We start from the raw sequence: 230686 nt of genomic DNA on the forward strand, positions 1-230686 counted from the left end.
GCGCATCCGTGCCTGGAGGACATGCTCTCCCGGGTAGAATGGCGGTGTCACCCGCCGCGCACCGCGACCCGTAGGACTCACTGATGACCGCCTTGGTATTCGGGCTCTTCGCCCTGATCCTCACCGGGCCGGTCGCCGAATGGTTGTCCCGGGCCCGCTGGACACTGCGCGCACCTCGAGCTGCGATGACCCTCTGGCAGGCGGTCGCACTGGCCGCCGTGCTCTCGGCCTTCAGCTGTGGACTCGCCATCGCCTCGAATCTCCTGGTCGTCGGACCCGACGGTCGACCGACGACGAACCCGCTCGACGAGATCGACTCGCTCGGCATCACCCTGTGGCTCGTCTACGTCGGGGTCTTCGTGCTCACCCTCGTCATCGGTGCACGCCTGATGTACACCGTCGTCCGGGTGGGCGTACGCACCCGGGCGCGGCGCTCGGCACACCGCCAACTGATCGATCTGCTCGACTGCGTCGACCGCAGCCGCTGTGATCGGCAACTGCTGGCCCGCGACGTCCGCATGCTCGAGGTCGAGCAACCCATCGCCTACTGCCTGCCCGGCCTGCGACAGCGCGTCGTGCTGAGCGAGGGCGTCATCGCGCGCCTGAACCCCGACGAGCTCGAGGCCGTGATCACCCACGAGCGCGCGCACCTGCGTGCCCGCCACGACCTCATCCTCGAGGCGTTCATCGCCGTCCACGCCGCGTTCCCGCGCTTCATCCGCAGCAAGTCCGCTCTCGGTGCCGTCCAACTCCTGGTCGAGGTCCTCGCCGACGACCACGCCGTGCGTGCCACCGGACCCACGCCGCTCGGTCGGGCCCTGGTGGCGTGCGCCGATTCGGTCGCACCGCGCGGGGCGCTCGCCGTCGGCGGCCCCACCACCCTGACCCGCGTGAGACGCCTCACCCACGACGAGCCCGCACGCGCAGCCGCCCTGGCCGCCTATGTGTGCGCGGTCGGCATCCTGGTGCTGCCGACTCTCGCGGTGGCCTTCCCCTGGCTCACCGAGCTGAGTCGACTGCTCACGGCCTGACCCTCGCGGAGCATCTCCTCGGCGCGACGGAATAGGCTGGGTCACATGACACAGAGCACATCGGCTGACACCTCCTCGGGCACTGCACGCGCACAGATCGGTGTCACCGGTCTGGCCGTCATGGGCTCCAACATCGCCCGCAACTTCGCCCGTCACGGGCACACGGTCGCGCTGCACAACCGGAGCATCGCCAAGACCGACGCCCTCATCGACAAGCACGGCTCGGAGGGCGACTTCGTCCGCACCGAGACCATCGAGGAGTTCATCGCCGCGCTGGAGAAGCCGCGCCGTGTGCTCATCATGGTCAAGGCCGGCGACGCCACCGACGCGGTGATCGGTGAGCTCGCCGACGCCATGGAGGAGGGCGACGTCATCATCGACGGCGGCAACTCCCTCTACACCGACACCATCCGTCGCGAGAAGGAGATGAGCGACCGCGGTCTGAACTTCGTCGGCGCGGGCATCTCCGGTGGCGAGGTCGGCGCGCTCGAGGGCCCGTCGATCATGCCCGGCGGCCCGAAGGAGGCCTACGACTCGCTCGGTCCGCTGCTCGAGTCGATCTCGGCACACGTCGACGGCACCCCGTGCTGTACCCACATCGGCCCCGACGGTTCGGGTCACTTCGTGAAGATGGTGCACAACGGCATCGAGTACGCCGACATGCAGCTGATCGGCGAGGCCTACGACCTGCTCCGCAAGGCCCTCGACCTCCCGGTCGACAAGATCGCCGACGTCTTCCGCGAGTGGAACTCCAGCGACCTCGAGAGCTACCTCATCGAGATCACCGCCGAGGTCCTGTCGCAGACCGACGCCGACACCGGCAAGCCGCTCGTCGACGTCATCGTCGACGCCGCCGGCCAGAAGGGCACCGGACGCTGGACGGTGAAGTCCGCGCTCGACCTCGGCGTGCCGACCACCGGCATCGGCGAGGCCGTGTTCTCCCGCGCCCTGTCGAGCGCACTCGACCAGCGCAAGGCCGCCAACGGACTGGAGTCGGGGACGCTCGGCGAGACGCCGACCGACACCGATCAGTTCATCGACGACATCCGCTCGGCGCTGTACGCGTCGAAGGTGGTCGCCTACGCGCAAGGCTTCGACCAGATCGCCGCGGGCAGCAAGGAATACGACTGGGACCTGCACCCGGGCGCGATGGCCACCATCTGGCGCGGCGGCTGCATCATCCGCGCGCAGTTCCTCAACCGCATCGTCGAGGCATACGACGAGAACGCCGATCTGCCGAGCCTGCTGTTGGCGCCGTACTTCCGCGACGCGGTCGAGAAGGCCGTCGACAGCTGGCGCCGCGTGGTCGTCACCGCCACCCAGATGGGTATCCCGGTGCCGGCCTTCGCATCATCGCTGTCGTACTACGACGCCCTGCGCGCCGACCGCCTGCCCGCCGCACTCACCCAGGGCCTGCGCGACTACTTCGGCGCGCACACCTACCAGCGCATCGACAAGGAGGGCACGTTCCACACCCTGTGGAGCGAGGGCCGGACCGAGGTCGAGGCCTGAGCCCTTGAGGTTTCTCGACGGACAGACCCCGACCACCGACCTCACCTACGACGACGTCTTCGTCGTGCCCGGGCGCAGCGATGTCGCCTCGCGCTTCGACGTGGATCTGACCAGCCGCGACGGCACCGGCACGACGATCCCCATCGTCGTGGCGAACATGACCGCGGTCGCCGGCAAGCGCATGGCCGAGACGGTCGCCCGCCGCGGCGGGGTCGTGGTGCTCCCCCAGGATCTACCCGCCGAGGCCGCGGCCGAGTCCATCGCGGCGGTGAAGAGTCGCCACCTCGTCGCCGACACCCCGGTGACCCTCGGTCCCGAGGACTCGGTGTCGGACGCGATGGCGTTGCTGCCGAAGCGGTCGCACGGCGCGGTGGTCGTGCTCGACGCGAACCGTCGGCCGCTCGGCATCGTCACCGAATCCGCGTGCGCCGGTGTCGATCGTTTCGCGCGTCTGAGGGAGGTGCTCGACACGACGGTGGTGTCGATGCCGGTCGACTCCGATCCGCGTGCGGTGTTCGACGCACTCACCGACCATCATCTCGGTGTCGCGATCCTCACCGGGACCGATGGTGAACTCATGGGGGTCCTGACCCGCACCGGCGCGCTGCGCACCGGCATCTACCAGCCCAACACCGACGCGCAGGGGCGTCTTCGGGTGGCCGCCGCGGTCGGGATCAACGGCGACGTGGTGGGCAAGGCGACGGCGCTCGTCGCCGCCGGCGCCGATGTCCTCGTCGTCGACACCGCGCACGGTCACCAGGAGAAGATGATCGCCGCGGTCCGGGCCATCTCCGAGGCCGCGCTCGGTGTCCCGTTGGCCGCGGGAAACGTGGTGTCGGGGCAGGGCACCACCGATCTGCTCGACGCGGGGGCCTCGATCGTGAAGGTCGGCGTCGGGCCCGGCGCCATGTGCACCACCCGCATGATGACCGGCGTCGGACGACCCCAGTTCTCGGCCGTCGCCGAATGCGCCGCGGTGGCGCGCGCCCGCGGTGCGCACGTGTGGGCCGACGGCGGCGTCCGACACCCGCGTGACGTCGCGCTCGCGATCGCCGCAGGTGCCTCGAACGTGATGATCGGTTCGTGGTTCGCCGGCACCTTCGAATCCCCGGGCGATCTGCAGCACGATCCCTCCGGTCGCCCTTACAAGGAGAGCTTCGGCATGGCGTCCAAACGTGCGGTCGCCGCACGCACCGCCACCGACAGCGCCTTCGATCGGGCACGCAAGGGTTTGTTCGAGGAGGGCATCTCGAGTTCACGGATCCTGGTCGATCCGCAACGACCCGGCGTGGAGGACCTCATCGACCACATCTGTTCCGGCGTGCGGAGCACCGCCACCTATGTGGGTGCGCGGACACTCGACGAACTGCACGAGAAGGTGGTGCTCGGCGTGCAGTCGGCGGCAGGCTTCGCCGAGGGGCGGCCGCTCCCGAGCGGATGGTGAGCCCCCGCTCGTCTGACCTGTGAGCGCGGTCACCCGATACGATGAACGACAGACATCGCATCGAACTGCGCCCGGTCGACCTCACCCCGCGGCGCTCATGGAGGACAACTGCTCGTGCAGGCACTGATCCTCGTCGGGAGCCTCCTCGGTTTCATCGCCCTCACCCTGGGCACCGCTCTGTTCGTGGCGGCCGAGTTCTCCCTGACCGCCCTCGAGCGCTCGGCGGTCGAATCGGACCTGCGGCGTCGTGACGACCGTCGCGCGCGGCAGGTCGCCCGCGCCCACCGCACGCTGTCGTTCCAGCTCTCCGGCGCCCAGCTGGGGATCACCATCACGACCCTGGTGACCGGCTACATCGCCGAACCTGTTCTCGCGCAGCTGTTCTCACCAGCACTCGACGCGGTCGGGGCGTCGGACGAGGTGAGTTCCATCGTCTCCATCGTCCTCGCCCTGGTCATCGCGACGTCGCTGTCGATGATCCTCGGCGAGCTGATCCCGAAGAACTACGCCATCGCGCGACCGCTGCCCACCGCCCGGGGCACCGCGGGCCCGATGACCGCGTTCTCGACGGCGTTCAAATGGGCCATCAACGGACTCAACGGCAGCGCGAACATGCTCGTGCGCCGGCTGGGCATCGAGCCCGCCGAGGAACTGCGCTCGGCGCGGTCGCCGCAGGAACTCGGGTCGCTGGTCCGCAACTCGGCCCGTGAGGGCGCGCTCGACAAGGGCACCGCGCTGCTGGTCAGCCGGTCGTTGCAGTTCGGCGAGCGCACCGCGGAGGAACTGATGACCCCTCGGGTCACCGTCGACGCGCTCGATCAGGACGCCAACGTGCGCGACCTCATCGTCGCCGCGTCGGAGACGGGCTTCTCCCGGTTCCCGATCGTGGTCGAGGGCGATCTCGACAACATCCGCGGCTTCGTCCACATCAAGCAGGCGTTCACGGTGCCGCTCGCCGAGCGCGAGTCCACCACCCTCGGGGTGTTGGCGCGCGCGGTGCCGGTGGTGCCCGCCAGCCTCGACGGCGACGCTCTCATGGGGCGCATCCGCGCCGACGGGATGCAGGTCGCCATCGTCGTCGACGAGTACGGGGGCACCGCGGGGATCGTGACGACCGAGGACCTCATCGAGGAGATCGTCGGCGACGTCACCGACGAGCACGACGACGAGCAGGCCGACGTCGCCCCGGACGGCACCGGTTACACCTGCGCCGGGCTGCTGCGCATCGACGAGCTCGCCGAGGCGACCGGCTACCGCGCCCCCGAGGGCGACTACGACACCCTGGGCGGTCTGGTCATGCAGACCCTGGGCCGTCTCGCGACCGAGGGCGACGAGGTCGACCTGCCCGAGCGTGACGGAGCCGACGACGAGGACTCCGGCGGGGACCCGATGCCGGTCGCCCCGCGGTGGCGCGCCCGTGTCGTCCGCATGGACGGTCGACGCATCGACGTCGTGTCGCTGACCCCGATCCCCGAGTCCGGGGGGGCGCCGTCGTGAACGACATCCTCGGTGTGCTGTTCGCCGTCGCACTGCTGGCGGGCAACGCGTTCTTCGTCGGCGCCGAGTTCTCGCTGATCTCCGCCCGCCGCGACCGGCTCGAGGCGCTGGCCGATCAGGGCAAGCGTCGCGCGACGACGGTGATCCGGGCGGGCCAGGAGCTGTCGCTCATGCTCGCCGGCGCACAGCTCGGCATCACGATCTGCTCGATCCTGCTCGGCCGCGTCGGTGAACCCGCCGTCGCGCATCTCATCGAGAAACCGATGGACCTCGCCGGTGTCCCCGACGCCTTCCTGCACCCGATCGGGTTCACCATCGCCCTGATCCTCGTGGTGATCCTCCACATCCTGCTCGGTGAGATGGTGCCCAAGAACATCGCGCTGGCCGGGCCGGAACGCTCGGCGATGTTGCTGGTGCCCGCCCACCTCGCCTTCATCCGCGTCGCCCACCCGCTGATCGCCTTCTACAACCTCGCGGCGAACCTGTCGCTGCGGGCGATGCGGGTGGAGCCGAAGGACGAACTCGACGCGACGGTCTCGGCCGGCGAGCTCGCCGAGATGATCGGCGAGTCCCGCGAGGAGGGGCTCATCGACGCCGAGGAGCACGACCGACTGACCCGCGCCCTGCGCACGACCGGTCGAACGGTGTCGGAGGTGGCGATCGGACTCGACGAACTCCGCAGCGTCCAGGTGACCGTCGAACCGGGCACCGGACGGTCCGGACCCACCCTCGGATCGATCGAGAAGGCGGTGTCCGACACCGGGTTCTCCCGGTTCCCGGTTCGCGGTGTCGACGGCGTCTACACCGGCTATCTGCACCTCAAGGACGTTCTCGACGAGATCCTCGACGATCAGGTGGGCCAGGACTCGGTGATCGGTGTCGACAAGATCCGACCGCTGCCGGTGATCTCCGGCGACACCTCGCTCGACGAGGCCACCGCCCACCTGCGCCGCACCAGCGCCCATCTCGGCGCGGTCGTCGACGGCAACGGCCGCACCATCGGGGTCGTCGCGCTCGAAGATCTGGTGGAGGAGTTCGTCGGCACCGTGCGCGACGAGACCCACCGGGTGTGAGCGTGTCCATCACCACCACCGGCCGGGTGCTCGCGCCGGATGAGTGGCCGCAGCGCGCATCGACGCATCGCGACCGCGTCGACACACTGCTGGCGGCACACCCGCAGCAGACGGCGTCGGGTGAGGCACACCCGGTGTGGCAGTTCCTGTTCCGCTACTACAGCCACAAGCCGGCACAGCTGCGTCGGTGGCACCCCGGTTTCGGCGTGGCGCTCGGCGGCGAACCACCGCATCGGCAGTTCCCGCACTACGCGGTCACCGATGACGGGCACCTGACGGTCGATCCCGACCACCTCGCCGACCGGCTCACCACCGTCGCGTTCGTGCACCGCCTCCTGTCGGCGACCGAGTCCCGCGCGCCGCGTCTGAACTGCTTCGGCCTGCACGAGTGGGCGATGGTCTACCGCGCCCCGGACACGCGGAGGCACCCCGCGCCGCTGCGCCTGTCCGAGACCGACACCGACGCCGTCGTGGAGGCGGCGGATCTGCGTTGCACCCATTTCGACGCGTTCCGCTTCTTCACCGACGACGCGACCGGGCGCAACGTCGAGCCGCTGTCGCGGTCGACCCAGGTTGACCGGGAGCAACCCGGATGCGTGCACGCGGGGATGGATCTCTACAAGTGGGCGCACAAGCTGGTGCCCCTCATCGACTCCGAGACCGTCGTCGACGCCCTCGAACTCGCCTTCGACCTCCGGGAGCTCGACATGCGCGCGAGCCCCTACGACCTTGCCGGGCTCGGCTTCGCGCCGATCGAGATCGAATCGGCCCGTGGTCGCGCCGAATACGTTCGGCTGCAGGCGGCGTCGTCCCGGCGGGCGGCGGTGCTGCGTCGCCGTCTCATCGATCGTTGCGCGGCCCTGATCAGCGCAACCTGAGCGACGACGCCCGCTTACCGCCGAGTAACCTGAACGCCGAACACACGTCCACACCAGGAGAAGCGAGGCAGTCATGACCGAGCGGGTCACAGTCGGAGAAGGCGGGAACAGCGTGCAGGTCGCGTCCGTTCTGCACGACTTCATCACCTCCGAGGCCCTGCCCGGCACCGGTGTGGACACCGACGCGTTCTGGAACGGTGTCGCAGAGATCATCACCGACCTCGCGCCCCGCAACCGCGAGCTGCTCGGCGTCCGCGATGAGCTGCAGCAGCAGATCGACGCATGGCACCGCGACAACACCTTCGAGGCCGGCGCCTACAAGGCGTTCCTGCGCGACATCGGCTACCTCGTCGAGGTGCCCGCGGACTTCCAGATCACCACCGCCGGCGTCGACACCGAGATCACCAGCACCGCCGGCCCGCAGCTCGTCGTCCCGGTCCTCAACGCCCGCTTCGCGCTCAACGCCTCCAACGCGCGCTGGGGTTCGCTTTACGACGCGCTCTACGGCACCGACGCGATCCCCGAGACCGACGGCGCCGAGAAGGGCAGCTCGTACAACAAGGTCCGTGGCGACAAGGTCATCGCCTACGCCAAGAACGTCCTCGACGGCGCGGTCGCGCTCGAGGGCGGTTCGTGGGCGTCGGTGACCGGCCTGGCCGTCGACGGCACCGTCCTCACGGTCACCCTCGAGGACGGCTCCACCACTGCGCTCGCCGATCCGGCCGCGTTCGTCGGGTTCACCGGCGAGGCCTCGGCCCCGACCGGTGTCCTGCTGCGCCACAACGGACTGCACCTCGAGGTGCAGATCGACGCCGACTCCCCCATCGGCTCCACCGACCCCGCGGGCATCAAGGATGTCCTCGTCGAGTCGGCGATCACCACGATCATGGACTTCGAGGACTCCGTCGCCGCGGTCGACGCCGACGACAAGGTGCTCGGATACCGGAACTGGTTGGGACTCAACAAGGGTGATCTGGCCGAGGAGGTCAGCAAGGGCGGCAAGACCTTCACACGTGTGCTCAACCCCGACCGCGTCTACACCGCGCCCGGTGGCGGTGAGCTCACCCTGCCGGGTCGGTCGCTGCTGTTCGTCCGCAACGTCGGTCACCTCATGACCAACGACGCGGTCGTCACTGCCGACGGCGCCGAGGCGCCCGAGGGCATCCTCGACGCGATCTTCACCTCGCTCATCGGCGTCCACGGCATGAGCGCCGACGGCCTGCAGAACTCGCGCACCGGTTCGATCTACATCGTCAAGCCGAAGATGCACGGTCCCGACGAGGTCGCCTTCACCGTCGAGCTGTTCGGTCGTGTCGAGAAGCTGCTCGGGCTGCCCGAGAACACCCTCAAGGTCGGCATCATGGACGAGGAACGCCGTACCACGGTCAACCTCAAGGCCTGTATCGCCGCGGCATCCGAGCGGGTCGTCTTCATCAACACCGGCTTCCTCGACCGCACCGGCGACGAGATCCACACCTCGATGGAGGCCGGCGCCGTCGTCCGCAAGGCCGAGATGAAGTCGCAGACGTGGATCAAGGCGTACGAGGACTTCAACGTCGACACCGGCCTGCACGCGGGTCTGCAGCACCACGCACAGATCGGCAAGGGCATGTGGGCGATGCCCGATCTGATGGCCGACATGCTCGAGCAGAAGATCGGTCATCCGAAGGCCGGCGCCAACACCGCGTGGGTGCCCTCGCCGACGGCTGCGACGCTGCACGCGCTGCACTACCACCAGGTCGACGTGTTCGAGCGTCAGGACGAGATCGCCAAGCGCGACCCGGCCTCGGTCGACGACATCCTGACCATCCCGCTCGCCCCGAACACCGACTGGAGCGACGAGGAGAAGCAGCAGGAGCTCGACAACAACTGCCAGTCGATCCTCGGGTACGTGGTCCGGTGGATCGATGCGGGCGTCGGTTGCTCGAAGGTCCCCGACATCCACGACGTCGCGCTCATGGAGGACCGCGCGACGCTGCGGATCTCCAGCCAGCTCCTCGCGAACTGGCTGCGCCACGGCATCGTCTCCGAGGCCGACGTCGTCGCCTCGCTGGAGCGGATGGCGCCGGTCGTCGACCGACAGAACGAGGGCGACGCGACCTACCGGCCGTTGGCCCCCGACTTCGACTCCAACATCGCCTTCCAGGCGGCGAAGGAGCTGATCCTGTCCGGGACCACACAGCCCAGCGGTTACACCGAGCCGATCCTGCATCGCCGTCGCCGGGAGTACAAGGCCGCGCAGGGCTGATCGGCGAGGCTATCCTCGTCGCCTATGGGTCAGCACCGCACCGACGAGACGCGCCGCCGCGGCATCAGCCGGGGGTTGTCGCTGACGATCCTCGCGGTGATCGTGGTGGTGGCGCTCGTCGTGGGCTGGAACCTGCTGGGCACCAGCCTGTCCGACGACGGTGACGCTGCCGCGCGTACCTGCGTGGAGGGCGAGCAGACGGTCACCGTTCTCGCCGACGCCGACATCGCCACACCGCTGGCCACGATCGCGCAGGCCTACTCGGCAACGCGGCCGGTGGTGCGCGATGCGTGCGTGACGGTGACGGTGCGACCGTCGGACCCGAAGACCACGCTCGAGGGACTGACCGGTACCTGGGACACCGCATCGATGGGCGCCTACCCCGCGGCGTGGGTGCCGGCGTCGTCGGTGTGGAGTGCACAGCTGCTGGCTGCCCGTTCAGCGATCGTCGACGGCGACCCGGAGTCGTTGGTGTCGTCGCCTGTGGTGCTGGCGGTGGCACCGGAGTTCGCGCGGGCCGCGGCGGGGCGGGTGTCGTGGATCGAACTGCCCACGCTGCAGCGCAACGACAACAGCCTCGCCGAGTTCGGGTTGCGGGGCTGGGGCTCGTTGCAGATGGCCCGCGCGTCGGGCCCGGGCAGCGACGCGACCGTGCTCGCATCGCAGGCCGTGGCGACCGAGGTGGGCCGGGCGACGGCGAACGGCCTCACCGTGGCCGATGCGCAGTCGCGGCAGGTGACCTCGACACTGCTCGATCTGCGCCGACGCTCCCCCGTCGCGACCGACGGCAGCGCGGAGCGGACCTTGACGACGATCGCGGGCAACGGTGACCCGGCGGGGGCGGCCGTCCACGCCGTCCCGATCACCGAACAGGCCCTCTACGCCGCCACCAAGGACACCGCACAACCATCGGTGGTCGAGCTACGGCCCCAGGGCACGACACCGACAGCCGATCACCCGGTCGTCGACCTGACCGGCCCGCAGGTGAGCGCCACGCAGGCCGAGGCCGTCGCTGCGTTCTTCCGGTTCGCGCGGACACCGGACCAGTTGCGGACCATCACCACGCTCGGATTTCGGGGCGGCGCATCGCTTCCCACCCGGACCGCGGCGGTGTCGTTCGACGTCACCGCGACCCCGATGCCGGCGCCCGAACCGGCCGCCGGCGCCGCGATCGCGCAACTCGTGCTCGGCGGGTAGCCGACCTCGACTCGGGTCGGGTCGGCTGACCCGCTCAGGCCTCGACGGGCTCGCTGAAGGCCTCGATGGGCGGGCAGCTGCACACCAGGTTGCGGTCGCCGTAGACGCCGTCGATCCGACGCACCGAGGGCCACACCTTGTCGCGTGCACCGGCGCTGGGTCGTCCGTTCGGGAACGCGGCCTCTTCGCGGGTGTACGGGTGATCCCACTGCGCCACCAGACACTCGGAGGTGTGCGGTGCGCCCCGCAGCGGGTTGTCGTCGACGGCCCAGGTGCCGTCCCCGACCTTGTCGATCTCGGCCTTGATGGCGACCATCGCGTCGATGAAGGCGTCGATCTCGTCGAGGTTCTCGCTCTCGGTGGGCTCGACCATCAGGGTTCCCGACACCGGGAAGCTCATCGTCGGCGCGTGGAAACCGTAGTCGGCGAGTCGTTTCGCGACATCGTCGACGGTGACGCCGGTCGCCTTGGTGATCGGGCGGAGATCGAGGATGCACTCGTGCGCGACGGTGCCGTTCGCCCCGGTGTAGAGCACCGGGTAGTGGTCGGCCAGTCGCTTGGCGATGTAGTTGGCCGACGCGATGGCGGTGAGCGTGGCGCGTCGCAGCCCCTCGGCCCCCATCATCAGGATGTAGGCGTAGGTGATCGGCAGGATCGACGCCGAGCCGTACGGTGCGCCCGAGATGGTGATGTCGCCGGGCAGGTCGTCGTCGAGCGGGTGTCCGGGCAGGAACTCCGCGAGGTGCTCGCGGACGCCGATCGGTCCGACACCGGGTCCGCCGCCGCCGTGCGGGATGCAGAACGTCTTGTGCAGGTTCAGGTGACTGACGTCGCCGCCGAACCGGCCCGGTCGGGCGACACCGACGAGAGCGTTGAGGTTCGCGCCGTCGACGTAGACCTGACCGCCGGCGTCGTGGACGGCCGAGCAGATCTCGCGGACCTCGTGCTCGAAGACTCCGTGGGTCGAGGGGTAGGTGATCATGATCGCGGCCAGCGTCTCGGCGTGGGTCGCGATCTTCTCCTTGAGGTCGGCGGTGTCGACGTCACCGTTCGCACGGCACGCGACGACCACGACGCGCATGCCCGCCATCACCGCCGAGGCGGCGTTGGTGCCGTGCGCGCTCGACGGGATGAGGCAGATGTCGCGGGTCTCGTCGCCGCGGCTGAGGTGGTACTTGCGGATCGCGAGCAGACCCGCGTACTCACCCTGCGAACCGGCGTTGGGCTGCAGGCTGATCCGGTCGTATCCGGTGATGTCCGACAGCCATTTCTCGAGGCGGGTGATCATGGTCCGCATGCCGGCGACGTCGGCCTTCGGGGCGAACGGGTGCAGGCCGGCGATCTCGGGCCAGGTGATCGGCTCCATCTCCGCGGCCGCGTTGAGCTTCATCGTGCACGAGCCGAGCGGGATCATGCTGCGGTCGAGGGCGATGTCCTTGTCGGACAGTCGCCGCAGGTAGCGCAGCATGGCCGTCTCGGTGTGGTACCGGCTGAACGCGGGGTGTGTCAGGAACTCCGAGGTACGCGCGGGGCTGATCGGCGCCGGAGCCGACGCGTCGGCGAGGTCGACCCCGAAGGCGGCGGCGACCGCGGCGACGTGCTCGGCGGTGGTCGTCTCGTCGCAGGCGACGCCGACGTGGTCGGCGTCGACGAGACGCAGGTTGATGTTCGCGTCGTTCTTGGCGGCCGCCACGACGTCGGCGGCACGGCCGGGCACCGACACCAACAGGGTGTCGAAGTAGGTGTCGGTCACGACGTCGACGCCACCGGCGGTCAACGCGTTCGCGATCGACGTCGCGCGGGCGTGCACGCGCTGGGCGATGCCGGTGAGTCCCTTCGGGCCGTGGTAGCTCGCGTACATGGCGGCGAGGACGGCGAGCAGGACCTGGGCGGTGCAGATGTTGCTGGTCGCCTTGTCGCGGCGGATGTGCTGCTCACGGGTCTGCAGCGACAGCCGGTAGGCGAGGTTGCCGTCGGCGTCCTTCGACACCCCGACCAGACGGCCGGGCAGCTGGCGGGCGTGGGCGGTGTGCACCGACAGGTACCCGGCGTGGGGTCCACCGAAGCCCATCGGCACGCCGAAGCGCTGTGTGGTGCCGAAGCAGGCGTCGGCACCCTGGTCGCCGGGCGCGGTGATGAGGGTCAGGGCCAACAGATCGGCACCGACGGCGACCAGCGCGCCGCGCTCGTGGGCGGCGGCGATGATGGGGGCGGCGTCGATGACCGCGCCCGAGGCGGCGGGCACCTGCAGGAGCACGCCGAAGAACTCGCCGTCGGGCAGGCCAGCGGTGAGATCGGCGCGGACCACCTCGATGCCGAGCGGCTCGGCGCGGGTGGCGATCACCGCGGCGGTCTGCGGGAACACGTCGGTGTCGACGAGGAAGCGCGGCGACTTGCTCTTGTTCGCGCGGCGCAGCAGCGTCATGGCCTCGGCGGCGGCGGTCGACTCGTCGAGCATCGACGCGTTCGCGACGTCCATGCCGGTCAGGTCGGACACCATCGTCTGGAAGTTGAGGAGGGCCTCGAGTCGGCCCTGGCTGATCTCGGGCTGGTACGGGGTGTAGGCGGTGTACCAGGCGGGGTTCTCGATGATGGAGCGCCGCAGCACCGCCGGGGTGTGGGTGCCGTAGTAGCCCAGGCCGATCATCGAGGTGGCGACGGTGTTCTGCGAGGCCAGTTCGGCCAGCTCGGCGAGGGCCTCGACCTCGGTGGCGGCCGGCGGCAGCGTCTGCAGACCGTTGGCGTCGGCCGGGTCGGCGATCGAGGCGGGCACCACCCGATCGGCGAGGTCGTCGAGAGAAGAGATCTCCAGCACCGACAGGATCCGGGCGAGGTCGTCGGAATCGGGTCCGACATGGCGGTCTGCGAAGACATCGGAGAACAGCTCGGTCACGGGAGAACCTTTGCGCCGAGTCCGGCGGCACGCCGGACTGAGGTGGGTCCTCCCCCTCTGTCCTGCCGTCACCGACGCGATGCGTCGGCTCGGGCGCCTGAGAGATTCAGCCGCTCGGAGCGGCCTTTCACCGTGGGCGGGTGACTCGGTCACCACTTTCCAGAGACGCCGGCGTACGACACGGTCCTGGGGCCTGAGAGATTGGCGGAGAGGTGTTGCTCCTTCGGCGGCCGAGACCCTCGCGGGTCACGACGCTCTCCCGTGTCGCGGCGACGTAGGAAGAGTCTAGCCGGTGCGGCGCGCGCGGGTCTTACGGCGAGCCGCGAGCTCGTCCTCGGGGGCGGTCTCGGCGATCGCACCGTCGGCGCGCTCGCCCGGGAAATCGGCGATGGTGCCCGACAGCTCGCGCATCGCGCCCGCGACGGCGATGCCGAACACACCCTGACCGCCCTGCAGCAGGTCGACGACCTCTTCGGCCGAGGTGCACTCGTACACGGTGGTGCCGTCGGAGAACAGGGTGATGCGGGCGAGGTCCTCGACACCGCGTTTGCGCAGGTGATCGACGGCGACGCGGATGTTCTGCAGCGAGATCCCGGTGTCGAGGAGTCGCTTCACGATCTTCAGGACCAGGATGTCCTTGAAGGAGTACAGCCGCTGGCTGCCACTGCCCGCAGCTCCGCGGATCGACGGCACGACCAGCGAGGTGCGTGCCCAGTAGTCGAGCTGGCGGTAGGTGATGCCGGCGATCTGGCAGGCGCTCGGCACGCGGTAGCCGACGAGTTCGTCGGGCACGGTGTCGTTCGGGAACAGTCCCGGCGCGATGTCGTCGAGTGTGCCCTGTCGGGCCTGCTGGACCGAGGCCACCGGCCCGGTGTCGGTCACGTCCGCGGCGGTGTCCGCGTCATCGCGGGTGGTCGGCTCGTCGCCCACTGAGTTCTCCTCGAATGCTCGGGGGAGTCCCCGGCAACCCGAGGAATGATGGTGCGAACACCATCGATGTCACTCAGATTACGCCGTCTACCCGACCCTGGGTGCCGTCCCGCTCGTCGCGGGCGTCGTGGTGAACGGTAGGTGCGCCGACAGCGTGTTTCAACGCGACTCGCGGGCGGCTCAACCTCAACGTCAGCTTGAGGGTCAACTGTGATCCGGCAGAGGCCCAACCGTGACCTCGAACACCGCCAAGATCAGGCTCCGCCTGTCACACAGATCAGGCGCCGCCTGTCACACAGATCAGGCGCCGCCTGAGGCCTTGAAGTCGTCCGGCGAGATGGTGTCGAGGAATTCCTTGAACTTCTCGACCTCGTCCTCTTTCACCTCGTCGCCGTCGGCGGACTCCTCGTCGGGGATCAACAGTCCTGCCTCGGCGAGCACCCCCTCGTCGGCGATGATCGGGACCTCGGCGCGCATGGCGACCGCGACCGAGTCCGACGGCCGGGCCGACACCCGAAGATCGCCGGTGAAGACCAGCTCGGCGTAGAAGGTGCCCTCCTGCATGTCCACGATCCGGACCTCGACGAGTTCCTGCCCGAACGCCGCGACCAGGTTGACGATCAGGTCATGGGTGAGCGGACGCGGGGGCTCGACACCCTTCTGCTTGAGGGCGATCGACGCCGCCTCGCTCTGTCCGATCCAGATCGGGAGGTAGCGCTCGCCGTCGACCTCGCGCAGCAGCAGCACGGGTTGTCCCTGGGGCGGCTCCACCCGGATCCCCACCACCTGCATCTGACCCATGCGATTCTCCCAACGGCATCGAATGTCGCCTGACATCGCATTCGACGCTACACCTCACCGGCGTCGACGCGCCCACCTTGCGCAGGCCGGGACGGTGACAATGCTCGTGCGCGCGTGCGCAGTTCGAGGGTGGCCGCCCCCCGACCGCGGTTCAGTCCAGCGCGTCGCGGACGGCCGCCTTCACCAACTGGGTGTGCAGGGTGACCGAGAGGGCGGCGACCTCGCGGATCAGTTCCTCGGCGCGGTCACGTGCACCGGCGCCCTTGCCCTTGGCGATCGGGTTGGCGATCTGGGCCACCAGACCGGCCTCACGGTCGGCCGAGACCTTGAACGCCCGCAGGTGTCGGGCCTCGAGACCGTAGTCGGCGAGCGCCGAGGCGGCCTCGACGAGGCGCACGGCGTCCTCGTCGAAGAAGCCGCCGGCGCCGGGTGTCAGCAGACCGCTGCGTTGGAGTTCGGCGACGAACGCGGTGTCGGCGCCGGTGCGTTCGAGCAGGGTCTCACGGGAGATGCGACCGCCGGAGCGTTCGAAATCGACCGCGGGGGCCACCCACGACCGGGCCGAGGAGAGCAACCGCGGGGTGCCCGGGTCGATCCGCTCGCCACGATCGATCGCCTCGAGCTGTTCCTTGATGACCTTCAGCGGCAGGTAACGGTCACGCTGGGCGGTGAGGACGAAACGCAGCCGCTCGCAGTCGCCGGTGCTGAAGCGTCGGTATCCCGACGGCGAGCGCTGCGGGGTGATCAGACCCTCGGACTCGAGGAACCGGATCTTGGAGATGGTGACGTCCGGGAAGTCGCCACGCAGCTGATCGAGCACCGAACCGATGGACATGGAGCCCTCGGCCGGTGATCGATCTGCTGAGTTCTTCGGTCCCGGGCCCGGACCCGTGGACGGCGAGGTCACGCGTTACCCGTTGGCCGGGGACCCGTCGGCGTGCGGGCCGCTGAGGAAGACGAGTCGGAACTTGCCGATCTGCACCTCGTCCCCGTTGGCCAGCACCGCGGAGTCCACCGGCTCGCGGTTGACGTAGGTGCCGTTGAGGCTGCCGACGTCGACCACCTGGAACTCGTTGTCGCCCAAGCGGAATTCGGCGTGACGGCGGCTGACCGTCACGTCGTCGAGGAAGATGTCGCTGTCGGGATGGCGTCCGGCCGACGTGGTGGTCTGGTCGAGCAGGAATCGCGACCCGGCGTTGGGGCCGCGCTTGACGACCAGCAGCGCGGTGCCGGCCGACAGCCGCTCGACCGCGGTCTCGGCGGACTCGGTGGTGGACCCGCTGTTGGCGTCGAGTTCCTTGATGAAATCGGCGCGGAAGACCGACGTCGTCTCGACGGGGGCGTCGAGGTCCTTCTCGTTGTCGCTCACCACTTCTCCTTAAGCTCTTCTGGTGTCCGGACCCGGTGGGGTCCGGACAACGCTGTTGTCACGCCGGATGAGGCCCGCCCGTCGGATCGATCCTAACCGCACCGGGGTGCCTCGGATCGACACCGGCGACGATGCGCCGAGGTCAGTCCTCGATGGCTGTGCGGTACCCGTCGGCGTCGAGCAGATCCTCGAGGATCACGCTCAGATCGGTGTCCTCGGCGACCGCGATCTCGACGAGCCAGCCCGCGCCGTACGGGTCGGAGTTGACCAGTTCGGGGGTGGCGTCGAGGTCGTCGTTGACCGCGGCGATCGTGCCCGCGAGCGGGCCGTAGATGTCGGACACGCTCTTGGTCGACTCGACCTCGGCGAACGACTCACCCGAGTCGACGGCATCGTCGACGGCGGGGAGCTGCACGAAGACGACATCGCCGAGCTGGTCCTGGGCGTAGGCGGTGATGCCCACACGCACGACGCCGGGACGGACCTGCTCGATCCACTCGTGTTCCACGGTGTAGCGCAGGTTTTCGGGAACCTCTGTCTCACTCACGCGGAGAACCTTAGCGTGGATCGCGGTCGGTCATCCGCCCACCCGTGGCATCGGACTCCCCACCCGTGGCATTTGTCTGAGCACGAGCACGGTTTGCCACCAGTACTGCACGAACGACCACAGGTACATACCGATCCCCCACACCAGGAACGCCCAGCCGATGGGGTGCATGATGTCGCCGAACAGTCCGTCGAGCTGTCCGCCGAGCACGAACGGGAAGCCGTACATCAGGGAGAACGTCGCTGCCTTGCCGACGTAGGTGACCGGCAGGGCGGTCATCCCGCGGCTGCGCAGCAACGGGACGCTGGCCAGCAACAACAGGTCGCGGGCCAGCAGGATCGCGATCATCCACCACGGCACGATGTCGCGGATGCCCAGGCCGATGGGGATCACGATCATGTACAGCCGGTCGGCGGCCGGATCGAGCAGTGCGCCCAGCCGCGACGACTGGTTGAGCAGGCGCGCGAGTTTGCCGTCGGCCCAGTCGGAGAACCCCGAGACCAGCAGGACGACGAAGGCCCATCCGTCGGCCTCGACGAACAACAGCAACCACACGAACACCGGCACCAACAGCAGGCGCAGGAAGCTCAGCAGGTTGGGGACGGTGAGGACGCGGTCCGACGGGGCGTCGGTGGTGGCGGGAGGCCCGTCGGGATCCATGCGCTCAGACTGTCACAGAGACAGCGGCGACACCGGTCACCGGAAGATGCCGATGATGCCCTGCAGCGTCTTCGCCCCGCCGCCCGCGAACGGGTTGTCGTGGACCATGTAGGTCCACGTCGTGGTCGACCGACGGAGATCGGCGGCGTCGAGATCGACACCGTCGGCGGTGATCGTCGCCTCCCGGAACGTGGTGCGTGACTTCTCGACCGCCTCACCGGGGAGTCGCGAGAACTCGTCGAGGATCAACTTGTGGAACTCGTCGAGCGGGCTCTCCCGTCCGATCGAGCGCAGATGAATGCTGGCGCGGACGTCGGCGACGAACGCGAGGTGATCGGCCCACGCGCGGTCGAGGTGGAACAGGGCGATCTCCCGTGCCGCCTGCACCAGGACATCGTGCGGCACCGGCTCGGTCCGCACGGCGACCGTTCCCGTTGCCTTCTCCCCCGCCTCGTCGTCGGCCGGGTCCTCGGCGTCGTCCGATGCGGCGCCGTGGCGCCCGGTGCTCCCCGAGGCGGCCGAGCCGGTCAGCTCCGCGACGCGATCGGGCTCGGACTCGGTGAACTCGTCGAGGGCCACCTCGGTCGTCAGCAGTTCCATACGCCGTTTGACGACGATGTCGCGCTGCTGGTTGACCAGCTTGTTGTAGCGCCAGGTGTTGGCGTGCAGTTCGAGCATGATGCCCTCGGCGACGCGCTGGGCCTGCTCGATGAGCTCGATCCCCTTCTCCCCCATCGAGCCGTCCTCTTCCTCGGACTCGGGGTCGCGCTTGAACGAGAGGTTCTTGGTGACCACCGGGTCCTGCAGGCTGGAGAAGAACACCGACCGTCCGGGGTCGCCCTGACGGCCCGCGCGACCGCGCAGCTGGTTGTCGAGGCGTTCGGTGTCGTGCCGACCGGTGCCGATGACGCACAGGCCGCCGAGCTCGACGATCTGGTCACGGGCGCCGGTCGATCGTCCGTCCTTCTCGCCGCGGGATCCGCCGAGCTTGATGTCGGTGCCGCGACCGGCCATCTGCGTCGAGACGGTGACCGCGTTGAGGGCGCCGGCCTCGGCGATGATCGCCGCCTCCTGCGCGTCGTTCTTGGCGTTGAGCACGACACTGGTCACGCCCGCCCGCTCCAGCAGGTAGACCAGCTCCTCGGACTCGGCGACGTCGTGGGTGCCGATGAGGACGGGCTGGCCGGTCTCGTGGATCTCCTTGACGAAGGCGACGACGGCCTCGGACTTGTTGTGCTTGCTGTCGAAGACACGGTCGGGCTCGTCGACACGGATGTTGTCGGCGTTCGGTGGGATCTGGGAGACGGCGAGGTCGTAGAACTGGCGGAACTGCTCGCCCGCCGCGAGTGCGGTGCCGGTCATGCCGCACACCGTGGGGTAGCGACCGATGAGGGCCTGCACGGTCATCGTGTCGATGACCTCACCCGAATCTGTCTGCGCCAGGCCCTCTTTCATCTCCACCGCGGCCTGAAGGCCGTCGGGCCACCGCTGCAGCTGTGCCACGCGGCCCCGCGAGGCATTGATCAGGTGGACCTCGCCGTTGCGCACGATGTAGTGGACGTCGCGCTCGACGAGGATGTGCGCGTGCATCGCGATGTTGACGTGCACCAGCGTGGTGCCGACGTGTTCCTCGTCGTAGAGGTTGATGTCGCCGAGCTCGGCCTCGACGAACTGTGCGCCCTCGTCGGTGAGGAACACGTTGCGTCCCTCGGTGTCGATCTCGTAGTGGTTCTTCTTCAGCTTGCCGACGACGTCGTGGATGACACGGTCGGGGACCTCACCGGTGGTCGCGCCGGCGAGGATCAGCGGGACGAGCGCCTCGTCGACGAGCACCGAGTCGGCCTCGTCGATGATCGCGACGTCGGGTCGCGGCGAGACGAGCTCGTCGGCGTGGGTGACGAGCTGATCGCGCAGCACGTCGAAGCCGACCTCGTTCACCGAGCCGTAGGTGATGTCGGCGTCGTAGGCGGTGGTGCGCTCGGCGCGGGTGGAGGACTCCGACACGGCACCGGAGGTGATGTCGAAGAGGGTGAACAGCGGCTTCATCCACTCCGCATCGCGGGTGGCCAGGTAGTCGTTGACCGAGATGACGTGCACGCGCCGACCCTGGAGGACATAGCCGACCGCGGCGATCGCGCCGGCGAGGGTCTTGCCCTCACCGGTGGCCATCTCGACGACGTCGCCCTCGAGCAGGCGCAGGGCCCCCTGCAGCTGGACGTCGAAGGGACGCAGATCGAGGGCCCGGTCGCCGGCCTCACGGGCCAGGGCGAGGAACTTCGCGCGATCGGTGCCCGCGGGGTCGGTGATGTCGAGCTTCTCGGCGGCGGCGGCGAACTCGGCGTCGTCGAGACCGGCCGCCCACGAATCGTGCTCGGTCGACCGCTTGATCAGCGCGACCGACTTCGACTGGTTCCGCGACGACTGCGCGCCCAGTGCCCGCCACATCCTGTTCGAGAGCTTTCCCACCGCGTCGAACTCCTACCTGTGTGTCGACACCGCGTGGTGCCGAGTGCTACCGGGCCGAGTCGGCGTGACGCCCCTCGGCGCGGTCCACGGTACGCGGGCCACCGCCTCAGACGGGGAGGGCCTCGCGCAGGAACTGCACGTAGTCGGCGACGGCGATCTCGAAGGGTTCGCCGACGTAGATGTCGAAATGGCCGACGGGATACCGCTTGATCACGCCCTTGGGGGCCTTGGCGGCGAACCGCAGGGTCGGTCCCATCGGTGCGACGGTGTCGGACTCGCAGACCCCGAACAGCACCGGGACCTCGATGTCGGCGGCGTACTTCCCGGGCCGTTGCATGGGGATCTGCAACCCGATGGTCGCGGCGACGGCGTTGGCGAAGTCGTCGTCGCCGTCGGGGACGATGCCGAGGTAGCCGCCGAGCGCGTCGGGGGCGTTCATCAGTGCGGCCTCACCGGGGCGCCCGGCCAGGGGCACCATCACCCGCGACCGGCGCGTGAGGTGGGCGACGGCGTCACGCAACCCCAGGGCGGTCACGCGGATCGACGGCCCGACCCCGAGTGTGAGGGCCGAGGCGAGACCGGAGGTGAAGGGGCACTGGGAGATCACCGCGGCCACGCGCGGGTCCTGCGCGGCGACGGCCAGCACGTGCCCGCCGCCGAACGACGTGCCGAACAGGGCGACGCGATCGGGGTCGATGCCGTCGAGCCCGCGGGCGTAGGCGATCGCGGCGTGCCAGTCGGCGCGCTGTCTGCCGATGTCCAGTAGTTGGCGCGGGGTGCCCTCGCTCCCACCGAAGTGGCGGTAGTCGAAGACCAGCGCGGCATATCCCGCGGCGACGAAGCGTTCGGCGAAGGCGTCGAGGCGCATCTCCTTCACCGCGCCCAGCCCGTGCCCGAGCACGACGATCGGTACGGGCCCCGACGCGTTGTCGTCGACCTCGGGCCGGTAGAGCCAGCCCGCGCATCGCTCGCCCGCGGAGCTGAAGCCGACATCGGTTCGCGTGAAGGTCATGCGCAGACCCTATGCAGTGGTACGGCCGCGGCGCGAGGATGCCTGTCGATCAGTCGGGCAGACCGGCGACGGCGCGCAGGTAACGCCCGGCGACGAGGTGTTGGGCGACGGGGCCCAGCGGACCGGCCGCACGGGTGAGGAGACTTCCCGGCCGCGAGAAGGCGCGGACCACGAAGACGACGGAGTCGTCGGGGCGGTGCTCGACCACGAACGACTCCTCTCCGGATTCCGGGTGTCCGGCGAGCGTGCCGTAGGCGAAACCGGTCCGGCGGTCCTCATCGACGACGTAGACCACCCGTGTGGGTGCGTGCAGTCGCAGTGGACCCACGCCGATCGCGATCCGCGCGATCGCACCGTCGACGATCGGGTCGTCGGAGGTGGCCACCGCGATCCCCGACCGCAGCTGGACCTGCCACCCCATGACCGCCTGCGCGCACCGGGCGAACCGTTGCGCCCCGCGGCCCACGACGACCTCTCGTCGTTGATGTGCGTACCCCGAGGGCAGTGGATCGTCGGCGGTGGCGCCCACCTCGGCGTAGGTGAAGGGGGCATGGCGCAACGCCTCGATCGTCGCGTCGGGTAGCCGGGTGGTCGATCGACTCATCGTCGACGAACCTTCTTGATCGGTGGTCGGGGTGGCGGCACCGCGGCGGCGACGGTGGCGCCCACGGTGAGACCCGCCGCGGTGGCGGCCTCACGGTAGGCGACGGCGAGGGAGTCGACGGTGTCGTGGGCGTTGAGACCACTCGGGTTGGGCATCACCCACACCGGGCAGCCGGCGATGTCGTCGGGCTGACGACCGGTGGTCGCCTTCGGACGCTGAAATGCCGTGCGATAGGCGGTGATCCCGGCGAACGCGACCAGGGCCGGCTGCACGCGTTCGATGGTCTCGATGAGCACGAGAGCGCCGGCCCTCAGTTCCGCGGTGGTCAGATCGTCGGCGCGGGCGGTCGCCCGGGGCACCAGATTCGTGATGCCGATCCCGGCGTCGAGGAGGGTCGCGCGGTCGGCGTCGGTGAATCCGTCGGCGGCGTCGATGATGCGCGGGACGATGCCCGCACAGTGCAACGCCGGGTAGAAACGGTTGCCCGGACGGGCGAAATGGGCTCCGGTCGCCGCGGTCCACAGCCCTGGGTTGATGCCCACGATGAGCAGTCGACAGTCGGGTCCGATCAGGTCGTCGATGACGTCGTCGCGATATGACTCGAGCTGTTCCCGCGTGAATCCCATACCTGACTTGTACACCCTGGTGGGCGGCCGTCGGCGGCCGCGTGCGCCGAGGTCGACGATCGTCCTACCGTGGACCGATGCGAATGCAGACGCACTTCATCACCGTCGCGACGCACGATCTCGACGCCGCACGCGAGTTCTACTGCGCGCGTCTGGGGTGGGATGCCCTCATGGACGTCCCGGGCGAGATCCTCTTCTTCCAGGTCGCTCCCGGTCTGCTGCTCGGTCTCTTCGACGCGGAGAAGTACGACGCCGACCTCGGCGGCACGACCTCGACCACCGGGATCAGCGGCGTCACCCTCGCCTCCAACGTCGACGACCGCGAGGAGGTCATCTCGGTCGTCGACGAGATGGTCGCGGCCGGGGCCACGGTCCTCGTCCCACCCTCCGACGGTGCGTTCGGCGGCATCTTCCACGCCCATGTGCGAGACCCGAACGGGCTGGTCTGGGAGATCGCACACAACCCCGGATGGCGGGTCGGCGACGACGGGACCGTGGCCTTCGACTAGGTGGTCGTCGCTACAGGTGGGCGACCGTGACCGCGGCGTAGTAGACGTCGGCGGTGGCGACGCACGTCTGGTACGACGCGCCGCTGCCGCCGTATGCGTACGCGCAGTTGGTGATCAGGTCGGTCCGCAGCGCCGAGTTGCAGGCCGAGTAGTTGGTGCCCGCGCGGTCGGCCGCGTCGTAGCAGAGGTCGTGACGGGCGCAGGGTCCGCGGAAGTCGGCGCTGAAGTAGCTGTCCGGTGACGACGTGCAGTAGTCGTGACGCGCGACCGGCGCGAGGTTCACGTTGTAGACGTAGTTGCTGGGCACGCTCACGAAAGCGGCGCGCTGCGCCGAGCGGGCCTGGGCGCTCAACGGCGGACCCGGGTAGACCTGCGACGCGGCCTGCGCGGCCGGGTCCACGGGGTACTGCTCGGTCGGAGTGGCATTTGCGACGGCGCCGTCGCCGATGATCGCAAAGAACATCAGGAGGGCGGCGATGACCGCGGCACGAGTTTTGTTCATTGCCTGAACTAAGCAGATCGGTGTGTCGGGCGGTGGTCGATCACGCAAACCATCGGCGACGGGAATGGTGCGCAGGAGTAACGACGTTGCCACGAGAGACCGCGGTCGGCATCGGCCGATCGTGCGGTCCGTACGCACACAGCGAGAGAGGCGGCAGTCATGAGCGGCAAGGTTTGGTTCATCACCGGCACATCACGAGGCTTCGGACGCGAGTGGGCGATCGCGGCTCTCGATCGGGGCGACAAGGTCGCCGCCACCGCGCGCGACACCTCGTCGCTCGACGATCTGGTCGACAAGTACGGGGACGCGATCCTGCCCATCGCGCTCGACGTCACCGACCGTGACGCCGATTTCGCCGCGGTCGCGAAGGCGCACGACACCTTCGGGCGTCTCGACATCGTCATCAACAACGCCGGCTACGGCCTCTTCGGGTTCGTCGAGGAGGTCAGTGAGGCGGAGGCGCGCGCGCAGCTCGAGACGAACGTCTTCGGCGCACTGTGGATCACGCAGGCCGCGCTCCCCTACATGCGCGAGCAGCGCAGCGGCCACATCCTGCAGGTCTCGTCGATCGGCGGCATCAGCGCGTTCCCGCTGGTCGGCCTCTACCACGCGTCGAAGTGGGCGCTGGAGGGCTTCTCGCAGTCGCTGGCCCAGGAGGTCGCCGATTTCGGGATCCATGTCACGCTCATCGAGCCCGGCGGCTTCTCCACCGACTGGAGCGGTCCGTCGGCCAAGCACGCGACCGAACTCGACGCCTACGCCGACGCCCACGAGAAGGCCCAGCAGGCGCGCGCGAAGCGCAGCGGCACCCCGGGCGACCCGGCGGCATCGGCGCGTGCGCTGCTCAAGGTGATCGACGCCGAGACCCCGCCGCTGCGGGTGTTCTTCGGCGAGGCACCGCTGGGTATCGCGAAGGCCGACTACGAGAGCCGGATCGCGAACTGGGAGCAGTGGCAGGACGTCGCACTGGAAGCGCAAGGCTGATTCAGCGCTGGAAGCGCGGGGCTTATTCAGCGCTTCCAGCGCAGGGCTGACCTGCTCTAGCCGAATCCGACGACGGGTCTCGGCCGGTAGGGCGCTTCGAGGGCCGCGATCTCGTCGTCGTCGAGACGCAGTGTGGTGGCGGCGACGGCGTCGTCGAGGTGGGAGATGGTGCGCGCACCGATGATCGGTGCGGTGACCGCCGCCTGGTGCAGGACCCACGCAAGCGCGACCTGCGCGCGCGGGATCCCACGGCGGTCGGCGATCGCGGCGACGGCGTCGACGATGGTGCGGTCGTCGTCGGTGTACAGCGTCGAGCCGAAGGCGTCGGTGGAGCTGCGTTCGGTGGTGCTGTCCCAGTCGCGCGTGAGTCGACCGCGGGCGAGCGGGCTCCACGGGATCACCCCGACGCCCTCGTCGAGGCACAGCGGGTGCATCTCCCGCTCCTCCTCGCGGTGGAGCAGGTTGTAGTGGTCCTGCATCGAGATGAAGCGCGTCCATCCGTTGCGCTCGGAGACGTGCAGCGCTTTGGCGAACTGCCACGCGTACATCGACGACGCCCCGATGTAGCGGGCCTTGCCGGCCTTCACCACGTCGTGGAGCGCCTCGAGGGTCTCCTCGATCGGGGTGAGCGGATCCCACCGATGGATCTGATAGAGGTCGACGTGGTCGGTGCCGAGTCGTCGGAGGCTGCCGTCGATCTCGGTCATGATCGCCTTGCGGGAGAGCCCACGTTCGTACGGCGCCTTCCGACCGTTGTGGAACACCTTGGTCGCGATCACGACGTCGTCGCGGTCGGCGACGTCACGCAGCGCACGTCCCACGATCTCCTCACTCGACCCGGCCGAGTACGAGTTGGCGGTGTCGAAGAAGTTGATGCCCGTCTCCAGGGCGTGGGCGATGATGGGGCGCGACTGCTCCTCGGGCAGGGTCCACTCGTGCGTTCCCCGACCGGGTTCGCCGAACGTCATGCAGCCCAAACTGATCCGCGACACACGCAGTCCGCTGGTCCCCAGGTTGACGTAGTCCATCGGATCTCCTTCTAGCGCAGGTGCAGGTCGACGGTGACCGGCGAGTGGTCGCTCGCCGGTGACTCCCCGGGCGGGGTGTCGTGTTTGCGGGCGTCGGTCGCGGCGAAATGCGCCGACGCGTAGATGCGGTCGCTGTTGGCGGGTGCGCCGGCTGTGGCCTCGGTCAGCCCGGCGGCGGCAAAGCGTTCGTGTTCGGCGGCGAACTCAGGTGAGCCGTCGCGGACGTTGAAATCGGCACCGATGATGGTGGGGCCCTGCCACCGGCCGAGGATCTCCGCGACGGGTGCGACCTGTCGGGCGGGTTCGTCGACGCCGTCGTGGGGGGAACTGAAATGTCCCGACACGAGGCGGATCTCGTTGCCGGCCGCGGTGCGGATCATGGCATCGCACGCCCCGCGCGGCTGGTACTCGGTGATCGCCCCGAACGGTCGCGGCCGACGGCCGATCCATCCGCCGATCACCCCGATCCACATGTCGGCCGCCGATCGCAGGCGCCGGCCGGTGCCGTCGCCGAACGGGTCGGAGATCCTGAGTCCGCGGGCGTCGCCGACGGTGATCCCACCGAAGGTGATGATCCCCGTTCCTTCGCGGCGGCCGTAGATCTTCTCCGCGGCGGGCGCCATCACCGCACCCGTGGGCGTCAGTCGACGGGCCAGTCGGGCGAGGGTGTCGGTCCCGTTCGACCGCGCGGCGAAGTCGTCGAGTTCCTGCAGGAGGACGATGTCGGGACGGTGCGCGGCGATCGTCGCCGCGAGGTGGTCGAGTGTGGTCCGGGTCGCGAAGAACTTCCCGGGCCCACCCATCCCGCCGTGGACGTTGAACTCCATCACCCGCAGCGTCTCGGGGACCACGTCGACGATCGGGGTGTCGGTGCGATGCGGGCCGAGGCGCAGTCCGAGGAACTGCGAGACCGCGAACGCCAGCGCGAATCCGCCGACGGCACCCGCGATCGCCGCGGACACCACACCCCCGGAGGCGAGGACCGCGATCACGATCCCCACGGCGACGCCGACGATCACCCACCAACCGCGGTCACGGATGCTGGTGCCGACGACGTCGATGAGCCCCGGACGGTGGTCGTCGACGTCGATGCGCGGGAGTCTCGGGTCCGGCGATCTCGGGACACGCCGGATCGTGTGGACGGCGACGTCGGCGGTGAGCGTCACAGGCCGGGGGCGATCTCGAACTGCACGCGGGCGACCTGGTCGCACACCTCGACGATCTGCGCACGGAACACGTTGTGCACAGGGTCGGTGTCGTACGCCTCGTAGGCGGCGGCGTCGATCCAGTCGTTGGTGATGGCGAAATCCCAACCACCGGCGCGTAGTTCGGCGTCGAGGCCACAGTGGTTGGCCAACACGCCCGGCAGACGCAACGCGGCGATGCCGTCGAGGCCCGCCCTGAGCTGCCGTCGGTCGGCCCGCGCCTGCCCGTCGTCGTCGGTCACCCGGAGTCGGCCCACCACCACGTTGCGGATCATGACCCGATTATGGCGGCCACACGCACCACGGTCACGCCACCGACACCCGCCGACGGCTCCCCGAGCGCCATGAGGCGGGCCGGTGCCTCATCGAGGCCGATCGTCTCGCGCACCAGATCCTGCGGTCGCAGGGTGCCGTCGGCGATCTCGGCGAGCATCGCGGGGTAGGTGTGGGCGGCCATACCGTGGCTGCCGAGGATCTGCAGTTCTCGCGCGATCACCGCGCCCATCGGCACCGGCGGGGTGTCGTCCGCACCGAGCAGACCGACCTGCACGTGGCGGCCACGCGGTCGGAGGCACCCGAGCGAGGCGCGCATGGTCGTCGGCGCGCCGAACGCATCGATCGAGACGTCCATCTCGGTCACACCGTCCGCGTCCGAACAGGTCTGCGCCGCACCGAGTTCGACCGCCCGCGCACGACTGCGTTCCGACGGGTCGACGGCGACCACGTGGGCACCGCGGGCGGCGGCGATCATCACCGCCGACAGGCCCACTCCCCCGCATCCGTGGACCGCGACCCGTTGTCCGGCACGGACGTCGGCCACCTGGACCACGGCGCGGTAGGCCGTCGCGAAGCGGCATCCGAGCGACGCCGCGGTGTCGAGATCGACGGCGTCGGGAACGGCGACGAGGTTGACGTCGGCGTGGTCGAGGGCGACGCGTTCGGCGAACGATCCGTGGTGGGTGAATCCCGGTTGCGTCTGTCGCTCACACACCTGCTGGTCGCCGCGGGCACAGGCGGCACATTCGCCGCACGCGCACACGAACGGAACGGTCACGCGCGCGCCGACGGCCCAGTTCCGCACGTCGGGGCCGACCTCGACGACGGTCCCCGCGAGTTCGTGGCCGGGGACGTTCGGCAGGGGGATGTCGGGATCGTGGCCCTGCCAGCCGTGCCAGTCGCTGCGGCACAGGCCGGTCGAGCCGACCGCGACGATCACCCCGTGGGGCGGACAGGGCGGGTCGTCGATCTCCTCGATCGAGACCGGTCCCCCGAAACTGCGGTAGATCGCTGCGCGCACCACCCCAGTGTGCCGGTCAGGTGAAGCTCAGCACCTCGTCGCCCCAGGCCGAGCGGATCGCCCGGTCGAGGTCGACGACCACGTCGTCGGTGCTGTCGATGACCAGGGTGGCGCGGTCGTCGCCGTAGGACGGCCACGCCGGGTCGCCGTCGAGACCGTCGGGCGTGCCGGAGACGGCGAAGCCGATCCATCGGCGTTGCATCCGCCGCGACACCGCCTCCCCGGTCGCGCGCCCCCCGAGCTTGAAGGTGATGTCCTTCCAGCCGCTGGTGAGGGTGCCGAAGACGTAGGGCAGTTCGGTGGCGTGGGTGGCGCCGATGCGGAACAACCGGAGGATGGTGGTCGCCCAGTCGAACCGGTAGAGGAACACCGGCGCGATCTGACTGTGGCCGTCGGCGAGCCACACCGTCGGCATCCGGAACCCGATGTCTCGGGCCACGGCCTCGCCGCGCCCCTTCGCACGCACGTCGGCGTAGGCCTCGAGCACGACCTCCTCGGTGGGGAGCGGCAGATCGGGTCGCTCCCGCGCGATCTGGGCGAACATCGAGCGGATGGAGTCGCGGGTGATCGGGATGAGCGGCGAGCGCATCAACCGGAACAGTGCGGCCTCGTCCTTGTTGGTGCCGATCATCAGGGGCACCGGATGGGCACGGTGATCCCGGAACGCCGTCACCGGATAGTCGGGGACGAGATCGCGGTCGACGACGGGAGCGAAGGCGAGGGTGCCCGGCGAACTCTTCGGTGTGGCGTCGAACAGGGCGTTGCCCACCTGCGCGATCCGGTCGGCGGGGATCGACAACAGGTCCGTGAGGGCGTCGGGTGACACCTCGATGTTCTCGAGGAACTTCTCGGCGATGCCGCGGGCGCGGGTGCTGTCGTAGACCGAGGTGGCCGGTGAGCTCTGGGCGATGGCGCGGTGGAAGAGACCCTCGGCGGCGGGGACGGTCATCAGGGTGGTGACCATCCCACCGCCCGCGGACTCTCCGAAGAGGGTGACCTGGTCCGGGTCGCCACCGAAGGCGGCGATGTTCTCGCGCACCCAGCGCAGCGCGGCGATCACGTCCCGGAGCGCCAGGTTCGACTCGAACCGGTGGTCGGCGGCATCGAAGGACGTCAGATCCAGGAACCCCAACGCTCCCAACCGATAGTTCACGGTCACGACGATGACCTCGCCGCTTGCGGCGAGCGAGGTGCCGTCGTACATCGGCTGGCTCGCGGCACCGAGGACATAGGCACCGCCGTGCACCCACACCATCACCGGCCGCGGCGTATCGGTGTCGGTGTCGGCGGCCCAGATGTTGAGGAACAAGCAGTCCTCGTCGAGGGTGACGCCGTCGCCGAGATCGAAGAACGGCAGCGTCGGCTGGGGCGCCGCCGCACCGAACCGCGTCGCGTCGGCGGGTTCGGTCCACGGGGTCGGCGGTTGCGGGGCTCGCCATCGCAGGTCGCCGACGGGCGGCGCGGCGTAGCGCACGCCCTTCCACGACCGGATGGTCGCCGTCGGCTCGGTGTCGGTGGGTTCGGTGTGGGTGACCGACCCGCGGACGGGTCCGCTGTCGGTCATCACCACGGTGTCGTCGCTCATCGGTCCAGTGTGCCGAACGCCGATGTCACCGAGCACTCAGCCGGCGAGGTGCCCCCAGCGCGTCTCGAGTTCCCGCCACGCGCCGGTGGCGACGGCCGTGCCGTCGACGAGCACGACAACGCGGTCGGCCTGCGCCAATGCCGCCCGCTTCGAGCTCGCCCCGAGGATCGTCATGCCGCGTTCTCGTAAGCCCGCCCACAGCTCCACCTCGGTTGTGGCATCGAGCGCACTCGACACGTCATCGGCGAGAAGCAGTTCCGGACGTACGGCGAGCGCACGCGCCAACGCCAGTCGTTGGACCTGCCCGCCCGACAGCCGCACGCCCCGATGCCCGATCACGGCGTCGATCCCGCCGGCCGCGGTGACGTCGGGTTCGAGTCGGGCTGCGGCCACGGCGTCGGCGAGGGGACGGTCGTGGTCGAGGGCAATGTTGTCGGCGAAGGTGCCTGACAACACGCGCGGCACCTGGGCGATGTGGGCGACCCGACCCGGCCGCAGGAACGTCTCGACGTCGTCCACCTCGGTGCCGTTCCAGCGGATCGACCCGGTGTGCGCGACGAGTCCGCACAGGCTCGACAGCAGGCTCGACTTGCCCGACCCGACCTGACCGACGAGCAGGACCAACTCCCCCGCCGTCAACGTCAGGTCGACCCCGATCACGCCCCGGGTGCCGTCGTCGTGGACCGCGGTGAGGCCCCGCAGTTCGAGGCTCCGCAGCGGATCCCGGGGCTCGGCCGGCGCCGCGGGTGCGGTCCCGGCGATGAGGTCGACGCCGCCGGGGATGTCCATCAGATCGGCGCCGCCGGCGAATCCGGCGGTGGCGCGTTGCCACGCTCGGGTGCCCGGCGCCTCGGTGATGACCGCACCGGCCACGCGACCGAAGTAGTCGAAACCCGCGACCGCGCCGGAGACGAGAAGTGCTGTCGCCAGACCCCATCCGCCGAGGAGGTAGATCGTCCAGGCGGCCACCACCCCGACCTGCACCATCACGACCGGGACCCCGATGAGCACCGACTGGACGCGGTGTTCGCGCACCGCGGCGTCGACGCGACCGTCGTCGACGCGGGTCAGGTGGGCGTGCACGTCCTCGGTGGCCGCAGCCAGTTTGACCGTGCGCACGCCTTCGAGCGACGAGACGAGGGCGCGGCCGAACCCCGCCCGCGTCGCCGAGGCGGCGGCGGCCGACCGCCCCGCGATGGGCCGTCCGACCACCGACGCCGCGGCGGCGGCGAGCATGACCGCGAGCAGGATCCCGCCGGCGAGCACGCTTCCACCGAGGACCGCGGTCACGACGACCACGAACAGGCCGTTGATGACATCGATCCACCGGTCGCCGTAGCGCAGGAAGCGGTCGGAGTCGAGGACACGCGACATCACCTCGCCGGGCGGAGTACGGGGCAGGCGGTGCGACCGCGTCTGCGCCTCGAGCACCGTCATGCGGATCCGCAGCGACACGGCGGTCCACCACGGGAGGAATCCGCGCAGCGCGGCGGCGAGCACGAACGGAGCGCTCAGCAGCACACCGAGCATCGCGACGGTGAGACCGATCGGGGTATGACCGCGTTGGAGGTCCGCGACGAGATGGCCCCACACGAAGCCGGTGAGCGCGCCGCCGGCGCCGACGATCGCGGCGAAGGCGAACAGCGCGGTCCCGACCACGCCCCACCGGGGGTGGGTCACCAGCATCCGTCGGATGCCGCGCGTGAGGCTCGATCCTCCTGCGGTCGGACGGGGTGTCGGGGGTGTGCCGGTGCGGCGCACCCCGCCGACACCGGGCGAACCCTGGTCCGCAGTGCCGTCAGCGGCGCGCGGATCGAGATCGGCGGCATCGAGGAGCCGTCGGAACGGGCCGCTCCCCGACTGCAGGGCCACGCGTGACCCGTACTCGATGACCCGCCCGCCGTCGAGGACGGCGACGGTGTCCGCGCGGGCCACGGTGGTGAGTCGGTGCGCGATGAGGATGCCGGTCCGCTCGGCGAGCAGTCGGTCGGCGGCGTGCACGACTCGCGCCTCGGTGACGGGATCCATCCGGGCGGTGGCCTCGTCGAGCACCACCACGCGTACGTCACGGACCAGTAGCCGCGCGAAGGCGACGAGCTGTTCCTCACCCGCGGACAGCCGGGTCCCGCCGGGCCCGAGCACGGTGTCGATCCCGGCGGGCAATCCGGCCACCCAGTCGTCGAGTTCGAGGTCGGCCAGGGCGTCGCGCACGCGATCGCGTGAGGTGTCGGCGAACAGGGCGATGTTCTCGGCCAGCGTGCCGGCGATGATCTCGGTGCGCTGGGTGACGACACCGACCGACGACCGCAGGTCGTGGAGGTCGAGGTCGCAGACGTCGACGCCGCCGACGAACAGTGTTCCCCGCGGCGGGTCGACCGCTCGGGAGACCAGCGAGGCCAGTGTCGACTTGCCCGATCCCGTGCGACCCACCAGCGCGCAGGTCTGTCCCGCGTCCACCACGAGATCGACATCCGACAGCACGGTCGGTCCGTCGGAGTAGGCGAACGACAGTCCGCGCACGGCGATGTCGACCGGACCGTCGGGCAGCGTCGCGCCACCGGTCGGCTCCGGGGTCGCGTCGAGGACCTGGCGCAGACGCACCACCGCGCCCATCCCGGCCTGGAGTTCGGGCAGATGCCGGGCGAGCTGGTTGATCTGGCCGATGAGTCCGGAGCTGACGAGGTACAGCGTGATGAGGCGGGCGACGTCGAGATCGCCGTCGGCGACGAGCGCGACCCCGGCGACCACCACGCCGCCGAGCAGTACGTACAGCAGCCCGCCGGCACGCATGGTGATGCGCGTCTCGGCGACGATGACGCGCCGGAACCTGCGGCTGATCTCGGCGGAGAGTTCGGCACAGCGCCGGACGAGGTAGGCCTGCCCGCCGCTGGTGCGGAGGTCGTCGGCGGCGGCGAGACCCTCCTCCATGGCCGCGGCGTGATCGGTCCAGGCGATCTCCTCGGACACCTTCCGTGCGCGCAGCTCGGTCAGCAACGGTCGGATAGAGAACAGGATGAGTGGACCCATCACCGGGAAGATGATGAACGCCGGCCACCAGGTGAGCCCGGCGACGATCAGCATCGGAACCGTCCCGACCACGGTGCGCAGGGCGTCCCACACCTGCAGGCGCACCAGCGTGCCCACCTCGTGGGTGTCGTCGTCGACGCGGTCGAGCACCTCGCCCACCGCCTGCTCGGAGAGCCGGTCGAGTGGTTGGCGCAGCGCCGCGCTCAGGAGGTCGCCGCGCAGCTCACCCTCGGCCCGATCGGCGCACCCGGCCCACACGGTGCGGCCGGCGGTGTCGAGAAGGGCGTATCCGAGGAGACATCCGGCCAGGGCCATGACGAGCGTCCACCCGGGATCGGCGGCAACGCGTCCGATCACGACGGTGCCCGATGCCTGCAGGATCGCGGCGACGGTCAGCGCGACGAGCGCCGCCCCGGTCGCGGGACGCGCCAACCGACGCCACGAGACCGGGCGCGCCGCGGCCACGACAGAACCCACCCGCGCCGGCGCGGCGCGGGTGGGCTGGGGAGTCGTGGTGGCGGTCATCGTTAGAAACGCTACGCACCGCCACCGACAGTCGGCACCTCATTTTCGGCGCCGGAGAGCCGTCAGCTCAGATCTGCACGCGTCCACTGGTTGTCGAACTCGAGCCCGCTGCGCACGAAGAGCTGGGTGACGGGGCAACGACGTTCGATCTCGGAGACGAAGGTCGAGAACTGCTCGTCGGTGGCGTCGGTCTCGACGGTGGCGCGCACCGACACCTTGTCGAAGTTGGCGTTGCCCTCCTCGCCCTTGACGAGCACGAGGGTGTCGAGGTCTCCCTGCACCGTGAAGGAGAACGTGCCCAGCGTGATGCCGAGGTCCTTGGCGACGAGAGCGGCGGTCACCTGGTTGCACGAGGTGAGCGAGCCGAGGGCGTAGAACAGCGGGCTGGGCGCTTCGTCCTTGCCGCCGAACGCGGGGTACGCGTCGGTCTCGAAGACGTGCTTGTTGTCGCCCTGGGAGGTGAGCGTCTGCGCGACGCCGGTCCCCTCGGCCTCGATCACGAACGGCACAACACTGGCGCGGATGGTGGAAGTCATGGTTGCCACCGTCGTCGCGGGCCGCTGACCTGTCCAGATTTGCGATCCTCAGGATCGAAATAAGGATGTACGGGAATCGTGTCGTCCCACGGCTGCGCGGTCGCCATGTCGGCCACGCGGACGAACCCGCGCTCGAACTCGCCCACCGCCGGATCCACCAGCCGGTACTCCTGCCGCTGACGATGGATGGGCTGGGCGTCGAGCAGGACGATGCGTACCTCTCCCGGCTCGAACGCACAGCGGGCCTGCAGTGCGGCGATCAGCTGCTCGCTGTGCATGTGGCCGTCTCCGAAGTTCCACCCGATGGCGGTGCTGCAGATGCGCTCACCGTCGGTGAGCACGTAGTCACTCTCGTCGAAACCCGCCATGGCGCGATGGGCGAGGGTGAACAGGGCACGGCCGTGGGTGTTGAAGGCGCGGAACGCATATCCCATGTACAGCGGGATCTGCATGGCGTCGCCGGCGCCGTAGACCCGCTCGAGTTGGGAGGCGGGCATCGCCGCGATGGCGACCAGGTTGGCCTCCATCTTCGCCGCCGCCGACGGCGTCATGCACCACATCCCGGTGTCCCAGTTCCCGGCGTAGTACCGCATCCCCGGCAGGAACGACACCTTGCGCGGGAACAGGTTGCCGATCACCACGGTGCCCGCCGAGACGACCGCGAGAGCGATCACCGACCACGGGGACCCGAGGTCGCCGAGCCCGACGTCGGAGTGGCCGACGAACAGAGCGAGGACGCCGAACATCATGAAGACGTTCCACTCCAGGGGAACCCCCATCGGGATCGCCGAGAGGATCCCGAAGTGGAACACGAGCATCACCACCGCGGCCACCGCTGTCGGCCAACCGCCGCCGGAGAAGAACAGCACCAGAGGGACCGCCATCTCGATCACCGTGCTCAGGTGCGCGATCGCGCGTGCCGGCCGACCCGGGCGCAGATCGTCGGGGAAGTGCTCGAAGAACGCTCGCTTGATGAACCGGGGCCGCAGGATCGGGTTGTTCGACATCATCGTCGACACCACGAACGGGAAGTGGCGGTTGAGTTTCGAGGTCGCCGCCCCGACCCAGATGATGAGGAACACGATCTTCGCCGCGACGATGGCGTCGACCGTCGCGAACAGCAACGTGACCGTCAGCGCGGCGTAGACCTCTCCGCGCGCGGCGAGAAAGATCGTCTTGTCGCGCAGCGCGGCAGCTCCCAGCACCACCAGGGTCACCGCGATCAGCCAGCGCGGCGGCTCGGTCACGATCAACGCCGCCACCAACGACACCAGCAGCGCCGCGTAGAGCGCGACGTCGACGGGGCGGCGCTCGTCGCCCCGGGTGAGCGGGATCCGGCGCGGCCAGGGAGGCAGCCGGATGGTGCCCGGACGCAGCCAGTAGAGGATCGACCCGATCGGTGGGTAGAAGCGATTGTTCAGCGGTCCGAAACCACACCCGAGACCGACGACCTCGAACAGCATCGTGAACAACACGACCTTGGCGAACACGACCGGCTCGTCGTACCACCCGCGGACGTCGGCCAGCCCTCCCACGTCGGAGGTGCCGACCGACAGCAGCCACGCGGCGACCACGTAGGCGAGCACCTTGATCACGTAGAACAGGTGCAGTGCCACCGGCGTGCCGAACCCCACCTCGGCCCAGTGCCGCGCCATCGGCACGATCTTCTCCGCGCGGCTGCCCGTCTTCCAGGTGGCCAGGTCGACGTCGGGGGTGGTCTGCGTCAGGAATCCCACCCGGCGACGCTAACAAACCAAGCGCTCGCTTGGTTCACTATCGGCCGGTCAGGCCCCGACGTACGCGGCGAGATGCTCGCCGGTGAGCGTCGACCGGTCGGCGACGAGATCGGCCGGAGTCCCCTCGAACACGATGCGACCACCGTCGTGGCCGGCCCCCGGCCCGAGGTCGATGATCCAGTCGGCGTGCGCCATCACCGCCTGATGGTGTTCGATCACGATCACCGACTTCCCCGACTCGACCAGCCGGTCGAGCAGGCCGAGCAACTGTTCGACGTCGGCGAGATGCAGCCCCGTGGTCGGCTCGTCGAGGACGTAGATCCCGCCCTTGCCCGCCATGTTGGTGGCGAGCTTCAGTCGCTGCCGCTCCCCGCCGGACAAGGTGGTCAGTGGTTGACCGAGCTTGATGTAGCCCAACCCGACGTCGGAGAGGCGTTCGAGGATCTTGTGCGCCGCCGGTGTCGCGGCCGGCCCGGACCCGAAGAACTCGGTCGCCTCGGCCACCGACATCGCGAGCACCTCGCTGATGTCGCGGTCACCGAGGTGGTACTCGAGCACCTCGGCCATGAACCGGCGGCCCTCGCACAGTTCGCAGGTGGTGGCGACGCCCGCCATCATGGCGAGGTCGCTGTAGATCACCCCGTTGCCGTTGCACGTCGGGCAGGCACCCTCGGAATTCGCGCTGAACAGCGCGGGTTTCACGCCGTTGGCCTTCGCGAAGGCCTTGCGGATGGGGTCGAGCAGACCGGTGTACGTGGCGGGATTGGACCGTCGCGAACCGCGGATGGGGCTCTGGTCGACAGACACCACGTCGTCGAGTCCCGACAGCGAACCGTGGATCAGCGAACTCTTGCCCGAACCGGCGACACCGGTCACCACCACCAGCACCCCCAGCGGAACGTCCACGTCGACCGACTGCAGGTTGTGGGAATCGGCGCCCCGGATCTCGATCACCTCGGTGTGCTCGCGCACGGCGTCCTTCAGCGACGCACGGTCGTCGAAATGCCGTCCCGTGACGGTGTCGCTCGAGCGCAACCCGTCGACGGTGCCCTCGAAACACACCGTCCCGCCGCCCGATCCGGCACCGGGACCGAGGTCGACGATGTGATCGGCGATGGCGATGGTCTCGGGTTTGTGCTCCACCACCAACACGGTGTTGCCCTTGTCCCGCAGGCGGATCAGGAGGTCGTTCATGTTGGCGATGTCGTGTGGGTGCAGACCGGTGGTCGGCTCGTCGAACACGTAGGTCACGTCGGTCAACGACGACCCGAGGTGCCGGATCATCTTGGTGCGCTGCGCTTCACCGCCGGACAGCGTTCCCGCCGGGCGGTCGAGGCTGAGGTAGCCGAGTCCGATCTCGACGAACGAGTCGAGGGTCTCCCCCAGTGACTCGATCAGCGGCGCGACGGCGGCGTCGCTGATCCCGCGGACCCAGACCGCGAGGTCGCTGATCTGCATGGTGCACGCGTCGGCGATGGACTTCCCCGCGATCGTCGACGAACGCGCGCCCTCGTTGAGGCGGGTGCCGTCGCAGTCGGGGCAGGTGGCGAAGGTGACGGCACGTTCGACGAAGGCGCGGATGTGCGGCTGCATGGCGTCGACGTCCTTGGAGAGCATCGACTTCTGGATCTTGGGGATGATCCCTTCGTAGGTGAGGTTGATGCCCTCGACCTTGATCTTCGTCGGCTCCTTGTAGAGCAGGTCGTCGAGTTGTCGCTTCGTGAAGGTCGCGATCGGCTTGTCGAAGGGAAAGAAGCCACAGCCGGCGAAGATCCGTCCGTACCACCCGTCCATCGTGTAGCCGGGGATGGTCAGCGCTCCGTCCTGCAACGACTTCGCGTCGTCGTAGAGGGCGGTGAGGTCGATGTCGTTGACCGAGCCGCGCCCTTCGCAGCGGGGACACATGCCGCCGGTGATGGTGAAGCTGGCACGCTTCTTCACCTCACGCCCGCCGCGGGTGACGTTCACGGCCCCGGCGCCGCTCACCGACGCGACGTTGAACGAGAACGCCTGCGAGGAACCGATATACGGTTTCCCGAGTCGGCTGAACAGGATCCGCAGCATGGCGTTGGCGTCGGTTGCGGTACCGACCGTCGACCGCGGGTCGGCGCCCATCCGCTGTTGGTCGACGATGATCGCGGTGGTCAGCCCGTCGAGGAGATCCACATCGGGGCGCGCCAGGGTCGGCATGAACCCCTGCAGGAACGCGCTGTAGGTCTCGTTGATCATGCGCTGCGATTCCGCGGCGATGGTCGCGAACACCAGCGAACTCTTGCCCGAGCCGGACACGCCGGTGAACACGGTGAGGCGGCGCTTGGGGATCACGACATCGACGTCGCGCAGGTTGTTCTCCCGCGCCCCCTGCACCCGGATCAGGTCGTGGCTGTCGGCGACGTGCGCGGTGGACGCGGGGGCCATGGTGCTCCTACCTCGAGAATGCTTGGGGGACGGACCGGGTCAGGACGACTGCTGGATGCGGATGAGGTTGCCGAACGGGTCCCGCACCGCGCAGTCGCGCACACCATAGGGCTGATCGGCCGGTTCCTGCACGATCTCGCCGCCGGCCGCGACGATCGAGTCGAAGGTGGCCGCGAGGTCGGTCGCCGCGAGCAGCAGCCGCGCGAACGTGCCCTTCGCCATCATCTCGGCGATCATCGCCTGCTCGGTCTCGGTGACCCCCGGGTCGGCGGTGGGCGGGTACAGCACGATCGAGGTGTCGGGCTGGTCGGGCGGACCGACGGTGAGCCAGTGCAGGCCGTTGTAGCCCACGTCGTTGCGGATCTCGAAGCCGAGGATGTCGCGGTAGAAGCCGATCGCGGCCTCGTGATCGGTGTGCGGGAGGAAGCTCGAATGGATGCTGGTCGTCATGGCGCTCAGGCTAAGACGGTGCCGGCCGCCCGCGCTTCTCGATTCCTGACCGGTCTGGTCACCTGTTTGGCGACGCACGCCGGCATTCCCGCGACGGACTGACCGTGGTCGCGTCGGTACGCGCTCGGCGACACCCCGACCAACTCGCGGAAACGGGTGCTGAAACTCCCGAGCGAGGAACACCCGACCGCGAAACACACCTCGGTCACGCTCATCTCGTCGCGGCGCAACAACGCCATCGCCCGCTCGACGCGCCGGGTCATCAGATAGCTGTAGGGCGATTCGCCGTACGCGGCGCGGAACTGTCGGCTGAGGTGTCCCGCCGACATGTGTTCGCCGCGCGCGAGTTCCTCCACATCGAGCGGCGCGGCGAACTCGCGGTCGATGCGATCCCTGATGCGGCGGAGACGGACGAGGTCGGCTGTCCGCGACGGCGGGAGTGGGTCGCTCATGCCGGTGTCCACCCCAGCGCCGGGCCGAGACGCGTCGCCATGTCGGTGATGATCTGGACGTAGTCGTCCGGCTCGAACGAGAACGGGAGAGCGAAGGCGACCTCGGTGGCGCGCTGGAATCCCGCGTGCTCGTAGAGGCGGGCGGCGAGGTCGTCGGACGGTCCGACGAGATCGGGCGCGAACACCATCCCCCGGGGTCCCTGCGGTTCGAGCGTTCGCGCGAATCGACTCTCCGCGTAGGCCTCGTAGCGGCGGATCTGATCGGGGGTCGCGGTGTCGGTGGGGATCACCACGAGCCCCTGCGACACCCGCGCACGCGACGGATCGGGATGCGCGGCGCGGTAGGCGTCGATGTGCTCGGCCTGAATGGTCGCGAAATCCCGCGCCGGACCGCCCTCGGTGAACACCACCGACGAGGTCAGGTAGTTCAGTTGCTGCTCTCCGGCCCAGGTGGCCGAACCCAGTCCGCCGCCGTACCAGACGCGGTCGGCGAGGCCGGGCGAGTGCGGTTGCACGCGTCGGGAGAACGACTCGATGCCCACGGTGCCCTCGAAGTCGCTCACCGGATCGCCGCGGAGGCAACGCAGCAGGCGCAGCACGCGCTCCTTCGAGAAGTCCTCGACGTCGTGTGTGTCGGGATAGAGCACGTGCCGGTAGTCGTCGTAGCGCATCGGGGTGCCCACCGACACACCGGGATTGATGCGTCCGTTCGACAGCACGTCGACCGTGGCGAGGTCTTCGGCCAGGCGGAACGGGTTCTCGAGTCCGAGCGGGATGACCGCGGTGCCGAGTTCGATCTGTGAGGTGACCATCGCCGCGGCGGCCATCACCGCGACAGGCGAGGAGATGCCGTACTGCAGGTGCCGGTCGCGCAGCCACACCGAGTCGAAGCCCAGGTCCTCGGCACGTCGGATCGTGTCGATCGTCTCCATGTGCCCGTCGCGCGGCGACGACTCCGCGAACCGCCCGATCGTCAGGAATCCGAGCTTGCTCAGCGGTGTGCCCTCGCGTGGCATGTCGGTTCTCCTGTCCGCACACTCGATCGTGTCGAGAACAGTGTGCCCCGGCTAGCTCCCGAACGGCACGGCGGACGAGCGCACCGGGTACGCCGCGACGTTCATCACGACCGAGCCCGCGCACGGTCCGTCGGCGATGTCGGTGCGCCACACGCCGGTGAACGTGCCATCGGGTTGCGGTGCGTAGTAGGCCACCGAGTGCGCCTTGTTGTAGGGCTTGGGCACCCCGGGACCCTGGTAGCAATCCCACATCCAGTCGTAGGTGTGAACCCACTTCTGGCCGTCCCAGGTGTAGCGCGCGGGCTGCGGGAGGGTCGGGTTGGCCGGCGCGGGTCCGGCCACCACGGCCGCGGTGCACACTCCCCCGATGCACCCCGACGAGAACGTGTAGGTGTCGGCGAAGTCGGGCTCGCGCTGGGTGGCCGCGAGGCTCGTGCCGGTCTTGGTCGCCGCGAACCGCTTCAGGGAGTACTGGCCCGTCCACGTGGGTTCGGCGGCGTGCGCGGGACCGAAACCGGCGATCAGTCCGACGACGAGCATCCCGACGAGCGTTGTCGAGACGCGGACGATCGACGGTGTGCGCATCGGCTCAGTGAACCAGATCACCCGTTGCGCGATCAGGCTTTGACTGCGTGCAGCGTGTTCGGCAGCATCGTTCGGGGCGCATCGACGCCTGCGTGAACTGTCCACCGACCCCGACCTGACCGATTCCATGACCTCATCACTGCATACTGCGAAGACCATGACTCGTGAACCCGGTACCGAGCTGGCCCCCGTGGCCGCCGGCTCAGCGCACGTACACGTCCACCTCCCGCATGTGTCGCCGATCGCCGAGGCGCGCCGTGTCGGCATCACCGCCTTCCAACTGGCGCGCGGCGTCGGCGAGGTGGCCGTCGGTTTCCGGTCCCGCAAGCCCCTGCCCGAGCGCGCGGCCCGAGAGGTCCGCGACGTCTTCGAGCGACTGGGACCCACGTATGTGAAGCTCGGGCAGCTCATCGCCTCGAGCCCGGGTGTGTTCACCCCGGCGTTGTCGCGGGAGTTCGAGACCCTGCTCGACAGGGTGGCCCCCGCACCGATCGCCGTGATCGAGAAGGTGCTCACCGATGCGTTCGGCGCCCCGCCGTCGCAGGTGTTCGCACAGTTCGACGCCGTGCCGATCGCGTCGGCGTCGATCGCGCAGGTGCACACCGCGACGCTGCACAGCGGCGAACGGGTCGTGGTGAAGGTGCAGCGGCCCGGCATCGCCACCCGACTCGCCGCCGACGTCGCGATCCTGGAAAGGCTCGCCGATCTGCTCGAACTGTCGCCGTACGGCCGGATGCTCAGCGCGCGCAACGTGGTCGACGACTTCGCAACCGGCCTCGACGCCGAACTCGACTTCCGCAACGAGGCGCAGGCGATGGACGAGTTCGTCGCAGGTCTCGCCGACACACCGTTCGCCGATCGCGTGCGGGTACCGACCGTGCACCACGAGTTCACCACCGGCGAGGTGCTCACGATGGAGTACGTCGATGCCATCCGCATCGACGACGCGCGCGCCGTGCGCGCCGCGGGACACGACGGCACCGCGCTGGTGCGCAATCTGCTGCTGGTCTTCCTCGAGTCGGCCTTCCACGGCGGTCTCTTCCACGGCGACCTGCACGCCGGCAACGTCCTCGTCGACTCCGACGGCCGCCTGGTCCTGCTCGACTTCGGCATCGTCGGACGCTTCACCCCCCGCACCCGTCGCATCATGCGGCGCCTGGTCGGTGACCTGATGGTGCGCAACGACTACGAGGCCGCCGGCCGGGCCCTGTTCACCCTGGGCGCTGTCCGCAACCCGGGCAGCACCCGTGAGGGCGCGAAGGACATGCGACGGTTCACCGCACCCATCGCGGGCAAAGACCTCGCGGGGATGTCGTACACGGCGCTGGGCACCCAGCTCGCCACGCTGGCCAAGGCCTACGACCTGCGGCTGCCGCGTGAGCTGGTGCTGGTCGGCAAGCAGCTCCTCTACGTCGAGAAGTACATGAAGCTGCTGGCCCCGCAGTGGCGGGCGCTCACCGACAAGGAGCTCTTCACCTACATGAAGGCCCTGCTCACCGAGGACGAGCCGAGGCGCTGACCCGGGGCGGCCACGGGCTCGGGTAAGTTCTGCCCCGACGTCGGTGTGCTCCCGGTCGTCTGGTTTCTCCGGGAGCACCGCAAGAGGGAATCCGGTGCGAGTCCGGAACTGCCCCGCAGCGGTGATCGGGAACGACGCGACAGCAATGCACTGGCCCCGGCCGGGAAGCAGTCGCCGGTAGGTGGCATCGAGACAGATGCCGTGCCCGAGAGTCCGAAGACCTGCCGCCGTTGGTCGCGTCGGACGATGCGACCGCTCATCGGCCTCGTGGGATATGGCCGGTGCGGCGCCTCGTGAACCTGTCGTGGTTGTCTGCACCCCTTTTCCGCACAGACGGAAAGGGATCGAATGCAGGTTCGCGGCCGCCCCGGTGTCGGCACGGCGGTCGCGCTGTCCCTGCTCGTGCTGGTCGCCGTCTCCGCGGTCGGGATGATCGTCGGCAGCGTGCACATCCCCGCGTCCGACGCGGTGCGCTATCTGTGGGCCGATGTCGTCGGCGGCACCATCGCCCCGCAGGACGTCCCGGGCTACCGGATCGTGACCGATTCCCGACTCCCCCGGGTCCTCACGTCGATATTCGTCGGCGCCGGGCTCAGTGTCGTCGGTGTCGTGGTGCAGGCGCTGGTCCGTAACGCCCTGGCCGATCCGTACATCCTCGGCATCTCCTCGGGCGCGTCGGTGGGCGCCACCGCCGTGGTGTTGTTCGGCGCCCTCGGCGGCCTCGGGCTCTATGCGCTGCCCTCGGCGGCGTTTCTCGGCGCGTTGGGCGCCACGGTCATCGTGCTCGTGCTGGCCCGCAGCGCGGGCGGTCTCGAACCGACCCGACTGGTACTCATGGGAACCGCACTGGGCTACGGGTTCTCGGCCATCACGACGGTTCTCGTCTTCCTCGCGCCCGCCGGCGACGCCGCGCGCAGCGTGATGTTCTGGCTGTTGGGCAGTCTCGCCGCGGCGACATGGCACTCGGTGTGGTTGGTCGGCACGGTGTCGGTGGTCGGCGTGGTGCTCGCGAGCGCGTGCGCACGTCACCTCAACGCCCTGTCGATGGGCGATGATGTCGCGGCCAGCGTCGGCGTCCATCCCGGCCGATTCCGTCTGGCACTGTTCGTGGTGTCGGCCGTCATCGTCGGTGTGATCGTGTCCGTCTGCGGCGCCATCGGGTTCGTCGGCCTGATCATGCCGCACGTGACACGGTTGCTCGTCGGCGCCGACCACCGCCGCGTGCTCCTGCTCAGCCCGGTGCTCGGTGCGGTGTTCGTGGTGGTCGCCGACATCGTCTCCCGCACCCTGGTGCCGCCGTACGAGTTGCCGATCGGCGCCATCACCGCCGCGGTCGGGGTACCGGTGTTCGTGGCACTCATGCGCCGCCGCGAACGAGTGACCACATGACCCCCGACCCGGACGCCACCACGGCGACGCCGGCGGTCGACTACCGCGACGTGTGGATCCGCCTGGGCGACACCGAGATCGTCCACGACCTGTCGCTGTCGGTGCCCGACGGTGGGTTCCTCGGCGTCGTCGGACCCAACGGCAGCGGGAAATCGACGATACTGCGCTGCCTGTTCCGAGCCCTGTCCCCGTCGGGTGGCCAGGTCACCGTGCACGGCACCGACATCGTCGCCACCTCGCTGCGCGACAACGCACGTCAGGTCGCCGCACTCACCCAGTCCTCGGCGCTCACCCTCGATTTCACGGTCGCCGAGGTGGTCGCCACCGGTCGACTACCCCACATCCGCCTTCTCCGGTCGGCCACCGCCGCCGATCGCGAGATCTGCGAACGCGCCATGATCGATGCCGGTATAGGCGGTTTCGGGCACCGACGGTTCGCCGAGCTCTCCGGCGGCGAGTCGCAGCGGGTCCTCATCGCGCGCGCCTTCGCCCAGCAGACCCGCGTGTTGGTCCTCGACGAACCCACCAACCACCTCGACGTGCGTCACCAGTTCGCGGTGCTCGAGGCGGCCCGTGCGCGGGGCATCACCGTGATCGCCGCACTGCACGACCTGAACATCGCCGCCCAGTTCTGCACCGAACTCGTCGTCGTGTCCGACGGGCGCATCGTGCGGCGCGGGACGCCGGCCGACGTCCTCACCGCCGACACCATCACCCGCTTCTTCGGTATCGGATGCCACATCGTCACCCATCCACGCCTGCGCGTTCCACAGATCATCTTCGACGAAGGGACCACCCGATGACACGACGCTTCCTGGCTCGCGCCGCACTGGCGCTCAGCGCGACACTCGCGGTCGGCGGGTGTGGCGCCACGGTGTCCGACCACGCCGCGCCGACGTCGTCCGGCGCGGCGGTCACGGTCACCAATTGCGGTGCACCGCTCACGGTTCCGTCGCGCCCGAACAAGGTGCTCACCAACGACACCGGCATCACCGAGATGATGTTCGCGTTGGGTCTGCAGGACCGGATGGTCGGCTACACCACCTACGAGGGCAAGGAGCGTGACATCGCATCCTCGCCGTGGCGATCGGAGTTCGCATCGACGCCCTCGCTCGGCACGGCCTTCACGCGCGAGGTGATCCAGAAGGCGGCGCCCGACTTCGTGTTCGCCGGATGGAACTACGGCTTCAAGGAGTCGACCGGCGTGACGCCGGCATGGATCTCGACGATCGGTGCGACGCCGTATCAGTTGACCGAGGCGTGCCGACAGCCCGGATCGACCCGACGCGGGATCACCCGTCCGCTCGACGCGCTCTACGACGACCTCACCAACCTCGGCCGGATCTTCGGCGTCGAAGATCGCGCCTCGGCCCTCATCGCCGGGTACATGCGAGAGGTTGCCCAGGCGGCCGCCGCGGCACCGCAGTCCGACCGCCGGGCCCGAGTGCTGCTGTTCGACAGCGCCGATCCCGCCCCGTTCACCTCCGGCCGCAACGCGGCCCCCGATCAGATCATCGCCGAGGCGGGTGGCACGAACGTCTTCTCCGGGCTCGACGACTCGTGGACGTCGGTGTCGTGGGAGGCCGCCGCACAGGACGATCCGCAGGTGATCGTCATCGTCGATTACGGCGCGGGGCAGGCGAACACGGTCGCGGCCAAGACCGCCCAGCTGCGCGCCCAACCCCTCATGGCCGGGACCACAGCGGTCCGCGAGAACAACATCGTGTCGTTCCCCTACGCCGCTCTGGTCGAGAGTCCGCGCAATCCGGCGACCATTTCCGCCCTGGCCTCCTATCTGCGGAGTCGGGGACGTTGATTCGACGGCCGCGCCGTGAGGACCGCGCGCGTGGTGTGATCCATGTCGACCGGGAGGCGAGATGGACGACACCGTGATCGTGCACATCGACCGCGCGTCGGTCGCGATGGGCGACGACGTCAGCACCCATGAGGAGGTCTGGACGTACCGCTCGTCGGCGACGCTCGACGACCTGCTCGTGGACATCGCGACGTCGTATGTACCGCCCATCGGCGGTGATGCGGGCTGGACCGTCCACGCGAACGCCCATGACGACGCGCGACGACGCCATCTCGGGATGATCTACCGACCCGTCGACGACGCCGACGTCGCGTGCCGCGTGCGCGGTTCCGACACCCTCCTCAGCGCGATCGCCGCCACGACGGGGCTCGACATCTACGTCGGATATCTGACGTGGGACCTGGCGCGTCCGGCGAGCATCGATGCGATGCGTGCCGCGCGTTCACGGCATTCGACGCCGCTGCACAGGACGCGCCTGGCCGACGCGGACGCCGAACACCGCCGGTGGCAGACGGTGCGGTCACTCCGCCAGCTCGACGCCGACCTCATACCCTGGCGGCGAGCATGGATACGCGACGCGGTCCTCGACACCCCACGACTACCCGGTGTCGATGAGTTCGTCGCCGCGCATCTCGACCTGCTGTACGACCGACTGAGCCCCGCCAGTGTCGCCCTCGCCGTGGACCTGTTCGACGCGCCGACGACGGAGTCGAAGTACCAGGCCCACGGCACCGATCTGATTGCCGCACTGGGTGATCCGCGTGCAGCCACACTGGCCATGGTCCTCACCGCATTCGAATGGACCATGACCCAGAAATCGTGGGAGGACACGGCCGACCCGGGGGTCGTCGCCTATCTGGGCCAACTCGAACGGTGGGGCTACCACCTGTCGCCGGTGGAGCAGGCCTACGCGGGTCGCCGCTCGGCCGACGACGTCATCGATGAGGCCCGGCGACATCGCGACGATCGTTGATGCCGCACGCCCACGACGATCATTCGGCGATCGCAGTGGCCTCGACCTCCACGAGCACCTCTGGCTCGAACAGCATCGCGACGCCGATCAGGGACGACGGCGGCATCGGCTGCGGCAGCGCGATCTCGGCCGCAACCCCTTCCACGCCGGCCATGAACTCGTCCATCATCGACGGGTCCCACCCGACGACGTAGAACGTGAGGCGGAGTACGTCGCGGAACGAGGCGTCGGCCGCAGCCAGTCCGATCGCAGTGTTGCGGAGCGCTTGCGCCACCTGCCCTGCCAGGTCGCCGGGCGCCACCGGGATCCCGTCGGCCGTGCGTGCGATCTGACCCGCGACATGGATGTGGCGACTGCCGGTACCGCTCGCAACGTGGTGATACGGCACCGGCGTCATCAGACCGGTGGGACTCGAAAGGCGAACGCTCATGGTGCTTCTCCTGATGTCAACGTACTAGGTATGTTCTTGATACCTAGTACAGCCAGGACACTTCAACGAGACCAGGTTTCATGACCGATACCTCCGCCCGCCACCACAGCGATGATCTGACCATCTCGTCACCCCACCGAGAACTGCTCGATCACGTCCTCGACAAGTGGTCATTGCACGTGCTGAACGAACTCTGCGAACGACCCTGCCGGTTCAACGAGTTGCGACGCGCCATACCCACGGTGACGCAGAAGAGTCTCACCGCCACGCTTCGCCGGCTGGAGAGAAGCGGCATCGTCGAGCGGGTGGTGGTCAGCTCCCGACCTGTCGCCGTCGAGTACCGCATCACCCCGCTCGGCAAGACCTTGCGTGAGCCCGTCGACGTTCTGCTTGCCTGGGCCGCGCAGCACTTCGACCAGATCGAGCGTGCGCGATCGGATTTCGACGCACAGATCTGACTCGCGCAGGCCCCGACGGCTGCCACCGACCGACATCGTCCGTTCTGAGCACCGGTTCCGGCACCATGCCGGAGGCAGAGCTCCAGACGGACGATCTCAGCGACCGAAGCCGGCGTTGCGCAACGCGTCGGCCATCGAACCGGTCGGTGCGGGCGCGGCACGTCGGTCGCCACCGCGACCGCCCTTGTCGGAGCGGGCCTGCCCCTTCTGCGGACTCTTGTTCGATCCCCGGTCGCGCTGGGGTCGCTGCGTCGACTGCTTCGGGGCACCGACCTCGTCGTCGAGTCGCAGGGTGAGGCCGATGCGCTGGCGGTCGGTGTCGACCTCGAGGACCTTCACCTTCACCACCTGACCGGATTTCACCACCTCGTGCGGATCCGAGACGAATGTCTTCGACATCGCCGACACGTGCACCAGCCCGTCCTGGTGGACACCCACGTCGACGAAGGCACCGAATGCGGCGACGTTGGTGACCACCCCCTCGAGCACCATGCCCGGCTTCAGGTCGGCGACCTTCTCGACCCCGGCGGCGAAAGTGGCGGTCGCGAACGCCGGTCGCGGATCCCGACCGGGTTTCTCGAGCTCGGCGATGATGTCGGTGACCGTCGGGACACCGAAGCGGTCGTCGGCGAACTCCGAGGGGCGCAGTGCGCGCAGTGTTCTCGTGTCACCGATGAGTTCGGCCAACTGCACGCCCGAGCGGTCGAGGATGCTGCGTACCACCGGATACGACTCGGGGTGCACGCCCGACGCGTCGAGCGGGTCGTCACCGTCGCTGATGCGCAGGAATCCCGCGCACTGCTCGAAGGCCTTGGGTCCCAGGCGCGGCACGTCGAGCAACGCCGTGCGGGTGGGGAACGGCCCCGTCGCATCGCGGTGCGCCACGATCGACTCGGCGAGCGTGGTCGAGACACCGGAGACGCGCGACAGCAACGGCACCGACGCGGTGTTGAGGTCGACCCCGACGGCGTTCACGGCGTCCTCCACCACGGCGTCGAGGCTGCGAGCGAGGGTGGCCGGGTTCACGTCGTGTTGGTACTGGCCGACACCGATCGACTTCGGGTCGATCTTCACCAGTTCGGCCAACGGGTCCTGCAGGCGTCGCGCGATGGACACCGCTCCGCGCAGCGTCACATCGAGCTGCGGGAGTTCACGACTCGCGTACTCCGATGCCGAGTAGACCGACGCGCCCGCCTCACTGACGATCGCCTTGGCGGGTGCTGGGCCGCCGGCCTTGCCGATCTCGGCGATGAGTTCGGTTGCCAGTGCGTCGGTCTCCCGGGAGGCCGTGCCGTTGCCGATGGCGATCAGGTCCACGCCGTGGCGCGTCACGAGCGCGGCGAGCGTCGCCTTGGCGGTGTCCCACTGCTTGTGCGGTTGATGCGGGAAGATCGCACAGGTGTCGACCACCTTGCCGGTGCCGTCGACGACGGCGACCTTCACGCCGGTGCGGAATCCCGGATCCAGACCGAGAGTGGTGCGCGCGCCGGCCGGCGCCGCCAACAGCAGGTCGTTGAGGTTGCGGGCGAACACCGCGACGGCGTCGTCCTCGGCCTTCTTGCGCAGCCGCATGCGGGCATCGCTCTCGGCGGTCAGCATCAACTTGACGCGCCAGGCCCACCGCACCGTGGTCGCGAGCCACGTGGTCGCCGGTCCTGGGTGCGACAGGTCGACGCCGAGGGACCGGGCCACCATCGCCTGGTAGGCGTCATCGTCGCCGCCGTCGAAGGTGAGCGAGAGAACCTCTTCCTTGTCGCCGCGCAGAGCGGCGAGAACGCGGTGCGACGGCATTTTCTCGAGCGGCTCGGAGTAGTCGAAGTAGTCACGGAACTTCTGTCCGGCAGGGGTTTTCGCCGCCTCCTCGGTGCGCGGAGCGGTACGTAGGACCCCGTCGGTCCAGAACTTCTCGCGGGTGGCGCCCACGAGGTCGGCGTCCTCGGCGGCACGTTCGATGAGGATGAACCGCGCGCCGTCGAGAGCGGCGGCGCTGTCGGCGACGTCGTCGCCGAGGTACTCGGCCGCGACGACCTCGGGGTTCAGTGACGGGTCGGCGAGGAGTCGATCGGCGAGGGGTTCGAGACCGGCCTCGCGTGCTATCTGCGCCTTGGTGCGGCGCTTGGTCTTGTACGGCAGGTAGATGTCCTCCACCCGCGACTTGGTGTCGGCGGCATTCAGCGCGGCGCGCAGGTCGTCGGTGAGCTTGCCCTGCTCGTCGATGGCCGCGAGCACCGCGGCGCGGCGCTCGTCGAGTTCACGCAGGTATCGCAGGCGCTCCTCGAGGAGTCGAAGCTGTGCGTCGTCGAGGCTGCCGGTCACCTCCTTGCGGTATCGGGCGATGAACGGCACCGTCGACCCCTCGTCGAGCAACCCCACCGCGGCGGCGACCTGGTGCTCGGCCACCGCCAGTTCGGCGGCGAGGCGGGCGTTCACGGACAGCACAGCGGGGGTCGAATTCACCCGCCGGACACTACCTGTCGGGAGAACTCCGATGCCCGAGCCACCTGATCGGGTGTCACCGCGACGCCGGTGTACCGCTCGAACTGCCGCGCGGCCTGCAGGGCGATGACCTCGGCGCCGGTGACCACGGGGACGTCGGCGTGTCGCGCGGCGCGGATGAACGGCGTCTCGGCGGGGAACGCCACCACGTCGAACGCGGTCCGCGCGGCAGCGATCTGCGCGGTGTCGAACGCGAGGGTGTCGGCGTCGGCGCCGTCCATGCCCAGCGGGGTCACGTTGACGAGGATCGGCCCGTCGAGATCGGGCGTCTCGGTGGACCAGCGGTAGCCGTACTTGTCGGCCAGAGCCGTCCCGGCGGCCTCGTTGCGTGCGACGACCGTCAGATCGTCGAAGCCCGCCGACCGGAACGCGGCCACGACTGCCTTCGCCATGCCACCCGAGCCGCGGACGACCACCGGCGCGGCGGCGTCGAGGCCGTGGCTGTCGATGAGTGCGGCGACCGCTTCCATGTCGGTGTTCGACGCGGTCAGTGTGCCGTGGTCGTTGACGATGGTGTTGACCGACTCGATCGATGCGGCCGAGGTCTCCATCACGTCGACGAGCGGGATGACGGCTTCCTTGAATGGCATCGACACCGAGCAGCCACGGATACCGAGCGCGCGCACCCCGGCGATCGCACCCTCGATGTCATCGGTCGAGAACGCCTTGTAGAGGAAATCCAGATCGAGCTCCCGGTACAGGAAGTTGTGGAACCGGGTCCCGATGTTCGACGGCCGTCCCGACAACGAGATGCAGACGGTCGTGTCCTTGTTCAGCGAGGTCATGCCCGCGATTGTGCTCCGGGCACATCGACGGTTCGCCCTCGGCGCCAGAACGCGTAGGTCGCGGCGAGTTCGAGCGGGCCCCAGAACACGATCGGGAGGTAGCAAGCGACCATCACGGCCAGCGGCACGCCGTGGACATGACCGGCGTCGGGGCGATGACCGGTCAGCACCTGGGTCACCATCGAGATGGTGAACAGCCAGGTCACCGCAAGGCCGCCGAGGATGCCCGCCGCGACGACCGGCACTCGAGGCACCCGCCGCCCCAGGAACACCTCACCCCAGGGCTGGACGAGACCGACGGTCAGGAACGCGGCACCGAGCTGCACGATGCTGAGTCCGAACACGTAGACGTAGCCGACCACCGCATCGTCGGCGAGCTCGAACTCCCGCAGCCCGGCCGTACCGGGCATCAGTCCGACGATCATCAACACCCGCCACACCGCCGAGGGCACCGTGACCCAGAACGCGGCCCACGACAGTCGCCTCGCCCACAGGGGGACCCGGCTGCGCTCAATTAGAATTGTCGTTCTAGTATTCATGTTCTGAATGTAAGGCAGGTGAACGATCGTGGCAAGAAGCCAGAAGTATGACGTGGAGGCGATCCTCGACGCGGCCGCCGAGGCATGCCGTGAACACTGGCGCGACACCACGATCACCCACGTCGCCCAGGCCGCAGGCGCCCCGACCGGGTCGATCTATCACCGCTTCGCCTCGCGCGACGCGTTGTTGGGCGCGCTGTGGGTGCGGTCGATCCGGCGATTCCACGACGGCCTGCTCGTGGCGTCGAAGATCGACGATCCGCGCGAGTCGTTGGCGGCGCTCGCGCGTCACGTACCCCGCTTCTGTCGCGACAACCCGGCCGACGCGAAGGCGATGTCGCTGTATCGGCGGACCGATCTCATCGAGCTCGTACCCGGGTCGATGCGAGACGATGTCGCCACGGTCAACGACGCCATCGACGTAGCGCTTCGCGACGTGGTGCGCCGCCGGTACGGGCGGCTCACCGATCGCCGCGTCCGGTTGGCTCTGCTCGCGACCCGCCAGGGACCGTACGGACTCATCCGCCCTCTGGTCGGCGACGCCATACCCGCCGACTACGACGCCATCTGCGTCGCCTCGGCCGAGGGCATCCTGGCGCTCGGCGACTGACCGGCGCGCTCAGCGCCGAGCGGAACCCGGGTCGATGGCGAAGCGCGTCAGCTCGCTCGAGACGATCTCGGGCCGTCCGTTGTTTTGTGTCTGCGCGGCGGTGAGCACGTCGAGATGGTTGTATCCGGGCGCGACAACGAATCGACCCGCGCCACGTTGACCCGAGAGTGCCACTCCCCCACTCGCCTTGATGGTGAGTGCCGGATTCGCGCCGATACCGTTGCGGTACAGCAGATGCCGCGCGATGCTCGGCGCCGTCGACTGGGCGAGATCCAGCGCGATGCGTGACGGGAAGTACGCCTCGGTGAAGTCGAGGGGCGGTTCGACGAAGCTGCGTGCCAGTTCTCGGATGGACGTGACCTCGCCGGCGCGCGTCGTGAACTGCGACTCGTTCGGCAGCGATCGTGTGCCGCCCACCTCGTCGTAGTCGAGCCAGCGGTACAGATGCGCGGCGTCGTAGAACGTCGGAGCGGCCTTGCGCGCGTCGCCGAACTGACCATCGACCAGGGGTAACCGGCGCAGGGTGTCCGGGACGGGGAACGATTTCGGGCCGACCGGTGATCCCGTCGGGAACCCCACACTCGCCTGCAGGAACCCCAGGGGCTGCGAGTTGTCGTCGAGCAACGATCCGAGAACCGCGGTGTTGGTGGCGCGCAGCGCACGGATGTCCGGACTCCCGGTGGCCGCCATGGCCGCGTCCTTCGACAGCAGGGCCCGCAGGGTCAGCGTGATGTTGGTGTTCACCGGCAGGCTGTCGACCACGGAGTTGACGCCGTCGGGATCGACCTCGGCAGCGGTGGCGGCCAGCGACAACAGGTTCACGGTCTCGGGATTGATGACCGCGGGCAGGCGGAGCACAGGCAAGGCTGTGTCGACGGCGGAGAAGATCGGTTCACCCAGCGCGGCGAGAGGCGGCGGGACGTCGGGCAGTTGCACGCTCGTCGGATTCGGCGCGCCGGCCTTGATGGCGGTGTCGAGCGCGAACCACCCGCCGCACTGTCGGTAGCCGGCGTCGTCGGTCGTGCGTCGATTGCCGTCGAAGTCCCACTCGGCGAAGTAGCCGGTGAGGAATCCGCCGAGCGAATGACCACCGCAGAGGACTTTCGCGCGGCGTTGTCGCGGGTCGGGGAACGCCTCACGCAGAACCGTGTACTGATCCCGCAGGGTCTGTTCGATTCCGACGTTCTTCAGCCACGCGGTGTCGGCTCCGTCGGCGTACCCGGCGAAGCGACGACCATCCACTTCGCGACCGCGAAGGTAATAGTCCGACGCGACGCGGTAGTCGCGGGCACTGATGGCGGCGGTGATGCCGGTGTGGTCGTCGAGGCAGTTCGACCGACGGTCGAGAGCCCAGAACTCGATGGACGACCCTTGCGCGGCGGCCGCGGCGACAGTGTTGCGCGCGACGCTGTCGAAGGCCCCCGCCCCCTCGAAGACACCCGGCTGGGCGACGAGGATCCGATCCGCCTCGCGGTGGTCGGACGGCCCGGTCGCCGAACGCCAGCGCAGATACGAGAGGGTGTCGCATTTCGCGGGATGCGGGCCCGCCGACGGCGGCAACGGCGCCGCGATCCGGACGACTGAGCTGATCACCCCGGCAACCGGCGATGTCGATGACCATGTGGTCTCACTGCGCGATGCCGGTGCCCCCGCAGCCCGGCCCGCGCTCGGCGCCACCGCCACGATCGCCACGACGGCGACCACGGCCGCACGCACCCGACCAGACGACGACACCCCCGGAAGTTTCATGGCAAAACCATATTCGTGGGCGAGGGCCCCGTCCCAGGTCATTGAAGTTTTTCGGCAGTGATCACAGTTCAGGCGCTACGCGCCTGTCCTGTGCTCTAGGCCACGGACGTGGTCCGTATCGTCCGATTTCTGGATCATGGTGGGCAAGCGTGGCAACCGAGCCACTGAATCGAGGAGGTTGGGCCGAGTGAGCACCCTGGCGGCAGCGGCAGCCGATCAGCACGGATTCACCGGGCTCACAGGACTCGCGGCCGATGTGCTCGAGCGTGTGGGCGACATCGGCATCGGACTGTTGATCTTCGTCGAGACCATCTTCCCGCCCATCCCCAGTGAGGTGGTGCTGCCGTTCGCGGGGTATCTCAGCCGCAGCGGCGACCTGTCCTTCGTAGGGCTGTTGCTGTGGAGCACCATCGGCGCCTGGCTCGGAGCCCTGGTGCTCTACGGGCTCGGCCGATGGGTCGGCCTCGACCGCACCGTCGACTTCGCGGTGTGGACCCGCATCGTGAGCCGGCGTGACGCCGAACGCGGCGCGCACTGGTTCCAGCGATTCGGTACCTGGTCGGTGTTCCTGGGTCGGATGATCCCCGGCGTGCGATCGATCATCTCGCTGCCCGCCGGTGCCGGTGCGATGAACCTCGCGGTGTTCAGCGCACTGACCATCGCCGGCTCAGCGCTGTGGAACGGCCTGCTGCTCGGAGTGGGTGTCGCGCTGGGCACCCAGAACGACCGCTTCCAGGATTACCTCGGGTACTTCGACTACGTCGTCTACTCGGTTCTCGCGGTCGCGATCGTGGTGTTGATCGTCCGCCGCCGCCGCCATGTGCGAGAGGACAGCGCGGAACAGCGCGAGCCTGTAAACCGGTAGGGTGCCTGAACTCCCCGAAGTCGAGAACGCCCGGCAGGTCGTCGAGAAGGCGTTGCATCGCACCATCACCGAGATCGACGACCACGACCAGTACGAGTGCCGACCGCACAAACCCGGGGAGATCGCCGACGCTCTCGTCGGCGGGCGTCTCACCAAGGCGCTGCGCCGCGGCAAGGCGATGTGGTGTGAGACCGAGACCGCCGACGGCGACGAGGGACCCACGCTCGGAATCCATCTCGGGATGGGTGGCCGGGTCATCGTCACCGCACCGGAGGGTGAGGAGTCGTCGAACTACGGCGGCGGCAACGCGAAGGTCGGCGTGCGGAAGTCCGACAAGCCGGAATGGACGCGGTTCTCGATGTCGTTCGACGACGGTGGCCAGATGCGGCTGTTCGACAAGCGGCGCCTCGGGCGGGTGCGGCTCGAACCCGACATCGACGCCCTCGGCCCCGACGCCGCCGAGATCACCCGCGACGAATTCCGGGACATGATCTCGCGCAGCGCCGCCCCGCTCAAGGCGCGCCTGCTGGATCAGCACGCCATCGCCGGCATCGGCAACCTGCTCGCCGACGAGGTGCTGTGGCAGTCATCGGTCTCGCCGTCGAGGCGCGCGAAGACCCTGTCGACCGAGGAGGTCGATGAGCTGCGCCGTGTCTTGCGCCGCTGCACACGGGCGGCCATCCGCAAGGGCGGCGTCCACACCGGCGAGATCATCCCCTACCGCAACGCCGACTCGTCGTGTCCCCGCTGCGGTGCACCGATGAAACGCGGCACCGTCGGCGGCCGCACCACCTGGTGGTGCTCGAAAGAGCAGGCCTGACTCAGCTCTCGATGCGCCCCGCCGCGGTCCGCGAAACGCGGTCGTCACCGCGCGATGCGCTCATGTCGTCTGAAAGTTAGCTGCGCGCAGGATAATCCGTTCCGTCGCGTTGCGCGGAACGCGCCCGCGACCGGCGTCTTCGGTGAACACTGTCGGAGACCAGCCGCGTCGGGGCGAAGGGCACACGATGACCGCACCAGATCTGCCGTCGGCCGCTGTCGACGATCCCTCCGCCTACGGCTACCGCCCGGAGCTGAAGCGCACGCTCAGCTCGTTCCAGGTGTTCGCGGTGTCGTTCGCGTTCATCTCGGTGGCGGTGGGCATCTTCGCCACCTACGACGATCTGCTGGCCAACGGTGGGCCGGTGGGCATCTGGACGTGGCCGGTCGCGATGGCGGGCCAGCTGCTGGTGGCGCTGGTGATCGCGCAGTTCGCCGCGCGCATACCGCTGAGCGGGTCGTCGTATCAGTGGGCGTCGCGACTGGCGAACCCCCGCATCGGCTGGATCTTCGGGTGGCTCACGTTCTGCTATCTCATCACCGGACTCACCGCGATCGACAACGCGATGGCCAGCCAATGCCTCATGCCGCTGTTCGGCATGGCACCCGACGAGACCACCGCGCGGGTGATCACCGTCGTGATCCTGCTGGTGCAGGCCGTGCTCGCCATTGCATCGACGCGCCTGGTGGGCCTGATCAACTCGCTGGCGGTGGGTGTCGAGGTGGCGATCGTCATCGTGCTGGTCGTCGGGTTGCTGATCGCCGTCGCGCTGACCGGCGACGGGTCGGTGGACAACCTCACCTCGCGCGGCGTGACGGCAGGATCCGGTGACTACTGGGCATTCGGCGGTGGCCTGATGGCCACCATGATCGTGGGGCTGGCCACCCTCGTCGGCTTCGACTCGGCGGCGAACATGGCCGAGGAGGCGAAAGATCCGCACCGCACCGTGCCGAGGGCGATCGTGGGATCGGTTGTCGCGGCCGGTGTCCTGGGCATGCTGTTCCTCATCGCCCTGACCGTCGCCATCGGCGACGTCGACACGGTCAGCAAATCGGACTCCCCCGTCGCCGACATCCTCCGCGCCCAGCTCGGTGCACCGATGGAGCGGATTCTCCTCGTGTGCGTCGGTATCGCCTTCTTCGGCGGCGGGATGGTCACCATGACCTCCTGCGCCCGAACGGTGTTCGCGATGTCGCGCGACGCCCGCTTCCCCGGCCACCGCGTGCTCGGGAAGGTGAACCCGCAGACGCAGACACCCATCGGCGCCACCGTCCTGCCGCTGGTGATCGGCATCGTCACGATGGTCGTGATCCCCGGCGACGCCCTCCTCGAACTGATCACGGCGGGAACGCTGTTCCCCGCCATCACCTACGGATTGATCGTGGTCCTCTACCTCGCCGTACGTCGGCGGCTGAGCCACACCGAGGGCGCGTTCAGCCTCGGCTGGTTCGACGTCCCCGTCGCCGTCGCCGCACTGGCATGGACGATCTTCGCCGTGGTGGTCCTGGTGTCGCCGATGTCGACCGCGACCCCGATCGTCATCGTGGTCGGCCTCATCGCCATCGGCGCCGCGTATCTCGTGTCCATGCTCGCGTTTCGTCGGTCGGTGTTGACGCATGAACCCTCGGCCACCGCACCCTAGGTCGACTCGACCATCGACCGGTAGGACTGTTCCCGTTCCGTGAACTCGGGGTCGGAGATGGCGCCGAAGGCTGCGGCGTCTCGCGTGAACCGTTGTGCGGCATCCGGTGACGCGTCATGTCCCTCGAGCCGGAAACAACTGGGCGCGAGTGGGCCGAACAGCAGGGCCCGCCGGAGTTCCGGCCACTTGTCGATGGACGGTTCCACACCGGCGGCCCGCGCGAACATGATCGCCGCCAGATTCATCCGCGTCTTCTGCGACTGTCCGCGTCGGGAGCGATAGGCGGCCACAGCGTCCCGCTGCTCGGCGTCGGAGGGCATCGGGATGGCACCGCCCCACGCGTAGGCGATCCACCGGGCCTGCAGCTCCAGCGGAACGAAATAGCCACCGGATTGATCCCACATCCCCACCAGGGCCAGCCCGGGCAGGTCGGGATGGAAGGTGTACCGGTCGGCGTCGATGTGCGCGTCGTCGAGGTCGAGAACCGCTCGTACCTCGTCGCTCAGACACGGGATGTCGACCCCGAAACCGGTGCCGAACAGGATTGTGTCGAACTCGTCGTGGGTTCCGTCGGCGAACGTCACCTCGCTCCCGTCGACCGACTCGATCCAGGGGCGCACCCCGATCCGCCCTTCGGCGACCAGGGGCAGGTACGTCTGGTTCAGGGTGACACCCGCAGCGAACAATGACGGGTCCGCGGGAGGAGCACCATATTGCTCGGGGCTCCCACCCGCCTCGACGACGATCTCGCGCAGCTGCCGATCGATCTCGACAGGCGGCAGTGCGGCGGCGGCGAGGGCTCCGAACCGGGTGAAGATCCGGTGATCCGACGGGACCCCGGCGGCGAACTTCGGGAGCACATAGCGCTGGCGACGTTGGGTCACGACCACCCTCGCAGCACCGGAATGGGCGAGTTCGGCGGCGATCTCCAGCGCGCTGACGGCACATCCGGCCACCAATACGCGCTTGCCGCGATGGTCGTCGGCACCGCGGTAGTGGAAGGTCGACGACACCCCACCCGATCCGGTGAACGCATCCAGGCCTCGGACCGGCGGTATGGCGGGCGCTCGGAACCGCCCGGTGGCGATGACCACCCGGTCGAAGATCTCCACCGTGCCTGCGTGCTCGACCCGCCAGGAGTCTCCCTCGCGATCCACGAGGTCGACGCGGGTGTGCAGTCGTATACGGGGTGTGATGTCGAAGGTGTCGGCGAACCGGCGCAAGTAGTCGAGGACGTCCTGATTCGACGGGAAGACGACGTCGCTGTCCGGGTCGAGGTCGCTGAACGCGGTGAGGACGCGGCTGGTGTTGGTGTGCATGGCCGGCCACACACCACTGAATCCCGGTCGCCCGGACCACTGTCCACCCAGCGTCGGCCCCGCCTCGAAAACCGTGACGTCGAATCCCTGCGCGAGCAGCCAACGGGCGACGATCACCCCGCCGGGTCCCGCCCCGATGACGGCGACGCTCTCACTCATCGACGTACTGTCCCACGCCGCATCGCGCCGTGGGCCCGATCTCACCGTCCGGGCGTGAGCCGATACACCAGGCCGGCTGTGTCGTCGGTGACGTACAGCGATCCGTCCGGACCGGGTATCGCGTCGACGCTTCTCCCCCAGCGCTTCCCGGCCGAGTTCTGGAAGCCGGTGGCCACCAGTCGCGCAGGACCGAGAGATCTCGTAGCGCTGTCCCACGGCGTATAGGCGACGTACGGCTCGCGCGGCGGCTGGCGGTTCCACGAGCCGTGCGCGGTGACGATCGCACCATCGGCCAGCGAGGCGGGAAGTCGCGACCCCCGCGTGAACACGAACCCGACAGGGGCACTGTGCGCGGGCAACCCGAGCATCGTCGTGCCGATTCGCGAGCAATCCAGGACACGTCCGTCGGAATTGAACTGCGGGTCGTTCACGTATCCCAGGTCGCGCAGGTCGGCCTTGCCGCGGGAGTCCGGCACGCACAGTGGCCATCCCATGTCTGTGCCCGGGGTGATGCGGGAGATCTGATCGTTCGGATGGTCATTGATGTACGAGCGCACCGCCGTGCCGAATCGGTCGCCGTCGCGAAACGGGTAGGGCTGGTTGTCGTCTTCGTTGACGGCGGTGAACACCGTTCCGTCGGGCGCCACGGACAGTCCCTCACCGTTGCGCACCCCGACGGCGAGTGTGGTGTTCCCGGTTCCGTCGAACCCGATCTGCGCGATGGTCGCGCGCACCGGGGTGGCGGTGCGGTCGGCCACGCTGCGGTTCGCCGTCGATCCCACGTTGTAGACGATGCGGTCGCCGTCGACGGCAACCATCTTGCTGTCGTGGCCGCCCGTGGGCAGATTGTCGATGACCACTCGACGGTCGGAGATGGCGCCGTTCGCGTACGTCCACGTCGTGATCCGCGAGTCCTCGCCCACGACGAGGATGTCGCGCCCGCCCTGGCGGGTCATGGCCACGCCCTGCGGATCGCTGAGACCACTCGCCAACTGCGCGACGCGTGGCCCCCGGTCGCCGCTGCCCGGCGTGACGATCGACAGCGACCCACCCTTGCCGGTGGACACGATGAGCCGACCGTCAGGCGTCCACACCGCCATCCGGGCGTCGGGCACATCAGCCCACACCTGCGCGGTCCACCCCTTCGGGACGTTGAGCGACTTTCCCGACGCGGCCCCGGCGTCGACACCGTTCACAGCGGTCAAACGGGTGGAGACGAGCTGGTCGGCGCCGAGTCCGGCAGGCAGCGTGGAGGTCGACGAGGTGCCCGACGGACCGTCACCGGAGGAGCAGGCGACGAGTCCGGCGCACAGCACCGCGACCACGGGTACCAGTCCGGGACGCATCCACCGCAGGGAGGGAGTCATTGCATCCACGGTAGGTCGGGTGTCCGGTGCCGACCACGTAGGTGAGCCACCCCTTCCCCGACGAACAGGTCAACACTTTCGTGCGTGACGACGGCAATGCGATCATCGCGGCCTCGGCGCGCGTTGGAATGGTGAACCGACACGAGGAGATCGCCATGACCAGGACAATCACGACTGACGGCGGCACTGCCGCGGTGGACAGCTTCGTCGCCGATTGGGAGCAGTAACACCACGCTCGCGAACAGGCCCTCGGAGCGCCCGGCGGATGGTTGTCGATCAATCGTCTGGAGTGGCTCGACACCGAGCCCGGCCGATTGGACGGTCTCCCCGGGTCATGGTGGTACGAGGGGCCGGTTGCGCACCTAGAACCCGGCGACGACGAAACGTTCTCACCGCGCACGTTCGACCTGCACCCCACGGGTCCGGGTGAGGTCGTCGACGTCGACGGTCACCACATCGAGGTCGCCCGCCGCGCCGATGGGTACCTGATCCGGGTCCACGACGACTCCGCCCCGACGATTCGTGACTTCCGCGATATCCCTGCCTATCCCGCCGACCCGGCGTGGGCGATCGACGCCCGCTTCGAGACCCACCCCGAGCCCGTCACCGTCGGGGCGGTCGCCGAGGGACTCGCGCACGTGTACTTCTCACCGGGAGTGCTGGTCATCGAACACGACGGCGCCGACACCGCCTGGTCGCGTTCAACGGCAAGGAACGCGGCCTGAGCGTGCTGTTCACCAACGAGACGTCGGGAGTGACCACCTATGCAGCCAACCGCAGTCTCGCTGTCGACGCGTCAGACGAGACCGTTCGCAATGGAGGTGTAGTGGTTGTCGACTTTGACCGGGCGGTCAATCTGCCCTGCGCCTTCATAGATTTCGCGACCTGCCCGCTTCCCCGGCCGGCAACATCTGCCCTTCACCGCAGCAGCGGGCGAAGTCGTGCCTTACGAGCGCTAGTGAAAAACCAAGCAGGGCGACCGCTTCGGCGGACTTCTCCTAGCTTGCGGTTGAGCCCAGCCCCTGCGGGTCTGGCTGGATATCCCTGGGCGCAGGTCTGAAGATCGTCTACAGGCCGTGGAAAGCGGGCCGATGCTCGTCTACACCCCGGCTCTTGACACCCGAACAACTCCGGACACATCACACAGCAGCTAGGTTAGACGGGGGCGACCCACGCGACTCAATTGTTTGTAGCGAATAACAATCAAGCGTTCGAACGTATGAAGATAGCCAGAACGAGCACCGTACAGCATGCGCATCAGGTATCCTACTTGCGTGGATGAGCGTTGACCGGTTCCGACACAGAACTGCCAAATTTGCGGAGTCACGACATGGGGTTCGATGAGCGCAGGTGACCTGGTGAATGTAACACCAGTAAGGCGAGTAGTACGCAAGAACACAGATGACGACCCGGTTTTCTTGTTCGATTGTTTAGCGATTGACAATTCTGCAGCAAATTACCGAGTCGCATCGCCATCGCTCCGCGCACCGCTACATTTGGACCTGACTCAACTTACGTACATCTCACATGATTGTCTTCTCTATTTAGCAGCGCTCATGCGGTGGCGGACACTGAGGGACCAGGTTACCTATCTGTCGCTGCCTACATCCGACAAATGTGTCGACTATCTGCGTTCCTGGAAGTTTCCAGATCTCATCGCGAACATTTCCGGACGCGACTTTGAGGCCTGCCTGAGCCAGGCTAGCCTTAGTTTATATAGAACGCAAAGACGCGATCTTCCCGCAAGGGTAGAAGTGATTCGAACCCCAAGTGGCGGATTAGAGGAACTTCTACCCAAAAGTCATTTTGCAGCAACTCCGATAACACTGCGCGGAAGCCCTTTTCAGTCCGCTTCGATCGAGATGAACAGGTGGCTTGAAGACCACGTGGCCGCCGTCCTAGATCAATACTTAGACAATCAGGGCAGGCGGATCGCGACACACGTAGTACTCGAAGCAGTGCTGAATGCAGCTTCGCACCCCAAGGCAAGTATGGCATACACGTCCTCCCAATTTATTCGGGAAGACTACGTGCTGGATGCGCTTCAGCGTGGACCATACCTTGAAGTTGCTATCTGGGATGACGGCGACCCCATCGCATATACGCTGCAGCAGGCTATTCACGATGGACGTGAGGTAAAGTCGGCTGCGTACGGTTTCGTGGAAGAAGAGTTCACTGTCAAGCTTGTGCGGACGGCAACGGGGCAGCCGGAGATACGAATCTTAAGCACGAAAAACCCTGGAATTGACTATAATTTTCCTTGGCTTACCGTATCCGCTTTCCTGGCCGGAATAACATCCAGGCCTCGGGCACAAGGCGCCAACAGCAAATCTACACCAGGTATTAGAGGTAGCGAAGAAGAGCTCCCAGCCGAATTGTGGGACCGTGGAGGTATCGGACTTTATCTCATCAGAAAAAATGTCATTGACCTTTTCAAAGGACGCATTCGATACATGTGTCAGAACTATCGCATGAGTATGAGCAGCGGCGGCGATAGAGGCGTGTATGACGTCCTCATCCAGCATCGCCCAGACAACTCGTGGCCGCTTCGAGGAAATCTTATGATTCTCGAAATTCCCCTCGGGTAGTCGCCTAATGGAGACTACGATCTTACGACTACGTCCTAGTGCGGTCCTTGCAGATGGCTACAAAGAGGAACGATTACACGCTTTGGCCTCTTCTATGTCCGGCGACGATATCGCTGCGATCACTATTCCGATCAGCATCGCAACGGGAGTTGACGACGCCGAGCAAGCTAGTTATATAACTAGCCTGATTGCCGCGGCCACAGATGAACCTGCCCTCTTGATAATCGATTTAGCCTTTACTGATGCTACGGTCAGGGGAATTTCCCTCTGCGACGTACTGCTCTCCAAAGCGCTACTGGAAGCGTCTCCAAAGGTTCATGGCGACAGTAAGATCTTGGTTCTACTCAAAGATCTACCAACCGAAGCCGAAGACCTTTTGACGCTCATCGACGACCCAATACTGGGACCCAAACTTGTGTTTGCAGATGCGGATTTTCGTACATGCGGCAACACAGAACTCATTGATATCCCTCTAGTCGAAAACACACTTCGATTGCAGTTTGAAGATCACCTGGAGGACCTCAGACGTTCTACGCTACGGCGGCGCGGGGTATTTGAGTATCGCTCGTCCACAGATTACGTGTCGCATTACTCTTTTCATTATGACCCTCTTCACCAGGTGCGGCCGGTGCTAATCGAGATGCTTCGAAAGCATTTCTTGATTACTGATTGCCAAATTGTGCTCTTCGAGTCAACGTTTTCGGGAGACTGGTTTAGTTCGTGCGTACAGTCCGCTTGTCTAGGTCAAACTGCCAGCATAGATTCTGCCGACTTGGCCTTAGGATCAGGCCGGCCAACGTCTAACGCGGAGGACCAACGCCGATCGGTGGCAATCGAAATCCTCCAAGACGAGTCCAAAAGACTGTGCTGCTTAGTACCAGCATTCCGGACGGGCGGATCGCTACTCAATTTGTTCGAACAGACGGGCCGACAAAAACTATCAAACGTAAATTTCATGACTGTCTTCGTCGATGATTCCAAGACCCAGGGCAAGATTGATGACGGGCCAATCGAGCTTTCATGGGGCCAACAAACGTATGAGCTCGAGTACCTGCTTCCTGTTCCCATGCGCCATCTAGCCGCTGAAGCATGGGAAGTGACGGTGGCAAGAGCGCTTAATGAAGTCGAACGACCAGGTGGCGAGCCCTTTGCGCCCGGCGATGATATCAACCCCACAAGAACCGCGATGCTGACTCTCTTTGACGACTATGGCGCAGAAATCGAATCTCCTGTTCCGTCCGGTCGGCCGCCTATCACCAACTTTCCCCAGCTTCAACGCCTTGACAGCTGGGATGCATTTTGGCTCGCCGAGGCAGCGGTGAGGAGGGCGGTCACCCTCCGAAAGTGTGCCCGAGAGGGTCTACTTGTCGTAATTCCTGATGAGGCCAATGGCTCGTCACCGATTGCCGACGCATTAGCTACACACTGCGTCACATCAGTTCTGCGTCTGCCCCGCGGCGTCATCGATGGCGATCTGGACCTATCCGAAAAATCGCGCGCGTTGCTTGTGAGCAACAGCGCAAGCACTGTGCTTCTTCTCGACGAATCGTCAGTGACTCGTGGCACCCTATCGAGAATGCAGGGAATCGTCGAGGCAACCGTCGGACGACGACCTCGCACGATGGCCGCAATTATCGATCTCGGCAAAACGGACGCCGCCACTGTGGAAGGCGATTTCTTCTCGTTTGCCTCATGGCAGCCGCTACTTGTCGGGGAATAGCACATGAATTCTTTCGACGATCAGCACAGTCATATCCGTGCGCTTCTGCACGCGCTAGATGGCATGGCGGCGGGCCCGGCTAGGACGATGGTCCTGGAACAGTTCTTGCACGAAATTTGTGTGAGTAATCCATTTGCGTCCACACTCATTGCGTCCGTGCTAAAAGCCATTTACCCTAATGACGTAACTTTGATAGCCGAAGCGCTAGCAACCCGAGTACCGCAACAAGGGAGCCACGCAACCATAATGACTGAAAAACAAGTCGACGTAGACATATTGCTTTTAACAGTCAAGGAGAACGAATTCTTAGCATGCCTGAGCGCTTTTGGAGTCGCAGTTGGCGTACCGTCTGTGACGCTAGCGCATGATTGCGAAGTATGGCGGGCTGAGCATAGTGGCGTGTCTTACGCGATTGCAATTATCGGTGATGATGGAAATGTGGAGTCAGCAATTGCAATGGGGAAACTATGGTCCTTTGTGCAGTTCAAGGCTGCCATCATGGTGGGAATGGCCGCTGGCGTTCGCGGAAAGACCAAACTTGGGGATGTAGTTTTCGGAAGCACAATATTAGCGTATGAGTTCCAACGAATGACGGAGACCGGGCCGAAGTATCAGCCGAAAGTATATAGTCCCGCTGGCCGATTATTACAGCGCCTACCGACACTGACACAGGTATCACCGGATTGGAGCAAGAATACCACCTACGACCTATTGGAGGCGGTTGGTTTTGAAGGGATCGCAGATTCCGAAGAAGAGCAACTTGATCCGGAATGGCGGACAAAAATCCATACAGGTGCGATTCTAGCAGGCGGAAAGTTGATTGAGGACGGTTCACTTCCGCAGATGCGCGATGATTTACATGCGCGAGTTCTTGCTGCTGAGATGGAAGGTGCGGGCTTTGCTGCGGTATGCGATAACGAAAGGGTTCCCTGGGTGGTCGTTCGTGGAGTTGCCGATTATGGCGAGCCCCAGCGTCGCAAGTCCTGGCAGTTTCCCGCCACTTTTATTGCCTGTCGTTTGGTACGAGATGCTATTCCCTTGGGGCGCCTGCCCGTGATTGACACAAGCCATTTGTAGAATACATTAAGCTGCCGGTTGGGCGAAGTCTACAAAGACGCATTTTTTTAGCTTTCTATCTTTTAGTTTTTTTTACGAAAAATGCGCGAGTCGGCGTACACGTGCACGGATTTTCGGATACGGCATCGGAGTCTCTGCTGGTCATCGAACGCAACCTTCGAAGAAGAAACTATAACCAGGCCCAAGGTCAGCGCGAAGGGCCCGGTAAAGTGGCTGGAGGTTGATGCCAAACCGCTGCGCTTGCAACTGCGCATGAACACCTGGACACGGGTGCGTTCACTGCAGCGCAGGTGAAGAAGCACGCGACGCACTATCGCGCGTGGGCGTCGCAATCGCGCTGAGGCTCGTGCAGCTGCAGCGCAGGCAGCCGCCGCGAAGATCGATCCCAAGCAGGACGCACGCGATGCGCTCGCCGAGACGCACGACCCTTACGGACATCACCGACGAGATCGTCGAGGAGATGCAGCGCCTGCAGGCGTCCCAACCACACAGCCCCGAACGAGGCCCTCAGCGATCAGCTCGAAGCCTGTTCATTGGCCCGCGCCCTCCCGATCGTGTAGACAATGAACCAGCATCAGTGACGTTGAGAGGAAGCAGTAGTCGGTGCCCCCTGATTGGTTTGAAGCCGTCACTACTTACTCAGCCATGCCTATTGCGCTCGCAGGGTTTTACTACACGATCCGGCAGCTCTATAAAACCAAGGCCTCAGCAGTCGCCGCGAAAGAAGCCGCCGACGAGGCCAATGATCGTTCCCGGGCGCTGCTGACAGCTTCAATGATTCCGCATCTAGTAACCATCGAACAGGCACTCGAGGTCGCTATTGATGAACAGTCTCGGCCGCTCTTACGCCACCTGATCAATACCTGGACGTGGCATGCAGGCGCGTGTAGAGAACTGCTTGTGGGGGACTCAGACGAAATCATCAGTACCCAGAAGGCAGTTCAAACATCGATATCGGCTGCACGAATTTTGAAAACAAAGCTTGTAACGTTCGATAGCACAACCGATTGGCATAAAGAAACCAGTCGGCTGCGAGGATCGATAGGCGTGATCACTGGATATTTGGGATCTCTCTCCGTCCAACAATCTACACCTCAGGAGCCTGCTGCATGACTAACGATGACTACGAAAGTCGTATTTTCACATTAGTGTCGAGCTTGATCGAAAAGACTAACCAGCGGACTATCTCCTGGGCGCTTGTTGACGATGATACTTTTGAATATGCGTTCACGCGCAGCGCAGTTCAAGTCAAGTCGGAGGACCGCGATGGACGATGGCCGTTCTACTTTACTATTCTGGACGAGCAAGCCCGGCCGATCGAGCAGGTTTACGAGTCTGCCAATTCGACTTACTTCCAGCTCGACAAACTTTATCAATGCGCGTCGCGCAGCCACCGCGGCTTGGACGAAAAAATCGCTGAGATGTTGGAAGAGCTACAGAAGACCGACGATCCGTGGGCGTCGAAGCGTAAAACGTTCAAGGACGACGAGCCCCCGTTCTGATCAGTTGACTAGTCCATGCTCACGCTCGTGCCACAGTCTGGTGAACACCTCGCGCATCGCAGGATCGGCCAGTGCCTCGATCGGCAGCCTCGGTGCGTCTACAAGTTCGTCAATAGTGCGCATGCTGTCTCGCTGCCGCGGATCGCGTTAGTGAGGCGTTGTGCGTCAACCTCAGACAGCCTCACGTACCCGTTCCTGTCCTGATAAGTCAGTCCCAGTCGCATGGCGTGTCTGCGTAATGACTTGAGGGGCTTACCCGCGGCTTTCATGATGTCGCGCGGCGTCATCAGTACCACGGCCCATGTTCGGTGTCTGTGTAGAACGGGGGCACCGTTGGTGTCGGTCCTAGGTACACAGTTGGCAGGGAGGTAAACGCCGTGGCTCGTCGAGGCAGAGCACCGCAAATCTTCCGCAAGTCATGAATCTCGATGGGGCAATTTGGCGCCGCCGGCCAACGACGCCAACCCGCTCGCTATAGTCGAGCGCCGCGCGGTAGAGCACTGCACCTGACCCGGCCACGAACCACCGCAGCACCACACCACGCATGATCGACTTCGCATTGACGACGAGATAATCTAGAAACGCTCTCTTCAAACGTGGGTTCATTCAGACACGGCGATACGAAAACGGCTCGTGCCCCTACCAACGAGGGGTCAATCACAAAGCGCCCCACCGAGACCTACCAGGGGCAGATGCGCTACGTCGATCCCCACACCGGGGCGAACAGGCGCGCGTCCGTGTAAAGCAAGACTGCAGCCGGGTGTCGCGCGAAACTCAAGGCGATCCTCGAGCGACTGGACAATAGTGCGCCTGCGGGAGACGCCAAGGACACGGTCGGTGTGTGAATGCACCGCTGGCGCACAACGTATCTGGCCGCGTCCGACCGCAAGCCCACCACGAATTACATGTACGACAGCCTGTCTCGTACCCACATCGAATCAGGTGTCACTGCCGACGTCTCGACTGGATCGCGTGCGACCTACCCACGTCGAGGCGCTGGTGAGCGAACTGCGCGCGAAGGGCCCGGCCGACTCATCGGTGCGAACGGTCTACACCGTGCTGCGCGCAGGCCTCGATGGAGCGGTGCGTGATGGTCTGCTGTCGACAAACCCAGCGACCAAGGTTCCGCGCCATCGCGTCGATCACGACGAAGCGCGTTCGCTGACCGTCAAGGAGGTGTGAGCTCCTCGCTAAGGCCCGTTTGTCGCGCTACTACGTCGCGCTGGCGCTGATCATAGCGTCTTGTTGCCTACGAAGCGGTGAGACAGCCACCCTGCGCTGGTCCGACATCACCTACGAAGCCGGGTATCCAAGTGTCGCCCACACCCCTCGCGCGCATCGACGGCAAACTGGTCCTGAGCAAGCCCAGACGAAGCGCTTACGTCGTCGCGTACCGATGTCAGCTGCAGTCGTCACGGAGCTACGTGCCGCCCGTAAGCGACAGGCCGAGGATCGTCTGCACGCCAGATCGATGTGGGCAGGACACGACGACATGGTGCTGACGACCAAGAGATGGGCAAGATGGTCGCCCCTCGCAACCTCCTGCCGCGTGGTCGAGGTCGCCGCGAAAGCTGCCAGGTTCGAGGGTGTAGGCGCACACACGCTGCGTCATTCGGCAGTGACCGCGTGCCTCGAAGCAGGGTTTTAAATCAAAGCTGTCGCAAACCTTTTGGGGCATGGTCGATCAGCATCACTGCTGATCTGTACGGCCACACCACCCCTGAGCAGGCAAACACCGCCGTGGCGGCACTCGCAGCACTACTCGCGCAGTGAAGGGCGTATTCAAAGGGCGCACGAACGGAACAGACGCACCTCCTGCGTGAACAGAAAAGGCCTCTGACCTGCTGTCGGGCTGACAGGATTTGAACCTGCGACCACTTGACCCCCAGTCAAGTGCGCTACCAAGCTGCGCCACAGCCCGTGGCTGCCCCGTGAGGGGCATCGCCGCCCTGTGAGGAGCAGCGTTGTACAGATTAGCCGACCGGGCCACGCGGGGGCCAATCGCCTCAGCCGTCTACTTGCGTCGCTCGCGCTTCTCTCGCACGCGCACGTTGATCCGCACGGGCGAACCGTCGAAGCCGAACTGCTCACGCAACTTGCGCTCGAGGAAGCGGCGGTAACCGGCCTCGAGAAAACCGGTCGTGAACAGCACGAACGTCGGCGGACGGGTCGCCGCCTGGGTCGCGAACATGACCTTGGGCTGGCGACCGCCTCGAACGGGAGGCGGGGTGCCCGCGATGATGTCCTTGAGCCAACCGTTGAGCTGACCGGTGGAGATGCGCTTGTCCCACGAGTCCAGCGCGGTGTCGAGCTGCGGTACGAGCTTCTGCACCGAACGTCCCGTCGAGGCAGAGATGTTGACCCGACGCGCCCAGGGCACCCGGGCCAGGTCGCGGTCGATCTCCTTGTCGAGCTGCAGGCGCCGGTCCTCGTCGACGAGGTCCCACTTGTTGAACGCGATCACCAGCGACCGGCCAGCCTCCACGATCATCGTCAGCACCCGCTGGTCCTGCTCGGTGATGGGCTCCGATGCGTCGATCAGCAGCACCGCCACCTCGGCGGCGTCGATGGCCGCGCGCGTACGCAGCGAGGCGTAGTACTCATGGCCGCTGGCGGTGTTCACGCGCTTGCGCAAGCCGGCGGTGTCGACGAAGTTCCACAGTCGCCCACCGAGTTCCACCAGCTCGTCGACGGGGTCGACGGTGGTGCCGGCAACGTTGTCGACCACGGCCCGATCGGAGTCGGTCAACTTGTTCAGCAGCGAGCTCTTGCCCACGTTCGGCTTGCCGACCAACGCGACGCGGCGCGGACCGGCGGGCTGACCGAAGTCGCGCGGAGTCTCGGGCAGCACCTCGAGGATGGCGTCGAGCAGGTCGCCCGCTCCCCGACCGTGTGCCGCCGAGACCGACCGCGGCTCACCGAGGCCCAGCGACCACAGTGCGGCGGCCTCGGATTCGACACGCTCGTCGTCGACCTTGTTCGCCGCCAACAGCACCGGCGTCTTCGAGCGGCGCAGCACGCGTGCGACGGCCTCGTCGGTCGCGGTGGCGCCGACGGTCGCGTCGACCACCAGCACCACGGCGTCGGCGGTGTTCATGGCGAACTCGGCCTGACGGGCGATCGCCTGACCCATGCCCTTCGCGTCGGGCTCCCAGCCACCGGTGTCCTGCACCAGGAACCGTCGACCCGACCACACCGCGGCGTACGACACCCGGTCGCGCGTCACGCCGGGGATGTCCTCCACCACGGCCTCACGGCGACCGAGGATGCGGTTGACGAGCGTCGACTTGCCCACGTTCGGGCGTCCGACGATCGCGACGGTCGGCATGGCGACCGCGTCGCCACCCTCACCGTCATCGCCGAAGTCACCGATCTGCCAATCGGCTTCGTCCGACCACACACCGTCGACACCGCCGAGATCGAAATCCTGCTGGTCGGTCATGCGCGTGCTCCGATACGGTCGGTCGCCAACTCGACGAGGTGATCGATCACCTGCTCGATGGTCATGTCGCTGGTGTCGACGGTGATCGCGTCGTCGGCGGGACGCAGCGGCGACAGCGCGCGCGTCGAATCGAGGTGGTCGCGACGTTCCACCGCGGCCAGCACCTCGTCGAAGTCGCTGGGGCGTCCCTGCGAGAGGTTCTGGTCGTGACGTCGCTGTGCGCGGGCGGCCGCGCTCGCGGTGAGATAGATCTTCAGCTCGGCGTCGGGGAACACGACGGTGCCGATGTCGCGTCCCTCGACGACGGCGAACTCGCCGGCGACGATCTGGCGTTGCAGCGCAACCATCTTCTCGCGGACGGCACCGACCGCCGACACCGCCGAGACCGCGGACGTCACCGCGTCGGTGCGGATCTCGCCCGAGACGTCCTCACCGGCGAGGGTGACCGCATGCGAGTCGGGGTCGTTCGACAGCGTCATCTCGACGTCGGCGACGGAATCGGCGATGGCGTCGGGGTTCTCGAGATCGGCGTCGGCACGCAGGGCGGCCAGGGTCGCCACGCGGTACATGGCGCCGGTATCGAGGTACCGGGCGCCGAGTCGGTCGGCGACACGACGCGACACACTCGATTTGCCGGTGCCGGCGGGGCCGTCGATCGTGATGATCGCAGGTGTCGCGGTCACATTCCCACCGCCTTGTAGAGTGCGCCGACCTCGTCGCGTCCGAGCACCCGCAGGCTGCCCGGACGCTGGTTGCCGAGGTGCACGGCACCGATCTCGGTGCGCACGAGGTTGAGCACGGGGAACCCGACGTGGTCGAGCATGCGTCGCACGATCCGCTTACGTCCCTCGTGCAGAACGAGTTTCACGAGGGCCTGACCCTCGAGGATCTCCAGCACGGCGAAGCCGTCGACCGACACCGGGCCGTCGTCGAGTTCGACACCGGCCTTCAGGGTGCGTCCGAGGCCGCGGGGCGGGATGCCCTTGACCGTCGCGAGGTAGGTCTTGGGGACCTCGAAGGATGGGTGCATGAGTCGATGCGCGAGCTCGCCGTCGTTGGTGAGCAGCAGGAGCCCCTCGGTGTCGGCGTCGAGGCGACCGACGTGGAACAGACGCTGTCCGGCCATCACGCGTTCGGCGACAACGTCGCCGACGCACGGTCGGTTCTGGTCGTCAGACATCGTCGACTGCCAACCCTTCGGCTTGTTCAGCGCGAGGTACTGCAGGGTCTCGTCCATCACCACGCGGGCGCCGTCGACACGGACCACCGCGGTGGTCGGGTCGATCCGCATGCCCTGCTCGGTGACGATCTCGCCGTCGACGTCCACGCGACCGGCGGCGATCAGCTCCTCGGCGCCGCGACGCGAAGCGACACCGGCCTGTGCGAGCACCTTCTGCAGCCGCACGCCGTCGGCGACGTAATTGGCGCCGTCGCCCTCGGGCGTGACGTTCTGGATCTTGGCGGGCTTTGCGTTGTTGATGCGCTCCTGGCCGCGGCGCACGCTGGGCGCGGCGCCCTTCGCGACATGGGCCGTTCCCTTGCGGTGCGGCTTCTTCGGCCGGCCCGGGGAGTTACCGGTACGCGCGGGGTTCGAGGTGGTCTTGCTTCGGTCCGGTCTGCCGTCTCGGCTAGCGGGTGTCATGTCTAATCCAGTTCTGAGGTGGTGAGGTCAATCCTCGAGTCTGCCTGCCGGGAGTCCATCTTGGCGAATCGGGGATCGTTGATGATCTCGTCGTCGATGTCATCGATGATGTCGACATCGGGCAGCAGCGGAGCCAGATCGGGCAGCTCCGCGAGGGACGCGAGACCGAGTCGTTCGAGGAACAACTCGGTGGTGGCGTACATGGTTCCACTGGTCTCAGGGTCACTGCCTGCCTCGCGGATCAACCCGCGGGCGAGCAGCGTGCGCATCACGCCGTCCACGTTCACGCCACGTACCGCGCTCACCCGGGTGCGGGTGACCGGTTGGCGGTAGGCGATGACCGCGAGGGTCTCGAGCGCCGCGCGTGTCAGCTTCGACCGGACCCCGTCGAGGAGGAGTTTCTCCACGTAGGGGGCGTAATCGGTGCGCGTGTAGAACCGCCAACCGTCGCCGGCGTACCGCAGGTCGATCCCGCTGGACCGCTCGGTGAGCTCGGCCTCGTAGGCCCGCAACGCCTCGGCCACGCGCTCCTCGGGTTCACCGACGGCGTTGGCCAGCGACTCGGTGGTCACCGGCGAGTCGACGACCAGCAGCATCGCCTCCAGCGCCGACCGCAGTTCGTCGTCGGCGAGGGCGTCGTGGTCGTCGAACAGCATGTCCTCGGTCATCGTCCGTCTCTCATCCGTAGTCGTCCGCGCTCGTCACGGTGATCTCCTCGGTGTCGCGTTCACCGGTCCACGACACGTGCAGTGTGCCCAACGCCTCACTCTGTTCGAACTCGATGGCCCGTTGGCGGAACAGTTCCAGCAGCGCGAGGAACCGGGCGACCACCTCGAGACCGTTCGCGCACTCGGAGACCAGCGTCGAAAAGTTCACCCACTGCTTGGCGCCGGCGACCCGCAGGATCTCGGTCACCCGCACCACCTGCTCGGGCACCGACACCGCGTCCACGTCGTGCAGGTGCGACAGCCCGACACGAGGCACCGGCTTGGGCGCCATCGCCGTCGCCGCGACCTCGGCGAACTGACGTGCGTCGACACCGAGGGTCACCTCCGGCAGCAGCTTCTCGTACCGCGCCTCCAACGACACCGCGCGCGGATAACGCTGCAGCGCGGCCGCTTCCAGCTCGGCGAACAGGGCGGCGACCTGCTTGTAGGCGCGGTACTGCAGCAACCGGGCGAACAGGAGGTCGCGGGCCTCGAGCAACGCGAGGTCGTCGGGATCCTCCACCTCACCCCGTGGGAGGAGTCGCGCGGCCTTCAGATCGAGCAGTGTCGCCGCGACCACCAGGAACTGCGTGGTCTGATCGAGGTCGACGATCGACCCGATCTTCTTGGTGTAGGCGATGAAATCGTCGGTCACCGCGTGCAGCGCGACCTCGGTCACGTCGAGTCGGCGCTGGCTGATCAGGTCGAGCAACAGATCGAACGGCCCGGAGAAATTGGTCAGCGACACGTTGAACACCGACGGATCGGGCTCGGTCACCGCGTCTGTCGTGTCGACGGTGCCCGCAGCGTTCGCCGGGTCGTCGGCCATCACGATCGGCCGGTGCGGTGCAGCACCTCTCGTGCGAGCGCCCGGTACGCCTTCGCTCCCCCGGACTTCGGTGCCCACGACGTGATCGGCTCACCGGCGACACTGGTCTCGGGGAACCGCACGGTACGGCTGATGACGGTGTCGTACACGCGCTCGCCGAACACCTCGACCACGCGCGCCATCACCTCCCGCGAGTGCAGGGTGCGTGCGTCGAACATGGTCATGAGGATGCCGCCGAGGCTCAGCCGTGGGTTCAGCCGGTCGCGCACCTTGTCGATGGTGTCGGTGAGCAGCGCGAGCCCGCGGAGGCTGAAGTACTCGCACTCCATCGGGATCAGCACGGTGTCGGCGCAGGCCAGCGCGTTCACGGTCAGCAGGCCGAGCGACGGCTGGCAGTCGATGAGCACGTAGTCGTAGCGGTCGAGGATCGGGTGCAGCGCCCGACCCAACGTGTGTTCGCGGCCCACCTCGTTGACGAGCTGGATCTCCGCAGCCGAGAGGTCGATGTTGCTGGGCAGCAGGTCGAGTCCGTCGACACGGGTCCGCATCAGCACGTCGTCGACCGACACCTGCGGCGGTACCAGCAGGTTGTGCACGGTGAGGTCGAGATCGTGGTGCGGGACACCGAGCCCCGCCGACAGGGCGCCCTGCGGGTCGAGATCCACGAGCAGCACGCGGCGACCGTATTCGGCGAGCGCGGCACCGAGGTTGATCGTCGACGTGGTCTTGCCGACGCCGCCCTTCTGGTTGCACACCGCGATGACGATCGCCGGGCCATGTCGGTCCAGGGGCTGGGGTTCGGGGACCTCGCGGGTGGCCCGACCGGTGGGGCCGACGCCCTCGGGTTCGGCCGAGACGTCGGCCTGCGCCGGTCCGCGCGACGGGGTGTCGATGGTGAAGCTGTACTGCTCGAGCGGAGCATCGCGCGACGGGGCACCCTGGGCCGGTGGCTGGGGCGTGGTCACGTTGTCGATGCTCCTGTCACGAAAGTGGGTCGTCGATCGCAGATCAGCCTAGTGCGTCACGCCGTCGAGGCGGCGACGCATCGCCGTCACCGTGCCCGCGGGTGTGCGGTGGCGTAGACCTCACGCATCGCCGACACGGTGACCAGCGTGTACACCTGCGTGGTCGTCACCGAGGCGTGTCCCAGCAGTTCCTGCACCACACGGACATCGGCGCCGCCGTCGAGCAGATGGGTGGCGAAGCTGTGGCGCAGCGTGTGCGGCGACACCGCCTTGTCGAGACCGGCGCGCTGCGCGGAGTCGGCGAGCACCTGCCACGCGCTCTGCCGCGAGAGCCGACCGCCGCGGGAGTTGAGGAACAGTGCCGGATTGAACTTCGAGACGAGCGCCGGCCGACCCCGCACCAGGTAGGCGTCGAGGGCCTCGAGCGCCGGTCCGCCCACGGGGACGAGGCGTTCCTTACCGCCCTTGCCGCGCAGCAACACCGCACCGGTCTCGGAGGTGACGTCCTCGATGTCGAGCGACACCGCCTCGGAGATGCGGGCACCGCAGCTGTAGAGCAGTTCCATCAGCGCCCGATCCCGCAGCGTGCGCGGTGTCTCCGAGGGGCCCGAGCCGCCTGCGGCCTCGAGGATGGCGATCACCTCGTCGACCGGTAGCGATTTCGGCAGCCGTCGGGCCGCTTTCGGGGGACGCACGGCGTGCGCGACGTCGGTGGCCGCCATCGATTCGGCGACGGCGAACTTGTGCAGACCTCGTGTGGCCACGAGGGTGCGTGCGACCGAACTGTCGGCGAGTGGCTTCTCGTCGCGGTCGGGGTCGCCGCGGCGCAGCGCCACGAGGAATTCGCGCACGTCCTCCTCGGCGACGTCGCCGAGGTCGCCGATCTGTCGTGACACGAGGTACCGCTGATACCGCAGGAGGTCGCGGCCGTAGGAACTCAGCGTGTTCGGCGCGGCACCGCGTTCGACGGCGAGGTGATCGAGGTACCGCCGGATCTGGTCGCCCAGCGTCGTGTCGTCGAGTTCCATTGGCCCACGGTCATTTCCGCGCGGCGTGGCGACGATCGAGTGCCGTGGGTTGATCGACCCACGGCGAGTCGGGGTCGCGGAGGTCGGCGCCGGTGGCGCGGACGTGGGCCAGTGCGAGGATGCCGCACACGCTGGTGACGTTGACGATCTCACCGGCGAACACCATGGCCACGGCGTCGTCGAGCGGGATCCAGTCGATGTCCATGTCGGCTTCTTCGTCGTGGGCGTCGGGGCGGTCGACGGTGCGCAGTCCCTCCGCCACGAACACCCGCAGCGCCTCGTCGGTGAAACCCGGTGAGGAGGCGACGTCGACGAGTGTGTGCCAGCGGTCGGCCTCGACGCCCACCTCTTCCATCAGTTCACGCCGTGCGGCCTCGACCGGTGATTCGCCGCCGCCGGAGTCCATCAACCCGGCGGGAAGCTCGCGGAGTCGGCGCTGCACCGGGTGCCGATATTGGGTGACCGTGGCGATGGCGCCGTCGTCGTTGCACGCGACGATGGCGACCGCGCCGTGGTGTTCGACGACCTCGCGTCGGGCGGTCCGATCGCCCGGCATCGTGAGTTCGTCGACCCGTAGCGCGAGGATCGCGCCGTCGTAGACGGTCTCCGAACCGATGACGGTGAAGTCGAACGGCTCGCCGCCCGGAGACGACGCAGGGGTCACGCGCTCACCTCGGCGGCACCGGACTCGGGTTCGGGATCGCGTGCGGTCTCCTCGTCCTCGCCGTGCACGTTCACCGGGAGCCGTTCGGCGGCCTTGTATTTCAGCGCCGCCACGACGAACGCCGCGAACAGCGGGTGCGGACGCGTCGGTCGGCTCTTGAGCTCCGGGTGCGCCTGGGTGGCGACGAGGAAGGGGTGGATCTCCCGCGGGTACTCGACGAATTCGACGAGGTGACCGTCGGGTGAGGTGCCCGAGAACCGGAGGCCGGTGGTGGCGATCTGGTCGCGGTAGGTGTTGTTCACCTCGTAGCGGTGGCGATGCCGTTCGGACACCTCGGTGGTGCCGTAGGCGTTCGCGACGACCGAACCGCGTTCGAGCACAGCCGGATACGCACCGAGACGCATGGTGCCGCCGAGATCAGCCTCACCCGCGACGGCCTGTTCCTGGTCGGCCATCGTCGAGATCACCGGGTGGGTGGTGTCGGGGTCGAACTCCGCGGAACTCGCGTCGGTGAGGCCGGCCTCGCGGGCGGCCTCGATCACGATGCACTGCAGGCCCAGGCACAATCCGAGCAGCGGGATGCCGCGACGGCGGGCGAAGCGAACCGCGCCGACCTTGCCCTCGATGCCGCGGATGCCGAAGCCGCCGGGGATGAGGATCGCGTCGACATCACCGAGATGTTGCTGCGCACCGGCGTCGGTGGCGCACTCGTCGGACTGCACCCAGCGGATCTCGACCTTGGCCCGCGCGGCGAACCCGCCGGCGCGGATGGCCTCGGTGACCGAGAGGTACGCGTCGGGCAGGTCGACGTACTTGCCGACGAGCGCGACGGTGACCGACTCCCGCGGTTCGTGCACCCGTTTGAGCAGTTCGCCCCAGATGGTCCAGTCGACGTCGCGGAACGGCAGCCCCAGCTTGCGCACCACGTAGGCGTCGAGCTGTTCGCGGTGCAGCACCTTGGGGATGTCGTAGATCGACGGCGCGTCGGGGGTGGAGATGACGCCTTCGATGTCGACGTCGCACATCAGCGCGATCTTGTTCTTGAGCGGCTCGGGGACCTCGCGGTCGCAGCGCAGGATCAGCGCGTCGGGCTGGATACCGATGTTGCGCAGCGCGGCCACCGAGTGCTGCGTCGGCTTGGTCTTCAACTCCCCCGACGGCGCGAGGTACGGCACCAGCGACACGTGCAGGAAGAAGACGTTGTCGCGCCCGACGTCGTGGCGGATCTGCCGCGCCGCCTCGATGAAGGGCTGCGATTCGATGTCGCCGACGGTGCCGCCGATCTCGGTGATCACCAGGTCGGGCTCGTTGCCGTCGGCGTCGGGAAGGCGCATCGCGAGGATGCGGTTCTTGATCTCGTCGGTGATGTGCGGGATCACCTGCACGGTGTCGCCGAGGTACTCGCCGCGGCGTTCCTTGGCGATGACGGTCGAATACACCTGTCCGGTGGTCACATTCGCGCTCTGCGACAGGTTCCGGTCGAGGAAGCGTTCGTAGTGGCCGACGTCGAGGTCGGTCTCGGCGCCGTCCTCGGTGACGAAGACCTCACCGTGCTGGAACGGGTTCATCGTCCCGGGGTCGACATTGAGGTACGGATCGAGCTTCTGCATGGTCACGCGGAGCCCGCGTGAGGTGAGAAGTTGTCCGAGGCTGGAGGCGGTCAGACCTTTGCCCAGCGAGGATGCGACACCTCCGGTGACGAAGATGTGCTTGGTGCCTGATGGTGCATGACGCAGTGGTCGCAACGCTTCTCCCGATTGGCCGGAGCAGGTCGGAAAACCTGCTCGCCTACGGGGCTTTACCGTAACACCTCCGGCGCCGGACGTACCGCCGGCGAGACCCCGGGGGTGTCATGACACCCGGGATCGGCCTCAGGTGGCCGGGGCGATCGCCGACGCGCCGGGACCCGAGCCGTACGCGCCCGGACGTCCACGCTGGGCATCGGCGAGTGCGAGAGCGGTCACGATGCGCCCGGTGGACTGGTCGACGTTGTCGACCGAGGCGACCACCCGGGACAGTGACGCGTCGGCGCGCAGCACCCCGATCGGCGACGATCCGTCGGCCGATCCGCTGCGTCCGGCCATCACGGTCCCGGATCCGCGTGCTCCGAACGAGGCCGCGAAACGGGCGATGAGCTGACCTCGTGCACCGGCGTTGTCGCCGAGCGATCCACCGGTGACGACCACCGCGAGCTGCGCCGGGGTGACGGCGTTGTCGACGTAGGTGATGAACCCGCCCTGGCGCAGCGCCTGCAGTCCGGCGGAGATGTCGGTGTCCGACGGGCCACCGGAGGCGTCGACCTTGCGCTGCAGCAGCAGACCCAGCAGGTCCCCGACCCGCCCGCCGGAATCGGTGAGCTCGGTGCGCAACGACGCGCCCGACGGGATGGCCTGATCGATGATGCTGGTCAACTTCTGCGCCGAGGCGTCACCCACCAGTTCGTCGGTGAGCCCGATCTGGCCGGCGAACGTCGCCCCGGACTGATTGAGGGAGGTCTTCACCGCCGCGATGTCGGCCTCGGCCGCACCGGGTGCGGTTACCACGAGCACCGACCGGTTCGTGAGGAGACCGCGCAGCAGTCGCGGCGAGATCGCGTCATTGAACGAGTCGGCCGCGTTGACCTGAGCACTCAGGGTGTCGTTGTCGGATCGGAGGGAGGACGACGAATCGTTCCCGGAGTCGATGCGATCGGCGACGAAGCCCGATCCGAGCACCACGCCGACGGCGAGCGCGAGGAAGACGGCGACGAGCGAGATCGCATGCTGGCGCAGCGAGATCACGAGCTATCGGTTCCAGGCGTCCCTGGCCCAGGCGTAGCCACGGTCCCATTCGGCCACGATCCAGTCGGCGATCTCGCCGCCGGTGTTGCTCATGACGAGTGCGACGATGATCGCGGCCAGCGCGGCGAGGACGAGCAGTGCGATCGCGGCACCGGAGACACGGCTGCGGTACAGCGTCGCAACGGCTTTCGCATCGACCAGCTTCGGTCCGACCTTGAGGCGGGTGAGGAACGTCGACGGGTTCGACTCACGACGGCTCCGGTCGAAGAAGTCGTCGAGCGACGCCGACGTGCCGACGGTGACGATGAGCGCCGCGCCGTGGAAGTCGGCGAGCAGCAGCGCGAGGTCGGCTGCCGAACCCGCAGCCGGGAACGTCATCGCCCCGACACCGAGATCCTGGATCCGCTCGAGGCCGACGGCGTGGCCGTCGGGGTCGGCCGGGAGAACCACCTGCGCACCGCATTTGAGCGTCGCAGCCCGCATGGCCTCGGGGTCACCGACGATGAGGTCGGGTCGGTACCCGGCACGCATCAGCGTGTCGGCGCCACCGTCGACGCCGATGAGGACCGGCGCGTACTCCTTGATGAAGGGCTTGAGCTTCTTGAGGTCGAGCTCGTGCTCGGCACCGTCGGCGACCACCACGACGTGTCGGTTCTTGAGGTCGACCTCGACGTCGGGCACACCGACACCGTCGATGAGCAGCGGCGACTCGCTGCGGATGAACTCGATCGTGTTGCCGGAGAACGCCTCCAGGTGGTCGACGAGGCCCGACTTGGCCTCGATCATCAGCTTGGCGACCGCGCGCTCGTCGAGTTCGGTGCCGCGCGCCAGGCGGTTGCCGCCGACGTAGACGTTGCCCTCGTCGATGCGGATCTTGGATCCGTCCTTGATGCGGCGGAACACCTCCGGGCCCACGTCGTCGATGAGCGTGATCCCCGATGCCACGAGCACCTCGGGGCCGAGGTTGGGGTAGCGACCCGAGATCGACGGGGAGGCGTTGACGACGGCGGTCACGTCGGCCTCGACGAGACGGTCGGCGATCACGCGGTCGAGGTCGAGTTCGTCGAGGACGACGATGTCGCCGTGTCCGACGCGCTCGAGCAGGCGCGAGGTGTTCTTGTCGACCCTGGCGATCCCGCTGAATCCGGGCAGGGTGTCATCGGTGCGGGAGAGCAGGGCTGGCATCTTCATGACGCCCATGATCGGCCCGAGGGTGAACACGGGCACGGAGGCGCGCCGTAACATTCGCCACTTTTGTCACATCAGTAACAGGCGCCGGTGGGGTCACCGCCCATGGATCAGGCGAGCGCCTTCTCCCGGTCGGCGGTGGCGAGCAGCTCCTCGGCATGCGCGCGGCCGGTGTGCGAATCGCCCAGACCGGCGAGCATGCGCGCCAGTTCCGCGACACGACCCGAATGATCGAGGGTCTCGACCGAGCTGGTCACCGCACTCTTGCCCGTCGTCTTGCCGATGAGCAGGTGGTTGTCGGCGAACGCCGCCACCTGCGGCAGGTGGGTGACGACGATGACCTGGTGGCTGCGCGCCAGGGCGGCCAGTCGTTTGCCGATCTCCACCGCGGCGCGGCCGCCGACACCGGCGTCGACCTCGTCGAACACCATTGTCGACCCACCGTCGGGCCCCGCGAGCACCACCTCGAGGGCGAGCATGACGCGTGAGAGCTCGCCACCCGATGCCGATTTCGCGATGGCGAGCGGCACCGCACCGGAGTGCGCGGCGAGGGTGAACTCGACGCGGTCGACTCCCCCGGACCCGGCGTGCAGTCGCGTCCCGTCGACAACGAGGCTGCGCGGGTCGCTCTCCCCCGACTCGTCGGGGGACACAGTGACCTCGAGCGTCGCGTCCTTCATGGCCAACCCGCCGAGTTCGCGGCTCACCTTCGTCCCCAGCGAGCCCGCCGCCTTGGTCCGTGCGGCGGTCAACGTCGCCGCGACACCGACCAACGCGGTCGTCGCCTCCTGCGCCGCGGTCTCCAACGCCTCGATCGACACCGACGAGTCGTCGATCTCGGCGAGCCGGCTGCGCGCCGAGTCGCGCCACGCCAGGACGCCGTCGATGTCGGGCGCGTACTTGCGGATCAGGTTCTTCAGTTCGGACTGCCGGACGAGCACCTTCTCCAGTTCCGAGGCGTCGGCGGGGAGCCCGTGGAGGAATCCGGCGAGTTCCTCGCCGATGTCGCCGACCACCGACAACGCCTCCTCCACCCGCGGGAGCAGATCGCGCAGGGTGGGTTCGGACGTGGATCCCAGCAGAGTGCGGACCTGACCGAGCAAGTCGATCGCGGCGGCCGCGTCGGCGTCGACGGCATCGCCGGCGAGATCGGCCTGACCGGCGATCGCGGCGTGTGCACCGGCGGCGACCGAGCGGACCTCCTCGAGATCACCGAGCCGGGTCACCAGTGCGGCCAGCTCGAGGTCTTCACCGGGTGTCGGCTCGACGGCGTCGATCTCGTCGAGCGCGTACCGCAACCGGTCGGCCTCCTGGGCCAGCTCGCGGGAGTTACGCCGACGCATCTCGAGCTGATCGACGGCGTCGATCCATGTCTGCCGCGTCGCGCGATACGCGGTCAGCGCCTTCGCGACCGGCTTGCCGCCGAAGCGGTCGAGGGCGTCGCGCTGGTGGTCGGGTTTGAGCAGCCGCAGCTGGTCGTTCTGGCCGTGGATGGTCAGCAGGCTGGTGGTGAACGCACCGAGGGTCCCGACGGGGACCGACCGTCCGCCCAGATGCGCCCGCGAGCGACCGTCGGCGCTCACCGACCGCGCTGCGATCACGGTGTCGTCCTCGTCGCGTTCGGCACCGGCCGACTCGAGGATCTCGTCGACCCCGGTGAGCGACGGATCGACGCGGAACCGGCCCTCCACCGTGGCCCGGTCGGTGCCGGTGCGCACCCGGTCGCCGTCGCCGCGCACACCGGACAGCAGGTGCAGGCTGGTGACGACCATCGTCTTGCCCGCGCCGGTCTCGCCGGTGAGGACGGTGAAGCCGTCGTGGAATTCCGCTGCGGCGTCGGCGATGACACCGAGTCCGCTGATCGCTAGTTCTTCGAGCACGTCACACCTGCCTGCCCCGCCAGCCGGTGACGGGAAGATCGAATTTGGTGACCAGTCGGTCGGCGAACGGATCGGAGTCGATCCGCACCCACTGCAACGGCCGCGCACCGCGCACCACCTCGATGCGCGCACCCGGGGGGACGTCGATGGTGCGTCGGCCGTCGCACGACACGATGGCATGCTGCCGTGACCGTTCCACCTCGATGGCGATCACCGAGTTCGGGCTGGTGACCAGAGGACGTGTGAACAGTGCGTGGGCATTGCTGGGGACCACGAGGATGGCCTCGAGATCAGGCCACATGACCGGCCCGCCCGCGGAGAACGCGTACGCGGTGGAGCCGGTGGGCGTGGAGACGAGGATCCCGTCGGCGCCATAGGAGGCGACGGGGCGACCGTCGACCTCGGTGACCACCTCGAGGACACCCTGGTTGCCGGGGTTCTGGATGCTGGCCTCGTTGAGCGCCCATGTGCGGGCGATGACGTCGTCGCCGTCGACGATGACCGACACGTCGAGCGTCATCCGCTGCTCGACCCGGTAGTCACCGCGGATGAGCTGATCCATCACGGCGTCGACGCGATTGGCCTCGGCCTCGGCGAGGAAGCCGATGCGGCCCAGGTTGATCCCCAGCACCGGAACCGACGACGGATAGGCCAGTTCGGCGGCGCGCAGGAAGGTTCCGTCACCGCCGAGGACGATGACGATCTCGCAGCCCGCCGCCGATTCCTCGTCGCCGCGGGTCACCTCGACATCGGCGCCGAAGCTCCGCAGCTCGGCCGGATCGACCGGGTGCACCGCGCGCGGATCGGATGCCTTGCCGCGGAACGAGCCCGCGATGTCATGCTCGACGACGCGCATCCCGACACCGGCGTCGGCGCAGTGTCGGGCGATCGCCGCCATCGTCTCGGTGACGATCGCGCGGCCCGTGTGCGCGACGACGAGGAACTCGCGATCGGTCCCCACGCTTCGCGCCCCCACCTGTGTCACCGGGGTCCTTCCTCGATCGCCGTCGTGATGGCGGCAAATGTGTCGTCGTCGATCTCACCGTGCGCTGAATCGACGTCTTCCCTATCGACGTCGGGGACCGGGTCGATGGTTCCATCCCGCCGCAACCACAAGAAGTATTCAACATTTCCCGACGGTCCCGGCAGCGGGCTGGCCACCGCGCCCACCGTACGCAGGCCCAGCGCGAGCGCGCGGGCCGCGACCCCACACACCGCGTCGCGGCGCAGGCCCGGATCCCGCACCACACCACCGGATCCCACCCGCTCGCGACCCACCTCGAACTGCGGCTTCACCATCGGCACCACATCGCCGCCCGGTGCGACGCACGCCGCGAACGCCGGTAACACCAGGCGCAGCGAGATGAACGACAGATCGGCGACCACGAGGTCGACCGGTCCCCCGATCGCCTCGGCGTCGAGATGACGGACGTTGACCCGGTCCCGGACATCGACCCGGTCGTCGGTCTGCAGGCGCCACACGAGCTGGCCGTACCCGACGTCGGCGGCGACCACCTCCCGCGCACCCCGGCGCAACAGGACGTCGGTGAACCCGCCGGTCGACGCGCCGGCGTCGAGGGCACGACGACCCTCGACGGACAGACCGTCGGGCGCGAACGCGTCGAGCGCACCGATCAACTTGTGTGCCCCGCGCGACGCCCACTTCTCGGTGTCGTTCTCCGACACCACGATCGGCGTGTCACGGCCGACGTTCGTGGCCGGTTTACCCGCCGCGACACCGTTGACCGCGACGTGGCCCGCGACGATCAGGTCACGCGCCTCCTCGCGCGAACGGGCCAGTCCCCGCCGCACCAGTTCGGCGTCGAGGCGTGCCCGCGGCGCCATCAGCGGTCACACACGGTCGAGCTGCTCGAGGGCCGTGGTGAGCACGTCATGGGCCTGTTCGAGGAGTTCGGCCTGAGCGGACAGAGGTGTCAGATCGACCGGACCGTCGTGCGCATCGTGGTCGGCCGCCGCGCGACGGACCTCGTCGACACGGTCGAGGAGGTCGGCGACCCCGCGCACGACGGCGTCGGGGTCGACCCGAGACGTCTCGGCGGACGCCGCGGTGGCGCCGAAGCGGCCGGGCATCTGTGCGGGCGACGGATGGCTCATCGCTTCGAGACGCTATCGGAGTCGACGCCGTATCGCTTCAGGGCAGCGGCCGTGGTGTCGTCGTCGACGACGAACGTCACCTCGCGTGCCGACTCCGGGAGCCGAGGTGACGCATACGCCGCGTGCAGCACCGCGGCCGGCAGGGCGTCGGGGTCGCCGTCGGTACCGGCGATGCGGATGACCGTGTCGTCGACCGAGACCGTCCATCCGTCGACGGGGCCGACGGCGCTCGACCCGGCCGGACGCGTCAACGCCCGCAGGTCGGCACCGATGTGGGTGGGACGCTGGTCGGGGGCGGCGCACACGGCGTCGGCGAGGGACGCGACACCGGTCAGGACGAGGAGGCTGTCGGCACCGACGGCTACCGCACCGGCGATGTCGGTGTCGAGACGGTCACCGACGACCAGCGGGTGCTGCGACCCGCTGCGGGCGATGGCGTCGCGCATCAACGGCTCGGCCGGTTTACCGGCGACGAGCGGGGTCGCGCCGGTCGCGTGGGCGACCGCGGCCACCATCGAGCCGTTGCCGATCATGAAGCCCCGCTCCGACGGCAGGGTCGGGTCGATGTTGCAGGCGATCCACAGGGCGCCGTCGGCGATGGCGAGCACGGCCTCCGACAGCTGCGCCCAGCCGGTGTCGGGCGAGTGTCCCTGGACCACGGCCTGCGGCCGGTCGGCGGCGCTGCGCGTCACGCCGATGCCCACCTCCCGGATCTCCTGGGCGAGGCCGTCGGTGCCGACGACCAGGGCCCGCGATCCGGGCTCGAGGTGTTCGGCCAGAAGTGCCGCGGCGCTCTGCGCGCTGGTGACGACCTGATCGGCCTGTGCGGTGAAGCCCAACGACGTCAGGTGGTCGGCGACCTCGGGGGCACGTCGACTGGCGTTGTTGGTCACGAAGTACGCGGGCGCGGTCACCTGCGCCAATGCCTCCTGCGCACCGTCGATCGCCTCGCCCCCGGCGAAGAGCGTCCCGTCGAGATCGCAGAGGATCGCGTCGTACCCGCCGGCCAGGGTGTCGCCTGCGGATTCGCCGGTCACGTCGGTCTCCTCGTTCGGTGTCGGCGTGGCCGCCGCGGTGGGTTCGGGCTCGGTGATCACGGGTTCGGTGACCACGAGTTCTGCGACAACGGGCTCGGGCGCGGGGGCGACAGGCTCGGAGTCGACGGGCGCGGGGGCCACAGGCTCGGGGGCAACGGGCTCGGGAGCAACGGGCTGGGGGATCTCGGCGGGCTGCGTCTGGAGGCGTTCCCCCTCGTCGTCGTCCTCATCGCCGAAGTGCTCGGCGAACCCCTCGGGGTCGGTGAGCTCCATGAGGCGCAGCTCGGCGTCGGTGACGTCGTCGACGTCGGCGGCCGCCGCGTTCATGAACCAGGTGACGGCGTCATCGGTGCGTCCCGCGGCGTGCAGCGCGGTGGCGTAGGCGTAGAACAGTCGCGCCGGTCCGGTGCCGGTCTGCGACGGGTCGAGGCCCGCGGCCTGCAGGGTCACCACGGCCTTGTCGAAGTCGCCGAGGTCGATTCGCGCGCCGGACTCGACGATCTTCATCTCGGTCGCCTCGTCCCCGGTCAACGCACGGCCCTCGTCGCTACGGGCGATGTCGATGGCGCGGTCGGGACGACCCAGTCCCCGTTCACAATCGGCCATCAGCGGCAGCAGCGTGGTCCCGCCGGACATACGCCGCGCGGCGCGGAGCTCCGAGAGCGCCTCGGTCCACTCGTTGGCGTTGTAGGCCGCGATGCCGGCGGTCTCACGGACCACCGCGATGCGACCCGCTCGCCGCCGGGCGGCACGCGCGTGCTCGAGAGCCAGGGCCGGATCCTCGTCCAGCAGGCGTGAGGTCATCACCAGGTGGCGCGCGACGGCGTCGGCGTTGGTGCGATCGAGGGTCAGGAGGTCACGACGGACCTCTCCGTCGAGGTCCTGCGGCACCACGTCGTCCGGGATCGACGGCTCGGGTGGCCGGTTCGCGGATCCGGTGCCACGGCGTGGGCCGTCGTCGCGGCGACGATGGTCGGTGGCTCGAGAGCCCCGCTGTTCACGATCGGTCATTGTTGTCCTTCGGATCCACGCTGTGAAGTTTGTGGCGTAAGCATATCGTCTCCTTGTATGCATCCCATTCGGCACAGGGAACCCTCCGCCGCGTACCCCGCACCGTGAAGTTCCCGACGCCGACGTTCCGAGGTCGCCCCCTCGACGACCACATCGACGATGCCCTCGCCGCGGTGGGACTCGACGACCGGACCGACAAGCCCGTCCGCGGGAGCGGGCTGACCGCCCGCGTGGGCCTCCTGCTCGGGATCGCGTTCACGGTCTGCTTTGTCACCGGTCTGATCAGCCATTGGATCCAGCACCCGCCGGGCTGGTTCTACTGGCCGGCGAACCCGCCGTGGCTCTACCGCGTCACGCAGGGACTGCACGTGATCAGCGGTGTCGTGGCGATACCGCTGCTGCTGGTGAAGCTCGGTGTGGTGTACCCGAAGCTGTTCGCGCGGCCACGCATCGGCTCGCCGGTGCGCTTGCTCGAACGGTTGTCGATCGCCGTGCTGGTGGCGGCGGGCATCTTCCAGTTGTTCACCGGGCTGATGAACACCGCGCAGTGGTATCCGTGGAAGTTCTTCTTCACCACCACCCACTACGCGATGGCGTGGGTCGCCATCGGCGCGCTGGCCGTCCACATCGCGGTGAAGCTGCCGATCATCCGGAGCGCCCTCGGCGAACCCCTCGACGCCGACACCTCGACCGACGAGGCAGCCGAGGCCGCTCCCTCCCACCGCGGTGTCCTCACCCGCCGCACCGTCCTGCGCGGTACCTGGGCGATCGCCGGTCTGACGGCCTTGGCCTACGCCGGACAGTCCGTGCCGTTCCTGCGCTGGGCCGCCTTCCTCGCGCCACGATCGGGTGAGGGTCCGCAGGGCGTGCCGATCAATCGCACCGCGCAGGCCGCGGGGATCACCGACCGCGTCCGCGGTGCCGACTATCGCCTCGTCCTCACCGTCGACGGCCGCGAGACCTCCATGTCGCTCGAGGCGCTGCGGTCGTTGCCGCAGACGACGCGCGATCTCCCGATCGCGTGCGTGGAGGGGTGGAGCGCGTCGGGCACGTGGCGCGGTGTGCGCCTGCGGGATCTGCTCACGACGGTCGACGACCGACGGGGACGTGACGCCCGCGTCGTGTCGTTCGACCGCGGCCTCTACGGGGTCACCATGCTGCCCGCGAACTTCGTCGACGACGACGACACCCTCATCGCCCTCGAACTCAACGGCGAGGTCCTCAGTCTCGACCACGGGTATCCGTGCCGACTCATCGCACCGAACCGGCCCGGCGTGTTGCAGACGAAGTGGCTGTCGCGGATCGAGGTCCTGTGACCACCGCGATCCGGCTGGTACTCGCCGTCGCCGGCCTCGGGATGGCCGCGTACGGGGTGTCGCTGCTGTGGGACGTACAGACTGCCGACCAGATCTCGCTGCTCATCTGGCTCGCTGCGGGCCTCATCGCGCACGACGCGATCCTCGCGCCGATCTACACGATGTTCAGCCACGCCGGTCGGCGCCTGCTGCCCTCGACGGTGTGGGCGCCGGTGCTGGTCGCCGGCGCGGCCACGCTGATCCTGGTGTTGCTGTCGCTGCCGGTTCTCGCCCCGCGCCCGGCCGACAAGACACCTGACAACGCGACCATCCTCGATCGCCCCTACGGCCTGGGCCTGGGGATCGTCGTCGCAGTCATCTGGGTGCTGGCGGCGGCGGTCGCGGTCCGCAACCACCGCTCACTGCGCAGCCATCCGGCGTCAGGCGACCCGGGCCCGACAGACCGCGGGCGCGACCGAGTGCGGTAGCAACCGCGCGGTGTCGAGCGGGAGCATCAACCGCACGTCGGCGTCGTCGAGGAAGCGATACGGGTTGCCGACGACGACGCCGGCCAGTTGTCTACGCAGGCGCGACATCTCGGCGCGGACGGTGATCACGCGTGACTCGTCACCGAACAGGTCATGTGCCATCTGTGCCGCGGTGCGGCCGGCCCGGTGTCGTGCGAGGAGATACAGGATCTCGGCGTGACGTGGAGTGGGGGCGTTCGTCCACCCGCCGAGCGCGGTGTCGACGCGCACCGACGGTGCGCTGCCGTCGCGCAGATCGACCACCACCGTCGTCGGGACGTCGGAGGCGGCGCCGGCGTCTGCTCCCACGCGGACGAGCCATCCGCCGGGAAGGGGCTCCATGTCACACGACCCCAGCGACGGGAGCCACACACGTCCCGGTCGCAGGTCGTCGGGCAGCAGGATCCGGTTCCGGTCGGCCACCGATTCCACGGCGGCCACCCATCCGTGGGCGTCGACCGCCAGAGCCCGACCGGCGAGACGCGCCAGCATCGGGGCCGCGACCGATCGCAGCCGATCGAGGGTGCGGCGGTGCAGTTCCCGCAGATGCGACTCCGCCAGACGGGCGACCGCGTCGACCAGCGCGACGGTGGTCGGGTGGATCGTCGCCGCGGGCCCGCTCACGTCGACGACCCCGATGACCTCGTTCGTGCGGGCGTCGCGGATCGGTGCACCGGCGCACGTCCACGTGTGGTGACTGCGGACGAAGTGCTCGGCGGAGAACACCTGCAGCGCTCGCCCCGACGCCAGGGCGGTCCCGATGGCATTCGTCCCGACCGCGTCCTCGGCCCAGTCGGCGCCCTCGACGAAACCGAGCCGATCGGCGTTGGTGAGAACGCGGTTCGAGCCGCTCCGCCACAGGACCCGGCCGCCGCGATCGGCGATGACGAGGATGTTGTCGCCGTCGGTGATCACCGATTCGAGGCCCCGGGCGAGATCGTCGACCACGTCGGCCAGGCCCGACTCCTGTCGACGGAGTTCGAGGTCACCCACCGTCACAGACGGGCTCGTCCGGTTCATCCGATCGGGATCGGCGCCCTGCGCCAGGAGTCGATTCCACGAGTCGTCGATGACCTCACGGGGCCGGGCCGGTGCCTTGTCCCCCGACATCGTCGCGTCGTAGACCTCGGTGAGGAGTTCTGCGTAGCGGCGTGGGTCGTCGCCCGCGTAGAGCGCGGGCTCGGGGGTCTCGGAGCGGGTCATGATGGCACCAGTGTGCCCCCCGTCACACCGGCGGGCAACGACACGCTCACCGCGTCGGGTCGACGAGGACCTTCATCTTGGTCCCCGAGTGCAACGCCTCGAAGCCCTGATCGACGACGTCCTCGATGGAGATGGAACTGACCCACCCGGTGGTGTCGTAGCCACCCGACGCCATCAGGGCGATCACGGCCTCGAAGTCGGCGCCGGTGTAGCAGAGGGATCCTTGGATGCGCGCCTCCTTCATCACGAGATCGATCAACGGTGTCGTCAGTGGTTTCTCGTAGATCGCGACGCTGACCATGGGCTTGCGGGCGCCGACGCACGCCAGTGCCGATTCGATCGCGGGTGCGACCCCGGCCGCGTCGTAGACGGCGTCGACACCGCGGCCATCGGTGGCGTCGGCGACGAGGGCGGGGACGTCGACCGCGGTGGGGTCGAGCGTTGTCGCCCCGAGCGCCTCGATGGCGGCGCGTCGTGTCGCCGATGGCTCGACCACGCGGATGTCCTCGAGGCCTTTGCCACGCAGTGCGAACCACAACCCGATGCCGATGGGGCCGGCGCCGTAGATCATCGCCGTGTCCCCGTCGCCCACGTCGCCGAGTGTCGCGGCGTGGTGGGCCACGGCCATCGGTTCGACGAGTGCTCCGAGTTCGAACGAGACCGAGTCCGGCAGTCGGTGCAGCATGTCGGTCGGGACCACGGTGTACTCGGCCATGCCGCCGTCGGACATCAGCCCGTGGAAGCCGATCTGTGCGCAGACGTTGTAGGTGCCGGCCGAACACGGTCCGCAGTGGCCGCATCGGTACAGCGGTTCGATCGCGACACGGTCGCCCTCGGCGTACCCGGTGACGCCCTTGCCGACCGCGGAGATCGTGCCCGCGAACTCGTGGCCGAGGATCAGGGGCAGCTCGGCGCCGGTCAGGGGATGCGGTGATGTCGGGATGAAGATCGGGCCGGCGTAGTACTCGTGCAGGTCGGTGCCGCAGATGCCGTTGTACGCGACGGCGATGCTGACCTGCCCCGGTCCGGGATCGGGTACCGGTACGTCGTCGATCGCGACCTTGTTCGGTCCGTGGTAGATGGCTGCTCGCATGTCTGGCTGCTTTCGTCCCGGCGCGGCATCGTCGCCCACCGATGCAGACCTGTCTATGTGACGGGCCACGTCGGCCGCCAGGGTTGCAACGCGCTGCAACCCTGGCGCCGGGACACCCACTGCGTGTGTTGTGGATCACAGCGCGGAGTCTTCGACGGAGAAGGCCCGGCGATCGACGACAGGGAGTCACATGACGCAGACCATCGAACCCACAGACCTCGCGGAGCCGGCCGCGGACGGCACCGCGGCACCCGGGATCGACGATGCCCAACAGCGAATGGATCGCTGGCTGGCCGAGTTCGAGGCCGCGCTCGCGGTACGCGACATCGATCGCGTCGTCTCGGGATTCGTGACCGACTGCTTCTGGCGGGACCTGGTCGCGATGACCTGGAACCTCACGACGATGGAGGGCCACGAACAGCTGGCCGACATGCTCGAGGCCCGGCTACCGGAGGCCGACCCGAGCGGGTTCGTCACCGCGGAGCCCGCCACCGCCGACGGCGATGTCGTGTCGGCGTTCATCGAGTTCGAGACGGCCACCGGTCGCGGGAAGGGGCACCTTCGCCTACGACGCGAGGAGGACGGCGTCGACCGCGGCTGGACGTTGCTCACCACGTTGCGCGAGCTGAAGGGCTTCGAGGAACCCCAGGGCGATCGACGCGTCAAGGGCGCCGTGCACGGCCAGTCCGAGGACACACGTTCGTGGGCGGAGCGGCGTGCCGACGAAGAGCGCGAGCTCGGATACACGGTGGAGCCGTACACGCTGATCATCGGCGGTGGCCAGGGCGGCATCGCGCTCGGCGCCCGTATGCGGCAGATGGGTGTGCCGTCGATCGTGGTGGACAAGCACGAGCGCCCCGGTGATCAGTGGCGCAACCGCTACAAGTCGCTCTGCCTGCACGATCCGGTCTGGTACGACCATCTCCCCTACCTGCCGTTCCCCGAGAACTGGCCGGTGTTCGCGCCCAAGGACAAGATCGGCGAGTGGCTCGAGTTCTACACACGCGTGATGGAGGTGCCGTACTGGAACTCGACCACCTGTCTCTCGGCGCAGTTCGACGAGAAGGACGGCCGCTGGACCGTCGAACTCGACCGCGACGGCGAGAAGGTGACGGTGCACCCCACCCACCTTGTGCTCGCCACCGGCATGTCGGGAAAGCCCAACGTCCCCGACTTCCCGGGCCAGGACGTGTTCGCCGGCGATCAGCATCACTCGAGCGCCCATCCCGGGCCCGACGCCTATGTCGGCAAGAAGGCCGTGGTCATCGGATCGAACAACTCCGCGCACGACATCTGCAAGGCACTCGTCGAGAACGGCGTCGACGTGACGATGGTGCAGCGCTCGTCGACACACATCGTCAAGTCGGAGTCGCTGATGGATCTCGGTCTCGGTGATCTGTACTCCGAGAGGGCGCTGGCTGCCGGCATGACCACGGAGAAGGCGGACCTGACGTTCGCGTCGCTGCCGTACCGGATCATGCACGAGTTCCAGATCCCCGTGTACGACGCGATCCGGGAGCGTGACAAGGACTTCTATGACCGTCTCGAAGCGGCGGGCTTCGATCACGACTGGGGTGACGACGGTTCCGGCCTGTTCATGAAGTACCTGCGACGGGGATCGGGCTACTACATCGACGTCGGTGCCGCGGAGCTCGTCGCCGACGGCACCATCAAGCTGGCCCACGGCAATGTCGACCACCTCGCCGAGAACACTGTGGTGCTGTCAGACGGGACGGAGTTGCCGGCCGACGTCGTCGTCTATGCGACCGGCTACGGATCGATGAACGGTTGGGCCGCGGACCTCATCGGCCAGGATGTCGCCGACAAGGTCGGAAAGGTGTGGGGTCTGGGCTCGGACACCACCAAGGATCCGGGACCGTGGGAGGGCGAACAGCGCAACATGTGGAAGCCCACCCAGCAGCAGAACCTGTGGTTCCACGGTGGCAATCTGCATCAGTCCCGGCACTACTCCCTATACCTGGCGTTGCAGTTGAAAGCGCGCTACGAGGGCATCCCGACGCCGGTCTACAAGCTGCAGGACGTGCACCATCTGAGTTGAGGTCCAGACAGCACAAAACCCCTGTGACCAGTGGTCACAGGGGTTTTGTGAAGTTGTGTTCGGCGGTGTCCTACTCTCCCACACTGATTAGGGTGCAGTACCATTGGCGCTGGAGGGCTTAGCTTCCGGGTTCGGAATGGGGCCGGGCGTTTCCCCTCCGCTATAGCCGCCGTAACAATGTGAAACCGTCACACCCCACGTGGTGGGGTGGTCACGATCCTTTATCAGGGTCGTGTGTTGTTTCAGATATTGCACAGTGGATGCGAAACACGCTTGTATCAGTTGAAAACTGTTTGCGGGTTTTATGTGTTGTAAGTCCTCGGCCGATTAGTACCAGTCACCTACACCCATTACTGGGCTTCCAGTTCTGGCCTATCAACCCCATGGTCTGTGGGGGGCCTTAACCACGCAATGGTGGTGAGAAACCTCATCTTGGAACAGGCTTCCCGCTTAGATGCTTTCAGCGGTTATCCCTTCCGAACGTAGCTAACCAGCCGTGCTCCTGGTGGAACAACTGGCACACCAGAGGTTCGTCCGTCCCGGTCCTCTCGTACTAGGGACAGGTTTCCTCAAGTTTCTTACGCGCGCGGCGGATAGAGACCGAACTGTCTCACGACGTTCTAAACCCAGCTCGCGTGCCGCTTTAATGGGCGAACAGCCCAACCCTTGGGACCTACTCCAGCCCCAGGATGCGACGAGCCGACATCGAGGTGCCAAACCATCCCGTCGATATGGACTCTTGGGGAAGATCAGCCTGTTATCCCCGGGGTACCTTTTATCCGTTGAGCGACACCGCTTCCACTTGCCGGTGCCGGATCACTAGTCCCGACTTTCGTCCCTGCTCGACATGTCCGTCTCACAGTCAAGCTCCCTTGTGCACTTACACTCAACACCTGATTGCCAACCAGGCTGAGGGAACCTTTGGGCGCCTCCGTTACATTTTGGGAGGCAACCGCCCCAGTTAAACTACCCATCAGGCACTGTCCCTGAACCAGATCATGGTCCGAGGTTGAGGTATCCAATACGATCAGAGTGGTATTTCAACAACGACTCCACCCACACTGGCGTGCGGGTTTCACAGTCTCCCACCTATCCTACACAAACCGAACCGAACACCAATACCAAACTATAGTGAAGGTCCCGGGGTCTTTTCGTCCTGCCGCGCGTAACGAGCATCTTTACTCGTACTGCAATTTCGCCGAGTCTGTGGTTGAGACAGCAGAGAAGTCGTTACGCCATTCGTGCAGGTCGGAACTTACCCGACAAGGAATTTCGCTACCTTAGGATGGTTATAGTTACCACCGCCGTTTACTGGGGCTTAAATTCTCAGCTTCACCCCGAAGGATTAACCGGTCCTCTTAACCTTCCAGCACCGGGCAGGCGTCAGTCCGTATACATCGTCTTACGACTTCGCACGGACCTGTGTTTTTAGTAAACAGTCGCTTCTCTCTGGTCTCTGCGACCACCACCAGCTCAGACCGCAAAAGTCGTCACCAGCAATGGCCCCCCTTCTCCCGAAGTTACGGGGGTATTTTGCCGAGTTCCTTAACCACAGTTCTCTCGATCGCCTTAGTATTCTCTACCTGATCACCTGTGTTGGTTTGGGGTACGGGCCGTGTCACCACTCGCTAGAGGCTTTTCTCGGCAGCATAGGATCATGGAATTCGCCTCAATCGGCTACGCATCACCTCTCAGGCTATGTGAACGGCGGATTTGCCTACCGTTCGCCCTACAGGCTTACACCAGTACAACCACTGACTGGCCCCACTACCTTCCTGCGTCACCCCATCGCTTGACTACTACCACACAAGGTCCCATGCAGCCCCACACTCGAGACCCGAAGGTCTTCTCGGCGGTTTTGGATGGTTAGTACATGTGATTCATCACGGGCGCGGAAACACGGGTACGGGAATATCAACCCGTTGTCCATCGACTACGCCTGTCGGCCTCGCCTTAGGTCCCGACTCACCCTGGGCGGATTAGCCTGGCCCAGGAACCCTTGATCATTCGGCGGCGAAGTTTCTCACTTCGCTTTCGCTACTCATGCCTGCATTCTCACTCCCACACCCTCCACCACTGGATCACTCCGTGGCTTCCCTGGGTGCAGGACGCTCCCCTACCCACCCACACCACCACCAACAGACCCGTAGATCCGCTGGAGTGTCTTGTGTGAGTGCCGCGGCTTCGGCGGTGTACTTGAGCCCCGCTACATTGTCGGCGCAGGATCACTTGACCAGTGAGCTATTACGCACTCTTTCAAGGGTGGCTGCTTCTAAGCCAACCTCCTGGTTGTCTTCGCGACCCCACATCCTTTTCCACTTAGTACACGCTTAGGGGCCTTAGCCGGCGATCTGGGCTGTTTCCCTCTCGACTACGAACCTTATCGCCCGCAGTCTCACTGCCGCACTCTCACTCACTGGCATTCGGAGTTTGGCTGACATCAGTAACCTTGTAGGGCCCATCCGCCATCCAGTAGCTCTACCTCCAGTGAGAAACATGCGACGCTGCACCTAAATGCATTTCGGGGAGAACCAGCTATCACGGAGTTTGATTGGCCTTTCACCCCTACCCACAACTCATCCCCTCCATTTTCAACTGAAGTGGGTTCGGGCCTCCACGTCGTCTTACCGACGCTTCACCCTGGCCATGGGTAGATCACTCCGCTTCGGGTCTAGAACACGCCACTGAAGGTCGCCCTATTCAGACTCGCTTTCGCTACGGCTACCCCACAACGGGTTAACCTCGCGACGTGCCACTAACTCGCAGGCTCATTCTTCAAAAGGCACGCCATCACCACCGGCCCACCAAAGGACCCAACGGCTCTGACGGATTGTAGGCGCACGGTTTCAGGTACTATTTCACTCCCCTCCCGGGGTACTTTTCACCTTTCCCTCACGGTACTAGTCCGCTATCGGTCACCAGGGAGTATTCAGGCTTACCGGGTGGTCCCGGCAGATTCACAGCAGATTTCACGGGCCCGCTGCTACTTGGGAACCCATCAAGTGAGACCACACACTTTCAGCTACCGGACTCTCACCGTCTACGGCAGACCATTCCAGGCCACTTCACCTAGCATGTGATTTTTTTACTCACCCCCAGCACGGCAGCACTGAGAAGATGAACCCCACGACCCCACACAGACAACCCCTGCCGGGTATCACATCTGCATGGTTTAGCCTCTTCCGCTTTCGCTCGCCACTACTCACGGAATCACTGTTGTTTTCTCTTCCTGTGGGTACTGAGATGTTTCACTTCCCCACGTTCCCTCCACACCGCCTATACATTCAGCAGTGGGTAACACCCCATCACGGGTGCTGGGTTTCCCCATTCGGACACCCTCGGATCACAGCTCGTTTGACAGCTCCCCGAGGCCTATCGCGGCCTACCACGTCCTTCATCGGCTCCTGGTACCAAGGCATCCACCGTACGCCCTTACACACTTACAACAACCTACAAAACATTCAAAAAATAAAGATGCTCGCATCCACTGTGCAATTCTCAAACAACACACACCCACCACCCACACACCCCACCGACCCACGGCCGGCTGCTTCCAAGGCAGCGCAATGATGAGCATCAGAAAGAACGTGTGTTCTCTCAGGACCCAATAGTGTGTTGACCCCGCACCCAGTCACCCAGGCACGACACCCCCACCACCACAACATGATGTTGTAGCAGCAGAAGCTTGTTTATGTTTCACCCAATGAACAAACACCCACCGTGACACAAACGGCCACGAAACAGGCATGTTGTTTGCTCCTTAGAAAGGAGGTGATCCAGCCGCACCTTCCGGTACGGCTACCTTGTTACGACTTCGTCCCAATCGCCGATCCCACCTTCGACAGCTCCCTCCACAAGGGTTAGGCCACCGGCTTCGGGTGTTACCGACTTTCATGACGTGACGGGCGGTGTGTACAAGGCCCGGGAACGTATTCACCGCAGCGTTGCTGATCTGCGATTACTAGCGACTCCGACTTCACGGGGTCGAGTTGCAGACCCCGATCCGAACTGAGACCGGCTTTAAGGGATTCGCTCCACCTCACGGTATCGCAGCCCTCTGTACCGGCCATTGTAGCATGTGTGAAGCCCTGGACATAAGGGGCATGATGACTTGACGTCATCCCCACCTTCCTCCGAGTTGACCCCGGCAGTCTCCTGCAAGTCCCCGGCATAACCCGCTGGCAATACAGGACAAGGGTTGCGCTCGTTGCGGGACTTAACCCAACATCTCACGACACGAGCTGACGACAGCCATGCACCACCTGTACACCAACCACAAGGGGGGCTGTATCTCTACAGCTTTCTGGTGTATGTCAAACCCAGGTAAGGTTCTTCGCGTTGCATCGAATTAATCCACATGCTCCGCCGCTTGTGCGGGCCCCCGTCAATTCCTTTGAGTTTTAGCCTTGCGGCCGTACTCCCCAGGCGGGGTACTTAATGCGTTAGCTACGGCACGGATCCCGTGAAAAGGAACCCACACCTAGTACCCACCGTTTACGGCGTGGACTACCAGGGTATCTAATCCTGTTCGCTACCCACGCTTTCGCTCCTCAGCGTCAGTTACTACCCAGAGACCCGCCTTCGCCACCGGTGTTCCTCCTGATATCTGCGCATTTCACCGCTACACCAGGAATTCCAGTCTCCCCTGTAGTACTCAAGTCTGCCCGTATCGCCCGCACGCTTGATGTTAAGCATCAAGATTTCACGAACGACGCGACAAACCGCCTACGAGCTCTTTACGCCCAGTAATTCCGGACAACGCTCGCACCCTACGTATTACCGCGGCTGCTGGCACGTAGTTGGCCGGTGCTTCTTCTCCAGGTACCGTCAATCACTCTTCGTCCCTGGTGAAAGAGGTTTACAACCCGAAGGCCGTCATCCCTCACGCGGCGTCGCTGCATCAGGCTTGCGCCCATTGTGCAATATTCCCCACTGCTGCCTCCCGTAGGAGTCTGGGCCGTGTCTCAGTCCCAGTGTGGCCGGTCGCCCTCTCAGGCCGGCTACCCGTCGTCGCCTTGGTAGGCCATTACCCCACCAACAAGCTGATAGGCCGCGGGCCCATCTCGTACCGAAAAACTTTCCACCACCAGACATGCATCCAGAGGTCATATTCGGTATTAGACCCAGTTTCCCAGGCTTATCCCAAAGTACGAGGCAGATCACCCACGTGTTACTCACCCGTTCGCCACTCGAGTACCCCGAAGGGCCTTTCCGTTCGACTTGCATGTGTTAAGCACGCCGCCAGCGTTCGTCCTGAGCCAGGATCAAACTCTCCATGAAAAACCAGAGAAAAACACGCACCCCCCCAAAAAGAGAAGGCAACGCGGATTTCAACACAATCTTCCCAGCAGAGAAAAAATCCCAACCAAAAAAACAACTGACAACCACCCCAAAAAGGGCGGCATCAACAAAAAACAGTGCCGGACTCAAAGCCGACACCACAAAAAATGGCATAAACAATCCATCAACACACTATCGAGTTCTCAAAGAACACACACCCATGGACTGATCCTGTGACGAACCAGGCTCCGTGAGCCCCGTCAGAGCGCGTTGTTTCCCAACGATCTCTGACATGGGATTTGCACCCCAAGCGCGGAAGTTCCTCCAGAAACTTTCTCCGGTTTGTTTCCCCCGCTCTGCGGTGCGATATGAAAGTTACACAGGCGCGAACGCAGCGTCAAATCGCCTGGTCAGAGGCTCGCAAACGTTAACGGAAGCGCGCACCAGCGACGTTTCGCTTGCCGCGGCGCACCACGAGCCATCCACCGGCCAGCAGATCCGCTGATGTCGCCACCCAGTCCGGGTCGACGACCTTCGCGTTGTTCACGTAGGCCCCACCCTCGGCGATCGTGCGACGAGCTGCCTTGTTGCCGTCACTGAGACCGGTCGCGACCAGCAGCTCGACGATCGTGGGTTCGTCGGCGGACGCGTAGTCGGCGACCACGGTCTCCGAGAGTGCTGCGCCGAGCGTCGCCCCGTCGAGGTCGTCGAGTTCGGCACGACCGAAGAGGGCCTGGCTCGCGGTCTGCACCGCACGGGTGGCCTCGTCGCCGTGGACCAGCGTCGTCATCTCGGCGGCCAGTGTCTTCTGCGCCGAGCGCAGGTGCGGCGTCTCGGTGGTGGCGGCCTCGAGGGCGTCGATCTCGTCCCTGCTCAGGAAGGTGAACCACCGCAGGTACCGGATGACGTCGGCGTCGGCGGTGTTCACGAAGTACTGGTACCAGGCGTAGGGACTGGTCATCTCCGGGTCGAGCCACAGGCTCCCTCCCCCGGTGGACTTACCGAACTTCGTGCCGTCGGCCGCCGTGACCAGCGGGACCGTGATCGCGTGGAGGGCTGCCCCGTCGACGCGGCGCCCGAGGTCCACTCCACCGACGATGTTGCCCCACTGGTCGGAGCCGCCGATCTGCAACGAGCAGCCGTACCGACGGTGCAGTTGGACGAAGTCGTTGGCCTGCAGCAGCAGGTAGCTGAACTCGGTGTAGCTGATCCCGTCGCCGTCGAGGCGCCGCTTGATGGTGTCGCGCGCCAACATGACGTTCACCGAGAAGTGCTTACCGATGTCACGCAGGAAGTCGACGGCCGACAGCTCACCGGTCCAGTCCAGGTTGTTGGCGACGATCGCGCCGGTCTCGGTGTCGTCGATCGTGACGAACCTCTGCAGCTGTGCGTCGATGCGCTGGGCCCAGTCACGCACTGTGTCGGTGGTCTGCATCGTCCGCTCGCCGACATCTCGCGGGTCGCCGATCATGCCGGTCGCTCCCCCGGCCATCACGATGGGCCGGTGGCCGGCGAGTTGGAAACGACGCAGCGTCAGCAGCGGCACGAGGTGCCCGGCGTGCAGGCTCGGCCCGGTCGGGTCGAACCCCGCGTACAGGGTCAGCACCCCGGCCGACACCGCCTCGCGCAGCTGGTCGATGTCGGTGGACTGCGCGATCAGGCCGCGCCACTGCAGCTCGTCGATGATGTCGGTGCTCACCAGTCCGATCCTTCCGCATCGATCGAGCCCGCGGCCAACCGACGTCGCCGGACCGCCGCGGATCCCGACCGGAAGGCCGAGACCGCCGGTGACCCGGCGATCCAGAACCGCCACGGTCGGCCGGTCGCGATGGTGATCCCCACCCTCGGCCCGCACATGACCGCGTCGTCGGCGAGAGGGGCGCCGCGGTGCAGACGTAGCGGGCTCGTCGGGGAACACAGATCGAGACCGTTGTCGGCGAGGTCGGCTGCGACAGCCGCGCCCAGATTCCCCGGCCCCATGGCGAGGCGATGCGCCGCAATCCCCGACGAGCGTGTCCGTGACCTGCGACGTACGACCGAGTCCTCTCCCTCGAGCACCTCGGCGGCACGGAGAAGCACTGCGGCACCCTCGCCGTCTGCCTCGGCCGAGACGTTGAGGCAGAGATGGATGCCGTAGGAGCGGTAGACGTAGAGCCGTCCGGCCCGGCCGAACATCACACGGTTGCGTGGCGTCGGTCCACCGAAGCCGTGTGCCGCCGGATCGGGGTGACGTCCCGTCTCCGGACCGCCATAGGCCTCCACCTCGACGATCCGGAGTCGCACCGGACCTGTGCCGGGTTCGCCGGGCGCGACGAGGTCACATCCGAGGATCCGGCGGGCGACGGTGACCGGGTCGACGGACAGTTCGTCGACGGTCAACAGCGCATCGGACACCGCGGGTGATCAGCCGCCGGATCGGGCGATCAGTGCGTCGTGCTCGGCGTCGTCGACCGACCGGGCCTCGGGGATGAGCAACACGGGGATGCCGTCGTCGATGCGGTAGACCTGCCGCAGGCGAGGGTTGTAGAGCACCTCGTCGGAGCCGCCGTTCCCCTCGATGTAGAGCAGTTCACCGTGGTCCTGCGGGCAGACCAGTCTCTCGCGCAGGAAGGCATCGAGCGGCATGTCTGCTCCTCGGATCGGTGTCGGCACCTCGGCGCCGACGGATCCCACCAGTCTACGAACGCGGTCGTGTTCGCGGTGCGACCGGCTCGCGTCGGGATCGGCTCAGGACGTACGGGCCGCGTTCGGTGCAGCGGCGTCGGCCGACGACATCTCCCATTCCTTCTCGGCGAGAACCGTGCGGGTGAGGCGGCGATAGCGGCCGGTGTCGTCGCGGTACCAGACCCGCGCACTCGGTTTCGGCAGCCCCTGGGCGCGGAACGACCCCGGCAGCGGCCGGTAGGAGTGGCTCACCGGGATGTCGTCGACCGCCCAGACGATGTGCGGACGCTCGGCGGCGGACAGGCCGGCCAGTGCCACACGCAGCGACGACACCGTCAGCGCGTGGGTCGTGCGGCGGGGTGAGACCACCGCCACCGCCAGCTGCGACCCCGGGGTGCCCACCGGGTACACGACGACCTGGTCGACATCGGGGTGGCGGGACAGCGCGGAGATGATCGGTTGCGGGTACACCGGTCCCTCCGAGGACTTGATCACGCTGTGGACGCCGGCCACCAACCAGTGGTCGCCGTCGACGTCGCGGCGGACGAGCTGACCGGAGGTCTCCCACCGATCGTGACGACCGAAGACGTCGCGCAGCACCGTGGCCCCGGTCTCGTTGCGCTGCCGCGTCTGCGCCAACAACAGACCGACCTCGTCGACGTGGGCCTCGCGCACGAAACCGCGCGGGTCGAGGAGGAACCGTTCCTCCACCACGTCCCAGGCCGCGACGCGAACCCGATTGGTCTCCGGCAGGGGCCGCCCGACCGATCCGACCTTGCCGCCGGAGATGTTGGCGAGGATCGCCGCACCGTCGGCGGTCGCATAGAACTCGATGACACCGGCGTCGGGGAATCGTTCGACGACGTCGTCCCACAACCCCGCGGGCATGCCCGAACCGATGAACAACCGGATGGGGTTGTGGTCGGTGATCGCCAGGTCGGTGTCACGGACGATGTCGCGCATCATCGTCCAGGTGTACGAGACGACGGTGATGCCGTACCGGTAGACCTCGCGCGCGAAACTCTCCGGTCCGATCCCCGACGACAGCGCGATGCGTGAACCGCCGACGACGGTCGCGCCGAGGGTGGTCAGCAGTCCCGATGCGTGATGCAGCGGGGTGAGGCAGTAGACGGTGTCGTTGTCGGTGAGCGAGGCCGCCGACGCAGCGCCGAACGCCGACATCGCCCAGCGGTGGTTGCTGATCGGCCACTTCTGCAGCGCTCCGTCGGCCCCGGTGAACAGGATGAACGCGAGGTCGCTCGCGAGTCCGGGGTCGCTGCGGTACCACGAGGGCACCTCGACCCGGTCGGGGTCGATCTGCTCCATGTCGATGACCTTGTCGCCGTCGGCCTGCGGGATGGAGCGGGCGTCGCCACCACCGAGGACGAGGACGCGTTCGGCGTGCGGCACGCACTCGTCGAGGCTCACCGGGTCGGCGACGACCACGAGCACGTCGGCGAGACGCAGCATCGTCGCCAGATCCGACGACGGGGGCAACGGGACGACCACGGCACCGAGTCGCGACAGTGCGGCGATCGCCACCAGCGCACTGGGACGGGTCTCCATCATGACGCCGACGTGCTCGCCGGGCCGCACCCCGCACTGGATCAGTCCGCGGACGACGTTGTCGATGCGGGTGTTGACCTCGGTGTGGCTCAGGACGCGGTCCTCGAAGAGGAACAGCTCGCGCCGTCCGGCGCGTTCGGCGTTCTCACTCATCAACTTGCCCAACGAGATCCGCGTACCGGGTTGGATCTGGCCGAGTCGCATGAGGCGGGGCAGGGTGCGGACGGACTCGCGCAGGACCGCCTGGGAGGTACGACGGAACGATCCCGCCGCCGCCACCATCTCGCGGCTCACGCCGGCGCCCGCGTCGGCGACGGCGCCGATGCCGTGGGTGACGCGCGAGGCGAGGCTGACCCCCGAACCGGAGCTCTGCTGCGGGGTCACCGCCATCGGCGCGATGGCCTCGGGCTTGTCGCCGTTGCCCTCGTGCCACTGGATCCACCGGGCGGTCGTGGGCCAGCTCTGCGCTCCCGACACCGATCCCACGACGAGCCCGAAGTGTCCGACGGGCAGCATCGTCTCGTAGACATCGGCGCGCGGCGCGGCGCGGCGGATGCCCCGGACGGCGGCGGGTTGTCCGATGTCGTCGGCGCCGCCGACGAAAGCCAGTACGGGGCAGGTGATCTCGGCCAGGGTGACGAGGTGGTCGCGGATCACGAACCCGCCCGACACCATCCGGTTGTGCACCACGAACTGGCGCAGCAGTTCGGCGATCGCCGGACCCGACCAGGCGACCCACCCGTCGGCCTCGAGGAAGCGGCGCTGGTCCTCACGCGGCAACAATGCGTCGCGGTCGTGGAGCTGGCGGAGGAAGTCGATACGGCTGCGCGCGGCCTTGACCGGATCGAGCAGCTGGAAGCCGGTGCGCGCCAACCACCCCGGGATGTTGAGCCGGTTGAAGACGTTGTCGGCGAAGACCTCGGCCAGCGGGGCCATGATGTTGGCGGGCAGCCCCAACGGGAGCGCAGCGAGCACGTCGACCGGGCTGCCGAAGGTGGTGAGGCTGGCGATCTGCTGCGACCGTCGGTAGGCGGCGGCCTGGTAGGCGAACATCCCGCCCTGGCTGTATCCCACGAGGTGGACATCACGCCCGGTCTCCTCGTGCATGAGGTCGATGATCTGGTCGATCGCCACGATGTGGTCGGCCAGGGTGCGCTCCATGCCCCCGGCCTCCTGGTCGGGGGAACCGAAGTCCACGACCCACGGGTCGATGCCCTGACCGTGCAGGATCGACACCGCACCGTTGTGCGGGGTGACGTCGTACACGTTGGCCGACACCATCATCGGCGGGATCAGTAGGACGGGGGGCCCACCGTTGAGGTCGTCGGGGAAGTAGCGCCGCAGGCGGTACATCGGCGCGGTCTCCTCGACCCGGAACGGGGTGGGCCGGGTGCCGGTGTCGAGCCCGCCCATGCGGATGACCTCGAGACCGTTCTGGGCGGTCGCGACGACCCGGTCCAGCGCGCGTCCGACGTTCGGGATGCCGACCACCCTGGCTACCTCCTGGTCGATGAATCCGTGATCGGTGTCACTCTACTCACGATCCTGCGACGCCTGATCCCACCCGCGCAGAGCCGCGATCCGGTCGGCGACACGCGCGCGCTGTTCGGCGACGCGGACGCCCGCGGTACCGCCACGCGCCGATCGCGATCCGATGGATCCCTCCACCGTGAGAACCGATCGCACGGCGGGGGTCAGGTCACCCGAGATCGCGGCGAAGTCGGCGTCGTCGAGTTCGTCGAGGCCTATCCCCCGCGATTCCGCGGCGCGTACGCAGGCGCCCGCCACCTCGTGGGCGACGCGGAACGGTACGCCCTGGCGCACCATCCACTCGGCGATGTCGGTGGCGAGGGTGAACCCGGCCGGCGCGAGGTCGGCCATGCGTTGGGGATGGAACTCGAGGGTGGCCACCATCCCGGCCATCGCGGGCAGCAGCAGGTCGAGCTGGGCGACCGAGTCGAAGACGGGCTCCTTGTCCTCCTGCAGGTCACGGTTGTAGGCCAGGGGTTGCGCCTTGAGCGTCGCGAGGAGTCCGGTGAGGTTGCCGATGAGGCGTCCGCTCTTGCCGCGCGCGAGTTCGGCGACGTCGGGGTTCTTCTTCTGCGGCATGATCGAGCTGCCGGTCGACCACGCGTCGGACAGCGTCGCGTAGCCGAATTCCGATGTGGTCCACAGGATCACATCCTCGGCGAGGCGCGAGAGGTCGACGCCGATCATGGCCAGGACGAAGGCCCCCTCGGCCGCGAAGTCCCGCGACGCGGTGGCGTCGATCGAGTTCTCTGCGGCGCTGTCGAATCCGAGATCGGCGGCGATGGCGTCGGGGTCGAGGCCCAGCGACGACCCCGCCAGCGCGCCGGAGCCGTACGGAGACACCGCGGCGCGACGGTCGAGGTCCACGAGTCGGTCGACATCGCGCAGCAGCGGATGCGCGTGTGCGAGCAGGTGATGGGCGAGCAGGACCGGTTGCGCGGCCTGCAGATGCGTCTTGCCCGGCACCGCGACATCGGGGTACCGCTGGGCCTGTTCGACGAGCGCGGCGGCGACATCGAGCACACCCTCGGCGACGCGTCGGATGGCATCACGCAGCCACATGCGGAAGAGCGTGGCGACCTGATCGTTGCGTGAGCGTCCCGCCCGGAGGCGGCCACCCACCTCGGGTCCGACCCGCTCGATGAGCCCTCGCTCGAGGGCGCCGTGGACGTCCTCGTCGGACTCGTCCGGCGTGAACGCACCGCTTGCGACGTCCTCCCCGAGTCGGCGGAGCCCGTCGAGCATCGTCGCCAGGTCCGCTTCGGACAGCAGCCCGGCACCGTGGAGCACGCGGGCGTGCGCCGCCGACGCCTTCACGTCGTAGGGCGCCAAGGCCCAGTCGAAGTGGGTCGACTTGCTCAGGGCGGCCATCGCATCGGCCGGTCCCGAGGCGAAACGACCGCCCCACAGCGCGCCGGTGTTGGTCCCGTGCCGGTCGGCTCCCGAGGTCATCGGCGCCGTCACTGCCCCTGCGGTGCGACGTCGCCGCGGTCGCGGCGGGCGGCGATCTTCGACGACAGGCCGTGCAGCTGCACGAACCCCTTGGCCGAGGACTGGTCGAAGGTGTCACCCGCGTCGTAGGTGGCGAGGTTGAAGTCGTACAGCGACTCCGGGCTGCGCCGTCCGTTGATCACCACGGTGCCCGCGTGCAGCACCAACCGGATGTCGCCGGTGACGTGCTCCTGGGTCTGGGCGACGAAGGCGTCGAGTGCGCTCTTGAGCGGCGAGTACCAGAGTCCGTCGTAGACCAGCTCGGCCCACTTCTGGTCGGTGCGACGCTTGTAACGTCCGAGCTCGCGCTCGAGGGTGACGTGTTCGAGTTCCTCGTGGGCGCGGATGAGGACCATCGCGCCCGGCGCCTCGTAGACCTCTCGGCTCTTGATGCCCACGAGCCGGTCCTCGACGACGTCGAGGCGTCCGACGCCCTGCTTGCCCGCGCGGGTGTTGAGTTCCTGGATCGCCTCGAGCACCGACACCGGGCGACCGTCGATCGCGATCGGGCGGCCCTTGTCGAAGCTGATGACGAGCTCGTCGGGTGCGGAGAAGTTGACCGTGGGGTCGTCGGTGTAGTCGTAGACGTCCTTGGTGGGGGCGTTCCACAGGTCCTCGAGGAAGCCGGTCTCGACGGCGCGTCCCCACACGTTCTGGTCGATGGAGAAGGGCGACTTCTTCGTGACGTTGATCGGGATCGCGTTCTCCTCGGCGAAGGCGATCGCCTTCTCGCGGGTCCACGCGTAGTCGCGGACGGGTGCGAGCACCTCGAGTTCGGGTGCGAGGGTGTTGAACCCGACCTCGAAGCGGACCTGGTCGTTGCCCTTGCCGGTGCACCCGTGGGCGACCACCGTGCCGCCGTGCGAGCGCGCGTTCTCCACGAGGTGCTTGACGATGAGCGGGCGGCTGATGGCCGACAGCAGCGGGTAGCGGTCCATGTAGAGCGCGTTGTTCTGCACGGTGGGGAGGCAGTACTCCTCGGCGAACTCGTCGCGTGCGTCGACGACGACGGCCTCGACGGCGCCGCAGTCGATGGCGCGCTGCCGGATGGCCTCCATGTCCTCGCCGCCCTGCCCGAGATCGATCGCGACCGCGACCACCTCCTTGCCGGTCTCGCGACCGATCCAGCTGATGGCGACTGAGGTGTCCAGTCCTCCGGAGTAGGCGAGAATGACGCGTTCGGTCATGAGTTCTGGGGCTCCCTGGTTGTCGTGTGTCGGGCGAGGTCGGTTCCGGCCGGGCCGGGATCGGGTGTGGTCATGCGAGGCCCTCGATCATGCGGGCGAGGTCGGCGCCGCTGGTGCCGTCGCGGGCGACCACGAAGATGGTGTCATCACCGGCGACGGTGCCCACCACCTGAGTCAGGCTGGCGCGGTCGATCGCGCTGGCGAGATAATGCGCGGCTCCCGGGGGTGTCCGCAGGACGGCCATGTTGCCGGCGTGGTCGGTGGAGACCAACAGGTCGGCCAGCAGACGCGAGAGTCGGTCGGTGCCACCGGACACCCCGCGGACCGGGGACCCGTCCTCGGGCACCACGTAGACGCCGGCGCCACCGTCGGCGGCACGCAGTTTGACCGCGCCGAGCTCGTCGAGATCGCGCGACAGCGTCGCCTGGGTGGCGTCTATCCCGGCCTGCGCGAGCAGCGTCTGCAACTCGACCTGGCTGCGAACCGGCGTGGCGGAGAGGATGTGGACGATCTCGGCCAGCCGTCCCGCGCGGGTCGGCGACGGCCGCCCCAGCGGCGCGGCGCTCACGAGTGCTCCAACAGCCAGATCAGCAGCGCCTTCTGCGCGTGCAGACGATTCTGGGCCTCGTCGAAGACCACGCTGCGCGGTCCGTCGATGACGTCGGCGGTGATCTCCTCGCCCCGGTGAGCGGGCAGGCAGTGCATGACCATGACGTCGTCGGCGGCACCGGCGAGCAGGGCGTCGTTCACCTGGTAGGGCCGGAACGGCGCGACGCGGTCGAGTCCGTCGCCCTCGTCGCCCATCGACGTCCAGGTGTCGGTGACGACGATGTCGGCACCGGCGACCGCGGCGTGCGGGTCGCCCTCGACGCGGGCGGTCGCGCCGGTCTGTGCGGCGCGGGCGGCGACGGCGTCGAGAACCCATGGGGCGGGACGGAACTGCTCGGGCGAGGAGACCGTCACGTTCATGCCCGCCGTCACCCCGCCGAGCAGCAGCGAGTGCGCCATGTTGTTCGCGCCGTCGCCGAGGTAGGTCATCGACAGGCCCGCCGCGGTGCCCTTGTGCTCGATGATCGTCTGCAAGTCGGCGAGCACCTGACACGGGTGGAACTCGGTCGACAGGGCGTTGACGACGGGGACCGTCGCCGTCGAGGCCATCGCCTCGAGACGCTCCTGGCCGAAGGTGCGCCACACGATCGCGCGCACGAAGCGCGACAGGACCCGGCCGGTGTCCTCGAGGGTCTCGTCGCGGCCCATCTGACTGGACTTGCCGTCGACGATCACGGCGTGACCGCCGAGTTGGGCGATCCCGACCTCGAAGGAGAACCGGGTGCGGGTGGAGTTCTTGTCGAAGATCACCCCGACGCCGTGCGGTCCCTCGAGTGGTCGGTGCGCGAACGGGTCGCGCTTGACCTCGGCCGCGAGGGCGAGCACCTCGGTCTGCTCGGCCGGGGTGAGATCGTCGTCGCGCAGGAAGTGTCGGACCATCAGGCCGCTCCGGGGTTCGTGTGGGCCGCGGCGTCGCGGGCGGCGTCGAGGATGTCGGGCAGAGCGGCGACGAAGCCGGTGGCCTGGTCGTCGGTGAGGATGAGCGGCGGCGCCAGTCGCAGCACGTCCGCGGCCGGGGCGTTGATGAGGAAGCCGGCCGCGCGAGCCGCCCGTTCGACATGCGCCGCAACGGATGCGGTGAGCACGACGCCCAGCAGGAGGCCGGCGCCCCGTACATGCGACACCAGCGGATGGTCGAGGTCCTCGATGCCCGTGGCGAGCGACTTGCCGACGGCCGCGACGTGGTCGAGGAGCCCCGCGGCGTCGATCTCGCCGATCACCGCCAGCGCGGCCGCCGCGCACACCGGGTTGCCGCCGAACGTCGTGCCGTGTTGGCCGGGTGAGAGCAGGTCGGCCGCGGCACCGGTGGCGAGGCAGGCGCCGATGGGCAGGCCACCGCCCAGCCCCTTGGCCAGGGTGATGACGTCGGGGACGATGCCGACGGCCTGGTGGGCATAGAACGTGCCGGTGCGCCCGATGCCGGTCTGCACCTCGTCGAGGACGAGCAGCGCACCCCGCTCGGCGGTGATCCGGCGGGCCGCGGCCAGGTAGTCGGCCGGTGGGACCACCACGCCGGCCTCGCCCTGGATCGGTTCGAGGAACACCGCGGCCGTGTTCTCGTCGACGGCGGCGTCGAGGGCGTCGATGTCGCCGTACGGGACGTGGGACACCCCCGCCGGCATCGGTTCGAACGGCGCACGCTTGGCCGGTTGTCCGGTGAGCGCGAGGGCACCCATCGTGCGGCCGTGGAAACCGTTCTCCGCAGCCACGATGTGCGGCCGGCCGGTGCGGCGGGCGATCTTGAACGCCGCCTCGTTCGCCTCGGCCCCGGAGTTGCAGAAGAACGCGCGGCCGGGGGTCCCCAGCCGGGCGAGCAACGTCTCGGCGAGTGCGACGACCGGCTCGCTGACGTAGAGGTTGGAGACGTGTCCGAGCGTGCTGAGTTGCCGTGTGACGGCATCGATCACGGCCGGGTGCGCATGCCCGAGCGCGTTGACCGCGATGCCGCCGAGCAGGTCGAGGTACTCGGCCCCGTCAACGTCGGTGACGACCGCGCCGCGTCCGCTGCGCAGTGCCACCGCGGGGGTGCCGTAGTTGTCCATCAGCGCGTGCGACCAGCGCTGTTGCATCGGTGCGGTCATGAGTTCACCTCGTTCGTGTGGGTTGTGGCGCCGCCGGTGGGGGTCGCGGCCGTCGGGACGACCATGGTCCCGATGCCCTCTCCGGTGAACAGTTCCAGGAGCATCGAGTGCGCGACGCGGCCATCGATCACGTGGGCGCGCGGGACGCCGCCCGTGACCGCGCGCAGGCAGGCCTCCATCTTCGGGATCATCCCCGAGTCGAGCTGCGGCAGAAGCGCTTCGAGGGTGTCGACGTCGATGCTCGAGGTGAGCGATCCGCGGTCGGGCCAGTCGGTGTAGAGCCCCTCGACGTCGGTCAACATCACCAGCTTCTCGGCGCCGAGGGCCTCCGCGAGCGCGGCGGCCGCGGTGTCGGCGTTGATGTTGTGGACCACGCCGTCGACATCGGGGGCGATGGTCGACACCACCGGGATCCGACCGGCCGCGATGAGGTCGGTGACGGCGCGGGGGTCGACGGTGGTCACGTCGCCGACGAGACCGATGTCGGTGGCGACGCCGTCGACGAGCGCGGTACGACGGGTGGCGGTGAACAGATGGGCGTCCTCACCGGTGATGCCGACCGCGTAGGGACCGTGCGCGTTGATGAGTCCGACGAGCTCCCGACCGACCTGACCGAACAGCACCATGCGCACGACGTCCATCACCTCGGGGGTGGTGACCCGGTAGCCGCCCCGGAACTCGCCGGTGAGACCGAGCCGGGTGAGCATCGCCGAGATCTGCGGTCCGCCGCCGTGCACGACGACGGGGTGGATCCCGCACGTGCGCAGGAAGACCATGTCCTGGGCGAACGCGGCCTTGAGGTCGTCGTCGACCATCGCGTTGCCGCCGTACTTGACCACGATGACCTTGCCCGCGAAACGCTGCAGCCACGGCAACGCCTCGGTGAGGACGTGCGCCTTGGCCAGCGGACTGAGGTCGCCCGCGACGGATCCGCCGGTGGTCATGAGGAGTACGCCGAGTTCTCTTCGACGTAGCCGTGGGAGAGGTCGGTGGTCCGGATCGTGGCCCGACCCGACCCCACCGCGAGGTCGACGGTCACCACGATGTCGGTCCCGGAGAGGTCGACCTCGCGCGCACCAGCGACACCACATCCGTTGCGGGACACGACATGACCGTTGAAGTCGATGGTGATCGCGTCGGGGTCGAGCTCGACCGGCGCCATCCCGACCGCGGCCAGGACGCGTCCCCAGTTCGGGTCGGATCCGAACAACGCCGTCTTCACCAGACTGTCGCGGGCGACCGTCCTCGCGACGGTGACCGCGTCGTCGTCGCTGTGTGCTCCGGTCACGGTGACCAGGATCCGTTTGGTGGCGCCCTCGGCGTCGGCCATGAGCTGCTCGGCGAGATCGTCGCATGCGGCGAACACCGCGGCGGCGAACGCGTCGGCGTCGGGCTCGATGTCGCTCGCACCCGAACTCAGCAGCAGCACGGTGTCGTTCGTGGAGCACGAACCGTCGACGTCGAGGCGGTCGAACGTCCGGGCGGTGGCGGCGCGGAGCGCCGAATCCAGTGCTGCGGCATCGACCTTCGCATCGGTGGTGATGACCACGAGCATCGTCGCCAACGACGGCGCGAGCATGCCCGCACCCTTGGCCATCCCGCCGACGTTCCAACCGGCGGTGTGGTGCACGGCCACCTGCTTGGGCACGGTGTCGGTGGTCATGATCGCGTGGGCGGCGTCGGTGCCGCCCGACAGTCCGCCGGCCATGTCACGCACGATCGCGGTGACGCCGGGCAGCAGCTTGTCCATCGGCAGGCGATCGCCGATCAGGCCGGTCGAGCAGACCGCGACCTCGATCGCCCCGGTCTCGGTGCCCCAGTTGCTCAGCGCCGAGGCGACGGCCTCGGCGGTGGCGTGGGTGTCGCCGAATCCGTCGGGGCCGGTGCAGGCGTTGGCGCCACCGGAGTTGAGCACCACGGCACGCAGCCGCCCGGTGGTCAGCACCTGCTGCGACCACTGCACGGGCGCCGCCTTGACCTTGTTGCGGGTGAAGACACCGGCAGCCGTGTAGTCGGGGCCCTCGTTGAACACGAGCGCGAGATCGGGTCGGCCCGACGCCTTGATCCCGGCCGCCATGCCCGCCGCGCGGAAGCCCAGCGGTGCGGTGACGCCCTGATCGCGGACCACCGAGCCGTCGAGAGTGTGGATCGCGTTCTGTGTGGAAACCCTGTCGCTCACGGCGTCCAACCCATCACTCACGGGGCCACCCCCACCGTCGACAGTCCTTCGTTCTCGGCGAAACCCATGGCCAGGTTCATCGACTGCACCGCCGCTCCCCCGGTTCCCTTGGTCAGGTTGTCGATCGCGCCGACCACGACGAGCGTCTGCGCCCGTTCGTCGACCGACACCGACAGCGCCGCCGAGTTCGATCCGATCACCGAACCGGTGGTGGGCAGACGATCGTCGGGCAGCAGGTGCACGAAAGGCTCGTCGCCGTATGCCTTCTCGTAGATCGCGCGGACCTCATCGGCGGTGGCCGAGGTCCGTGCGGTGCAGGTGGCGAGGATGCCACGCGCCATCGGGACGAGCACCGGTGTGAACGACACCGACACGGGCTCGCCCGCCGCGGCCGAGAGCGCCTGCGCGATCTCGGGATTGTGCCGGTGGGCGCCGGCGACGCCGTAGGCCCGAGCCGATCCGATGACCTCCGAGGCGAGGAGGTCGATGCGCGTCGAGCGGCCGGCGCCGGAGGTCCCGCTCACCGCGACGACCGTCACGGCCGACTCGACGACGCGCGCGGTCACGGCGGGCAGCAGCGACAGGATGGACACGGTCGGGTAGCACCCGGGCACGGCGATCCGCGTGGCGCCGGACAGCACGTCGCGGTTCCCGGGGATCTCGGGGAGGCCGTACGGCCATGTGCCGGCATGAGGGGTCCCGTAGAACCGGGTCCATTCCTGGGCATCGGAGAGCCGGAAGTCGGCGCCGCAGTCGATCACGAGGGTCGACGGTGGCAGCGCGTCGGCGATGGGCCCCGACGTGCCGTGCGGCAGCGCGAGGAAGACGACGTCGTGGCCGGCGAGCACCTCGGCGGTGGTGTCGGCGAGCACGCGGTCGGCGAGGGGGAACAGGTGGGGCTGATGCGCACCGAGCAGTGTTCCCGCATTCCCTCCCGCGGTCAGCGCACCGATGGTGACCTCACCGGACGCCACACGGGGGTGCCCGAGCAGCAGGCGCAGGATCTCGCCTCCGGCGTACCCACTCGCACCCGCCACGGCAATCGACATCGACATGTGACTCATTATGCAGAACGTTGCAAGTTAATTCATCACCGGGGGTCGGGCGTCGACGATCACCGCGACGACGTCACCGCAGACGGGCGCCGACCACCTCACCCGCGTGCGCGACCGCGGCGTCGCGGGCGCCCGAGGCGTCGTCCTCGGTCAGCGTCCGGTCGGCGGCGCGGAAACGCAGGGCGAACGTCAACGATTTCGAGCCCTCCCCGACCTGCGATCCCATGAACACGTCGTAGAGCCGGATGTCCTCGAGCAGTGCACCCGCACCCGCCACCAGGGCGCGTTCGACATCGGCGGCGGCGACCCCGGCGTCGACCACCACCGCGACGTCCTGCAACACCGCGGGGAACAGCGACAGCTGCGGCGCGGGCAGCGCCGAGGAGAGCGGAAGGAGATCCAGTTCGAGCTCGACGGCACAGGTTCGGGGCGGCAGGCCGGCCCGGTCGATGACGGCGGGGTGCAGCTCACCGGCCCACCCGACGTCGATCGATCCGCCCGCACCGTCGTCGGCGACCACCCGGGCGCACCGCCCGGGGTGCCACGGCACGTGCTCGGCGGCGACCATGCTCAGCTCCACCCCCGAGGCCCGACCGATCACGCGCGCGGCGTCGAAGGCATCCGACGCCTCGACCGGGCGTCCCGGACCCCACGGTCCCGCGGGCTCGCGCGCGCCGGTGAGGACGACCGCGGCGCGCAGGGGCTGACGCGGCAACGACCCCATCAGCTCGGCGATCTCGTCCGACGTCGGGCGGCGGGTCACGTCGACGGTGGCGACGGGGTGGACGTTCTCGTCGGCGATCATCACCTGCCCGATCGTGTAGAGCGCGACGTCGCGCTGCCCGCGGGCGAGGTTGCGGACGGCCATCTCGACGAGGCCGGGCAGCAGCGTCGTGTTCAACTCGCTGCGCGCGGACTCAAGCGGGTTGAGCACCCGCACCGTCGCGCGCCGCGGGTCGTCGGCGTCGACGCCCCAGAGGTCGAGGACGCCGGCGGGCATGAACGGGAACGGCAGCACCTCGACGAATCCCGACATGGCCAGCGCGCGACCGACACTGCGGCGGCGGATCTGCTCCCGGGTCAGGCCGGTCCCCGCCGGGGCGCTGGGCGGTACCGCGGGGATGTTCTCGAGCCCCTCCAGTCGCAGCACCTCCTCGACCAGGTCGGCCGACTGCCGCAGATCCGAGCGCCACGACGGCGGCACCACCTGCAGGGTGCCGTCGGCGCTCTCGCTCACGACGCAACCGACCTGCTCGAGGCGGCGCACGGTGGTTCCCGGTGCGTAGGTGATCCCCGCGACGCGGTCGGGGAGGTCCGGGGCGATGGTCACCGTTGCCGGGGGCGTCTCGATCGCGACGTCGGTATGACCGGGATCGGGTCGGCCGCCGGCGATCTCCACGATGAGTGCGGTGGCCCGGGCCAACGCGATCGCGGTGATCTGCGGGTCCACCGTGCGTTCGAATCGCTTGCCGGCCTCGCTGGAGAGCCGGTGACGTCGTCCGGTCCGGAACGCCGACACAGGGTCGAAGTTCGCCGCCTCGAGGATGACATCGACGGTGTCGGTGGAGATCTCGCTCTCGGCGCCACCCATCACGCCGGCCAGGGCGATCGGTCCGCGGTCGTCGGCGATGACGACGTCATCGGGGTCGAGGGTGCGCTCCACCCCGTCGAGGGTGGTGAGCGTCTCCCCCGCGCTCGCGCGACGCACCACGATCGTGCCGGCCACGTGCGCGGCATCGAACGCGTGCAACGGTTGCCCGAGTTCGAGCATCACGTAGTTCGTCACGTCGACCGCGGCCGAGATCGGCCGCACGCCCGCGACCAGCAGTCGCTTCTGGATCCACCACGGCGACACCGCCGTCGGGTCGACGCCGCGGATGACCTGCGCGCAGTAGCGGGTGGCGGACGAGGCCGGATCGATGCGGACCGGCCACGCATCGACCGACGACCCGTCGCCGTCGCTCGGCGCCTCGGCACCCGCGGGATCGACGTAGGGCAGATCGAAGCTCGCCGCGAGTTCTCGCGCCAGCCCACGTACCGAGAACGCGTAGCCACGGTCGGGTGTGATGTTCACGTCGATCGCGGTGTCGTCGAGGCCGAGGGCGGTGAGCGCGTCGGTTCCGGGCTCCGCGGTACCCGGGGCGAGCACGAGGATGCCCGAGTGGTCGGTGCCGATGCCCAGCTCCGACACCGAGCAGATCATGCCGTCGGAGGTGTGCCCGTAGGTCTTGCGCGCGGCGATGGCGAAGTCGCCGGGCAGCACGCTGCCGGGAAGGGCGGCCACGATCAGATCACCCTCGGCGAAGTTCCGGGCGCCGCAGACGATCCCACGGGGGGCGTCCTCGCCGACGTCGACCTGACAGAACCGGATCGGCTTCTTGAACTCGGTGAGCTCGGTGATCTGCGCGACCCGCCCGATCACCAGCGGTCCGGTGATGGTCGGGAAGTCCTCGACATCCTCGATCTCGAAGCCGACGCGTACGAAGCCGGCATCGATCTCGGCGGTCGACGCCGCGAAGTCGGCGGCGCCACGCTGCAGTGATTCGGTCAACCAGGACTGGGGAACGCGCACGGTGGCTCAACTACTTTCGAGATCGAGGTCGGGAACGGCGGTGGGGCCGAGGTCAGATCGCGGGGCCGAACGGCAGCGTGAAGCGGACGTCGCCCTCGACCATGTCGCGCATGTCGGGGAGGTCGTCGCGGAACTGCAGGGTGCGCTCGAGGCCCATGCCGAACGCATATCCCGAGTAGATCTCCGGGTCGATCCCGGCCGCGCGCAGCACATTCGGGTTGACCATGCCGCAGCCGCCCCACTCCACCCATCCGGGCCCGCCCTTCTTGGCCGGGAACCACACGTCGACCTCCGCCGACGGTTCGGTGAAGGGGAAGAAGTTCGGCCGCATCCGGGTCGTGGTGTCGGGACCGAAGATCGCCTTCGCGAGGATCTCGAGCGTGCCGCGCAGATTGGCCATGGTGAGGCCTCTGTCGACGGCGAGCCCCTCCACCTGGTGGAACACCGGGGTGTGGGTGGAGTCGAGCTCATCAGTGCGGAACGTCCGTCCCGGACAGGCGACGTAGATGGGCACCTCGCGCGTCAGCATCGACCGCACCTGGACCGGCGAGGTGTGGGTACGCAACACCTGCCGGGAACCCTCGGGCGCGATGTAGAAGGTGTCCTGCATGGAACGCGCGGGGTGGTCGGGCAGGAAGTTGAGCGCATCGAAGTTGAACTGTTCGGTCTCCACCTCCGGTCCCTCGGCGATCTCCCACCCCATCGCGACGAAGACGTCGGCGACCTGTTCGGCGATGACCGTGATGGGGTGTCGCGCGCCGACCGGACGCCGCGCGCTCGGCAGCGTCACGTCGATGGCCTCCTCGGCCAGGACCGCCGCGTCGCGCTCGGCGGTCAGCACGACGACACGCTCGTCGTAGGCCTGCTGCGCCCGACCGCGGACCACGTTCACACGCTTGCCCGCCTCGGCCCGCTCGGTCTTCGGCAGATCACCGAGAGCACGCCGCGCGAGGGCGATCGCCGACCGGTCACCGAGGTGGTCGGTCTTCGCCTGGGCGAGCTGGGTCAGATCGCCCGCGGCCGCGAACGCGGCGACGGCCGCATCGGCCGCCGCGTCCAACGACTCCTCGGTGGCTCCTGACGTTTCGCTGCTCACGACGAACCCAGCTCCTCTTCGTGTCGATGGTGGTCGATTCGACCTCGTGCCCGTGTCGCCGTCGAGCGTATCGGATCCCTCCGGTCGCCCCACGCAGCGGTTACCGACCAAAGCCGCAGGTCACACCCGCCGCAGGACGATTCAACGACGGGTGGCGCGCGCGCTCGACCACAGACAGACGGCGGCGGCCGCCGCGATGTTCAGGCTCTCGGCCCGACCGCGGATAGGTATCGACACCCGATGGTCGGCCGCGGCGAGCACCTCCGGCGGCAGTCCGTGCGCCTCGTTGCCGAACAGCCACGCCACCCCGGTGGCCAGCACGGCGTCGGCGTCGTCGAGGGACAGCTCGCCGTCGGCCGCGGTGGCCAGCACGGCGATCCCCGCGGCGCGGAGGGCGTCGACGATCGCCTGCGGGTCCTGCGCCCGCGCGACCGGTATGTGGAACACACTGCCGGCGCTGGCCCGCACGGCCTTGCCGTTGTGCGGGTCGACCGAGGACGCGCCCACGAGGAGCACGCCCGCGCACCCCATGGCGTCGGCGGTGCGGATGAGTGTGCCGGCGTTGCCCGGATCGGAGATGTCCACGCCGACGGCGACCGTCGCGGTCGGGCCGGCGCGGTCGATGATGTCGGCCGGCGAGGCGTCGAGCAGATCGCAGATCGCGAACAGGCCGGGGGTCGTGGAGGTCTCGGCGAGCTTGTCGGCGGCCCGCGCGGTGACCACGAGGATCTCGATCCCCGCCGTGCGCGCCATGTCGAGGACGTCGGCGTGGCGGAACTCCTCGTCGACGCGCACGAGGACGGTGCGCACGACACCGACGTCGAGAGCCGACCGCACCGCGTTCGTCCCCTCGATCAGGAACTCACCACGGTCGCGCCGCTCACTCGCGCGATGCAGCTTGGCAAACGAGACGACCCGCGTGGAGCGCTCGGTGAGTGCTGCGTCCACTACGGGTCGTGTCGTCAGGGGTCGAGATGCGTCAGGCGACGGATCGGCGATCAGGCTGCCGGGGCGTTGACGTCGTCGGGCAGCGCCTTCTTGGCGATGGCCACCAGACCGGCGAACGCCTCGGGGTCGCTGACGGCGATCTCGGCGAGGATCTTGCGATCCACCTCGAGCTCCGCGATCTTCAGACCCTGGATGAAGCGGTTGTAGGTGATGTCGTTCGCGCGGGCCGCGGCGTTGATCCGCGAGATCCACAGCTTGCGGAACTCACCCTTGCGCGCACGGCGGTCGCGGTAGGCGTAGGTGAGGGAGTGCAGCTGCTGCTCTTTGGCCTTGCGGTAGAGCCGCGAACGCTGGCCGCGGTAACCCTTGGATGCCTCCAGGGTTGTCCGACGCTTCTTCTGGGCGTTGACCGCCCTTTTCACGCGTGCCACGTGGAATACCTCTTACTGTGTCGAGACCGCGCTCGGCGATCGATGAAACGGATGTGTGAGCGCGTCGCTCAGATGTTCAGGAGCCGCTTGATGCGGGGCGCGTCGCTGTCGGCGACCACGGCGGTGCCATCCAGGCGACGGGTGCGCTTGGTGGGCTTGTGCTCCATCAGGTGGCGACGGTTCGCCCGCTGACGCGTGATCTTGCCGCTGCCGGTCACCTTGAATCGCTTCGCGGTTCCCTTGTGCGTCTTTGCCTTCGGCATGTTCTTCCTCGTCTGTGTAGATGTGTGCGCCGGTCGTCGGCGCGCCCGGCGGGTCTATGCGCCGGATGCGTCGGTGTCCGACGGTCCTGTCTCGCGGACCTGGGTCACCTTGGCGCGGGTCTTGGCTCCCTTGTGCGGGGCCAGGACCATGGTCATGTTGCGGCCGTCCTGCTTGGCCGACGTCTCCACGAAACCGAAGTCGCTGACATCGGCGCCGAGACGCTGCAGCAGGCGGTAGCCGAGTTCGGGTCGCGACTGCTCGCGCCCGCGGAACATGATGGTCACCTTGACCTTCGAACCGGCCTCGAGGAAGCGGACCACATGGCCCTTCTTCGTCTCGTAGTCGTGATCGTCGATCTTCGGCCGGAGCTTCTGCTCCTTGATGACCGTCATCTGCTGGTTACGGCGTGACTCGCGCTGCTTCTGCGCGGCCTCGTACTTGAACTTGCCGTAATCCATGATCTTGCACACCGGCGGGCGGGCGTTGGGCGCCACCTCCACCAGGTCCAGATCGGCCTCGAGGGCCAGTCGCAAGGCGTCTTCAACACGCACGATGCCCACCTGCTCCGAATTCGGCCCGACGAGTCGGACCTCCGGTACGCGGATGCGCTCGTTGATGCGGGTCTCTGTGCTGATGGGGCCTCCTCGGTGAAAACAATGGGTGCCGCGGACGGGCCGCGGGTCGTGCGCCGGATGCAGGCGGAACACCCTTGACTCAACGAAAAGGCCCCGCCGATGACGACATCGGTGGGGCCCGCAGTTGACCGGTCCGCACCTGCGGATGAACGTTGCCGCTCACGCACGTGCCACCTCCAACAGGAGGTATCCGACTCCTATTCCCGATGGGAGCACCGGGAGCGGTGTGCGGATGACCGGACCGGGCAACGGTCCGTAGAGACGGACGTCGATCGGTGGGAGCGGGACTCCACTTGCAAACCCCAGCTCACGCCGGGGTGGTCTGACATGGAAGTCTAACAGTCATGCCGGAAAACTCACATTCCGCCGACCTCGGGGCCGACGGGTCCCCCGAGCCCGGTGACCTGCCCGTGCGCGATCTGGCCGATGTCCCCGCGGTGGAGGTCATCACCAAATCGATCGTGATGCTGATGAGCGCGGCCGCCGAGAAACTCGGGCTGGCCGACGACCCGTCGGCACAGGCGTCGGTGGATCTCGACGAGGCCCGCAAGCTCATCACCGCGCTGGCCGGCCTGGTCACCGCATCGATATCCGACCTCGGTCTGCACGCCGCACCGATCCGCGACGGACTCAAGAGCCTGCAGTTGGCGTTCCGGGAGGCCAGCAGCATTCCCGACGAACCGGGCGCAGGTCCCGGCGAGAAGCTGACCGGTCCCGTCCGCGGCTGAACCACCCGCCCCGCGTCAGCCGACCGAGGCGCGGGCCCGCGATCCGTTCGCGGCCTTCTTCTTCGCCGGCTTCGGCTTCGTGGCGGCCGCCGTGGCCTTCGCCGCAGGAGCCTTCTTGCGCGCCGGCGCCCGCGTCCCGGACGGCGCGGCCTGGGCCTCGACGATCTCCCGCAGGAACCCGCCGGTGTGACTCTCGGGTACCGCGGCGATCTGTTCGGGGGTGCCCTCGGCCACCACGACGCCGCCGCCCGAGCCGCCCTCGGGCCCCATGTCGATGACCCAGTCGGCCGTCTTGATGACGTCGAGGTTGTGTTCGATGACGATCACCGAGTTGCCCTTGTCGACCAGACCGTTGATGACGGCGAGGAGCTTGCGGATGTCCTCGAAGTGCAGACCGGTGGTCGGCTCGTCGAGCACGTAGACGGTGCGCCCGGTCGAGCGCTTCTGCAGCTCCGCCGAGAGCTTCACGCGCTGCGCCTCGCCACCGGAGAGGGTCGGTGCCGGCTGCCCGAGTCGGACGTAGCCCAATCCGACCTCGACGAGGGTCTTCAGGAACCGGTGGATGGAGGTGACGGGCTCGAAGAACTCGGCCGCCTCCTCGATCGGCATGTCGAGCACCTCCGAGATCGTCTTGCCCTTGTAGTGCACCTCGAGGGTCTCGCGGTTGTACCGCGCACCGTGGCAGACCTCGCACGGCACGTACACGTCGGGCAGGAAGTTCATCTCGATCTTGATCGTGCCCTCGCCGGTGCACGCCTCACACCGACCGCCCTTGACGTTGAAGCTGAAACGACCCGGCTGGTATCCGCGGACCTTCGCCTCGGTGGTCGCGGCGAACAGCGTGCGGATCTTGTCGAAGACACCGGTGTACGTGGCGGGGTTCGACCGCGGGGTGCGACCGATCGGCGACTGGTCGACCTGCACCAGCTTGTCGAGTTGGTCGAGACCGGTGATGCGGGTGTGGCGACCGGGCACCTGACGAGCGCCGTTGAGCTTGTTGGCCATCGTGGTGGCGAGGATGTCGTTGACCAGGGTCGACTTGCCCGAGCCCGAGACGCCGGTGACCGCGGTCAACACGCCGAGCGGGAAGCTGACGTCGATGCCTCGCAGGTTGTGTTCCCGCGCGCCGACCACGGTCAGCTGGCGCTTGCGGTCGACCGGTCGCCGGATGTCCGGGATGTCGATGTGTTCACGACCCGACAGGTATGCACCGGTGAGGGATTCGGGATTCGCGAGCAGACCCTCGTAGCTCCCGCTGTGGACCACGTTGCCGCCGTGTTCGCCGGCCCGCGGGCCGATGTCGACGATCCAGTCCGCCATCCGGATCGTGTCCTCGTCGTGCTCGACCACGATCAGGGTGTTGCCGAGGTCGCGCAGACGGGTGAGGGTCTCGATGAGTCTGCGGTTGTCGCGCTGGTGCAGTCCGATCGACGGTTCGTCGAGCACGTACAGGACACCGGCCAGGCCGGACCCGATCTGCGTCGCGAGCCGGATGCGTTGCGCCTCACCACCGGACAGCGATCCGGCCGCGCGTGACAGCGACAGGTACTCCAGGCCGACGTCGAGGAGGAACGTGATGCGCGCCTGCACCTCCTTGAGAACCCGGCCGGCGATGGCCTGCTCCCGGGCACCGAGGGTGAGGTCGGAGAGGTAGTCGGCGCAGTCGCCCACCGACAGGGCGCACACGTCGGCGATCGACTTCTCGCCGAACCGTGGGTGGTCGAGCGTGACCGCGAGGATCTCCGGGCGTAGACGGGCACCGGAGCACACCGGACACGGGATGTCGCGCATGTAGCCCTCGTACCGGTCCTTCATCTGCTCGGACTCGGTCTGCTCCATCCTGCGGTGCAGGAACTTCATCACACCCTCGAACTCGGTGTAGTACGAGCGGGTGCGGCCGTAGCGGTTGCGGAACTTCACGTGGACCTGATGGTCGCTGCCGTTGAGGATCGCGCGACGAGCCTTGACGGGCAGACGATTCCACGGCGTGTGGATGTCGAAGCCCATCTCGTCGGCGAGTCCGGAGAGCAACCGCAGGAAGTAGTCGGCGTTGTGTCCGGTCGACCACGGTGCGATCGCGCCGTCGGCGAGGGTGGTCTCCGGGTCGGGGACGACGAGTTCCTCGTCGACCTCCTTGCGGATACCGAGGCCGTCACAGTCCGGGCACGCGCCGTAGGGCGAGTTGAAGGAGAACGAGCGCGGCTCGAGGTCATCGATGGCGATGGGATGCCCGTTGGGGCAGGCCATCCGCTCGGAGAAGCGGCGTTCGCGGTCGGGATCGTCCTCCTCGAGATCGACGAAGTCGAGCACGATCACGCCGTCGGCGAGACGCAGCGCGGTCTCGACGGAGTCGGTGAGCCGCTGTTTCGCCGACGACTTCACCGCGAGACGGTCGACGACCACCTCGATGTCGTGTTTCTCCTGCTTCTTGAGGGTGGGCGGGCTGGTGAGCGGGTGCACGACGCCGTCGATGCGCGCGCGGGAGAAGCCCTGCGTCTGCAGCGAGGCGAACAGGTCGACGAACTCGCCCTTGCGGGTACGCACTACGGGGGCGAGCACCTGGAACCGGATCCCCTCCTCCATCGCGAGGACCTGGTCGACGATCTGCTGCGGCGTCTGCTTGGCGATCGCCGCGCCGCACTCGGGGCAGTGCGCCTTGCCGGCGCGCGCGTAGAGCAGTCGGAGGTAGTCGTAGACCTCGGTGATGGTGCCCACCGTGGACCGCGGGTTGCGGTTGGTGGACTTCTGGTCGATGGAGACCGCGGGCGAGAGGCCCTCGATGAAGTCGACGTCGGGCTTGTCCATCTGTCCCAGGAACTGGCGGGCATAGGCCGACAGCGACTCGACGTAGCGTCGCTGCCCCTCGGCGAAGATGGTGTCGAAGGCGAGGCTCGACTTCCCCGACCCCGACAGGCCGGTGAAGACGATCAGGCTCTCCCGCGGCAGGTCGACGTCGATTCCTCGCAGGTTGTGTTCCCGGGCTCCTCGAACGATCAGACGATCTGCCACAGCTGTCCTCTACTCTGCGTCGGATCCGACGCTCGTCGCGTGCACATTGGTCGCCCGGTCGGTCGACACCATCGGTCGACACCGTCGGTTCGGGCCGATCCCGGCCAGACCGAGCACATCTCCATCGTAGGGGCGCGCACCGACACGACCGATCCGGGAGACCGTCGGCAGGCGCCTCCGTGGCCCGGGTCACCGGTTGTAGCGTGAGTCCATGACCGCTCCCGACATGACCGTGTCCGACGACTACACCGGCGATCTGTCCGAGACCTCCGGGGCACAGCGCCGCACCACTCCGAGAGCGACGATCACCAAACTGTCGGTCGGTCCGATGGACAACAACGCCTACGTCGTCACCTGCCGCGAGACCGGCGACCGCCTCCTGATCGACGCGGCCAACGATCCCGACCGCATCCTCGCGTTGCTCGAGACGCTGCCCGGCACGCTCACCGCGATCCTCACGACCCATCAGCACTTCGACCACTGGCAGGGTCTCGCACAGGTGCGGGAGTCGACCGGTGCGCCCACGCTCGCCGGACGCATCGACGCCCCCGAGATCCCCGTCGACACCGAGCGCTTGATCGACGACGGCGACGTGATCGAGGTCGGGAACCTGCGTCTGACGGCCATCCACCTCGTCGGCCACACACCGGGATCGATCGCGCTGGCCCTCGACGCCGGAGACCGCACACACCTGTTCACCGGCGACAGCCTCTTCCCCGGCGGCGTGGGAAAGACCTGGCAGGAGGGCGATTTCGAGATCCTGCTCGGTGACGTGACGACCAAACTGTTCGACCGTTACGACGACGAGACCTCCGTCTACCCCGGTCACGGTCTGGACACGACCTTGGGCACAGAACGGCCCCACCTGGGCGAATGGCGCGAGCGGGGATGGTGAGCACGCCCGGGCGCCCCCCGCCGGTCCTCGGCGCCCGGTAACCTCGACACGGCCCTGTGCCGCAGGTGACATGGATCCGTCACCTCTCAGAGCCCGCGTCCCGAGGAGGCCATCAGTGTTGATCCGCCGAATTGCCCGACCGATGCTCGCCAGCGTGTTCGTCGCCTCCGGCGTCACCGCGCTCCGGCATCCCGAACAGTTCGCCGAAACCGCGCGACCGTTCGTCAAGAAGTCTCAGCAGAACCTTCCCGACGACATCACCGATCCGCTGCCGTCGGACACCGAGACCCTGGTGCGCATCAACGCGGCCATCCAGGTCGGTGGCGGCGTCATGCTGGCCACGGGCAAGTTCCCGCGTATCGCGGCGCTCGGCCTGGCCGGCTCACTGGTCCCCACCACCCTGGCGGGCCACGACTTCTGGAACGAGTCGGACCCCGAGGCGCGCAACGCCGCCCTCGTCGACTTCCTCAAGAACGTCTCGCTCCTCGGTGGTCTCCTGATCACCGCGGTCGACACCGAGGGCAAGCCCTCGCTGGCGTGGCGGGGCAAGAAGGCCGCCGAGCACGCCGCGGACGCGGTGACCTCGTCGCTGCCGTTCACCGGCGACTCCGGCGGTGACACCCTCGAGCATCTCCGTTCGGTCGCCGCCGATCGTGCGTCGCACGTCGCCGAGATCGCCAAGGACCGCGGGCCCGTGGTGCTCGACGCCGCACGCGAGCGGGCGACCCCGTTGGCCGAGGCCGCCGTCGACCGTGGATCGAAGCTGGCCGAGATCGCCAAGGAGAAGGCCACCCCCCTGGCCGAGGCCGCCGCCGAGCGTGGCAGCGAGTTGGGTGAGAAGGCGGCGAAGGTCGCGCGCAAGCGCGCCGAGAAGGCCGCCAAGGTCGCACGCAAGGAAGGTGACAAGGCGGCGAAGAAGGCGCGCAAGCGCGGTTCGAAGCTCGCCGACGCCGCACTCGACCGGGGTTCGGACCTCGCCGACACCGCCCGTCAGCGCGCACTCGATCTCGCCGACCAGGCTCGCGACCGCGGGTCCGATCTCGCCGACCAGGCACGTGATCGTGGTGCCGAGCTGGCCGATCAGGCGCGCGACCGTCGTGCGGAGCTCGCCGAGCAGGCGCGCGCCCGCAGCACCGAGCTGGCCGAGCAGACGCGCGCCCGCAGCGCCGAGCTGGCCGACCATGCCCGCGACCGTGCGGCCGATCTGGCCTCGACGGCCAACGACGAGGGTGCCAAGCTCTCGCGTCGTGCGCGCAAGCGTGCCGAGAAGGCGGCGAAGAACCTTCGCTGAGAACACCGTTCGATCGACGACGGGGTGTGCCGGTGACCGACCATGCCGACACACCCCGTCGTCGTGACCGGGCCGGGACACGATGTACCCGCCCGGTCCGCATCACGAAAGGCACCCGACACATCCATGACCTGGATCCGGGAGAAGGACGCGACGAGTCCCGTCTCCGCCGCTGACGCGGCCGACGACGTATCGGGCTCCCCCGTCGCGTCCGAGCAGTCACACCTCGACGTGGTCTACGCCCGCCTCGACCGCATGCGCCAGTCGACCGGCCGACGTCTGCGCACCGCCCTCGTCGAATCCGACGGCACCCCGCAGTCACAGTCCGAGCGTGAGTCCTACGAGCGCATGTACTCCGACGACCTCACCAAATACGATGCGGCCGAACACAATCTGTACTTCGGCCGTCTCGATCTCGACGACGGTGAGACACGCCGCATCGGCCGTATCGGGATCCTCGACGACGACGAGCAGGACACCACGCTGCTGCTCGACTGGCGGGCGCCGCTGGCCCGACCGTTCTATCTGGCCACACCCGCCGCACCGGACTCCGTGGCCCTGCGACGGCATGTCCGCACCCGCAACCGGCGGGTGGTGGCGGTCAACGACGAACGTCTCGACTCCGGCGACCTCGACGCGACGAGTCGCGGCGACGTGGTGAACGAGGCCGCGTTGATCGGTGCGCTCAACGCCGCACGCACCGGTGAGATGACCGACATCGTCGAGACCATCCAGCGCGAGCAGGACATCATCATCCGGTCGTCGCACCGCGGGGTGACCGTCGTGCAGGGTGGCCCGGGTACCGGCAAGACCGCCGTAGCACTGCACCGCGCCGCCTACCTGCTCTACACCCACCGCGAGATCCTCGGCCGCAGCGGTGTTCTCATCATCGGCCCGAACGACGACTTCCTCCGTTACATCGGTCAGGTGCTGCCCTCGCTCGGTGAGACCGGCGTGCTGCTGTCGACCGTCGGGGATCTCTACCCCGGGGTGAGCGCAGACCGACCCGACGACCGCCACGCGGCCGGGGTGAAGGGTGATCTCGCGATGGTGGAGGTGTTGCGCACCGCCGTGCGCGAGGCGCAGATCCTGCCGACCGAGCCGGTCACCGTCCGCTTCGACGGGTACCCCCTGGTCATCGACCGAGCCCTCGTCAAGCGCGCCCGCGGTCGGGCGCGGTCGAGCCGGCGACCCCACAACCAGGCCCGCCCGATCTTCCTGCGGTCGGCGCTCGACGCACTCGCCGAACAGCACGCCACGCGTATCGGGTCGAGCACGATCGACGGTTCCCAGCTGATGAGTGCGGGCGACGTCGCCGACATCCGCGACGAGATGGAACAGGACCCGACCATCCTGCGGGCGTTGGCACGGTTCTGGCCGCAGCTGACCCCCGACGGTCTGCTCCGCGAGGTGTTGAGCGATCCCGACCGGATCCGCGTCGCGACACCCGGCTGGGGCGCCGACGAGCGGGACGCGCTGTGGCGGGATCCGCGGGCGGGCACCGGATTCACCGTCGGCGACGTACCGCTGCTCGACGAACTCGCCGAGATCATCGGGTTCGACGCGGGCGACGACGAGCGCGAGCAGCAGGCGCAGTGGCGCCGCCAACTCACCGAGGCGCAGGACGCGCTCGACATCCTCACCGGCTCGGCCCCGCAGGATCTCGAGGACGAACTCGACCCCGAGATCCTCATGGCCTACGACCTCATCGACGCCGAGCAGCTCGCGTCACGTCAGACCCGTCGACAGACGCTCACCACCGCCGAACGCGCCCACGCCGACCGCACCTGGGCGTTCGGACACGTCATCGTCGACGAGGCGCAGGAGATCTCGGCGATGGGGTGGCGGATGATCATGCGCCGCATACCGAATCGGTGGATGACGATCATCGGCGACACGGCCCAGACCGGCGACCCCGCGGGGACCAGCGACTGGGGTTCGGTGCTCGAACCGTATGTCGCGGCCCGCTGGCGGCAACACGACCTGACCGTGAACTACCGCACGCCCGCCGAGATCATGACCGTCGCGGCCGGTGTGCTGGCCGCGATCGACCCGACACGCACTCCCCCGACCTCGATCCGACGGGCGGGGGTCGCGCCGACGGTGCTGCGCGTCTCGTCAGACGGGATCATCGACGCCGCGATCACCGCGGACATCGCCGGGCACGACGCCGACGCGGCGGGGGTGAGCGCGATCATCGCACCGGACGCGATCGTCGACGAGATCGCCGCGGCGGCCGGCGCCGACGTACGCGTGCTGGCCGTGACGGCCTGCAAAGGTCTGGAATTCGATCGCACGGTGGTCGTCGAACCGGCCGCCATCATCGCGCAGTCGCCTCGCGGCCTCAACGACCTCTACGTGGCTCTCACCCGCGCGACCCAGCGGTTGACACTGATCCACGCCGCCGACCTGCCCGACTGCCTCACGCTCGACTGAGCGAGAAGGCGGTCGGGCGTTCGACGAACGGCTCAGACGGTGTGGACGATGAGGACGTCGCACGCCGACTTGCGCGCGACGTCGGCGGGCACCGAGCCGAGCAGTCGACCGGCGATCGAGTTGAGCCCCTTGTTGCCGACCACGAGGAGATCGGCCTTGGTGTCGCCGACGAGCTGCAGCAGCGCATCGACGGGCGCACCCTTCACCGGGCGGGTGGAGATGTTCGCGGTGGCCGCACCGGCCTTCACGGCACGCTCGCGTGCGGTGCGCAGGATCTCCTCGGTCGGCGAGCTGCCGTGCACCTGGTAGGCCTCGTCCTTGAGGACGTCGGACATCGTGTTGACGTCCTTGTTCTCGTGCGGGAAGAAGGCGCACGCGATGACGAGCTTGGCCCGATCTCCAGCGATGCCGCCCGCACGCTCGACCGCCTTCATCGACGACTCCGACCCGTCCGTTCCGACGACAACTGTCTGGTACGCGCTCATCCATTCCTCCGTCTGTTTCACATCGGTGACCCTGCACCGAGGCGGCTCACGCCGACGCTCTCCGGCGCCGCCGACCACCGGCTTCGATATCCGGACAATAGTTGCACGACAGAGCCTCTGTCGGGCATTCGTGTGTATCCCCACATCGTGTCGCCGGGCGTTGTCGCCATCACCCGTGACCGGCACGGACCGGGGTCGATCCGGTCCCCGTCCACCGGGATCAGCGGATGCCGGCCGCGTCCATGCCGCGCAGCTCCTTCTTGAGGTCGGAGATCTCGTCGCGGAGCCGACCGGCGAGCTCGAACTGCAGATCCCGGGCGGCGTTCATCATCTGCGCGGTGAGTGAGGCGATGAGATCGGCGAGCTCGGCCCGCGGCATGGCCGACACATCGCGCTTCTCGATGACACCGGCGCTGATCGACTTGCTGACCTCACCCTGCGCGCGTCGACCGCGGCTGGCGTTGCGGCCCGAGCCACCGATCTCCACCGCGTCCTCCGCCTCGCGGTAGACCTGGTCGAGGATGTCGGCGATCTTCTTGCGCAGCGGCTGCGGATCGACGCCCGCGGCCTTGTTGTAGGCGACCTGCTTCTCGCGACGCCGATCGGTCTCGTCGATCGCGTTGCGCATCGAGTCGGTGATCTTGTCGGCGTACATGTGCACCTCACCCGAAACGTTGCGGGCCGCGCGACCGATCGTCTGGATCAGGCTGGTGGTGCTGCGGAGGAAGCCCTCCTTGTCGGCGTCGAGGATCGCGACCAACGACACCTCCGGCAGGTCGAGGCCCTCGCGGAGGAGGTTGATGCCGACGAGGACGTCGTAGTCGCCACCGCGGAGTTGTCGCAGCAGCTCGACCCGGCGCAACGTGTCGACCTCGGAGTGCAGATACCGGACGCGGATCCCCATCTCGAGCAGGTAGTCGGTGAGGTCCTCGGCCATCTTCTTGGTCAGCGTGGTCACCAGCACGCGTTCGTCGCGTTCGGTGCGCAGGTTGATCTCGTGGACGAGGTCGTCGATCTGGCCCTTGGTGGGCTTGACCACGACCTGGGGGTCGACCAGACCGGTCGGACGGATGACCTGCTCGACGAACTCGCCGTTGGACTGACCCAGCTCGTATGGCCCGGGGGTGGCCGACAGGTACACGGTCTGGCCGATGCGGTCGACGAACTCGTCCCAGGTCAGCGGACGGTTGTCGACCGCCGAGGGCAACCGGAACCCGAAGTCGACCAGGTTGCGCTTGCGCGACATGTCGCCCTCGTACATGCCGCCGATCTGCGGGACCGTGACGTGTGACTCGTCGATGACCAGCAGGAAATCGTCGGGGAAGTAGTCGATGAGCGTGGCCGGCGCGGTGCCCGGTCCGCGACCGTCGATGTGGCGCGAGTAGTTCTCGATACCCGAACAGAAGCCGACCTGACGCATCATCTCCAGGTCGTAGGTGGTGCGCATGCGCAGGCGCTGCGCCTCGAGCAGCTTGCCCTTGCCCTCGAGGTCGGCCAGGCGCTCGGCGAGTTCGTCCTCGATACTCGCCATGGCGCGCTCCATGCGCTCGGGCCCCGCCACGTAGTGGGTGGCGGGGAAGATGCGCAGCGTGTCGACCTGGCGGACCACGTCACCGGTGAGCGGGTGCAGGTAGTAGAGCGCCTCCACCTCGTCGCCGAAGAACTCGATGCGGACGGCGAGCTCCTCGTAGGACGGGATGATCTCCACGGTGTCGCCGCGCACACGGAAGCTGCCGCGGGTGAAACTCATGTCGTTGCGGCTGTACTGGACGTCGACGAGCAGACGCAGCAGGGCGTCGCGGTCGACCTCCTGGCCGACGTCGAGGTGGATCGAGCGGTCCATGTACGACTGCGGGGTACCGAGACCGTAGATGCACGAGACCGACGCCACCACGACGACATCGCGGCGCGACAGCAGACTCGAGGTCGCCGAGTGGCGCAACCGCTCGACGTCGTCGTTGATCGACGAGTCCTTCTCGATGTAGGTGTCGGTCTGGGCGATGTAGGCCTCGGGTTGGTAGTAGTCGTAGTACGAGACGAAATACTCGACGGCGTTGTTGGGCAACATGTCCCGCAGCTCGTTGGCCAGCTGCGCGGCGAGAGTCTTGTTCGGCGCCATCACCAGGGTGGGGCGCTGCACCTTCTCGATGAGCCACGCCGTGGTCGCGGATTTACCGGTACCGGTGGCACCGAGCAGGACGATGTCCTTCTCCCCCGCGTTGATGCGCTGTTCGAGCGCGGCGATCGCCGCCGGTTGGTCACCGGCGGGCGAGTGTTCGCTGACCACCTCGAAGGCGGCCTCGGACCGTTCGATGTCGCCGACGGGTCGATGCTCGGAGTGGGCGACGATGGGGTGTTCTGCCGCGAAAGCCATGTGCTCCAGAGTAGGCGCGGGGTCCGACAATCGCGCCGATCGTCCCGGGCTCCGATACCCTCCCGTCCCATGGACGGCTCGGGGTCGGTGGGTGTGCACCCACCCAAACGCGAGGTGTTCGACGTGCCCGCCATGACCAACACCGACAACAAGGGCGTGGTGCGCCCGGTGCGGACGTACACCGAGACGTCGTTCGGTCTCTACATGTCACGGACCGCCGACCACCCGCGTTTCCACCACCTCGAGTCGTGGCTGCTGCCCGCCCTGGGGTTGCGGGCCAGCATCTTCCACTTCGTGGAGGGCCACCGGACCGGACAGCGCCTCTACCTCGACGTCGGCCGCTTCGCCGGTCCCGACGCCGACGGACGCTGGCACGCCGAGGACTGGTATCTCGACCTCGTGGACGTGCCCGGTACCCCTCTCGAACTCATCGACGTCGACGAACTCGTCGAGGCACACGCCGCCGGCCTGATGTCGACGACCGAGACGGTGCGCGCGGTGGAGATCGCGACAGCCGCGCTGGTGGGCTGCGCCGAACGCGACCACGACATCGACCGATGGTTGGCCGACGTCGGTGCACCGCTGCGCTGGCTCGACGAACGCGCAGGTCAGTCGGGGGCCCCGGCGTCCGACATCACGCGCGGATAGACCTCGTCGAACCAGGGTTCCTTGGCCTCGACATACGCGGTCGCGTCGCCCCGCGCCGACGCCTCCGCGGACCGTTTGACCGAGAGATACTCCGCCCGCAGGTCCGCATCGGCGATCAGCCGATCGCGGAACGCGACGGCGAACCGCGCGTTGGCCGAACCCTCCACACGGACGTGGACGTTCGCGTGCCGGCCGGGATCGGCGGCGACGTGCAGCGCCTTCACCCAGTCCTGCGGGTCGTCGGCGCCGGGTTTCGGCCGGTCGGCGCCGATGCCCTCGACGTGGGGGAAACCGCCGTCGGCGAGCAGGTCCGCGAGGGCCGCGATGCCCTCGACGCCGGCGACGGTCACCTGCAGGTCGATGACGTCCTTCGCATCGAGATCGGGGACCGCCGTCGAACCGATGTGCTCGACCCGGATCGCCTTGTCGCCGCACACCGCCTGCAGGCGATGTACCAACCTGCGTCCCTGACGTGCCCAGGTGGGGTCCGCCGACATCAGCGCCACGGATCCGCGTGCCGCACGCGTGCGCGACCGCACGTTGGCCTCGTACGGCACCAGTCGCTCGTCCCAGAGTCGCGCGGCCGCGTCGGCCAGGGCCGCGGCGGTGCTGCTGTTGTCGAGCCAGACGTCGGCGACCTCCCGTCGCTGGTCGACCGAGGCCTGGGAACGGATGCGCGCGCGGGCGTCGTCGGCATCCATTCCGCGCAGCTCGGTGAGACGCTGCACCCGCAGGTCCTCGTCGGCGTGGACGATGACGACGAGGTGGAAGAACGGGGCCATCGAACCCTCGACGAGCAGCGGGACGTCCTGCACCACCACGGCGTCGTCGGGTGCGGCCTGCAGCATCTCCCAGGTCCGTGCACCCACGAGCGGGTGCACGATCGCGTTGAGGCGCTTGCGTTGGTCCTCGTCGACGAAGGCCTTCGCCGCGAGCGCCGGCCGATCCAGATCGCCGTCGGCGGTCAGGATGTCGCCGCCGAATGCCTCGACAAGAGCGGCGAGACCGTCGCTGCCCTTCGCGACGACCTCACGGGCGATGACGTCGGCGTCGATGAGATAGGCGCCGCGTTCGGTGAACGTGCGTGCGACGGTCGATTTGCCGGCGCCGATGCCACCGGTGAGGCCCACTCTGATCACGGCGACCAGTCTGTCAGAACCGGCGAGAGGCCCGGCAGCGTACGGCGGGCTACCGGGGCGTGACGCCGAGAAGGTAGGACAGCTGCGTGGCGAGCGGGTTCAGGTTGAGCTTGTCGGGATCCTTCTTGGGCGTCCGATCCCAGGGCTGGGCGACGCCGGGATCGGCGAATCGCGCGTTCTGGGCGCCGCGGACGTCGGTCGGATTCCCCTGCGACACAGCACATCGTGCGTCGCGGTTGAACGCGAAGTCGTCGTAGTCGATGTCGAAGTTCGGGTTCTTGCGTTTCTCGGCGGCGATGATCGCCTGCGTTCCCTCGTAGCCCACGGTGCAGTCGGGTGGGTTGTTGGTCTCCAACACGGCCCCGAAACGAATCGTCCCGTCGCCCGGGGCGGTGGAGTAGCTGCCACTCGACAGGGAGGAGAGCATGTTGATCGCGGGCCCCACGAGCGGGAAGGTGCCGCGGATGTTGCGGACGTCGGTGGCGAGATCGCGCAGCACCGAGGTCAGATCGCCGCCGCTGCGTTCGATGAGGGCCGCGATCTGTGTTGCGCTGGTCTGACCCGTGGTCAGCAGGCGCCGCAGATCGGGATCGCTCGTCGCGAGCTGCGCGGTCACCAGACCCAGGTTCTTCGACCAGTCGAGAATCGCGTCGGACTGATCGGCCTGCGTCGACAACACCGTGTCGCTGTTGCGGATCAGCGAGATCGTCGCGGGGAGATTGTCGTTGCCCGACTTCGACAGGTTCGCCAGCGAGTCCACCAGCACCCGCAGGTTCTCGCCGTTGCCGTTGAACGCCTTCCCGAGCTCGGTGATCACCGTGTTCAGGTCGCCCAGCGGCACCGATTCGGTGAAGTCGACCGCCGAGGCCAGGACGTCCTGGACCGGGGTCGGGATCGAGGTGTCGGAGATGACCGACCCGTCCTCGAGGTAGGGGCCACCCACGCTCGAGGGCCGCAGATCGACGTACTGCTCACCGATCGCCGACCGGTTGGCCACCACGGCCTGCGCGGTCGCCGGCACCTTCGGACCACCCGAATCGAGGTTCAACGCGACACGGACACCGTCGGGACGCAGCGTGAGCGCGCCCACGCGCCCGATCGGGACACCCTGGTAGGTGACCTCGGCGTTGGTGAAGATGCCGCCGGAGTCGGTGAAGTCAGCGTTCACGGTGTAGATCCCGACTCCGACGAGGTTGTCGATGCGGGCGTATTTCACCGCCAGCACGACGCCGAAAAGGGTCGCCACGACCACCAGGACGATGATCTGCCGTACCTGGAACCGGCTCACCATGTTCACAGCGTCGCCACCTCATCCTCTCGACGGTCGCCTGCCGAGGGTCGTGGTGTCACCACGTCACGCGTGCGCCGGGAAGAACACTGTCACAGAGGATCTGACGTTTTCAACGATCGATGGCACGGTTGGCCACGTCCGAGTAGTCGCGTTCGACACCCCGACGGCATCGGTGTGACACGGGTCACCACAACGGGCAGATCGGTCGAATCAGCGGCGATCGACATTGCCCATCGCAGATGTGATCGCGCCGCACAGACGACCGTGGGCCCCTCCTCGTGATGAGGAAGGGCCCACGGCCGAACGACGTGCGGGAGGTGTCAGGCGTTGCCGGACAGCTTCTCGCGCAGTGCTGCGAGCTGCTCGTCGCTGGCGAGCGAACCACCCCGTGCCGGCGCGGTTGCACCGGTCGAGGAGGAGCCACCCTCCGACGGGCCGGCCGAGGCCGACTCCGACGAGTAGTCGGTCGGGGCGTTGGCCGCCTCTTCCGCTGCCTTGGCGAACTTCTCGATCTGGGCGGTGTGCATCTTGTGACGACGCTCGGCCTCGGCGTACCGCTGCTCCCAGGCCTCACGCTGCTTCTCGAAGCCCTCGAGCCACTCGTTGGTGTCGGGGTCGAAGCCCTCGGGGAAGATGTAGTTCCCCTGCTCGTCGTAGCTGTCGGCCATGCCGTACTTCGAGGGGTCGAACTCCTCGGTGTAGTCCTCGTTGGCCTGCTTCAGGCTCAGCGAGATACGACGACGCTCGAGGTCGATGTCGATGACCTTGACCATCGCGTCGTCGTTGACCGCGACGACCTGATCGGGCACCTCGACGTGGCGCTCGGCCAGCTCCGAGATGTGCACGAGGCCCTCGATGCCCTCTTCCACGCGGACGAACGCACCGAACGGGACCAGCTTGGTGACCTTGCCGGGCACGATCTGACCGATCGCGTGGGTCCGGGCGAACTGACGCCACGGATCTTCCTGGGTCGCCTTGAGCGACAGCGACACACGCTCGCGGTCGAGATCGACGTCGAGCACCTCGACGGTGACCTCGTCACCGACGGCGACGACCTCGGACGGGTGGTCGATGTGCTTCCACGACAGCTCGGAGACGTGCACCAGACCGTCGACGCCGCCGAGATCGACGAACGCACCGAAGTTGACGATCGACGACACGACGCCCTTGCGGACCTGACCCTTGGCCAGCTGGTGCAGGAACTCGCTGCGGACCTCGGACTGGGTCTGCTCGAGCCATGCACGGCGCGACAGGACCACGTTGTTGCGGTTCTTGTCGAGCTCGATGATCTTGGCCTCGATCTCCTTGCCGATGTACGGCTGCAGATCGCGCACGCGACGCATCTCCACCAGCGACGCCGGGAGGAAGCCACGCAGACCGATGTCGAGGATGAGACCACCCTTGACGACCTCGATGACGGTGCCCTTGACGGCCTCGTCCTTCTCCTTGAGCTCCTCGATCGTTCCCCAGGCACGCTCGTACTGCGCGCGCTTCTTGGAGAGGATCAGCCGACCTTCCTTGTCCTCCTTGGTGAGGACGAGGGCTTCGACAGCATCGCCGACGTTGACGACCTCGTTGGGGTCGACGTCGTGCTTGATGGACAGCTCACGCGAGGGGATGACGCCCTCGGTCTTGTACCCGATGTCTAGCAGGACCTCGTCGCGGTCGACCTTGACGATGGTTCCCTCGACGATGTCGCCATCGTTGAAGTACTTGATCGTGGCGTCGATTGCGGCGAGGAAATCCTCGGCAGTGCCAATGTCGTTGATGGCAACTTGCGGCGAGATGATGGTGGACGGCATATGTTGGGTTGCTCCGGACAGTGTCGTAGTAGGGGTGATCGTGCGGGTTGTGGTCCGATGAGGACATGACTTCCCACGCGGGCGTGGGCACGCGCGTGACTCAGGCTACGCCAGGCGCTGTGTCCTGGGCAAATGGCCTCGATCGCCCTCCGAGACGCCCCCTGCCGGCATCGCCACGACGCAGTGTCCGGGAGCGCAGGTGAACAGACCGACCACACGTCTTCGGCCCGACTCGGCCGCCAGTGAGGACGCCAACCGACGGTGGTGGGACTCCGACGCCGCGAGCTATCACGCCGAGCACGGCCGCTTTCTCGGTGCCGACTCCCCCGAGGGCGAGTTCGTGTGGTGTCCCGAAGGCCTGCACGAAGGTGACGCCGGACTGCTCGGCGAGGTCTTCGGACGCGACGTCCTCGAGGTCGGGTGCGGGTCGGCCCCGTGTGCGCGATGGCTGGTCGGTCGGGGCGCTCGGGTCATCGGGCTCGACGTGTCGGCGGCGATGCTGCGCAGCGGCACCGTCACCGCGGGATCGGACGGTCCGTCGCTGGTGCAGGCGGGTGCGGAGAACCTCCCCTTCGCCGACGCCTCCTTCGACATCGCCTGCTCGGCGTTCGGCGCGGTGCCCTTCGTGGCCGATTCGGCGCGGGTGATGGCGGAGGTCGCCCGGGTCCTGCGGCCCGGCGGACGGTGGGTCTTCGCCGTCAACCATCCGGTGCGCTGGATCTTCCCCGACGACCCCGGGCCGGTCGGCCTCACCGTCGCCATCCCCTACTTCGACCGGTCGCCGTACGTCGAGGTCGACGACGACGGGACGGTGACCTACGTCGAACACCATCGGACCATCGGTGACCGCGTCCGCGAGATCCGGGCGGCGGGGTTGGTGCTCGACGACATCGTCGAACCGGAGTGGCCGGAGTGGCTCGAGCAGGAGTGGGGGCAGTGGAGCCCGCTCCGCGGTCAGTACTTCCCCGGCACCGCGATCTTCTGCTGCACCAGACCCGCCTGAGCGCCCGTCACAGCGACGCCATCAGGGTGCGCGTGGCGTCGTCGGCCGGGTGAAACAACTCGAGGGTCAGTTCGTCGACGGTCACGTCGAGCGCGGTCTGCACCGATGCGGCCATGGACAGGAACGTCAGGTCGCCCACCCGGTGGCGGAGCCGCAACTCCACCGCGACGCCCGCAGGGCCCGCGTCGACCGAGCTCGGCTGCGGATAACCGCGGACCTCGTCGAGCAGTTCGGTCAGCCGGGGGTCGCCGGTTCGGTTCGCCCGGCGGGTCAGCTGGGACAGCAGGTGTTCGCGCCACGGGCCGAGGTCGGTGATCCGCGGGGCCAGACCATCCGGGTGGAGACCGAGACGGATGACGTTGATCGGCGGGGTGAGCAGTTCGAGCGAACACCCTTCGGCGATCGCGGCGACGGCCGCGTTCGCCTCCACCACGTCGAAGTGCCGGTCGAGAACCACCGCGGGGAACGGCATGTGTGCGGCGAGCACGCGACGAAGGGCATCGCGGACGGTGGCCAGCGCGGGGGCATCGAGATCGCGTTCGCCGTAGGCCGGCGCGTATCCCCCGGCCAGCAGCAGCTGATTGCGTTCGCGCAGAGGCACATCGAGACTGTCGGCGATCCGCAGGATCATTTCGGCCGTCGGCCGCGATCGACCGGTCTCGATGAAACTGACGTGCCTGCTGGAGATCCCCGCCTCGATCGCGAGGTCGAGCTGGCTGCGTCGTCGGCTGTTGCGCCACTGCCGCAGCAACTCCCCGACCGCCGGGCCGTCGAGGGCGCGCGACGCACTGTGGACCACCATGCGCCGACACTAGGCGATCCGACGTCGCCGCGACCATTACCTCCCGGGTAATCGACTGGGGCGCAACACCGCGCCGACACTGACGGAACCGGATCGTCCGACAACGAAGGGACCCATCATGAACGGCCACACCGACACCGTCGACCTCGACGGCCTCGTCGATCGCTACCTCGACATCTGGAACGACACCGACCCGGTCGCGCGGCGCGAGAAGATCGACACCCTGTTCGCCGGCGACGGACGCTATGTCGACCCGCTGGCCACCGCGCGTGGCCGCGGCGAGTTCGACGAGCTCGTCGCGGGCGCGCAACGTCAGTTCGCGGGTCTCACCTTCCGGCGGGGACACGTGTTCGACGCCCACCACGACCTCGCGCGGTTCACGTGGGAACTGGCCACCGACCGCGACGCCGAGCCGATCGCCGTCGGATTCGACGTGGTCGAGGTCGACGGCGCCGGCAGGATCCATCGGGTGAGCGGGTTCCTCGACGTGATGCCCGCCTGAGGCGGTCAGAGAATCCGGGACAGGAACGCTTGTGTGCGCTCCTGTTTCGGGTTCGACAGCACCTCGCTGGGCACGCCGCTCTCGACGATGCGGCCACCGTCCATGAAGACCAGCTTGTCGGCGACCTCACGGGCGAAACCCATCTCGTGGGTGACGACGATCATCGTCATCCCCTCGCCGGCGAGTGTGCGCATCACGGTGAGCACCTCGCCGACCAACTCCGGGTCGAGGGCCGAGGTGGGCTCGTCGAAGAGCATGAGCTTCGGGTCCATCGCGAGGGCTCGGGCGATCGCGAGACGCTGCTGCTGCCCACCCGACAACTGGGCCGGGTAGGCGGTGGCCTTGTCGGACAGTCCGACCTGTCCGAGCAGATCCTCGGCGCGGGCGATGGCGGCCTTCTTCGACACGCCCTTCACGCGGATCGGCGCCTCGATGATGTTGTTCAGAGCGGTGCGGTGTCCGAAGAGATTGAAGTGCTGGAACACCATCCCGATGTCGCGGCGTTGATGCGCGGCCTGTTTGGGGCTCAGTTCGTAGAGCTTGCCGTTGGCCTCGCGATACCCGATGAGCTCGCCGTCGACGTAGAGCCGACCGGCGTTCACCGACTCGAGATGGTTCACGCAGCGCAGGAACGTCGACTTGCCGGAGCCGGACGGGCCGACGATGCACATGACCTCGCCCGGGTCGACGTCGAGCGAGATCCCCTTGAGGACCTCGAGGGCGCCGAAGTTCTTGCAGACCTGTTCGGCCCGCACCATCGGGGTCATTGGCCGCGTCCTCCCGTCGACTGTGCGCTGGCGAGCGCCTCCAGTTGCTTGCCGGTGAGCACACGGCTCGAGCCGCGCGAGTAGTACCGCTCGACGTAGAACTGGCCGACCATCAGCACACTGGTCACCGCGAGGTACCAGGTGGAGGCGACCAGCAGCAGCGGGATGGGCTGGAAGTTGACGCCCGCGATGTCGTTGGCGCGACCGTAGAGTTCGGCGCTGTAGGGGACGGCCGTGACCAGCGTCGTCGTCTTGAGCATGCTGATCACCTCGTTCCCGGTCGGCGGGATGATCACCCGCATCGCCTGCGGCAACACCGTGCGCCACATGGTCTGTCCCCAACTCATGCCGAGCGCCTTCGACGCCTCGGTCTGCCCCTCACCGACCGACAGGATGCCGGCGCGCACGATCTCCGCCATGTACGCCGACTCGTTGAGCGCCAGGCCGATCATCGCGAAGGTGAACGCCGCGTTGAGATCCTGGATGTCGAAGTGCGCGAACTGGACGGTGAACGGGATGCCGAGGTCGATGGTCTTGTAGATCGACGGAAAGAGACCCCAGAACACCAGCTGCACGTAGACCGGCGTCCCGCGGAAGATCCACAGGTACACCCATCCCACCGACCGCAACACCCGGTTCGGCGACAGCCGCATCACCGCGAGCAGCGCGCCGAGGACGACGCCGATGATCATGGCGAGCACGGTGAGGGCCAGCGTGTAACCGACCCCGGACAGGATCCGGGTGTCGAACAGGTACTTGCCGTAGGTCGACCAGCCGTAGGCGGGATTGGTCGCGGCGCCGTAGACGAACAGCACCACCAGGACCACCACGACGACCGCCGCGACGATCTGTCCGGGCTTGCGGACCGGGATGGCCTTGATCGGGACCGGGTCGGCGGCAGAGGTCGCCACGGGTTCGGTGGAAGACATCGAGATCGTCAGACAGACGGCGCGGTCAGTTGATCGCGCCGTTGATCACCGCGGTCGGGATCGCCCCGGCCTGCACACCCCACGACTTCGTGATCTCCAGGTAGGCACCACTGTCGATCAGACTCTGCACGGCCTTCTGGAGCACCGGCCCCAGCGCGGAGCCCTTGGCCACCGGGTAGCCGTACGGGGCGGAGTCGAAGACCGCACCGGCGGTGGCGAGCTTCCCGCCCGACTGCTTGATGGCGTAGGCGGTGACCGGTGAGTCGGCCGACATCGCATCGACCTTGCCCAGAACGACGGCGTTGGTGGCGTCGGCCTGGCTGTCGAACTTCACCTTGTCGATGGCGGGCTTGCCCGCGTCGGTGCACGCCTTGCTCTTCGCCGGGACCTCGTCGGTGTCCTCGGTGGTGTCGGACTGCACCGCCACCCGCAGGCCGCACGCATTGTTCGGATCGACCGATTTGCCCGCCGGCGCCGCCCACTGGACACCCGCGCTGTAGTAGGTGACGAAATCCACCTGCTGCTCACGCTCTTTCGAGTCGGTGAACGACGACATGCCCATGTCGTAGGTGCCCTGCTGGACGGCGGGGATGATCTTGGCGAAGTCCGATTCCTTGTACTCGGCCGTCACGCCGAGGGTTTTCGCGATCGCGTTCACGAGATCGACGTCGAAGCCGACGATCTTGCCGCTGGGATCCTTGAACTCGTTGGGCGAGTAGGGAACATTGACACCGACCACCAGTCGACCCGAGGACTTGACCTTGTCCGGGAGCTGCGCGGCCAGCGCGTCGTTCTTCGACACGGCGATGCTCGAGGCGCCGGCGGACGGTGCCGTCCCGGACGTGCCCTCGCTGTTGGTACAGCCGGCGGCCGTGAGCGCCACCAGGGCGGTCGCGGCGATGGTGGTGATCAGATGTGGTCGTCGCACAGGTCGTTCCCCTCGAGATCCATGGCGACGTGAGGTCGGATCGTCGCCTCTCGTGACAGTAGACGACCCCGACCGTCGGCGAGTGGTGAGTGGCCACAGCGCGGACACTGGACCGATGGCGCATTCCATCGAACTGCTGCTCGATCCCGACTCCGACGCCGCCGTGCGGCGGATGTGGGCGGCCCTGCTCTCCGACGACCTGCCGAGTCAGGGCGCGCACCGGTCGAATTCGAACCGACCGCACATCACGCTGATCGCCGCCGCACGCATCGACGCCGGTGTCGACGCCGTCGTCGGCGGGCTCGCGGACCGGTTCCCCCTGACGGTGGACGTCGGTGCGACAGTGGTCTTCCGGGGGCGTCGGTCGACGGTCGCCCGGCTCGTCGTGGCGAATCGGGAACTGCTCGCACTCCACCGCGACCTCCACCACCTCGCAGCGCCGTTCGTCGACGGGGATGTCGTCGACCACTGCACCCCGGATCACTGGACACCGCATCTCACGGTGGCGCGTCGGGTGCCCGACGACCAGCTCGGCCGATGCATCGCGGTCGCCGACGACGCGGGTCAGGGCGCGGCGGTCACCGCGACCATCACGGGATTGCGGCGGTGGGACGGTGACGCCCGTGAGGACGTCGAACTCATCGGCGTCCGACGGGATCGCGGGAGGTGATCGCGCCACCGATACCGCGTGACGCGGTGGGACGTGTGAGCACCGACTCCCAGTAGGAGTCCGGCATCTCGTCGCCCGCCCGCAGGACCAGCCCCAGCCCGACGGCCATGAGGATCCCCAGGATCCCCAGCCAGAGACCCGCGGTGGCGATGAGCGTCCAGGCGACGATCACCAGCGGACGCCACGGATCGAACGCGATCAGCAGCGGCGCGAACGTGAACGCAGCACCCACGTAGAACGCCGACAGGTTCTTGTCACCGAGGATGACCACACGTAACCAACGGGGTGCGCTGGTGGGCAGTGATGCATGCGCCGGGGCTGTCACGGGATCGCCTCGCCTTCGGTGTCGATGTCGATGGGTTCATCATCGCGACATCGACACCGGTGAGTCGATTACCTCGGAGGTAACGCGACAGCGCTCAGTGCGCCGCCTCGTCCCACGACGTGCCGAAACCGACCGAGACATCGAGCGGCACCGACAGTTCGATCGCCGACCCCATCTTCGCGCGCACCATCTCCTCGAGCTGATCGTGCTCGCCGTCGGCAACCTCGAAGACCAGTTCGTCGTGCACCTGCAGCAGCATCCGCGAATCCATCTCCGCGGCACGTAAGGCGTTCTGCACGTTGATCATCGCGACCTTGATGATGTCGGCGGCCGTGCCCTGGATCGGCGCGTTGAGCGCGGCACGCTCGGCCACGTCGCGACGCTGCCGGTTGTCACTGTTGAGATCGGGGAGATAGCGACGGCGACCGAACAGCGTGGAGGTGTACTCGTTGCGGCGCGCCTCCTCGACGGTCTCGTGCAGGTAATCGCGCACGCCGCCGAACCGGGAGAAGTACGCCTCCATCTGCTCCTTCGCCTCGGTGGTGCTGATCTTCAGCTGCGCCGACAGCCCGAAAGCACTGAGCCCGTACGCGAGTCCGTACGACATCGCCTTCACCCGACGACGCATGTCCGCGGTCACCTCGTCGATCGGGACACCGAACGCCCGCGACCCAACGAAACTGTGCAGGTCCTCTCCGGTGTTGAACGCCTCGATGAGTCCGGCATCGGCGGACAGGTGCGCCATGATGCGCATCTCGATCTGGCTGTAGTCGGCCGTCATCAGCGACTCGAACCGCCGGCCGGGCGCCTCCCCCACCACGAATCCCTTGCGGATGTCGCGGCCGGCGTCGGTCCGTACCGGGATGTTCTGCAGGTTCGGTTCGGTCGACGACAACCGACCGGTCGCGGCGATCGTCTGATTGAAGGTCGTGTGGATCCGGCCGTCGTCGGAGACCGACTTCAACAGCCCGTCGACGGTGACCTTGAGCCTGGTCGCGTCGCGATGTTCGAGGAGATGGGCGAGGAACGGGTGCTCGGTCTTGTCGAACAACGACTGCAACGCGTCGGCGTCGGTGGTGTACCCGGTCTTGGTGCGCTTGGTCTTGGGCATCTCGAGCTTGTCGAACAGCACGGCCTGCAGCTGTTTCGGCGAGCCGAGGTTGATCTGTTCGCCGATCACCTCGTAGGCCTGGTCGGCGGCCGACCGGATCCGGTCGGCGAACCGCGACTCGAGGTCACCGAGATGACCGGAGTCGACCGCGATGCCCGCGGCCTCGATGTCGGCGAGCACCACCAGCAGCGGCAGCTCCATCTCGGTGAGCAGGGCGAGGGAATCGATGTCGGTGAGCTCGCCGTCGAGCGTGGCCGCCAACTCGTGCACCGCCTGGGCGGCGATCATCTCCTGTTCGGCACGACGGGTGTCGTCGGCCCCCTCGTCGTCGAGTAGCGACATCTGGCCCTCGTCGGCGACATCGTCCGCGCGTAGTTCCCGCCGCAGATAGCGAAGGGCGAGATCGTCGAGGTTGAAGGAGCGCTGCCCGGGACGGACCAGGTAGGCCGCCAGCGAGGTGTCGCTGGTGATCCCGGCGATCGCCCACCCGCGCCCACGCAGCGCGTGGATGGCCCACTTCGCCTCGTGGATCGCCTTGGCGCACGTCGGGTCGGCCAACCATTCCGCCAGCGCCGCCTCGTCGTCGGCGTCGGCGATCGCCGTGTCGAGCCAGGCCGCCTCTCCGTCCTCGGCGGCGAACGCGATCCCCTCGGTGTCGGATCCGTGCACGCGTGCGGGCCCCACCACCGACAGCGCCGTGCGACCGGTACGGGCGTGGGCGTCGAGCCAGTCCCGCACCGTCCCGGAGGCCAGCACCTGCCCGCGGACCTCGAAGCCGGCCTCGGCCTCGGGCTCCACCGAGCTCAGCGTGGTGAAGATGCGGTCGCGGAGGACGCGGAACTCGAGATCGTCGAACAGCTGGTGGATCCGCTCGCGGTCCCAGGGCTGCAGCGCGAGATCCTCGGGCGCGGTCGGCAGGTCCATGTCGCGGACCAGTTCGGTCAGGCGCCGGTTCATGAGAACCGAGGCCAGGTGCTCGCGGAGGGCGTCGCCGACCTTGCCCTTCACCGCGTCGACGTTGTGCACCAGCGCCTCGAGCGATCCGTACTCCCGGATCCATTTCGCCGCGGTCTTCTCCCCGACCCCGGGGATGCCCGGGAGGTTGTCACTCGGATCACCGCGCAGCGCAGCATAATCCGGGTATTGGGAGGGGGTGAGGCCGTATTTCTTGTCGACCTCCTCGGGGGTGAACCGGGTCAGCTCCGACACCCCGCGCTTGGGGTAGAGCACGGTGGTGTGATCGTCGACGAGCTGCAGTGAATCGCGGTCGCCGGTGACGACGAGCACGCGGAAGTCCTGCGCGCGGGCCTGCGTGGTGAGGGTCGCGATGATGTCGTCGGCCTCGTAGCCCTCGATGGCCATCACCGGGATACCCATCGCCGCGAGGACGTCCTTGGTCAGATCGACCTGGCCGTTGAACTCGTCGGGCGACTTGCTGCGCTGCGCCTTGTACTCGGGGTACATCTCCGCCCGGAACGTCTGGCGGGACACGTCGAACGCGGCGGCGATGTGCGAGGGCTGCTCGTCGCGCAACAGGTTGATGAGCATCGAGGTGAACCCGTAGACGGCGTTGGTGGTCTGACCCGACGCGGTCTTGAAGTTCTCCGCAGGCAGGGCGAAGAACGCCCGATAGGCCAGGGAATGACCGTCGAGGAGCATGAGGGTCGGCGACCCGGCGATGCCGGTCTTGGCTGCGGTGGTTCCGGTAGGGCTCACACCGAACCACTCTAGAGAGCCGGTCGGACACGCTGCGCCGACCTGCGACATGTCGGTCGGGAATGCGCTTCGCCCGGCCGGGTGTCCGTTCGGGCACTAGAGTCCCAACTCACGGTGAACAACGCCGCGCCCGGGTCGCATTGCGCCGGAGAAGAACATCTGTGGAGGTGGACGGCCCGATGCACGGCATTGTTTCGCGGGGACCCGCGAGGCCGCGACATCCACGGGGGACCGCGGTGATCCGATGGTGCGCAACGATCCTGGTGACCGCATTCGCGTCGATGATCCTGGCCTCGACGCTGGCGTCGACGGCATCGGCCGCCCCTGGCGACGTCCGCATCTTCGGCAACCTGCGCAACGGGACCGAGCGTGTGGCCGACGTGACGGTCACCGCGAAGGACACCGGCGGGGCCACGGTGGGCACGGCGAAGTCCAGCGCCACCGGCGCCTGGTCGATCAGCCTGCCCCCGGGCAACTATGTGGTCTCCATCGACGAGTCGACACTGCCCAAGGGCATCTCCGTCCAGGAGAAGACGCGGTCGATCCCCGTGGTGTTGACCGCGGGCACCGACCGGCCGGTCATCTTCTCCTTCGGCGCCGAACGGACCTCCACCGAGGTCTCGGCGGTGTCGAAGCTGACGCGACTGGCCATCGACGGTCTGCGGTTCGGTCTCATCATCGCGATCACCGGCGTCGGGTTGAGCCTGATCTTCGGCACGACCGGTCTGACCAACTTCGCCCACGGTGAGCTCGTGACCCTCGGTGCGGTCATCGCCTGGGCCATCAACGTGAAACTGGGCCTCAACCTCATCCTGGCCACCGTCATCGCGGTGGTGATCGGCGCGGGCATCGGTGTCGCCAACGAGCTGGGCATCTGGCGTCTGCTGCGGCGCCGACGATCGGGGTTGGTCGCACAGCTCGTCGTGTCGATCGGGTTGTCGCTGGTCGCGCGCTACCTGATCCTGATCTTCTTCTCCGACCGGTCGGAGCCCTTCGCCGACTACCAGGTCCAGACCCAGATCGGTTCAGGCGCCTTCGCCATCACCCCGGTCAACCTCTTCTGCATCATCGTCAGCCTGGTGGTGCTCGTGGCCGTGGCCACCATGTTGCAACGCACCCGGATCGGCAAGGCGATGCGCGCGGTCGCCGACAACCGGGACCTCGCGGCCTCGTCGGGCATCGACGTCGACCGCGTCATCCTGTTCGTCTGGGCGCTCGCCGGCGCGCTGGCCACCCTCGGCGGCGTTCTATTCGCCCTGTCGGAACTGTCGGGCCGGGTCCAGTGGGAGATGGGGTTCAAGCTGTTGCTGCTCATGTTCGCCGGCATCACCCTGGGCGGTCTGGGTACCGCCTACGGCGCGCTCCTCGGCTGCGTGATCGTCGGTCTCCTCGTCCAGCTCTCGACGTACTGGGTCAACCCCGACCTGAAGTACATCGGCGGTCTGGTCGTCCTGATCGTCATCCTCGCCATACGACCCCAGGGCATCCTCGGATCCCGCGCACGGATCGGCTGACGACATGGATCTCATCGCAGCTCTGCAGACGTCGCTCGCCCAGCTCGTGGGGCCCTCGGCGATCTTCTACGCACTCCTGGCCATCGGGCTGAACCTGCACTTCGGCTACACCGGCCTGCTGAACTTCGGGCAGATCGGTTTCGCCCTCCTCGGTGGCTACGGCGTCGGCATCATGTCGGTGAAGTACGACCTGCCGTTGTGGGCCGGGGCGATCATCGGCGTCGTCGCCGCGGGCGTCCTCGCCCTCGTGCTCGGCCTCCCCACCCTGCGCCTGCGCGCGGACTACCTCGCCATCGTCACCATCGCGGCCTCGGAGATCCTGCGGCTGATATTCCGATCGACCTCCACCGACAGCGTGACGGGGTCGACGAACGGCCTCTTCGGCTACGCCGACGGTTTCTATTCGCTGAGCCCGTTCGACAACGGCAAGCAGTATTCGTTCATCGGCATCAAGTTCCAGGGCAGCGACCTGTGGTCGATGGTGATCGGCTGGATCCTGGTGGCGCTGCTGTGCCTGTTCGTCTTCCTTCTGGTCCGCAGTCCCTGGGGACGCGTGCTCAAGGCGGTGCGCGAGGACGAGGACGCCGCGCGGTCGGTCGGCAAGAACGCCTACTTCTACAAGATGCAGGCGCTCGTGCTCGGCGGGTGCATCGGCGGCCTCGCCGGGGTGTTCAACGCCCTGCAGACACAGTCGATCAACCCCGATTTCTACTCCACCGCCCAGACCTTCTTCGCCTACGGCGCACTGATCCTCGGTGGCGCGGCCACCGTGTTCGGTCCGGTCCTCGGCGCGATGCTGTTCTGGTTCCTGCTCTCGATCCCCGATGTGCTGCTGCGCCAGGCCACCTCGGGCGACAACCCCATCCTCGACCTCAGCCAGCAACAGGTCGGTGCCATCCGGTACGTCCTGCTCGGTGTCGCCATCGCCCTGATGATGGTGTTCCGCCCGCAGGGCATCCTGGGCAACAAGCGGGAGGTGCAACTCGATGCCAAGTGACACGCCCCAGACCTCGACGTCGCGGACGTCGACCATCGCGACCCCACGGCTCACGGCGCTCTCGGCCGAGGAACGTGCACAGATCTTCTCGACCGTCGACCCCCTGCCGGGGAGCGCGAAACCCGACGCGATCATCACCGTCGACGGCATCACCCGGAAGTTCGGCGGGCTCACCGCCGTCGACGTCGCCCACCTGGAGATCCAGCGGGGCGCCATCACCGGACTGATCGGGCCCAACGGTGCGGGCAAGACGACGTTCTTCAACCTCATCACCGGATTCGACAAACCGAACACCGGGACGTGGTCACTCAACGGCGACCCGCTGGGCAAGCTCGTCCCGCACCAGGTCTCGCGCCGCGGCATGGTGCGCACGTTCCAGCTGACCCGCGCGCTGGCGAAGTTGTCGGTGCTCGACAACGTGCGTCTCGGCGGTCGCCACCAGCGTGGGGAGCACTTCCTCGCCGCGTTGGCCCCGTGGACCTGGAGCAAGCAGGAAGCCGAGATCACCGAGCGGGCCCACGCCCTGCTGCGACGATTTCGTCTCGAGGAGAAGGCGAACGACTACGCCGGGTCGCTGTCCGGCGGCCAGCGCAAGCTCCTGGAGATGGCCCGGGCACTCATGTGCGATCCCGAGGTGGTGATGCTCGACGAGCCGATGGCCGGCGTGAATCCCGCACTCACACAGAGTCTTCTGGAGCACATCAAGTCGTTGCGCGAGGACGGCATGACCGTCGTCTTCGTCGAACACGACATGGACGTCATCCGCGACATCAGCGACTGGGTGGTGGTGATGGCGCAGGGCACCGTCATCGCCGAGTCCCTCCCCGACCGACTCGGTGACAACGAGGCGGTGGTCGACGCGTACCTCGGCGGACATCACGACCAGGCACTCGAGTTCGATGCCGACGGCAACCCGGTCGGCGAGACCGCGGTGCTCGCCCACGAGGTGGACGAGGCAATCGAGGAGACCCTGCAGGCGGGCGGTGACCTCTCCGCCCCTCCGCCCACGGTGACCTCGCCCCGACACGACCCGACACCCCACGACGACGCCGAGGAGAAGCCATGAGCGAGTCCGACGGCCTCCAGAAGGGTGGCGGGAAAGTCGATCTGACACCGGCCCAGCTGGCCGCGACACCCGCCGAGCACCAGCGACGTGCCGGCAACGCCCTGATCCGTGCCGACGACATCACCGCCGGCTACCTACCGGGTATCGACATCCTCTCCGAGTGCAATTTCTACCTCGACGACGGTGAGATCGTCGGCATCATCGGACCCAACGGCGCGGGCAAGTCGACGCTGCTGAAGGCGTTGTTCGGATTGATCCCGATCCGCAACGGCTCGGTTCGCCTGCGCGACACCGACATCACCTCGGCCAAGGCACACACCCTCGTCCAGGCCGGTGTGGGGTACGTCCCGCAGACGCAGAACGTGTTCCCCGCGTTGACGATCGAGGAGAACCTCGAGATGGGGATCTACCTGCGACCCAAGAAGTTCGCCGAGCGTTTCGACGTGGTCGCCGACCTGTTCCCCCTCCTGTCCGAACGCCGCAAGGTGAAGGCGGGGTCGTTGTCGGGCGGTGAGCGCCAGATGGTGGCCATGGGCCGTGCTCTCATGATGGAACCGTCGGTACTGCTGCTCGACGAGCCGTCGGCGGGTCTGTCGCCGATGTTCCAGGATCAGGTCTTCATCCGGTGCAAGGCCATCAACGCCACGGGTGTGTCGATCATCCTGGTGGAGCAGAACGCGCGCCGGTGTCTGCAGATCTGCGACCGCGGGTACGTCCTCGACCAGGGACGCAACGCGTACACCGACACCGGGGAGCGGCTGCGCAACGACCCGAAGATCATCGAGCTCTATCTGGGAACGTTGGCCGGTAGCTCCGAGAAGTAGAGAAGGACACCACTTCTCGGCTCGCGGCCTCGCCCGGCCGCTGAGACGACACGACCCCGCACCCCCTCTCGGGGATGCGAGGTCGTGTCTGTTCGTGGGTTACTTGCCGGCGACCGAGACGTACTTGCGGACGGGGCTGAGCAACTTGTTCGATCCGTCGAACTCCAGGATCCCGTAGGAACCGATCGACGGCTCACCCGCCTCGTTGAAGTCGAGGGTTCCGGTGACACCGTCGTAGTCGATGTCGCGGCCCTGGTTCACGAGGTCGAGGCACGCCTTGTACGAGGTGCACTTCTCGCCACCGGAGGTGACCGAGTTGATCTGGGCGGCGATCGACCGTCCGTTCGTCGACTTCGCCTGTGCCGCAGCCAGAGCCGAGATGACGGTCGCGTCGTAGCTCTCACCGCCGTAGTTGAAGTCGATCAGCGACGGGTCGACGGACTTGAGTCGCTGCTCGAACTCGGCGCCGGTGTTGGTGAGCGGCGTCGTGCCCTTCATGCCCTTGAGCACACCTGCACCGACAGCCTTGCCGAGGGCGTTGCCCATGTTGCCGTCGACGCCGTAGACCGACTTGCCGTCCGTCGGTCCGATGCCCACCTCGTGCATGCGGGTGATGATCTTCGCGCTCTCGTCGAAGCCGATCACCGCGATGCCGTCGGGGTTGAAGTTCTTCACCTGGTCGACCTCGGCGTTGAACGACTGCGCGTTGGGGTCGTAGATGATCTTCTGGATCTGATCGGCCGGGATGCCCGCGGCCTCGAGGTTGGTGATCGCCTCGGTCGCGAGCCCTGTGCCGTAGGGATCGTTGAGCGCCAGCACCGACACGCGTTGCACGCCGTCGGCCGCCATGGTCTGCGCGAGCGCCTGGCCCTGCAGGGTGTCGGCGGGGGCGGTTCGGAAGTACTGCCCCTTGTCGCGGTAACAGGTGAACTGGTCGGAGGTGTTGGCCGGGGAGAACATGACGACGCCCGCGGTCGCGACCTTGTCGATCACCTTCAGCGACACCGACGACGACGCGGCACCGATGATGACCTGCGTACCGGCCCCGATCTCGCGGTCGACGGTGGCGTTCGCGGTGTCGGTGGTGGTGTCACCGGAGTCGCCGGTGACCTCTTCCACCGGCTTGCCCAGCACGCCGCCGTTGTCGTTGATGTCCTTCACGGCGAGCTTCACGCCGGCGAACTCCGGCGGGCCGAGGAAGGCGAGGCTGCCGGTGGCGGGCAGGAGGGTGCCGACCTTGAGTGCCGCGGTGCTGACCGGCCCCGGCGTGGCCTTCTCGACCGTGGGGCAGTTCAGTTTCTGCGCGAGGCCGAGGCCGGCGGGTGCCGGAGTCGACTCGATGCTCACACTCTCCGACGGTGCGCCCGAGGACTCCCCGGAACTCCCGCTGTCACTGCTGCTGCACGCAGCCAGTGTCATGACCGACACCGCTGCGACCACTGCACCACTCATGAGATGGCGACCCGACATCAAAATGTTCTCCTTGCGACATGACGGCCGAGGAGGCATGCATCAGCATCCGAACCTTCCCTCGGTCCGGTAAAGCTAGCGCGGTCGTGTTGCCCGTGAGTAACATTCGCCGAAAACCGGCGCTCTACCCCTGTGCGGCGGTGTCGAGGGTCTCGATGACGACCACCGCGACGGCCTTCATGGTCGTCCTGCGGTCCATCGCGGCGCGCTGGATCCACGTGAACGCCTCGGGCTCCGTTAATGATTGACTGCTCATCAACAATCCTTTGGCGCGCTCGACGAGCTTGCGCGTCTCCAAACGCTCGGTCATGTCGGCGATCTCGCCCTCGAGCGTCGTGAGTTCGGTGTAGCGACTGACCGCCACCTCGATCGCGGGGACGAGATCGGCCTTGCTGAACGGCTTCACCAGATACGCGAGAGCTCCGGCGTCGCGGGCCTTCTCGACGAAATCGCGTTGCGAGAACGCGGTCAACATGACGACCGGCGCGAGCCGCTTCTGCGCGATCTCGGCGGCGGCGTCGATCCCGTCGCGGACGGGCATCTTGATGTCCATGATCACGAGGTCGGGGCGGAGCGACTCGGTGAGATCGACCGCCACCTGTCCGTTCGGCGCCTCACCGACGACGTCGTATCCCTCCTCACGGAGCATCTCCATGAGGTCCATCCGGATGAGCGAGTCGTCCTCGGCCACCAGCACCCGGTGCGCGGGGCGGCTACGCGCCGCACGCTGCTCGGGCGCGGTGGGTCGGGCGGGTTCGGCGGGCGACGCTGATGTCACAGGAGGACCTCCATGGTGTTCTGCCCGGTCGATGCCGGGGCGGACCCGATCACCAGGGGTCCGATTCCCCTGGACAGTACCGGTTGGCACGTGCGGTCGCCGATCCACTACCGTGGTCCCTCGTGCCACCGGCCGCCCCGCGCGCCCACGGCATCGACGCGCCCCCGTAGCCCAATTGGCAGAGGCAACGGATTCAAAACCCGTCCAGTGTCAGTTCGAGTCTGACCGGGGGCACCCACAAAACCGCATCTGAACTGCAGTTTCGCATTTCACCCCTGCCACACGCTCGATCTCATGGGGCATTTATGTGGCAAACGGTTGTCCACGTCTGGGTTCTTGGGTCCGTGACCTGCCCATATAAGGCGACCCCCGTAGGTGTTCTCAGCACCTGACGAGGGTCTCGGACACACGGAGATCACCCGCATGAACCGTTCTACAAGTCTATCTATTGACCCTGCCCTCGCCGCCGATATCGCGGCTGTGGCGCGGGCGGTGTTCGACGCTCTACCCGACACCCATCCCCTACGCCCAGACTTCGCACCTGCACTGTGGGCGCTGGACGACGCGATTGAGTCCCGTCATCCTGTCGACGCCCTACTGACTGCGGTAGTGCAGCTCGTCGCCGCCATCACCTGCTAACCGTGCTCCCCTTCCGTCCCGTCTACGGGCCCCTGAGGGGCCGCTAGACGCATCTGACAGCGGTCGTTTTTCTCGGCAGGCCCGACCTTAACCAGCCCGTCCCGGTAGGTGCTGACAAGCGTCCCGAACCGGCGCGACGCGCCACCCCCACATCTGATCAATGTCGACGGTGGTCATACCTGGTTCCCCGCGCACTCGGCGTGAATGGGGGCGGTCAGGCGTGGGGTGACGACGGTCAGCGGAAAATTGGGAGGTCAGGCTTGGGAGGTCACCAAGCCAGGGCCACAGGTCCGTTCACGTGGGCCGTGACAGTGGCTACGACAGGTGGGTGTTGGTGTAGCAGCGGATACGCTAAACCGTTGCTACACAACAGCTTCGAGCAAGACTAGCGCTTGCGAACCTGTCTGGGGTGTGTCACAGTTGCCCGCATCCCGGCCACCCCGGACGGGCAACCGAACGGACCCCACATGACTGCACTGGCCACACCGATCGAGATGCTTGACGGGATCACCGACGACACCGTGTGTGGCGACGTAATCCGCACATGGATGCAATGGGAGGACATCACCGACGCGGGCGGAAGGGTCGCAGTCTCGGTGGTGTCCTGGCACACCTGTTTGACCGGACCGGCAACGAACGTCGTCGCCCACCTCGACCTAGCGATCCCCGGAGAACCGGTCATCGAGACATGTGTCGAGGGCCGCAACAACCTATGGGGCCTCGCCGGCCTACTCAACGCCGATCTGCACGCGGCGATGATCGAGGCATGGGACCGGGCATTGGCGTCCTATCCGCACACCCCGGCCTGACTGCGTGTCGCCGTCTTTGCGAACCCTCAGCGATCTAAACTCGGACATATGACCGAGAACAAAGCGTCGTGCATCAAAGCGGGCGACCTGACCGCCGAACACCTCTTGTTGATGGTGGCCCACGTTGGCAACTTCGGCGGCAGGGCGACCCACACGGTTGGAGTTCTAACCGGGGTGTTCCACAGCAAGGTCGACACGACCCTGTACTTGGGTCTGTCGGACACCGTCGATGTCACGTTGGAGGTCGATTCCGACGAACTGGTGCAGTTCGATGAGCAGACTGAGGCAGTCCTCCGAGGGGCCATCTATGCGATCGAGAACGACTGACACGGCGCGGGTGCCCCCATCGCACTAGAACGCAGCTAGCGGAACCAGACGGGCCGACGCCGCGTCCGATTTTGGCATGGACCCGATCACCGCAGCCTTACTGATCTTCGCCGCCTACGCGAGCATGTGCGTGTGGTTGATTCACGACCGCGACCGATAGACCCGGTGATCACAGAGGCGACACGTGTACATCCGGCACGGCACCTCGCGTTGATTCGCCCATCCCACCAGGTAGCGGTTAGCCGACCACTCCGACCCGCACCGGGGGCAACACTTCGGGGGTATCTCGTACAGCGGAACCACGGCAACACCCCTCGGCCCGCGACGAGTAACCCTGACGCTACCGACCGACACAGACAACAAAGCACCCCCACCGGGCCGGTGGGGGTGCTTGCGTTTCCTATGAAACCGGGTTGGCGCGCTCTGGTAGACCGTCGCCACCGTTCTCAGCGGACCAGTCGTATTGGCGCTCGATTTAGAGGCGGAGGTGATGAGAGTTACTCACACCGCATCGACGGCACAGGCTAGCTAGTCACGCCAACGCTCTCCTAGCGCCTTGGATGCGGTAGCAACTGTCATGACGAGGCGATTTTCGCGGTTCATTACGGCAGTGAAGTTGTGCTTCAGGTAGAACGATTTTGCCTGGTCATCAATCGCGTCCACGACGATCAGTCTCCCGCCGCCAATCTCTGATGCAGCTACGGCTCTGCTGACTGCGTCGAGCAACAATTGCTCGCCGTATCCGTTCCCGGCTATGGACACGTCGATTGCCAGCTTGGCTATCAGATAGCCCGGGATGCGTGAGAATCCGCTCGCGAGCTTTCCGGAAATGCCGTCGTCCGAGCGAACAACCTCGGTGGGGCAGACGGCGAAATACCCACACACCTTCCGTTCCCCGAGGGGTGTCCAAACATAGACATTCGCGACCCCGGCACTGTCTGCCCGGCGCGCCTGACCGTCAAGCCATGAATTCAGCGGCTCCTTGCCGCAATCGAACCCGTCGAGGATGTGATCGTCCTCCAGGCGGCACGACTCAAACTCCATCAACTGCTATCGCCGCTTAAACACCGCGGGCTTACGGGCAGCGGCAGCTAGCCCCGGCGCGGCACCGGCGTCGTCAAGTGATGCCATGAGCGAGTCGAACTGATCAGCCTCCATGACCGTGATGAGATCCTGCCGCAGTATCTCGTTTGCGCGCTCAGCAGCAGCTTTGCGAACAAACTCGGACGCGGGCTCGTGGACAACGCTTGCAGCCCTCTGAATCCGATCGAAGATTTCCTCTTCGGCACGTAGCTCGATACGTTTTGTCTTCGTTGTTGTCATCTGTACACCAATCTTCCCCATCGCCAGCCAGCGTGTACGCGAGTGTACGTACAAACGCCGTACATTGCAGTGGTTTAGGTCACTCTTGCAGTGTGTCGCGTGCACCCCTGGAGTGAGGTGCCAGGGCCACCATCGCTGACCTGCGGAAACGGGTCAACCTGCCCATCGTTAGGATCGGGACGGCTGTGGAGGTGATTAAGCCCCGATCCTAACGGTGGGCTACTTGAGGCGCCACCAGACACGCCGAGGCTAGGCAACCGCCTACGAGCCACCCGGTTCACCGTCGCCTACTCCAATGCGACCGAAGGGTGGCCCCCACCCCGTCGCCGCAGGCCACGGCGTTCTGCGCCCTCAGCGCCGTCTTCTCTCTCGCGGAAATCGAGCGCCACGGAATGGCCCTGTAAAGCCGCCTCATTTCGATCCTGACGGCCTTTCGGACGTTCCAGCACCCCGATTCAGAGCCAGTCGCGTGCGGCTGCCGACTCCGGCGAGATTGACCGCCATTCGGGAGGTAGCTGTCGCCACGCGTCGAGGCGCTTTTCGCAGGCTTCGGGGCTCTCGACGGGCGGGCCACCGGTCCACCAATTGCGCGATGACGGCCCCCATTCCGGATGTGGCGGCATGTCCTGGTTCGCGGCGACTCGGGACGCGGTTTTGACACGTCGGATGTCGCGGCGTTCGATGGCGGCCTCTACTTCCCTGCGGAACAGGGCGGGGTCACGCTGAATCTCTTCGAGAGGCCTGTCCTGTCGTACGACATTGCATTGCCAACAAGCTGGGGCGAGGTTGTGGAGCGTGTATTCGAGGTCTGGTCGCACGCTGACGGGGATCTTGTGATCCACCGATAGGCTCCACTCACTCTTGGGCGGCGCTTCGAGGTCGATTTCGCGCAGACAAAGGTGGCAGGTGACGACACCTTCGCGTAACCACTTTCGTTTAGCGACACCGGAAATGGTTCTCCATCGGTGACCGTTCCGCGCGTGCGAGCGCGGCTTGTATTGATCGGGCATGTGCCCCTCCTGGGGAACAGAAACGGGGCGAACACCGTGAAGTGCCCGCCCCGCTTGTGTTGGGTGTTATCCGTGCAGCCGTCGCCAATGCTTGTCGGCGAGTTCCCGAACCTCTCGGGAGTGATCGACAACTAGCGGGCGGGGTTCGTGGCCACCGGTAGGCGTGGGTGCCGGGGTGTGGTCGGTCGGCACCGGTCGTGTGCTCGTTGTGCGCGGTCGCTCTTCGTCGGAAGGCTCGGGTTCCGGTTCGGCGGTCTCGGCGTCCGGTTCCTCGGCCTGGAGATACCGTGTGTTGACGTAGTTCCTGGAGCGCGGCTTGCCGGCGTCCTCGACCCCAGCCGCCACCATCGCGTCGATGATCAACTGTCGGTCATTCATGCCGACACCGCCTCTCGGTTCCACTGGTCGAGGACGGCTTTGGCCTCATCCTCGGAAGCCGGGACCCACGGTCGGCGCTGCATATCTCGAACGTGCTTTTGCCAGGCGGTGGCGTCCTGCGGTAGCCACGACGTCTGGTCCTCGTCACGCAGGAAACGCCAGTGCGGCCCCGACTCTGAACTGCGCGGGCGGGGAATGGTCCGAAGTTCGCGCAACTCGTAGACGACTGACGCGATGTCCTTGTACTCGGCGATCAGAGCTTGTGCCCGACGCCACTGGTCGACTGCCCCGGCGTCGATGGCCTGCTGGGGCGTGGTGATATTCGACAGGTCGCTCGCGACGGATTCGGTCTCGTCGGCGATCTCGGCGAGACGGGCGTTCAACCGACCGACCGCCTCACCTACGCGGGCTAGAACGATTGCCTGGGCCTGCCTGTTAAGCGAGCGTTCGAGCGTCTCGGCGATGGAGGTGACGGCGCGGGCATCCGGGATGCCGGTCGTGGCTCCGACGACCTTCTCTGGTGTCGTCTTTGGATCGGCTGCGAGCTTGTCGGCCAGCTCGGCAACCTTACGCGCGACGGCCTGCTCCGAGTTCCGGGAAAGTGTCAGGTACTCGCGGGCCTGGTCGTGCAGCTTGTGGGCACGGTCTAGATCCTCTTCAGTCAGGAGGTCGAGGCCCACGAGCGCGGGAGCCACGGTGCAAAAAATTTCGTTCACTGGCTAATTCCATTCTGTTGCAATGCTTTACGTATCTCATCGGCGAGGGCCGCTAGCTCTGTCTCGTGGCCCGTCCACTGCTGCGAGCCGATCGCCAGGGTCAAGAAATGGACACCGGATCGTCGGGCGGTGATGGGGACTTCACGCGCGGTGGGCTTCACTGCCCCGCCTCCGCCGCCAACTTGTAAAGCAGATCAGCGAGCATCCGCAGGTCGTCATCGCGGAGAAACACCTTTGCGGGACCTTGATGAATGCTCGCGGCGATTGTGGCGTTAGCTGCGCGCTCATCATGCGCATGAACATTTATTGATCGACGCTCAGGTGCGTTGGCAATCACCCAGTAGCGACCGCTCGGCATCCTATTGTTTCGACTCATAGTCGTTATTCTTTCTCTGGGGAAATAGCCGTATCGCTATCTCATTCGCCCGCAGACGGGCTCTTAAGGGTTCCGGGGTGTCTTTACCCTCGGAATGTTTGTTTGGCTGTTCTGTGATGTTTCCAGCCGCTAAGATGCGGCGATTCTTTGAAACAGTCGAGATGCTGCACCCGACAGCCTCGGCAATAGCTTTAGTACCGTCGCCAGCTAGGATCCGGCGTCGGATCTCGTCCGTTGCGGGATGAAGGTGGCCTCGACCGGAACCCGCCACGATCCTGCGGTGGTGATAGTTCTGCTGCATCTTGCGCGCGCACGCCAACAGGTCACGACTGTCGTAGAGCGCCCGGCCTTGCTCTGTCCGCGTCGCAACCCGCAGATGCCCGTCAAGTTCCCAGCTCTGAATAGCGTAGTGGCTCCGCCCCAACCGTTTTGCCGCTTCATGCCGATCGAGCAGCAAGGGTGTCCTCGGCGCGGAATTGGTCGAACTCGTCGTCGATCGCGGCTTCACGAACCGCGAGCATCAGGCTGGCAACCTCGTTCGACGCACCGATGGAACGCGACCGGGCCGTCCACAACATGCGATGTATCTCGCTGTCATCGAACGGCAGTCGGTCTGCAACGTCGCACACCATCCACGTGATGTGTTGCGCCGTCGTCCTCGACGACAAGCCCCGAACCACCCCACCCGGCGACCAACAAGGGATGCCCACCGGATCGACACCCACCAACAGACACGATCGCCACAGACTGACGAACTCGAAATCTGCTGTGTCGCACAAATAGGGGCGGAAGGTGCCCTGATGCCCTCGCGGATCACGCAGCAGGGTGATCGCCTCACCGATCGTGTCCAACAACTCATCGACGGAGAACGATCGCGTCACGCCACCCCCACCGAATGCTCGGCCTCCCACTGGGCAGCACGCTCGTGAAACGCTGCCCACTCCGCCTGCCGTGCGGCAAGGAAACCTAAATAGTCCGGGCAGGGGTCCAGCTCCCGACGCGGGGCATCCGTCACCGGGTGGGACGCGGGGATATGGGTATCAGGGTCGTGCGGCTTCGGGAACCTATTGCGCGTCAACTCGTCGACAACCCTCGCCACCTCAGCGTGGGGGACGTAAACGTAGAACGCGCCCGAACGGATCTGATAGCCCCCAGGCTTCGGGGTGACCTTGATCATCGGACCTCCAGTTGGTCGAGCCATGCACGCAGGTTGCGTAGTTCGTCGGCGTCCAAAAAGACCTGTGCCGGTCCTTGGGCGAGGCGAACGCCGCCGTTATGTCGGGGTGTCACATGCACGTCACAACCCCGGTTGTGGTCAGTTAGTTTCATCAGAAATGTCCTCTGAATTGGATGGGGTGCGGGATGTCGGACTGTCGGACACTGTCCGACATCTGGGCCGCCCCGTCCGACATTGGAAAGAAGCGCGGAGGGGTAAAACCGCAGGTCAAAACAGTTATTGTCTTTCAAGGGACTTTTAGCCGTTGTCCGTCAACCCCGCGTGCATGTCGGACTGTCCGACGTCCGACATTTGTACTGTCCGTTGTGTCAGGCAGAGCGGTAGCGTCCGTCCAGCTCGATCCACTCCCCGCCGCCGATGAGGTGATCGACCGCGAGTCTGTGGATCTCGTCGCGCTTCTCGCGTGCGTTGAACACCCGGTCAACGTCGCGGACCGTCATCCCGCCACCGCCCATCCGCTTCCGCAGCCGGTTAGCGGCCTTTTCGACCTTGGCGTGTTCGGCGGCATGTTCGCGTTCCGCGTCCATCTCGCCCGCCGACCTCGCGGCAGCCTTTGCCTGTCGTGAACCCTCCGATGAGGCCAGCGCGATGCACGGGTCGTGCAGTTCGGTGAGGACTCGACCGGCGAGCGCCCAGACATCTTCGGTGATCTCGGGTTCGTCGATGCCAGGACTGAGGATCGACAGCCCCGCCGCGACCTTGAGTTGCAGTAGCAGCCTGTGCGAGTCGGTGCCGTCGACCTCGCCCCGGTGATAGGCCGACTTCGTGGCCCACACCGCCCGGTAGGCACTGTCACAGACGCGAACGTCTCGGCGCGGCCCCAGCGCGTCACCCCAGTTCGCCACATCACTCAAATGCAACGGGGTAATGCTCGCGTTCGGGGTGTAGTCGAGGCTGCCAAGAGTCGGGTCGATTGAGTTGAGCCACAAAAACCGTTGCGGCAAGCCACTTCCCTGGTGATTCATCAAAACGCCCGCGTTGCGCGGCTGCACACCAACAGACAGGCACAGCCGGTACGAGTGGTCCGGCACGGGGTGTGTTCGCGTCGTGTCCTGGTGCTGCGCACCGATCGCAGATCCCGACCATGCACTGAGCAGGGTTCCGACGAGCGTTGATCCGGACCTGTTCGCCATCCCCGCCAAGCTGGTGATCTCGTCGTAAGCGCACACCGCGTTCCGGCGCAGCCACCGAACACCGTTCTCGGCCTCTTTGTCAGGCGCCACGAACAGGCCCGGAATCTTCTCACCGGAGCCGGGTGGGGCCGTCCAGTGCGTTGAGCTGATGAGTTCCTTGCCGACAGCGAGCGCGGCGGTTTTGCCACCTCCCGATGGCCCCCACAACGCGGAGTACATGTTGAGCGAGGCGGGCGCGCCGATGATCGCGGGGATGACGACGTTCGGCGGGACCTCACCGAGCCGGTAGGCCAGCACGACGCCGAGGACAACCGCCGGCGACAGCATCCGGGAGTGCGCCGCGTCGCGGATCTGCGCCAGATACGGGGTAGCGTCCCAGATCGAGTTCTCCTGTGGGCGTGCCAGGTTCGCGGCGATGAGTGCTTTACCGCGCGGGTGGTTGACCATGGCCGCGTACTCGTGTTGCGCGCTGTCGGCGTCGGCACGATCAGCCACGGCGATGACGAATGCCTTGCCGAGACGTGTCAACGCCTCCCGCACACCGGTGTGGCCTTCCGCCGATAGGGACATCAGGCGCAGGACGTGGTTGCGGGTTGTGTCGTGCCGACCGCCCGGGGTGCTGAGGTCGGCGATTGCTTCCCGTAGCCGCCCATCGACACTGGGCGACATGGGTCCGGTGGTGGCGAAGTCGATCCCGTCGAGTTGGCTTGCGTCGGCCACCAGACGCGGTGCCGTGACCTCTAGTCCGCGTTCCCACTCGATGGGCAGCGGCGGGAGGTCGTCCACGTTGGGGATGGTGTTTTGGCCGTCAGGACCGATCCACGCATAGGTGCCCCCGGAGGGATGCACGGACGGCCACGCCATCGCATACCTGTGTGAGCGTTGGATTATTTCGACGGCATCGCCGAGGCGGTCCTTCAGGTGTGTGCCGGGGGCAACGCGGTAGAAACGGATCCCGGAGTGTTCGTCGTCGCGCGATGTGGTGCGCCACGTCGGAGGCAATGCCCCCCAACGCTGTTCCGCGTCGCTGATGGTGTCGCCGCCCTGTTTGCCGTTGTAGTGATCAACGTCGATGCCGATCACGTTCTCCGGCATCCGAAGCGCAAGGTTTTGTTCGGGGTTGTCTTCGGCCCAAGCGGTCAGGTCAGGGAACGATGCATCAGGGGCGTCGTGTCCGGTGAATCCCGTTGGTGGCGGGTACTTCTTGCCTTGCGGTAGAGCGAGGATCGAAAACCATCCGGCGTCGAGGTAGCAGACGGCGGCGCTCAAAAAATCTGTGTCCATGTGGAATCCTTGTGTTTCGTCGCGTCATTCGCGACCCAGTTAACTAACGCTCAGAGACGTTTAAAGAAATGCTGCATAACCTCATCCCGGTCAACGACGATCAAGCGCTTGCCGCGCCGCCAGCCGTTGATTTCGCCTGCCTTTACCGCGCGCCGAAGATGCCCAACCGAGTAACCCGTCAGCGTTGCCGCGTCTGCGAGGGGGATAAGGTCGGAAATGGTTTCGGCCATCCGACTCTCCTGTAATTGAAGTAAGCTCGAAGTGCTTACATCTAAATAATAGTTCGCCTTAAAGTGGGACCTTTAACCACGAACAATTGCTCTGAACAGGGAGTGTCTATCCTGGTTTAGGTACAGAAGTACCAGTTAGGTTCTAAACGCTTCTTGAGCGTCTGCTATGCCAACATTCGTTCGATAGTTCGCGAGTCGATGCGTAACAGCTTAGGGCCGACCCTCCGCGCGGTGAGGTGCCCCGAACCGATCCAGCGTCGGATTGTCTTCGTAGACACTCGTAGTTCGGTGGCGGCTTCGGGGACGGTCAACCATCGTTCGTTGTTCACAGTGAAACTCCATATACAGGAATGGGCACAGGGATGCCTGATTGAGTGGGTGGAGTCGAACTGCGCTCGGGGCCGTTCCTATGGGTAACCGTGCTCCATCGAGGCGTTCGTGACTACGAAAAGAACTATAACCCTTGCCGCCCACAACGCCATTGCATCAGAATCGGACAAACGGGAGTGGGTGGGAACGTCGGGTTACACGGGGTAATACCGAGGAACAATTCTCGCGTAATCCGTAATGCAATCGTGACCGAAATGGCCGGGAAACGGCCTATCCGAGCACTCCGCGCACCGAATCCCACTGACTATCACCAAGCTGCGCGTACCTCTGTGTCACCGTCAGAGAGCCATGTCCAAGGAGTTTGCTCACCTGTTGAATCGGCACGCCCCCCTGAACCAGCGACGACGCATAGGTGTGCCGGAGATCGTGAGGGCGGACCTCTCCGACCCGACGACGACGTGCACCCTCGCCGACAAACGCGGCACGGCCAGCAGCGGACAGACCGTGCGCAAAGGATGTCCCGTTCGGTGGTGTTCCGCCAGGTGTCGCCAACACCAAACCCCTTAGCGGTGCGCGCATCTCTTTGTATTCGATGCCCGGTGGTGGCGCACCAGAGCCAACGTCGGCCAAACGTGCATCGAGCAGACCGACTAGCCGTTCACCGATGGGAACGGTTCGTTTCTGGTGGCTCTTGGGTGGCGTGAACGACTTCGATTTGCGGTCGAACGACCAAAGCACCTCGATGGTCGCCGCGTCCAGGTGTACTTGGTCCCAGTGGAGGCCGACGCCTTCACCCCAACGCATCCCGGTACCGAGCAACAACTCAAAAGTGAGCAGGTATCGGTCGTCGAGCACATCTCGCAACGCATCGACCTCGGGCACGGACAGCCAGTGTTCGGGCGACGGCGCTAGCTTTGGTTGTTGTAAGTCGGTGCACGGGTTGACGTCGATCACGTCGAGTCTCACCGCGGCCCTCATCGACGCCGACAACACTCCGACGATCTTCCGCACGGTCGATGCCGATAGCCCGCTGGCGGTCAGCTCCCCCGACCACCGCTGAACATCAGCGCGCGTGATGTCGTTCAGCTTCACGGCCCCCCATCGTGGCCGTACATGCCGCTCAATCCTTTTGCCGTCTTCGATGGCTGTAGACGACGCCACCGACCGCGACGCCACCCATTGCGGTTCCCATTCGGACCACGTCACCTCTGACGCCGGCCGAACCGTCTTTGCTGTTGCCTCAGCTGTGTTCGCAGCCTGTTGCGCTGCCCTCTTCCCCGTGAACGTACCCGCGGACTTTTTGCGGCCTGCACTGTCGCGGTACATGCCGCGCCATCGCTTCGAGGGGAGCTGTTCGATCCACGCCATGCCTGGGAGGGTAGCGGACACGCCGTGGGGCACGCTGCCCCATGCGTGGGGCAATGTGTGGCAAACTCGCGTCCAACACTCTCCCGACAAGGGCTTGAGTGTCTACAAATGAATAGCTCGAAAGCGGTCCTCACCAGGGACGATAAGCCGACTATTGACTGGTCACAGCGTTTCTGGTACCGCGCCGCGAATACGGATTCAAAACCCGTCCAGTGTCAGTTCGAGTCTGACCGGGGGCACCCAGGCCGGCGGGCCGGGCGGGACCGCATCCCGACTCCCATCGCCTCCGAGGCGGATCACTCCCTGTCCTTGCTCCGCCAGCTCCGTTCGAAGGGCAGACGCCACGCGTGCGGCGCGATGAGCTGGTGGATCGCATTCGGACCCCACGACCACGGGCTGTAGCTGCGCACCGGTGGCGGATCGGCCAGCAGCGGCGCCGACACCTCCCACAGTCGCTCGATGCCCTCGGCCGTCGTGTACAGCGTCCGGTCGCCCTTCATGGCGTCGAGGATCAGCCGTTCGTAGGCCTCGAGGACCAGGCCGGCATGCTCGTGCTCGCCCATCCCGAACTGCAGGCTGAGCTTGTCGAGCTTCATCCCCGGACCGGGCCGCTTGCCGTAGAACGACAGCGACACCTTGAACACGTCGGCGAGGTCGAAGGTCAGGTGGTCCGGACCGTGTTGTCCCACACCGGATCCCTGCGGGAACATGCTCTTGGGCGGTTCACGGAACCCGATCGAGATGATGCGTTGGCCCTCGGCCAGGCATTTCCCGGTGCGCAGGTAGAACGGGACGCCGGCCCATCGCCAGTTGTCGATACCGCACTCCAGTGCGATGAACGTCTCGGTCTCCGATTCGGGCGCGACGCCCGGCTCATCGCGGTAGCCGATGTACTGCCCGCGCACCACGTCATGCGGGTTCAACGGCTTCATCGACCGGAAGACCTTGTTCTTCTCCTCGCTGATCGGGCCGGGCGCCAGCTCGGTGGGTGGTTCCATCGCCACGAACGCGAGGATCTGGAACAGGTGCGTGACGACCATGTCGCGGAAGGCGCCGGTCGATTCGTAGAACCCGGCACGCCCCTCCAGCGACAGCTTCTCCGGGACGTCGATCTGGATGTAGTTGATGAAATTGCGGTTCCAGATCGGCTCGAAGAGACCGTTCGCGAACCGGAACGCGAGGATGTTCTGGGCCGACTCTTTGCCCAGGAAGTGGTCGATCCGGAAGATCTGCTCCTCGGCGAACCAGCGGTGGATCGACGCGTTGAGTTTCTTCGCGCTCGCCAGGTCGGTCCCGAACGGCTTCTCCATGATCACCCGCGAGCGCTCCACGAGACCGGCCTCGTTCAGCATCTCGAGAACAGCCATCGCCGCCTTCGGTGGAACGCTGAGATAGTGCAGTACCCGCGCCGAGCCGCCGATGGTGTCCGAGGCGCGCTCGACCGCTTCGGCAAGGGCCGCCGGTCCGTCACCCTGCGAGACGTAGGTCAGCGAGTCGAGGAACTCGTCGACGGCCTCCGAGGTCAGACTTCGGCTGGAGAACTCGAGACACGCCTTCCTGGCCGCGGCCCGGAAGTCGTCGGTGGTGATGTCGTCCAGAGATGTCCCGACGACCCGGATCGCCGGCGTGAGTTTGGACATCGACAGGTGGAACAGCCCGGGGAGCAGTTTGCGTTTGGCGAGATCGCCCATCGCGCCGAACAACACGACCACGTGCGGATCGACGTCATCGGAGTGCTCGGGACGTTCCGCAGTGTCGATCACTCGTCGATCGTCCCACCCGGGCGCTCACACGGCACGATGAGCGAGTCGGCCACTCGCCACCACCGATGACAGCGGTCCCGCCGATGTCGTCCGAGCTCACGATGACGAGTTCGAACGCCCCTGCACCGCCTCGATACCTCCGAGGATGATGTCGACCGAGGTTTCGATGACCTTGTCGTCGGGTACCTGACCGTGCATCAGCGCCGGACAGACCACCACACCCGAGAGCAGATGGATCGCCGATTCGGCGACCACGTCGTCTGCGATGCGCGCGAACATGGCGCGCGCGACACCCTCGCCGTCGGCGATCAACCGCGTCCTGATCTCGGCGATCTCCTCCACCGAGGTGCCCCACTGCGCGAGCACGATGAGGATCCGGTCGAGCTTGATGTCGACCACGGCCGAGCGGAACGCCCGGAGTTCGTTGATGAGATCGGTACGGATGTCGCCGGTGGGCACCGAGTGCGGCATGTCGCCCAGGGCGTCGAGCGCGAGACCCACGAGGTCGATCTTCGACGGCCAGTGGGTGTACAGCGTCGTCTTCGAATACCCCGCGACGCGTGCGATGTGGGCGTGGGAGACCGCATCCCACCCCTGCTTGGTCAGGACCTCCAGAGCGGCGCGCGACACGTCACCCCGGGTGCGCGCCACTCGCGCGTCCTCAGATGTGTCGGTCATGTCCTCAGCTCTGTCGGTCGACGGTTCCCCTCCACTGTCTCACCCGCGTGGAGTGACACCCTTCCACCGTCGCACGTTTTTCCGATGCAAACCTATTGAACTGACAGACCGTTACTGTACTGTTGGATCAGAAGCAACGGGTCTGGCGTGGAAACCCAACGGCGCCAACACCTTTGGTTTTCCCTATTGGATACGACCATTGCCATCGTCCCACGCGCCGGCCGCCGGGACCCTCTCTTTCGGGTCTGTACCGCCGCCCACTGCTCTCCCACACCCTCCGAAAGGTCGTCATGCCCGCAATCCTGTTCGGCTCCATCAGCACCCTCGCCGACACCTCTGAACTGCAGCGACAGGCCTTCAACCAGGCCTTCGCCGAGCACGACCTGGACTGGACCTGGACCCGTGACGACTACATCGGCATGCTCGGATCCAACGGCGGGGCCGACCGCATCGCCGAGTACGCCTCGGCACACGGTGACGATGTCGACGCCGCCGCCGTCCACGCGACCAAGTCGAGGATCTTCCAGACGCTGATCGGCGACGCCGGTCTGCAGCCCCGCCAGGGGGTCGTCGAGACGGTGCAGGCCGCGAAGTCCGACGGTGTGAAGCTCGGGTTCGTCACGACGACGTCGCGCGAGAACATCACCGCGCTGCTCGACGCCCTCGCCCCGGCCATCAGCGCCGACACCTTCGACATCATCGTCGACTCCGACAGTGTCGAGACCCCCAAGCCCGACGCCGCGGCCTACCGCTTCGCCCTCGCCGAGCTCGGTGAGCAGGCGGGCCACGCCGTCGCCATCGAGGACAACGAGGGTGGTGTCGCCTCTGCGGGTGCCGCCGACGTCCGCTGCATCGCGTTCCCGAACGAGAACACCGCCGACGGCGACTTCGGCTCCGCCGTCGAGGTCGTCGAGGTCCTGGACTCCGCCCGCGTGCGCGAGCTCGCCGCCGGCACCGCCTGACCTCCACCTCTCCCGCCACACCCTTTTCGCCACACCTTTTCCCTGCCGAACCGCCGCCGACCTCGCGCGGCACACATCCTGGAGCACCACAGTGAGCAATCTGCAAGCACAGGTCACCTCGACCGACCGCGCCTTCCACGTCGAGGGTTACGAGAAGATCGAATACGACCTGATCTACGTCGACGGCGTGTTCGCCGTCGACAACACCGAGCTGGCCGACAGCTATCGCCCGTACGGTCGGGCGCTGATGGTCATCGACGAGACCGTCCTGTCGCTCTACGGCGACGCCATCCGCACCTACTTCGACCACCACGGGCTCGATCTCACGGTGGTGCCGGTGCAGATCCGCGAGACCGCGAAGTCGTTGGAGACCTTCGAGACCATCGTCGGCGAATTCGACGCGTTCGGTCTCGTCCGCACCGAGCCGGTCCTCGTCGTCGGTGGTGGCCTGACCACCGACGTCGCCGGGTACGCCTGCGCGAGCTACCGGCGCAACACGCCCTACATCCGCATCCCCACCACGCTGATCGGTCTCATCGACGCCAGCGTGTCGATCAAGGTCGCGGTCAACTACGGCAAGCACAAGAACCGTCTCGGCGCGTACCACGCGTCGCAGAAGGTGCTGCTCGACTTCTCCTTCCTCGCAACGCTTCCCGAGGATCAGGTCCGCAACGGCATGGCCGAGCTGATCAAGATCTCGGTGGTCGGGAACTCGGAGATCTTCGACATGCTCGACGAGCACGGTCCCGATCTCCTGCGCACCCGTTTCGGTCACCTCGACGGCTCCGCCGAGTTGCGCGCGGTGGGCGATCGACTGACGTACGCCGCGATCGCCACCATGCTCGATCTGGAGGCGCCGAACCTGCACGAGATCGATCTCGATCGTGTGATCGCGTTCGGTCACACCTGGAGCCCGACGCTCGAGCTCACTCCCCCGGCGCCGTTCTTCCACGGGCACGCGATCAACATCGACATGGCGCTCTCGACCACCCTGGCCGAGCAGCGCGGACACCTCACGGTGGCCGATCGCGACCGCGTTCTCGGTGTCATGAGTCGACTCGGCCTCGCCCTCGACAGCGAGTTCCTCACCGCCGAGCTCCTCGCCGACGCCACCGGTTCGATCCTCAAGACCCGCGACGGGTTGCTGCGCGCCGCGATCCCCGACCCCATCGGGAGCTGCCGTTTCCTCAACGACGTGACGACCGACGAGTTGGCCGACGCGCTGCAGATGCACAAGAAGCTGGTCGAGGAGTTCGACCGGGCGGGCGACGGTGTCGACATGTTCACCGGTGCGCATGACTGATACCCACCCCGTGGAGATGTCGACACCGGCTGCGCCGCGGCCGGTCACACCGTCGACGATCCTCGCCGAGGTGGTCCGGGACATGCGCGAGCGGCTCGAGGGGATCGACGGTCTCGATCGGTCGATCCTCGCCTCGGCGGCACGCGCCGAGGCGCTCGCCGCCGGACTCGACCCCTATCTGGACCTGTGCACGACCGCGGAATCGGCGGCGCTGGCCGATCTCGCGTTGCGCACCGCGCATCGCGACTGGGACGCGAACCCGTCGTCGATCCCCGAGGTGCGACTCGAGCAGGAGATGCTCTCCGGCCATGTCGAGGGTCAGGCGCTGAAGTTCCTGGTGTTCGCGTGCGCCGCGCGGCGCGTACTCGAGATCGGCATGTTCACCGGCTACTCGGCGCTCGCGATGGCCGAGGAACTCGGCGAGGCCGGCGAGGTGGTGGCGTGTGAGATCGACGCCGATGTCGCGACATTCGCACGCGAGTGCTTCGACCGTTCGCCGGTGGGGCGACGGATCACGATCGAGGTGGGACCGGCGGGTGAGACCCTGCGGCGTCTCGACGACCGCTGCCGTGCCGGCGACGTCGCACCGTTCGACTTCGTCTTCATCGACGCCGACAAGCCGGGGTACCTCGGTTACCTCGACCTCCTGCTGGAGGGGTCGCTGCTCGCGCCCCGAGCGCTGATCGCCGTCGACAACACCCTGCTGCAGGGCGAGCCCTACGCCGCCGGCACCACCGCATCGGTGAACGGGGCGGCCATGGCGACGTTCAACGCCGCGCTCACCTATGACGACCGTGTCGAACAGGTGGTGTTGCCCCTGCGCGACGGGCTCACCCTGATCCGGCGGGTGCCGGATCGCGCGCGGTGACGTCACTGCGTGAGGCCGACGCCGCGCGCACACTCGCGGTGCTCGCGGCGTTGACGGTGACCCTGCCGATCGATGCGGCCGTCGTGGGCACAGCCTGGGTGGTCGGTCGGCTACACCCTGCGCGCACGACGGATCCGGGTCCGTCCGTCGACCGGAAGACCGTGCTGGTGACCGGCGGCAAGATGACCAAGGCCCTGGCGCTCGCACGCGCGTTTCACGCCGCCGGCCATCGTGTGGTGCTCGTCGAGTCGACGAAGTACCGCTGGACCGGACACCGGTTCTCCCGCGCCGTCGACGCCTTCCACTGCACTCCCGAACCGACCGCACCCGGATACGCGCAGGCCCTGCGCGACATCGTCGTCGACGAGGGCGTCGATGTGGTGGTGCCCGTGTCGAGCCCGGCGTCGAGCATCCACGAGGCGGCCGCCCACACTCTCCTCGACGAGCACTGCGAGGTCGTCCACGGCGACGAGAAGACGGTCCACATGCTCGACGTCAAGGACGAGTTCTCCGCCCACGCGGCGTCGTTGGGACTGGCGGTCCCGCACTTCGCGCGCATCACCGATCCGGCGCAGATCGACGACTTCGACTTCCGTCCGGGCCGCGAGTACATCCTCAAACGGATCGCCTACAACCCCGTGGGCCGGATGGACCTCACGCGTCTGCGACGCGAGACCTCCACGGAGAACGCCACTTTCGCCCGTAGCCTCGGGATCTCGCCCTCCGATCCCTGGATCCTGCAGGAGTTCATCGAGGGCACCGAGTACTGCACGCACGGCACGGTGCGCGACGGACGTCTGCAGGTGTACGCCTGCTGCGAGTCGTCGGCCTTCCAGATCAACTACGAGATGGTCGACAAGCCCGACATCCGCCGCTGGGTCGAGACCTTCCTCGCACCGCTGGACCTGACGGGGCAGGCGTCGTTCGATTTCATCGAGGCCTCTGACGGCACCGTCTACGCCATCGAGTGCAATCCGCGGACGCACTCGGCGATCACGATGTTCTACGACCACCCCGACGTGGCGGCGGCGTACCTCACCGACGACCACCCCACCGTGGTCCCGACGGCATCGTCGCGCCCGACGCACTGGATCTATCACGAACTGTGGCGACTGCTGACCGAGCGGGGACGCCGCGCACGGCTGGCGAGCATCCGGCGCAGCACCGACGCCATCTTCGACCGAGACGACCCGCTGCCGTTCCTGATGGTGCATCACCTGCAGATCCCGTCGCTGCTGGTGAAGAACCTGCGTGCCCGACGTGGGTGGAGCCGCATCGATTTCAACATCGGCAAGTTGGTGGAGAACGGTGGCGACTGATCCCGTGACCGACGTGCCGACGCACCCCGAACGCACCCTGGTGCTGCACCTCGTGGGGTCCCCCGTGGACGAGGCGTTCGCCGACCTGTCCCGCCTGTACGCATCGGGGTGCCTGGCGGCCCTGCGCGCCGACACGCGGTACGACAACCGGATCGCCCACGTGGCCCCGGGAGGTCGGTGGTCGTTCCCCGACGACCTGACCCCGGCCGCGATCGCCGCGGCCGAGGAGCGCTCCGCTGCTCGGGCGTTCGAGATGATCGAGTCGTGGGGCGTCGACGTCGTGGTCCCGCAGATGTTCTGTCGACCCGGGATGACCTCGTACCGTTCGGTGTTCGACGTGCTCGGCATCGGGCGACTCGGCAACTCCGGTGAGGTGATGGCCATCGCCGCCGACAAGGCGGCCACCCGCGCGATCGTCGCGGCGGCGGGGGTCGCGGTGCCCGACGGCGAGGTGGTGCGGCGCGGCGACGCACCGACACTGTCGCTGCCGGTGGTGGTCAAGCCCGTCGACGCCGACAACTCCGACGGCGTGACGATGGTCCGGGACGCCTCGGAGCTGCCCGCAGCCCTCGATACCGCTCTCGCACTGGGGGATTCCGCGCTGGTCGAGTCCTTCGTCGAGCTCGGGCGCGAGGTGCGGTGCGGCATCATCGTCCGCGACGGTGAGCTCGTCTGTCTCCCGCTCGAGGAGTACGCGGTCGATGCGGAGACCAAACCGATCCGCGATCGCGCCGACAAGCTGGCGCGGTCCGACGACGGTGACCTGTTCCTGGTCGCGAAGGACGCCGAGCACGCCTGGATCGTCGACGACGACGACCCGATCGTGGCCGTGGTGCACGAGGCCGCGCGTCGATGCCACCGCGCGTTGGGGTGCCGCCACCACAGCCTGTTCGACTTCCGGATCGACCCGGACGGCACACCGTTCTTCCTCGAGGCGGGGCCCTACTGCTCGTTCGCCCCGGGCAGCGTGATCGCGGTCATGGCCAAGGCCGCGGGTATCGGACTCGACGAGGTGTTCGCCATCGCGGTCGCAGAACTGCGCGCCGAACAGGAGAAACGATGAAGCACACTGCACTGACTCCCCTGGGCGCCGAGGTGACCGGCGTCCGCGTGGGGCCGCTGGACACCGCTGACACCGACGAACTGCGCACCCTGCTCGCCGAGCACGGGGTGATCGTCCTGCCCGACCAGGACGTCGACGACGACGACTTCCTCGCGTTCCTGCGCAGTTTCGGCGAGACGGTGTTCACCGTCGGGGAGACGCCCGTGCCCGGCCGTCCGGAGTTGAACGTGATCAGCAACGTGGGACGGTCGACACCGCCCCGATCGCAGTTCCACGTCGACACGAGCTACGTCCGGAACCCGCCCGCGTACACGGCTCTACGGGCCGTTGACGTGCCCGCCGAGGGCGGCCAGACACTGTTCAGCAATCAGTATCGGGCGTTCGATTCGTTGCCGGCGATGGTGCGTGAGGATCTGTCGGAGCGGACGGTGACCCACGTGGTGACCGGCCTCGACCTCGGCGACGACGCGGAGACCTCGGCGGTGCACCCGCTCTGCGCGACGCACCCGATCTCGGGCCGCACGGCGCTGTATCTGTCGACGCCGCAGCGGTGTGCGGAGGTGAGCGGGCTCAGCGAGGAGGAGGCCGCCGACACGGTGGCGTCGCTTCTCGAGCACAGCACCCGTCCGGACAACGTCCTCGCCCATCGGTGGTCGCCGAACGATGTCGTGATGTGGGACAACCGCTGTGTGATGCACAAGGCGGACCATTCGGGTGTGGTGGGCGACCGCGTCATGCACCGCGGGATGGTGGGCGGGTAGGACACCGCATGGTTGCGGGCGGGTAGTACACAGCATGGTTGCGGGCGGGTAGGACACCGCAGGGTGGCCGGGTAGCCGTCTCCGACGATGTTCGGTCCCTGAGGTTTGGTCCGGGGAGTCGCCGGGTACCCGGTTCGCACGGGTGTCGCGGCAACGGCATCGTGGACGTCGACGTCAGAGGTGACAGTGCTCCTCAACCCCCTCCTCCCCTCACACACCACCCACGTGACCGATCTGCTCGCGCCCGCGGGGGCGTCTGTACGCTCCGCGGCCGTCGCACCGCCGACGGAGGGGCTGCTCCCCCACGAGTTCACGCTCGGCGACTCGGTCTACGCGCCGCAGGACGACTCGTTCCTCCTGATCGAGGTCATGCGGGCCGAGACCGACGTCATCGCGGGTCGACGTGTTCTCGATCTGTGTTGCGGCAGCGGTGTCATCGGCATCGCCGCGGCCTGTCTCGGCGCGCGAGAGGTGGTCGCCTTCGACATCAACCCCGAGGCGGTGCGCAGTACGGCGGTCAACGCCGCCGACGCCGGGGTCGTGGTCGACGCCCGGCGGGGTTCGATCGACGAGGCGCTCGCCGCAGGGCCCTTCGACGTGGTGCTCAGCAATCCGCCGTACGTCCCGGCGCCGGATGGAGCGGCCGGCGTGGTCACCGGCGGCGACATGACGGCGACCGCGTGGGATGCCGGCACCGACGGTCGCTCGGTTCTCGATCCGCTGTGCCGTGCCGTTCCGGGTCTGCTGGCGGCGGAGGGAGTGTGTCTGTTCGTGCACTCGGAGACATCCGGTGTGGACAGGACCTTGGCGATGCTCCGCGACGGTGGGATCGACGCCGAGACCGTGGCCCACGGTCACATACCTCTCGGACCCGTGTTGCGGGAGCGAGCCGAATGGTTGAGCCGCCGTGGGCTTCTGCCGCCCGCGGCGCGGTCGGAGATGCTCGCGGTCGTGCGGGGGCGACGGTGACCGAACGTCGGACGGTGCGGATGGTGCCCGGGGGCCCGGTGATGGTGGAGGGCCCGGTACGCATCGAGATGCCCGACGGGGCCGTCGTCGAGTCGGATCGGTTCCTGGTCGCGATCTGCGCCTGCAAACGGAGCAAGACCTTTCCCCTGTGCGACACCAGCCATCGGCGACGGGCGCGCGCCGTCGAGTGAGGCCGCCGCACCCGCCGGTGCTGCGGCTCAAACCCGATCAGTCGGACCCGTTGTCGCTCAGTCGATGTCGATGGCTGCGTCCCCGCGTTGCCACGACTCCATCATGTGGTCGGCCAGCCGACCCTCGACGAGGTCGAACGCGCGCATGCCGAACAGGACGTCGTCGTGCAGATCGGGTTCGTGGGTGATGAGGTCTCCGACCACGTCGGTGCGCATCACCTGTTCGTGCACCGCGTCGGCCTCGACGTGTTCGCGATAGAACGCCGCGCATGCGGCCGGCGCCCCCAGGCGATCCATCGCCTCGGCGAGACGACGTGAACCGGGCGACGAGGTGATCTCGGTGGCGGCCAGATGTCCCACCGATGCGCCGCGCAGTGCCCGGTGCAGGCCGATCATCGACATGAGGTTCACCGTCACCAGGGCCTGCGCGGGCGCGCGGTCGAGGTACCCGAGGTAGGTGGAGTCGAGTCCCGCGGCGTCCATGAGGTCGGCGAACAACTGCTGGTGCATACGGTCGCCCCGCCCGCCGCCGTACTCGTCGAACTCGACGGCGACGAATGCCGCCTTGCTCCGCCCGGTGAGGCGCGGGATCGCCCAGGCGTGCGGGTCGGCCTCCTTGAGGTGATAGAGCGACCGCACCGCGAGGTACTCACGCATCTGTGTCCAGGTGCCCTCGTCGCGGAGGAAATAGGAGGGTCCGGTGCCGTCGATGGGTTCGACCGACATCTCCGACATCTCGCGGTCGACGTCGTCGTCGGGACCGATCGGCGCGATGTCGACATCGAGGGCGGAGCGGAAACGCTCCTCGAGGTGGCGACGCAGGCCCAGGAGTCCCGGGTCCCACTCCCATTCGGGATCGACGCCCGAGAAGCCGCGGTAGTGCAGTTCGTAGCAGGTGTAGAGGGCGAGGTGGAGGTCGACGCCGTACGGGTCGGCCTCGGCGACCGCGGCGAGTGTGACCGGCGACGGTGCGTCGGCGTCCGGTCGCGAGCCCCCGAGGAGTTCGACCACCTCCGACGACAGCGCGCCGCGTCCTGCCGGCAGGGCCGGACCGGTGGACCGGACCGATTCGTGGATCGCGATGCTCACGCATTCTCCTGTTGTTGACGGCACAGGTGTGCCGGATAGCCCGTGCGACGACATCTCAAACCCCGCCCAGCTCACAGCGCCGGCGCGGTGGGTTTCGTCTCCGTGCACCGCGACTTGGCCAGTCGCACCAGCACCTCACGGTCGGGGGCGACCCCTGCCACGTCGATGGTGACCGAATCGGCGACGGTCCGCACGACATGCCATCCGAATCCATCTGTCGACAGTGTCGACGCAGACCGCAACACGCCGCGTACCTCCACGGCGACACCCGCCGGAACGGCCAGGAGCGAGCAACCCACCGTGTCGGTCTCGCGCGAGCGCGTGATGATCTGGGTGGCGATCTCGTCGACCCCGAGGACGACGTCGGAGACATCGGCGATCGAGAAGTCCGCGGTCAGCAGAACGCTCTCCACCACCGACCGGATGACCGTCAGGTTCGACAACGACGCGCCGACGACCAGTTGCGCGGGGACCGCCTGCCGCGCCGACACCCGATCGACCTCGCTCGCGTGGACCACGATCACTCCTGACGTCGATTCACCGACCACCGCATCCCCGGGTATCCCGCCGGCACCGACCTCAAACGCCCCACCGGATCAGCGGCGCCCGGGGGTGCCGGTCGGCACACCGTTTCGATCACGCTCGTGGCGGGTAGTCGCAGCGGAGACAGATCCGATTCGGCGAGAGGCATCAGATGACGTCATTGTGGTTGCAGGATCGGTCCCCGGAGCCGACGACGGACCTGGCCCGGGGCGCGCGATACGACCACGTCGTCATCGGCGCGGGGATCACGGGCCTGGTCACCGCGGTCCTGCTCGCACGTTCCGGTGCGACGGTGGCGGTTCTGGAGGCACGCCACCGGGGCGCGGTCACCACCGGCAACACGACCGGGAAGGTGAGCCTGCTGCAGGGAACGCGACTGTCGTCGATCGCGTCGCATCACGGGATGCGGGCGGTGAACGACTACGTGGCGGCGAATCGTGAGGGAATGGAGTGGCTGCTGCGCTATTGCGCCGACAGCGGCGTCGACGTGGACCGGGAGTCGGCGATCACCTTTGCCGCCGGTGCCGATGGCGCGAAAACGGTCCGATCAGAGTTCCGTGTGGCCCGTGAGGCGGGTCTCGATGTCGCTCTCATCGACCACACCGAACTCCCGTTCGCCGTGCAGGCAGCCGTCGAACTCGCCGATCAGGCGCAACTCGACCCCATGCCCCTGCTCGACGCGCTGGCCGACGAGGTCCGCCGCCGGGGCGGCACTGTCATCGAGGGGGTGCGGGTGACGGGGACGAGCCTGCTGCGTCCGGCACTGACGAGTCGCGGCGACCTGACCGTCAGCACCGACCGCGGGCAGGTGAGCGGGGGCTCGGTCGTGGTGGCGACCGGCAGCCCGATCCTCGACCGCGGCGCCCATTTCGCGCGCCTCACCGCGCAGCGGTCGTACGCCGGAGCCTTCGAGATCGACGAACCGATGCCGCGATCGATGTACCTCGGGGCCGATTCGCCGTCGGTGTCGCTGCGGTACGCCACACGCTCTGACGGGAGGACCTTTCTGCTGGTCGGCGGTTTCGGGCACGAGGTCGCACGCGGTGGATCCGAACGGTCGCACGTCGACGATCTCCTGACGTGGACGCGGCGGACCTTCCCGTCGGCACGGCTGCACGCTCGCTGGTCGGCGCAGGACTACAGCTCCTTCGACCAGCTGCCCTACGTGGGCCCGGTTCTTCCCGGAACCGACCGGGTGCTGGTCGCGACGGGATACGCGAAGTGGGGAATGACCAACGCCGTCGCCGCGGGCCTGGCGATGTCGGCCCACCTGCTGGGCGGCGACATCGACTGGGCGCGGACGTTCCGGAATTCGCGTCCCTCTCAGGCGTTGTCGCTTCCTTCGGCCGCGTCGGCCAACGCCTCGGTGGGCCTGCACATGGCCCGCGGATGGGCGAAAGTGGCCACCTCGACCGGTCCGGGAACGCCCCGGGAGGGCGAGGCGCGGACCGGACATCGTGGCGGTAAGCCCATCGCGGCGTGCACCGTGGAGGGTGCGACACACACCGTCTCCCCCGTCTGCCCGCACCTCTTCGGGATCGTGGAGTGGAACGACGCGGAGAAGTCGTGGGACTGCCCCCTGCACGGTTCACGATTCGCCGCCGACGGCGCGGTCCTGGAGGGGCCGGCGACGTCCCCCCTCACCGCGATGTGAGGCGCTCGGAGGCCGTCAGACGCCGTCGAGGGCTGCGTCGTCGAGATCTGCTCGCAGCGCGGCCAGTGTCTTCGAGAGGATCCGCGAGACATGCATCTGCGATATGCCGATGCGCTCGGCGATCTGCGACTGCGACATCGAACCGAAGAAACGGAGCCCGACGATCTGGCGCTCTCGATCGGTCAGCCGTGCGAGCGCGGGCCGCAGCGTGGCGACATGTTCGACAGCACCCATGCGTTCGTCGATGTCGCCCAGTGTGTCCTGTAAACGCATGGTGGACGCATCGCTGGTGATCTCGGCGTCGATGGAGCCCGCGTGGTACGCCGACCGGGCGACGAGGCCGTCGACCACCGCATCGAGGTCGAGATCCATCTCGACGGCGATCTCACTGGGCCGAGGCGCGCGGCCCAACCGCTGCAACATGGCATCGGAGACCTTCGCGATCTGCATGTAGTTCTCCTTCGTCCGCCGTGGGACACGAAGAGACCACGTGGAATCCCGGAAGTGGCGCCGTACCTCACCCATCACGGTGGGCACGGCGAACGACAGGAAATCGGAGCCACGTGCGGGATCGAACCGGTCGACCGCGTTGACCAACCCGAGGCGGGCGACCTGGACGAGATCGTCGAACGCCTCACCCCGCCCTCCGAACCGACGGGCGACGTTGTCCGCCAACGGCAGACACCGTGCGATCACATCGTCTCTCGCGCAGATGAATTCGTGCGACCCACCGTCCAGCTGCGCCAACGCGGCGATACGGTGCGCCACGTCGGCGTAGTCGTCGTCGCGGCGCGGTCGTCCACGCTCACGACGGCCATGGAGCCGTGCGGGCGCGGGGAGCGGCTGCGGGGATGTCGTCGACGGGGAGGAGTAGTCGGGGTGCATGGATCACCTCGTCACACAGAGGAGGGAGGTGGGCACATCCGCATCGAGTTCTACGAAGCGGGACGGGGGTCACTGGATTCGACACCACCCGAGGGCCCTGAGCTGTACGAAGGGGCTCACGCCTCAACCGGTCCGCACGTACTGCTGATCGTGCCATGCCTGCGCCGAGATGACCACCCCCGAGACCGATGGGGCGTCGACGGACAGCAGGCCCCATCGGCTCCGACTTCGTGACCGATCACCATCGGGCATCGTGTCGCGCACGACGTCGACCGCAGCCGAGAAGCAGCGCGTATGCGACCTCCGCAGGCTCGGAGAGGTTTGGGACCCCTTCCATGCGGGGCACCCCCACAGAGAACGACCGGCAGAGACCGTAGCCGAGCACCACATCGCGATCACGCCGAATTCTGGCTGTGCACAGAAGGATTCGGGGGCCCACGGCCCCTGCCGACGAGAGGTCTCCCATGTTCCGACACACCGACCATCTGCAATTCGACGTGGCCCCGGAGAAGCCGGACCCGGTCTACGCCCACAAACTGCAGGAACTCATCGGCGGCACCTTCGGGGAGATGACCGTGACCATGCAGTACCTCATGCAGGGCTGGAACTGCCGCCTCAAGGGCAAGTACAAGGACCTCATCATGGACGTCGCCACCGAGGAGATCGGTCACGTCGAGATGATCGCGACGATGATCGCCCGTCTGCTCGAGGGCGCTCCGGCCACCGATTCGACGAAGAACGCCGCGGGTGACCCGGTCGTCGCAGCGGTCATGGGCGGGATGGACCCGCAGCAGGCGATCGTGGCCGGTGGCGGGGCGATGCTCGCCAACAGCAACGGGGTCCCCTGGAGCGGTGGTTACATCGTTGCGAGCGGAAACATGTTGGCGGACTTCCGATCCAACGTGGCGATCGAGTCACACGGGCGGCTGCAGACCGCTCGGCTCTATCACATGACCGACGACCCCGGCGTGAAGGACATGTTGAAGTTCAACCTGGCCCGCGACACCTATCACCAGAATCTGTGGCTCGCCGCGATCGAGGAGCTCAAAGCCGACGGGCTCGAGGACACCATCGTCCCGAACGACCTGATGGACGTCGAACACGCCGAACACGCCACCAGCCTGTGGCACCTGTCCGACGGCGCCGATGCGGACAAGGGCCGGTGGGCGTACGGCGTAGCGGCCGACGGGCGTCATGAGAACGGCTTCCTCGCCGACCCGGTCCCCTTGGGGTCCGCCCAGGCCGGGCCGCCGCCGGACCCGAAGCTCTACGCCACCTACGACGGGGCGATGGGTGAACCGCGCACGCCTGCCCTCGGTACCGAGAAAGGCATGCTCGGCAAGATCAAGGACGCCGTGGACCCGGACAAGAACTGAGCTCCGGCGGTCAGTCCCGGGCGGGGAAATGCTTGATCAGTGCCTCCTGCACGACCGTGGTCGCCAATGTCCCGTCGAGGGTGAAGAAGCGACCCGAGGCGAGGCCGCGGGATCCGGCGGCGACCGGCGATTCGGTGGCGTAGAGCATCCACTCGTCGAACCGGAAGTCGCGGTGGAACCACATCGAGTGGTTGACGGTGGCGGCGAACAATCGGTCGATGCCCCAGGACAGGCCGTGGGTGGTGATGATCGAGTCGAGCACGGTGGTGTCGGAGGCGTAGGCCATGGTCGCGACATGGAGCAGCGGATTGTCCGGAAGAGTGCCGTCGGCGCGCATCCACACGCGGTTCTGCTCCAACCGCTCACCGGTCTCACGGGCCTTCCACGTCGGGTCGTTGGCGAACCGGATGTCGATCGGGTGCAGTGCGTCGACGAACGCGGCGATGCGGTCCTCGTAGCCCTTGAAGTGCTCGCCGAGCGGCGGCAACTCGTCGGGATAGGGCACCTCGGGAGTCGACACGGCGTGCTCGAGGCCGGCCGAGCTGTCCTGGAACGCGACCAGCATCGTGAAGACCTCGGCGTCGCCCTGCATCGCGGTGACCTGCCGGTTGGCGAAACTCCGGGCGTCCCGGGAACGGTGCACGTGATAGTGGATGGGTCGCTCGACATCGCCGCCACGGATGAAATGCGCGTGCAGCGCGTGGACGGGCGGCGAACCCTTCGCGATGGTGCGTCCGGCGGCGATGACGCCCTGGGCGAGGAGCTGTCCACCGAAGGTGCGGGCGGTCTTCTGTTCGGGGTGTTGCCCCACGAACACGTCGTCGCCGGCGTCGGTCAGATCGAACAGGCCGAGAAGCTTGTCGAGATCACTCTGCATGGTCACTTCCACTGCACGGCCCCCTCGTCGATGCATCCCGCTCGGCGCCGACTCCCACGCCGGACCGAGTTCCCCCGGGATGAAATTCAGGTCAGAACGCTGCGGTTCTCACCCTCAGTGATCCTCTTCACCGATGCGGTGCACATGGATCAGGTTGGTGGACCCGACCGTACCGGGAGGTGCACCCGCCACGATCACCACCTGATCGCCGACGTTGAGGCGGCCGATCCGCAGCAGCGAGGAATCGACCTGGCGGATCATCGCGTCGGTGCTCTCGACGGGGTCGACCAGGAACGTCTCGGTCCCCCAGCTCATCGCCAACTGGCTGCGCACCTCCGGGAGCGGCGTGAACGCCAGCAGCGGCAACCGCGTGTGCAGACGCGCGAGTCGGCGAACGGTGTCGCCGGACTGTGTGAACGCGACGAGCGCCTTGGCGTCGAGACGTTCACCGATGTCGCGGGCCGCGTAGGAGATGATGCCGCGCTTGGTGCGCGGGACGTGGCTCAACGGCGGGACCGCGCGCGTGCTGTTCTCGACGGCGTTGACGATCCGGGCCATCGTGCGGACGGTCTCCATCACGTACTTGCCGACCGACGTCTCGCCCGAGAGCATGACCGCGTCGGCGCCGTCGAGCACGGCGTTGGCGACATCGGACGCCTCGGCCCGCGTGGGCCGCGAGTTCTCGATCATCGACTCGAGCATCTGGGTCGCGACGATGACCGGCTTGGCGTTCTCGCGCGCCATCTGGATGGCCCGCTTCTGCACCAGGGGTACCTCCTCGAGCGGCAGTTCCACACCGAGGTCGCCGCGGGCGACCATCACGGCGTCGAACGCCAGCACGACGGCCTCGAGGTTGTCGATGGCCTCGGGCTTCTCGAGCTTGGCGATGACGGGCACCCTGCGGCCGACGCGGTCCATCACCTCGTGCACGAGCTCGATGTCGGACGGTGAGCGCACGAACGACAGGGCGATGAGGTCGACACCGAGCGCCAGCGCGAACTCCAGGTCGGCGGTGTCCTTGTCGGACATCGCCGGCACCGACACGTTCATGCCGGGCAGCGACACGCCCTTGTTGTTGCTGACCGGACCGCCCTCGGTCACCCGGCAGACGACGTCGTTGCCGTCGACGTCGACGACGGTGAGTCCCACCTTGCCGTCGTCGACGAGCAGTCGGTCGCCGGGCTGGGCGTCGACCGCGAGTTCCTTGTACGTCGTCGACACGCGGTCGTGGGTTCCCTCGATCTCGTCGACGGTGATCCGGACCTGCTCGCCGGTCGCCCACTCGGTACGGCCCTGCGCGAAGCGCCCGAGACGGATCTTCGGTCCCTGGAGATCGGCGAGGATGCCGACGGCGCGCCCGGTGATGTCGGAGGCCTCACGGACCCGCTCGTACATCGCCTGGTGATCGGCGTGGCTTCCGTGACTGAAGTTCAGGCGCGCGACGTCCATGCCGCTCTCGACGAGTTCTCGAACGCGCTCCGCCGAATCGGTCGCAGGGCCCAGTGTGCAGACGATCTTGGTACGGCGATTCACCCGGCCGAGCCTAGTCTCCCCGTCCGGCCAACTCCATCACTGCGCCAACATGTCATCTCGCGGAAAGACTCGCGGTCGACAGCGGGAGCGCACCCGGATGCACCGGAGCCGGCAGATCGGAGGCGCCCATGAGGAATTCGTCGACACCGCGTGCCGCGGCCCGTCCCTCGGCGATCGCCCACACCACCAGCGACGCGCCGCGGTGCGCGTCGCCGCAGACGAACACACCCTCGGTCGTGGTCTGCCACCCGCTGCCGCAGGAGAGTGTGCCGCGGGCGGTTGTCGACAGGCCGAGGTCGTCGAGCAGCGCCATCGGTTCCACCCCCTCGAAGCCGATCGCGAACAACGCGAGATCGCAGGCGATCTCGAAGTCGTCGCCGACCGGGACCACCGTGCGTCCTCCGTCGCCGTCGCGCCGGACCTCCACCTCGGCCAGCACCAGGTGGGTGACGTGTCCTGCGGCGTTCCCACGGAACCGCTGCACCGCGACCTGATATCGGCGGTCGCCGCCCTCGTGGTGCGACGACGACGTCCGCATGACCAACGGCCAGGTGGGCCACGGCGACAGTCCGTCGTCGCGGCTGCGCGGGAGTTCGGGGTTGTAGTCGAGCTGGGTCACCGACGCCGCACCCTGACGGTGCGCGGTGCCCAGACAATCGGCACCGGTGTCACCGCCACCGATGATCACCACGTGCTTGCCACGCGCGGTGATCGGACTGGGTCCGTCGCCCTCGCACTCACGGTTGGCGGGCACGAGGTGCTCCATCGCCAGATGGACCCCGTCGAGTTCGCGTCCGGGGACCACGTTGTCGCGTGCCGCGAGCGCCCCCACCGCGAGGACGACCGCGTCGTGTCGGTCGCGCAGATCGGCGACGCCGAGATCGACGCCGACGTCGACGCCGGTCCGGAACTCGGTGCCCTCGGCGCGCATCTGCGCCAACCGCCGGTCGATGTCGGACTTCTGCAGCTTGTACTCGGGGATGCCGTACCGCAGCAGACCGCCGAGGCGGTCGTCGCGTTCGTAGACGGTGACGTCGTGCCCGGCGCGGGTCAGCTGTTGGGCGGCGGCGAGCCCGGCGGGACCCGAACCGACCACGGCCACCGATCGGCCCGATCGCACCGCGGGCATCTTGGGCTCGACCATGCCCTCCTGCCAGGCCACCTCGGCGATCGTCTTCTCGATGCGTTTGATGGTGACGCTGCCGCCGGTCGTCTCGTCCGAGATCGACAGGACGCACGCCGACTCGCACGGCGCGGGACAGATCTTGCCGGTGAACTCGGGGAAGTTGTTGGTCGCGTGCAGGCGGTCGGCGGCGGCGTCCCACCGCTGTCGACGAACCAGGTCGTTCCACTCCGGGATGAGGTTGCCCAGCGGGCATCCCGCCCCGCCGGAGTGGCAGAACGGGATGCCGCAGTCCATGCATCGCCGCGCCTGCTCGGAGACCTCCGCGCGCAGGGCGAGCGGATCGGGGTGCTCGTAGACGTCGGCCCAGTCGTGCACCCGCTCGGTCGCCGGCCGGGCGCGGTCCTCGCGCTTGCCGACGGTCAGGAATCCGCGTGCGTCAGCCACGTGCCGCCTCCATGATCGCCGAGTCGACGTCGCGACCCTCCGCCTGTGCCATCCGCGCGGCATCGAGCACGCGCTGGTAATCCGTCGGCATCACCTTCGTGAACGCCTGCGACCGCCGGGGCCAGTCGGCGAGCAGGGACGCACCGACACCCGACCCGGTCAGCGCCGTGTGCCGGGAGATCGTCTCGCGCAGCCAGGCGAGGTCGTCGGGGTCGGGCCGCTGCAGCGCGACCATCGCGCGGTTGACCTTCGCCGGATCGAGATCGTGTACGAATGCGATACCGCCCGACATCCCCGCGGCCATGTTGCGTCCGGTGGGTCCGAGGATCACCACCCGTCCCCCGGTCATGTACTCACACGCGTGGTCACCCACGCCCTCGACCACGGCGGTGGCACCGGAGTTGCGCACCGAGAACCGTTCGCCCACACGGCCGCGCAGGTAGACCTCTCCCGAGGTGGCCCCGTAGAGCAGGGTGTTGCCGGCGATCACCTGGTCCTCGGCGACGAACGACGCGTCGGGATCGGGCCGCACGATCACGCTGCCCCCGCAGATCCCCTTCCCCACGTAGTCGTTGGCGTCGCCACGCAGGTCGATCGTGACACCCGGCGGGAGGAACGCACCGAGCGACTGTCCGGCCGAACCGGTCAGGTTCACCCTGATGGTGTCGGCGGCGAGCCCCGCCGCACCGTAGCGCCGCGTGACCTCGGCGCCGAGCAGCGTGCCCACGGTCCGGTTCACGTTGCGGACCGGCAGGTCGAGGGTGACCGGGTGCGCGTCCTCGAGTGCCCCCTCGGCGAGCTGGATGAGCGTCTGGTCGAGGGCCTTGTCGAGCGCGTGGTGCTGCTCGCCGGTCCGGCGGCGGGCGCCGGGGACGTCGGGCATCGCGAAGATCGGCGACAGGTCGATGCCCCTGCTCTTCCAGTGCGCCACACCGTCGGCGGTGTGCAACACGTCGGCCCGCCCGACGGCCTCGTCGATCGACCGGAACCCGAGCATCGCGAGGTGTTCGCGGACGTCCTGGGCGATGAAGCGGAAGAAGTTCACGATGTGGTCGGCCTGGCCGGTGAACCGCGCACGCAGCACCGGGTTCTGTGTGGCGACCCCGACCGGACAGGTGTCGAGGTGGCAGACACGCATCATGATGCAGCCGGCCACGATGAGCGGCGCGGTGGAGAAGCCGAACTCCTCGGCCCCGAGGAGCGCGGCCACCATCACGTCGCGGCCGGTCCGCAGGGCGCCGTCGCACTGGACGGTGATGCGGTCGCGTAACCCGTTGAGCATCAACGTCTGCTGTGCGTCGGCCAGACCGATCTCCCACGGTGTGCCCGCGTGTTTCAGCGAGGTCAGGGGCGAGGCGCCGGTCCCGCCGTCGTGACCGGAGATCAACACGACGTCGGCGTGGGCCTTCGACACCCCCGCCGCGACCGTGCCCACACCGACGGCCGAGACGAGCTTCACGTGGATGCGCGCGTCGGAGTTGGCGTTCTTGAGGTCGTGGATGAGCTGCGCGAGGTCCTCGATCGAGTAGATGTCGTGGTGCGGGGGCGGTGAGATGAGCGCGACACCGGGCGTGGAATGCCGGGTCTTCGCGATCCACGGGTACACCTTGTACGCCGGGAGTTGCCCGCCCTCACCGGGTTTCGCACCCTGGGCCATCTTGATCTGGATGTCGGTCGCGTTGGTGAGGTAGTCGCTGGTCACCCCGAATCGACCGGAGGCGACCTGCTTGACGGCGCTGCGCCGCGCCGGGTCGTACAGCCGGTCGGTGTCCTCGCCGCCCTCGCCGGAGTTCGACCGTCCGCCGATCCGGTTCATCGCGATGGCCATCGTCTCGTGGGCCTCGGCGGAGATCGACCCGTAGCTCATCGCCCCGGTGTTGAACCGGGTCATGATCGACTCCACCGACTCGACCTCGTCGATCGGTACCGGCGAACGGCCACCCGCGCCGTCGCCGGCCGCGACGAAATCGAACAGGCCACGCAGCGTGCCACCCTCGGCGGAGAGGCGGTTCACCTCGTCGCAGTAGCGCCGGTACACCTCCTGTTTGCCACTGGCGGTCGCGTGCTGCAGCAGGAAGACGGTCTCGGGGGTGAACAGGTGCAGCTCGCCCTCGCGGCGGAACTGGTACTCGCCACCGACGTCGAGGCGACGGAAGACCTGCTCGGTGGGGTTGTCGGGGAAGGCGCGGCGGTGTCGGATCGCCACCTCCTCGGCCAGTTCGGCAAGCCCGACACCCTCGATCCGCGACACCGTGCGCGTGAAGTACTCGGCCACGAGATCCGACGACAGGCCGACAGCCTCGAAACACTGTGCGCCGGTGTAGGAGCTGACGGTGGAGATGCCCATCTTGCTCATCACCTTGAGCACACCCTTGCCCAGGGCCAGCAGGTAGTTGCGCACGGCTCCGGTGGGGGCGACGCCGGTCAGCTCACCCTCGCGGATGAGGTCCTCGATGGACTCGAACGCCAGGTACGGGTTCACCGCCGCGGCCCCGAATCCGATCAACAGCGCCACATGGTGCACCTCGCGGGCGTCACCGGTCTCGACCACCAGCGCGACCCGCGTGCGCTCCTTGGTGCGCACCAGATGATGGTGGACCGCCGAGACCGCGAGCAGTGACGGGATCGGGGCATGGTCGCGATCGGCCTCGCGGTCGCTGATCACCAGGGTGGAGTGCCCGTCGGCGATGGCCGCGGACGCGCGGTTCCGCAGATCGTCGAGGGCGCGGGCGAGTGCCTCACCGCCGCCGCCGATCTCGAAGTGCGCCCGCAGGAAACGGGCCGACAACCCTCGGTGATTGCCGTCGTCGTCGATGTGCACGATCTTGGCCAGCTCGTCGTTGTCGAGGACCGGCCACGGCAGCACGATCTGTCGGCACGACGCCGCCGAGGGCTGCAAGAGGTTGTGTTCGGGGCCCATGACCCGCGCCATCGACGTGACGATCTCCTCGCGGATCGCGTCGAGCGGCGGGTTGGTGACCTGCGCGAAGAGTTCGACGAAATAGTCGTAGAGCAGCCGTGACCGGCGGGAGAGCACCGCGACCGGGGTGTCGGTGCCCATCGACCCGAGTGGTTCGGTACCCCCGGCGGCCATGGGCGTCAACAGGATTCGCAGGTCTTCCTCGGTGTACCCGAACGACACCTGCCTGCGCACGACCGACTCGTGGGTGGGGACGAAGCGAGGTCGGTCGGGAAGGGTGGCGATCTCGAGGAGTCCGGCGTGCAGCCATTCGGCGTAGGGCGCGGCGGTGATGAGATCGGACTTGATCTCCTCGTCGCCCACGATGCGACCGATGGCGGTGTCGACGAGGAACATCCGACCGGGCTCGAGGCGTCCCTTGGCGACGACGTCGTCTTTCGCGACGTCGAGGACACCGGACTCCGACGCGAGCACCACACGGCCACTGCGGGTCTGCCACCACCGGCCGGGGCGCAACCCGTTGCGGTCGAGCACCGCACCGACCACGGTGCCGTCGGTGAAGGTGACGCACGCGGGGCCGTCCCATGCCTCCATCAGCGATCCGTGGAACTGGCAGAACGCCCGCCGGTCGGGGTCCATGTCGGCGACGTTCTCCCAGGCCTCGGGGACCATCATCATCACGCTGTGCGCGACGCTGCGACCGCCCAGGTGCAGCAGTTCGAGGACCTCGTCGAGGGACGCGGAATCCGACGCGTCGGGGGTACAGATCGGGAACAGTCGCCGCAGATCGCCGGGGATGAGGTCGCTGTCGAGCATCGCCTCCCGTGCGCGCATGCGGTTCCGGTTGCCGCGGACGGTGTTGATCTCGCCGTTGTGCGCCACGAAGCGGAACGGGTGCGCGAGTGGCCACGAGGGAAAGGTGTTGGTGGAGAAACGCGAATGGACGATGGCGATGGCGCTCTCGCATCGCTCGTCGCGCAGGTCGGCGTAGTACAGCGGCAACTGGGTGGTGGTGAGCATGCCCTTGTACACCATGGTGCGACTCGACAGGGACGCGAAATACACTCCGCTGCCCTGCGATTCGATCACGTCGTCGGTCTGCTCGGCGCGCTTGCGCAGGGGGTAGACGATGCGATCGAGATCGATCCCCGCCGGCCGGGGCATGCCCTCGGCGGTGTCGACCGTCACGAACAGCTGCGCCATGTGCGGCATGCACCCGCGGGCGGTGGCGCCCAGATCGGCCCCGTCGGCGTCGGTCGGCAGGTCGCGCCAGCCCAGGACGGTGACACCCTCCTCGCCGGCGATCGACTCGATCCTCGCGATCGCCGCGGTGCGCGCGGTCACCTCGACGGGCAGGAAACAGACACCTGCCGCGTAGGTGTGGTCCCCCGACAGGGCCGGATCGGGAAGGTCGAATCCGGTCTGCGCACGCAGGAGGGCGTCGGGCAGTTGGATCAGGATCCCCGCACCGTCACCGCTGTTGGTCTCGGCGCCCGCCGCACCACGGTGGTCGAGGTTCTCGAGGGCGAGGAGGGCGTCGGAGACGATGCCGTGTGAGCGCCGACCGTGGATGTCGCAGACCATCGCGACGCCGCACGAATCGGACTCGGCGTCGGGATCGTAGAGGCCCTGCGCGGGTGGGAATGCGGAGAACAACACCGGTGACAACCTCCACGACAGGCCTGGTGGCCATCAGGGATGGGTCCTCAGGACTGCACCGGCCTGCGGGAGATACGGGCTCGCGGACGACTCACGGACTCGCGAATCCCGATGCTAACACCGCCGTCGCGCCACCGTCGGGTGGATTTCGCCCGGTCAGGACGGCGTGCGCGTACCGCTGGTGTCGTCGCTGTCGGTGCTGTCGGCGCCGGGCTCGTCGGGTTCGGGCGCCGCGTCGCTCCCCGGGGTGTCCGCGGGGTCGGTGACCACGGGTTCGGTGGCACCGGAGTCGATCTCGTCGGGTTCGGTGACCGTGGAGTCGGCGCCCTTCGAGTCTGCGCCCTTCGAGTCTGCGCCCTTCGAGTCTGCGGCCGGGGAGTCGGCAGACGCGTCGGTGACAGGGGTCGACTCGGGACCGGCGCCGTCGCGATAGATCTCGGCGGGCGATTCGCGGCCCTTGCGGGCGAGCATCACATAGGCGATCGCGCAACAGAAGACGATCGCGGCCGTGAAGACGTTGATGCGGATGCCGAAGATGTGGGTGGCCTGGTCCTCACGGAGCAGTTCGATGAAGAACCGACCCGCGCAGTACCCGGCGACGTAGAGCGCGAACAGACGGCCGTGGCCGATGCGGAACCGGCGGTCGATCACCACGAGTGCGATGACGACGAGGACGTTCCAGATCAGCTCGTAGAGGAACGTCGGTTGCACGACGTCGACGACGGTGCCGGTCGACGTGCCGTCGATGAGCCCGGGCCCGACATTGCCGTTGCGGTCGACGCGTTCGTAGATCTCCAGGCCCCACGGCAGCGTGGTGTGCGCGCCGTAGAGTTCCTGGTTGAAGTAGTTGCCCAACCGACCTATGGCCTGCGCCAACAGGATCGGCGGTCCGATCGCGTCGCCCATCGCCGGCAGCGAGATGCCGGCGCGGCGCGCCCCGATCCAGGCGCCGAGTGCTCCGAACAGGACCGCACCCCAGATGCCGAGTCCGCCGTCCCAGATCTTGAAGGCGTCGATCGGGGTCTTCGGGCCGTCGCCGAAGTACGTCCGCCAGTCGGTCGCCAGGTGGTAGAGACGACCTCCGACGAGTCCGAACGGCACCGCCCAGATCGCGATGTCGAGCACCTCACCGTCGCGGCCACCGCGTGCCTGCCAGCGCTTGCTGCCCCACCACACCGCGACGACGATGCCGACGATGATGCACAGCGCGTAGGCCCGTAACGGGAAACCACCGAGGTACCAGACACCCTGTGAGGGACTCGGGATGTAGGCCAGGACAGCGGGGTCGGTCACCGTGCCACAGTAGCCGAACGCACTCCCGCGGCCAGCTCCTCGACGAGCGTGGAGACCGCCTCGACGCCGTCGGCGGCCGCACTGACGAGAGCGGATCCGACGATCACGCCGTCGGCGTAGGCGGCGATCTCGGCCGCCTGCGCGCCGCTGCGCACACCGAGCCCCACGCCGATCGGGATGTCGGAGTGTTCGCGGATCCGCTTGCAGAGGCCGGGGGCGGCGTTCGACACGGCGTCGCGTGCACCGGTGACGCCCATCGTCGAGGCCGCGTAGACGAAACCACGACTGGAGTCGACGGTCATCGCCAGGCGTTCCTCCGTCGAGGACGGCGCGACGAGGAAGATCGGATCGAGGTCGTGCTCACCGGCCGCGGCCAACCAACCGTCGGCCTCCTCCGGGATGAGGTTGGGGGTGATCAGACCACGACCACCGGCCGCGGCGAGGTCACGGGCGAACGCGTCGACCCCGTAGCGCAGCACAGGATTCCAGTACGACATGACCACCGGGGCTCCCCCGGCGTCGGCGACCGCCTCGGCCGCGGCGAACACGTCGCGGACCCGGGTGCCCGCGCGCAGCGCCGTATCGGCGGCGTCCTGGATGGTCGGCCCGTCCATCACCGGGTCGGAATACGGGATGCCGAGTTCGACGATGTCGCACCCCGATCGCACCAGGGCGCGCACCAGCTGCAACGAGGTCGGGACGTCGGGATAGCCGACGGGCAGATAACCGATGAGCGCACTGCGGTTCTCGGCCGAGCACTGCGCGAAGACCGGGGCCAGGCGCGACGCGCTCACGGGGTGATGCCCGGGGCCGGCGGCTGCGCCTCGGACGTGGTGCCCGCTGTGGTGTCGGCCTTGGAGGGGTCGCCGAGGGTGGTGCCACTGCCGTCGCTGCCGGCCGGCTTGTCGAGCAGTCCGAACCAGCGCGCGGCGGTGTCGACGTCCTTGTCCCCGCGGCCGGACAGGTTGACCACGATGACGGCGCCCGCACCGAGTTCGGCGCCGAGTTCGATGGCGCCCGCGACGGCGTGGGCGGACTCGATGGCCGGGATGATGCCCTCGGTCTTGCTCAGCACCGACAGTGCGTCCATGGCGGCAGTGTCGGTGACCGGGCGGTACTCGGCCCGACCGGTCTCCAACAGGTGGGCGTGCTCGGGACCGACACCGGGGTAGTCGAGACCCGCGGAGATGGAGTGCGATTCGATGGTCTGGCCGTCGTCGTCCTGCAGCAGGTAGGAGTAGGCGCCCTGGAAGGCGCCGGGGGTGCCGCCGGCGAAGGTCGCGGCGTGCCGTCCGGACTCGACGCCGTCGCCGGCCGCCTCGAAACCGACCAGGCGCACGTCGGCATCGGCGATGAACGGGTGGAAGATGCCGATCGCGTTGGATCCGCCGCCGACGCAGGCCACGACGGCGTCGGGCAGCGCACCGGTCTGTTCGAGGATCTGTGCGCGGGCCTCGAGTCCGACGATGCGCTGCAGATCGCGCACCATCAGCGGGAACGGATGGGGGCCGGCCGCGGTGCCGAAGCAGTAATACGTGGTGTGCGCGTTGGTGACCCAGTCGCGCATGGCCTCGTTGATCGCGTCCTTGAGGGTGGCCGAACCGTTGTCGACGGCGATGACCGACGCACCGAGAAGTCGCATGCGGGCCACGTTGAGCGCCTGGCGTTCGGTGTCGACGCGACCCATGTAGACGATGCACTCGAGGCCGAGCAGCGCGCAGGCGGTCGCCGTGGCGACGCCGTGCTGACCGGCACCGGTCTCGGCGATGACGCGCGTCTTGCCCATCCTCTGGGCGAGCAGCGCCTGACCGATCACGTTGTTGATCTTGTGCGAACCGGTGTGGTTCAGGTCCTCACGCTTGAGGAAGATGCGGGCGCCACCGGCGGCGGCGCTCAGCCGTGTCGCCTCGAACAGCGGCGAGGGCCGACCGCTGTAATCGCGCTGCAGGCGGTCGAGTTCGGCGAGGAAGTCGTCGTCGCTGCGGACCTTCTCGTAGGTGGTCGTGACCTCGTCGATCACGGCCATCAAGGCCTCGGGCACGTGCCGACCGCCGAAGCTGCCGAAGTATCCGCGGGCGTCGGGGTCGAAGGCGGTGCGCTCGGACAGGCCCACGCTGGCGGTGGGGAAAGGACGTGCGGCGTGCTCGGTGGACACCGGTCAGCGCACCGGCTTCGGGCACGACGGGTGCGTCCCGGCGGTGACGAGCTCGCGTACCGCGGCACGGGGGTCACCGCTGGTGACCAGTCCTTCGCCGACCAGCACGGCGTCGGCACCCGCGCCGGCGTAGGCCAGCAGGTCTGCCGTGCCGCGGACACCCGACTCGGCGATGCGGATGATCTCGGTGGGCAGCCCCGGTGCGATGCGCGCGAAGGTGTCGGTGTCGACCTCGAGGGTCTTGAGGTTGCGTGCGTTCACACCCACGACCGAGGCGCCGGCCTCGAGGGCGCGGTCGGCCTCCTCCTCGGTGTGCACCTCGACGAGCGCGGTCATGCCGAGCGACTCGGTCCGGTCGAGCAGCGAGGCGAGGACGTTCTGTTCGAGCGCGGCCACGATCAGCAGGATGACGTCGGCGCCGTGGGCCCGCGCCTCGTGGATCTGGTACGGCCCGACGATGAAGTCCTTGCGCAACACGGGGATCTGCACCGCCGCGCGGACCGCGTCGAGATCGTCGAGGGAACCGCCGAAGCGACGCCCCTCGGTGAGCACGCTGATGATGCGCGCGCCACCGCTCTCGTAGGCCTGGGCGAGGGCGGCGGGGTCGGCGATGGCGGCGAGATCGCCGCGCGACGGGCTGGCCCGCTTCACCTCGGCGATGACGCCGATGCCGGTCTCGCGCAGCGCGGCTGCTGCGTCACGCGGATCGGGGGCGGCGGCAGAGGCGACCTTCACGGCGGCGAAATCGAGCACCGCCTCGCGGGCGGCGACATCGGCCTTCACCCCGTCGATGATCGAGTCGAGGACAGTCGGCGTACTCATGGGTGCGCGGCCCCCTTCCGGCGGTGACGGGCGGGAATCGGTGGGTGGTCCACGTCATCCGGTGTTCGCATCAGGGTAGCCCGCCAACCGGAGTCGGCCCTCAGGCGGGGTGGGCTCGGGCCGCAGGTGTCAGCGGGTCGACCGACCGGGGTCGTCGTCGCTGGTGGACGGCCCGCCACTGCGACCGTCCGGTCGTATCCGGGTCGGGTCGGCGCCGTTGTCGAGGGCGTCCCACAGCATGCGCTCGGTGAGATCGTCGTCCGGTCCGTCGGCCGCCGCGGGTATCTGCGTACCGGGTGTCTCCGCGGGGTCGGCGGTCCGGTCGCGGTCGGCGAACACCTTCTCCTCGAGTTCGGCGCGACGTGCGGCGGGCGAGCGGTACTTCGACGACATCGGCGCCGCGCCCCGCGCCCCCCGCAGCAGGACCACCGCGGCCGCCACGGCGAGCAACCCACCGATGAACACGACGATCGCCGCCTGGTCGTGGGTGTCGACCGACACCACCTGGTAGCGGCCGGGCACGTCGACGGCCTTGGCGGCGTAGGCGCCCGGGTTGTCGCCGGTGAGCAGCGAGATGGCGGGCAGCACCCCGAGTATGCCGATGAGGGCGACGATGAGTGCCGTGATCCGCAGCGCCCAGCCGCGCAACGACACCGCCGCCGCGATCGCCGCGACGAGCACGATGGCCACCGGCGTGAGCCAGGGACTCCAGTCGGATCCGTGGACGGTGAAACCGCGTTCGGGACCGAGTCCGTCGCTGGTGGACAGCGACGCCCACGTCAGTCGCGAGGCGGCCCACAGCGCCGCGGCCGCGGCGGCCAACAGGATCGACGCGGTGGTCAGCGTCCGGCGGCGATGCGCACGTTCGGCGGCCGCGACGTCGACGGTGCCGGACCCGGCACGCGGGTCGGGCTCGTCGGTCGGCTGCCGGTCTGGGGTGTGGGGCTGGTCGGGCGTCTCGGTCATGACGTGTGGTCGTGCTCCTCGCTGGTGGTCGTCGGGTCGGGGCCGGCGCCCGGTTCGTCGGTCGAAGCGCCGTCGACGCGACGCATGGTCTGCGCCGCGGCGACCGCGGAGAGCACGGTGCGTGCCTTGTTGCGCGCTTCGTTGAACTCGTAGACGGGGTCGCTGTCGGCGACCACACCGCCGCCCGCCTGCACGTACGCGGTGCCGTCCGCCATCACCGCGGTACGGATGGCGATCGCGGTGTCGGCGTCGCCGGCGAAATCGAGGTATCCCACGATCCCGCCGTAGAGGCCTCGTCGGGTCTGCTCGTGTTCGTCGATCAGCTCCATCGCCCGCACCTTGGGCGCGCCGGTCAGGGTCCCCGCAGGGAAGCACGCCGACACCGCGTCGAGGGCGGTGGCGTCCTCGCGCAGACGTCCGGTCACCGTCGACACCAGATGCATCACGTGGCTGTAGCGCTCGATGTGCCGGTAGTCGTGCACCGTGACCGTTCCCGGCTCACACACCCGGCCCAGGTCGTTGCGTCCGAGGTCGACGAGCATGAGGTGCTCGGAGTTCTCCTTCTCGTCGGCGAGGAGGTCCTTGGCCAGCAGCACGTCCTCCTCCTCGGTCGCACCGCGCCACCGGGTACCCGCGATCGGATGTGTGGTTGCGACCTGGTCGTGGACGGTCACCAGCGCCTCGGGGCTCGACCCGACGACGGTGAACGGATCGCGTCCGCCGTGCTCGGCGCCGATACCGGGGACCCGCAGGAGGTACATGTACGGACTCGGGTTCGATGCGCGCAGCACCCGGTAGACGTCGATGGGATCGGCGTCGGTGGTCATCTCGAACCGCATCGACGGCACCACCTGGAAGGCCTCACCCGCCTCGATCTCGCCGACCAGGGCGGTGACGACGGTGCCGTACTCCTCCTGGGTTCGTTGGCTGCGGTACTCCGGGTCGGGCGTGGCGAAGGTCGACACGGTCGACGGTGTCGGTGCCGCCAGGTCCGCGGTCATGCGGTCGAGGCGCACGACGGCGTCGTCGTAGGCGGCGTCGACGCGGTCGTCGGAGCCGTCGAAGTTGATGGCGTTGGCGATGAGGGTGATCGCGCCCTCGTGATGGTCGACGGCCGCGATGTCGGCGGCGAGCAACATCATCATCTCCGGCAGGTGCAGGTCGTCGATCGTGGTGTCGGGCAGCTTCTCGAGTCGCCGGACCGCGTCGTAGGCCAGATATCCGACGAAACCGCCGGTGAGGGGAGGCATACCGGGCAGCCGGTCGGTGGCGAGCAACCGCAGCGACTCCGCGAGTGCCACCAGCGGATCGCCGTCGAGGGGCGCGCCGTCGGGGACCGTGCCCCACCAGTGCGCCTGACCGTCGACGACGGTCAGCGCCGCCGGTGAATTGACGCCGATGAACGACCACCGCGACCACGAACGACCGTTCTCGGCCGACTCCAGCAGGAAGGTGCCGGGCCGGTCACCGGCGAGCTTGCGGTAGGCCGACAACGGCGTCTCGGAATCGGCGAGGACCTTGCGGGTCACGGGGACGACGCGATGATCACGCGCGAGTTCGACGAACACCTCGCGCGGGGTGGTCCCGTCGGTCGGGTGACGTCGCGAGATCGGGCGGGTCGAGGTGGGCACGCCCTATTGTCCCAGCGGTTCCCCGCCGACGCCCCAGTGGGACCGGGGGACCTCGGTGATGGTGACCCACACCGAGTCGGGATCCTTGCCGGTGGCCTTGGCGTAGGCCTCGGTGACCGCGGCGATGGTCTCGCGCTTCACGCGGTCACTGGATCCGGGGGTCTGCGAGATCTGGATGAGGGGCATCAGGGGCCTTTCACGTCGAGTGCGCGCGACGGGTCGAAACAACTGTGCGTCCCGGTGTGACAGGCGGGACCGGTCTGGTCGACGATCACCAGCAGGGCGTCACCGTCACAGTCCAGCCGCACTTCGTGCACGGCCTGGACGTGTCCGCTGGTCTCCCCCTTCACCCAGTATTCCCGGCGTGAGCGCGACCAGTAGGTGGCCCGACCGGTGGCCAGCGTCCGCGCCAGCGCCTCGGCGTCCATCCAGGCGAGCATCAGCACCTCGCCGGTGGAACGCTCCTGCACCACCGCGGCGACCAGACCGTCGTCGGTGCGGCGCAACCGCTGTTCTATGGCCGGGTCGAGGCCGCTCACCGGACGATCACCCCGTCACGGCGCATCGCGTCCTTGACCTCGCCGATCCGCAGCTCGCCGAAGTGGAAGACCGAGGCGGCCAACACCGCATCGGCGCCCGCGCGGACCGCGGGTGTGAAGTGCTCGACACGTCCGGCACCGCCGCTGGCGATCACCGGGACGGTGACGGCGGCACGGACCGCACCGATCATCGTCAGATCGAAACCGTTCTTGGTGCCGTCGGCGTCCATCGAGTTGAGCAGGATCTCCCCCACGCCCAGATCCTGTCCGCGACGGGCCCACTCGACCGCGTCGATGCCGGTCCCGCGGCGACCGCCGTGGGTGGTGACCTCCCACCCCGACGGTGTCGGGGCCGCTCCGTCGGGGACGGTGCGCGCGTCGACCGACAGCACGATGCACTGCGACCCGAAGTGGCGACTCATCTCCTCGAGCACCTCCGGGCGCGCGATGGCCGCGGTGTTGACGCCGACCTTGTCCGCACCCGCCCGCAGCAACGTGTCGACGTCGGCGACGGTGCGCACACCACCACCGACGGTGAGCGGGATGAACACCTGATCGGCGGTGCGACGGACGACGTCGAGCATCGTCGACCGGCCCGAACTCGAGGCGGTGACGTCGAGGAAGGTCAGTTCGTCGGCGCCCGCCGCGTCGTAGGCCGCGGCGAGTTCGACCGGGTCGCCGGCGTCACGCAGGTCGACGAAGTTGACTCCCTTGACCACCCGGCCGGCGTCGACGTCGAGACACGGGATGACCCGCACGGCGACGGTCATGACCGACCCTCCGGCGGGCCGACTTCGGCGATGATCGACGCCAGCTCGGCGTGCACCCCCGGTGCGCCGACCAGCATCGACGGCGACGACACCGTCCACGGCGCCCCGGCGAGGTCGGTGACCTCTCCCCCGGCGGCCAGGACGAGAGCGGCACCGGCCGCGTTGTCCCAGGCGTGGTGTCCGAAACACACTGCGCCACCGATGTTCCCGGCCGCGCACAGCGCCATGTCGATGCCCGTGCTGCCGAGCAGGCGCAGCCGCGACACCCGTCGGGAGAGCTGCCCGAGGATGTCGACCCGCCACTGTCCGGGGTACCGGCCGCGACTGTCGACGTTGAACGCGCCGAACGCGATCATCGAGTCCTCGAGGCGGGTGGTGCGCAGCGGCGGGAGCTCCTCGCCGTTGCAGACCACCGGCCCGTCGACGAACGCGGCGTAGCGGCGGTCGAACAGCGGGAGCCAGGTGAGGCCGAGCACCGGCGCACCGTCGTGCAGCAGGGCCACGAGGGTGCCGGCGAGAGGCAGACCGGCCGAGTAGTTGGCGGTGCCGTCGATCGGGTCGACCACCCACACCGTCCCCGAGGTGACGTCGGGTCCGCCGTATTCCTCACCGTGGACCGCGATCCCGGTGGCGTCGGACAGCCTCGCCGAGAGCAGTCGTTCCAGTTCGAGGTCGAGTTCGGTCGCGAAGTCGTTGCCGCCCTTGTCGACCGCGCTCGGCGCGCCGAGCCCCTCGACGAACCGCGGCGTGATCTCGTCGAGCAGGTCCGCGGCGATCGACAGCAGCCGCGGCGGGTCGAGATCGGCGGGCAGGGTCCCGACGACGGTCGAGGCCATCACCGCCCGGCCACTGCGGCCAGCGCCTCGGGCAGCGTGAACCGCCCGGCGTAGAGCGCCTTCCCGATGATCGCGCCCTCGACACCGCGGTCGACCAGCGTCGCGATGGCGGTGAGGTCGGCGACGGCCGACACCCCGCCCGACGCGACCACCGGCGCGGAAGCGGCGTCGGCGACCTGCCCGAGGAGCTCGAGATTCGGCCCGGTGAGCGTGCCGTCCTTGCTCACGTCGGTGACGACGTAGCGGCTGCACCCGTCGCGTTCGAGACGCTCGAGGACCTCCCAGAGGTCACCGCCGTCGGAGACCCAGCCGCGTCCACGCAGCCGCCAGCCACGGTCCTCGTGAACCGCGTCGAGCCCGATGGCGACACGATCGCCGTACTCCCCGACGACCCGTGCGCACCAGTCCGGGTCCTCGAGCGCCGCGGTGCCGATGTTGACGCGGGTACAGCCGGTGGCCAGCGCCGCGCGCAGCGAGTCGTCGTCGCGGATCCCACCCGAGAGTTCGACCTTCACGTCGAGTTCGCCCACGACCGCCGCGAGGAGTTCGCGGTTGTCGCCGCGACCGAACGCGGCGTCGAGGTCGACCAGATGGATCCACTCGGCGCCGTCACGCTGCCAGGCCATCGCGGCCTCGCGCGGCGACCCGTAGGACGTCTCCGACCCCGCCGCCCCCTGGACGAGCCGGACGGCCTGACCGTCGGCGACGTCGACCGCGGGGAGGAGTTCGAGCGTGGACGGCATCTGGTGGGGCCTTTCGTCGGGAGTGACCGCGGGACGCGGGGTCTCAGTGGTCGTCATCGGCGGGCGACGACGGTGAGGTGGGGGTCTGGGGTGGTGCTGGGTGCGGGTCGGACTCGAGGGAGCGGGCGGCTGCATCGACCATCCGGTTGGCCACCACGCCCATCACGGCGATGGCGACCGCGACGGCCAGGAGCGCGACGACCAACGCGGCGGGCGCCGACACCCGTGTCACCCCGTAGATGACGGGCACCGAGACGACCAACACCGACGTTCCGGCGCCGAGCACCGCGAGCGCGAGTCGCGCGTAGGAGAACGGGCGGGGGGCCGGTCGATCCCGGTCGGTGCTCACAACGACCGGACCCAGTTCTCGAGCAGCTGCGCGCCCGCGTCCCCCGATTTCTCGGGGTGGAACTGGGTGGCCGACAACGGTCCGTTCTCGACCGCGGCGAGGAACGGTCCGCCGTGTTCGGCCCAGGTGGTGATCGCCGGCGCGAGGCGCGAACCGTCGCTGTCGAGGTCCCATGACTGCGCCGCGTAGGAGTGCACGAAGTAGAAGCGCGTGTCGGCGTCGAGGCCGTCGAACAGGACCGACCCGGCACCGGCCTCGACGGTGTTCCACCCCATGTGCGGCAGCACCGGAGCGGGGAGTTGCGTGACGGCGCCGGGCCATTCACCGCAGCCCGCGGCCTGCACACCGAACTCGACGCCTTCGTCGAACAGGATCTGCATGCCGACACAGATGCCGAGCACCGGACGTCCACCGGCCAACCGCTGATCGATGATCCGGTCGCCGCGGGCGGCGGTGAGACCCGCCATGCACGCGGCGAAGGCACCGACCCCGGGTACGACGAGACCGTCGCACTCGGTGGCCACCTCACGGTCGGCGGTGACGGTGACCTCCGCGCCGGTGCGCTCGAGCGCCCGCTGCGCGGACCGGAGGTTGCCCGACCCGTAGTCGAGGATCGTGACGCGGGGACTCATGAGCGCCGCCGCATCTAGAGCGCACCCTTGGTCGACGGCACTCCCGTGGCGCGGGGGTCCGGCTCGGAGGCGGCGCGCAACGCTCGCGCGACCGCCTTGTACTGCGCCTCGGTGATGTGGTGCTGATCGCGTCCGTAGAGCACCCGGACGTGCAGGGCGATGCGCGCGTTCGTGGCCAGCGTCTCGAACACGTGACGGTTGATCACGGTGTTGTAGGCGACACCGGGGTTGCCGCCGATCACCGAGGTCAGCAGGTGCTCGGGTTCTCCGGTGTGCACGAAGTAGGGCCGCCCCGACAGGTCGACGGCGGCGTGGGCCAGCGCCTCGTCCATCGGGATCCACGCGTCGCCGAACCGCCGGATGCCGCGCTTGTCACCGAGCGCGAGATCGATGGCCTGCCCGAGCACGATCGCGGTGTCCTCGACGGTGTGGTGCGATTCGATGTCGACGTCGCCGGTCGCGGTGACGGTGAGATCGAAGCTGCCGTGGGCGCCGAACGCCGTCAGCATGTGGTCGTAGAAGGCCACGCCGGTCGAGATGTTCGTCTTCCCGGTTCCGTCGAGGTCGATCTCGACGGCCACCGAGGACTCGCGGGTGACGCGCTCGACGCGGGCACTCCGCCGTGCGGCGCCGGGATCGGTGGCGGTGTCGGTCATCGCAGTACTCCGTCGGTTCGGGGGTCGGATGCGAGCAGGCCGTCGGCGGCCACCTCGGCGGCGGCGCGCAGGAACGCGTCGTTCTCGGCGGCCAGCCCGATGGTGGCACGCAGGTGTCCGGGGATACGCAGGTCGCGGATCAACACGCCGCGGTCGAGGAACCGCTGCCATGCGATCGCCGCGTCGGTGAGATGTCCGAACAGGACGAAGTTGGCGTCGGAATCGACGACGGAGTAGCCGAGCGCGGTCAGTTCGGCCACCACGCGACCGCGTTCGGCGACGATAGCCGCGACGGTCGCCAAGGTGTCGTCGGCGTGACGCAGGGCCGCCCGCGCGGCGGCCTGGGTGACGACCGAGAGGTGATACGGCAACCGCACCAACAAAAGCGATTCGACGAGTGCCGGGGAGGCCACGAGGTAGCCGAGGCGGCCGCCGGCGAAAGCGAACGCCTTGCTCATGGTCCGGGTCACCACGAGGCGGTCGCCGAACTCGTCGAGGAGCGCGATCGCGCTCGGGCGGTCGGAGAACTCCCCGTAGGCCTCGTCGACGATGACGATGCCCGGCGCCACCGACACGACCGCCCGGATGTCGTCGAGCGACAGCGACTGTCCGGTCGGGTTGTTCGGCGAGGTGAGGAACACGACGTCGGGTGCGCGACGCCCGATCTCGGCCACCGCGGCGGTGACGTCGAGGGTGAAATCGGCCTCGCGCAGCATCTCCACCCAGGTGGTGTCGGTGCCGCCGGTGATGATCGAGTGCATCGAGTACGACGGCACGAAGCCGATCGCGGTGCGGCCGGGACCGCCGTAGGCCTGCAGCAGCTGCTGCAGGATCTCGTTGGATCCGTTTGCCGCCCAGAGGTTCTCGACACCGAGTTCGACACCGGTGCGGCCGGTGAGGTAACGGGCGAGATCGGCGCGCAGCGCGACGGCGTCGCGGTCGGGGTAACGGTGCAGCACCGTCGCCGCCTGCCGCACCGATTCGGCGACGTCGTCGACGAGGGCCCGCGACGGCGGGTGCGGGTTCTCGTTCGTGTTCAGCGCGACGGGCACGTCGAGTTGCGGTGCGCCGTAGGCGTGTTGCCCGCGCAACGCCTCCCGCAACGGCAGGTCGGCGAGGGTGAACCGCGCTCCGGGGGCGCTCACACCGGACTCCCCGACGCCGGGACGTCGACGAAGCGCGCGGTGACCGCGTCGCCGTGGGCGGGGAGGTCCTCGGCCTGGGCGAGCGCGACGACGTGGGGGGCCACCTCGGCGAGTGCGGCGCGGTCGTAGTCGACGATGTGGACCCCGCGCAGGAACGTCTGCACCGACAGCCCGGAGCTGTGCCGGGCCGAACCCGAGGTCGGGAGAACGTGATTGGAGCCCGCGCAGTAGTCGCCGAGGCTCACCGGTGAGTACCGGCCGACGAAGATCGCACCGGCGTTGCGGACGCGGTCGGCCACCACGGGGGCGTCGGCGGTCTGGATCTCGAGGTGCTCGGCGGCGTAGGCGTCGACCACCGCGATCCCGTGGTCGATGTCGTCGACGAGCACGATGCCCGACTGCGCGCCCGACAGGGCCGTGCGCACACGTTCGGTGTGCCGGGTGGTCTCGACCTGCGCGGCCACCTCGGCGTCGACGCGGTCGGCGAGGTCGACGCTGTCGGTGACCAGCACCGAGGCGGCCAGGACGTCGTGTTCGGCCTGGCTGATGAGGTCGGCGGCGACGGCGGTGGCATCGGCGTCACCGTCGGCGAGGATCGCGATCTCGGTGGGTCCGGCCTCGGAGTCGATGCCGACGACGCTGCGGCACAGGCGCTTCGCCGCGGTCACGTAGATGTTGCCCGGCCCGGTGATGAGGTCGACGGGCGCCAGCTCGGCCCCGGCGGAGTTCTCGGTGGCCCCGATGTCGGTGCCACCGTAGGTGAGGAGTGCGACGGCCTGGGCGCCGCCGACGGCCCACACCTCGTCGATCCCGAGCAGCGCGCACGCGGCGAGGATCGTGGGGTGCGGCCATCCGCCGTGGGCGGCCTGCGGGGGCGAGGCGACGACGAGTGACGCGACACCGGCCTCCTGTGCGGGGACCACGTTCATGATGACGCTCGACGGGTAGACGGCGTTGCCGCCGGGGACGTAGAGCCCCACCCGGGCGACCGGGATCCACTTCTCGGTGACCGAGCCGCCGGGGACCACCTCGGTCCGCGTGGTCGACCGACGCTGGTCGGCGTGCACGATCCGTGCGCGTCGGATCGACTCCTCCAGTGCGGTCCGCACGGTCGGGTCGACCGCTCCGAGGGCCTGCTCGAGCACCTGCGCGGGCACCCGCACCGACGGCGGCGTCACACCATCGAACCGCGCACCGAAGTCCAGTGCCGCCCGGACACCGTCGTCGCGGACCGCGGCCACGACCGGCGCGACCGTGGCGAGCACCGACTCGATGTCGGTGCCCCCGCGCGGGAGCGCTCGCCGGAGTTCCGCCGCGGTGTGCGCACGGCCACGGAGGTCGGTTCGGGACAACATTGCGCGGGACTCCTGCGGGTCGGGTGCGGGCTGGTCGGGTCTGGCGACGGTCGGGGCTGCCACCTGGCGTGGTCCTGTCAAGGATATGGGGTCCGGCCAGCCGTTTTCGACGCCGGGTACCCGCCGTGAGACGACGACGTCGGCCGCCGGTCACCACCGTGAGGGTGGCGACCGACGGCCGACGGGGGTCGATCTCGGGTCACGTCGTGACCCGGTTCACAGCGATCAGGCAGACGCCAGGGTCGCGGTGTCGATCACGAAGCGGTAGCGCACGTCGGAGGAGACGGCGCGGTCGTAGGCCTCGTTGACCTGATCGGCCGAGATGGTCTCGATCTCGGCGGCGATCTCGTGCTCGGCGCAGAAGTCGAGCATCTCCTGGGTCAGCGCGATGCCGCCGACCATGGACCCCGACAGCGAACGACGGTTGGTGAGCAGCGCGAACGCCGCGACCTGCAGCGGGTTCTCCGGCACACCGAGCTCGACCAGCGCGCCGTCGATGGCGAGCAGCCCGATGTAGTCGTCGAGCGGGAGGTTGACCGACACCGTGTTCAGGATGAGGTCGAACTGGCCGGCCAGATCCTTGAACAGCTGCTTGTTGTCCTTGGTGGCGTAGTAGTGGTCGGCACCGAAGCGCTTGCCGTCCTCTTCCTTGCTGGTGGTCTGGCTGAGCACCGTGACCTCGGCGCCGAGCGCGTGGGCGATCTTCACGCCGACGTGTCCGAGACCGCCCATGCCGATGATGGCGACCTTCTTGCCCGGACCCGCGCCCCACTTCTTCAGCGGTGCGTAGAGCGTGATGCCGGCGCAGAGCAGCGGCGCGGCGACGTCGAGCTCGATGCCCTCCGGGATCTTCAGGACGAACTTCTCGGTGACGACGACCGACTGCGAGTACCCGCCGTGGGTGAACTCACCCTCGTAGGTCTTCGAGTTGTAGGTCTGGACGACACCCTTCTCGCAGTACTGCTCGTCGCCGTTCTTGCAGGGCGCGCACTCGCCGCAGGAGTCGACGAAGCAGCCGACGCCGACGCGGTCGCCGACGTTGTGCAGGGTGACCTCGGAGCCGACCTCGGCGACGACGCCCGCGATCTCGTGGCCGGGGACGACCGGGTACTTGGTGCCCTTCCACTCATTGCGCGCGGTGTGGATGTCGGAGTGGCAGATGCCGGCGAACTTGATGTCGATACGGACATCCTTGGGTCCCAGTTCGCGTCGTTCGATGGTCGAGATGGTGAGCGGGTCGGTCGCGCTGGTGGCGATAACGGCGTTCACAGTTGGCACAGAAATCGTGTCCTTTCGGGCCTTGCGGAGCGCGCTGTTCAGCGCGCCGGGACACACGTGCCAACAGAGACGTCGACCCTTTTATGCCCGCATGCGCATAAAAGGATCGACGTGTGCCCGCTCCGTCGGGATTGTCGCGCTCTACAGATCGAGTCCGAGATCGAGCACCGTGACCGAATGGGTCAGGGCACCGACGGCCAGGTAGTCGACACCGGTGCGGGCATAGTCACCGGCGACGTCGAGCGACAGTCCGCCGGAGCTCTCGAGCTTCGTCTGCGGCGCGCGGGTGTTGCGGCGCTGCACCGCCATCTGCGTCTCCCACAGCGCGAAGTTGTCGAGCAGGATCAGCTGCGCGTCGAGGCCGAGGGCCTCGTCGAGCTGGGTCAGCGAATCGACCTCCACTTCCACCTCGAGATGGGGTGCGGCGGCGCGTACCGCGGTCAGGGCCGCGGTGAGCGATCCCGCGGCCGCGATGTGGTTGTCCTTGATGAGCGCGGCGTCGCCGAGTCCCATCCGGTGGTTGGCCCCGCCGCCGGCGCGCACCGCGTACTTCTGCAGCGCGCGCAGACCCGGCAGCGTCTTGCGGCTGTCCCGCACCACGGTGTCGGTGTCGGCGATCTCGTCGACCCAGCGGGCCGTGGCCGTGGCGATGCCCGAGAGGTGACACAGCAGGTTCAGCGCGGTCCGCTCGGCGGTGAGCAGACCCGCCGTCGGGGCGTCGACCCGCAGGACGACGTCGCCCGGGGACACGCGCGTACCGTCGGCGACCCGATCGACCACCGAGAAGTCGTCACCGATCACCGCGTCGAACACGGCGAGCGCCACATCGAGTCCGGCGATCACCCCGGGTTGGCGGCTGGCGATGACCGCCGTCGTCCGCGCGCCGGCAGGCACCGTGGCCGCGGTGGTCACGTCCGGCCCGAACCGCAGGTCCTCGTCGAGGGCAGTGCGGATCAGTGACCGGACCTCGTCCGACGACACCCCTAAGGACTCGAAGGCATCCGGGGTGCGGGCGCCCGGCGTCATTCGCCGCCTCCTCCGGGAGTGCCGATGGCGATCATCCGCTCGACGCTGGCGCGCGCGGCGTCGGCCACCGATCGCTCGAGGTGCACCTCGTCGGTGCCGTCACGCAGGCAGCGCAGCAGCGCCTCGGGGGTGATCATCTTCATGTACTTGCAGGACGCCTTCGGGTTGACGGCCTGGAAGTCGATCTGCGGTGCGGCACGCCGCAACTGGTGGAGCATGCCGATCTCGGTGGCGACGAGGACCTCGCGGGCGCCGGAGGCGCGTGCGGTGTCGAGCATCCCGCCGGTCGAGAGGATGTGCACCCGATCCTTCGGCACCGCGCCCTCACCGGCGAGGTAGAGAGCCGATGTGGCACAACCGCACTCGGGGTGGACGTAGAGGTCGGCGTCGGGGTGCGCGTTGGCCTGGTCGGTGAGTTCGTCACCATTGATTCCGGCGTGCACGTGACACTCGCCGGCCCAGATGTGCATGTTCTCCCGGCCGGTCTCGCGCTTGACGTGCGCACCGAGGAACTGATCGGGCAGGAACAGGACGGTCTTGTCCGGGTCGATCGACGCAACGACCTCGACGGCGTTCGACGACGTGCAGCAGATGTCGGTGAGCGCCTTCACCTCGGCGGTGGTGTTGACATACGAGACCACCACCGCATCCGGGTAGTCGGCCTTCCACTCGCGCAACTCGTCGGCGGTGATCGAGTCGGCCAGCGAGCATCCGGCGCGGGCGTCCGGGATGAGGACCGTCTTCTCCGGGGCGAGGATCTTCGCGGTCTCGGCCATGAAGTGCACGCCGCAGAACACGATCGTGTCCTCCGGCGCGGACGCGGCGATCCGCGACAGGGCCAACGAGTCGCCGACGTGATCGGCCACGTCCTGGATCGCGGGCAGTTGATAGTTGTGGGCGAGCAGGGTGGCTCCGCGCAGGTCTGCGAGGCGACGGACCTCGGCGGCCCACTCCGGACCGGGATCGGCGGTCGCATCGACGACGGGGACGGCGGGTGCAGCAGCGGTCATGACCGCTCTCCTTCTGGGACGACGATCTCGAACGCGGGCCGGCGTCGAGTGGTTTTCGACTACAAGTCGAAAACCCGATCCCAATGTAGCACCCACCCCCGTGCGGACCGCGCGAAGCGACCCCGGCATCGACATAGACTGTGCGCCATGGAGGCGTCGGGCATCATCCACGAGGTGCTCAGTGCCGTGTTCGCCGTGCGAACCCCGCTCGAGCAGTGCACACCGCATCTCTCGGTGCTGCTGTGGCAACGCGCACGCGATCCCCAGCAGGGCACGTGGTCGCTGCCCGGCGGCGTGCTGGGGGCCGACGAGGACCTCACGGCGTCGGCGCGTCGACAGCTGGCCGAGAAGGTCGATCTGCGCGAGGTGGCCCACATCGAGCAGCTGTCGGTGTTCTCCGCGCCCGACCGCGTTCCCGGCCCCCGCGTGATTGCCTCGACATATCTCGGTCTCGTGCGGTCGGATTCCACGGCGAACCTCCCCGACGACACCCGGTGGCATCCGGTCGACGACCTCCCGGACATGAGTTTCGACCACCGCGCGATCGTGACCCAGGCACGGAGCCGACTGGCCGCCAAGCTCTCCTACACCAACATCGCGTTCGCGCTGGCGCCGCGCGAGTTCTCGATGTCGACGCTCAGCGACATCTACTGCGCCGCGTTGGGATACCCGGTCGACGCGACGAACCTGCTGCGCATCCTCAGTCGGCGCGGGGTGGTCGGGGCCACCGGCACCACGGGACGCACGGGTCGCTCCGGTGGTCGCCCACCGGCGCTCTACCGCTTCGCCGAGAACGGGTTACGGGTCACCGACGAGTTCGCCACCCTGCGTCCGCCGGCCTGAGACGGGCACCCCGAGATCGGGCTCGCGGTCGCACAGCAGCAGCACCAGGCAGACCACGAGGGCACCGATGGGCGCGACGACGACCAGCGCCCACGACAGGTCGAGGCCGCCGAACATGTCGAGGCGCGCCGATTCGAGGCGCAGCGACGGCGCGGTCTGGAAGTAGTCGCCGACGGCGGTGTCGCCCGGTCCGGCGTGGCGGGCACCGGCGACGAGGCCACCGAGCCAGATCCCGACGCCGGCACCGGCCATGGATGCGACGGTGGCGAGGACCGCGGCTGCAGGCCCGCGCAGGCGGCGGTCCCACCAGGCGACCACGCCGCTGACGACACCGACGACGCCGCTCACGCAGGCGAACAGCGCGACGGCATCGAATCGGTGCACCGTGTCGGCGCCCAGCGACCCGGCTCGGTCGGGCCGGACGACGACACCGGTGACGCCCGGGGTGAGGAGACCCCACACAACACCGCCGAGGGCCCCGAGCACCACGATCGCGACGGCGATCGGCAGGGCACGCAGGACGAGGCCGCGGAGATCGATGAGCTCGGTGTGCGTGCGCTCGTCCACCGTCACGGGCTCCACGGGTGGGCCGGGCGTCGGGTCGGCGTGCGGTCCGACGCTCATGCGAATCCGAGGGCATGGGAGTCGACGGTGCCGTGTCGGGAGCAGCGGGCGGTCCACCCGTCGGGGACCACCTGCACGACCATGCGACGCCCGCACTGTCCGCAGTATCGCGGCGGCTCGAGTCCGAGTTGCGCTGCCGCGGGTACCTTCTCGGCGCCCGGGGTGTCGAGACGGATGCCCGTGTAGACGGCGTACGACAGCGGCTCGGTCAGCGGCGTAGCCGCACCCGGATCCCGGTCAGCGTTCACGACGGCCATCGACTGCGCTCGCCGTCAGATGCTGTCGTTGAGCGCCTTGATCGGCATCTGCAGATCGACGAGCAGGTCGAGATCGGCCTCGGCCGGGCGACCCAGGGTGGTCAGGTAGTTGCCCACGATGACGGCGTTGATGCCGCCGAGGATGCCCTGCTTGGCGCCGAGGTCACCGAGGGTGATCTCGCGGCCACCGGCGAAGCGCAGGATGGTGCGGGGCAGAGCCAGACGGAACGCCGCGACCGCACGCAGCGCGTCGGACGCGGGCAGCACGTCGAGATCACCGAACGGCGTACCCGGACGCGGGTTGAGGAAGTTCAGCGGCACCTCGTCGGGCTCGAGCGCCGCGAGATCGGCGGCGAACTCCGCGCGCTGCTCGAGCGACTCCCCCATGCCGAGGATGCCGCCGCAGCAGACCTCCATGCCGGCCTCGCGGACCATGCGCAGGGTGCCCTCGCGTTCCTCCCACGTATGGGTGGTGACGACGTTCGGGAAGTGCGACCGTGCGGTCTCGAGGTTGTGGTTGTAGCGGTGGACGCCCATCGCGGCGAGCTCGTCGACCTGCTCCTGCGTGAGCATGCCGAGGCTGCAGGCGATCTGGATGTCGACCTCGTCGCGGATGGCCTCGATGCCCGCGGCGACCTGGGCCATCAGGCGCTTGTCGGGGCCACGGACGGCGGCGACGATGCAGAACTCCGTCGCACCGGTCTTCGCGGTCTGCTTGGCCGCCTCGACCAGCGACGGGATGTCGATCCACGCGCTGCGCACCGGCGAGGTGAACAGGCCCGACTGCGAGCAGAAGTGGCAGTCCTCGGGGCACCCGCCGGTCTTCAGCGAGATGATCCCCTCGACCTCGACCTCCGGCCCGCACCACTTCATCCGCACGTCGTGGGCGAGCTGCAGCAACTCGGTCAGGCGGTCGTCGCCGAGACGGAGGACCTCGAGCACCTGATCCTGACGCAACGCCTCGCCGCCCTCGAGGACCTGGGCACGCGCCACCTCGAGGATGTCGGCGGCGTCCCGGGGGACCGCGGGAGCGGCACCGGAAGCGGTCTGGGGAACTTCTTGGCGGACAGGAGCCTGGGTCACAAGCCCTCCTCGATCACGTCGTACGGACAGCGGATGTCTGGTCAGTGTGCCCTATCCCGACACGAGTCCTGTGACCCACTCGGTGTCGAACCAGGACGGCGCCTGCGAGCAGAACTCCGGTCGCGTCATCGCGCCGGCGCCCGCGGGGACCGCCCCGGCGACCGTCACGCCGGTCAGACGCGGCAGGTCGTCGCGGTTGCAGCGGGTCGCGAGGTCGGGCTCGGCCGGCCACGACCCGATCACGATCCCGGCCGTGGTGAGGCCACGCCCGCGCAGCGCATCGACGGTGAGCTCGGTGTGGTTGAGCGTGCCCAGCCCGCCGTCGGCGACGACGACGACCGGCGCGTCCAGGGCCGTGGCGACGTCGAGCATCGTGAGGTCGGTGGCGAGGCGGACGAGCACGCCACCGGCACCCTCGACGAGCACGAGGTCGTGGCGGGCCGCCGCGTCGGCCACCGCGGCGGTGATGTCGTCGAGCGCCACCATCGGCATCCCCGCGCGGGTCGCGGCGGTCTCCGGGGCCAGCGGTTCGGGATAGCGCGCGCACTCGACGAGTGAGGTCACCCCGGCCAGTCGCCCGACCTCGGCGAGGTCGCCCGGTTCGTCGGCGCCCATACCGGTCTGCACGGGTTTGCACACCGCGACCGTCAGGCCGGCGTCCACCGCGGTGGCGGCCAGGGCTGCGGTGGCGACGGTCTTGCCGACGTCGGTCGACGTACCGGTCACCACGACGACGGTCACCGCTCACCTCGCGAGGGTGTTCCGGTCACCTCGGCGCGGGCGTCGTGGAGCACCTGCGCGACGTGGTCGATCTCGGCGTCGGTGAGGTCGGCGCGCACGGTGAGTCGGATGCGCGAGGTGCCCGGCGGCACCGACGGCGGGCGGAAACACCCGACGAGCACCCCCCGGTCGCGGCAGGCGGCCGCGACGGCCACGGCATCGGCCGGCTCACCGATGACGACCGACACGACCGCGCCGTCGGGAACGGGCGCGCCGCACCGGTCGGCGAGACGTCGGGCCGCGGCACGTACCCGATCGGGCAGCGTCGGTTCGGACCGCAGCACCTGCAGTGCGGCGGCCGCGGCACCGACGGCCCCCGGTGCGAGACCGGTGTCGAAGATGAAGCTGCGTGCGCGGTCGACGAGGTGATCGCGCACGGCCGTCGATGCGGCCACCACGCCGCCCTGCGACCCGAGCGACTTCGACAGCACGGCGGTCACCACGAGATCGGCGGCCCCGGCGAGCCCGAGTTCGTCGACCACTCCCCTCCCGCCGCGACCGCGGACGCCGAGCGCGTGCGCCTCGTCGACCACGAGCACCGCGCCGTGCGCGCGCGCGGCGTCGTGCAGTTCGGCGACCGGCGCGACGGCGCCGTCGATGCTGTAGACCGAGTCGGTCACGACCATCGCGCGGGCCTCGGTGCGTGCGGCGAGGATCTCGGCGACGGCCCGGTGGTCGCCGCGGTCGGTGACCACGACCCGGGCCCGCGACAGGCGGCATCCGTCGATGAGGGAGGCGTGCGCCCCTCCGTCGCTCACGATGAGATCTCCCCGGCCCATCAGCGAGGAGATGACGCCGACGTTGGCGAGGTATCCCGAGGAGAACACCAGCGCCGATTCGGTGCCGAGGAAATCGGCGAGATCGGCCTCGAGCGCGGTGTGCGCACCGGTGGTCCCGACCACCAGCCGCGACGCCGTCGCGCCGGCACCCCAGCGCGTGGTCGCCTCCACCGCGCCGGCGACGACACGCGGATCCGACGACAGTCCGAGATAGTCGTTCGAGGCCAGGTTCAGCGCGGCGTCGTCGGCGGCGCGGGGGGCGAGGACACGGTGCAGGCCGGCGTTCTCGCGGACCTGCGCAGCCTCGGTGAGCCAATCCAGCGCCGAGGCGGTCCGGACGGTCGGGTCGGAGATCTCGCCGGCGGTCATCGCCGATCAGCGTCTCACATCACGCGGGGGCCGACGCCGCCTCGTGGGTGTCGACGACCGCGGTGATGCCGGCGATGATCGACGCGAGGTCGGCGTCGTCGCAGATGAACGGCGGCATGGTGTAGACCAGCCGCCCGAACGGTCGCAGCCACGCCCCCGCGTCGAGGGTCGCGGTGGTCGCGGCGGCCATGTCGACGGGTTCGTGGAGTTCGACCACGCCGATCGCGCCGAGCACCCGGACGTCGGCGACACCCGGGCGGGCCCGCAGCGGCTCGAGCCCGGCGGCCAGGACGTCGTGGATGTGGGCGACCCGCGCGCGCCAGTCGCCGTCGAGCAACAACTGCACCGACGCGACCGACACGGCGCACGCGAGCGGGTTGGCCATGAAGGTCGGCCCGTGCGCCAGCACCCCCATCTCGCCCTCGCTGATCACGGTCGCGACGTCGGCGGTGCACAGCGTGGCCGCCATCGACAGGTAGCCGCCGGTGAGCGCCTTGCCCACGCACATGATGTCGGGTGCGACACCCGCGTGGTCGGCGGCGAACAGTTCACCGGTGCGACCGAACCCGGTGGCGATCTCGTCGAAGACGAGCAGCAGGCCGTGGTCGTCGCAGATGCGCCGCAGCTCGACGAGGTAGCGCGGATCGTGGAACCGCATCCCGCCCGCGCCCTGGACGACGGGCTCGACGATGATCGCCGCCAGCTCGTCGCGATGCGTCTGCACGAGACGCTCGATCTCGGCGACGTGAGCGGGATCGAAGCGCGCGGGCGGGGCGGGCGCGAACACCTGGTCGGTGAGGACACCGGTCCACTGCGCGTGCATGCCGCCGTCGGGGTCGCAGACGCTCATCGGGGTGAACGTGTCGCCGTGATACCCCCCGCGCCACGTCAGCAGCCGACGTCGGCCGGTGACGCCCTGGCCGCGCCAGTACTGCAGCGCCATCTTCACCGCGACCTCGACCGAGACCGATCCGGAGTCGCAGAAGAACACCCGCTGCAGGGGCTCGGGGGTGATGTCGACGAGCAGACGCGCCAGACGCGCCGCGGGTTCGTGGGTGAGGCCGCCGAACATCACATGCGCCATCTTCTCGATCTGGGCGCGCACCGCCGCGTCGAGCACGGGGTGGGCGTAGCCGTGGACCGCGGCCCACCAGGAGCTCATCCCGTCGACGACCGAACGGCCGTCCGCGAGGTGCAGACGGGTGCCGCGGGCGGAGTCCACCACGACCGGCGGGAACGTGGTCGCGGTCATCGAGCCGTAGGGGTGCCAGATCAGTTCGCGATCGGTCGCGACGATGGCCTGCGCGGACAGGGGCTCGGCGGTGCCGGAGACGACGGCGTGGGGTGGGTCGACGGGCATCGGTCGAGCATATCGGGCCGTTGTGCCAGGTCCGACCGGCGTGCCCGGGCGCCGCCGACATGGAATTCACGCGCGCGAAAGGTACATTGCAACGCGAAGAACAGTTGTGTGGATCGGCGAGAGAGCAGTGGGACTGACGACGTGGTGACCGCCCCGGCACGCTCTGAGGAGCGGACGCAGACCGACGTCGATCCGGCGTCGGCGTACCGCACCGACCTCGACGGGCTCCGCGGTATCGCGATCGCGCTGGTCGCCTGCTTCCACATCTGGTTCGGCCGGGTCTCCGGCGGTGTCGACGTATTCCTCACCCTCTCGGGCTACTTCTTCGTCGGTTCACTGCTCAAGCACGTGATCGTCAGTCAGAGCCCGTCGGTCTCGCTCGCGACAGCGGTCAACCCGCTGCGCCGCCTCACCCGTCTGGCCCGGCGTCTGCTGCCCGCACTGGTCACGGTGCTCCTGGTCGTCACGGTGCTCACCGTCGTCGTCCTGCCGCAGACCCGCTGGGTCGCCACCGGCCGTGAGGTGATCGCGAGCGCGCTGTACTACCAGAACTGGTTCCTGGCCTTCAATTCCCAGGACTACACCGCGGCCAGCTCGGCGAACAGCCCGCTGCAGCATCTGTGGTCGATGTCGGTGCAGGGCCAGTTCTTCGTCGTCACCATCCTCACCGCCCTGGCGTTCGCCGGTCTGCTCAAGCTGGTCTCCTCAGTGCTGCCGGCGGTGCGCCGACCCGCCGTCATCCGCGCGATCGTCGGGCTGGCGATCCTCACGGTCGCGGCCGTGTCGTTCTACTGGGCGCACATGCGGATGCCGATCAACCAGCAGTTCAACTACTACGACACGATCGCGCGGACCTGGGAGCCTCTCGCCGGCGGACTCCTCGCGGTGTGGATGCCCCGAGTGCGCGTACCGGTCTGGATCCGCAACACCGTCGCCGTCGCCGCGCTCGGGCTCATCGTCACGTGCGGGTGGTGGATCGTCGGCGTCGAGTCCTACCCCGGACCGCTGGCCCTCGTCCCCGTGCTCGCGACGCTCGCGATCATCTGGTCCGGTGCCACCGCGACCCAGCGCGGCGACCGTGTCGCGATGCCCGTCGTCAACCGCGGCCTGGCGTCGCGGTTCCCGGTGTGGCTCGGTTCGATCTCCTACGCGCTCTACCTGTGGCACTGGCCCCTGCTGATCTTCTACCTGGCCTGGCGGCAGAAGAACTCGGCGTCGTTCGTCGAGGGTGTCGTGCTGATCGCCGTGTCGATCGGGCTGGCGTGGTCGACGAAGCGATGGGTCGAGGATCCGCTGCGTGCACCGCGCTCGGCGAGCACGTCCGGTACGGGCACCGACCATCGGCCCGCCGACGGTGCGGGCACCGCCGCCTCGCTGCGCGACCCGGTGCTCGGCGGCCGGGCCCGCCACCGCCGCGCGCGCCGTGCGGTCTCCTACGCGGGCGCGCTGACCTCACTGCTCGTGGTGGGTGTGCTGGTGGCGGGGGTCGGGATCACCGCCTGGGAGCGACACGTCGACGGCATCACCGTCGACACCCGCAACCTCGACCCGACGATCTATCCCGGCGCCCGCGCGTTCCTCGAGGGCGCACCGGTCCCCCACGTCGACCCGGTACCGAAGGCCCTCGAGGTCCTCAAGGACCTGCCCGAGACGTCCTACGACGGCTTCATCAGCAACTTCACCGACCCGGAGCTGCGCGTCGGCGTCTACGGCGACCCCACCGCGACGCGCACGATCGCGCTCGCCGGCGGCTCCCACGCCGAGTACTGGATCTCCGCGCTCGATCTGCTGGGCAAGCAGTACCACTTCAAGGTCACCACCTATCTCAAGATGGGCTGTCCCCTCTCGACCGATCCCGCACCGGAGGAGAACGGCGTCCCCTATCCGCAGTGCGCCGAGTGGGTGCGCGGCACGATGCGGCGCATCATCGCCGACCGACCCGACGCCGTGTTCACCAACTCGACCCGTCCGCGCGACGGCATCGTCGGCGAGTGGGTGCCGCCGGACTACCTGGGCATCTTCGATCAGTTCAACCGCGCCGGCATCCCCGTCCTCGGCGTGCGCGACAGCGTGTGGCCGCACAACGGCAAGGGCGCCATCGACAGCCCCACCTGCCTCGCCAACGGCGGCAGCGCCAGGAGCTGCGGGACCTCCCGCTCCACGGCGTACGGGGCGGTGAACCCGACCGAGGCCGTGGTCGCGCAGTTCCCGAACCTGCACCCGATCGACCTGAGCCGGGGCTGGTGCGACGAAACCTTCTGCCCCGCGATCATCGGCAACGTCACCGTCTACCACGACTGGCACCACCTCAGCGCCACCTTCGTCCGCAGCCTGGCCCCCGAGCTCCAGCGCCAGCTGCAGGCCGTGTTCCCCTGGGCCTGAACCTCTTTCGCTCACGGCACCGTCGCGGTCGCCGCTGTCGTCGGCGGGCACCGTGCACGGTCCGAGATGAGCGGACGGCCTGCGGCGGCTAGTGTCGGTGCATGAACTCGCGAGGGTGGGAATGACCGAAACTCCCGGCACCACCGACACCGGTGCCACGGCCCCGACCGACACCGCCACCGCCGGGCCGGCAATCCCGGCCCCCGACCAGCTGATGGTGTGGCCCGGCACCGCCTATCCGCTCGGCGCCACCTACGACGGCGCCGGGACCAATTTCTCGGTGTTCTCCGAGGTCGCGACCGCGGTCGAACTGTGCCTGATCTCCCCCGAGGACATCGAGACCCGCATCCGGCTCGACGAGGTCGACGGCTACGTGTGGCACTGCTACCTGCCGTCGGTCGCGCCGGGGCAGCGGTACGGGTTCCGTGTGCACGGCTCCTACGATCCGGCGAACGGGCTGCGGTGCGACCCGTCGAAGCTGCTCGTCGACCCGTACGGCAAGTCGTTCTTCGGTGAGTTCGACGGCGATCGCTCGCTGTACTCCTATGCGATCGAGCTCCCCGGCGACGAGGACCGGGCCGACGCGGACGCCGACGACACCGCAGCGGGCAGTACCGGCGCCGACGGGGCCGTGGAGGTGGCCGACGGTGTCGTGACCGCGCCGGAACAGCAGCAGAAGCAGGCGCAGACCGCAACGCCGGCCGAACCCGAGCCCGCACCCGAGCCCGTCGAACCCGAGGAGGAATCGGTCCACGACGGCAACGCCATCGACGCCGACTTCGCCGACCCCGAGGTCCCCGGCCTCCCGGGTCTCGACTCCCTCGGCCACACGATGACGTCGGTCGTCATCAACCCGTTCTTCGACTGGCAGCACGACCGCGCGCCGAACCGGCCGTACCACGAGACCGTCATCTACGAGGCCCACGTGAAGGGGATGACGGCGACGCACCCGGAGGTGCCCGAGCAACTCCGGGGCACCTACGCCGGCCTCGCGCACCCGGCGATCATCGACCACCTCACCGATCTCGGCGTCACCGCGATCGAACTGATGCCGGTGCACCAGTTCCTCCAGGATCAGACGCTGCTCGACCAGGGGTTGCGAAACTACTGGGGCTACAACAGCTTCGGGTTCCTCGCCCCGCACGGCGGGTACGCGTCGAACACCCGCGCCGGCGGCGAGGTCACCGAGTTCAAGGCGATGGTGCGCTCGTTCCACGAGGCGGGCATCGAGGTGATCCTCGACGTGGTCTACAACCACACCGCCGAGGGCAACCACATGGGCCCGACCATCTGCATGCGCGGGATCGACAACGCCGCCTACTACCGCCTCGTCGACGGCCAACCCGAGATGTACATGGACTACACCGGGACCGGCAACAGCCTCAACGTGCGTCACCCGCACACGCTGCAGCTGATCATGGACTCGCTGCGGTACTGGGTGCTCGAGATGCACGTCGACGGCTTCCGCTTCGACCTGGCCTCGACGCTCGCCCGCGAGCTCCACGATGTCGACAAGCTCTCGGCCTTCTTCGATCTGGTGCAGCAGGACCCGGTGGTCAGTCAGGTCAAGCTGATCGCCGAGCCGTGGGACGTCGGTGAGGGTGGCTACCAGGTGGGCAACTTCCCGGGCCTGTGGACCGAGTGGAACGGCAAGTACCGCGACACGGTGCGCGACTACTGGCGCGGGGAGCCGGCGACCCTGGGCGAGTTCGCCTCCCGGCTCACCGGCTCGTCGGACCTGTACGAGGACACCGGCCGCCGTCCCAGCGCCAGCATCAACTTCGTCATCGCCCACGACGGTTTCACCCTGCGGGACCTGGTGTCCTACAACGAGAAACACAACGAGGCCAACGGCGAGGACAACCGCGACGGGGAGAGTCACAACCGCTCGTGGAACTGCGGCGTGGAGGGCCCCACCGACGACCCGCAGATCGAGGAGTTGCGCGGACGTCAGCAGCGCAACATCCTCGCGACGCTGGTGCTCAGTCAGGGCACGCCGATGATCGCCCACGGCGACGAGATGGGCCGCACCCAGCAGGGCAACAACAACGTCTACTGCCAGGACTCCGAACTGTCGTGGATGGACTGGTCGTTGGCGGAGAAGAACTCCGACCTGATCGCCTTCACCCGCGCGGCCATCGCGCTGCGCGCCGAGCACCCCGTGTTCCGGCGTCGACGCTTCTTCGCCGGCCGTCCCATCCGCTCGGGCGACCAGGCCCGCGACATCGCGTGGCTCACCCCGGCCGGCGCGGAGATGAACGAGGAGGACTGGGACTCGGGCTTCGGCAAGAGTCTCGCGGTCTATCTCAACGGAGAAGGCATCGGCGAGAAGGACGTTCGTGGCCGACCGGTCGTCGACGACACGTTCCTGCTGTGCTTCAACGCCCATCACGAACCGCTCGACTTCGTGCTGCCGTCGAGCTACTACGGCTCGGAGTGGGTCGGGGTCCTCGACTCGGCGTCGGCCACCGGCGCGACCACTGTCGCCGCGTCGCACGGACACACGGTGACCGTGCGCGATCGCTCGCTGCTCGTGCTCCGCAAGGTCGGCTGAGCGGTGGCCGGCACCACGGCCACGGGCGACGCCGAGATCACCCCCGTCCCATCACGACCCGCGTTCGTCGCGACCTACCGTCTGCAACTGACCGCCGACCTCACCTTCGCCGACGTCGTCGATCTGCTCCCGCACATCGCCGCACTGGGCGTCAGTCACCTTTACCTGTCGCCGATCGGCACCGCGATGGCCGGTTCGACACACGGATACGACTGGGTGCCGCCACCGGAGGTGTCGCCGGTCCTCGGGGGACTCGACGGCCTACGCGCGCTGCGCGCCGCCGCACGGTCGGCCGGGCTGGGCATCATCGTCGACATCGTGCCCAACCACACCGGGGTCGAGGACCCGCGACAGAACCCGTGGTGGTGGGACGTGCTCACCCACGGTCGTGACTCGGAGTACGCCCCGTACTTCGACATCGACCTCGGCAGCGACAATGGCGTCGACGGCCGCATCGCGTTGCCGGTTCTCGGCGAGGCCGCCGACGTGGACGCACTGACCATCGACACCACCTCTGCGACACCGGAACTGGCGTTCTACGAACGCCGGTTCCCTCTGGCACCCGGCACCGACACCACCGATGCGCGAGCAGCCCACGATGCGCAGCACTACCGTCTGGTGCCCTGGGACGCCGGCCTCATCGGGTACCGGCGGTTCTTCGCCGTCAACGGCCTGGCCGGGATGCGGCAGGAGGATCCCGCGGTCTACGCCGCGACACACACCCTGGTGCGCCGGTTGATCGAGGAGGATCTCACCGACGGCCTGCGCGTCGACCATCCCGACGGTCTCACCGACCCGGTCGGTTACCTCGCCCGCCTGCGGGCCGACATCGGCGAGGACCGGCTGCTGTTGATCGAGAAGATCCTCTCCACCGACGAGGATCTCGACCCGTCACTGCCGGTCGACGGGACCACCGGTTACGAGGCGCTGCGCGTGCTCGACGGCGTGCTGATCGACCGCTCCGCCGCCGAGTCGTTCACCGACATCCACCGCTCGGTCACCGGCAACGCCGGCGACCGAGCCTGGATCGACGAGCACGAACACGCCGTCAAACTCGACACCCTCGCGGAACTGTTCAGCGCCGAACGCGCGCGTCTGCGGCGCGCCATCGTCGCGACCACCGATGCCGGCGCACCGCCGGTGGAATCCGCCGACCTCGACGCCGCCATCGGCGAGGTGGTGGCCTCGCTCGGCGTGTACCGCGCCGACTACGCGACGCTGCGCCAGCGGCTCATCGACACCTTCGCCGAGGTGGAACGCCGCCGCCCCGAGCTGTCGGCCGCACTCGACACGATCGAGGCCGCGGTGGCCGTCGACGGCGAGGCGTCGGCACGACTGGCCCAGGTCTGCGGGGCGACGACGGCGAAGAGCGTCGAGGACTGCCTGTTCTACCGGACCGCGCGTCTGGTGAGCCTGCAGGAGGTGGGTGGTGACCCCGGTCTGTTCGGTACCTCGGTCGCCGACTTCCACGCCTTCTGCGTCGCCCGCGCCCGTGACTGGCCCTCGGCGATGACGACTCTGTCGACCCACGACACCAAACGCGGCGAGGACGTCCGTGCGCGCATCGGTCTGCTGACCCGACACCCCGACCGGTGGCGGGCACTGGTCGAGCGGATGGTGTCGACGACCCCGCCGCCGGAGCCGACGACCGGACTGTTCCTGCTGCAGAACATCATCGGCGTGTGGCCGCTCGACGGCGCGCCCGTCTCGGCCGGACTCCGCGAGCGGCTGCACGACTACACGACCAAGGCGATCCGCGAGGCCGGGACGATCACCACCTGGACCCGTGTGGACACCGAGACCGAGGACCAGGTGCACGCCTGGGTCGACGACGTGCTCGACGGACCCGTGGGCGCCGACATCGCGACGCTCGTGGCCGATCTACGGGACGAGATCGTCGACGCCTGCGTCGTCCACAAGGCGCTGGGGCTGTTCATGCCCGGCTTCGGTGACGTGTACCAGGGCACCGAGTGGTTCGAGGACAGCCTCGTCGACCCCGACAACCGCCGGCCCGTCGACTACACGCAGTCCCTCGACCACCCCAAGACCGCGATGGTCACCGTTGCGCTCGCCGTGCGACGCGGTCACCGCGAATCCTTCGGCCCGGGATCGCGATACGTGCCGCTGACGAGCCACGGCGCGGAGTCCGAGGAGGTCATCGCGTTCGCGCGCGGACACGGCGACGAGCTCGACGTGGTCGTGGTGGCCGCCCGCGCGGCGGTCGAACGCCTCGGTGATCCGACGGGGACGACCGTCGAACTCCCTGAGGGGCGGTGGCGTTCCCCGATCACCGGTGCGGCCGCGGCCGGTACCGTCGACGTGGCGACGCTGTGGTCCGCCGGACCCGTCGCCGTTCTCGAACGCGTCGCCTGAGAGGAACCGCCGTGGGGCTCGTCGCCGGAATCGACTCGTCGACCCAGTCGTGCAAGGTCGTCGTCCGCGACGCCGACGACGGAACCCTCATCCGGTCGGGACGCGCCGATCACCCGCCGGGCACCGAGATCGACCCGCGTGAGTGGGCGCAGGCGATGGACGCCGCGATCAGCGCCGCAGGCGGTCTCGACGACGTCGACGCCGTCGCGGTCGGCGCCCAACAACACGGCATGATCTGTCTCGACGAGGCCGGGAATACGGTGCGGGATGCGTTGCTGTGGAACGACACCCGCTCGGCGCCCGCCGCGAACGACCTCATCGACGACCTCGGTGGCGCCGCCGCCTGGGCCGAGCGCATCGGGGTCGTCCCGGTCGCATCGATCACCGCGACCAAACTGCGGTGGCTCGCAGACACCGAACCCCACCACGCCGACGCGACCGCCGCGGTCTGCCTGCCCCACGACTGGCTGACCTGGCGACTGCGCGGGACCACCGACATCGCCGACCTCACCACCGATCGCAGCGACGCCAGCGGCACCGGCTACTTCTCGGCCGTGACCGGCGACTACGACCACGACCTGCTGTCGATGGCCCTGCGCGGTCGCACACCGATGCTCCCCGCGGTACTGGGCCCGCACGACTCCCCCGGCGACACCACCGGCGGGGCCCGTCTCGGCGCAGGCGCGGGCGACAACGCCTCGGCCGCACTGGCGTTGGACGCGCAACCCGGAGATGTCATCGTCTCGCTCGGCACATCAGGTGTCGTCTCGGCGGTGACCGACGTCGGCTCCCACGACGCGGACGGCTACGTGGCGGGATTCGCCGATGCGACCGGACGCCAACTGCCGTTGGTCTGCACCCTCAACGGGGCTCCGGTGCTGGCGTCGATCGCACGGATGCTCGGCGTCGACCTCGACACCTTCGCCGACCTCGCGCTCTCGGCGGAGCCGGGATCGGGTGGGGCCAGCCTCATCCCGTATTTCGAGGGCGAACGCTCACCGAACCTCCCCGACGCGCGCGCGACCCTGGCCGGCCTCTCGATCGCCAACTCCACCCCGGCGACCATCGCGCGCGCCGCCGTGGAGGGTCTGCTGTGTTCCCTCGCCGACGGCCTCGGGTTCATCGTCGCGCAGGGCGTCCGCGCCCAGCGCGTCATCCTCGTCGGCGGCGGCGTCCGCTCCCGTGCGGTCCGCGAGATCGCCCCGGCCGTCTTCGGTCTGCCGGTACTGGTACCCGAACCGGGTGAGTACGTCGCCGACGGCGCCGCACGCCAGGCCGCGTGGGCGCTGACCGGCGCCGACACCCCACCGACGTGGGCACTGTCGACCACCGAGCGGTTCGAGGCCGAGCACGCCCCGGAGATCCTCGAGCAGTACCGCGCCGCGCAGGCGCAGACCTACCGGTGACCCACCGCCCGACGGTGCGCCGCTACGAGTCCCCGAGCAGCGCGACCAGCGTGTCGTGCGCACCGTTCTCGCGCAGGCTCCGCAGCGCCCACGTGTAGGGCTCCATGAAGTCCGCGCGGTCGGCGAGGTCGCCGAAGAGGTCGGTGACGCCGACGAAGGCGCGAGGATCGGTCCGACTGGCCTGCGCCAGCGGCATGAGGAGATCCCGCCGCTGATCGACGATTTCGATCGGCGCACCCTGCTCGTCGACCCCCTCGGCGTACCGGGTCCACGCCGCCACGACCGCGGCCGAGCACGCGACCGAGCCGCCGTCGTCGAGACGCTCGACGATGACCGGCACCAGCCACTGCGGGATGCGGTCGGAGGACTCGGCACACAGTCGCGCGATGGTGTCGCCGATGGCGGGATTGGCGAAGCGCTCGAGGAGGGTGTCGATGTAGTCGTCGAGATCGACTCCGGGCACGGCGGCGAGCGTGGGCCGTCCCTCGTCCTGCATGTAGGTGCGCAACAGCTTCTCCAGCAGTGGATCCCGTGCGGCCTCGTCGACCAGTCGATGACCGAGGAGATGGCCGAAGTAGCACAGCGCCTGATGGCCGGCGTTGAGCAAGCGCAGCTTCATGAGTTCGTACGGCGCGACCTCGGCGACCATCTGCACGCCGACCGCCTCGAACGCCGGCCGTCCCGCGGAGAACTCGTCCTCGAGAACCCACTGGGTGAACGGCTCGGCCACCACCGGCCATCGGTCGGCGATGCCGGTGCGGGCGGCGACCTCGTCGGCCAGTCCGTTCGGCGTGGCCGGGGTGATGCGGTCGACCATCGAGTTGGGGAACGCGGTGTGCAGCTCCATCCACTCGGCGAGTTCGGGATCGGCGGCGCCGGCGAAGGCGGTGAAGACCCGTCGTGCCATGTGTCCGTTGCCGGGGATGTTGTCGCACGACATCACCGTGAACGACGCGACACCGCGGGCACGCCGCCGTCGCAACGCCTCGGTGATCAGTCCGAACGTGGTGCGCGGGATCGCGTTCGGGGTGAGATCGGCCGCGACGTCGGGCGCCGACAGGTCGAACTCACCGGTCGAGCTCGAGATGTTGTACCCACCCTCGGTGACGGTCAGCGAGACGATGCGGGTGGTCGGCGCGGCCATCGTCTCGATCACCTTCTCCGGGTCGTCGGGGGCGAAGAGGTAGTCCACGATCGACCCGACGACCGAGGTCTCGACGACCCCGTCGGGGTGTTTCAGCGTCAGCGTGTAGAGCCCGTCCTGCGGTACGAGCGCGTCGCGCATCCGTGCGTCGCCCGGGAGCACGCCGACCCCGCAGATCGACCACGGCGGCGACGGCGTCGCGGCGAGCAGACGATCGACGTACATCGCCTGATGGGCCCGATGGAAGCCTCCGACCCCGAAGTGGACGATGCCGCAAGGGTTGTCGTGCCGCGCGTACTGCGGCACCGTGACCGACGCGATCTGTCCGAGGTGCTCGTCGTCGAGCGTGGTGACCGGCCCCGCCGATGCACCGTCGATCGTCTGCGTCATGACGCCATCTCCTCGTTCCGCTCCCGGTGTCCTGATGTCTGCTGTCCTGCTACCTGCTGATCCGATGTCGGCTGCGCTGTTGTCGCATCCCCCGTCAGAGCCCCGGCGTGGGCGAGGCGCTGGGGGAAGACGACCGCCTTGATGCTGCCCGCGACGCGGTCGGCGTCGAGGGCCTCGGCCACCTCGTCGAGCGCGAAACGCCCGGTGACCATGGCATCGAGGTCGACCAGCCCCGCGGTCACCAGCGCGGTCGCGGTGGGCCAGGTGTTGGCGTAGCGGAAGACGCCGGTGAGGACGAGTTCGCGATTCTGGACGATCGACACCGGGATGGTGAGGTCGGAGGCACCCATCCCGACGAGGACGACCCGTCCGGCGGGGCGCACCGCGCCGATCCCCGCGGTGATGGCCGAGGGCGCCCCGGAGGCGTCGACGAACGCGTCGACGGGTTCGAGGCCGGCGATCTCGTCCGGACCGACGGTGGCCGTCGCACCGAATCGCGTGGCCGTGTCGAGCCGGGTGGGATCGATGTCGGACACCACGATCCGGGTGGCCCCGTGCGCGCGTGCGACCTGCGCGCAGACCAATCCGATCGGACCCGCCCCGGCGATGAGGACCGATCCGCCGACGGTGACGCCGGACTTGCGGATCGACGCGATCCCCACCGATAGGGGTTCGAACAGTGCGGCGGCCACGTCGGTGACGGAGTCCGGCACCGGGTGGGCGAAGGCCGCACCGATGGTCGCGTACTGGGCGAGCGCACCGTCGATGGGCGGGGTCGCATAGAACTCCATGTGCGGACACAGGTGGTAGTCGCCACGACGCGATTCCGCCGAGTTCGGGTCGGGACGTTGAGGTTCGATCGACACCCGCTCGCCGATCCTCGACTCCGAGATCCCCTGTCCCACAGCGACGATCCGCCCGGACGCCTCATGGCCCAAGACCATCGGGGCCGTTACCACGTGATCGCCGATACGGCCGTGGCGGTAGTAGTGCGCGTCGGAGCCGCAGACGCCGACCGCGGCGATCTCGACCAGGACGTCGCCGGGACCCGGGGTCGGGACGGGCCGTGTCTCGGTCTCCACACGCCCGGTCTCAACCAGCACCGAGGCGGTCATCGTGTCGGGAAGATCCGGTTTTCCCGGTGAAAGTGTTGTGTGCGTCACATTTGAGATGCTAGCGTACTGAACATATGAACCGCTAGTGAGCATTTGCTCACCCTCAATGTGGAGGAGGTCGCCGATGACCGCACCGCAGGCACCGCGTCAGTCCCCCCGTCAGTCACCCCCGTCGGGGGGCACCGGGTCCGAGACGGGCCAGGACGTACGGCTGCTGCTGCGCGCGGCGACGATGTACCACCTCGAGGGCGCCACGCAGGCCGAGATCGCCGCACGACTGGGGGTCTCGCGACCCACCGCCGGACGCCTCGTGGCCCGAGCCCGGGCCCAGGGTCTGGTCACGGTCACCGTCGCCGCGCCCGCCGGCGTGGGCGCGTCGATCCATCCCGAGACCGAACGTGCCGTCGAGAATGCATTCGGCCTCGACGAGGTGTTCATCATGGACTCCCCCGCCGACGGGACGGCGTCGGGCGACGCCGCACTCGGTCGCGCCGGATCGTCGGTGCTGGCCCGTCGCATCAACCCGACCGACACCCTCGGGTTCACCTGGGGTCCCGAGCAGCTGGCCGTCGCCGACGGCCTGTCGAACCGGACCGCATCCTGTCGCCGGGTGGTGCAGATGGACGGGTCGATGACGTCGGTCGAGTACCACACCGGTGTCGATCAGGCTCTGTCCCGATTCGCCGAACAGCTGCGCGCACAACCGATGCGCCTCATCGCACCGCTCTACGCCGACATCGACACCGTCGCGGCGATGCAACGCGACTCGATCCTGTCGCAGCCCCTGCGGGCGGCCGAGAACGCCGACGTGATGCTCTTCGGCGTCGGATCGGTGTCGACCTCGACCACGCTGTTCGAGGGTGCGTTCATCGACGCGGCCGTGCTCGATGAACTGACCGATCTCGGAGCCGTCGGCGAGATCGGCGGTCGCTTCTACGACAGCGACGGCACCCCCGTCGCGTCGTCGCTCGTGGGACGCACCGTGTCGGTGCCGCTGGCCTGCGTCCACGACTGCGCGACCACCATCCTCGTCTCCGGCGGAGCCCATCGCCAGGAGTCGATCCTCGGAGCACTGCGAGGCGGGTTCGCGACCATCCTGGTCACCGACCTCGACACCGCTCGATGGCTGCTCACAGAACAGAAAGGTCAACGGTGACTGAACAACTCACGACCAGGGGCGCCGGGCGCCGATGGTCCCCACGCCGCATGACGGCGGGTGTCGCCATGGCGGTCACCATAGGTCTCGCGGCCACCGGATGTGCGGGCGCGGGCTCGTTCACCGACGGTGGCGGCGAGTCGGTCACCATCGCCCTGGTCTCCAATTCGCAGATGACCGACGCCATCTCGCTGTCGGGCCAGTTCGAGAAGGAGAATCCCGGGGTCAAGCTCAAGTTCGTCACCCTCTCGGAGAACCAGGCGCGCGCGAAGATCACCGCATCGGTGTCCACCGGCGGCGGCGAGTTCGACGTGGTGATGATCAGCAACTACGAGACCAAGCAGTGGGCCGAGAACGGGTGGTTGGTCAACCTCACGCCGTACATGGACTCCGTGCCCGACTACGACGCGAACGACTTCATCCCCACGCTCAAGGACGCCCTGTCCTACCAGGGCGGGATGTACTCCGCACCGTTCTACGGCGAGTCCTCGTTCCTCATGTACAACAAGAAGATGTTCGCGCAGGCCGGCGTGAGCCTGCCCGCGAAGCCGACCTGGCCTCAGGTCGCCGAGGTCGCCGCGAAGCTCAACCGCGGCAACGTCTCCGGCATCTGTCTGCGCGGCAAGCCCGGATGGGGCGAGGTGCTCGCACCGCTCGACACCGTCATCAACGCCTTCGGCGGTCGCTGGTACGACGAGAACTGGAATGCGCAGCTCACCAGCCCGCAGGTCACCGCGGCCGTGAAGTTCTACGTGGACACCGTCCGCAAGTACGGCGAGCCCGGTGCGGCCTCATCGGGCTTCCAGGAGTGCGGAAACCTGTTGTCCCAGGGCCAGACCGCCATGTGGTACGACGCGACGTCGGCCGTCTCGGTGCTGGAGAGCCCGGACACCTCCACCATCGCCGGCGACGTCGGCTACGCCCAGGCACCCAGTATGGCCAAGGGCGACAACGGGTGGCTCTACACCTGGTCGCTCGGCATCCCGTCGAGCAGCACGAAGAAGGCCGACGCCTGGAAGTTCATCAACTGGATGACGAACAAGAAGTACATCTCCTACGTCGCCGAGAAGCTCGGCGCCAGTCACGTCCCACCCGGCAGCCGACTCTCCACCTACCAGCTGCCCGCCTACAAGGCGGTGTCGACGGCCTACGCGGAGCCGACACTGTCGGCCATGAAGGCGGCCGACCAGCTCAAGCCGTCGCTGGAACCCGTGCCCTACACCGGGGTGCAGTTCCTCGCGATCCCCGAGTTCCAGGATCTCGGAACGCGCGTGAGCCAACAGATCTCGGCTGCCATCGCAGGACAGATCAGCGTCGAGGACGCATTGAAACAGTCACAGACCTACGCCGAGACCGTCGGCAAGACCTACCAGAAGGAGAGGTGACCGATGGCCACCGCACTCGTCGAACCGGCTCAGGCGCCGCGCGACTCCGCGCCGTTGACCTCCGGTAGAGATCACGTCAGCCGCGCCGAGGGATGGCGACGGAGGGGACCGCTGCTCCCGGCGCTCATCTTCATGGTGATCGTCACCCAGATCCCGTTCGTGGTGACGCTGTACTACTCCACCCAGTCCTGGAACCTGGTGCGCCCCGGTTCACGGGAGTTCAACTGGCTCAACAACTACGTCCAGGTCTTCCGCGACACCCAGTTCTGGACGGTCACCCTCAACACGGTCCTGCTCATCGTCGGGACGGTGATCATCTCGGTCGTCTTCGGGTTGATCTTCGCGCTCCTGCTCGACCGGAAGTTCGTCGGCCGCAGCATCGTCCGCACCCTGCTGATCACCCCGTTCCTGGTGACGCCGGTCGCGTCGGCGCTGCTGTTCAAGACGAGCCTGCTCTCCCCCACCAGCGGCCTGCTGAACTACGCGCTCAGCCCGTTCGGCGTGAAGACCGACTGGCTCAGCGAGTACCCCCTCGCAAGCGTGATGGGTGAGCTCGTCTGGCAGTGGACGCCGTTCATGATGCTGCTGATCCTGGCCGGCCTGCAGTCGATGCCGAAGGACATCTCCGAGGCGGCGAAGGTCGACGGGGCCACCAGCTTCCGGCTGTTCCGCGAGCTGACGCTGCCACACCTGCGTCGCTTCATCGAGCTCGGCACCGTGCTCGGCGCCATCTATCTCGTCAACACCTTCGACGCCGTCTACATGATGACGTCGGGTGGACCGGGCGTCGCGAGCTCGAACCTGCCGTTCTACATCTACCAGCGCGCGTTCCTGGGCTTCGACATCGGTCAGGCGGCCGCCATGGGCGTCGTCACCGTCGTCGGCACGATGGTCGTCGCGACGCTTGCCCTTCGCCTTCTGTTCAAGAGCTTCAGCGTCACCGAGGAGTCGGTCTGATGGCCACCACAGCACCCACCCGCCCCGCCACCGCCGCCGCGACGCCGGCCCCGGTGATCCGCCGCAAGCGCAACTCGAGAGGCGGACTGCTCACCGCGTTCACCTGGATCCTGGCCATCGGGTTCTTCTTCCCCGTGCTGTGGATGGTGCTCACCGCGTTCAAGAAGGAGAGTGACGCGAACACCAATCCGCCGACCTTCTTCTTCACCCCGACGCTCGACCAGTTCCGCAACGTCTTCGACGCGGGAATCGGCACGCCGCTGCTGAATTCGGTGTTCGCCACGGTGGCGTCGACGATCCTGGTGCTCCTGCTCGGCGTGCCCGCGGCGTTCGCGTTGTCGCTGCGACCGGTCCGCAAGACCTCCGACGCCCTGTTCTTCTTCCTGAGCACCAAGATGCTGCCGATCGTGGCGGCGATCATCCCGCTGTACGTGATCGTCGGCAAGATCGGGATGCTCGACAACATCTGGACGCTGGTCATCCTCTACACGGCGATGAACCTGCCGATCGCGGTGTGGATGATGCGGTCGTTCTTCATGGAGGTCCCCAAGGAGTTGCTGGAGGCCGCGAGCATCGACGGCGCGAGCCTGTGGACCTCGGTCCGCGAGGTCATCCTCCCGCTGATCTCACCCGGGATCGCCGCCACGGCACTGATCTGCGTCATCTTCTCGTGGAACGAGTTCTTCTTCGCGGTCAACATGACCGCGGTGAACGCGCAGACCATGCCGGTCTTCCTCACCGGGTTCATGTCCGGGCAGGGACTGTTCTGGGCGCAGCTCTCGGCCGCGTCGGTGTTGGCCGCCTTGCCGGTCGTCATCTGCGGCTGGATTGCCCAGAACAAGCTCGTCCGCGGTCTGTCCTTCGGCGCCATCAAGTGACCCCCGCCATCAGATGAGCGCTGCCACCACGTAAACCCCGACCCACACTTCCTTCCGAATCACAGGAGAAACCCATGGCTTCCATCACCTACGACAAGGCGTGCTGCGTCTACCCCGGCGCCGACAAGCTCGCGGTCGACTCGCTCGATCTCGACATCGCCGACGGTGAGTTCGTCGTCCTCGTCGGCCCGTCCGGTTCCGGCAAGTCCACCGCCCTGCGCATGCTCGCCGGCCTCGAGGAGATCGACAGCGGTGCGATCACCATCGGTGGCTCGAACATGGTCGGCGTCGCACCCAAGGATCGCGACATCGCGATGGTCTTCCAGAACTACGCGCTGTACCCCAACAAGACCGTCGGCGAGAACATGGGCTTCGCGCTGAAGATGCGCGGGATCGGCGTCGAGGAACGCAAGCAGAAGGTCGCCGAGGCCGCCAAGCTGCTCGACCTCACCGACTACCTCGACCGCAAGCCGGGCAAGCTCTCCGGCGGCCAGCGTCAGCGCGTCGCCATGGGTCGCGCCATCGTCCGCGACCCGCAGGTGTTCTGCATGGACGAGCCGTTGAGCAACCTCGACGCCAAGCTCCGCGTGCAGACCCGCACCCAGATCGCGGCCCTGCAGCGTCGCCTCGGCACCACCACCGTCTACGTCACCCACGATCAGGTGGAGGCCATGACGATGGGTGACCGCGTCGCGGTGCTCCGCGACGGGAAGCTGCAGCAGTTCAGCTCGCCCACCGAGCTGTACGACCGACCCGTGAACGCGTTCGTGGCCGGGTTCATCGGCTCGCCCGCCATGAACCTGTTCACCGCGCCGCTCACCGACGACGGCGTCTCGATCGGCGGCGCCACCGTGGCCGTCCCCCGCACCGCTCTCGCCGAGATCGGTCGTCTCGGTCTCGACTCCGCCATCGTCGGCGTGCGCCCCGAGGCGTTCACCCTCGGCGACTCCGGCGAAGGCGTACCGGCCACCGTGAGCCTGCTGGAGGAACTGGGCAGCGAGACCTACGTGTACGCGACCGTCGACGATCCCGCCGTGCGCACCATCGACGGCGGCGAGGTCACCCTCGTCTCGCGCACCGCCGTGCGGGGGCCGGCCAAGATCGGTGAGCAGATCCGGCTGCGACAGACCGAACCGACCGTGCACCTGTTCCACCCGACCACCGGCGAGCGCCTCGGCGACTGAACCGCACCCCGGGCACCCGGGGCGGCTACGGTCGAGACGTGGCACAGCAGCAGACGTACGAGGTGTGGGCACCGGACGCGACGAGTGTGTCGGTGGTGATCGACGACGGCGCCCCCGTCGCGATGCAGGCCGACGGACCGTGGTGGCGGACATCAACGGCACCAACGGGTCCCGGCCGGTACGGGTTCGTGATCGACGGTGGCCAGAGCAGCGGGGCGGGCGGGGACGTGCTCCCCGACCCGCGCTCACCCCGCCTGCCCGACGGCGTCCACGGCCTGTCCGCACCGTTCACCGTCGACGAGGACCTGTGGACCGACGGGGGGTGGCAGGGTCGCGCCATCGCAGGCGCGGTGATCTACGAGCTGCACATCGGCACCTTCAGCCCCGGCGGGACCTTCGACTCGGCCGTCGAACGGCTCGACCACCTCGTCGATCTGGGCGTCGGGTTCGTCGAGGTGATGCCCGTCAACGGGTTCAACGGCACGCACAACTGGGGTTACGACGGCGTCGCGTGGTTCGCCGTCCACGAGATCTACGGCGGACCCGCGGGATTCGCACGGTTCGTGGACGCCTGCCACACCCGTGGTCTCGGGGTGGTGCTCGATGTCGTCTACAACCACCTCGGGCCATCGGGCAACTACCTCCCCCGCTTCGGGCCGTACCTCACCGATGGTGCCAACACCTGGGGCCAGTCACTCAACCTCGACCAGGCGCAGTCGGACCCCGTGCGGGAGTACATCCTCGACAACGCGTTGCGCTGGTTGCGCGAATTCCACGTCGACGCACTGCGATTGGACGCCGTCCACGCCCTGGTGGACCACACCGCCATCCACCTGCTCGAGGAACTCGCTGTCCGCACCGATGCGCTGGCAGCAGAACTCGGGCGTCCGCTGTCGCTGATCGCCGAGAGCGACCTGAACGACCCACGACTGATCACCGACCGCGACCTCGGTGGCTACGGCCTCGCCGCCCAGTGGGACGACGACGTCCACCACGCGATCCACACCACGGTCTCGGGCGAACGGCAGGGCTACTACGGCGATTTCGGGAGCTACGAATGCCTCGCCACCGTTCTCACCGGGGGTTTCTTCCACGCGGCGACGTACTCCTCGTTCCGCCGGCGTCGCCACGGTCGCCCCATCGACCCCGCGGTGGTGCCGTCGACGTCGCTCGTGGTCTACACCTGCAACCACGACCAGATCGGCAACCGCGCCATCGGTGACCGCCCCACCGCGTATCTGACCCCGGGGCAACTCGCCATCAAGGCGGCCCTGGTGCTGACCTCGGCGTTCACCCCCATGCTGTTCATGGGCGAGGAGTGGGGCGCGAGCACGCCGTTCCAGTTCTTCACGTCCCACCCCGAACCCGAACTGGGAGAGGCCACCGCGACCGGCCGCATCAAGGAGTTCGCCGACCACGGATGGGACGCCGAGGAGATCCCCGATCCACAGGATCCGGCGACGTTCACCCGGTCGAAGCTCGACTGGTCCGAACCCGACGAGCCGGCGCACCGACGCATCCTCGAGTTCTACCGGTCGCTCATCGCGCTCCGCGCCGGCTCGCCGGACATCGCCGCGAACTCACTGACCTCGGTGGAGGTCGAGTTCGACGCGGACGCGGGCTGGTTCGCGATGCACCGGGGAGGGCTGTCGACCGTCGTCGTCCTGTCCCCTGCCGACACCGTCGTGCCGATCGCGCTCGAACCGGTGCTGCTCTGGGACCCGGTCACCACCACCGACACCGGCTTCACCTCGACCGGCCACAACGTCGTCATCGGGCGGCGGATCGACGCGTAGACGGTTCGACGAGCAGACGGGGGCGAAATACCGGCATGACCGTGGGTGTTGCACCCACCATGAGCGTTCCCTATTCCGTCCTGGACATCGCACCCGTCGTCGAGGGCACCACCGTCGGTCAGGCCCTGCAGAACGCCGTCGCCCTCGCGGTCGCCGCCGAGGGGTGGGGCTATCGACGGTTCTGGCTCGCCGAGCACCACAACATGCCCGGCATCGCCAGCTCCAGTCCCGCCATCGTGATCGGTCAGGTCGCGCGAGCCACCCGGACGCTCCGTGTCGGATCGGGTGGCATCATGCTGCCCAACCACGCGCCGCTGGTGATCGCCGAGCAGTTCGGCACCCTCGACGCCCTGTTCCCCGGTCGCATCGACCTCGGGATCGGCCGCGCGCCGGGCACCGATCAGGTCACCGCGCACGCGCTGCGCCGTTCACCCGGAGCGCTCTCGGCCGACGACTTCCCCCAGGAGCTCGCGCAGCTACGGGCGTTCCTCGCCGGCGCGTTCCCCGACGAGCACCCGTACTCGGCCATCACCGCCGTCCCCGGTGAGGGCGCATCGCCCGACATGTGGTTGCTCGGGTCGTCCACGTACAGCGCACAACTGGCGGCGTTGCTCGGTCTGCCGTTCGCGTTCGCCCGCCACTTCGCGCCGCGCGAGACCTTCGCGGCGCTGGCGACCTATCGCGACAACTTCCGGCCGAGCGCCGTCCTCGACGCCCCGTACGCCATGGTCACCGCGACCGTCGTCGCGGCGTCCGACGACGAGACCGCCCGCTACCACGCCGGTCCGCAGCGCCTGGCGATGGCACGGTTGCGCAGCGGGACCGCCGGGCGCTACCCGACGGCGGAGCAGGCCGCGGCCACGCCGCTGACCCCGATGCAGGAATCGGCTGTCGCGGAGACGAGTTCGGCCTGGATCGTCGGCGGCCGCGACCACGTCGCGAACGAGTTGCGGAGTCTCGTCGACTCCACCGGAGCCGACGAGATCATGATCAGTTCGACCCTGGCCGACTTCGACGCCCGCCTCGAGTCGCACCGCATCGTCGCCGACATCCTCGGCGCAGCCGTCGCCGCGTGAGGATCCGGTAGATCGGGCGTGCGGCTGCCAACCCGCCACAGTCAGCGATGTTTGCCGCTCAGCGGGAGACATCGCTGACGCGCGGGGACGTTCCGCGACGCGATGGCGCCGCCGGTACCGAGACGCGCGCGTGAGCCGCAGGTGGGTCGCTCAGGTGAGGTAGCGGTAGGCCGGCGAGCCGGGAACCAGGCGCTCGGCCGTGAGGCGCGACTCCGTCATGCGGTCGAGCAAAGGCGACAGTCCGTCGGCCGAGCTCAGCTGGACACCGACGAGCGCGGCACCGGTCTCGCGGTTGTTGCGTTTGACGTACTCGAACAGGGTGATGTCGTCGTCGGGACCGAGGACCTCGTCGAGGAAGCCGCGCAAGGCGCCGGGCTCCTGCGGGAAATCGACGAGGAAATAGTGCTTCAGGCCGCGGTGGACGAGCGAACGCTCGATGATCTCGCCGTACCGGGAGACGTCGTTGTTGCCACCGGAGAGCAGCGACACCACCGTCGTCCCGGGTGCGAAGCGCAGACCGTCGAGACCCGCGACCGCCAGCGCGCCAGCTGGCTCGGCGATTATGCCGTCGTCCTGGTAGAGCTCCAGCATCACCGAGCACAACGCACCCTCGTCGACGTGGACGATGTGGGCACTACCCGGGCTCAGGTTCCGTCGCGACGGCGAGATGGTCAGTGCAGCAGGGAGATCGGGGTGGTCGGCGACCGTCGGGGACAACGGTGACAGCACGCGGTGCGCGAGGTCACCGACGCGCTTGACCGCCGCTCCGTCCACGAACGGGTCGATCACGTCGAGGGTCACCGGACCGCCGTGCACCAGAGCCGCGGCCAGTGATGCCGCGCCCGTCGGCTCGACACCGACGAGGACGACGTCAGGGTCGAGGGCCCGGAGGTAGGTCGCCATCCCGGCCAGACATCCGCCGCCGCCGACGGGCGCGAGCACCACATCGGGCACACGGCCGAGTTGCTCGACGATCTCGAGCGCGATGGTGCCCTGTCCGGCGGCGGTGCGGACGTCGTCGAACGCGTGGATCCAGGTGGCGCCGGAGGTCATGACGTCGGCCTGCGCCGCAGCGGCGGCCGCGTCGTAGGTGTCGCCGACGGGGATCAGCTCGATGAAGTCGCCGCCGTGCCAGACGATCCGGTCACGCTTCTGCTTCGGGGTGGTGGTGGGCACGTAGATACGTCCCCGCACCCCCATCGCCTTGCACGCGTAGGCGACGCCCTGCGCGTGGTTGCCCGCGCTCGCCGCGACGACACCGGCCGCCAGCTCCTCGGCGGTCAGCAATCCCATCGTGTTGTAGGCGCCGCGGATCTTGTACGACCGCACCGACTGCAGGTCCTCACGCTTGAGGTACACCTGCGCGCCGGTGGCCGCCGACAGGCGCGCGTTGGCCTGCAACGGGGTGCGGTCGACCACCGCCTTCGCGCGGTCGGCGGCAGCACGGATCGACTCGACGTCCAGGGTCGGTGCGGACGGGGTGACGAGGCGCGGCGGACTGCTCACGCTCCCATCGTCTCACCATCTGCGCCGATCACGGCGATCAGCTCTCGGGTGTGGCCTCGAGGACGAACACCGGGATCTGGCGGTCGGTCTTCTCCTGGTACTCCGCATAGGGCGGATAGGCCTCGACTGCGCGGTCCCACCAGATCTGCTTCTCGCCGCCGAACACCTCCCGGGCCACCATGTCATGGACGAGCTCACCGTCGCGGAGTTCGACGTGCGGGTTGGCGGCGACGTTGTGGTACCAGACGGGATGCTTGGGTGCGCCGCCGAGCGAGGCGACCGCGGCGTAGGCACCCTCGTGCTCGACCCGCATGAGCGGGGTCTTGCGGAGCTTCCCGGTCTTGTTGCCGACGGTGGTGAGCAGGATGACCGGCATGCCGTTCATCTCCGTGGCCTCGGTGCCGTTCGAGTTCTCGATCTTCTCGGCCTGTTCACGGGCCCAGTCGCTGGTACTCGGGGCGTATTCACCTTCGAGCGGCATGGCGGATCTCCTTTGTCGGTCGGATCGGCGTGCTGTCGAGCACCATCGACTCTAGCGAAACTCCGACCGCGGCGAGGGCGTCCGCACAACCGACCCTGAGCTGCGGCGACACCACCGTCCCGGCGTGTTTTCGGCTACCCGAAAACTTTTGCTCGTGGGGGCGGTACACTGGTGTTCGCACACCCCGACGACGCCCGTCGCGCCCGCACCCAGGAGGCCACCCGCCCATGACGACGATCAGCGTGAACACCGCACCCGCTCGTTCCGAGCGGACCGCGGCGCCCACCGTCTCGATCGCCGGTGTCGCGTGGCCGGTGCACAAGGCGGCCGCGGTGCTCACCGCCCTCGTGGTCGCCGTCGTCGTCGGCGTGATCACCGGCTCCGGCGAGGTCACCGCGTGGGCCGTCACCATCGCCGCCACCGCGGTCTGGTGGTCCGGACGCCTCGGTGCGACCCGCCGCCCGACTAGCCGCTGAGGCAGGTCGGCCCGAGAAGCGCCTTCAGGTCGCCCATCAGAGCCGAACTCGGCGTCACCCGGAGGTTGTCGTCGAGTCGCAGGGTGGTCGCCGACTCGCCGCTGATGAGCCGCACGTGGACATCCGAGGTCCCCGGATGACGGATCAGCACCTGCTTGAGGGCACTCACCCGATCCTGCGTGCACAGTCGTGTCGACATCGTCAGGGCGAGCGGGCGCGCCTCACCCACGTGTGAGAGGTCGGGCACCGCGAGATCGTTGGCGCTGATCATCATGTTGTCGTCGTCGCGGATGTTGACCCGGGCCTTGATGAGCACCACCGCGTCGGCCACGATGTCCATCCCGTAGGCCTGGAACGCGCGCGGGAAGAAGTACACCTCCACACCACCGACGAGATCTTCGAGGGTGACCACCGCGTACGGCTCGCCCTTCTTGTTGACCCGGCGGGTGACCGCGGAGATGATGCCGCCGATGACGATCTGCGCGCCGTCGGAGACGTTCTTCTCCAGCAGGCTGGTCAGCGAGGTGTCGGTCTGCGCCGAGATGACGTGCTCGATGCCGCCGAGCGGATGCCCGGACACGTAGAGCCCCAACATCTCCCGTTCGAGCGCGAGCTTGTGCTTGGTGTCCCACTCCTCGTCGGGCACCCGGACGGCGAAGACGTCGTCGATCACCGCACCGGCGTCGTCGGCACCGCCGGCGTCACCGAACAGGTCGAACTGGCCGACGGCCTCGGCCTTCTTCGTGCCCAGGACCGCGTCGACGGCGTCGACGTGCACCAGGAACAACCCCTTGCGGGGGTGTCCCAGCGAGTCGAAAGCGCCTGCCTTGATGAGGGATTCGGTGACCTTCTTGCTGCAGGCGGTGACATCGATCTTGCCGAGGTAGTCCGAGAAGCTGTGGAACTTCCCCTTCTCCTCACGCGCGGCGAGGATCGCGGTGACCACGTTGGTCCCCACGTTGCG

General features: G+C 67.9%; 199 protein-coding genes, 2 tRNA genes, 3 rRNA genes, 2 pseudogenes and 3 riboswitches (1 of these 209 running past the window's edge). Of the genes and pseudogenes, 71 read left to right on the plus strand and 135 right to left on the minus strand.

Annotation, left to right across the window (positions count from 1 at the left end; all coding sequences use genetic code 11):
- Positions 1 to 83 precede the first annotated feature (83 nt).
- The 8 genes from OG579_RS03150 (at position 84) to OG579_RS03185 (ending at position 10880) form a co-directional block, all read left to right on the plus strand.
- Positions 84 to 1031, plus strand: a complete 948-nt coding sequence (locus tag OG579_RS03150) for a M56 family metallopeptidase (protein ID WP_328858057.1) — start codon at positions 84 to 86, stop codon at positions 1029 to 1031.
- 45 nt (positions 1032 to 1076) lie between these two features.
- Positions 1077 to 2543, plus strand: coding sequence for an NADP-dependent phosphogluconate dehydrogenase (gene gndA, locus OG579_RS03155; RefSeq protein ID WP_328858058.1), 1467 nt, complete (start codon positions 1077 to 1079; stop codon positions 2541 to 2543).
- 4 nt (positions 2544 to 2547) lie between these two features.
- Positions 2548 to 3987, plus strand: coding sequence for a GMP reductase (gene guaB1 / locus OG579_RS03160; RefSeq protein ID WP_328858059.1), 1440 nt, complete (start codon positions 2548 to 2550; stop codon positions 3985 to 3987).
- 114 nt (positions 3988 to 4101) lie between these two features.
- Positions 4102 to 5484, plus strand: a complete 1383-nt coding sequence (locus OG579_RS03165; protein ID WP_328858060.1) for a hemolysin family protein — start codon at positions 4102 to 4104, stop codon at positions 5482 to 5484.
- Positions 5481 to 6557: a hemolysin family protein gene (locus tag OG579_RS03170; RefSeq protein ID WP_328858061.1), complete on the plus strand. Its 1077-nt coding sequence runs from the start codon at positions 5481 to 5483 to the stop codon at positions 6555 to 6557. Before OG579_RS03165 ends, OG579_RS03170 begins: the two co-directional genes overlap by 4 nt.
- Positions 6558 to 6559: 2 nt before the next feature.
- The gene (locus OG579_RS03175; RefSeq protein WP_328858062.1) at positions 6560 to 7435 is read left to right on the plus strand and encodes a 3-methyladenine DNA glycosylase; all 876 of its coding nucleotides are present in this window, start codon (positions 6560 to 6562) and stop codon (positions 7433 to 7435) included.
- Positions 7436 to 7508: 73 nt separating this feature from the next.
- A complete protein-coding gene (locus OG579_RS03180; protein WP_328858063.1) occupies positions 7509 to 9683 on the plus strand; it encodes a malate synthase G in 2175 nt (724 codons plus the stop codon).
- A 24-nt stretch (positions 9684 to 9707) separates the two neighbouring features.
- The gene (locus OG579_RS03185; protein ID WP_328858064.1) at positions 9708 to 10880 is read left to right on the plus strand and encodes a substrate-binding domain-containing protein; all 1173 of its coding nucleotides are present in this window, start codon (positions 9708 to 9710) and stop codon (positions 10878 to 10880) included.
- A gap of 34 nt (positions 10881 to 10914) precedes the next feature.
- Here the strand turns inward: OG579_RS03185 and gcvP are convergent, their stop codons facing one another.
- The 11 genes from gcvP to OG579_RS03240 all read right to left on the minus strand — a co-directional run bounded on the left by gcvP (position 10915) and on the right by OG579_RS03240 (position 22788).
- A complete protein-coding gene (gene gcvP, locus OG579_RS03190; protein WP_328858065.1) occupies positions 10915 to 13773 on the minus strand; it encodes an aminomethyl-transferring glycine dehydrogenase in 2859 nt (952 codons plus the stop codon).
- A 47-nt stretch (positions 13774 to 13820) separates the two neighbouring features.
- Positions 13821 to 13944: riboswitch (glycine riboswitch) on the minus strand.
- Positions 13945 to 14045, minus strand: a riboswitch (glycine riboswitch).
- Positions 14046 to 14058: 13 nt separating this feature from the next.
- Positions 14059 to 14655: a MerR family transcriptional regulator gene (locus tag OG579_RS03195; RefSeq protein WP_045822981.1), complete on the minus strand. Its 597-nt coding sequence runs from the start codon at positions 14653 to 14655 to the stop codon at positions 14059 to 14061.
- Positions 14656 to 15003: 348 nt separating this feature from the next.
- Positions 15004 to 15504, minus strand: coding sequence for a bifunctional nuclease family protein (locus OG579_RS03200; protein WP_045822894.1), 501 nt, complete (start codon positions 15502 to 15504; stop codon positions 15004 to 15006).
- Positions 15505 to 15655: 151 nt separating this feature from the next.
- The gene (ftsR, locus tag OG579_RS03205) at positions 15656 to 16339 is read right to left on the minus strand and encodes a transcriptional regulator FtsR (protein ID WP_045822895.1); all 684 of its coding nucleotides are present in this window, start codon (positions 16337 to 16339) and stop codon (positions 15656 to 15658) included.
- 75 nt (positions 16340 to 16414) lie between these two features.
- Positions 16415 to 16873, minus strand: coding sequence for a glycogen accumulation regulator GarA (gene garA / locus OG579_RS03210; RefSeq protein ID WP_338062996.1), 459 nt, complete (start codon positions 16871 to 16873; stop codon positions 16415 to 16417).
- A 142-nt stretch (positions 16874 to 17015) separates the two neighbouring features.
- Positions 17016 to 17420, minus strand: coding sequence for a glycine cleavage system protein GcvH (gene gcvH / locus OG579_RS03215; protein WP_045822897.1), 405 nt, complete (start codon positions 17418 to 17420; stop codon positions 17016 to 17018).
- 30 nt (positions 17421 to 17450) lie between these two features.
- On the minus strand, positions 17451 to 18080 hold the full coding sequence (locus OG579_RS03220) for a CDP-alcohol phosphatidyltransferase family protein (protein ID WP_328858066.1): 630 nt from the start codon (positions 18078 to 18080) through the stop codon (positions 17451 to 17453).
- Between the two features lie 36 nt (positions 18081 to 18116).
- Positions 18117 to 20546, minus strand: coding sequence for an accessory Sec system translocase SecA2 (secA2, locus tag OG579_RS03225; protein ID WP_328858067.1), 2430 nt, complete (start codon positions 20544 to 20546; stop codon positions 18117 to 18119).
- 106 nt (positions 20547 to 20652) lie between these two features.
- Positions 20653 to 21558 (minus strand): alpha/beta hydrolase, encoded by a 906-nt coding sequence (locus tag OG579_RS03230; protein WP_328858068.1) that lies wholly within the window; start codon positions 21556 to 21558, stop codon positions 20653 to 20655.
- A gap of 49 nt (positions 21559 to 21607) precedes the next feature.
- Entirely contained in the window at positions 21608 to 22162 is a 555-nt protein-coding gene (locus OG579_RS03235) for a DUF1990 family protein (RefSeq protein WP_328858069.1), read from the minus strand.
- A complete protein-coding gene (locus OG579_RS03240; protein WP_328858070.1) occupies positions 22159 to 22788 on the minus strand; it encodes a mismatch-specific DNA-glycosylase in 630 nt (209 codons plus the stop codon). The genes OG579_RS03235 and OG579_RS03240 overlap by 4 nt, the downstream gene beginning before the upstream one ends.
- A gap of 77 nt (positions 22789 to 22865) precedes the next feature.
- Between OG579_RS03240 and OG579_RS03245 the strand changes: the two genes are divergently transcribed.
- Complete coding sequence (locus OG579_RS03245) at positions 22866 to 23297, plus strand: VOC family protein (RefSeq protein ID WP_328858071.1); 432 nt, start codon at positions 22866 to 22868, stop codon at positions 23295 to 23297.
- Positions 23298 to 23307: 10 nt separating this feature from the next.
- On the opposite strand, the gene OG579_RS03250 is transcribed toward OG579_RS03245, so the two are convergent.
- Positions 23308 to 23799, minus strand: a complete 492-nt coding sequence (locus OG579_RS03250; RefSeq protein WP_328858072.1) for a phospholipase A2 — start codon at positions 23797 to 23799, stop codon at positions 23308 to 23310.
- 159 nt (positions 23800 to 23958) lie between these two features.
- Here OG579_RS03250 and OG579_RS03255 point away from each other — a divergent pair, with 159 nt between their 5' ends.
- On the plus strand, positions 23959 to 24783 hold the full coding sequence (locus OG579_RS03255) for an SDR family oxidoreductase (RefSeq protein WP_045822903.1): 825 nt from the start codon (positions 23959 to 23961) through the stop codon (positions 24781 to 24783).
- A 56-nt stretch (positions 24784 to 24839) separates the two neighbouring features.
- Here the strand turns inward: OG579_RS03255 and OG579_RS03260 are convergent, their stop codons facing one another.
- The 13 genes from OG579_RS03260 to OG579_RS03320 form a co-directional block, all read right to left on the minus strand.
- A complete protein-coding gene (locus tag OG579_RS03260) occupies positions 24840 to 25811 on the minus strand; it encodes an aldo/keto reductase (RefSeq protein ID WP_328858073.1) in 972 nt (323 codons plus the stop codon).
- An 11-nt stretch (positions 25812 to 25822) separates the two neighbouring features.
- On the minus strand, positions 25823 to 26977 hold the full coding sequence (locus OG579_RS03265) for an endonuclease/exonuclease/phosphatase family protein (protein ID WP_328858074.1): 1155 nt from the start codon (positions 26975 to 26977) through the stop codon (positions 25823 to 25825).
- Positions 26974 to 27291: a Dabb family protein gene (locus tag OG579_RS03270; protein ID WP_045822906.1), complete on the minus strand. Its 318-nt coding sequence runs from the start codon at positions 27289 to 27291 to the stop codon at positions 26974 to 26976. The genes OG579_RS03265 and OG579_RS03270 overlap by 4 nt, the downstream gene beginning before the upstream one ends.
- Entirely contained in the window at positions 27288 to 28313 is a 1026-nt protein-coding gene (locus OG579_RS03275) for an alcohol dehydrogenase catalytic domain-containing protein (protein ID WP_328858075.1), read from the minus strand. Before OG579_RS03275 ends, OG579_RS03270 begins: the two co-directional genes overlap by 4 nt.
- A 16-nt stretch (positions 28314 to 28329) precedes the next feature.
- Positions 28330 to 29898 (minus strand): carboxylesterase/lipase family protein, encoded by a 1569-nt coding sequence (locus tag OG579_RS03280; RefSeq protein ID WP_328858076.1) that lies wholly within the window; start codon positions 29896 to 29898, stop codon positions 28330 to 28332.
- Between the two features lie 36 nt (positions 29899 to 29934).
- Entirely contained in the window at positions 29935 to 33450 is a 3516-nt protein-coding gene (locus OG579_RS03285) for an ABC transporter ATP-binding protein (RefSeq protein ID WP_328858077.1), read from the minus strand.
- A gap of 62 nt (positions 33451 to 33512) precedes the next feature.
- Complete coding sequence (locus OG579_RS03290; protein ID WP_328858078.1) at positions 33513 to 33986, minus strand: OsmC family protein; 474 nt, start codon at positions 33984 to 33986, stop codon at positions 33513 to 33515.
- Positions 33983 to 35722, minus strand: a complete 1740-nt coding sequence (locus OG579_RS03295) for a DUF3556 domain-containing protein (RefSeq protein ID WP_328858079.1) — start codon at positions 35720 to 35722, stop codon at positions 33983 to 33985. The genes OG579_RS03290 and OG579_RS03295 overlap by 4 nt, the downstream gene beginning before the upstream one ends.
- A 48-nt stretch (positions 35723 to 35770) precedes the next feature.
- Entirely contained in the window at positions 35771 to 38140 is a 2370-nt protein-coding gene (locus OG579_RS03300) for an excinuclease ABC subunit UvrA (RefSeq protein ID WP_328858080.1), read from the minus strand.
- Between the two features lie 39 nt (positions 38141 to 38179).
- On the minus strand, positions 38180 to 38590 hold the full coding sequence (locus OG579_RS03305; RefSeq protein ID WP_328858081.1) for a VOC family protein: 411 nt from the start codon (positions 38588 to 38590) through the stop codon (positions 38180 to 38182).
- A 5-nt stretch (positions 38591 to 38595) separates the two neighbouring features.
- On the minus strand, positions 38596 to 39042 hold the full coding sequence (locus OG579_RS03310; protein WP_328858082.1) for a helix-turn-helix transcriptional regulator: 447 nt from the start codon (positions 39040 to 39042) through the stop codon (positions 38596 to 38598).
- Positions 39039 to 40058 carry an LLM class flavin-dependent oxidoreductase gene (locus OG579_RS03315; RefSeq protein ID WP_328858083.1) on the minus strand — a complete coding sequence of 340 codons (1020 nt, stop codon included), beginning with the start codon at positions 40056 to 40058 and terminating at the stop codon, positions 39039 to 39041. The genes OG579_RS03310 and OG579_RS03315 overlap by 4 nt, the downstream gene beginning before the upstream one ends.
- A gap of 51 nt (positions 40059 to 40109) precedes the next feature.
- Positions 40110 to 40643, minus strand: coding sequence for an Rv2253 family sensor-like surface protein (locus OG579_RS03320; RefSeq protein ID WP_408068735.1), 534 nt, complete (start codon positions 40641 to 40643; stop codon positions 40110 to 40112).
- A 157-nt stretch (positions 40644 to 40800) separates the two neighbouring features.
- Here OG579_RS03320 and OG579_RS03325 point away from each other — a divergent pair, with 157 nt between their 5' ends.
- From OG579_RS03325 to OG579_RS03345, 5 genes are all read left to right on the plus strand, one after another.
- Positions 40801 to 42162 carry an ABC1 kinase family protein gene (locus OG579_RS03325; RefSeq protein ID WP_328858084.1) on the plus strand — a complete coding sequence of 454 codons (1362 nt, stop codon included), beginning with the start codon at positions 40801 to 40803 and terminating at the stop codon, positions 42160 to 42162.
- A gap of 24 nt (positions 42163 to 42186) precedes the next feature.
- Positions 42187 to 42405: riboswitch (cobalamin riboswitch) on the plus strand.
- A gap of 105 nt (positions 42406 to 42510) precedes the next feature.
- Positions 42511 to 43551 (plus strand): FecCD family ABC transporter permease, encoded by a 1041-nt coding sequence (locus tag OG579_RS03330; RefSeq protein ID WP_328858085.1) that lies wholly within the window; start codon positions 42511 to 42513, stop codon positions 43549 to 43551.
- On the plus strand, positions 43548 to 44354 hold the full coding sequence (locus tag OG579_RS03335; protein ID WP_328858086.1) for an ABC transporter ATP-binding protein: 807 nt from the start codon (positions 43548 to 43550) through the stop codon (positions 44352 to 44354). Before OG579_RS03330 ends, OG579_RS03335 begins: the two co-directional genes overlap by 4 nt.
- Positions 44351 to 45367, plus strand: coding sequence for an ABC transporter substrate-binding protein (locus tag OG579_RS03340; protein ID WP_328858087.1), 1017 nt, complete (start codon positions 44351 to 44353; stop codon positions 45365 to 45367). Before OG579_RS03335 ends, OG579_RS03340 begins: the two co-directional genes overlap by 4 nt.
- A gap of 61 nt (positions 45368 to 45428) precedes the next feature.
- Positions 45429 to 46340, plus strand: a complete 912-nt coding sequence (locus OG579_RS03345) for a hypothetical protein (RefSeq protein ID WP_328858088.1) — start codon at positions 45429 to 45431, stop codon at positions 46338 to 46340.
- Between the two features lie 19 nt (positions 46341 to 46359).
- On the opposite strand, the gene OG579_RS03350 is transcribed toward OG579_RS03345, so the two are convergent.
- On the minus strand, positions 46360 to 46770 hold the full coding sequence (locus OG579_RS03350) for a RidA family protein (protein WP_328858089.1): 411 nt from the start codon (positions 46768 to 46770) through the stop codon (positions 46360 to 46362).
- Positions 46771 to 46850: 80 nt separating this feature from the next.
- On the opposite strand from OG579_RS03350, the gene OG579_RS03355 reads away from it, so the two are divergent.
- Positions 46851 to 47228 (plus strand): winged helix-turn-helix transcriptional regulator, encoded by a 378-nt coding sequence (locus OG579_RS03355; RefSeq protein WP_328858090.1) that lies wholly within the window; start codon positions 46851 to 46853, stop codon positions 47226 to 47228.
- A gap of 96 nt (positions 47229 to 47324) precedes the next feature.
- On the opposite strand, the gene OG579_RS03360 is transcribed toward OG579_RS03355, so the two are convergent.
- From OG579_RS03360 to OG579_RS03370, 3 genes are read right to left on the minus strand one after another with little or no spacing between them, the layout of a single operon-like run.
- On the minus strand, positions 47325 to 49685 hold the full coding sequence (locus OG579_RS03360) for a Tex family protein (RefSeq protein WP_328858091.1): 2361 nt from the start codon (positions 49683 to 49685) through the stop codon (positions 47325 to 47327).
- Positions 49682 to 50509 carry a shikimate 5-dehydrogenase gene (locus tag OG579_RS03365; protein ID WP_328858092.1) on the minus strand — a complete coding sequence of 276 codons (828 nt, stop codon included), beginning with the start codon at positions 50507 to 50509 and terminating at the stop codon, positions 49682 to 49684. Before OG579_RS03365 ends, OG579_RS03360 begins: the two co-directional genes overlap by 4 nt.
- The gene (locus OG579_RS03370) at positions 50506 to 50961 is read right to left on the minus strand and encodes a hypothetical protein (protein ID WP_328858093.1); all 456 of its coding nucleotides are present in this window, start codon (positions 50959 to 50961) and stop codon (positions 50506 to 50508) included. Before OG579_RS03370 ends, OG579_RS03365 begins: the two co-directional genes overlap by 4 nt.
- 115 nt (positions 50962 to 51076) lie before the next feature.
- Between OG579_RS03370 and OG579_RS03375 the strand changes: the two genes are divergently transcribed.
- A complete protein-coding gene (locus OG579_RS03375; protein WP_328858094.1) occupies positions 51077 to 51658 on the plus strand; it encodes a TetR/AcrR family transcriptional regulator in 582 nt (193 codons plus the stop codon).
- 9 nt (positions 51659 to 51667) lie between these two features.
- On the opposite strand, the gene OG579_RS03380 is transcribed toward OG579_RS03375, so the two are convergent.
- Entirely contained in the window at positions 51668 to 53407 is a 1740-nt protein-coding gene (locus OG579_RS03380; RefSeq protein ID WP_328858095.1) for a hypothetical protein, read from the minus strand.
- A gap of 187 nt (positions 53408 to 53594) precedes the next feature.
- Between OG579_RS03380 and OG579_RS03385 the strand changes: the two genes are divergently transcribed.
- The 3 genes from OG579_RS03385 (at position 53595) to OG579_RS03395 (ending at position 56734) form a co-directional block, all read left to right on the plus strand.
- Entirely contained in the window at positions 53595 to 54272 is a 678-nt protein-coding gene (locus tag OG579_RS03385; protein ID WP_328858096.1) for a DedA family protein, read from the plus strand.
- Between the two features lies 1 nt (position 54273).
- Positions 54274 to 55092 carry an Fpg/Nei family DNA glycosylase gene (locus tag OG579_RS03390; protein ID WP_328858097.1) on the plus strand — a complete coding sequence of 273 codons (819 nt, stop codon included), beginning with the start codon at positions 54274 to 54276 and terminating at the stop codon, positions 55090 to 55092.
- A gap of 187 nt (positions 55093 to 55279) precedes the next feature.
- Positions 55280 to 56734, plus strand: coding sequence for an amino acid permease (locus tag OG579_RS03395; RefSeq protein ID WP_328858098.1), 1455 nt, complete (start codon positions 55280 to 55282; stop codon positions 56732 to 56734).
- On the opposite strand, the gene OG579_RS03400 is transcribed toward OG579_RS03395, so the two are convergent.
- Both OG579_RS03400 and OG579_RS03405 read right to left on the minus strand, forming a co-directional pair.
- Entirely contained in the window at positions 56731 to 58212 is a 1482-nt protein-coding gene (locus OG579_RS03400; RefSeq protein ID WP_328858099.1) for a flavin-containing monooxygenase, read from the minus strand. The two genes, OG579_RS03395 and OG579_RS03400, sit on opposite strands and share 4 nt — an antisense overlap.
- Before the next feature lie 41 nt (positions 58213 to 58253).
- The gene (locus OG579_RS03405; protein ID WP_328858100.1) at positions 58254 to 59579 is read right to left on the minus strand and encodes a PQQ-dependent sugar dehydrogenase; all 1326 of its coding nucleotides are present in this window, start codon (positions 59577 to 59579) and stop codon (positions 58254 to 58256) included.
- 41 nt (positions 59580 to 59620) lie between these two features.
- Between OG579_RS03405 and OG579_RS03410 the strand changes: the two genes are divergently transcribed.
- The 9 genes and pseudogenes from OG579_RS03410 to OG579_RS21945 all read left to right on the plus strand — a co-directional run bounded on the left by OG579_RS03410 (position 59621) and on the right by OG579_RS21945 (position 68114).
- Positions 59621 to 59806, plus strand: a complete 186-nt coding sequence (locus OG579_RS03410) for a hypothetical protein (protein ID WP_328858101.1) — start codon at positions 59621 to 59623, stop codon at positions 59804 to 59806.
- Between the two features lie 87 nt (positions 59807 to 59893).
- Positions 59894 to 60639, plus strand: a pseudogene (locus tag OG579_RS21940) (DUF1684 domain-containing protein).
- A gap of 826 nt (positions 60640 to 61465) precedes the next feature.
- Complete coding sequence (locus OG579_RS03420) at positions 61466 to 62167, plus strand: hypothetical protein (RefSeq protein WP_328858103.1); 702 nt, start codon at positions 61466 to 61468, stop codon at positions 62165 to 62167.
- 82 nt (positions 62168 to 62249) lie between these two features.
- The gene (locus tag OG579_RS03425; RefSeq protein ID WP_328858104.1) at positions 62250 to 63887 is read left to right on the plus strand and encodes a hypothetical protein; all 1638 of its coding nucleotides are present in this window, start codon (positions 62250 to 62252) and stop codon (positions 63885 to 63887) included.
- 3 nt (positions 63888 to 63890) lie between these two features.
- Positions 63891 to 64964: a 5'-methylthioadenosine/S-adenosylhomocysteine nucleosidase family protein gene (locus tag OG579_RS03430; protein WP_328858105.1), complete on the plus strand. Its 1074-nt coding sequence runs from the start codon at positions 63891 to 63893 to the stop codon at positions 64962 to 64964.
- Between the two features lie 603 nt (positions 64965 to 65567).
- Positions 65568 to 66077, plus strand: a complete 510-nt coding sequence (locus tag OG579_RS03435; RefSeq protein ID WP_328858106.1) for a hypothetical protein — start codon at positions 65568 to 65570, stop codon at positions 66075 to 66077.
- Positions 66074 to 66466 (plus strand): hypothetical protein, encoded by a 393-nt coding sequence (locus OG579_RS03440; protein WP_328858107.1) that lies wholly within the window; start codon positions 66074 to 66076, stop codon positions 66464 to 66466. The genes OG579_RS03435 and OG579_RS03440 overlap by 4 nt, the downstream gene beginning before the upstream one ends.
- Before the next feature lie 999 nt (positions 66467 to 67465).
- Positions 67466 to 67648 carry a hypothetical protein gene (locus OG579_RS03445; RefSeq protein WP_328858108.1) on the plus strand — a complete coding sequence of 61 codons (183 nt, stop codon included), beginning with the start codon at positions 67466 to 67468 and terminating at the stop codon, positions 67646 to 67648.
- A 19-nt stretch (positions 67649 to 67667) separates the two neighbouring features.
- The gene (locus OG579_RS21945) at positions 67668 to 68114 is read left to right on the plus strand and encodes a tyrosine-type recombinase/integrase (RefSeq protein WP_408068736.1); all 447 of its coding nucleotides are present in this window, start codon (positions 67668 to 67670) and stop codon (positions 68112 to 68114) included.
- A 199-nt stretch (positions 68115 to 68313) separates the two neighbouring features.
- Here the strand turns inward: OG579_RS21945 and OG579_RS03450 are convergent.
- The 17 genes from OG579_RS03450 to OG579_RS03530 form a co-directional block, all read right to left on the minus strand.
- Positions 68314 to 68387, minus strand: a tRNA-Pro gene (locus OG579_RS03450).
- A 93-nt stretch (positions 68388 to 68480) separates the two neighbouring features.
- On the minus strand, positions 68481 to 69908 hold the full coding sequence (gene der / locus OG579_RS03455; protein WP_328858109.1) for a ribosome biogenesis GTPase Der: 1428 nt from the start codon (positions 69906 to 69908) through the stop codon (positions 68481 to 68483).
- Complete coding sequence (gene cmk, locus OG579_RS03460; RefSeq protein WP_328858110.1) at positions 69905 to 70591, minus strand: (d)CMP kinase; 687 nt, start codon at positions 70589 to 70591, stop codon at positions 69905 to 69907. The genes der and cmk overlap by 4 nt, the downstream gene beginning before the upstream one ends.
- Positions 70588 to 71550: a pseudouridine synthase gene (locus OG579_RS03465; protein WP_328858111.1), complete on the minus strand. Its 963-nt coding sequence runs from the start codon at positions 71548 to 71550 to the stop codon at positions 70588 to 70590. The genes cmk and OG579_RS03465 overlap by 4 nt, the downstream gene beginning before the upstream one ends.
- Positions 71551 to 71552: 2 nt before the next feature.
- Positions 71553 to 72218 (minus strand): SMC-Scp complex subunit ScpB, encoded by a 666-nt coding sequence (gene scpB, locus OG579_RS03470; RefSeq protein WP_328858112.1) that lies wholly within the window; start codon positions 72216 to 72218, stop codon positions 71553 to 71555.
- A gap of 10 nt (positions 72219 to 72228) precedes the next feature.
- Complete coding sequence (locus OG579_RS03475; RefSeq protein ID WP_328858113.1) at positions 72229 to 73086, minus strand: segregation and condensation protein A; 858 nt, start codon at positions 73084 to 73086, stop codon at positions 72229 to 72231.
- On the minus strand, positions 73086 to 73979 hold the full coding sequence (locus OG579_RS03480; protein WP_235456600.1) for a ParA family protein: 894 nt from the start codon (positions 73977 to 73979) through the stop codon (positions 73086 to 73088). Before OG579_RS03480 ends, OG579_RS03475 begins: the two co-directional genes overlap by 1 nt.
- 158 nt (positions 73980 to 74137) lie before the next feature.
- Complete coding sequence (xerD, locus tag OG579_RS03485) at positions 74138 to 75079, minus strand: site-specific tyrosine recombinase XerD (protein ID WP_328858114.1); 942 nt, start codon at positions 75077 to 75079, stop codon at positions 74138 to 74140.
- A gap of 10 nt (positions 75080 to 75089) precedes the next feature.
- Complete coding sequence (locus OG579_RS03490) at positions 75090 to 75743, minus strand: NUDIX hydrolase (RefSeq protein WP_328858115.1); 654 nt, start codon at positions 75741 to 75743, stop codon at positions 75090 to 75092.
- Complete coding sequence (locus tag OG579_RS03495; RefSeq protein WP_082080145.1) at positions 75740 to 77488, minus strand: CTP synthase; 1749 nt, start codon at positions 77486 to 77488, stop codon at positions 75740 to 75742. Before OG579_RS03495 ends, OG579_RS03490 begins: the two co-directional genes overlap by 4 nt.
- 126 nt (positions 77489 to 77614) lie before the next feature.
- Positions 77615 to 78523: a copper transporter gene (locus OG579_RS03500; protein WP_328858116.1), complete on the minus strand. Its 909-nt coding sequence runs from the start codon at positions 78521 to 78523 to the stop codon at positions 77615 to 77617.
- A 3-nt stretch (positions 78524 to 78526) separates the two neighbouring features.
- On the minus strand, positions 78527 to 79714 hold the full coding sequence (gene steA / locus OG579_RS03505) for a putative cytokinetic ring protein SteA (RefSeq protein WP_045822994.1): 1188 nt from the start codon (positions 79712 to 79714) through the stop codon (positions 78527 to 78529).
- Between the two features lie 107 nt (positions 79715 to 79821).
- Positions 79822 to 81591 (minus strand): DNA repair protein RecN, encoded by a 1770-nt coding sequence (recN, locus tag OG579_RS03510; protein WP_328858117.1) that lies wholly within the window; start codon positions 81589 to 81591, stop codon positions 79822 to 79824.
- Between the two features lies 1 nt (position 81592).
- On the minus strand, positions 81593 to 82489 hold the full coding sequence (locus tag OG579_RS03515) for an NAD kinase (protein WP_238981250.1): 897 nt from the start codon (positions 82487 to 82489) through the stop codon (positions 81593 to 81595).
- Between the two features lie 83 nt (positions 82490 to 82572).
- Positions 82573 to 83436 (minus strand): TlyA family RNA methyltransferase, encoded by an 864-nt coding sequence (locus OG579_RS03520; RefSeq protein WP_055787970.1) that lies wholly within the window; start codon positions 83434 to 83436, stop codon positions 82573 to 82575.
- A 6-nt stretch (positions 83437 to 83442) separates the two neighbouring features.
- Positions 83443 to 83706 carry a hypothetical protein gene (locus tag OG579_RS03525; RefSeq protein WP_328858119.1) on the minus strand — a complete coding sequence of 88 codons (264 nt, stop codon included), beginning with the start codon at positions 83704 to 83706 and terminating at the stop codon, positions 83443 to 83445.
- Positions 83703 to 85754, minus strand: a complete 2052-nt coding sequence (locus tag OG579_RS03530) for an HAD-IIA family hydrolase (protein ID WP_328858120.1) — start codon at positions 85752 to 85754, stop codon at positions 83703 to 83705. Before OG579_RS03530 ends, OG579_RS03525 begins: the two co-directional genes overlap by 4 nt.
- Positions 85755 to 85927: 173 nt before the next feature.
- On the opposite strand from OG579_RS03530, the gene OG579_RS03535 reads away from it, so the two are divergent.
- Both OG579_RS03535 and OG579_RS03540 read left to right on the plus strand, forming a co-directional pair.
- Positions 85928 to 87070, plus strand: coding sequence for a molybdopterin-dependent oxidoreductase (locus OG579_RS03535; protein ID WP_328859142.1), 1143 nt, complete (start codon positions 85928 to 85930; stop codon positions 87068 to 87070).
- Positions 87067 to 87537 carry a hypothetical protein gene (locus OG579_RS03540; RefSeq protein ID WP_328858121.1) on the plus strand — a complete coding sequence of 157 codons (471 nt, stop codon included), beginning with the start codon at positions 87067 to 87069 and terminating at the stop codon, positions 87535 to 87537. The genes OG579_RS03535 and OG579_RS03540 overlap by 4 nt, the downstream gene beginning before the upstream one ends.
- Here the strand turns inward: OG579_RS03540 and OG579_RS03545 are convergent.
- Entirely contained in the window at positions 87490 to 88779 is a 1290-nt protein-coding gene (locus OG579_RS03545) for a helix-turn-helix domain-containing protein (protein WP_328858122.1), read from the minus strand. The two genes, OG579_RS03540 and OG579_RS03545, sit on opposite strands and share 48 nt — an antisense overlap.
- Positions 88780 to 88825: 46 nt before the next feature.
- Positions 88826 to 89872: a 2,3-butanediol dehydrogenase gene (locus OG579_RS03550; protein WP_328858123.1), complete on the minus strand. Its 1047-nt coding sequence runs from the start codon at positions 89870 to 89872 to the stop codon at positions 88826 to 88828.
- Positions 89873 to 90062: 190 nt separating this feature from the next.
- Here OG579_RS03550 and OG579_RS03555 point away from each other — a divergent pair, with 190 nt between their 5' ends.
- Positions 90063 to 91931, plus strand: coding sequence for an NAD(P)-binding domain-containing protein (locus OG579_RS03555; protein WP_408068737.1), 1869 nt, complete (start codon positions 90063 to 90065; stop codon positions 91929 to 91931).
- 57 nt (positions 91932 to 91988) lie between these two features.
- Here the strand turns inward: OG579_RS03555 and rrf are convergent.
- From rrf to OG579_RS03570, 3 genes are all read right to left on the minus strand, one after another.
- Positions 91989 to 92105: ribosomal RNA gene (gene rrf / locus OG579_RS03560) — 5S ribosomal RNA — on the minus strand.
- Between the two features lie 133 nt (positions 92106 to 92238).
- Positions 92239 to 95377, minus strand: a 23S ribosomal RNA gene (locus tag OG579_RS03565).
- A 318-nt stretch (positions 95378 to 95695) separates the two neighbouring features.
- A 16S ribosomal RNA gene (locus tag OG579_RS03570) occupies positions 95696 to 97211 on the minus strand.
- Together the 16S, 23S and 5S rRNA genes form the textbook arrangement of a ribosomal RNA operon.
- On the opposite strand from OG579_RS03570, the gene OG579_RS03575 reads away from it, so the two are divergent.
- Positions 97207 to 97440 carry a hypothetical protein gene (locus OG579_RS03575; protein ID WP_328858124.1) on the plus strand — a complete coding sequence of 78 codons (234 nt, stop codon included), beginning with the start codon at positions 97207 to 97209 and terminating at the stop codon, positions 97438 to 97440. The genes OG579_RS03570 and OG579_RS03575 overlap by 5 nt on opposite strands.
- 198 nt (positions 97441 to 97638) lie before the next feature.
- Here OG579_RS03575 and tyrS read toward each other — a convergent pair whose 3' ends face one another.
- The 18 genes from tyrS to infC form a co-directional block, all read right to left on the minus strand.
- Entirely contained in the window at positions 97639 to 98910 is a 1272-nt protein-coding gene (gene tyrS, locus OG579_RS03580; RefSeq protein ID WP_408068738.1) for a tyrosine--tRNA ligase, read from the minus strand.
- Entirely contained in the window at positions 98907 to 99605 is a 699-nt protein-coding gene (locus OG579_RS03585) for a DNA-3-methyladenine glycosylase (protein ID WP_328858125.1), read from the minus strand. Before OG579_RS03585 ends, tyrS begins: the two co-directional genes overlap by 4 nt.
- Positions 99606 to 99614: 9 nt before the next feature.
- A complete protein-coding gene (locus tag OG579_RS03590; RefSeq protein WP_045823247.1) occupies positions 99615 to 99836 on the minus strand; it encodes a Trm112 family protein in 222 nt (73 codons plus the stop codon).
- A 102-nt stretch (positions 99837 to 99938) separates the two neighbouring features.
- Positions 99939 to 102932, minus strand: a complete 2994-nt coding sequence (locus tag OG579_RS03595) for an AMP-binding protein (RefSeq protein WP_082080166.1) — start codon at positions 102930 to 102932, stop codon at positions 99939 to 99941.
- A 42-nt stretch (positions 102933 to 102974) separates the two neighbouring features.
- Positions 102975 to 104423, minus strand: a complete 1449-nt coding sequence (argH, locus tag OG579_RS03600) for an argininosuccinate lyase (protein ID WP_328858126.1) — start codon at positions 104421 to 104423, stop codon at positions 102975 to 102977.
- An 8-nt stretch (positions 104424 to 104431) separates the two neighbouring features.
- Positions 104432 to 105649, minus strand: coding sequence for an argininosuccinate synthase (locus OG579_RS03605; RefSeq protein ID WP_045822997.1), 1218 nt, complete (start codon positions 105647 to 105649; stop codon positions 104432 to 104434).
- 70 nt (positions 105650 to 105719) lie between these two features.
- Positions 105720 to 106217, minus strand: coding sequence for an arginine repressor (locus OG579_RS03610; RefSeq protein WP_082080168.1), 498 nt, complete (start codon positions 106215 to 106217; stop codon positions 105720 to 105722).
- Positions 106214 to 107137: an ornithine carbamoyltransferase gene (argF, locus tag OG579_RS03615; protein WP_328858127.1), complete on the minus strand. Its 924-nt coding sequence runs from the start codon at positions 107135 to 107137 to the stop codon at positions 106214 to 106216. Before argF ends, OG579_RS03610 begins: the two co-directional genes overlap by 4 nt.
- Positions 107137 to 108339 carry an acetylornithine transaminase gene (locus OG579_RS03620; protein WP_328858128.1) on the minus strand — a complete coding sequence of 401 codons (1203 nt, stop codon included), beginning with the start codon at positions 108337 to 108339 and terminating at the stop codon, positions 107137 to 107139. The genes argF and OG579_RS03620 overlap by 1 nt, the downstream gene beginning before the upstream one ends.
- Positions 108336 to 109283 (minus strand): acetylglutamate kinase, encoded by a 948-nt coding sequence (argB, locus tag OG579_RS03625; RefSeq protein WP_328858129.1) that lies wholly within the window; start codon positions 109281 to 109283, stop codon positions 108336 to 108338. The genes OG579_RS03620 and argB overlap by 4 nt, the downstream gene beginning before the upstream one ends.
- Positions 109280 to 110488, minus strand: a complete 1209-nt coding sequence (argJ, locus tag OG579_RS03630) for a bifunctional glutamate N-acetyltransferase/amino-acid acetyltransferase ArgJ (RefSeq protein WP_328859145.1) — start codon at positions 110486 to 110488, stop codon at positions 109280 to 109282. The genes argB and argJ overlap by 4 nt, the downstream gene beginning before the upstream one ends.
- 47 nt (positions 110489 to 110535) lie before the next feature.
- Entirely contained in the window at positions 110536 to 111573 is a 1038-nt protein-coding gene (gene argC, locus OG579_RS03635; RefSeq protein WP_328858130.1) for an N-acetyl-gamma-glutamyl-phosphate reductase, read from the minus strand.
- A 73-nt stretch (positions 111574 to 111646) separates the two neighbouring features.
- Complete coding sequence (gene pheT, locus OG579_RS03640; RefSeq protein ID WP_328858131.1) at positions 111647 to 114145, minus strand: phenylalanine--tRNA ligase subunit beta; 2499 nt, start codon at positions 114143 to 114145, stop codon at positions 111647 to 111649.
- A gap of 52 nt (positions 114146 to 114197) precedes the next feature.
- Positions 114198 to 115241, minus strand: coding sequence for a phenylalanine--tRNA ligase subunit alpha (gene pheS / locus OG579_RS03645; protein WP_328858132.1), 1044 nt, complete (start codon positions 115239 to 115241; stop codon positions 114198 to 114200).
- A gap of 141 nt (positions 115242 to 115382) precedes the next feature.
- Entirely contained in the window at positions 115383 to 116189 is an 807-nt protein-coding gene (locus OG579_RS03650; RefSeq protein ID WP_082080171.1) for a TrmH family RNA methyltransferase, read from the minus strand.
- Between the two features lie 50 nt (positions 116190 to 116239).
- Entirely contained in the window at positions 116240 to 116620 is a 381-nt protein-coding gene (gene rplT, locus OG579_RS03655; RefSeq protein WP_045823004.1) for a 50S ribosomal protein L20, read from the minus strand.
- A gap of 68 nt (positions 116621 to 116688) precedes the next feature.
- Positions 116689 to 116883, minus strand: a complete 195-nt coding sequence (rpmI, locus tag OG579_RS03660) for a 50S ribosomal protein L35 (protein ID WP_045823005.1) — start codon at positions 116881 to 116883, stop codon at positions 116689 to 116691.
- Positions 116884 to 116937: 54 nt separating this feature from the next.
- Positions 116938 to 117582 (minus strand): translation initiation factor IF-3, encoded by a 645-nt coding sequence (infC, locus tag OG579_RS03665; RefSeq protein ID WP_045823253.1) that lies wholly within the window; start codon positions 117580 to 117582, stop codon positions 116938 to 116940.
- Positions 117583 to 117863: 281 nt separating this feature from the next.
- Between infC and OG579_RS03670 the strand changes: the two genes are divergently transcribed.
- The gene (locus OG579_RS03670; protein ID WP_045823006.1) at positions 117864 to 118247 is read left to right on the plus strand and encodes a DUF1844 domain-containing protein; all 384 of its coding nucleotides are present in this window, start codon (positions 117864 to 117866) and stop codon (positions 118245 to 118247) included.
- A 15-nt stretch (positions 118248 to 118262) separates the two neighbouring features.
- On the opposite strand, the gene uvrA is transcribed toward OG579_RS03670, so the two are convergent.
- Complete coding sequence (gene uvrA / locus OG579_RS03675) at positions 118263 to 121256, minus strand: excinuclease ABC subunit UvrA (protein WP_328858133.1); 2994 nt, start codon at positions 121254 to 121256, stop codon at positions 118263 to 118265.
- Between the two features lie 211 nt (positions 121257 to 121467).
- Here uvrA and OG579_RS03680 point away from each other — a divergent pair, with 211 nt between their 5' ends.
- The 3 genes from OG579_RS03680 (at position 121468) to OG579_RS03690 (ending at position 125878) form a co-directional block, all read left to right on the plus strand.
- The gene (locus OG579_RS03680; RefSeq protein ID WP_328858134.1) at positions 121468 to 122151 is read left to right on the plus strand and encodes an MBL fold metallo-hydrolase; all 684 of its coding nucleotides are present in this window, start codon (positions 121468 to 121470) and stop codon (positions 122149 to 122151) included.
- A gap of 115 nt (positions 122152 to 122266) precedes the next feature.
- A complete protein-coding gene (locus OG579_RS03685) occupies positions 122267 to 123442 on the plus strand; it encodes a DoxX family protein (protein WP_045823009.1) in 1176 nt (391 codons plus the stop codon).
- 255 nt (positions 123443 to 123697) lie between these two features.
- Entirely contained in the window at positions 123698 to 125878 is a 2181-nt protein-coding gene (locus OG579_RS03690) for a HelD family protein (protein ID WP_328859146.1), read from the plus strand.
- Positions 125879 to 125910: 32 nt separating this feature from the next.
- Here the strand turns inward: OG579_RS03690 and OG579_RS03695 are convergent, their stop codons facing one another.
- Positions 125911 to 126363 (minus strand): universal stress protein, encoded by a 453-nt coding sequence (locus OG579_RS03695; RefSeq protein WP_045823010.1) that lies wholly within the window; start codon positions 126361 to 126363, stop codon positions 125911 to 125913.
- A 220-nt stretch (positions 126364 to 126583) separates the two neighbouring features.
- Entirely contained in the window at positions 126584 to 128737 is a 2154-nt protein-coding gene (gene uvrB / locus OG579_RS03700) for an excinuclease ABC subunit UvrB (protein ID WP_045823011.1), read from the minus strand.
- Positions 128738 to 128806: 69 nt separating this feature from the next.
- Between uvrB and OG579_RS03705 the strand changes: the two genes are divergently transcribed.
- A complete protein-coding gene (locus tag OG579_RS03705) occupies positions 128807 to 129385 on the plus strand; it encodes a DUF402 domain-containing protein (protein WP_328858135.1) in 579 nt (192 codons plus the stop codon).
- Here the strand turns inward: OG579_RS03705 and coaE are convergent.
- From coaE to rpsA, 3 genes are all read right to left on the minus strand, one after another.
- Positions 129346 to 130524 (minus strand): dephospho-CoA kinase, encoded by a 1179-nt coding sequence (gene coaE / locus OG579_RS03710; RefSeq protein WP_328858136.1) that lies wholly within the window; start codon positions 130522 to 130524, stop codon positions 129346 to 129348. The two genes, OG579_RS03705 and coaE, sit on opposite strands and share 40 nt — an antisense overlap.
- A gap of 49 nt (positions 130525 to 130573) precedes the next feature.
- On the minus strand, positions 130574 to 131815 hold the full coding sequence (locus OG579_RS03715) for an MCE family protein (RefSeq protein ID WP_328859147.1): 1242 nt from the start codon (positions 131813 to 131815) through the stop codon (positions 130574 to 130576).
- A gap of 320 nt (positions 131816 to 132135) precedes the next feature.
- Positions 132136 to 133617 (minus strand): 30S ribosomal protein S1, encoded by a 1482-nt coding sequence (gene rpsA / locus OG579_RS03720; RefSeq protein WP_328858137.1) that lies wholly within the window; start codon positions 133615 to 133617, stop codon positions 132136 to 132138.
- A gap of 199 nt (positions 133618 to 133816) precedes the next feature.
- Between rpsA and OG579_RS03725 the strand changes: the two genes are divergently transcribed.
- On the plus strand, positions 133817 to 134620 hold the full coding sequence (locus OG579_RS03725; RefSeq protein ID WP_328858138.1) for a class I SAM-dependent methyltransferase: 804 nt from the start codon (positions 133817 to 133819) through the stop codon (positions 134618 to 134620).
- Between the two features lie 7 nt (positions 134621 to 134627).
- On the opposite strand, the gene OG579_RS03730 is transcribed toward OG579_RS03725, so the two are convergent.
- Positions 134628 to 135422, minus strand: coding sequence for a helix-turn-helix domain-containing protein (locus tag OG579_RS03730; protein WP_328858139.1), 795 nt, complete (start codon positions 135420 to 135422; stop codon positions 134628 to 134630).
- 118 nt (positions 135423 to 135540) lie between these two features.
- Here OG579_RS03730 and OG579_RS03735 point away from each other — a divergent pair, with 118 nt between their 5' ends.
- Positions 135541 to 135924, plus strand: coding sequence for a nuclear transport factor 2 family protein (locus OG579_RS03735; protein ID WP_328858140.1), 384 nt, complete (start codon positions 135541 to 135543; stop codon positions 135922 to 135924).
- Between the two features lie 5 nt (positions 135925 to 135929).
- Here the strand turns inward: OG579_RS03735 and OG579_RS03740 are convergent, their stop codons facing one another.
- From OG579_RS03740 to OG579_RS03750, 3 genes are read right to left on the minus strand one after another with little or no spacing between them, the layout of a single operon-like run.
- Positions 135930 to 136691, minus strand: a complete 762-nt coding sequence (locus OG579_RS03740; RefSeq protein WP_328858141.1) for an amino acid ABC transporter ATP-binding protein — start codon at positions 136689 to 136691, stop codon at positions 135930 to 135932.
- Entirely contained in the window at positions 136688 to 137620 is a 933-nt protein-coding gene (locus OG579_RS03745; RefSeq protein WP_328858142.1) for an amino acid ABC transporter permease, read from the minus strand. Before OG579_RS03745 ends, OG579_RS03740 begins: the two co-directional genes overlap by 4 nt.
- Before the next feature lie 25 nt (positions 137621 to 137645).
- Positions 137646 to 138548, minus strand: a complete 903-nt coding sequence (locus tag OG579_RS03750; protein WP_328858143.1) for an ABC transporter substrate-binding protein — start codon at positions 138546 to 138548, stop codon at positions 137646 to 137648.
- A gap of 115 nt (positions 138549 to 138663) precedes the next feature.
- On the opposite strand from OG579_RS03750, the gene OG579_RS03755 reads away from it, so the two are divergent.
- Positions 138664 to 139218 carry a 2'-5' RNA ligase family protein gene (locus tag OG579_RS03755; RefSeq protein ID WP_328858144.1) on the plus strand — a complete coding sequence of 185 codons (555 nt, stop codon included), beginning with the start codon at positions 138664 to 138666 and terminating at the stop codon, positions 139216 to 139218.
- Here the strand turns inward: OG579_RS03755 and OG579_RS03760 are convergent.
- The gene (locus OG579_RS03760; RefSeq protein ID WP_045823020.1) at positions 139187 to 139543 is read right to left on the minus strand and encodes a hypothetical protein; all 357 of its coding nucleotides are present in this window, start codon (positions 139541 to 139543) and stop codon (positions 139187 to 139189) included. The two genes, OG579_RS03755 and OG579_RS03760, sit on opposite strands and share 32 nt — an antisense overlap.
- 94 nt (positions 139544 to 139637) lie before the next feature.
- Entirely contained in the window at positions 139638 to 142313 is a 2676-nt protein-coding gene (gene polA, locus OG579_RS03765) for a DNA polymerase I (RefSeq protein WP_328859148.1), read from the minus strand.
- A 338-nt stretch (positions 142314 to 142651) separates the two neighbouring features.
- Here polA and OG579_RS03770 point away from each other — a divergent pair, with 338 nt between their 5' ends.
- Genes OG579_RS03770 through OG579_RS03785 form a run of 4 tightly spaced genes read left to right on the plus strand, consistent with a single transcriptional unit; the run spans position 142652 to position 146771 of the window.
- Positions 142652 to 143884, plus strand: coding sequence for a branched-chain amino acid ABC transporter permease (locus OG579_RS03770; RefSeq protein ID WP_238981288.1), 1233 nt, complete (start codon positions 142652 to 142654; stop codon positions 143882 to 143884).
- A 4-nt stretch (positions 143885 to 143888) separates the two neighbouring features.
- Complete coding sequence (locus OG579_RS03775; protein WP_045823021.1) at positions 143889 to 144881, plus strand: branched-chain amino acid ABC transporter permease; 993 nt, start codon at positions 143889 to 143891, stop codon at positions 144879 to 144881.
- Entirely contained in the window at positions 144871 to 145947 is a 1077-nt protein-coding gene (locus OG579_RS03780) for an ABC transporter ATP-binding protein (protein ID WP_328858145.1), read from the plus strand. The genes OG579_RS03775 and OG579_RS03780 overlap by 11 nt, the downstream gene beginning before the upstream one ends.
- Positions 145944 to 146771: an ABC transporter ATP-binding protein gene (locus OG579_RS03785; RefSeq protein ID WP_045823023.1), complete on the plus strand. Its 828-nt coding sequence runs from the start codon at positions 145944 to 145946 to the stop codon at positions 146769 to 146771. The genes OG579_RS03780 and OG579_RS03785 overlap by 4 nt, the downstream gene beginning before the upstream one ends.
- Before the next feature lie 99 nt (positions 146772 to 146870).
- Here OG579_RS03785 and OG579_RS03790 read toward each other — a convergent pair whose 3' ends face one another.
- The gene (locus OG579_RS03790; RefSeq protein WP_045823024.1) at positions 146871 to 148241 is read right to left on the minus strand and encodes an ABC transporter substrate-binding protein; all 1371 of its coding nucleotides are present in this window, start codon (positions 148239 to 148241) and stop codon (positions 146871 to 146873) included.
- Between the two features lie 124 nt (positions 148242 to 148365).
- On the minus strand, positions 148366 to 148938 hold the full coding sequence (locus OG579_RS03795; RefSeq protein WP_045823259.1) for an ANTAR domain-containing response regulator: 573 nt from the start codon (positions 148936 to 148938) through the stop codon (positions 148366 to 148368).
- Between the two features lie 241 nt (positions 148939 to 149179).
- Here OG579_RS03795 and OG579_RS03800 point away from each other — a divergent pair.
- The 3 genes from OG579_RS03800 (at position 149180) to OG579_RS03810 (ending at position 150794) form a co-directional block, all read left to right on the plus strand.
- Positions 149180 to 149253: transfer RNA gene (locus OG579_RS03800), tRNA-Leu, on the plus strand.
- Positions 149254 to 150125: 872 nt separating this feature from the next.
- A complete protein-coding gene (locus OG579_RS03805; protein WP_328858146.1) occupies positions 150126 to 150467 on the plus strand; it encodes a hypothetical protein in 342 nt (113 codons plus the stop codon).
- A gap of 48 nt (positions 150468 to 150515) precedes the next feature.
- On the plus strand, positions 150516 to 150794 hold the full coding sequence (locus OG579_RS03810; RefSeq protein ID WP_328858147.1) for a hypothetical protein: 279 nt from the start codon (positions 150516 to 150518) through the stop codon (positions 150792 to 150794).
- Between the two features lie 528 nt (positions 150795 to 151322).
- On the opposite strand, the gene OG579_RS03815 is transcribed toward OG579_RS03810, so the two are convergent.
- From OG579_RS03815 to OG579_RS03870, 12 genes are all read right to left on the minus strand, one after another.
- Complete coding sequence (locus OG579_RS03815) at positions 151323 to 151838, minus strand: N-acetyltransferase (protein WP_328858148.1); 516 nt, start codon at positions 151836 to 151838, stop codon at positions 151323 to 151325.
- 6 nt (positions 151839 to 151844) lie between these two features.
- Positions 151845 to 152117 (minus strand): type II toxin-antitoxin system TacA family antitoxin, encoded by a 273-nt coding sequence (locus OG579_RS03820; RefSeq protein ID WP_328858149.1) that lies wholly within the window; start codon positions 152115 to 152117, stop codon positions 151845 to 151847.
- A gap of 455 nt (positions 152118 to 152572) precedes the next feature.
- The gene (locus tag OG579_RS03825; RefSeq protein ID WP_328858150.1) at positions 152573 to 153127 is read right to left on the minus strand and encodes an HNH endonuclease; all 555 of its coding nucleotides are present in this window, start codon (positions 153125 to 153127) and stop codon (positions 152573 to 152575) included.
- Between the two features lie 374 nt (positions 153128 to 153501).
- Positions 153502 to 154200 (minus strand): hypothetical protein, encoded by a 699-nt coding sequence (locus tag OG579_RS03830; RefSeq protein WP_328858151.1) that lies wholly within the window; start codon positions 154198 to 154200, stop codon positions 153502 to 153504.
- A gap of 834 nt (positions 154201 to 155034) precedes the next feature.
- Positions 155035 to 155478, minus strand: coding sequence for a hypothetical protein (locus tag OG579_RS03835; RefSeq protein WP_328858152.1), 444 nt, complete (start codon positions 155476 to 155478; stop codon positions 155035 to 155037).
- Positions 155475 to 155774, minus strand: a complete 300-nt coding sequence (locus tag OG579_RS03840) for a hypothetical protein (protein ID WP_328858153.1) — start codon at positions 155772 to 155774, stop codon at positions 155475 to 155477. Before OG579_RS03840 ends, OG579_RS03835 begins: the two co-directional genes overlap by 4 nt.
- A gap of 368 nt (positions 155775 to 156142) precedes the next feature.
- Complete coding sequence (locus OG579_RS03845; protein ID WP_328858154.1) at positions 156143 to 158251, minus strand: bifunctional DNA primase/polymerase; 2109 nt, start codon at positions 158249 to 158251, stop codon at positions 156143 to 156145.
- 50 nt (positions 158252 to 158301) lie between these two features.
- A complete protein-coding gene (locus tag OG579_RS03850) occupies positions 158302 to 158481 on the minus strand; it encodes a helix-turn-helix transcriptional regulator (RefSeq protein ID WP_328858155.1) in 180 nt (59 codons plus the stop codon).
- A 164-nt stretch (positions 158482 to 158645) separates the two neighbouring features.
- Complete coding sequence (locus OG579_RS03855) at positions 158646 to 158810, minus strand: helix-turn-helix domain-containing protein (protein WP_328858156.1); 165 nt, start codon at positions 158808 to 158810, stop codon at positions 158646 to 158648.
- 271 nt (positions 158811 to 159081) lie between these two features.
- Positions 159082 to 159903 (minus strand): tyrosine-type recombinase/integrase, encoded by an 822-nt coding sequence (locus tag OG579_RS03860; protein ID WP_328858157.1) that lies wholly within the window; start codon positions 159901 to 159903, stop codon positions 159082 to 159084.
- 572 nt (positions 159904 to 160475) lie between these two features.
- Complete coding sequence (gene zwf / locus OG579_RS03865; protein WP_408068739.1) at positions 160476 to 161942, minus strand: glucose-6-phosphate dehydrogenase; 1467 nt, start codon at positions 161940 to 161942, stop codon at positions 160476 to 160478.
- Between the two features lie 96 nt (positions 161943 to 162038).
- Positions 162039 to 162620: a TetR/AcrR family transcriptional regulator gene (locus tag OG579_RS03870; RefSeq protein ID WP_328858158.1), complete on the minus strand. Its 582-nt coding sequence runs from the start codon at positions 162618 to 162620 to the stop codon at positions 162039 to 162041.
- A gap of 290 nt (positions 162621 to 162910) precedes the next feature.
- Here OG579_RS03870 and OG579_RS03875 point away from each other — a divergent pair, with 290 nt between their 5' ends.
- The 8 genes from OG579_RS03875 (at position 162911) to OG579_RS03910 (ending at position 170056) form a co-directional block, all read left to right on the plus strand.
- Positions 162911 to 163582: an HAD family hydrolase gene (locus OG579_RS03875; RefSeq protein ID WP_045823025.1), complete on the plus strand. Its 672-nt coding sequence runs from the start codon at positions 162911 to 162913 to the stop codon at positions 163580 to 163582.
- Between the two features lie 91 nt (positions 163583 to 163673).
- Complete coding sequence (locus tag OG579_RS03880; RefSeq protein ID WP_045823026.1) at positions 163674 to 164885, plus strand: sedoheptulose 7-phosphate cyclase; 1212 nt, start codon at positions 163674 to 163676, stop codon at positions 164883 to 164885.
- Complete coding sequence (locus OG579_RS03885; protein ID WP_328858159.1) at positions 164878 to 165753, plus strand: O-methyltransferase; 876 nt, start codon at positions 164878 to 164880, stop codon at positions 165751 to 165753. Before OG579_RS03880 ends, OG579_RS03885 begins: the two co-directional genes overlap by 8 nt.
- Complete coding sequence (locus tag OG579_RS03890) at positions 165750 to 167072, plus strand: ATP-grasp domain-containing protein (RefSeq protein ID WP_328858160.1); 1323 nt, start codon at positions 165750 to 165752, stop codon at positions 167070 to 167072. Before OG579_RS03885 ends, OG579_RS03890 begins: the two co-directional genes overlap by 4 nt.
- Positions 167062 to 168135, plus strand: coding sequence for a D-alanine--D-alanine ligase family protein (locus OG579_RS03895; protein ID WP_328858161.1), 1074 nt, complete (start codon positions 167062 to 167064; stop codon positions 168133 to 168135). The genes OG579_RS03890 and OG579_RS03895 overlap by 11 nt, the downstream gene beginning before the upstream one ends.
- The gene (locus tag OG579_RS03900; RefSeq protein WP_328858162.1) at positions 168132 to 168896 is read left to right on the plus strand and encodes a TauD/TfdA dioxygenase family protein; all 765 of its coding nucleotides are present in this window, start codon (positions 168132 to 168134) and stop codon (positions 168894 to 168896) included. Before OG579_RS03895 ends, OG579_RS03900 begins: the two co-directional genes overlap by 4 nt.
- A gap of 225 nt (positions 168897 to 169121) precedes the next feature.
- Entirely contained in the window at positions 169122 to 169865 is a 744-nt protein-coding gene (locus OG579_RS03905) for a HemK2/MTQ2 family protein methyltransferase (protein ID WP_328858163.1), read from the plus strand.
- 20 nt (positions 169866 to 169885) lie between these two features.
- Positions 169886 to 170056 carry a CDGSH iron-sulfur domain-containing protein gene (locus tag OG579_RS03910; protein ID WP_328859150.1) on the plus strand — a complete coding sequence of 57 codons (171 nt, stop codon included), beginning with the start codon at positions 169886 to 169888 and terminating at the stop codon, positions 170054 to 170056.
- Between the two features lie 57 nt (positions 170057 to 170113).
- Here OG579_RS03910 and OG579_RS03915 read toward each other — a convergent pair whose 3' ends face one another.
- Together OG579_RS03915 and OG579_RS03920 are read right to left on the minus strand one after the other, a co-directional pair.
- A complete protein-coding gene (locus tag OG579_RS03915; RefSeq protein WP_328858164.1) occupies positions 170114 to 171145 on the minus strand; it encodes an iron-containing redox enzyme family protein in 1032 nt (343 codons plus the stop codon).
- 71 nt (positions 171146 to 171216) lie between these two features.
- Positions 171217 to 171663 carry an ATP-binding protein gene (locus OG579_RS03920; protein ID WP_328858165.1) on the minus strand — a complete coding sequence of 149 codons (447 nt, stop codon included), beginning with the start codon at positions 171661 to 171663 and terminating at the stop codon, positions 171217 to 171219.
- 176 nt (positions 171664 to 171839) lie between these two features.
- Between OG579_RS03920 and OG579_RS03925 the strand changes: the two genes are divergently transcribed.
- Positions 171840 to 173342, plus strand: a complete 1503-nt coding sequence (locus OG579_RS03925) for an FAD-dependent oxidoreductase (RefSeq protein WP_328858166.1) — start codon at positions 171840 to 171842, stop codon at positions 173340 to 173342.
- 15 nt (positions 173343 to 173357) lie between these two features.
- Here OG579_RS03925 and OG579_RS03930 read toward each other — a convergent pair whose 3' ends face one another.
- Positions 173358 to 174227 carry a SigB/SigF/SigG family RNA polymerase sigma factor gene (locus tag OG579_RS03930; RefSeq protein WP_328858167.1) on the minus strand — a complete coding sequence of 290 codons (870 nt, stop codon included), beginning with the start codon at positions 174225 to 174227 and terminating at the stop codon, positions 173358 to 173360.
- A 464-nt stretch (positions 174228 to 174691) separates the two neighbouring features.
- Here OG579_RS03930 and OG579_RS03935 point away from each other — a divergent pair, with 464 nt between their 5' ends.
- Positions 174692 to 175603 carry a manganese catalase family protein gene (locus OG579_RS03935; protein WP_328858168.1) on the plus strand — a complete coding sequence of 304 codons (912 nt, stop codon included), beginning with the start codon at positions 174692 to 174694 and terminating at the stop codon, positions 175601 to 175603.
- 10 nt (positions 175604 to 175613) lie between these two features.
- On the opposite strand, the gene OG579_RS03940 is transcribed toward OG579_RS03935, so the two are convergent.
- From OG579_RS03940 to nadA, 23 genes and pseudogenes are all read right to left on the minus strand, one after another.
- Positions 175614 to 176480, minus strand: coding sequence for an acyl-CoA thioesterase (locus OG579_RS03940; protein WP_328859151.1), 867 nt, complete (start codon positions 176478 to 176480; stop codon positions 175614 to 175616).
- A gap of 114 nt (positions 176481 to 176594) precedes the next feature.
- The gene (pyk, locus tag OG579_RS03945) at positions 176595 to 178013 is read right to left on the minus strand and encodes a pyruvate kinase (RefSeq protein ID WP_045823030.1); all 1419 of its coding nucleotides are present in this window, start codon (positions 178011 to 178013) and stop codon (positions 176595 to 176597) included.
- Between the two features lie 52 nt (positions 178014 to 178065).
- A complete protein-coding gene (locus OG579_RS03950) occupies positions 178066 to 179583 on the minus strand; it encodes a glutamate synthase subunit beta (protein WP_328858169.1) in 1518 nt (505 codons plus the stop codon).
- Positions 179576 to 184162, minus strand: a complete 4587-nt coding sequence (gltB, locus tag OG579_RS03955; protein ID WP_328858170.1) for a glutamate synthase large subunit — start codon at positions 184160 to 184162, stop codon at positions 179576 to 179578. Before gltB ends, OG579_RS03950 begins: the two co-directional genes overlap by 8 nt.
- Before the next feature lie 434 nt (positions 184163 to 184596).
- Positions 184597 to 185455: pseudogene (gene lgt / locus OG579_RS03960) on the minus strand (prolipoprotein diacylglyceryl transferase); the annotation flags it as partial.
- Positions 185452 to 186249 (minus strand): tryptophan synthase subunit alpha, encoded by a 798-nt coding sequence (gene trpA / locus OG579_RS03965; protein WP_045823033.1) that lies wholly within the window; start codon positions 186247 to 186249, stop codon positions 185452 to 185454. The pseudogene lgt and the gene trpA, both read right to left, overlap by 4 nt.
- On the minus strand, positions 186246 to 187610 hold the full coding sequence (gene trpB, locus OG579_RS03970) for a tryptophan synthase subunit beta (protein WP_328858171.1): 1365 nt from the start codon (positions 187608 to 187610) through the stop codon (positions 186246 to 186248). The genes trpA and trpB overlap by 4 nt, the downstream gene beginning before the upstream one ends.
- A gap of 3 nt (positions 187611 to 187613) precedes the next feature.
- Positions 187614 to 188432, minus strand: a complete 819-nt coding sequence (gene trpC, locus OG579_RS03975; protein ID WP_328858172.1) for an indole-3-glycerol phosphate synthase TrpC — start codon at positions 188430 to 188432, stop codon at positions 187614 to 187616.
- 129 nt (positions 188433 to 188561) lie between these two features.
- The gene (locus OG579_RS03980) at positions 188562 to 189398 is read right to left on the minus strand and encodes a TIGR02234 family membrane protein (RefSeq protein WP_328858173.1); all 837 of its coding nucleotides are present in this window, start codon (positions 189396 to 189398) and stop codon (positions 188562 to 188564) included.
- Complete coding sequence (locus OG579_RS03985; RefSeq protein ID WP_328859152.1) at positions 189395 to 191008, minus strand: anthranilate synthase component I; 1614 nt, start codon at positions 191006 to 191008, stop codon at positions 189395 to 189397. The genes OG579_RS03980 and OG579_RS03985 overlap by 4 nt, the downstream gene beginning before the upstream one ends.
- 24 nt (positions 191009 to 191032) lie before the next feature.
- Complete coding sequence (locus OG579_RS03990) at positions 191033 to 191215, minus strand: tautomerase family protein (RefSeq protein ID WP_045823037.1); 183 nt, start codon at positions 191213 to 191215, stop codon at positions 191033 to 191035.
- Positions 191215 to 191568, minus strand: a complete 354-nt coding sequence (hisI, locus tag OG579_RS03995; protein ID WP_045823038.1) for a phosphoribosyl-AMP cyclohydrolase — start codon at positions 191566 to 191568, stop codon at positions 191215 to 191217. Before hisI ends, OG579_RS03990 begins: the two co-directional genes overlap by 1 nt.
- A complete protein-coding gene (hisF, locus tag OG579_RS04000) occupies positions 191565 to 192338 on the minus strand; it encodes an imidazole glycerol phosphate synthase subunit HisF (protein ID WP_328858174.1) in 774 nt (257 codons plus the stop codon). The genes hisI and hisF overlap by 4 nt, the downstream gene beginning before the upstream one ends.
- A complete protein-coding gene (locus OG579_RS04005; RefSeq protein ID WP_328858175.1) occupies positions 192335 to 193174 on the minus strand; it encodes an inositol monophosphatase family protein in 840 nt (279 codons plus the stop codon). The genes hisF and OG579_RS04005 overlap by 4 nt, the downstream gene beginning before the upstream one ends.
- A complete protein-coding gene (gene priA, locus OG579_RS04010) occupies positions 193174 to 193917 on the minus strand; it encodes a bifunctional 1-(5-phosphoribosyl)-5-((5-phosphoribosylamino)methylideneamino)imidazole-4-carboxamide isomerase/phosphoribosylanthranilate isomerase PriA (protein WP_055789761.1) in 744 nt (247 codons plus the stop codon). The genes OG579_RS04005 and priA overlap by 1 nt, the downstream gene beginning before the upstream one ends.
- A 43-nt stretch (positions 193918 to 193960) precedes the next feature.
- Positions 193961 to 194266: a hypothetical protein gene (locus tag OG579_RS04015; protein WP_328858176.1), complete on the minus strand. Its 306-nt coding sequence runs from the start codon at positions 194264 to 194266 to the stop codon at positions 193961 to 193963.
- On the minus strand, positions 194263 to 194898 hold the full coding sequence (gene hisH / locus OG579_RS04020) for an imidazole glycerol phosphate synthase subunit HisH (protein ID WP_328858177.1): 636 nt from the start codon (positions 194896 to 194898) through the stop codon (positions 194263 to 194265). Before hisH ends, OG579_RS04015 begins: the two co-directional genes overlap by 4 nt.
- Before the next feature lie 14 nt (positions 194899 to 194912).
- Positions 194913 to 195554: an imidazoleglycerol-phosphate dehydratase HisB gene (hisB, locus tag OG579_RS04025; RefSeq protein ID WP_045823043.1), complete on the minus strand. Its 642-nt coding sequence runs from the start codon at positions 195552 to 195554 to the stop codon at positions 194913 to 194915.
- Positions 195551 to 196699, minus strand: a complete 1149-nt coding sequence (locus OG579_RS04030) for a histidinol-phosphate transaminase (protein ID WP_328858178.1) — start codon at positions 196697 to 196699, stop codon at positions 195551 to 195553. Before OG579_RS04030 ends, hisB begins: the two co-directional genes overlap by 4 nt.
- Positions 196696 to 198054, minus strand: coding sequence for a histidinol dehydrogenase (gene hisD, locus OG579_RS04035; RefSeq protein WP_328858179.1), 1359 nt, complete (start codon positions 198052 to 198054; stop codon positions 196696 to 196698). Before hisD ends, OG579_RS04030 begins: the two co-directional genes overlap by 4 nt.
- A gap of 225 nt (positions 198055 to 198279) precedes the next feature.
- On the minus strand, positions 198280 to 199332 hold the full coding sequence (locus tag OG579_RS04040; RefSeq protein WP_328858180.1) for an NAD(P)-dependent alcohol dehydrogenase: 1053 nt from the start codon (positions 199330 to 199332) through the stop codon (positions 198280 to 198282).
- Between the two features lie 141 nt (positions 199333 to 199473).
- Positions 199474 to 200358, minus strand: a complete 885-nt coding sequence (nadC, locus tag OG579_RS04045) for a carboxylating nicotinate-nucleotide diphosphorylase (RefSeq protein ID WP_328858181.1) — start codon at positions 200356 to 200358, stop codon at positions 199474 to 199476.
- Positions 200355 to 201368 carry a quinolinate synthase NadA gene (gene nadA / locus OG579_RS04050; RefSeq protein ID WP_328858182.1) on the minus strand — a complete coding sequence of 338 codons (1014 nt, stop codon included), beginning with the start codon at positions 201366 to 201368 and terminating at the stop codon, positions 200355 to 200357. Before nadA ends, nadC begins: the two co-directional genes overlap by 4 nt.
- Positions 201369 to 201515: 147 nt before the next feature.
- Here nadA and OG579_RS04055 point away from each other — a divergent pair, with 147 nt between their 5' ends.
- Complete coding sequence (locus OG579_RS04055; protein WP_328858183.1) at positions 201516 to 202211, plus strand: NUDIX hydrolase; 696 nt, start codon at positions 201516 to 201518, stop codon at positions 202209 to 202211.
- On the opposite strand, the gene OG579_RS04060 is transcribed toward OG579_RS04055, so the two are convergent.
- The 6 genes from OG579_RS04060 to OG579_RS04085 are packed head-to-tail and all read right to left on the minus strand — an operon-like array spanning position 202167 to position 207415.
- A complete protein-coding gene (locus OG579_RS04060) occupies positions 202167 to 202835 on the minus strand; it encodes a DUF2567 domain-containing protein (protein WP_328858184.1) in 669 nt (222 codons plus the stop codon). The genes OG579_RS04055 and OG579_RS04060 overlap by 45 nt on opposite strands.
- Complete coding sequence (bsaP, locus tag OG579_RS04065) at positions 202832 to 203083, minus strand: biotin synthase auxiliary protein BsaP (RefSeq protein ID WP_328858185.1); 252 nt, start codon at positions 203081 to 203083, stop codon at positions 202832 to 202834. Before bsaP ends, OG579_RS04060 begins: the two co-directional genes overlap by 4 nt.
- Before the next feature lie 24 nt (positions 203084 to 203107).
- Positions 203108 to 204175: a biotin synthase BioB gene (gene bioB / locus OG579_RS04070; RefSeq protein ID WP_408068740.1), complete on the minus strand. Its 1068-nt coding sequence runs from the start codon at positions 204173 to 204175 to the stop codon at positions 203108 to 203110.
- Positions 204176 to 204226: 51 nt separating this feature from the next.
- The gene (bioD, locus tag OG579_RS04075; protein WP_328858186.1) at positions 204227 to 204916 is read right to left on the minus strand and encodes a dethiobiotin synthase; all 690 of its coding nucleotides are present in this window, start codon (positions 204914 to 204916) and stop codon (positions 204227 to 204229) included.
- Positions 204913 to 206103, minus strand: a complete 1191-nt coding sequence (locus tag OG579_RS04080) for an 8-amino-7-oxononanoate synthase (RefSeq protein WP_328858187.1) — start codon at positions 206101 to 206103, stop codon at positions 204913 to 204915. The genes bioD and OG579_RS04080 overlap by 4 nt, the downstream gene beginning before the upstream one ends.
- A gap of 19 nt (positions 206104 to 206122) precedes the next feature.
- Positions 206123 to 207415 carry an adenosylmethionine--8-amino-7-oxononanoate transaminase gene (locus OG579_RS04085; protein ID WP_408068795.1) on the minus strand — a complete coding sequence of 431 codons (1293 nt, stop codon included), beginning with the start codon at positions 207413 to 207415 and terminating at the stop codon, positions 206123 to 206125.
- 189 nt (positions 207416 to 207604) lie between these two features.
- Here OG579_RS04085 and OG579_RS04090 point away from each other — a divergent pair, with 189 nt between their 5' ends.
- From OG579_RS04090 to OG579_RS04105, 4 genes are all read left to right on the plus strand, one after another.
- The gene (locus OG579_RS04090) at positions 207605 to 209845 is read left to right on the plus strand and encodes an acyltransferase family protein (protein ID WP_408068741.1); all 2241 of its coding nucleotides are present in this window, start codon (positions 207605 to 207607) and stop codon (positions 209843 to 209845) included.
- Positions 209846 to 209966: 121 nt separating this feature from the next.
- On the plus strand, positions 209967 to 212399 hold the full coding sequence (gene glgX, locus OG579_RS04095; RefSeq protein WP_408068742.1) for a glycogen debranching protein GlgX: 2433 nt from the start codon (positions 209967 to 209969) through the stop codon (positions 212397 to 212399).
- A 3-nt stretch (positions 212400 to 212402) separates the two neighbouring features.
- Entirely contained in the window at positions 212403 to 214772 is a 2370-nt protein-coding gene (treY, locus tag OG579_RS04100) for a malto-oligosyltrehalose synthase (RefSeq protein ID WP_328858190.1), read from the plus strand.
- An 11-nt stretch (positions 214773 to 214783) separates the two neighbouring features.
- Entirely contained in the window at positions 214784 to 216178 is a 1395-nt protein-coding gene (locus tag OG579_RS04105) for a xylulokinase (protein WP_328858191.1), read from the plus strand.
- A gap of 22 nt (positions 216179 to 216200) precedes the next feature.
- Here OG579_RS04105 and OG579_RS04110 read toward each other — a convergent pair whose 3' ends face one another.
- The gene (locus OG579_RS04110; RefSeq protein WP_328858192.1) at positions 216201 to 217712 is read right to left on the minus strand and encodes a mannitol dehydrogenase family protein; all 1512 of its coding nucleotides are present in this window, start codon (positions 217710 to 217712) and stop codon (positions 216201 to 216203) included.
- Complete coding sequence (locus tag OG579_RS04115; protein WP_328858193.1) at positions 217709 to 218827, minus strand: NAD(P)-dependent alcohol dehydrogenase; 1119 nt, start codon at positions 218825 to 218827, stop codon at positions 217709 to 217711. The genes OG579_RS04110 and OG579_RS04115 overlap by 4 nt, the downstream gene beginning before the upstream one ends.
- A 124-nt stretch (positions 218828 to 218951) precedes the next feature.
- On the opposite strand from OG579_RS04115, the gene OG579_RS04120 reads away from it, so the two are divergent.
- The 7 genes from OG579_RS04120 (at position 218952) to OG579_RS04150 (ending at position 227259) form a co-directional block, all read left to right on the plus strand.
- Entirely contained in the window at positions 218952 to 219983 is a 1032-nt protein-coding gene (locus tag OG579_RS04120) for a sugar-binding transcriptional regulator (protein WP_328858194.1), read from the plus strand.
- Between the two features lie 68 nt (positions 219984 to 220051).
- Entirely contained in the window at positions 220052 to 221368 is a 1317-nt protein-coding gene (locus OG579_RS04125; protein WP_328858195.1) for an ABC transporter substrate-binding protein, read from the plus strand.
- Positions 221369 to 221371: 3 nt separating this feature from the next.
- On the plus strand, positions 221372 to 222325 hold the full coding sequence (locus OG579_RS04130) for a carbohydrate ABC transporter permease (protein ID WP_328858196.1): 954 nt from the start codon (positions 221372 to 221374) through the stop codon (positions 222323 to 222325).
- Complete coding sequence (locus tag OG579_RS04135) at positions 222325 to 223203, plus strand: carbohydrate ABC transporter permease (RefSeq protein ID WP_328858197.1); 879 nt, start codon at positions 222325 to 222327, stop codon at positions 223201 to 223203. Before OG579_RS04130 ends, OG579_RS04135 begins: the two co-directional genes overlap by 1 nt.
- A gap of 74 nt (positions 223204 to 223277) precedes the next feature.
- Entirely contained in the window at positions 223278 to 224387 is a 1110-nt protein-coding gene (locus OG579_RS04140) for an ABC transporter ATP-binding protein (protein ID WP_045823061.1), read from the plus strand.
- Positions 224388 to 224425: 38 nt separating this feature from the next.
- Entirely contained in the window at positions 224426 to 226183 is a 1758-nt protein-coding gene (gene treZ / locus OG579_RS04145) for a malto-oligosyltrehalose trehalohydrolase (protein ID WP_328858198.1), read from the plus strand.
- Between the two features lie 59 nt (positions 226184 to 226242).
- Positions 226243 to 227259, plus strand: a complete 1017-nt coding sequence (locus OG579_RS04150; RefSeq protein ID WP_328858199.1) for an LLM class flavin-dependent oxidoreductase — start codon at positions 226243 to 226245, stop codon at positions 227257 to 227259.
- Positions 227260 to 227409: 150 nt separating this feature from the next.
- On the opposite strand, the gene ilvA is transcribed toward OG579_RS04150, so the two are convergent.
- Positions 227410 to 228765: a threonine ammonia-lyase IlvA gene (ilvA, locus tag OG579_RS04155; RefSeq protein WP_328858200.1), complete on the minus strand. Its 1356-nt coding sequence runs from the start codon at positions 228763 to 228765 to the stop codon at positions 227410 to 227412.
- 37 nt (positions 228766 to 228802) lie between these two features.
- Positions 228803 to 229246, minus strand: coding sequence for a nitroreductase family deazaflavin-dependent oxidoreductase (locus OG579_RS04160; RefSeq protein ID WP_328858201.1), 444 nt, complete (start codon positions 229244 to 229246; stop codon positions 228803 to 228805).
- A 227-nt stretch (positions 229247 to 229473) separates the two neighbouring features.
- Here OG579_RS04160 and OG579_RS04165 point away from each other — a divergent pair, with 227 nt between their 5' ends.
- Positions 229474 to 229722 (plus strand): hypothetical protein, encoded by a 249-nt coding sequence (locus OG579_RS04165; protein ID WP_328858202.1) that lies wholly within the window; start codon positions 229474 to 229476, stop codon positions 229720 to 229722.
- On the opposite strand, the gene dnaE is transcribed toward OG579_RS04165, so the two are convergent.
- Positions 229712 to 230686: the 3' portion of a DNA polymerase III subunit alpha gene (gene dnaE / locus OG579_RS04170; RefSeq protein WP_328858203.1), read on the minus strand. 2580 nt of this gene lie beyond the right edge of the window; 975 of the gene's 3555 nt are visible here — the last part of the coding sequence; its start codon lies off the right edge, out of view; it ends in the stop codon at positions 229712 to 229714. The two genes, OG579_RS04165 and dnaE, sit on opposite strands and share 11 nt — an antisense overlap.

The organism is Williamsia herbipolensis, from assembly GCF_036153515.1.
Lineage (GTDB): Bacteria > Actinomycetota > Actinomycetes > Mycobacteriales > Mycobacteriaceae > Williamsia_A > Williamsia_A herbipolensis.

Bases quoted from the DNA above. Each gene is read 5' to 3' on its own strand.
- ftsR (WP_045822895.1), bottom strand. From the start codon at position 16,339: ATGTCCATCGGTTCGGTGCTCGATCAGCTGCGTGGCGACTTCCCGGAC.
- OG579_RS03730 (WP_328858139.1), bottom strand. From the start codon at position 135,422: ATGGTGGTCCACAGTGCGTCGCGCGCCCTCGACGGCCCGGCGGTCGGG.
- OG579_RS03185 (WP_328858064.1), top strand. From the start codon at position 9,708: ATGGGTCAGCACCGCACCGACGAGACGCGCCGCCGCGGCATCAGCCGG.
- OG579_RS03620 (WP_328858128.1), bottom strand. From the start codon at position 108,339: ATGACCGCACCGATGCAACAGCGCTGGTCGCACGCGCTGATGGACAAC.
- argC (WP_328858130.1), bottom strand. From the start codon at position 111,573: ATGTCGATGTCGATTGCCGTGGCGGGTGCGAGTGGGTACGCCGGAGGC.
- OG579_RS03300 (WP_328858080.1), bottom strand. From the start codon at position 38,140: ATGGCCCCCGCGTCCACCGCGCACGTCGCCGACAGCCACGACCTGATC.
- OG579_RS03180 (WP_328858063.1), top strand. From the start codon at position 7,509: ATGACCGAGCGGGTCACAGTCGGAGAAGGCGGGAACAGCGTGCAGGTC.
- OG579_RS03785 (WP_045823023.1), top strand. From the start codon at position 145,944: ATGAGCGAGTCCGACGGCCTCCAGAAGGGTGGCGGGAAAGTCGATCTG.
- OG579_RS03150 (WP_328858057.1), top strand. From the start codon at position 84: ATGACCGCCTTGGTATTCGGGCTCTTCGCCCTGATCCTCACCGGGCCG.
- OG579_RS03735 (WP_328858140.1), top strand. From the start codon at position 135,541: ATGAACGGCCACACCGACACCGTCGACCTCGACGGCCTCGTCGATCGC.
- OG579_RS03930 (WP_328858167.1), bottom strand. From the start codon at position 174,227: ATGCACCCCGACTACTCCTCCCCGTCGACGACATCCCCGCAGCCGCTC.
- OG579_RS03590 (WP_045823247.1), bottom strand. From the start codon at position 99,836: ATGCCGCTCGATGCCTTCCTGCGCGAGAGACTGGTCTGCCCGCAGGAC.
- OG579_RS03305 (WP_328858081.1), bottom strand. From the start codon at position 38,590: ATGACGACCAGCATCCATTCGAGCTTCCTCCCGCACACCGATCACGAG.
- argB (WP_328858129.1), bottom strand. From the start codon at position 109,283: ATGACCACCGGCGGATCCGTCGCGGGCGACCTCAGTCCGCTGGCCAAG.
- OG579_RS03740 (WP_328858141.1), bottom strand. From the start codon at position 136,691: ATGACCCCGATGGTGCGGGCCGAACAGGTCTGCAAGAACTTCGGCGCC.
- OG579_RS03850 (WP_328858155.1), bottom strand. From the start codon at position 158,481: ATGGCCGAAACCATTTCCGACCTTATCCCCCTCGCAGACGCGGCAACG.
- OG579_RS03770 (WP_238981288.1), top strand. From the start codon at position 142,652: ATGATCCTGGCCTCGACGCTGGCGTCGACGGCATCGGCCGCCCCTGGC.
- OG579_RS04055 (WP_328858183.1), top strand. From the start codon at position 201,516: ATGGAGGCGTCGGGCATCATCCACGAGGTGCTCAGTGCCGTGTTCGCC.
- rpmI (WP_045823005.1), bottom strand. From the start codon at position 116,883: ATGCCGAAGGCAAAGACGCACAAGGGAACCGCGAAGCGATTCAAGGTG.
- xerD (WP_328858114.1), bottom strand. From the start codon at position 75,079: ATGGAACTCGACGACACGACGCTGGGCGACCAGATCCGGCGGTACCTC.
- OG579_RS04150 (WP_328858199.1), top strand. From the start codon at position 226,243: ATGAGCGTTCCCTATTCCGTCCTGGACATCGCACCCGTCGTCGAGGGC.
- OG579_RS03825 (WP_328858150.1), bottom strand. From the start codon at position 153,127: ATGCCCGATCAATACAAGCCGCGCTCGCACGCGCGGAACGGTCACCGA.
- OG579_RS04130 (WP_328858196.1), top strand. From the start codon at position 221,372: ATGGCCACCGCACTCGTCGAACCGGCTCAGGCGCCGCGCGACTCCGCG.
- OG579_RS03870 (WP_328858158.1), bottom strand. From the start codon at position 162,620: ATGACCGACACATCTGAGGACGCGCGAGTGGCGCGCACCCGGGGTGAC.
- OG579_RS03325 (WP_328858084.1), top strand. From the start codon at position 40,801: ATGACTCGTGAACCCGGTACCGAGCTGGCCCCCGTGGCCGCCGGCTCA.
- rpsA (WP_328858137.1), bottom strand. From the start codon at position 133,617: ATGCCGTCCACCATCATCTCGCCGCAAGTTGCCATCAACGACATTGGC.
- OG579_RS03315 (WP_328858083.1), bottom strand. From the start codon at position 40,058: ATGCCACGCGAGGGCACACCGCTGAGCAAGCTCGGATTCCTGACGATC.
- OG579_RS03715 (WP_328859147.1), bottom strand. From the start codon at position 131,815: ATGGTGAGCCGGTTCCAGGTACGGCAGATCATCGTCCTGGTGGTCGTG.
- OG579_RS04165 (WP_328858202.1), top strand. From the start codon at position 229,474: ATGACGACGATCAGCGTGAACACCGCACCCGCTCGTTCCGAGCGGACC.
- OG579_RS03350 (WP_328858089.1), bottom strand. From the start codon at position 46,770: ATGAGCGTTCGCCTTTCGAGTCCCACCGGTCTGATGACGCCGGTGCCG.
- OG579_RS03845 (WP_328858154.1), bottom strand. From the start codon at position 158,251: ATGGACACAGATTTTTTGAGCGCCGCCGTCTGCTACCTCGACGCCGGA.
- OG579_RS03475 (WP_328858113.1), bottom strand. From the start codon at position 73,086: ATGGCCGACGACCCGGCGAACGCTGCGGGCACCGTCGACACGACAGAC.
- OG579_RS03605 (WP_045822997.1), bottom strand. From the start codon at position 105,649: ATGACCGAACGCGTCATTCTCGCCTACTCCGGAGGACTGGACACCTCA.
- OG579_RS03780 (WP_328858145.1), top strand. From the start codon at position 144,871: ATGCCAAGTGACACGCCCCAGACCTCGACGTCGCGGACGTCGACCATC.
- OG579_RS03405 (WP_328858100.1), bottom strand. From the start codon at position 59,579: ATGACTCCCTCCCTGCGGTGGATGCGTCCCGGACTGGTACCCGTGGTC.
- OG579_RS04140 (WP_045823061.1), top strand. From the start codon at position 223,278: ATGGCTTCCATCACCTACGACAAGGCGTGCTGCGTCTACCCCGGCGCC.
- OG579_RS03680 (WP_328858134.1), top strand. From the start codon at position 121,468: ATGACCGCTCCCGACATGACCGTGTCCGACGACTACACCGGCGATCTG.
- OG579_RS03530 (WP_328858120.1), bottom strand. From the start codon at position 85,754: ATGACCGATCGTGAACAGCGGGGCTCTCGAGCCACCGACCATCGTCGC.
- OG579_RS03335 (WP_328858086.1), top strand. From the start codon at position 43,548: ATGACCCCCGACCCGGACGCCACCACGGCGACGCCGGCGGTCGACTAC.
- OG579_RS03515 (WP_238981250.1), bottom strand. From the start codon at position 82,489: ATGGCGGCGATCGCCCGACACTGCGCCGACGCCGGTGTCGGGATGCGC.
- OG579_RS03380 (WP_328858095.1), bottom strand. From the start codon at position 53,407: ATGAAACTTCCGGGGGTGTCGTCGTCTGGTCGGGTGCGTGCGGCCGTG.
- OG579_RS03925 (WP_328858166.1), top strand. From the start codon at position 171,840: ATGACGTCATTGTGGTTGCAGGATCGGTCCCCGGAGCCGACGACGGAC.
- OG579_RS04160 (WP_328858201.1), bottom strand. From the start codon at position 229,246: ATGCCGCTCGAAGGTGAATACGCCCCGAGTACCAGCGACTGGGCCCGT.
- scpB (WP_328858112.1), bottom strand. From the start codon at position 72,218: ATGACCGAGGACATGCTGTTCGACGACCACGACGCCCTCGCCGACGAC.
- OG579_RS04110 (WP_328858192.1), bottom strand. From the start codon at position 217,712: ATGACGCAGACGATCGACGGTGCATCGGCGGGGCCGGTCACCACGCTC.
- OG579_RS04005 (WP_328858175.1), bottom strand. From the start codon at position 193,174: ATGGCCTCGACCGTCGTCGGGACCCTGCCCGCCGATCTCGACCCGCCG.
- OG579_RS03230 (WP_328858068.1), bottom strand. From the start codon at position 21,558: ATGACCTTCACGCGAACCGATGTCGGCTTCAGCTCCGCGGGCGAGCGA.
- OG579_RS04115 (WP_328858193.1), bottom strand. From the start codon at position 218,827: ATGACCGCCTCGGTGCTGGTTGAGACCGGGCGTGTGGAGACCGAGACA.
- OG579_RS03840 (WP_328858153.1), bottom strand. From the start codon at position 155,774: ATGATCAAGGTCACCCCGAAGCCTGGGGGCTATCAGATCCGTTCGGGC.
- der (WP_328858109.1), bottom strand. From the start codon at position 69,908: ATGACCGACCAGCAGGATTTCGATCTCGGCGGTGTCGACGGTGTGTGG.
- OG579_RS03200 (WP_045822894.1), bottom strand. From the start codon at position 15,504: ATGGGTCAGATGCAGGTGGTGGGGATCCGGGTGGAGCCGCCCCAGGGA.
- argH (WP_328858126.1), bottom strand. From the start codon at position 104,423: ATGACCTCGGGAGCCGACCGGCACGGGACCAACACCGGCGCGCTGTGG.
- nadC (WP_328858181.1), bottom strand. From the start codon at position 200,358: ATGACGCCGGGCGCCCGCACCCCGGATGCCTTCGAGTCCTTAGGGGTG.
- priA (WP_055789761.1), bottom strand. From the start codon at position 193,917: ATGCCGTCCACGCTCGAACTCCTCCCCGCGGTCGACGTCGCCGACGGT.
- OG579_RS03790 (WP_045823024.1), bottom strand. From the start codon at position 148,241: ATGTCGGGTCGCCATCTCATGAGTGGTGCAGTGGTCGCAGCGGTGTCG.
- OG579_RS03465 (WP_328858111.1), bottom strand. From the start codon at position 71,550: ATGACACCCGCTAGCCGAGACGGCAGACCGGACCGAAGCAAGACCACC.
- polA (WP_328859148.1), bottom strand. From the start codon at position 142,313: ATGCTCCTCGACGGTCATTCCCTGGCCTATCGGGCGTTCTTCGCCCTG.
- gndA (WP_328858058.1), top strand. From the start codon at position 1,077: ATGACACAGAGCACATCGGCTGACACCTCCTCGGGCACTGCACGCGCA.
- argF (WP_328858127.1), bottom strand. From the start codon at position 107,137: ATGGTCCGACACTTCCTGCGCGACGACGATCTCACCCCGGCCGAGCAG.
- OG579_RS03990 (WP_045823037.1), bottom strand. From the start codon at position 191,215: ATGCCCCTCATCCAGATCTCGCAGACCCCCGGATCCAGTGACCGCGTG.
- OG579_RS03980 (WP_328858173.1), bottom strand. From the start codon at position 189,398: ATGACCGAGACGCCCGACCAGCCCCACACCCCAGACCGGCAGCCGACC.
- OG579_RS03705 (WP_328858135.1), top strand. From the start codon at position 128,807: ATGGACGGCTCGGGGTCGGTGGGTGTGCACCCACCCAAACGCGAGGTG.
- OG579_RS03940 (WP_328859151.1), bottom strand. From the start codon at position 176,480: ATGCAGAGTGATCTCGACAAGCTTCTCGGCCTGTTCGATCTGACCGAC.
- hisF (WP_328858174.1), bottom strand. From the start codon at position 192,338: ATGACCGTCGCCGTGCGGGTCATCCCGTGTCTCGACGTCGACGCCGGC.
- trpC (WP_328858172.1), bottom strand. From the start codon at position 188,432: ATGAGTACGCCGACTGTCCTCGACTCGATCATCGACGGGGTGAAGGCC.
- OG579_RS03430 (WP_328858105.1), top strand. From the start codon at position 63,891: ATGAATTCTTTCGACGATCAGCACAGTCATATCCGTGCGCTTCTGCAC.
- OG579_RS03695 (WP_045823010.1), bottom strand. From the start codon at position 126,363: ATGAGCGCGTACCAGACAGTTGTCGTCGGAACGGACGGGTCGGAGTCG.
- OG579_RS03240 (WP_328858070.1), bottom strand. From the start codon at position 22,788: ATGGGATTCACGCGGGAACAGCTCGAGTCATATCGCGACGACGTCATC.
- OG579_RS03810 (WP_328858147.1), top strand. From the start codon at position 150,516: ATGACCGAGAACAAAGCGTCGTGCATCAAAGCGGGCGACCTGACCGCC.
- OG579_RS03280 (WP_328858076.1), bottom strand. From the start codon at position 29,898: ATGAGCGACGACACCGTGGTGATGACCGACAGCGGACCCGTCCGCGGG.
- OG579_RS03255 (WP_045822903.1), top strand. From the start codon at position 23,959: ATGAGCGGCAAGGTTTGGTTCATCACCGGCACATCACGAGGCTTCGGA.
- OG579_RS04135 (WP_328858197.1), top strand. From the start codon at position 222,325: ATGGCCACCACAGCACCCACCCGCCCCGCCACCGCCGCCGCGACGCCG.
- OG579_RS03755 (WP_328858144.1), top strand. From the start codon at position 138,664: ATGGCGCATTCCATCGAACTGCTGCTCGATCCCGACTCCGACGCCGCC.
- OG579_RS03235 (WP_328858069.1), bottom strand. From the start codon at position 22,162: ATGAGTCGATCGACCACCCGGCTACCCGACGCGACGATCGAGGCGTTG.
- OG579_RS04080 (WP_328858187.1), bottom strand. From the start codon at position 206,103: ATGACCGCCGGCGAGATCTCCGACCCGACCGTCCGGACCGCCTCGGCG.
- nadA (WP_328858182.1), bottom strand. From the start codon at position 201,368: ATGACCGCTGCTGCACCCGCCGTCCCCGTCGTCGATGCGACCGCCGAT.
- OG579_RS03400 (WP_328858099.1), bottom strand. From the start codon at position 58,212: ATGAGTGAGAGCGTCGCCGTCATCGGGGCGGGACCCGGCGGGGTGATC.
- glgX (WP_408068742.1), top strand. From the start codon at position 209,967: ATGACCGAAACTCCCGGCACCACCGACACCGGTGCCACGGCCCCGACC.
- OG579_RS03545 (WP_328858122.1), bottom strand. From the start codon at position 88,779: ATGACCCGCTCCGAGACCCCCGAGCCCGCGCTCTACGCGGGCGACGAC.
- OG579_RS03365 (WP_328858092.1), bottom strand. From the start codon at position 50,509: ATGACCTCGCTGAACAAGGACACGACCGTCTGCATCTCGTTGTCGGGA.
- OG579_RS03670 (WP_045823006.1), top strand. From the start codon at position 117,864: ATGCCGGAAAACTCACATTCCGCCGACCTCGGGGCCGACGGGTCCCCC.
- OG579_RS03260 (WP_328858073.1), bottom strand. From the start codon at position 25,811: ATGGACTACGTCAACCTGGGGACCAGCGGACTGCGTGTGTCGCGGATC.
- OG579_RS03340 (WP_328858087.1), top strand. From the start codon at position 44,351: ATGACACGACGCTTCCTGGCTCGCGCCGCACTGGCGCTCAGCGCGACA.
- OG579_RS03575 (WP_328858124.1), top strand. From the start codon at position 97,207: ATGAAAAACCAGAGAAAAACACGCACCCCCCCAAAAAGAGAAGGCAAC.
- OG579_RS03395 (WP_328858098.1), top strand. From the start codon at position 55,280: ATGACCGCACCAGATCTGCCGTCGGCCGCTGTCGACGATCCCTCCGCC.
- hisB (WP_045823043.1), bottom strand. From the start codon at position 195,554: ATGACCGACACCGCCACCGATCCCGGCGCCGCACGGCGGAGTGCCCGC.
- OG579_RS03345 (WP_328858088.1), top strand. From the start codon at position 45,429: ATGGACGACACCGTGATCGTGCACATCGACCGCGCGTCGGTCGCGATG.
- OG579_RS03820 (WP_328858149.1), bottom strand. From the start codon at position 152,117: ATGACAACAACGAAGACAAAACGTATCGAGCTACGTGCCGAAGAGGAA.
- OG579_RS03805 (WP_328858146.1), top strand. From the start codon at position 150,126: ATGACTGCACTGGCCACACCGATCGAGATGCTTGACGGGATCACCGAC.
- steA (WP_045822994.1), bottom strand. From the start codon at position 79,714: ATGAAGATGCCAGCCCTGCTCTCCCGCACCGATGACACCCTGCCCGGA.
- OG579_RS03555 (WP_408068737.1), top strand. From the start codon at position 90,063: ATGACGCAGACCATCGAACCCACAGACCTCGCGGAGCCGGCCGCGGAC.
- uvrB (WP_045823011.1), bottom strand. From the start codon at position 128,737: ATGGCTTTCGCGGCAGAACACCCCATCGTCGCCCACTCCGAGCATCGA.
- OG579_RS03440 (WP_328858107.1), top strand. From the start codon at position 66,074: ATGACTAACGATGACTACGAAAGTCGTATTTTCACATTAGTGTCGAGC.
- OG579_RS03690 (WP_328859146.1), top strand. From the start codon at position 123,698: ATGCGCCAGTCGACCGGCCGACGTCTGCGCACCGCCCTCGTCGAATCC.
- OG579_RS03310 (WP_328858082.1), bottom strand. From the start codon at position 39,042: ATGAGCGACCCACTCCCGCCGTCGCGGACAGCCGACCTCGTCCGTCTC.
- OG579_RS03245 (WP_328858071.1), top strand. From the start codon at position 22,866: ATGCGAATGCAGACGCACTTCATCACCGTCGCGACGCACGATCTCGAC.
- OG579_RS03935 (WP_328858168.1), top strand. From the start codon at position 174,692: ATGTTCCGACACACCGACCATCTGCAATTCGACGTGGCCCCGGAGAAG.
- OG579_RS03875 (WP_045823025.1), top strand. From the start codon at position 162,911: ATGCCCGCAATCCTGTTCGGCTCCATCAGCACCCTCGCCGACACCTCT.
- OG579_RS03270 (WP_045822906.1), bottom strand. From the start codon at position 27,291: ATGATCCGCAACGTGGTGGTGGGCCGACTCCGGGTGACCGACGACGAC.
- OG579_RS03745 (WP_328858142.1), bottom strand. From the start codon at position 137,620: ATGTCTTCCACCGAACCCGTGGCGACCTCTGCCGCCGACCCGGTCCCG.
- OG579_RS03550 (WP_328858123.1), bottom strand. From the start codon at position 89,872: ATGCGAGCAGCCATCTACCACGGACCGAACAAGGTCGCGATCGACGAC.
- OG579_RS03525 (WP_328858119.1), bottom strand. From the start codon at position 83,706: ATGAGCCATCCGTCGCCCGCACAGATGCCCGGCCGCTTCGGCGCCACC.
- OG579_RS03900 (WP_328858162.1), top strand. From the start codon at position 168,132: ATGAAGCACACTGCACTGACTCCCCTGGGCGCCGAGGTGACCGGCGTC.
- OG579_RS03815 (WP_328858148.1), bottom strand. From the start codon at position 151,838: ATGGAGTTTGAGTCGTGCCGCCTGGAGGACGATCACATCCTCGACGGG.
- hisD (WP_328858179.1), bottom strand. From the start codon at position 198,054: ATGTTGTCCCGAACCGACCTCCGTGGCCGTGCGCACACCGCGGCGGAA.
- OG579_RS04060 (WP_328858184.1), bottom strand. From the start codon at position 202,835: ATGAGCGTCGGACCGCACGCCGACCCGACGCCCGGCCCACCCGTGGAG.
- OG579_RS03910 (WP_328859150.1), top strand. From the start codon at position 169,886: ATGGTGCCCGGGGGCCCGGTGATGGTGGAGGGCCCGGTACGCATCGAG.
- OG579_RS03775 (WP_045823021.1), top strand. From the start codon at position 143,889: ATGGATCTCATCGCAGCTCTGCAGACGTCGCTCGCCCAGCTCGTGGGG.
- hisH (WP_328858177.1), bottom strand. From the start codon at position 194,898: ATGAGTCCCCGCGTCACGATCCTCGACTACGGGTCGGGCAACCTCCGG.
- OG579_RS04125 (WP_328858195.1), top strand. From the start codon at position 220,052: ATGGCGGTCACCATAGGTCTCGCGGCCACCGGATGTGCGGGCGCGGGC.
- OG579_RS03520 (WP_055787970.1), bottom strand. From the start codon at position 83,436: ATGGCGCCGCGGGCACGCCTCGACGCCGAACTGGTGCGGCGGGGACTG.
- OG579_RS03355 (WP_328858090.1), top strand. From the start codon at position 46,851: ATGACCGATACCTCCGCCCGCCACCACAGCGATGATCTGACCATCTCG.
- OG579_RS04120 (WP_328858194.1), top strand. From the start codon at position 218,952: ATGACCGCACCGCAGGCACCGCGTCAGTCCCCCCGTCAGTCACCCCCG.
- OG579_RS03320 (WP_408068735.1), bottom strand. From the start codon at position 40,643: ATGCGCACACCGTCGATCGTCCGCGTCTCGACAACGCTCGTCGGGATG.
- OG579_RS03220 (WP_328858066.1), bottom strand. From the start codon at position 18,080: ATGGATCCCGACGGGCCTCCCGCCACCACCGACGCCCCGTCGGACCGC.
- OG579_RS03285 (WP_328858077.1), bottom strand. From the start codon at position 33,450: ATGACCGCCACCACGACTCCCCAGCCCACCCGCGCCGCGCCGGCGCGG.
- OG579_RS03290 (WP_328858078.1), bottom strand. From the start codon at position 33,986: ATGACTTCCACCATCCGCGCCAGTGTTGTGCCGTTCGTGATCGAGGCC.
- OG579_RS03330 (WP_328858085.1), top strand. From the start codon at position 42,511: ATGCAGGTTCGCGGCCGCCCCGGTGTCGGCACGGCGGTCGCGCTGTCC.
- OG579_RS03250 (WP_328858072.1), bottom strand. From the start codon at position 23,799: ATGAACAAAACTCGTGCCGCGGTCATCGCCGCCCTCCTGATGTTCTTT.
- OG579_RS03885 (WP_328858159.1), top strand. From the start codon at position 164,878: ATGACTGATACCCACCCCGTGGAGATGTCGACACCGGCTGCGCCGCGG.